Raw genomic sequence first — 182,033 nt, forward strand, 5'->3', positions numbered from 1 at the left:
GTCCCCAACACCACTTCGCGGCCGTTGTCCGTGGCCGCACCGGTGCGCAGCTCGCGGCCCAGGCCCACGTCGGCCAGATCGCGCACGCGGATGGGCTGGCCTTGCGCCGAGCCCACGATGACTTCGCGAATATCGGCAATGCCGCCCACCTGCCCCGGGGCGCGGATCAGATACTGCTCGCCCTGGCGCTCGATATAGCCGGCGCCCACATTGGCGTTGTTGCGCTCCAGCGCTGCAACGATATCGGCCAGCGTGAAACCATAGGCCGCGAGCTTTTGCGGCTGTGGTGCCACCAGGTATTCCTTGGCAAAGCCGCCAATGGAGTTGATCTCGGTCACGCCCGCCACATTGCGCAGCTGGGGCTTGATGACCCAGTCCTGGATCTCGCGCAAATCCATGGGTGTATAGGGCGATCCGTCGGGTTTGGTGGCACCGTCATCGGCCTCCACGGTCCACAGGTAGATCTCGCCCAGTCCCGTGGAAATAGGCCCCAACGCGGGCGCCACGCCCGCGGGCAGCGCATCGCGTGCCTGCTGCATGCGCTCGTTCACCAGCTGGCGCGCGAAGTAGATGTCCGTGCCGTCCTTGAACACCACGGTCACCTGGGACAGGCCGTAGCGCGAGAGCGAACGCGTCTGGTCCAGTCCCGGCAGACCGGCCATCAGGGTCTCGATGGGAAAGGTGACGCGCTGCTCGGTTTCCAGCGGTGAATAGCCAGGCGCCGAGGTATTGATCTGCACCTGCACATTGGTGATGTCGGGCACGGCATCGATGGGCAGGCGCTGGTAGTTGTAGATGCCCAGGCCCACCAGGGCAAGCGTGGCCAGCATGACCAGCCAGCGCTGGGCAATGGCAAAGCGGATGATGCGCTCAAACATTCAAACTCCAAATCTCTTCTTCTGCCCTGTCACACTGGCGCAATCCAAACCAGAGACACCGAGCAAAAGCCACCTCGCAGCGGGGCCGCCCAGGCGAAGGTGTCGTCCCCCTTGGGGGCGCCGTGCAACGGGAAGGCGCGCCGCGCCTCAGGGGGTTCCATTTAATGCACATGCTCGGCCGTGGCCTTGCCCAGCTCGGACTTGAGCACGAACGCCCCGTCCTTCACATAGCGCTGGCCTGTGCTCAGACCCTGCAGCACTTCGGTGTTCTGGCCGTCAGTCTTGCCCAGCTTCACGGCCTGAGCCTTGAAGCCGCCCCCCACCGGCACAAACACCACGGGCTTGTCGCCGTCGATCTTCTGGATGGCCGCATTGGCCACCGCCACCGCCGCCTGCTGGCCCGCTGCCGTCAGATCCACATTCACAAACAGGCCCGGGCGCCAGATGCCGTCCGGGTTGTCCAGCGTGATGCGCGCGGGGGCGGTGCGGGTTTCCTGCCCGATCAACGCGCCCACATAAGCCACGACTCCCGTGGCCCTGGATTCGAAGGCCGTTGCATGTACCGTGGCCTTTTCGCCCACGCGCACAAAGGGCAGATCGCTGGCCGCGACCTTCATTTCGGCCCAGACCGAGCGCAGATCGGAGATGGTGAACACGGCCGTGCTGTCCTGCACGGCTTCGCCCACGGCAAGGTGCTTTTCCACCACCACGCCATCGAAGGGCGCGCGCAGCTCGAAGCGGTTCAAAGCGCCGGCAGAGCCCGATCCGGCGCCGATCGCGGCCAGCTTCTGCTGTGCATTGGCGGATGCGATCTCGGCCTCGCGCAGTGCCTGCTGGGCCTGCAGATAGTCCTGCTCGGCCGAGATCTTCTCCTGCCACAGCTGCTTTTCGCGCTGATAGGTGGTGCGTGCCAGCGCCAGGCGCTTTTGCGCCGCCATCAGCTCGCTGCGCTGCTCGGATACCGCAGGACTAGTCAGGGTGGCCAGCAACTGGCCCTTTTTCACCACTTGTCCCAGATTGGCAGCCACGCTCTCGGCCACGCCCGCCACACGGGGCACCACATGGGCCGTCCGGTCCTCGTTGAAGCGAATCTCGCCGGGCAGTTGCAGCGTGCCGGCAATCAACGCCGGGCCGGCCTCGGCCAGGCTCACGCCCGCTGCCCTGGCCCGCTCGGCATCGAGCTTGAGCAGGCCTTCTTCCTCATCGGCATGGTCGGACTTGGCAGCGGCTTTGCCCTTGTCCGGGCTCTGCTCGGCATGTCCGGCTTCGCTGCCATGGTCATGCTCTTTTTCTTCATGGGAATGGCCTTTTTCGGCAGCGCCATGCTCATGGCCTTGGCCTTCCACGGCCACGGCCGCTGGCCGGGTGCCGTAGACGATGGCGGCGGCAGCTGCCGCGCCCAGCGCCAGAATGATGGCAATCGCAATCGCCGTGCGGCGGGGCTTTGGGGAGGTGGAATTCATGATGCGTGTTCTTACTCAAGACCGGGCACATCGCCCAGCTGGCGGGTGATGTCGGCGGCCGCCTGATGCGTGGCCACCAGTTGCTCCAGATAGAGGCTGCGCGCCTCGGCCAGCGTGCGCTGGGCATCCAGCACTTCCAGATAGCTGAACTTGCCCAGGGCAAAGCCCTTGGCAGCGACTTCGTAAGCGGATTCGGCCGCCGGCAGCACCTGCTGCGCGAGCTGCTCGGCCTGGGCCCGGCTGGTCTGCAACTGCTCGCGCTGCTGCTGCAGCAGCGCATGCATCTGCTGGCGGGTGGCCAGCAGCTCGTCCTCAGCCTTGTCGGCCAGACGCAGCGCCTGCAGCTGATTGCCGCGGTTGCTGTCCAGAATCGGCAGCGGCACCGAGATACCCACCACAAGCTGATTGCGGCCTACTTCCTGCGCACGCTTCATGCCCAGACTCACGCTGGGATCGGGCAGGCGCTTGGCGCGCTCCAGTTCGGCGACGGACCTGGCCTGAAAGACGGCCTGCTGCGCACGCAGCATCTGCGGCGAATGCTCCAGCCTTTGCAGCATCAGGCCTTCATCGGGCAGTACCGGCAGCTGCGCCAGCTCACCCACCGCGCTGCCAAATGCCGCAGGCTGCGCCCCCCACAGTGCTGCCAGTTGCTGACGCGCCACACGCAGACCAGAGCGCGCCTGGGCCAGCGCCAGCTCGGCACTGCTCTCGGCCACACGGGCCTTGGTTTCCTCCAGCGGTGCCACCTTGCCCGCCTGCACGCGCTTGGCCGCGGCATCGCGGGCACTGCTGGCGATCTCCAGCGTCTTCTGATGCAGCTGCACGCGTTGCTGACCAGCCAGCACATTGGCAAAAGCCGTTCGCACATCGGCACGCAGACCGGCCTGCGCGGCCTCCAGCTCGGCCCTGGCCAGTTCGCGACCATGCCCGGCCGCCTTCATGCGGGCCTCGCGCTTGCCACCGATCTCTATGGACTGGTTCCATTGCAGAGTCATGGACCTGGTTTCGCGGCGCGTGTCCTCCTGCGAATAGGCCAGCTCGGGATTGGGTCTGGCACGGCTCTGTATCAATGCCCCCTCGCTGGCCGCCAGGGCCTGCGCTGCCGCTCGCAGACCGGGGTTGTGTTCCATGGCCAGCGCCAGTGCGGCCTGCAGGCTGATGGGGGTGGCTGACGCTGCTGTTGCGGGCGCAGGTTGTTGCGCCCAGGCACAGGGCACGAAAAGGCCCAAACCGCTGCCCAGCAACACAGCGGCCGCCTTGGTGATGAATGTCATGGTGATGCTCCGCCGGCATGCCTGCCCTTCTATTGGCAGTCTTGTGCAAGCGGAGCAAATCTAGCCTCGCGGCCCCCACAGGGTTCTGACCTCAAGATGACAAATTTGTCATCTTCGCAAGCGACCGACTTGCTCGACAATCTGCGCATGAAGCTTCTAGTCATCGAGGACGAAACCAAACTCGCCGAATACTTGCAAAAAGGCCTGGGCGAGGAAGGCTTTGTGGTTGATGCCGCGCACAACGGCATTGACGGCCTGCATCTGGCCACCGAGCAGCCCTACGACCTCATCATTCTGGACGGCATGCTGCCCGGCATCGACGGCCTGGCCGTGCTGGCGGCTCTGCGCCAGTCGCGCCAGACGCCAGTGCTCATGCTCACGGCCCGTGCCCAGGTGGAGGACCGCGTCAAAGGACTGCAGGCCGGCGCCGATGACTATCTGGTCAAGCCTTTTGCATTTTCAGAACTGGTGGCCCGCATTCATGCACTGCTGCGCCGCGGCCTGCAGGCCACGGCCACGCCCGAAGCCACGGTACTGCGCATGGCCGATCTGGAGCTGGATCTGCTGCGTCACCGCGCCACGCGTGCTGGCCAGCGGCTGGACCTGACGGCCAAGGAGTTCAATCTGCTGAGTCTGTTGCTGCGGCGCCAGGGCGAAGTGCTGTCACGCACCGAGCTGGCCTCCCAGGTCTGGGACATGAACTTCGACAGCGAAACCAATGTCGTCGAGGTCGCCGTGCGCCGCCTGCGCCTCAAGCTCGACGCACCGTTCGAGCTGCCCCTGCTGCACACGGTGCGCGGCATGGGCTATGTGCTGGAGCTTCGCCTTGATGCCTGATAGCCGGTGCTTACCATTCGCGTAGCGCGATCAGTTCCTCCACATCCGCATCTTCAAAACCATAAGCCTTGGCAATGGCCTCGAAGTCAGCCGCAATGCATTCACGTGCCGCCGTCTCCATCTCGCTGCCCTGCTCTTCGAACTCCTGCTGCAGATCGTTGAAACGCTCGGTCGCCGCATGGCTCAAGCGATACAGTTGCTCCAGACTCTGCGGCTTTTGCTGATCGATCTGCAGACACAACTCTCGCAGAATATCCTCGCCCTTGCGCACCAGCTCCTCGGGGAAATAGCTGTCCTCGTACATCTCCTGCAAGAAGGCATGGTGGTTCAGCATGGCATTGGCAGGACTCATGGTTTCTTCCTCCGCAAACAATCAATCGTCCAGCATAGCAGCCACCATGACCGCTGATTCCACTCCTTCCCGCGCAGCCCGGATCCCGAACCTGAGCCGGCGACTGTCACGCTCGCTGGCCCTGCAGACCATGCTGGGCCTGGGCCTGGTCTGCGTGGCCGTGTACTGGGGCAGCTGGCTGGCCCTGGCACAGCGCCAGCAGGAAAGCCTGGAGCAAAAGCAGGTCACCGTCACCCATCTTCTGCAACAGGCGCGTGCCAATCGCTCCGCCTCCAGCATGCAGCACATGCTGTCCGACTTCCTCACGGGCCACGAGGATATGTCGATCCGCGTCAGCCATGCCGACGGCACGCTGCTGTTCGAGAAACTGCACCAACCCCTCGACGATGTTCACAGCGCCCGGCGCAGCTTCAGCGTCGTGCTGCCGGCCCATGTGGATCAGCAGGCGCAACAGGTCGTGCAGGTATTGCTGATGCTGGACCGCCGCCCCGACGATGCCCTGCTGCGCCAGCTGGCCTGGATTCTGGGCCTGGCTGCCGTCAGCGGTGCGCTGCTGGTGTCGATGTTCAGCGCCTGGCTGGTGCGCCGCGGGCTGGCACCTCTGCATTCGCTGGTGGAGCAGACCCGGCAACTGGGCGCCAAGGATCTGAGCCGTGACTGGCAGACCAGACTCGACGACAGCAACCAGCCCCAGGAGCTGCGTCCGCTGATTGCCCAGTTCAACGCGTTGCTGGAGCGGCTGGCCGTGGCCTACCGCCAGATGGAGGCCTTCAACGCCGATGTGGCCCATGAACTCAACACCCCGCTGACCACGCTCATCAGCAGCTGCGAACTGGCTCTGCGCAAGCCCCGCGATGCAGGCGAGCTGCGCGACATCCTGGCTTCCAATCTGGAGGATCTGCAGCGCATGGCCGGCATCGTGGCGGACATGCTGTTTCTCTCTCACGCCGATCGCGGCGAAAGCGCGCACCGCATCCAGGTGGCCAGCCTGGCCAGCCTCGCGGATGAAGTGGTGGAGTACCACGAGGCCGCGCTGCAGGAGGCCGATCTGCAGGTGCAGGTGCAGGGCGATGCGCAGGCCCAGGTCGATGCGCGATTGCTGCGCCGGGCACTGTCCAATCTGCTGGGCAATGCCACGCGCTATGCCACGCCGGGCAGCTGCATAGAGATTCAGATCAGCATGCCGCAGGCCGGCCAGGTCACGCTGGCGGTGCAGAACCAGGGCCAGGCCATTGCCGCAGAACATCTGCCCAGGCTGTTTGACCGCTTCTACCGCTCGGATGCAGCGCGCAGCCAGGCCGATCGCAACCACGGCCTGGGCCTGTCCATCGTGGCCGCGATCGCGCGCATGCATGGCGGACAGGCGTTTGCGCACTCCGACCGCTCCGTCACCCGCATCGGGCTGAGCCTGCCTGCGGGCCAGGATGCGCATGCACGGGCGCCTGTTTCATCCGGCAACCGGGCGTAAAAGCCGATGAGGCCCACACGCAGCACCGAGCAGGGATGACATGGAGCTGCGCGGTCAGGCCGCAAGATGGCCGGCCGTGTATCGCTGAAAGGAAACACCATGCATTGCTTGAGAAACGCTGCCTGTCTGGTCCTGGCCGCCAGTGCCGGTCTCGGCCTGCCCGCTCTGGCTCAAGGCCGGATTCCCGATATGCAGCAGGCCGGCGCGCTGCGCTACAGCTGCGGCGGCATAGGCGAGGACGAGTCCACGCTCATGCGCGCCGCGATGAAGGACTACCCGCTGTCGCTGCTGTTTGCGCAAAAGGACGGCGCCTATCTGGCCAATGTGGCGGTCGAGGTCAGCTCCAGCAAGGACAGCAGCCGCTTCACGGCCAACGGCCCGGTCTGCCTGGTGCAGCTGCCTGCCGGCAGCTACAAGATCACCGCCACCACCAGGGAGGGCGTCAGCAAGACCCAAACGGCAGAGATCGGCAAGGGCCCGCATCAGCTGGACTTCCGCTACTAGCGGCAAGCCGCCTGCAGGCGCCGGCAATGCCCCGGGGCCGTCCAGGGGAGATGCGCGCGGTCGCGCTCCGCGAGGCCGAGCAATGAGGACAATAAGCGCCATGTCCCAAGATCAAGACGCATCCACCTATCAGGCCCATCTGCAGGCCGGCAACGCGCTGGTGCAGCAGGCCCAGAAGATTGCCACGCAGGACTTCGAGCAGGCCCGCGCTTTCTGGCAGGCCGCCGGCAAGGAGTTCTATCTGGCGCACAAGGCCGATATGAACGAACCGGAAGCCGCCTTTCGTCTGGCACAGGCCTGGATGGCCGAGGCCCATGCCTTGCAGAAGGAAGAAAACCGCAACGCATTGCTGATGTGGGCCAACGCCGCTGCGCAATGCGAGCTGGCCTTTGACCTCGAGCCCGAGAACGGCCGCATCGCCATGACGGCCGCCAGCTGCCATCTGTTCGCCGGCCAGGCCGATGCCGCCAAGGCCTGGCAGCTGATTGGCAAGCAGTTGCTGCCGCCCGAGCCTTCGGAGCCCTCCGCCTGATACTTTTGATAGCTTGCTGCGCATGAAAACAAAGGGTTTCAATGCTTTTATGCATTGAAACCCTTTATTCATTGGCGAAAGCAGCTATTAAATTGATGCTCTCTCAGAAAACCTGGCGTTCGAGCGCGGCGCGAATCTGCTGCGCATTGGACCGCATGGCCTGGGGGCCGCTGCTGCCCAGCAAATACCAAAGCTGCGGATCGACGAACACCAGTTGCTGCTTGCGGCCTGCACGGGTGTTCTTGATGGTGTCGTTGTCGAACAGCTCACGCGACGGCACGACCGGCTTGCCGTCCTTGTCCCTGGTGCTGCCCGTTCCCGCATTGCGGTCGATCACGAACAGCCATTCGGGGTCAATCCTGGCGATATCGTCCATCTTCAGCGCAATGCCGCGCGCCTGCGCCGGATCTGCGGGCAAGGCGGGCTTGATGCCCAGCACGTCATGCAGCAAGCCGAAGCGCGAGCCTGGCGTCTGGGCGCTCATTTTTTTGTTGACGGCCAGCACCAGCAGGCCTGGCGCGGCCTTGGCCGCGGCAGCGCGGGTGGCCTGCACATCGCCGCGCACCTGCTGCATGAGCTGCGCGCCCTCATCCTGCTTGCCCCACAGGCTGGCCAGTGCGGTCACATTGCGCTGTATATCGCCGAGCAAGTCCTGGCCCGAAGTGCTCAGGTCCAGCGTGGGCGCGATACGGCTCAGCGTTTCGTACTTGCTGGCCGAGCGGCCGGCCACCACGATCAGATCGGGGCGGATGCGGCTCAGTGCCTCGTAGTCGGGCTCGAATAGCGAGCCCGCCACCTGGTAACGAGCATCGACGTAGCCCGACAGATAGGCGGGAAAATGGACCTTTGGCACGCCCGTCACCGGCAGCTTGAGCGCCTGCATGGTGTCCAGCGAAGCCAGGTCGTACACCACCACGCGCCGGGGAGCCTGGGGCAGCTCGATCACGCCCCGGGCATGCTGGACCTGGATGCGGGCGGGCTGGGTCGCAGACGACAGGACCGCCTGCGTTTGCGCCCAGGCGCTGCCGGCCATCGTCAGCAATGCCAGGGTGGCGGCGCGACGGCTGATCAGTTGTTGCATGAAGTACCTTGAAAAGCGGAAACAGAAGAAAGACCGGCAGCCCGCTGTCGCGCACTGCGGCAACGGGCTGCACTGACGAGGATCAGAACTTGACGTTCATGCCCAGCCAGTAGCGGCGGCCATCGAGCACGGTGTCGTAATTGACGCCGTCATAGATGACCTGCTTGTCCAGCAGGTTGTAGATGCCCGCGTACAGCGTGACGGTCTTGTTGAGCTTGTAGGAGCCGCCCAGATCCAGCATGGTGTAGCTCTTCTGGGTGAAGCTGCCCGAGGACGCTCCGCCCGTGGGCGCGCTTTCCTCGCCGCGGTAGGAAGCCTTGAGCCAGCCGTTGAGCTGGGCCGTGGGGCTCCAGTCCAGCGAGACATTGAACAGATGGCGTGGCAGCTGGTTCAGCGGCATGCCGGCAAACTCGCCGCTCTTTTGCTCGGACTTGGTGAAGGTGTAGTTGGTTTTAAGGCGCAGCGTCTTGCTCAGCTGCGCGCCCAGCGAAGCCTCCAGGCCACGCGTGATGGCGTTGTCCACATTGATGTTCGTGGTGGGCACGCGGCCCGAACTGTTGAGCGGGCCGCAGCTGGGGCAGGCCACGCGGGTGATCTTGTCCTCGAACTCGTTGTCGAACACCGTCAGCCCTGCCGTGGTGCCGGCGCCGCTGTCGTAGAGCACGCCGATTTCCTTGGTCAGCGAGGTTTCGGGCTTCAGATCCGGGTTGCCGTAGATATTGCCGCCACGGCTGCTCTGACCCCAGTCACCCACGGTCTGACGCAGCGACGGCGCACGAAAGCCCGTGGAGACACCGCCCTTGACCGTCCACTGCGGGGCCAGATTCCACACGCCATACAGGCGCGGGCTGACCTGGCCGCCGGCCTGGCTGTCATGGTCGTAGCGCAGGCCGCCGGTCAGTGCGAAGTCCTTGTGCAGACGCCATTCGTCCTCGGCAAACACGGCCCACTGGCTGCGGTTGATGCTGGTGCGGCTGGCATTGGGCAAGGTGTTGGTGGTGGTGTCCGTCAGGTCCTGCTCGTTGTAGCTCACGCCCGTGGTCATCAGATGGCTGGCCCCCAGCGGCGCCACCCAGCTGCTGTTGAAGACCGTGTTCTTGATGGTCATGTCGCGCGACAGATTGCGCGTCTTCTCCTGCTGCAGATAGGTGTCCGAAGATGCCCAGCCCCAGCGTCCCTTGTGCTGCAGCGAGAAGTTGTCGCGCTCGAACTTGCGGTCGCTGAGTGCAGCCGTGGCCGCCAGCGTCTTGCCCGGCGTCGAGGTGTAGTGCTGCTTGCCCGTACCCAGCTCGGCAATGATGTCGTGGTCCTTGTTGGGCGTCAGCGCCAGCTTGACGTTGAGCGCGCGGTTGTCGTAGTCGTTGTAGCCGTTGAGGATGTTGTCCTCGCCGCGCTTGTTGTAGTTGCCGTAGATGCTCAGACCCAGCAGATCGGTCTGTATGGGGCCGGACAGGTAGAAATTGCTCTGGTAGATATTGCCCGAGGACGAGCGCTCCTGCAGCGTGGCTTCGGTGCGGATGGAGCCCATCCACTCCTTGGCCACCTTGCGCGTGATGATGTTGATCACGCCGCCCATGGCGTCCGAGCCGTAGAGCGAGGACATCGGGCCGCGCACCACCTCGATGCGCTCGATCGCCTCCAGCGGCGGCACCCAGCTCTGGTCGGTGCCGGTGGAGCCGTTGGCCTGGGTTTCGCGGGTATTGGTGCGCTTGCCGTCCACCAGGATCAGGGTGTAGTTCACGCCCATGCCGCGCAGGCTGATGTCGTTGGAATTGTTGTCCGAAGGCACCAGATTCACGCCGGGCACATCGCGCAGCGCATCATGCAGATTGTTGTAGCTGCCTTTTTCCAGCTCTTCGCGCGTGATGACGGAAATCGATGCCGGCGCATCCTTGATCTCCTGCTCGAAGCCCGAGGCCGTCACCACCACCGTCTCCAGCGATTTTTCCTGCGCCGCGGTCAGCCCGTGGGTCAGCAGGCCGGCAGCCGCCAGCGCCATGCCCAGCATGGGGCGCAGCGACCGGCGGACGGTGATCAGAGGACGGGAAGATGATGAGGCGCAGGCCGTGGCGAAGCCTGCAGCAGCGGCTGCATGAATTTGCATGATGAGTTCGGAAAAAAAGGCACATCGACCAGGCAAGGCTGCGCCCCATGGTCAGGGCCACGGAAAGCAGGTGCCGGTCAGCGAAGCATTCGCGCTGTTGGAGTGATGAAGAAGGCAATCACGATCTGCGCATGAGATCGTCCTGGCTGAACCATGCGGCGGGGCATGGCGGCATGCGGCCATTCAATGGGCATGCCTGGCTGAGTCAAAGATTGCAGCAAGGTCTTCTTGTTGCGAATAATTCTCATTGTAACCGCAACCAACAGGCCTTCCAAAGAATTTTTACTGTTAAGTACTTTGGCATGACCTCAAACCGGCATCGCCCGGCAGCGGCATGCGCGGTCTGGTCGTGAAAAGGCCTTAGCCCAGCCAGGCCAGCATGCTGCGCCACAGGGCAGCGGCATGCGAGACCAGAAACAGCAGCAAGCCGATGGCCCCGCCCACCAGCGTGCCGTTGATGCGTATGTACTGCAGGTCCTTGCCGATATGCGCCTCGATCAGCGTGGCCAGCTGCTCGGCATCCCAGCGCTGCACCGTGTCGGCAATATGGCGGGCGATGAACTGGGAGACATCGGGCGCCAGCGTCGTCGCCCAGCGCTTGAGGCGCTCGTTCATGGAGCTGCGCAGTGCCTCGTCATGCGCCAGTGCCTGGCCCAGCCAGCGCCCCATCACGGCGGCGCGGCGCGCCATGGCCGAATTCTCGTCGGCCAGATCGCGCTCCAGCCTTGCGCGCCAGCCGGCCCATAGCTCGCGCAGGTAGACGGCCAGCTTCTCGTCATGCAGCAGATAGTTGCGCAGCTTTTCCACACGCTCGGCGTAGACGGGATCGTTCTGCAGACCGTCGATCAGGCGCTGTATCGAGTTGTCGAAGGCCTGGCGCAAACGGTGGCCAGGGTTCTGGGCCACATCCTGCAGCAGGCTGTCGAGAGCGCTGGCAATCACGCTGGCGCCCTTGTCGCTGAGCCAGTCCGTGGGCAGCATTTTTTCCTTGATCGGGTGCTCTCGCTTGAGCCAGACCACGATGGTCTGCGCGATCATCACATGGGTCTGCTCCTGGCGCAGCACGCGGCTGATGCGTGCCAGCACATCGTCGAGCACCTCCTGGTGGCGCCCGCCCGCCGTCAGCCCCGACAGCAGCGAGGCCGCCGCACGCGACAGATCCACATGCTGCATCACGGCCTTGAGCGACTGGGTCAGAAACTTCTCGACCTGCTTGTCCTGCACCATCTCCAGCGCGGCCAGTGCCAGCCGCGCCACCTGCTTGCCCAGCAACTGGCTGTTGGCGGGAGCCGTCAGCCAGTCGGCCAGCGCCTGGGCCGGATTGTTGCGCTCGATCAGCGCCACCAGCGAGGGCACGTCGAGAAACTTGTCGCGCACGAACATGGCCAGGTTGTTCCCTATGCGATCCTTGTTGCGCGGGATGATGGCCGTGTGCCGCCCCACCAGCGGCAGCGGAATATGGCGAAACAGCGCAGAGACCGCAAACCAGTCGGCCAGTGCCCCCACCATGGCGGCCTCGCAGATGGCCCGCAGGCACACCAGCCACAACGGCACGGCCTGGCCCTCCAGTCCCCAGCGCGAGCCTGCCAGCGCCGTGGCGATGAAGCCGGCCGTCACCAGCAGCAGCAAAATCAGCGGCAGCCGCTTGGCGCGCTGCAGGGACAGGCGTTGTTCTTCGGTGAGCATGGCCCAAGCATAGGCGAGTCGGGCCGGCTCGCCTATGCCTTCGGCCCCGATGGCCGCGCATGGCCTGCGCTGCGCCATTGCAGCGACAGGCGGCAGGCTTTTGCAATTGCACCGAAAATAGCGCTCCTGTATTCCCTGACTCTCGAGAAATCATGACCGAAGCCACCCGCCCCGAACTGCCCGACCATCTGTCCGTTGACCCTCGCAGCCCCCACCATGTGGCCGCCGTGTTCGAGCACGACATCGGCATCCGCTTCAACGGCAAGGATCGCTTTGACGTCGAGGAATACTGCGTCAGCGAAGGCTGGGTCAAGGTGCCCGCCGGCAAGACCCTGGACCGCAAGGGCAAGCCTCTGCTGATCAAGCTCAAGGGCACGGTCGAAGCGTATTACCGTTGACCCCCTGAGGCGCTTGCTCGATGTCTCTCACTGGGCAATCGCCCAGTTCAAAGAGCAATCAGCCAAGCCGCCTCAATAAAGAGAGCTGCTTGCGATGGTTTTGCAAGGATTTCAGATGCTTTATGCACTGAAAATCAGCAATACCAAGCGCATGCAGCTCTTTTTTAATGAGCACTCACTCAATCAAGCCAGGGCTTCCGCCGGGCCGAAGAACTCGTAATGCACCTGGGCGTCGGGCACGCCCAGCTCGCGCAGCGACTGCTTGACGCTGCGCATGAAGCCGCGCGGCCCCAGGAAGTAGACATCGGCATCGCGCGACTCGGGCAGCCACTGGGCCAGTCGGTCGGTGCTCAGCAGGCCCTGGGCGTCGACTTCGTCGCCCGCGTCCGCCTGGTCGTAGCAGTAGCGGCGCGTGAGCTGCTCGTGGCGGCTGGCCAGCGCATCGATCTTCTCGCGAAAGGCATGCACGCCGCGATCGCGCGCGCAGTGGATGAAGGTGATCTCGCGACCCGTGGGCAGCGCCGCCTGCAGCATGGGCAGCGTGGGCGTGATGCCCACACCGCCGCTGATCAGCACCAGGGGCCTGGCGCCGGCCTGCAAGGTGAAATGGCCAGCGGGCGGGAACAGCTCCAGCGTATCGCCCACATGCAGCTGGTCGTGCAGATGGTTGGAGACCTTGCCGCCGGCCTCGCGCTTGATGCTGATGCGATAGCTCCTGCCGTTGGCAGGTGCCGACAGCGAATAGTTGCGGCGCTGCTCCAGGCCGTCGACCATCACACGCAGGCCAATGTACTGGCCGGGCTGGTGGGCAATCACCGCGCCGCCGTCCACAGGTTCCAGATAGAAGGACGTGATCTCAGCGCTTTCGGCCTCTTTGCGCACCAGCTTGAAGGCGCGCGCACCGCGCCAGCCGCCTTCGGCCGCCGCCGTCTGCTCGTACACGCTGCGCTCGGCCGCGATCAGGATATCGGCCAACTGCTGATAGGCTGCCGCCCAGGCGGCGATCACCTCGTCCGTGGCAATCTCGGCGCCCAGCACTTCGCGAATGGCGCGCAGCAGGCAGGCACCCACGATGGGGTAATGCTCGGCCTGCACCTGCAGCGCCACATGCTTGTTGATGATTTGCGCGGGCAGATTGCCCAGGTTTTCCAGGCGGTCGATGTTCTTGGCATACATCAGCACGCTATGCGCCAGAGCACGCGGCTGGGCACCGCTTTGCTGGTGCGCCTGGTTGAACAGCGGGCGCACCTCGGGGTATTCGCCCAGCATGGTCTGGTAGAAATGCGTGATCAGCGCCTCGCCGCCGGTTTCCAGCAGCGGCACGGTGGCCTTGACGATCTCGCGTTGACGTTCGGTAAGCATGCAAATCTCCTGGTTGCGGCCTTGCCAGCTGCAAGGCTTGTACCAGTGAGTGCAAGCAGCGTGCCAGCCTCAATACCACTGCAAAACAATGGCTTGCGGAAATATGCGTCAATATGACATTGCTCAATTGATGTCTTATTGACACCGAACGCTGTCGTTATGACAACCTCCCACATTCTCAACGCTGTCAGCCCGTTGATCGCCGATCTGGCCCAGGACCTGCCCGAGCGCGAACGCCTGCGCCGCCTGCTGGCCGCGCTGCGCAATCTGCTGCCCGCCGACGCCGTCGCCCTGCTGAAACTGGAAGGCGAATGGCTGCGCCCCATGGCGATCGACGGCCTGATGCCGGACACGCTGGGCCGACGCTTTCGCCTGGCCGAGCATCCGCGCTTTGCCCAGTTGCTGGCGGCCGGCCAGGCCATGCGCTTCGAGCCCGACAGCCCCCTGCCCGACCCTTATGACGGGCTGGTAGCGCACAAGGGCCAGACCATCGGCGAGCTGCATGTGCACGACTGCATGGGCTGCGTGCTGCAGCTGGGCGGCCTGCCCTGGGGCCTGCTGACGCTGGACGCAATGGAGCCGGGCCGCTTTGCCGACCCTGCGGCACTGGCCATGCTGCAGGCCTTCAGCAATCTGGCTGCAGCCACCGTGGCCACGGCCGAGCGCGTGCAGCAGCTGTCGCAACTCGCGCGCGGTGCCACCGGCTCGACCAGTCCAGCCGCGCCGCCGGAGCGCGGACTGCAGGGCGCAAGCCCCGTCATGCGCCAGCTGCAAAAAGACATTGCCCTGGTCGCCGCCAGCGATCTGTGCGTGCTCATTACCGGCGAAACCGGTACCGGCAAAGAGCTGGTGGCCCAGGCCGTGCATGCGCAGTCGGGCCGGGCCGGCAAGCCCATGATCAGCATCAACTGCGCGGCCCTGCCCGACAACCTGGTCGAGAGCGAGCTGTTCGGCCATGTGCGCGGAGCCTTCACCGGAGCGCTGAGCGAGCGCAGCGGCAAGTTCGAGCAGGCGCATCAGGGCACGCTGTTTCTGGACGAGGTCGGCGAACTCTCGCTGCCCGTGCAGGCCAAGCTGCTGCGCGTGCTGCAAAGCGGCCAGCTGCAGCGCCTGGGTTCGGACCGTGAGCACCATGTGGATGTGCGCGTGATCGCAGCCACCAACCGCGACCTGGCTGCGGAAGTCGGCGCCGGGCGCATGCGCGCGGACTTCTATCACCGCCTCAATGTCTATCCGCTCAATGTGCCGCCGCTGCGCGAGCGCGACAGCGATGTGCTGCAGCTGGCGGGCTATTTCCTCGAGGAGAACCGCTCCAGGCTCAGGCTGGGCGGCCTGCGCCTGGATGCGGCCGCACAGGCAGCCTTGCTCAATCGCGGCTGGCCCGGCAATGTGCGCGAGCTTGAGCACTGCATCAGCCGTGCCGTGCTCAGGGCCCTGAGCCGCCATGACGGCAGCGCCAGCCGCGCCGGCGCAAGGCTGCGCATCGTGACGCTGGGGCTTGCCGATCTCTGGGAGCGGACCGAGGCAGCTGCCGCCGAACAGACTGCAGCCGCCAGCGACCCGGCCACACCTGCAGCGGCGCCCGAGGCCGGCCTGCGCGCCGCCGTCAGCGCCTATGAGCGCCAGCTGGTCAGCGCCAGCCTGGCCCGCCACCGGGGCAGCTGGGCCGCTGCAGCGCGCGAGCTGCAGCTCGATCGCGCCAATCTGCAGCGCCTGGCCAAGCGACTGGAGATAGACAGGCCTTGATCAGCGGCCCTGGATGCCCAGCAGCTCGACGTCGAAGTTCAGCGTGGCATTGGGTGGAACGGCACGGCCCGCGCCGCGTGAGCCGTAGGCAATGGCTGGCGGGCAGGTGAACTTGGCCTTGCCGCCGACCTTCATCTTCTGCACGCCCTCGGTCCAGCAGGGAATCACGCCATTGAGCGGGAACTCGATGGGCTGCTTGCGGGCGTAAGAGCTGTCGAACTCCTTGCCGGTATCGGGGAAGTAGCCGCGGTAGTGCACCTTGACGGTGTCCGTCGCCTTGGGGCTGGGGCCCGTGCCTTCGACCTGGCTTTCATAGACCAGCCCGCTGGCGGTGGTGACCGGCGCAGCATGAACCGCTGCGCCGGCACCCATGGCCCATACAAGCCCGATCACGGTGATTGCTTTTTTCATATCGGATGCGCTGAATGAACAAAACCCGACTTTAGTACGAAGTCGGGTCGGAAAAATGTCACGGCAGCCATGCTGACGGCTGCATTGACTCAGATCAGGGCAATGCCGATATCGTCCAGCGCCTTGGACAGATGCGCCACGGAGCGATCCGAGTCATGCCATTTGTCCAGGCCGAACAGGCCGATGCGGAAGGTCTTGAAGTCAGGGCCTTCATCGCATTGCAGCGGCACGCCCGAGGCGGTTTGCAGGCCGACCTTGAGAAAGGCGCGACCGCTCTGGATTTCCGTGTCCGTGGTGTAGCTCACGACCACTCCGGGAGCCTTGTAGCCCTCGGCGGCCACGCTGGGAAAGCCGCGCGACTGCAGCAGCTCGCGCACCTTGCGCCCCAGCTCCATCTGTTCTTCACGCACCTTGGCAAAGCCGTACTCGCGCGTCTCCAGCATGACGTCACGCAGGCGCAGCAGCGCATCCGTGGGCATGGTGGTGTGATAGGCATGCTGGCCTTTTTCGTAACCCTCGGCAATCTGCATCCACTTCTTCAGATCGCAGGAGAAGCTGGAGCTTTGCGTGTGCTCTATGGCCTCGCGGGCGCGTGCCGAGAGCATGACCATAGCGCAGCAAGGCGAGCTGCTCCAGCCCTTTTGCGGCGCCGAGATCAGCACGTCCACGCCGGTTTTTTCCATATCGACCCACATGGCGCCCGAGGCCACGCAATCCAGCACGAACAGCGCGCCGACCTCGTGTGCGGCATCGGCGACGGTGCGCAGGTATTCGTCGGGCAGCATGATGCCGCTGGCCGTTTCCACATGCGGGGCAAACACCACCTTGGGGCGCTCAACGCGAATGGTCTCGGCCACATCCTCCGCCGGACATGGCGCCCAGGGGTCCTGGCTGCCCTCGCCCTGCTTGCGCGCCTTGCAGACCACGGAGCCGCCGCCCAGGCCCGCATCGGCGTCGAAGATCTGCGTCCAGCGGTAGCTGAACCAGCCGTTGCGCACGATCAGCACCCGCTCGCGGTTGGCGAACTGGCGCGCCACGGCTTCCATGCCGAAGGTGCCGCTGCCAGGAATCAGCACGGCCGTGTTGGCGTGATAGACATCCTTGAGCATGCCCAGGATGTCCTGCATCACACCCACGAACTTCTTGGACATGTGGTTGAGCGCTCGGTCGGTGTAGACCACCGAGAATTCAAGCAGGCCATCGGGGTCGACGTCGGGCAAAAGTCCGGGCATGGGGTATCTCCAATCGCAAAAGCTGAGCAGTCAAAAACACCCCGGGGCCGCCGGGGCGCAGGTGCAAGACATTCAGCTTAGCATGAGCCGGAATATGGTTTTGTGTATGCAGTTCATATCAAAAACATGAGCTGCAAGCGCTTTGCACATCGAAGATTCCGGCCGATTAAACGCTGTAAATGCGAAATCTCCATCAGCGTTTACCATGTGTCCACAAAGCGGCCTTCACCCTCGCGCAGGCGCGCACCGGCCAGGCCGCGTACCAGCCAGGCGCGGGTCTCCGCGGGGTCGATGACGGCATCGACTTCCAGCGTGGCCGCCATGTGCATGGCCTCGCCATGTGCGTATTGCTGGGCCAGCAGCTTCTCAAACAGTGCCTCGCGCTGCGCGCCCTCGGGCAGGGCTTCGAGCTCCTTGCGAAAGCCCAGCCGCACTGCCCCTTCCAGACCCATGGCGCCGAACTCGCCCGTGGGCCAGGCCACATTGAAGATGGGCGCATGAAAGCTGCCCGCCGTCATGCCCATGGCGCCCAGGCCGTAGCCCTTGCGCAGCACCACGCTGAAGTACGGGACACGCAGCTTGGCTGCCATGACGAACAGCCGGCTGACATGGCGCACCTGGGCGGTTTTCTCGATCTCCGGCCCCACCATGAAGCCGGGCGTGTCGACCAGGCTGACGATGGCGATGCCGTGGGCATTGCACAGTTGCATGAAGCGCGCCGCCTTGTCCGCCGCATCGGCATCGATGGCGCCGCCCAGATGGCCCGGGTTGTTGGCCATCAGCCCCACAGGCCGCCCCTCGATGCGCGCCAGCGCCGTGTGGATGCCGGCGCCGAAGCCGGTTCTCAGCATCAGCAGACTGCCCTCGTCCACCAGCCCGGCCATGGCGGCGCGGGTGTCGTAGGCACGCAGGCGGTTCTCGGGCACGACCTGACGCAGCAGGCGCTGGTCGGGCTCGGACCATTGGTCGATGCGCCCCTGGAAGAAGGACAGATAGTGCCTGGCCGCCGCCACGGCCTGGGTCTCGTCGTCGACCAGGATGTCGATCACGCCATTCGCATGCTGCACGCTGGCGGGGCCGACTTCCTCGGGCCGGAAGACACCCAGGCCACCGCCCTCGATCATGGCCGGTCCGCCCATGCCGATATTGCTGCTGCGCGTGGCGATGATCACATCGCTGCAACCCAGCAGAGCGGCATTGCCGGCAAAGCAGCGGCCGTGGGTGATGCCCACCACCGGCACCTGACCCGAGAGCGCCGCATAGGCCGCGAAGGTATGCACATGCAGGCCCGCGACCACGGGGGTGTCGGTATCGCCGGGCCGGCCGCCGCCGCCTTCGGCAAACAGCACCACGGGCAGCTTTTGCTGCAGCGCGATACCCAGCATGCGGTCGGTCTTGGCGTGATTGCGCGCGCCCTGGGTGCCCGCCAGCACCGTGGCGTCATAGGACATGACCACGGCGCGCGACCGTTCCGCGCCGAACTGCGCGGCATTGATGGAGCCCATGCCCGTCACCATGCCGTCGGCCGGCGTGTTGGCCACCAGATCGTCAAGGCTGCGCCTGCGTGTCTGCGCGGCAATCGCCAGCGCCCCGTACTCGATAAAGCTGCCTTCATCGCAGAGATCGGCAATGTTCTCGCGCGCGCTGCGGCTGCCCTGGCCGTGGCGCCTGGCCATGGCCTCGGGCCGAGCTGCATCGAGCGTGAAGGCATGGCGATCCTTGACGCGCTGCAGATCGGCCCGGATGTGGCCCGGGTCCTGCCGCTGCGGCACCACCTCGGCATGCGCCGCATCGCCCTGGACGGGCGCGAGCACCAGCAAAGCCTGGTCCTGCGCCACATAGCTGCCGGCCTCCGCGAGCAGCGCCTGAACCCGGCCCGCAGCCTGCGCAAACAACACATGCTGCATTTTCATGGCTTCGAGAATGCCCAGCTCGGCCCCCTTGGCTACCGTCTCGTCCACCGCCACAGACCACTGCACGACCCTGGCGGGCATGGGGGCCAGCACTGCATTTTCAGGAGCTTGCTGCGCTTGGGATACATTGTTTTCAGACTCAAAAGTATCGGAATTCCTTGAATGACTTGCGCTTGAAGCTATCTTTTCTGCGGCCTCCACCAGCTGCGGCAGGACCTCTTCGAGCCAGCGCGTGTGCACGGTCTGCTCCAGCATCTCGGGCCGCTGGGCCAGGGCCTGCAGCAGCGGCAGATTGGTGGCAAGGCCCGCAATGCGGCAGTCGGCCAGCGCACGCCTGGAGCGGCGCAGCACATCCTCGAAACGCGGCGCGTGGCTGTGCACGACGAGCTTGGCCAGCAAGGTGTCGTAGTGCGGCGACGGACTGGCCCCCTGCTGCGCATGACCGTCCAGGCGTATGCCCGGCCCTTGCGGCCAGTGCAGCTCGGCGATGCGGCCGCCGCCGGGGCGGGAGTTGCCCTGGGCATCCAGGGTTTCGGCATTGATGCGCCACTGCATGGCATAGCCGCGCGGCCGGGGCGGGGCATTCACATTCAGGCCCAGGTCGGCAAAATGCTCGCCCGCCGCAATGCGGATCTGGGCCTGCACCAGATCGACGCCAAAGACCTCTTCGGTAATCGTGTGCTCCACCTGCAGACGCGGGTTGGCCTCGATGAACACATAGGGCAGGGACTCGGACTGCAGATCGACCAGAAACTCGAACGTGCCCAGGCTTTCATAACGCAGCCTGGCTGCCACGCGCAGCGCGTCCTCGGTGATGCGCTCGCGCAGCGGCTGCGTCAGGCTGGGACTGGGTGCAATCTCCACCAGCTTCTGAAAGCGCCGCTGCAGCGTGCATTCGCGCTCGCCCAGCGCCATCGGCCATTCGCTGCCATCGCCCAGCAGCTGAATCTCGATATGGCGCGCGCCGCTCATCAGCCGCTCGACATAGACGCCGTCCACGCCGAAGGCTGCCTGGGCCTCGCTGCGGCAGCGCTGGTAGGCGGTGGCCACCTCGGCAGCCTCGGTGACCGCACGCATGCCGCGCCCGCCGCCGCCGCCGATGGCCTTGATCATGATGCCGCTGGCCCCGTCGGCCTGCTGACGCGCAAAGAACTGCTGTGCCTGCTCCAGCGTCACGGCCTCGGTGCTGCCGGGCATCAGGGGCACGCCGCATTGCTGCGCCAGCGCACGGGCTCTGGCCTTGTCGCCAAGCAGCGCCAGCTGCTCGGGCGTCGGGCCGATAAAGCGCAGTCCCGCTGCCGCACAGGCGCGCGCAAAGTCTGCGTTCTCGCTGAGAAAGCCATAGCCCGGGTGCAGCGCATCGCAACCATGCTGCTGGGCAATCCGCAGCAGCTGCGCGCCATCGAGATACGCCACCGGGCCGCTGGCGCCCAGTGCCTGTGCCTCGTCAGCGGCCTGCACATGCGGGGCCGCCGCATCATCGGCGGCGTACACCGCCAGGCTGGCAATGCCCAGCTCCTGCAGCGCTCGGATGATGCGCAGCGCGATTTCACCGCGGTTGGCGATCAGGACTTTCTTGAACATAGGACTCTCGTTTTATTAGCTTTTAGCGCTCACCAATCAATGGTCACACTACTTTTGATGCAAAAAATCAGGGGATATCTCGCAGCAAACGGCGCAGCACCTTTCCTGCGCCCGTGGCCGGTAGCGCATCGATGAAGCGCACTTCGCGCGGAGCCTTGTAGGTGGCCATGTTTTCCTTGCTCCAGGCCAGCAGCCCGTCCGCCTCCAGGCTTTGTCCGGGCTTGCGCACGATGAAGGCGCGCACGACCTCGCCTTTCTGGGCATCGGCAACACCGATCACGGCAGCCTGGGCGATGGCCGGATGCTTGATCAGAATCGTCTCCACTTCTTCGGGGAAGACGCTGTAGCCCGAGACCTTGATCATTTCCTTGAAGCGGCCGATGAAGGTCAGATAGCCGTCCGCATCGAATTTGCCCATATCGCCGGTATGCACCCAGCCGTCCTTGAGCGTCTTGGCCGTGGCCTCCGGCTTGTTCCAGTAGCCCTTGAAGTTGCCCGGGCCGCGAATGATGATCTCGCCCACCTCGCCTGCGGCCAGCGGCGCGCCGGTCTCCGGATCTATCACCCGGATCTCGTTGCCCGGCGCAGGTTTGCCATGTGTGCCCCAGCGAATGGCATCGCCCGGCATGAAGGTATCCATGGTGTGGGTTTCGGACAGACCGTAGGCCGCCTCGCTGGAGATGGCATTGGGTGCGAACCTGCGCCATTGCTGCGCCAGATCCTCGGTATAGGTGATGCCGAAGCTGGTGACGGTGTTGCGGCGCAGCGCGCTGAAATCCATCTTCTCCACGCCGGGCACCTGCATCAGCGCCACATTCATGGGCGCGATGCTGTACCACCAGCTGACGCGGTAGCGCTCCAGCGCCTGCGCCACGGCCAGCGGATCGAAGCGATGCAGCAGCACGCAGGTCGCCCCCGAATGCACGGGCATGTTCACCCCCATGGACATGCCGGCGATGTGATAGAGCGGGGCCACGGCAAGCAATACATCCTCGGCGCCGACCCCGGTCACCCGGGACGCGCCGGCCGTCTTGTACGCGGCCGCACCGAAGCTCAGCATGGCGCCCTTGGGCAGGCCCGTGGTGCCCGAGGTATAGGTCATCAGCGCCACCTCGTCCATGTCCACATCGACAGGCGCGGGCCTGGCACCGCTGTGCATGAGATCCCAGAAGGACGTCACATTGCCGGGCAGCGGCTGCACGGGGGCCTGCAGCTCGGCAGGCAAGGGCAGCGTGGCGCTGGCGGGCAGCCAGTCGCCGTAGCGCACGGCCAGCACATGCTGCAGCGCAGTGCTGCCGCGCACCTTGTCCACCACGGGCAGCAGCACATCGGCCGCGATGATGACCCTGGCCTGCAGATCGTTGAGCTGGTATTCGAGCTCGTGCTCCTTGTTCAGCGGCCCGCAGGGGCAGACGATGGCGCCGATCTTCTGCACCGCGTAATGCGCAACGATGTACTGCGGGCAGTTGTTCATGAACAGGGCGACGGGCTCGCCCCGCTTCACGCCCAGCTGCTGCAGATGCGCGGCCACGGCATCGCTGCCCTCATCCACCTGGCGCCAGCTGATGTGCTGTCCGTACCAGATATAGGCATCGCGCTCGGGATGCTGGCGCGCATTGCGGCGCAAGGCTTCATGCAGGGGAATGAGGGTCTCGGATTCAGCCATGGTTGTCTCCTGGGTGTCTCGTATAGACCGAACAGCGGCGCCACTTTGCGGTTTTCTCAGGGATTGCCTTAGGGCAATCTGCTGCTCGGCGTCTTGTCAATGTATACCTGCCGGTAGAACAATGCTACCCATTGGTATAACGAATGCGACACACGCAAACCCTCATGCCCGCCACGTCCAGAAAGACCGAGAAGAAGCCGGCTGCGCCCGTGGCGCCGCGCGGCCGCCAGCGCCTGCCCACCGCCGGCTCCGACGAGAAGCGCGAGCGCATTCTCAAGGCCGCCGAAGCCCTGTTCGACCGCTATGGCTATGCCAACACCACCATCGAGCAGATCGTGCAGGCGCTGGGCGTGACCAAGCCCTTTGTCTACTACTACTTCCGCAACAAGCAGGAGATCTTCGAAACCCTGTGCTGGGCGCCGACCGAGGCCTGCTTCACGGTGCTGGACTTTGCGGCCGACGACCCGCGCCCCGCGCATGAAAAGGCCATCGACGGTCTGCAGCGACTGATCGCCGCCACCATTGCGCACTATCCGGCAGGCTTCTTCCCCTACCGCGAACCGCAGGCCTTCAGCCCCGCCTATCTCAAGGCCTCACGCAATGTGGCCCAGCAGTTCTACAGGCAGTTCTGCGCCCTGCTCGACGAAGGCCGCGCCAGCGGGCATTTCGATTTCCGCGACACCCGCATCACCGCCCAGGCGGCCTGCAGTCTGCCCGGCTTTCTCTACAACTGGTATCAGCCTGGCGGCAAGCTGGGCCCGGCCGAGATGGTGGTCGAGCTCACCGATCTGGCCTCGCGCGTGCTGGGCCTGCGCACTGCTGCGGCCCCTGCGCGAAAGCGTGCGGCCAGGGCCGCACCGGCGCCGGCAGCGCAGACTCCTTCGCCCCCCAGGCGCCGCAAGAGCGCTTCATCCACCACCAACAGCGCCAGCTGAGAGCCTCGAAGGCCAAGGCGCAATTCCAACTCCCTGGAGACAAAACCATGTCAGTTCGCTTCTCAGCCCTTGCGCTGGCCGCCGGCCTTTGTGCCGGCACCGTATCCGCCCAGGCGGCAGAGCCGTTCAAGATCGCGTTCATCGACCCTCTCTCCGGCCCGTTTGCCAATGTGGGGGAAGTCATGCGCAATCATGTGCTCTATGCCGTCGATGACGTGAACGCCAAGGGCGGCCTCTACAACGGAGCCAAGTTCCAGCTGCTGCAGTTCGACAGCAAGCTGTCGGCCCAGGAAAGCCAGAGCGCGCTGCAGGCCGCCATTGACCAGGGCGCACGCGTGGTGGTAACGGGGGGCTCGGGATCCTCGGTGGTCACGGCGCTGGTGCAGGCGGCGGCGCGCTACAACCAGCGCAATCCGGGCAAGGAGGTGCTGATACTCAACCACAGCTCCATCGATCCCGAGCTGACCGGCAAGTCCTGCAGCTTCTGGCATTTCATGTTCGACGCCAACACGGCCATGCGCATGCAGGCCATCGCCAACTACATCAAGACCCAGCCCGAGATCCGCAAAGTCTTTCTGCTCAACCAGGACTATGCCCATGGCAAGCAATGGGCCAGCTTCGGCCGCAGCATGGTAGCCAAGGCAAGACCGGATGTGCAGTTCGTGGGCGAGACCTTGCACCCCATGGGTCGCATCAAGGACTTTGCGCCCTATGTGGCCAAGATCAAGGAGGTCGGCACCGATTCGGTCATCACCGGCAACTGGGGTCAGGATCTGGCCCTGCTGCTCAAGTCGGCCGGCGACTCGGGCTACAACCTGCGCTACTTCAACCACAGCGCAGGTGGCTTTCCGGGCACCGTGACCTCGATTTCCCAGGCAAGGATAGGCCAGGTGACCTGGGTCGCAGAATGGCACCCCGGCATGGCCGACCGCGCCCAGGCCGACGCCCGGGCCAGGGAGTACAAGGCCAGGATGAACCAGGACTTTCTGGCCCCACGCATGGACCTGGTGCCGCGCATGCTGGCCGCTGCCATGGCCAAGGCCCAGTCCACCGAACCCGTGAAAATTGCCAAGGCCATGGAGGACATGTCCATGGACACCGTCTTCGGCCCCGTCAAGATGCGCGGCAAGGACCATCAACTGCTGCTGCCCCAGGTCGTCAACACCATAGCCCCCGTGGATGGCAAGCTGGTCAAGACCGGCTGGGAAGGCACGAACTACGGTTTCAGAACCGACGCCGTCTATTCCGCCCAGCAGCTTGATCTACCCACGGAGTGCCAGATGAAGCGGCCGTAAAAATGAGGACGAGTCTTCGACTCTGTCACTGGGCTTTTAGCGGGCATGGCCCCACACCAGAGACACCAAGGAAGGGCCGCCCCGCACCGAGGGTGTCGTCCCCCTCCCCTAGCGCGCAGCGCGTAGAGAGAGGGGGAAGCGGCGCAGCCGCTCAGGGGGTGTAGCTCCGCTTCCCAAACACTCCGCTGCCCACGCGCACCATGGTGCTGCCTGCCGCCACGGCGGCTTCCAGATCGCCGGTCATGCCCATGGACAGCGTGTCGAAATGCTCCAGCCCCGCGAGCCCGCTGGACTTGATGGCATCAAAAATGGATGCAGCCCTTTTATGGACTGCACATTGCGCTTCGAAATCAGGAGTATCGTCGGGAATACTCATGATGCCGCGCAGCTGCAGATTGGGCAGTTTCACCATGGCTTCGGCCAGCTCCAGCGCTTGCTCGGCCACGACGCCGGACTTGGTGGCGCCGCCATCCACATTGACCTGGATGCAGACATTGAGCCGTTCCATGCCCTGGGGACGCTGGGCAGAAAGACGCTCGGCAATCTTGAGCCGGTCCACAGTCTGAGCCCAGTCGAAGTTCTCGGCCACCAGCCGCGTCTTGTTGCTCTGGATAGGACCTATGCAATGCCATTGCAGCGCCTCGGCGCCCTCCAGCTGCATGGCGCGCACTGCGGCGATCTTCTCCACGGCCTCCTGGATATAGTTCTCGCCAAAGCTGCGCTGGCCGGCCAGCACAGCCTCGCGCACCGCATCCGCGCCGAAGGTCTTGGAAACGGCCAGCAGTTGCACCGATGTCACGGGCCGGCTTGCACTGGCGCAAGCGGCTGCAATGCGGGCATGAATCTGCCCCAGATTGTTTTCAATCGTCGTCATAATTGGCGCCAGAGTACCAAACCAGAGAGGGATCTCCGTGGATATCACGCAATTGCTGGCATTCAGTGTCAAGAACAAGGCTTCGGACTTGCATTTGTCGGCAGGCCTGCCCCCCATGATTCGCGTCCACGGCGATGTGCGTCGCATCAACATCGATCCGCTGGACCACAAGACCGTGCACGCCATGGTCTACGACATCATGAGCGATGCCCAGCGCAAGCAGTACGAAGAGTTTCTGGAAGTGGACTTTTCGTTCGAGATTGAAGGTCTGGCCCGGTTTCGTGTCAACGCCTTCAACCAGAACCGCGGCGCGGCGGCCGTGTTCCGTACCATTCCCAGCAAGATCCTGACGCTGGAGCAGCTCAACGCCCCCAAGATCTTCTCCGACCTGGCCCTGAAGCCGCGCGGCCTGGTGCTGGTGACCGGCCCCACGGGCTCGGGCAAGTCCACCACGCTGGCGGCCATGGTCAACTATCTGAACGAGACCGAGTACGGCCACATCCTGACGGTGGAAGACCCCATCGAATTCGTGCACGAGTCCAAGAAATGCCTGATCAACCAGCGCGAAGTCGGCCCCATGACGCTGTCGTTCGCGGCAGCCCTGAAATCCGCGCTGCGTGAAGATCCGGACGCGATTCTGGTCGGTGAAATGCGGGACCTGGAAACCATCCGCCTGGCCATGACGGCGGCCGAAACCGGTCACTTGGTGTTCGGCACGCTGCACACCTCGTCGGCGGCCAAGACCATCGACCGTATCATCGACGTGTTCCCCGCCGAGGAAAAGGAAATGGTGCGCGCCATGCTCTCCGAGTCGCTGCAGGCAGTGATCTCGCAGACGCTGTGCAAGACCAAGGACGGCCAGGGCCGTGTGGCCGCGCACGAGATCATGCTGGGCACGCCCGCCATCCGCAATCTGATCCGCGAGGCCAAGGTGGCACAGATGTACTCCACCATCCAGACCAGCCAGAACATGGGCATGCAGACCCTGGACCAGAACCTGACCGACCTGGTGCGCCGCAACCTCATCAGCCCGGCCGAAGCACGCAGCAAGGCGAAGATTCCAGAGAACTTTCCTGGATAAGGCTCCCCCTGAGCGGCGTTGCCGCTTCCCCCTGAGGGGGACAACACCTTCGCGGCGGGGCGGCCCTTGCTCGGTGTTTCTCGTCCGGGCCGTGCCAATTTTTAAGAGTGGCCCTTGCTGTTGGCCACTGGATAAGGAGTGATCATGGAACGCGATCAGGCCAGTAAATTCATCAACGATCTGCTCAAGCTCATGGTCAGCCGCAACGGCAGCGACCTGTTCATCACGGCGGAGTTTCCGCCCGCCATCAAGATTGACGGCAAGGTCACCAAGGTCTCGCCGCAGCCGCTGAGCCAGCTGCATACGCTGGCCCTGGCGCGCTCCATCATGAACGACAAGCAGGTGGCGGACTTCGAGCACACCAAGGAGTGCAACTTCGCCATCTCGCCGGCCGGCGTGGGGCGCTTCCGCGTCAATGCCTTCATGCAGCAGGGCAAGGTCGGCATGGTGCTGCGTACCATTCCCACCACCCTGCCCACGATTGACGGCCTGGGCGTGCCACAGGTGCTCAAGGAGGTCACCATGACCAAGCGCGGCCTGTGCATTCTGGTCGGCGCGACGGGCTCCGGTAAATCCACCACGCTGGCCGCCATGGTGGACTGGCGCAACGAAAACTCTTTCGGCCACATCATCACGGTGGAAGACCCCGTGGAATTCGTGCACCCGCACAAGAACTGCGTGGTCACGCAACGCGAGGTGGGACTGGATACCGAAAGCTGGGAAGCGGCGCTCAAAAATACGCTGCGCCAGGCTCCCGATGTGATTTTGATGGGCGAAATCCGCGACCGTGAAACCATGGAGCACGCGATTGCGTTCTCGGAAACCGGTCACCTGTGTCTGGCCACGCTGCATGCCAACAGTGCCAACCAAGCGCTGGACCGCATCGTCAACTTCTTTCCCGAAGAACGCCGCCCACAGCTGCTGATGGATGTGTCGCTGAACCTGCGGGCCATCATCTCCCAGCGTCTGATTCCCAAGCAGGACAGCAAGGGCCGTGTCGCCGCCATCGAGGTGATGCTCAACTCTCCGCTGATTGCCGACCTGATCTTCAAGGGCGAGGTCGTCGAGATCAAGGAGATCATGAAGAAAAGCCGCAATATCGGCATGCAGACCTTTGACCAGGCGCTGTTCGACCTGTTCGAATCCAATCTCATCACCTACGAAGATGCGCTGCGCAATGCAGACTCGGTCAACGACCTGCGTCTGCAGATCAAGCTCAACAGCCAGCGCGCCCGGACTCTGGACCTGGCAGCCGGCACCGAACATCTGACCATCGTCTAAGCCCAGGGCGCCGGCATCTCCTCCCGCAGGTGGAGCGCTGGCTTTGCTGGGGGGCGGCAGGGCCGCCCAGGACCCTGCTCTCCGCCACGGCCATGCACTGCGGCGCTACCATGATCGAACTGTTCCGCACCAAGTCTTAGAGGATTTCATGAGCACAGCCACCATCGCCTCCCGCAGCTACGCACCCTGCACTTCCACGCCCGTGGCCTTTCTGGGTCTGGGTGTCATGGGTTCCCCCATGGCCGGGCATCTGGCTGCAGCCGGCCATCAGGTCACGGTCTACAACCGCACGGCCACCAAGGCCGAAGCCTGGGTCGAGGAATTTGTCGGCGGCCGCCATGGGGCCACGCCCCGCGAGGCCGTCAAGGGCGCACGCATGGTCTTTTGCTGCGTGGGCAACGACGACGACCTGCGCTCGATTGCGCTGGGAGACGACGGTGCTTTCGCCGGCATGGAGCCTGGGTCCATCTTTGTAGATCACACCACGGCCTCGGCGCAGGTGGCACGCGAGCTGTATGCACAGGCCCGCCAGCGCGGCCTGCACTTCATGGACGCCCCTGTATCGGGCGGTCAGGCCGGTGCGGTCAACGGCCAGCTCACCGTCATGTGCGGCGGCGATCAGGAGGTTTTCGATCAGGTGGCACCGGTGGCCGATGCCTTCTCGCGCGCCTTTACCCATATGGGTGCCAGCGGCAGCGGTCAACTGACCAAGATGGTCAATCAGATCTGCATTGCGGGCCTGGTCCAGGGGCTGTCCGAAGCCATTGCCTTTGGCCTGCGTGCCGACCTGGACGTGGAGAAGGTCCTCGACGTGATCGGCAAGGGTGCCGCCCAGAGCTGGCAGATGGACAATCGCGGCAAGACCATGGCCGTGGGCAAGTTCGACTTCGGCTTTGCCGTGGACTGGATGCGCAAGGATCTGGGACTGGTTCTGGCCGAAGCCCAGCGCAATGGCGCACGCCTGCCCGTCACCGCGCTGGTGGACCAGTTCTATGCCGATGTGCAGGCCATGGGCGGCAGTCGCTGGGACACGTCCAGCCTGATCCAGCGCCTGCGCTGAGCGTCGGCCCATGAAAAAAGCCGGACCTGGGTCCGGCTTTTTTCATGCCTGCAGCTCCGCTTCAGTTCATGCTGGAGCGGTCTTCGACCACCGGTGCAGCCCTGGATGTCGAAGCGGCCAGTTCCTCTTCGGAGATGACTTCGAACAGGCGCACAACCTTGCTCACATCGTTGACGCCACGAGCGATCTCGGCTGCACGCTTGGATTCGCGCGGCGTGACTATGCCCATCAGATAGACCACGTTGTTCTCGGTCACGACCTTGATGGCCGAGGATGAAATGTCCTTGGCATTGACCAGGCTGGCCTTGACCTTGGTCGTGATCAGGGAGTCCTGAGAGCGCTGGCCCAGTGTTGCCGTGAAAGGCACGACCTCGATCTCGTTGTAGACCTCGCGCACGGTGGCCTGCTCGCGCACCAGCTTCTCGATGGTCGCCTTGTCCGTCGCATTGCCGGCCTGCCCGGTCAGCAGCACCACACGGTTGTAGCTGGTGACGCTGACGCGGGCCTTATCGCCCATCACCTCGCTGATGCGATTGCCGGCACGCAGCTCGATGCCCTGGTCCTCAACCTGTGTGCCGGTAGTGCGCCTGTCCACTGCCGACATGCCCGCCACGGCGGCACCGCCGCCCACCAGAGCCACGCAACCGCTCAAGGCACCGCCCAGAGCGGCAACGGTCAAGGCCGCACATGCAACACGGGTCCACTTCAACTTCATAAAGGCATCTCCTGGTCACCAAGCAGTTGAGAGTCCACACCGTCGGCCAGACAGTGCAGGATCAAGGTATGGGTTTCACGCACGCGCGCCGCACGGTCGTGGGGCACGCAGATCAGTACATCGGTCTCGCGCACGGTGGTGGCCAGGTTGCCGCCAGTGCGGCCTGTCAGCACCACGGCCATCATGTCGCGCTCGTGGGCGGCCTCCAGGGCTTCCTGTACGGCCATGTCGTTGCCGGTCACCGACATGAGCAGCAGCAGGTCGCCGGGCTGCCCCAGCGCTCGCACCTGGCGCGCCAGATACTGGCTGGCATTGCCGCCCGAGCCCGTGGCTCCCACGCTGCCCAGCAGGCCGCCGTCGGACGTCAGGGCCACGGCCGCCAGCTCGGGACGATCGCGTTCGAACCCTGTCACGCACAGGGAGGCAAATAACTGGGCATCGCTGGCCGAAACGCCCGTACCGCAGGCCAGCACCTTGCCGCCGCCCGTCACACAGGCCAGCATGGCTTGTACGGCGGAAGCAATAGGTTGGCTCAGCGCCTGGGCGGCCTGGTACTTCAGGTCGGCACTGTCGATGAAATGCTGTTGAATTCGTTGCTCTAGCATGGAGGCCCGATGATACCCGCCACCTGTTATCTCTTTGGTAGCAAACCGTTATTTGCGCATCAGTGTTGCGCACAACTATGACGCGGCGACTAAAGTGCCTCGAATGCCGCTTGGAGCCACTCGATGCGCATCTGGTTCCCGGAGCTGTCGACTAGCACCACATCAAAGCGGCATGGCGGCGCTGCCGCAAGCCTCATCAGATAGTGTCTGGCGGCCAGCACAATGCGCTGCTGCTTGAGGCGGCCGATGCTACCGCCGGCACCGCCGAAGCGCTCGGTGTTGCGGCTGCGGACTTCGACGAACACCAAAGACCCGTCGCGGTCACGCAGGATCAGGTCGATTTCGCCACCACCACGGCCCGGCGTCCGATAATTGCGCTCGACAAGCTTCAGGCCCCGCGCCTGCAAATGGGCCAACGCGGCATCCTCGGCCTGCTGCCCGCGTGCGGTTGTGCTTTGCGCCGGCTTGGGCCGCTTTCCAAGGAAATCCATTGACTACCTCTTTCGCCTCTGCACTGACTGCCGCACATGACGCGGCCGCTTCCCAGCATTATCCGCAGGGAGCCCTGTATGTGGTGGCGACGCCGATTGGCAATCTGGCCGACATCAGCCTGCGCTCGCTGCATGTGCTGCAGATCGTGGACTGCATAGCCTGCGAAGACACGCGCCACACCCAGGGCCTGCTGCGCAGCTATGGGCTGGACCGACCCGGCAGCCAGTTGCTGGCCGTGCATCAGCACAACGAGGCAGAAGCCGCCCAGCAGGTGATCGAGCGTCTGCAGCAAGGCCAACGCATCGCCTATGTCAGCGATGCAGGCACGCCCGGCGTCAGCGACCCGGGCGCGCGCCTGTGCGCGGCGCTGCAGGCCGTAGGTCTGCGCAGCATTCCGCTGCCCGGAGCCAGCAGCGTGACATCGGCCATCAGCGTGGCTGGTGCCGTCACGCCGGCACAGGGCGAAAACGGTTTTGTGTTTGCCGGCTTCCTGCCCACCAAGAATGCCGAACGACTGGCCGCCGTGCAAAAGCTGGCCGACCAGCCGCGTTGCACCGTGCTGCTGGAAGCTCCGCACCGCATCATCGAGCTGGCCCAGGCTCTGGCCCTGCTGGGCGAGCGTCGCGTCACGCTGGCGCGCGAGATCACCAAGCAGTTTGAAGACATCGCCAGCATGCCGGCCCACGAGCTGGCAGCCTGGCTGCAGGCCTCGCCGCAGCGTGTCAAGGGCGAGTTCGCCATCGTGCTGCACCCCGTGGCGGTGCAGCAGGAGTCGGGCGAGGCCGAGCGCGTGCTCAAGCTGCTGCTGGCCGAGTTGCCGACCAAGACGGCCGTGAAGCTGGCCGCCGAAATCACTGGGGCCAGTCGCAACACGCTCTACGATCGGGCGCTGGAACTCAAGCGGGCCGCCGAAGAGAAATAAGCAAGTCAACCGGGCGCGGTACAAACCAGAAACGCCTGGCAAGGGCTGCCCCGCTGCCCCCCTTTGGGGAAGCCTCGTTGCGACTCAAGCGTAGGCCAGACCGGTTGCCACGCCACCAAACAGGTCGCCTTCGACCTGCGGCACATCAGGGAAAGCGACGCGCAGCGCATCGCGCAGGGTGCGCAGTGCCGACGAGCCGCCAGTCAGATAGATGGCGTCTGGCGCTGCCACGCCGGCCTGGCGCACACAGTCCTGCGCACATTCGACCACCTGCAACAGCAAGGCCTGCAACTGTTCTTGCAGAACCTCCGGGGAGATGGCCGCAGGCAGGTCTTGCTCCAGCCAGTCCAGAGCAATGGCCGAGGCCGCATGGCTTTGCGAAGCCGCAATCTTGGCCTGCTCCACCGCATCGGCCAGCCTGTGGCCTTCACGCCAATCCAGCACCTTCATCAGGCGCTGATGCAGTTGCTGATCGCTGTAATCGCTCTTGAGACCCCGCGCCGAAGCCAGGGCCTTGGCCGTGTACAGCCACTGGATCAGATGCCAGGTGGAGAGATCGAAGAACACGCTGCTGGGCACCTCGCGCCCGCTGGGGCCGATGTGCTTGTAGCCCAGCAACGGCATGACCTGGGCCACATTGAGGCGATGGTCGAAATCCGTGCCTCCGATATGCACGCCGGTAGTGGCCAGAATGTCCTGGGTACGGTCGGCATGCCCGGCCTGTTGCGGGCCGAGACGCACCACCGTGAAGTCCGATGTGCCGCCGCCGATATCGACCACCAGCACCAGCTGCTCCTCACCCAAGCGCTGCTCGTAGTCCAGTGCCGCCGCAATCGGCTCCAGCTGAAAGCTGACTTCACCCAGGCCGGCGGCGCGCGCCGCAGCGGCCAGGGCATCCTGCGCCTGGCGGTCTCGTTCCGGGTGCTCGTCGACAAAATGCACGGGACGCCCCAACACCACACGCTCCGGCAGACGGCCGTCCAGCGCCCGGCGTGCCTGATCGGCCACGCGCTTGAGAAAGATCGCGATGATGTCCTGGTAGCTGACGAGCTGCTCGTGCACCGCGGTCTTTTCCAGCAACAGGCTGCTGCCCAGCAGGCTTTTGAGGGAGCGCATCAGACGCCCTTCCTCGCCCGCCAGATACTGCTGCATGGCATCGCGGCCGAAATGCGTGCTGTGCTCTTCGGTATTGAAGAACAGTGCCGTGGGCATGCCGGTGGCAGCGCCTTCCAGCGGCAGCAGACTGGCGGTCCTGCCGGGCAGGCGATAGGCGGCAGCAGAGTTGGAGGTTCCGAAATCGATGCCCAGAGTGGCAGGCGTGAGAGCTGTGGTCATGAAAGGCGGCGCTGCACCGCGCCGGCCCGCAAAGGCTGACGCGGCCGCAACGAAAACGCCCACCGAAGTGGGCATGGGTGTCAGCGGGGGCGCTATTCTAGCGCCCACTTATTGGGCCTAGGCGGCGGCAGTTTCCAGCTCACTGCCGGAATGCAGTGCCAGTTCAATGCGCACCCCGTGGGTGGCAACTTCGTCCAGTGCCCCTGCTGTCGCCTGCTGCGGCACCGACAGCACGACCGCATAAGGGCCTTCGCCGCGCGTGGCCAATCTTTGGGCCAGAGGGCCCGCAGCCTGTACGGGGGCGGCCAGCACCAGCTCGGTGGCGCCCAGACCCAGCGATATCTGCTGCGTGCTGCCGTCGGCTGAGACCCGCAGCGGGCCGACGCTCACTGCATCGCCGAGCAGCGCCCGCCAGCGCGCCAGACTGGCCTGCAGATCCTTGACCGCCACTTCCAGACGCGCCACGCCGGTCGCACCATTGGGATGCACGCGGGCCTGGCCTTCGGGCACGCGCAAGACACGCGGTGTCAGGTCGCCGCACAGAAACGGCAGATCCTGGCTTGGAGGGCGTGCATTGCGCCAGCGCAGCTGCTCTCCGTCGGGACGCTGACGTCCGCCCTCATAAGACGCTTCATAGCCCAGGCCGCGCGCCTGGGCTGCAGCCACCACTGCACCAGTCTCGGAGGGCAGCAACGCAAAGTCGACCAACCCCTCACCGTGCTGCTGCAACTGCTGCCACCAGCGCTCCTCGGGCGCGGGCGCACGCCAGGCAATGAGTTCGAAATAGGCGCCGTCGGCAAAGACCACCAGGGCGTTGTGCGTGGAGCGGCCCGGGTGCTCGCCGCCGCGCAGCACGTTGAAACCCAGGGACTGATAGTCGGCAATCGTGCGCTCCAGGTCCTGGACCGCGATGACGATATGGTCGAGTGGCAGGCTCATGCAAAAGTCTTTCCAAAAGGTTTTCAGGCCGCCAGGCGCTCGGGCGCGCTGGAGTCGGTATGGCGCACTTCGGCGCGGATGGACTGCGGGTTGCGCAGCAGGTTGAGGATGGGGCAGGTTCGCTCCACGGCCTCGAACAGCGCATCGATCTCGGCGCGGCTGGCCGGCGAATCGATATGCACGGTATAGCCGATATCGTGCGGCCAGATCGGCGTCGCCTCATGGCCTGGCTTGCCGCCGCGCGGGTCGATGACGCCCGTGACCTCGACTTCGAGGCTCTCCAGCGGCACCTTGCGCTCGGCCGCCTGGATCAGAAAGATATGGGTCACGCAGGTGCCCAGCACGCCCAACTGCAGCTCGGGCGAGCTCGGGCCGAGGTTGTAGCCCGCGAAATCGGGCGGGCTGTCGCTGATGACCTGGTGCTCACGGATGCGCAGACGGCGCACGCCGCTGCGCCCCTCGGCACGCACGCTGGCCTTGAGTCTGGCGGCCTGGGCCGTGCCCGCCGCAATGGCGGCGCTGCGTGCCAGCACGGCTGCGCGTTTTTCGGAAAGATATTCGTTGAGATGACTCATGAGCGGGCTTTCGATAAGGGAATGCCAGGCCATTGTTGTGAGAGCGGCCTGCCGGGCCAACAAAGGAATTCGTCTGCGCTTATGCGCTTTGCAAATATGCAGCCTCGCGACGCTTAGTTGTTTTTCGAATAACGATGCTACTCAATATATGAACACGAATATTTGGCGTCGATAGCATGAGAGCCATGAATCCGGTCGGTCGCTGCGGCGATGCGTCCGGAACCTGAGTTTTCAACGCCATGTGGCGACGAGGTATGAACGTGCTTTTCCCTTCGCAGACGGATCCATCGACAAAACAGCCGGCAAACAGGCCGGCCCGACGCCGCGCCCTATGGGCCGCAGTGGCGGTACTGACGGGCAGCATGCTGCTGGCCGGCTGCTCCAGGCAATCCGGCACGGCACAGGCCGGCGCCTCGGCGGAACCGGTCCAGGGCGGCACCCTGGTCTATCTCGAACAGCAGGCACACACTAACCTCTATCCGCCTGCCGGCGGCTTCTATCCCAACGGCGGCGTGCTCAACCAGATCACGGACAAGCTGACCTACCAGGACCCCGAGACGCTGGAGATCCAGCCCTGGATCGCCGAATCCTGGACCGTGAACGCCGATGCCACCGAGTACAGCTTCAAGCTGCGCTCCGGCGTGAGCTTCTCGGACGGATCGCCGCTGGACGCGGCCGCCGTGGCGCGCAACTTCGACACCTACGGTCTGGGCAACAAGGCGCTCAAGCAGCCGGTTTCCGAGGTCATCAACAATTACGAACGCAGCGAAGTCGTCGATCCGCTGACCGTGAAATTCTTCTTCAAGAAACCCTCGCCGGGCTTTCTCCAGGGCACTTCGGTGATCGGCTCGGGCCTGGTCTCGCCGGCCACGCTGGATCGTCCATTCGAGGAGCTTGGCGACGCCACGCGCATCATAGGTTCGGGCCCCTTCGTGGTGGCCAGCGAGACCCTGGGCAAGGAACTGGTGCTCAAGGCGCGCAAGGACTACAGCTGGGGCCCGGCCAAGCTGGCTCATCAGGGCCGCGCACGCCTGGATGAAGTCAAGTTCATCGTCACGCCCGAGGACAGCGTGCGCATAGGCGCACTGCTGGCCGGCCAGGCCGGCTTCATCCGCCAGGTCCAGGCCTATGACGAAAAGCGCGTGGAGCAACAGAAGTTCAGCATCTACGCGCCGTCCACGCGCGGCGTGAACAACAGCATCGCTATCCGCCCCGACAACGCTCTGGTGGCCGATCTCAAGGTGCGCCAGGCCCTGTTGCATGGCACCAATACCAAGGAGATCGTCGAAACCCTCTTCTCGCCGCGCTACCCGCAGGCGCGTTCGGTGATCGCCTCCACGGCAGCAGGCTATGTGGACCTGTCGGCCAAGCTGGTCTTTGACGAGGCCAAGGCCAGGCAATTGCTCGACGAGGCCGGCTGGAGCCTGGGCGCCAACGGCTTGCGCCAGAAGAACGGCCAGGACTTCGTGCTCTCGACCTACGAATCCCTGCCCCAGCCGCAGAACAAGGAAACCCTGCAGCTCGTGGCCCAGCAATGGGCCAGGCTGGGCATCAAGCTCAATGTGCTGGCTGGAGACTCGGGCAGCCGCACGGTGGACACGCTGGACCCCGACAAGACCGGCGTGCTGCCGGGCATGGTGGGCCGCGCCGATCCCGACGTGATCAAGAGCAATTACTACCCGAGCAACCGCAATGTGCTGCTGCAAAAAGGCGGTGTGAGCCAGAAGGTCAAGTCTTTCGAGGACGGCAAGCTCAACCGCCTGTTCGATGCCATCGCGGCCGAGACCGATGCCAACCGGCGCCTCGCGCTGACCGGCGAGGTGCAGAACTATCTGATCGACCAGGCCTATGTAATCCCGATCTTCGAGGAGCCCCAGGCCTTCGCGGGGGCGACCTGGGTGCGTGAGGTGGGCTTCGAGGCCGTGGGCCGTCCCAGCTTCTACAGCACCTGGCTGGCCAAGCGCTGAGTGCGCACCGATCAAGGAAGCGCACCCATGCCACGCCGCTATCTGCTTGGCCGCATCGCACAGGCCGCCCTGGTGCTGTGGGCGGCTTTCACGGCCTCTTTCATCCTGCTGCAGCTGCTGCCGGGCGATGCCGTACTGATCAAGTTCCTGAACCCCGAGCTGGGCCTGGGCCCGCAGGAGATCGCCGACATCCGCGCCGCCTATGGCGCCGACCAGCCCGTCTGGCAGCAATACCTGCACACGCTGGCTCAGTTCCTCACGGGCCATTTCGGCTACTCGCTGCAGGCCGGCGTGCCCGTAAGCCAGGGCCTGGCCACCAGTCTGCCGCCCACGCTGCGCCTGGCGGCCCTGGGCTTTTCCACGGCGGCGCTGCTGGCCATCGCTCTGGCGGCCGCAGCCAGCCTCGCGCCGCTGGCCTGGCTGCGCAATGCCCTGCAAGCCCTGCCCTCGGTCTTCGTCTCCGTGCCGGTTTTCTGGCTGGGCATCATGCTGATCCAGGTCCTGTCCTTCCGCCTGGGATGGATTCCCGTCATCAATCCCGGCCCCTGGGAAGGTCTGGTCCTTCCCACGCTGACGCTGGCCGTCCCCATTTCGGCGCCACTGGCCCAGATCCTGCTGCGCAATATCGACACCGTGCTGGCCCAGCCCTTCGTGGCCGTGGCGCGCGCCAAGGGCGCTTCTCGCGCCTGGGTGCTGCTGCACCATGTGGCGCGCAATGCCTTGCTGCCGACCTTGACGATTGCCGGCGTGCTGTTCGGCGAACTGCTCGCCGGCGCCGTTGTCACCGAGGCCGTGTTCGGCCTCAACGGCCTGGGCACGCTGACCCAGCAGGCCGTGGGCAACCAGGACACGGCCGTGCTCCAGGCCGTGGTCGTGGTCTCGGCCGCCGCCTTCGTGCTCATCAACCTCGCCGTGGACCTGCTCTACCCGCTGCTCGATCCTCGTTTGCGTCATTCTGTGGAGAACCGGGCATGAACACCGCCGTCTCGACCGCCATTCCCAAGCCACTGGCATCCAGTGTCGCCTCGACCGCAGCGCCCAGGCTGGTGCCCCCGTCGGCACCGGCACCGGCCGCAAAAAGCCTGCGCCCCGTCCTGATCGATCTGCAAAGGCTCAGACGCCTGCCGCCCACGCTGGCCCTGGCCTGGCTGGTGATTGCCACCGCCGCGCTGTGGGCCCTGGTTCCGGGCTGGTTTGCCCATCAGAACACCGTCGTCGGCCAGGCCGGCCAGCAGTTGCTGGAGCCCGGCCTCGCACACTGGCTGGGCACGGATGCGCTGGGGCGTGATCTCTGGGCCCGCGTGGTACATGGCTCCGTGCACTCCTTGTCGGGTGCTTTCCTGGCCGTGGCCGTGGGCCTGGTGGCGGGGACGCTGATCGGCCTGCTGGCCGGTGCCACGGGCGGCCGTGTCGATGACGCGCTGATGCGCTTCGTCGACGTGCTGCTGGCCGTGCCCTCGCTGCTGCTGTCGCTGACCATCATCATCCTGCTGGGCTTTGGCACCATCAATGTGGCCATCGCCGTGGGGGTGGCATCCGTGGCCGGCTTCGCGCGCCTGGTGCGCTCCGAAGTGGTACGCGTGCGGCGCTCAGACTATGTGGAGGCGGCTTTCGGCAGCGGCGGACGCTTTGCCGCCGTGCTGTGGCGCCATGTGCTGCCCAATTCGCTGACCTCGGTGGTGGCCCTGGCCGCGCTGCAGTTCGGCTCGGCCATCCTGTCGATTTCCACGTTGGGTTTTCTGGGCTACGGCGCGCCGCCGCCCACGCCCGAATGGGGTCTGCTGATCGCCGAAGGGCGCAACTACATCGCCACCGCCTGGTGGCTGACCACGGCGCCGGGCCTGGTCGTGGTGGCAGTGGTGCTGGCCGCCAACCGCATCGGCGCCTCCTTCGCACGGAGGCCGGCATGAGTGCCCTGCTGCAAGACCGCCCCGCCACGACAACCCCTGCCGCAGCCCCGCTGCTTGAGGTCCAGGACCTGGTCATCGCCTACCGCGACCACAGCGGCCAGGAGCAGCGCGTGGTCCACGGCCTGTCGTTTTCCGTGGCGCCCGGCGAGGTCGTGGCCCTGGTCGGTGAATCGGGCTCGGGCAAGACCACCACGGCCCAGGCCGTGATCGGACTGCCCGCCGACAACGGGCGCCGCGAGCAAGGCAGCATCCGGCTGCAGGGCACCGAGGTATCGGACTGGAGTGCTGCGCGCTGGAACAACATTCGCGGCCGCGTGATCAGCCTGGTGCCCCAGGATCCGACCACCTCGCTCAACCCCGTGCGCACCGTGGGCGACCAGGTCGGCGAAATCCTGCGCATTCACGGCCTGCGCGACCGCACTGCCATCGAGGCGCGCGTGATCGACCTGCTGACCCGCGTGGGCCTGTCCCAGCCCGCCCTGCGCGCGCGCCAGTATTCGCACGAGCTGTCGGGCGGCATGCGCCAGCGCGTGCTGATCGCCATCGCCATCGCGCTGCGGCCTGCGCTGATCATCGCCGACGAGCCCACCAGCGCACTGGATGTCACGGTGCAGCGGCGCATCCTGGATCTGATCGACGAGCTGCGCCGCGAAACCGGCACCGCCGTGCTGCTGGTCACCCACGACCTGGGCGTGGCGGCCGACCGCGCGCATCGCCTCATCGTCATGCAAGGCGGCCGCATCCAGGAGCAAGGCCCGACACTGGAGCTTCTGCGCAATCCGCAGAGCGCCTATACGCGCCGCCTGCTGTCTGATGCTCCGTCGCTTACGCCCGCCCCCCGTCGCACCGCGCCATCGGCGGCAGCCGCTGCCCAAGACTGGGCCATCGAGGTCGAGGACCTGGTCCACGAGTTCAATGCGCCCGGCCATGCTTCGTCCCACGGGCGTGGCGTTTTCCGTGCCGTGGACGGCGTGTCGCTGCGCCTGCGACGGGGCTCCACGCACGCCATCGTCGGCGAGTCGGGCTCGGGCAAGACCACGACCATACGCGACATCGTGGGCCTGGCACGCCCTACATCGGGACGCATCCGCATCGCCGGCGCCGAACTCACGGGCCTGCGCGGCGAGGCCCTGCGTCAGCTGCGGCGCAAGGTCCAGCTGGTCTACCAGAACCCGTTCAGCTCGCTGGACCCGCGCCAGCGTGTCTTCGACATCATCGAGGAGCCGCTGCTCAACTTCGAGCCGCTGCCGCCCCAGGAGCGCCGCCAGCGCGTGCTTGACATGCTGGAACGCGTGGGCCTGCCGGCCGCCGTGCTCGAACGGCGCCCGCATGCGCTCTCGGGCGGCCAGCGCCAGCGCGTGGCGATTGCACGCGCCCTGGTGCTGCAACCGGAGGTGGTGGTGCTGGACGAGGCCGTTTCGGCCCTGGACGTGACCGTGCAGGCCCAGATCCTCGCCCTGCTCGCGCAGTTGCAGCAGGACCTGGGCCTGAGCTATCTCTTCATCTCGCACGACCTTGCCGTGGTGCGTCAGATCGCCGACACGGTGTCGGTGCTGCGCGCAGGCAAGGTGGTGGACGCGGGCAGCGTCGAGGACGTATTCCTGCGCCCCACCAGCGACTACACACGCGAACTCATGGACGCCATTCCCGGCAAAAGGAGCATTGATTTTGTCCCCCACCCCGCCTGACACTCTTGCTCGCGTGCGCCCTGCCCCACGCCTGGGCTTCTTCAGCCGCCTGCTCGATGAGGTGCCGGCCGGCGAACGCTACCGCCTGGTCACCGAGCAGATCGTCCATGCCGAAGCACAGGGCTTCGACTCGGCCTGGATCGCCCAGCATCATTTCCATGAAAGCGAGGGCGGCCTGCCCTCGCCCTTTGTCTTTCTCTCGCATGTGGCGGCCCGCACGCGGCGCATCCGCCTGGGCACGGGCGTGGTCACGCTGCCGCTGGAAAACGCGCTGCGCGTGGCCGAGGATGCGGCCGTGCTGGACCTGCTGTCGGACGGTCGCCTAGAAGTGGGGCTGGGCACGGGCGGCACGGCGGAGTCCTTCGAGGCCTTCGGCGTCACAGGCAGCGAGCGCGGCGCAGTCTTTGCGCGCAACTTCGCCGTGCTGCAGGATGCCTGGGCCGGGCGCGAGCTGGCAGGCGGCGTGCGCCTGTACCCGGCAGCCCCGCAGCTGCTGGAACGCGTCTGGCAGGCCACGTTCTCGGTCGAGGGCGGGGCACGCGCCGGCGCCAACGGGGACGGCTTGATGCTCTCGCGCACCCAGCCCCGACCCGAAGGCCGACCCCGGGCCACGCTGTCCGAGATACAGAACCCCATCATCGAAGCCTATCTCGCGGCCCTGCCCGCAGGACGCGCACCGCGCATCCTGGCCTCGCGCACGCTGCTGGTTGCCGACAGGCGCGAACAGGCGCTGGACTGGGCCGAGGCCGGTCTGCGCCGTTCGGCCCGGCGGCATGCGGCCCTGGCCTCATCCGCGTCCACGCAATGGGCAACGCGCGTCGATCCGCAGGCGCCGCTGCAGCAGCTCATTGAAGCCTATGACGTGCATGTGGGCACGCCCGAGGAGGTGATCGCATCGCTGCGCGCCGACACGGCGCTGGCTCAGGCCAGCGACATCGTGTTCCAGGTCCACTCCATCGACCCGCCGCACCAGGCCATTCTGCGCTCCATCGAGCTGACGGCAGCCGTCGTGGCGCCGGCTCTGGGCTGGCACCGCAGCAATGCCCCCGCTGGCGCTTCCCAACCCTCAGTCCGGACCGAACTGCTTCAAGCCGCATGACCATGAGCAATACCGCACAGACCCGCTTTCCCGAAGATGTGATCGACCATCTCGCCGATATCGCTGCCGGCAGCACGCTGGATCAGGTGCGCCGCCACCGCAGCGAGGCTCGCACCCAGGCCCAGCAAAGCTTTGCCGCGCTGTTCACCCCTGACGAGCCCGTTGCAGGAACCGTCTCCCTGCGCGAACGCCTGACGCTGGCCGCCTTCACGGCAGGCCTGCATGGCGAGCCTCGCAGCACGGCCTTCTACACACGCGCCCTGGCGGCCGAGGATGCCGATCTGGCCGATGCCGTGAGCTCGGAAGTGGTGCGCGGGCGCGCTGCGAGCCTGCAGGCCGGCAGCGGCCCGCACGGCCCCTACGGGATCTATCCGGCCGGCCCCTTGAGCCGCGAGGACCAGAGCGGCCCCAGCTACGCGGTGGACCCGGCGCATGCGGCTTTGCTGGGCCCGCGCCTGAACGCCGCGCTGGCCCATGCCCATCTGCTGGCCTACCACCCACGCGATGCGAGTGCCCAGGCCTTGCTGGCGCTGCAGCAGGCCGGCTGGAGCGAGACCGATATCGTCATCCTGTCCCAGCTCGCCTCTTTCCTGTCCTTCCAGATCCGCCTCGTGGCGGGGCTGCGCGTGCTTGGCGCACGAGCTGCAATCACCACGGACTCTTCCACCCCTGCCCTGCAAGCCCAGCCATGACCACCACGCACAACACCTCCCCCAAGGTCTTCACCCAGGAACAACTCGACTGGCAGCCATGGATAGCTCCGCTGGAGGAGAGCGAGCTGAGCGAGCGCCACCATGCAGGGCTGGTGGACGCGGCGCGCGCGCGTTCACCCTATTTCCGGCTGCTGGCGCGCGACCCCGACACGCTGGGTGCACGCACGCGCACCGACAAGGACATCTTCTACAACCCCGATGCCGGCCTGCCGCGCGCCGAGCGTGAACTGGCAGCAGCTGCAACCTCACGCACCAACGGCTGCATCTACTGCGCTTCGGTACATGCGCGCTTTGCCACGCATTTCTCGCAACGCGCCGCCGATGTGCAGCGCCTGCTCGATGAAGGCCCGGGCAGCGATCTGGGGCCGCGCTGGAACGCCATCGTCGCCGCCGCCGTGGCCTTGACGCAGACGCCGCCCGCGCTGGAATCCAGCCATATCGATGCGCTGCGCGCCTCCGGTCTCGACGACGCGGCCATCTCCGATGCGCTGCAGGGCACTGCCTTCTTCAACTGGGCCAACCGGCTCATGCTGTCGCTGGGCGAGCCCCTACGCACGAGCAACTGACAGCACAGCTCACCACAGCCCCAGCAGCTTCCACCAGGCGCTGCCGACGACAGCGAAGATCATCAGCTCCAGCACGCACATCGCGGCCCCCACGCGCCACCAGACGCCCAGAGTCACATAGCCGCTGCCGAAGATAATGGGCGAGGTGCCGGTCGCGTAATGCGTCAGCGTCATCATGATGGCCGAGCCGGCCGTCATCATCAGCATGAAGGGGACGACATAGTCGGCCGGGATCAGCTGCGCACCCACGGTCAGAAAGGCCAGCATCATGGCGCTGATATGAGCCGTGGTGCTGGCAAACAGATAGTGCGAGAAGACGAAGACACCCACCAGAATCGCGGCCACGGGCAGCCAGTCCAGGCCGCTGGCGACGATGGCATTCTTCAAGCCCTCGGCAAACCAGGCGACCACCCCTAGCTTGTTGAGCTGCTCGGCCAGCATGACCAGGGCACCAAACCAGATCAGGGTATCCCAGGCGCTTTTTTCGGACAGCACATCATCCCAGTCGATGGTGCCCGTGATGATCAAGGCGAACAGACCGAGAAAAGCCACCACGGTCGGGTCCAGCGTGAAGGCCGGACCGAAGAGCATCTGCGGCACATTCGCCCACAGCAACAGCATCATGCCGAAGGTCCCGAGCATCACCCGCTCCTTGCCCGACAGCGGGCCCATACGGACCATCTCGGCACGAGCGTATTCCACGGCATTGGGCGTAGCCTTGAGCTCGGGAGGCGACAGCAGATAGACCGCCAGCGGCATCAGCAGCAGACACAACAGGCCTGGCAGCAGCATGTAAAGCGCCCAGCTTGTCCAGCTCAGATGCAGGGACTGGCCCGTGGCCTTGGCCACCAGGTCCACAACCAGAGGATTGGGCGCCGTAGCGGTCAGGAACATGGCCGAGGTGATCGGGTTGGAGTGGTAGTTGACCAGTGCCAGATAGGTCCCTACCTTGCCTTGCGTTCCCTTGGCCGGGTCCGACTCAAAGGCATTGGCAATGGACTTCATGATCGGATGCACGATGCCGCCGCCGCGCGCCGTGTTGCTTGGCGTGAACGGGGCCAGCACCAGCTCGCAGATCGCAAGTCCGTAACCGATGCCTATGGTGCGCTTGCCCATCAGCGCAATGAACAGCAGGCCGATGCGGTTGCCGAGCCCCGTCTTCTTGAGGCCGCGCGAGATCAGAACCGCCACCACGATCAGCCAGATCAAGGGGTTTGCAAAGCTGCTCAGCGCATCCGTGATCGCGCCCTTGGATGAGCTGGAAGTGACCTGAGACAGCGACACGATGACAATCGCCATCAGAGCCATCACGCCTATGGGCATGACCTTGAGAATGATCGCCACGATAGTCGTCAGAAAGATGGCCACCAGCTGCCATGCCTTGCTATCCAGCCCAGCCGGCACCGGCGTCAGCAGCAGACCGATCAGCACCAGGGTGGCAACCAGTGCAGGCACCAGCCGAAACGGCACGGCCGCTTTGAGGTAGCGGAACATCGAGACGATTTTCTCGAACATACAAGTCCTTTTCTTTACCTGCAGCGCATCGAGACACCATACCTCAGCTCGGAGAAATCCAGTAGACACGGACGGGCATTGGTGCTCAGGTCGCAGACTGGCATCATGATGCAGTGCCGCACGGCCTCGCCCCCAGGCCGACGTTCACCTTGTCGGCATTTGATCGGCATCAAGACTTATGGAAGCAAAACCGACGGCCAGGCCCGCGGTATGCCAGCATCCGGGGCTGGGACATATGTCCATGGATTGAGCAGGAGAGCCACCCTACATGCCAGCGAACCGATTCTTGCCCGATGAATGGGAAAACCGCCTTGAGGAAATAGACTTGGAGATCCTGCATCAGGCAGCTATCTGCAAGATCCGGCTGCTTGAGCCCGGTGCCGTGGAGCGCGTGCTGGCCAACGATGTAGGCATCTGCGGGGCCGCGCATGAGACGGCATTCCGGACCTTGCGCGGTCTGCTCTATCTGCATTACACCGAGGTGCTGCATATCAGCGAGGTGCTCAGCCCGGAAATCGCCCAGGTGATCGCCGACCGCGTACGCGAGCACCTGCGCCGTCGCTCAGGCACGCAGTCGGGGGTATGACGAGTCAAGGCGGGTGCCGCCTTTTGGTCCATGGAGAAAATGGACAAAAAAAGGCCACGACATTGTCGTGACCTTTTCAATTTGGTTGCGCGAGAAGGATTTGAACCTCCGACCTTTGGGTTATGAGCCCAACGAGCTACCAGACTGCTCCATCGCGCGGTATTTCCAATTATAGCAGGCTTTGCAGCCTGCTCGAGGCTTATTCAGCTGCTGCAGCGACTTCTTCAGCGCGCTCAACCAGTTCCACATAGGCCATGGGAGCGTTGTCGCCCACGCGGAAGCCCATCTTCAGGATACGTGTGTAGCCGCCGGGACGCTGAGCGTTGCGGGGACCCAGCACGTTGAACAGCTTGGTCACGCTGTCGCGGTCGCGCAGACGGTCAAAAGCCAGACGGCGGTTAGCCACGGTGTCAACCTTGGCCAGAGTGATCATGGGCTCGATGACGCGACGCAGTTCCTTGGCCTTGGGGACCGTGGTCTTGATGGCTTCGTGCTCGATCAGCGAGTTCATCATGTTCTGCAGCATTGCCTTGCGGTGTGCAGAAGTGCGGTTCAGTTTGCGGAGGCCGTTGCCGTGACGCATGGTGCTTTTCCTTTGCTCCCCGTTTTTATCCGGAGATCTTTATTAAATTAAATCAGGCAGCCGTATCAGGTACTGCCCGAGGCACTTGGACTTTGCCAAAACCATTCGATTTCAGCAAAGTCCTCTATTGTAGCGATTAACGCTTTTCCAGGCCAGCTGGTGGCCAGTTTTCGAGCTTCATGCCCAGCGTCAGACCGCGGGAAGCCAGAACTTCCTTGATCTCGTTGAGCGACTTACGACCCAGGTTGGGAGTCTTGAGCAGCTCGTTTTCGGTACGCTGGATGAGGTCACCGATGTAGTAAATGTTCTCTGCCTTGAGGCAGTTGGCAGAACGCACGGTGAGCTCGAGCTCGTCCACAGGACGCAGCAGGATGGGATCGAACGAGGTGGCAGCACCGCGGCCACCGGCAGGAGCGTCGAACACGCTGGCGATATCGCCACCGTCGAGCTGGGCAAACACTGCCAGCTGTTCCACCAGGATCTTGGCGGATGCGCGCACTGCGTCTTCAGCGGTGATGGCACCGTTGGTTTCGATTTCCAGAACCAGCTTGTCCAGATCGGTACGCTGTTCCACACGTGCGGATTCGACAGCGTAGCTCACGCGCTTGACGGGCGAGAACGAAGCGTCGAGCACGATACGGCCGATCGACTTGGTCGATTCGTCACCGTAGCGGCGCACGTTGCCGGGCACATAGCCGCGGCCCTTTTCCACCTTGATCTGCATGTCCAGCTTGCCGCCTTGCGACAGATGGGCAATCACATGATCAGGGTTGACGATTTCTACGTCGTGGGGGGTCTGAATGTCACGGGCAGTGACAACACCTTCGCCATCCTTGCGCAGGCTCAGGGTGACTTCGTCACGATTGTGCAGCTTGAACACCACACCCTTGAGGTTCAGCAGGATGTTCGTCACATCTTCCTGGACACCGTCGATGGAGGAGTACTCATGCAGCACTCCAGCAATCGTCACTTCCGTCGCTGCGTAACCCACCATGGAGGAGAGCAGAACACGGCGCAGGGCATTGCCCAGCGTATGACCGTAGCCACGCTCAAACGGCTCCAGAACAACCTTGGCACGGTTGTGACCAAGTTGCTCGACATTGATTGTCTTGGGCTTCAGCAAATTCGTTTGCATGCAGACTTCCTCTCAATACCCTCGGCTCGTTACACCGGTAAGGCTGGTGAAGCACCCACGGCGCGATGCCTCGCGCCGTGGGGACGGTTACAGAAATGTCGCTGCTAAAGATTAACGCGAGTACAACTCAACGATCAGGGATTCGTTGATGTCAGCTGCGAATTCATCGCGGTCAGGAGACTTCTTGAAAGTACCTTCTGCCTTGTCAGCAGACACTTCCACCCATGCGGGGAAGCCCACTTGAGCAGCCAGTTGCAGAGCTTCGACCACGCGAGCTTGCTTCTTGGACTTTTCACGCAGGGCAACCACGTCGCCTTCCTTCACGGAGAAGGAAGGAATGTTCACGGACTGACCGTTCACGGTGATAGCCTTGTGCGACACCAGCTGACGTGCTTCAGCGCGAGTGGAGCCGAAGCCCATGCGGTACACGACGTTGTCCAGACGCGATTCCAGCAGGGACAGCAGGTTGGCACCAGTGTTGCCACGCTTGCGGTCAGCGGCTTCGAAGTAGCGGCGGAATTGCTTCTCCAGCACGCCGTACATACGCTTGACCTTCTGCTTTTCGCGCAGTTGCAGACCGTAGTCGGAAGTGCGCTGACCGGAAGTGCGGCCATGCTGACCAGGCTTGGTGTCGAACTTAGCCTTGTCTGCGATGGAGCGGCGAGCGCTCTTCAGGAACAGATCGGTGCCTTCGCGGCGGGAGAGTTTTGCCTTGGGGCCAATATAGCGTGCCACTTGATTTCCTTTGTGTCATCTACCGTGCGCAAACACGGGAGCCGCCCGCGATGCAAATGCACCTGGGCGGCGGTGGGCTTGATAAAAAATTAGATACGACGGCGCTTTTGAGGGCGGCAGCCGTTGTGGGGAACCGGTGTCACGTCCGAAATGGAAGTGATGCGGATACCCAGAGCACCCAGGGCGCGAACCGAGGATTCACGGCCAGGACCGGGACCCTTGATTTCGACTTCCAGGTTCTTGATGCCCTGTTCGATAGCAGCACGACCGGCCACTTCCGAAGCAACCTGAGCAGCAAAGGGAGTCGACTTACGCGAACCCTTGAAGCCCTGGCCACCCGACGAAGCCCACGACAGAGCGTTGCCTTGACGGTCGGTGATGGTGATGATCGTGTTGTTGAACGAAGCGTGCACGTGCGCGATACCGTCAGAAATATTCTTACGGACCTTCTTGCGAACGCGAGCAGCTGCGTTGTTTGCGGGAGACTTAGCCATAATGATCTTTCAATCTCTTATTTCTTCAGAGCCGCTGCACCCTTGCGCGGACCCTTGCGAGTACGAGCGTTCGTGCGGGTACGTTGACCGCGCATGGGCAGGCCGCGACGATGACGGAAACCGCGGTAGCAACCGATGTCCATCAAACGCTTGATGTTCATGGTGGTTTCGCGACGCAGATCACCTTCCAGAGTCATGGGATTCAGGAAGTCACGGATCTTTTCCAGATCAGCGTCCGTCAGGTCCTTGACCTTCTTGGAATACTCGATACCGCATGCTTCGCAGATTTTGCGAGCTGTAGTGCGACCGATGCCGAAGATGGCGGTCAGGCCGATTTCAGCATGCTTGTGCGGCGGGATGTTAATGCCAGCAATACGTGCCATATTAGTCCTCTAATGCTTTCAATCAACCTTGGCGCTGCTTGTGGCGCTGGTCAGTGCAGATCACGCGCACAACACCTTTGCGGCGGATGATCTTGCAGTTACGGCAGATTTTCTTGACCGAAGCCGAAACTCTCATTCTTTTCTCCTAAAACTTTCCATCCACTATCGGCCTATCGACCGGGAAACAATGCCCGCGATAGATCGATGGGCGTCTACTAACTTTTGGCAGGCTGCCCCCTTGGGCAGCCTTGTCATCAAATACCAGCCTTAAAGTTCGCTTTTTTCAGGAGCGACTCGTATTGCTGCGACATCACGTAGTTCTGCACTTGTGCCATGAAGTCCATTGTCACGACCACAATGATCAGCAACGATGTACCGCCGAAGTAGAACGGAACGTTGTACTTCAGGATCAGGAATTCGGGCAACAAGCACACGAAGGTAATGTAGATCGCGCCAGCCAGGGTCAGGCGAACCAGAATCTTGTCAATGTAGCGGGCTGTCTGTTCGCCAGGACGAATCCCGGGGATGAAAGCGCCACTCTTCTTCAGGTTGTCGGCAGTTTCCCGGCTGTTGAAAACCAGGGCCGTATAGAAGAAGCAGAAGAAAATGATCGCGGCAGCATAAAGGATGACATAGATTGGCTGACCAGGGGTCAACGTGCTCGCAATATCCTTCAGCCAGCGCATGGATTCTCCTGCACTGAACCAATTCACCACCGTAGCGGGCAGCAAGATGATCGACGAAGCGAAGATGGGAGGAATCACACCTGCCATGTTCAGCTTCAGTGGCAAGTGCGAAGACTGACCACCGTACACCTTGTTGCCGACTTGTCGGCGTGCGTAATTCACCAAGATCTTGCGTTGACCTCGTTCGACATACACGACGAAATACGTCACGGCTGCCACAACGAGAACAATGAAGATTGCCGCCAGAATGCTCATGGCACCGGTGCGCACCAGTTCCAGCAGACCACCGATAGAGCTCGGCAGGCCTGCGGCGATACCGCCAAAAATCAGTATCGAGATACCGTTGCCCAGACCACGTTCAGTGATCTGTTCACCGAGCCACATCAGGAACAAGGTACCGGCCGTGAGACTGACGACCGCAGTCATGCGGAAGCCAAAACCAGGGTTCAGAACCAAGCCTGCGGAGCTTTCCAGGGCAACAGCAATTCCCAAGGACTGAAACAGCGCCAGGCCCAGAGTGCCATAGCGGGTGTACTGGGTAATCTTGCGACGACCCGCTTCACCTTCCTTTTTCATCTGCTCGAATGTCGGGACCACGTAGGTCATGAGCTGCATGATGATCGATGCCGAGATGTACGGCATGATCCCCAGTGCGAACACTGTGAAACGCGAGAGCGCTCCACCCGAGAACATGTTGAACAGATTGAGAATGCCGCCCTGCTGGCCAGAGAACAGCTGCTGCAGCTGCGCTGGGTCGATGCCCGGAACGGGGATATGCGCCCCGATACGGTATACGACCAGCGCAAGCAACAGAAAAACCAGACGACGACGCAGGTCGCCGAATTTTCCAGTCTTTGCAATTTGAGCTGCGCTAGTAGCCACGGATGTCTTCTTTCAGAACTTTAATCAGGCGATGCTGCCACCGGCAGCTTCGATGGCAGCCTTGGCACCGGCAGTAGCGCCGATACCGTTGAGCTTGACAGCCTTAGTCAGTTCACCGCTCTTGATGATCTTCACGACCTTAGCGATAGAACCAACCAGACCGGCTTGCTTCAGAGCAGCCAGATCGACTTCGGCCAGGCCGAGCTTATCCAGCTCGGACAGGGTCACTTCTGCATTGAACTTCAGCAGATGCGACTTGAAGCCACGCTTGGGCAGGCGACGCTGCAGAGGCATTTGACCGCCTTCGAAGCCCACCTTGTGGTAGCCACCCGAACGCGACTTCTGACCCTTGTGACCGCGACCGGCGGTCTTACCCAGACCAGAACCGATACCGCGACCCACGCGACGCTTGGCGTGCTTGGCGCCGTCTGCAGGCTTGATGCTATTGAGTTCCATCATCAATCCTTTCAGAGAACCTTCACCAAGTAGGCGATCTTGTTAATCATGCCGCGCACTTCAGGAGTGTCCTGCAGTTCGCTGACGCTGTTCAGCTTGCGCAGACCCAGGCCACGCACAGTCGCACGGTGCGACTCTTTGGTGCCGATGGGGCTACGAACCAGCTGAATCTTGACAGTTTGTTGTGTTGTCATGTGCTGGACTCCGATCAGGCGGTGAAGATGTCTTCGACCGACTTGCCGCGCTTTGCTGCCACGTTCGCAGGGGTCGTGGAGTTCTTCAAAGCGTCGAAAGTTGCGCGAACCATGTTGTAGGGGTTCGACGAACCGTGGCTCTTGGCCACGATGTCAGTGATACCCACCACTTCAAAAACAGCGCGCATGGGGCCGCCAGCGATGATGCCGGTACCCTTGGGAGCTGGGTGCAGTTCGACCTTGGCAGCGCCGTGATGGCCCTTCACCGAGTGGTGAATGGTGCCGCTCTTCAGTGCAACCTTCATCAGGTTGCGACGGCATTCTTCCATCGCTTTTTGCACAGCAGCAGGCACTTCCTTGGACTTGCCCTTACCCATGCCAACGCGACCGTCACCGTCGCCAACCACGGTCAGTGCAGCGAAGCCGAGAATACGACCACCCTTCACAACCTTGGTGACGCGGTTGACCGCGATCATTTTTTCGCGCAGACCGTCGTCACGACCTTCGTCTTGCACTTTGGGGGAAAATTTAGCCATTTGTATCCGCTCCGCTTAGAACTGCAGGCCCGCTTCGCGAGCGGCTTCTGCCAAAGCCTTCACGCGGCCGTGGTATGCAAAACCGGCGCGGTCGAAAGCCACTTTCTCAACGCCAGCAGCCTTAGCCTTCTCAGCAATGCGCTTGCCGATCAGCGTGGCGGCGGCCACGTTGCCACCCTTGCCAGCGGCGCCGAGTTGCGAACGCACTTCGACTTCTGCAGTGGAGGCCGAAGCCAGCACGGTAGTGCCGTCTTCCGAAACCACGGAGGCGTAGATATGGAGGTTGGTGCGGTTCACGCTCAGACGTGCAACGCCTTGCTGGGCAATGCGGATGCGAGTCTGACGGGCACGGCGCAGACGCTGCTCTTTCTTGTTCAACATCATGCAGCTCCTTACTTCTTCTTGGTCTCTTTGATCACGACCTTCTCATTCGCATAGCGAATGCCCTTGCCCTTGTAAGGCTCGGGAGGACGAACGGCACGGATCTCAGCAGCCAATTGACCGACCACTTGACGGTCAGCACCCTTGATCACGATTTCAGTCGGAGTGGGGGTAGCGACAGTGATGCCGGCAGGCATCTCGAAGTTGACGGGGTGCGAGAAGCCCACAGCCAGGTTCAGCTTGGAACCTTGTGCAGCGGCCTTGTAGCCCACGCCAATCAGCGTCAGCTTCTTCTCGAAGCCTTCAGTCACGCCCTTGACCATGTTGTTGACCAGCTGGCGGAAAGTACCGGCCAGAGCGTCAGCTTCACGGGAATCGTTGGCGGGAGCAAAGGACAGCTTGCCGTCGTTGTTGCCGATGGCCACCAGGCGGTTCAGAGCCAGCGACAGATCGCCGCCCTTGCCCTTGACCTTGATGGATTCAGCGTTGATGGACACATCCACACCAGCGGGGATGGTCACAATAGCTTTTGCTACGCGAGACATTTCAGTATTTCTCCTTAATGTCCGTTAGGCCACATAGCACAGCACTTCACCGCCGATACCGGCAGCACGTGCTTTGCGATCGGTCATCACGCCCTTGGGAGTAGTGACGATGGCCACACCCAGGCCGTTCTGGACCTGAGGGATTGCGTGACGACCCTTGTAGACGCGCAGGCCGGGACGGCTCACACGTTCGATACGTTCGATCACAGGGCGACCGGCGTAGTACTTCAGGGTAATTTCGAGTTCGGACTTGCCACCTTCGGACTTCACTTCGAAGCCGTCGATATAGCCTTCTTCCTTCAGCACTTGTGCGATGGCAACCTTGACCTTGGAGGAAGGAGCCGACACAGTGGCCTTGGAGACCAGTTGTGCATTGCGGATGCGGGTCAGCAAGTCAGCGATGGGATCACTCATGCTCATGTTTAATCTCTCCTGCTTGCTTACCAGCTGGCCTTGGTGACACCGGGGATGTCGCCAGCAAAGGCCAATTCACGCACCTTGGCGCGACCCAGACCGAATTGGCGGAAGGTACCGCGAGGACGGCCAGTGATCTCGCAACGGTTACGCTGGCGAGTGGGGTTCGAGTTACGGGGCAGCTTCTGCAGACCCAGGCGAGCGGCGTCGCGCTCTTCGTCGGAACGCTTCACGTCGCCGGCGATTGCCTTCAGTTCTGCATACTTGGCAGCATACTTGGCTGCCAGCTTTTCGCGCTTCAGTTCGCGCTGAATCATTGCTACTTTAGCCATGCGCCACCTCAGTTCTTGAAGGGGAATTTGAAAGCGGCGAGCAGTGCCTTGCACTCTTCGTCGTTCTTCGCTGTTGTCGTGATGCTGATGTTCAGACCACGCAGAGCGTCCACCTTGTCGTACTCGATTTCGGGGAAGATGATTTGTTCTTTGACGCCAACGTTGTAGTTGCCGCGACCATCGAACGAGCGACCCGAGATACCACGGAAGTCACGCACGCGGGGCAGAGCCACGGTCACGAAACGGTCCAGGAATTCGTACATCTGAACGCCACGCAGGGTCACCATGCAGCCGATAGCTTGGCCTTCGCGGATCTTGAAACCAGCGATAGCCTTCTTGGCCTTGGTCACCACAGGCTTCTGACCAGCAATCTTGGTCAGGTCAGCCACGGCGTTGTCCATCACCTTCTTGTCGGCCACGGCTTCGCTCACACCCATGTTCAGAGTGATCTTGGTCAGACGGGGCACTTCCATAGCGGAGGTGTAGCCGAACTTTTCTTTCAGTTCAGCCGCGATCTTTTCGCGATAGAGTTTTTGCAGTCGTGCCATGTGTTGCTCCTTAGGCGGCGATTTCAGCGCCATTGGACTTGAACACGCGAACACGTGTGCCGTCGGCGTTCACCTTGATGCCCACGCGATCGGCCTTGCCGGTCGCTGCATTGAAGATAGCCACGTTGGATTGGTGGATAGGCATGGCCTTTTCCACGATACCGCCGGTGGTGCCCTTCATGGGGTTAGGCTTGGTGTGCTTCTTGACCAGGTTGATACCGTCCACGATCACGTGGGAGTCATCCTTGCGCAGAGAAACCACGCCACGCTTGCCCTTGTCACGGCCGGTCAGCACGATAACTTCGTCGCCCTTGCGAATCTTGTTCATGGTGCTATTCCTTTAGAGAACTTCAGGGGCCAGCGACACGATCTTCATGAACTTTTCGGTACGCAGTTCACGAGTCACGGGGCCAAAGATGCGGGTGCCGATAGGCTCCAGCTTGGCGTTCAGCAGCACGGCGGCATTGCCGTCGAACTTCACGAGCGAACCGTCTGCACGACGGATGCCCTTGGCGGTGCGCACAACCACAGCACTGTAGATCTCGCCTTTTTTGACGCGACCACGAGGAGCTGCTTCCTTGACGCTCACCTTGATGATGTCGCCAACACTTGCGTAGCGACGATGAGAACCGCCCAGCACCTTAATGCACTGAACAGACTTCGCGCCGGTGTTGTCGGCAACCTCTAACCGAGATTCTGTTTGGATCATTTCAATATTCCCAACTTGCTCCAGCAACGCTCGACAGCCCCAGAGTCTTCTCAAGGGCCGTTCAAGCAGCCGGTCAGTCTTGGGCCCGTCGTCCACCCCTCGGACCATTCCGAAAGGCTTCCCGCTGGGCAGAAAGTTCCACGCTTTTACACGTGAAGCATGAGATTGTCGCAGGAAATCCTTTGTGCGTCAAGCGTTTAGCCCGCAATACCCGCACTGATTTCACTGGCGCCAAGCCTGGCAGACAGGCCTTTCGCACTTGCAACCAAAACAATAGCGCGCAGCGCTCTTACCGCATTGATTTCAAACAATATTTCATCTGAAATCAATAGATAGAAAGCGCTGACAGCTCACATTTTTGCAGGGCAAGCAGGCCACAGCCTGTTGCCCGCACGCCACGCCCCACAGAGCGGCCGCACAGATCAGCCCTGAGCGGGCAGATATTGGCGGGTCAGAGCCAGGAAGTCGTTGAGATGCACATCCTGCCCCAGCTCCTCGGTCAGGATGGCCGCCACGCGGGGCGCGATCTCGGCCGCCTTGCGGGCATCGAGAAAGAGCAGGCGGCTGCGGCGCGCCAGCATGTCCTCGACGGTACGTGCGTACTCGAAGCGGGCGGCAAAGCGCACCATGCCCTCGGAAAGCCCGTCCATCAGCCAGTTCTGCGCACCCGGCAACGCCGCCACGGCGGCAGCATCCGTGCCGTAGGAGTGCAGTCCCTGACTCTGATTCATGCTGTGCGTGACGGCCGCCTCGGCCGGCGCACCGACCAAAGGCAGGTTCACGGTCACCCCGGCAGGACGGCTGGGCAGACGACCGATCTGGAAGCATTCGGCCAGTACATCCTCGGACATGGCCCGATACGTGGTCCATTTGCCGCCGGTAACGGTCACCAGACCCGTCTTGCTGGCCATCACCGTGTGCTCGCGGCTGATCTTCTTGGTGTTCTCGCCATCATCATCCTGCGGCTTGACCAGGGGGCGCAGGCCCACCCACATGCTGCGCACATCGGCCAGCGTGGGCTGGCGATTCAGATACTTGCCGGCCTCGCCGAGAATGAAATCCAGCTCTTCGGGGAAGGGCAAGGGTTCGCGCGCCAGATCGTGACGCGGCGTGTCGGTGGTTCCCAGAATCACCTTGCCCAGCCATGGCACGGCAAACAGCACGCGGCCATCGGCCGTCTTGGGGATCAGCAGTGCATGATCCGTGGGCAGGAACTCGCGGTCCACCACCACGTGCACGCCCTGGCTGGGCGCCACCATGGGCTTGACGGGCTTGCCCTGGGCCTCGGCATCCTGCTGGCGGAACAGATCCACCCAGGGCCCCGTGGCATTGACCACGCACTTGGCGCGCACGGTGAAGTTGCAGCCCGATTCCGCATCGCGGCAGATCAGTCCGGCAATCTGGTCGTTTTCATAGATCAGCTTCTCTGCCGGGCAGTAGTTGATCAGCAAAGCGCCCTTGGCCGCCGCAGTGCGCGCCAGCGCCAGCGCCAGGCGCGCATCGTCAAACTGGCCGTCCCAGTACTTGACGCCACCCTTGAGGCCTTTTTGCTGCACGGTCGGCAGGTATTTCACGGTCTTTGCGCTGGAGAGGAATTCGGTCGCTCCCAGGCCGGCCTTGCCGGCCAGCGCGTCATACATCTTGAGGCCGATGCCGTAGAACGGCGTATCCAGCAGCTTGTACGAGGGCATCACAAAGGCCAGGGGCTGGGCCAGATGCGGTGCGTTGTGCAACAGGGTCGTGCGCTCGTGCAGCGCCTCGCGCACCAGGGAGATATTGCCCTGCGCAAGGTAGCGCACGCCGCCATGCACCAGCTTGGTGGCGCGCGAGGAAGTGCCCTTGGCGAAGTCCAGCGACTCCAGCAGCACGACCTTGAAGCCGCGTGCCGCCGCATCCACCGCCACGCCCAGCCCCGTGGCACCGCCGCCCACGATGGCCAGATCGAAGCTTTCGGTCTGCGCCAGGCGCTCCAGCAGTTGTGCACGCGTTGTAGCCAAGGGTTGAGTGGACTGGTTCATGGAACGACTTCTGCGGTGATCGCCGTGCCGCTCCCGATCATGGATGGGAGGCACACAGCAAAGAACAAATTTCAGATCGAATATTTTCGCTCTTTTTCGCTTTCCGTGGGTGGCAACCCGAAAATATCGATTCGTTTTAGCGCGATTCAAGACAAAGCCGCTGGTCGACCGCCACTCGGGCCAGACCGCGACACCGGCTATCGGCGCGCTTGCACGCTCTCCATGCATGAACTGCATGCTTCTTGCTTCGCCCATTGTTACTGCTGCAACAACTCGCCACGATGACATATCACCGCAGCTTGCTGTCAGACTTCAGACTTGGCATGGATTCATTTTTGTTTTTTACCGGGCAATTCCATAGAAAATCACCCTATTAGAGGTTCGTTTGGATTCGCTCACAATCCCTGCACTGCCCGCTGCGGCCGACGCTCTCGCCTGTAGAGCTCTTTGCCTGCTGCGCGTCCATGCGCCAATAGCACCTATATAACCAGTCACCAGTCATGAACAGCAATCCCCGCCAGTTGCAGCTTGTCGAAGAAGTCCGCGCCCGCCAATCCACCTCGGTAGAGCAACTGGCCGAAATCCTCGGGGTCACGCTGCAAACCGTGCGCCGCGACATCCAGAAGCTGGCCGATGCCGGCTTGCTGGTGCGCTTTCATGGCGGCGTGCGCGTGCCCAGCGCCACCGTGGAGAATCTGGCCCATACCCAGCGCCAGGTATTGCATGCCGAAGGCAAGATGCGCATTGCGCGCGCCATTGCCGAGGCCATTCCCAACGGCTGCTCGCTGATTCTCAACATCGGCACCACCACCGAAGCAGTGGCCCAGGCCCTGCTGCAGCACAAGGGCCTGCGCGTCATCACCAACAATCTCAATGTCGCCGCCATCCTCAGCAGCAATGCCGATTGCGAGGTCATCGTCGCGGGCGGCGTGGTGCGCACCCGCGACCGCGGCATCGTGGGCGAGGCTGCCGTGGACTTCATGCGCCAGTTCAAGGTGGACATTGCCGTGATCGGCATCTCGGCCATCGAATCGGACGGCAGCCTGCGCGACTTCGATCTGCGCGAGGTCAAGGTAGCTCAAACCATCATCGGCCAGTCGCGCGAAGTCTGGCTGGCGGCCGACCACAGCAAATTCAGCCGACAGGCCATGGTGGAACTGGCCCGCCTGAACCAGATCGACCGCCTGTTCACCGACGTGCCGCCTTCCGCCCCCTTCGATGCCCTGTTGCGCGATGCCGAGGTGCAATGCACCATCGCCCAATGAACGCAGCCCCCTATCTGATCCGTCCCGCGCTCCCCGAGGATGCAGCAGGCATTGCAGGGCTGCTGCACGACATCGGCTGGTTCAAGGCCTATGAAACCCATTCCGTCGCGCAGAACACCGAGGCCGTGCAGGCACTGCTGGACGAGCTGCAGGCCGGGCCGGAGCGCTCCCTGATGCTGGTGGCACAAGATGACCAGCACCGCATTCACGGCTACTGCGCCGTGCACTGGCTGCCGGTCGCCGTACAGCAGGGCTGGGAGGCCTATGTCAGCGAGCTGTTTGTCGCCGAAGCAGCGCGCGGTGCCGGCCTGGGCCAGCAGTTGCTGGATGCGGCCACACAGGCTGCGCGCGAGCGCCACTGCCTGCGCATCTGGCTGGTCAACAACCGCGAGCGCCCTTCCTATGTGCGCGGCTTCTATTCCCGCCAGGGCTGGAGCGAACAGGCCGAAATGGCGCGCTTTGTGCTCCCCCTCTGAACCACGGACAATTCATGACAACCTATCTGCTCGCCCTGGACCAGGGCACCTCCAGCTCCCGCTCCATCGTCTTCGACACGCAAGGCCGCATCGTGGCATCGGCCCAACTGGAGCTGCCGCAGATCTACCCGCAGCCGGGCTGGGTGGAGCATGACCCGCGCGAGATCTGGCGCACCCAGCTGACCACCGCCAAGGAGGCGCTGGCCAAGGCGGGCCTCAAGGCTGGCGATATCCGCTCGGTGGGCATTACCAACCAGCGCGAGACCACCATCATCTGGAACCGCAAGACCGGCGCTCCCATCCACCACGGCATCGTCTGGCAGGATCGCCGCGCCGAACCCACCTGCGTGCAGCTGCGCGAAGCCGGTCACAGCGACGCCATTCTGCAGAAAACCGGCCTGCGCATCGATGCCTATTTTTCAGGCACCAAACTCAAATGGCTGCTGGATCATGTGCCCGGCGCACGCGCTGCTGCGCAAGCCGGCGAGCTGGCCTTCGGCACGGTGGATTGCTGGCTGATCTGGCAGCTGACGGGCGGCAAGCGCCATGTCACCGATGTGAGCAACGCCAGTCGCACCATGCTCTTCAATGTGCACAGCAACCAATGGGATTCCGATCTGCTGGCCCTGCTCGACATTCCTGCGGGCCTGATGCCCGAAGTCCTGCCCTCGGCCGCCGATTTCGGCCAGACGGCGGACGAGGTGCTGGGCGGCTCCATCAATATCGGCGGCGTGGCCGGCGACCAGCAAAGCGCGCTGTTCGGCCAGGCCTGCTTCGACGCGGGCATGGCCAAGAACACCTACGGCACGGGTTGCTTCATGCTCATGCATACGGGCAGCAGTTTCCAGACCTCGAGCAACGGCCTGCTGACCACATCGGCCGCCCAGGCGAGCCGCCAGCCCCAGTTTGCGCTGGAAGGCAGCGTCTTCGTCGGCGGTGCCGTGGTGCAGTGGCTGCGCGACGGCCTGCAGGCCATCGAGCACAGCGGCCAGGTACAGCAACTGGCCGAAAGCGTGCCCGACAGCGGCGGCGTGATGCTGGTGCCGGCCTTTACCGGCCTGGGCGCTCCTTACTGGAAGCCCGATGCGCGCGGCACCATCACCGGACTGACTCGCGGCACGACGATGGCCCATATCGCGCGTGCGGCCCTGGAATCCATTGCCTACCAGAGTGCGGCCCTGCTCGGCGCCATGAGCCGCGACGCCGTGGCCACGGGCGGCACGCCGGTCAGCGAGCTGCGTGTGGACGGCGGCGCCTGTGTGAACAATCTGCTGATGCAGTTCCAGGCCGACCTGCTTGGCATTCCCGTGGTGCGCCCGGCCTGCGTGGAAACCACGGCCCTGGGCGCGGCCTATCTGGCAGGCCTGTCCAGCGGCGTCTATCAGAGCACCGAGGAGCTATCGGCCTTGTGGAAGGCCGAGCGCCGCTTCCTGCCCACGCTGAGCAAGGACCGCGCCGACGAGCTGATGCAGCGCTGGGAACAGGCTGTGCGTCAGACCACGGCGCAGTAGAGCCGTGCCGTCCGGCCAACACCATCAAAAAAGGGATACCAGGGCATCCCTTTTCCCTTGGGCCACAACAGCCGCAGCGCTCAGTCTTCGTCGCCCAGCAGCGCCTTGTGGATCACGGCGCCGATGATGGCGCCCACGATGGGAGCCAGCCAGAACAGCCACAGTTGCTCCAGCGCGATGGCAGGACCGAACAGCGCCGGGCCGGTACTGCGGGCGGGGTTGACCGAGGTATTGGTCACGGGAATGGAGATCAGATGGATCAGCGTCAAGCACAGGCCGATGCTCATGCCCGCAAAGCCCACGGCGGCCTTCTTGGTGGTGGAGCCCAGGATCACCAGCAGAAACACGGCAGTGAGCACGACTTCGGTCACCAGCGCCGCCGCCATATTGAACTTGCCCGGCGAATGCTCGCCATAGCCATTGGTGGCCAGATCGGTCACATGGGCACCGGCCTTGCCGCTGGCAATGAAGTACAGCATGGCTGCCGCCACGATGGCGCCCAGGACCTGGGCGATGATGTAGCCGGGCAGCTCGGCAAAGCGAAAGCGGCCGGCCACCGCCAGACCGACGGAGACCGCCGGGTTGAAGTGGCCGCCGGAGACCGGACCGAAGGCATAGGCCCCCGTCAGCACCGTCAGACCGAAGGCAAAGGACACGCCCAACAGGCCGATGCCCACTTCGGGAAAGGCAGCTGCCAGCACCGCGCTGCCGCAACCGCCAAAGGTCAACCAGAAAGTACCCAGAAACTCCGCCGACCATTTTTTGACATTGGATGCCATGATTGCTCCCTATTTCCAATGAGCGTTGCCCGTGCCGCACCACGCGGCATGGAACCGTACCGCTGCGAATCTTAGAAAGCGATCGGCGAAAAGTACAAGGCACAAATGTGAACAATCCACGACCGCGCTGGCTTTGGTGCCTCTCATTGATCTGCGCCAGCCTCGCTGCCTGCACGACGGCGTCGCTCACACCCCATCGCATCTGCAGCACGCCCCAGGCCCGGCCCTGGTCTCTGCTCGGCGAGATCCGCTGGCCGCACGAGCAGCTGTTTGCCGGCACGCCCGTGGGCGGCCTGTCCTCGATCGACTACGACGCGGGCAGCCGTCTGTATTACCTGGTCAGCGACGACCGTGTCGCCCATGGACCGGCGCGCTTTTACACGGCCCGCATCGACTACGACGCCAGCGGCCTGCACCAGGTCAGGCTGCACGACGCGCGACCGCTGCTCAGCCCCGCCCAGGCCCCCTACCCCAGCCACCGCCAGCCCCTGCCCGGCATCGCAACGCCCGATGCGGAAGCCCTGCGCGTGCTGCCGGGAGGGCAGTCCCTGATTTGGAGCAGCGAGGGCGACTTCGCACGCGGATTCGGCCCGCAGCTGCTGCAATCGGGCACGGACGGGCGCTGGCAGCGCGAATGGCCGCTACCGCCCGAGCTACGCCTGCCGGCCCGCAAGTCCGAGGGGCCGCGCAGCAACCTCACGCTCGAAGGTCTGGCGTTGAGTCAGGATGGCAAGACGCTCTGGCTGGCCATGGAAGCGGCGCTCAGACAAGACGGCCCCCTGCCCACACCCGGCCAAGCGGGCGGCCCGGTGCGCATCACTGCCTATGACATGGGCACGCAACAGCCCCGACGCCAGCTGGCCTACCAGCCCGATGCCATGCCTGCCGACCTGTGGCTGCAACGCGGCGCCATCAACGGCATCAGCGCCGTGCTGGCCGACGACGCAGAGCATCTGCTGGTGCTGGAGCGCTCCTTTGCGCCGCCGCTGCGCTTCGGCGCCCGCATCTACCGCATCAGCACCCGCGCCGACGCCAGCAGTGACACGCTGGGCCAGAGCCGGCTCGTGCCGGGCAGCTACCGCCCCGCAGACAAGGAATTGCTGCTGGACCTGGCCGATGCCGGCCTGCGGTCCGTGGACAACCTGGAGGGCATGAGTTGGGGACCGCTGCTGCCCGATGGCCGGCGCGTGCTGCTGCTGGTCAGCGACAACAACTTCAATCCCGCCGAAGTCACCCAGTTCGTCGCCCTGAGCGAGGAGCACGGCCGCTGCGGCGCAGGTTTATAGTGCCGTTCTGCGCCTGGAATCCGAATACAGGCTTGCCCACTTGCTGCATTGCAAAGCGAATCTAACCATCATGAGCCAGACCGACCACTCGACCTCCGTCTTCCCTCCCATCGCCTTTATCGGCGGCGGCAATATGGCCAGCGCCATCATCGGCGGCCTGATCCGCCAGGGCGTTCCGGCCAGCAGCATCACCGTGGTCGAGCCTTTTGAAGCCACGCGTGCTGCGATCAAGACCAGCTTCGGCATCGACGCCCTGCCCGCCGCCACCGAGGCCCTGCAAAGCGCCCAGCTGGTGGTCTGGGCCGTCAAGCCCCAGAGCTTCAAGGAGGCGGCCGCTCCCGTTGCCGCCCACACCCGCAACGCCCTGCACCTGAGCGTAGCTGCCGGCATCACCACCGACAGCATTGCGGCCTGGACCGGCACCCGCCACATCGTGCGCGCCATGCCCAATACCCCGGCCCTGGTCGGCAAGGGCATGACGGGCCTGTTCGCCCGCCCCGAGGTGGATGCCCAGGGCAAGGCCCTGATCGAGACCGTGATCGGCAGCACCGGCGAACTCACCTGGGTGGACCAGGAAGCGCATCTGGATGCCGTGACGGCCATCTCCGGCTCCGGCCCGGCCTATGTATTCCTGTTCCTCGAAGCCATGACCCAGGCCGGCGTCGACATGGGCCTCAGCGCCGAGCAAAGCTACAAGCTGGCCGTGGCCACGTTTGCGGGTGGATCGGAACTGGCGGCACGCTCCAGCGAGAGCGCCGAAGTGCTGCGCCAGCGCGTGACCAGCAAGGGCGGCACCACCTATGCCGCCATTACCCATATGCAGGAGCAGAAGCTGCCCGAGCATTTCATCGAAGCCATGCGCAAGGCCCAGATCCGCGCACAAGAGCTGGCCGCCGAGTTCGGCAAATAAAGAAAACCGGCCGAGGCCGGTTTTCTTTATGGATCTTTCAGCCATCTATCGATTATCAATCAAGCGATTCAAGCTATCAAAACAGGACTATTTCAACGCAAACCCTAGCGCCACGCCCGCAAAGATCGCAGCGCCAATCCAGTGACTCTTGCTGAAGGCGACAAAGCAGCCTTCGCGCGTGCGGTTCTTGATCAGGCTGAAATGCCAGACGATCTGGGCTGCTGCCACGCCCATGCCCAGCCAGAAGGGCCAGCCCAGCTGATAGGGAGCCAGCACCCAGGCGATCAGCCCCCAGCACAGGGCAAAGAACAGCATGATGGCCGTGACATCGAAACGGCCCAGGGTGATCGCCGAGGTCTTCATGCCGATCTTGAGATCGTCATCGCGGTCCACCATGGCGTATTCGGTGTCATAGGCCAGCACCAGAAACATATTGGCCAGCCACAGCGTCCAGGCCGTGGCATTGACCTCGCCCGTCACCGCCGCAAACGCAATCACGATGCCGAAATTGAAGGCAATGCCCAGAAAGGCCTGCGGCATGGCAAAAAAGCGCTTGGTGAACGGATAGAGAATCGTGAACAGCACGGCGGGCACCGACCAGGCCACGGCCTCCCAGCGCGTGGACAGCACCAGGCCGAAGGCCACCAGCGTGAGCACCAGGCCGACCATGGCGGCTTCCCTGACCGAGATCTGGCCGCTGGTGATGGGGCGCTGGGTGGTGCGTTTCACATGCCTGTCGAAGTCGCGGTCGGCAATATCGTTGATGGTGCAGCCGGCGCTGCGCATCAGCACCGTGCCCAACACAAAGACCACCAGCAGATGCCAGCCCGGAAAGCCCTGACCGGCCACCCACAGTGCCACCAGCGTGGGCCAGACCAGCACCAGCCAGCCCGCGGGACGGTTGAAGCGGATCAGATCCAGATACAGCGACAGCTTGGAGCGCGGCGAAGCAGGAATGGAGGCGGACATGAAAGGGATTCCGGAAGACAGGAGATCATGACCGGGCCCCCAGGCCGCGGTCAGCGCAGCGGCAATTGTGCCTCGGCCTGCACCGCCCTGAGGGCGCCACCCCCATGCTCGACACGGTCTGTCAACCAGAGCACCAGGGCCGTCCAGCCCAGACCCAGGCACAGGCCTGCCAGCACATCGCTGGCATGGTGCACAGACAGCAACACGCGGCTCAAGCCCGTACTCAGGGCCAGCATCGCTGCCGCCGCAAAGACCCAGGCCCGCCAGCGCGGCGGCAGTCGGCGAGCGACCAGCCAGGCCAGCATGCCGAAAATCGCGGCCGTGCCTGCGCTATGGCCGCTGGGAAAGCTGAAGCCGGCCTCATGCACCAGACCGCCCAGCGGACGCTCGCGCTGCAGGGTCGCCTTGATGAAGCGCACCCACAGTCCCGTGCCGGCCACGGCCACCACCCAACCCAGCAGTTGCAGGCCCTGGCGTCGCCACAGCAGCCACAGGCCCACGACCAGGCTCAGCAGCCCCATGACGCGCAAATCCCCGAGCATGGTCCAGCCCCGCACCAGGGGCTGCAGACCGGGCGGCAGGCCTGCGCTCACCGCACTCTGCAGCTTCAGGTCCAAGGCCATCAGCCCCTGCGGCGGTTGCAGGGACTGGGACTGCTGCACGCCGACGACCAGCAAGGCCAGAGCAGTGGCAGCCAACCCCGCCACCGCAAGCAGCCAATTGCCGCCAGGCCTGAGATCCGTGCTGTGGTCCTGCCACAGCCACGCGGCCCGGCCCTGCGCACGCCAGCGCAGCACGCAGGCCGCAGCCAGCAACAACAGCAGCAACACCCAGATGGCATGTCCGTCCACCCACTGCATCAGCAAGACCACGGGTTCCACCACAGCAAGCACGCTCATTCCTTTCAGCATCAAAAAGCGAAAAAGCCCTGACGGGCCTCCAGAGGCTAACCCGCCAGGGCTTAAGCGAAACTGAAACTATGGCCGGGCCGGGCAGTTGCCGCGGCGCGGCTCACTCTTCGAGCAGGGAGCGCAGCATCCAGGCCGTCTGCTCGTGCACGGCCAGACGCTGGGTCAGCAGATCGGCCGTAGGCTCGTCGCCGGCCTTGTCGGCACGGGGAAACAGCTGGCGAGCCGTGCGCGCCACGGCCTCGTGGCCCTGCACCAGGATGCGCACCATCTCCAGGGCCTTGGGCGGCTGGGCCGGTGCGTCGGGCAGGCTGGTGAGCTTGCCGAACTGGGCATAGGAGCCAGGCGCATGGTGGCCCAGTGCGCGGATGCGCTCGGCCACGGGATCGACGGCATTCCACAGCTCGGTGTACTGCGCCATGAACATGGTGTGCAGCGTGTTGAACATGGGCCCCGTGACATTCCAGTGGAAGTTGTGCGTGGTCAGGTACAGCGTATAGGTGTCGGCCAGCAGCGCCGACAGCCCCTTGGCAATGGCGGCGCGGTCCTCGTCGCCGATGCCGATGTGGATGCCGGCGGGCACCTGCGGCGCGGCGTCCGACTTCTGTTTCTGCGATTTGTCCTTGCCTTGCTTGGTCATGCACTCACCTTTCAGGTTTAACGAATCCAGACTCCCGCCCTCTTAGAGCCGCTGAAGCCACGCTTACTGCGACAGGCGCTGCACTCCCGGAAGCGGGCAGGCGTAGACGGCATTGCGCAGTGCGGCAATCGCCTCATAGCGCGTGAAGCTGCGCCGCCAGGCCAGCACCACCCGGCGGGTGGGAGGAGCAATGCCGTCTTCCTCATGAATCGGAAGATAGCGGATATGAGGCTCGTCGGCGCGGCGGCGGCGCTCGATGGGAGCCAGCGCATCCTCGGGCACGGACAGGCGCGGCACCAGGGTCACGCCCATGCCGGCGGCCACCATGTATTTGATGGTTTCCAGCGAGGAGCCTTCGAACGTGCGGCGAATGCCTTCGGAGTTGCTGGCATAGCGCGCGAATTCGGGGCAGACCTCAAGCACATGGTCGCGGAAGCAGTGACCCGCGCCCAGCAGCAGCATGGTCTCGTTCTTGAGATCCGTGGTGGACAGGCTCTTCTTCTGCGCCAGCGGGTGGGTGCTGGGCACGGCGGCCATGAAGGGCTCGTCGTAAAGCGGCGCCAGTGCCAGACCGGTATCCGGGAAAGGCTCGGCCATGATGGCGCAGTCGATCTCGCCCGTGCGCAGCATCTCCAGCAGCTTGACGGTGAAGTTCTCCTGCAGCATCAGCGGCATCTGCGGCGTCATATTGATGGAGTTGCGCACCAGATCGGGGAGCAGATAGGGGCCGATGGTGTAGATCACGCCCAGGGTCAGAACGCCGGACAGCGGGTCCTTGCCGCGCTTGGCGATTTCCTTGATCTCGTTGGCCTGCTCCAGCACGCTTTGCGCCTGACGCACGATCTCCTCGCCCAGCGAGGTGACCGAGACTTCGCCGGCACTGCGCTCGAAAATCTTGACATCCAGCTCTTCCTCCAGCTTCTTGATCGCCACGGACAGCGTAGGCTGGGACACATAGCAGGCTTCGGCTGCGCGGCCAAAGTGCTTCTCCCGCGCAACGGCCACGATGTACTTCAATTCGGTAAGAGTCATAGAGAGTGGATCTTTCGGATCATCAATAACGGCATTGATTCATCCTGTTTTTGCATTCAATCACATATTACCAAGGCAAAAGATTACATATATTCCTGCAAAAACGTAACTATTTACGTCTACAGACGCAATTTTCGGTACTTCAGGCCTTCAGATACTCGGCCTTGCCACCCAGCCAGCGGCTGACATGGCGTGCCGCCAGCGCAGGAAATTGCTCAAGCATAAGCGGTGCCAGCTCGCGCGCCCAGTCCAGCAGCAGCACATCCTGCTCCAGATCGGCAAAGCGCAACATGGGAGCGCCGGACTGCCGGGCGCCGAGGAACTCGCCCGGACCGCGAATCTCCAGATCCCGCCTCGCGATCTCGAAACCGTCATTCGTCTCGGCCATGGCCCGCAGGCGCTCCTTGCCGGTATCGGACAGGCGTCCGTTGTCATTGACCGAATACAGCAGCACGCAGGCCGAAGCCGCAGCACCTCGCCCCACGCGGCCGCGCAGTTGGTGCAGCTGCGACAGTCCGAAGCGCTCCGAGTGCTCGATGACCATCAGCGAAGCATTGGGCACGTCCACACCGACTTCAATCACGGTGGTGGACACCAGCACGCCCATGACGCCGGCCGAAAACAGCTCCATCACGGCCTTTTTCTCTGCCGTGGGCATGCGCGAGTGCAGCAGGCCCACCATGACACCGGGCAGCATTTCGCTCAAATATTCATGGGTGGCCGTGGCATTCGACAGATCCAGCGCCTCGCTTTCCTCGATCAGCGGGCAGACCCAGTAGACCTGGCGCCCGCTGGCGACCTGGGCGCCGATGCGCTCGATCACCTCGTCCTTGCGGCTGTCCGAGATCAGCTTGGTGACGATGGGCGTGCGCCCTGGCGGCAGCTCGTCGATGGTGGAGACATCGAGGTCGGCGTAATAGCTCATGGCCAGGGTGCGCGGGATCGGCGTGGCGCTCATCATCAGCAAATGCGGCTCCATGCCCGTGGCTGCGAGCTTTTGCCGCAACGCCAGACGCTGGGCCACGCCAAACCGATGCTGCTCGTCGATCACCGCCAAGGCCAGGTTCTTGAACTGGACCTGCTCCTGAATCACGGCATGGGTACCCACGACCAGCGCCGCCTCGCCGCTTTCCACCAGCGCCAGCATCGCGGCACGCTCCTTCTTTTTCTGGGCCCCCGCCAGCCAGGCGACCTTTTTGCCCAGCGGCGCCAGAATCGGCTCCAGCCAGCCGACCAGCTTGCCAAAATGCTGCTCGGCCAGAATCTCGGTGGGCGCCATCAATGCGCATTGCCAGCCAGCCTCGATGCAGGCCACGGCAGACAAGGCCGCCACCACCGTCTTGCCAGAGCCCACATCGCCCTGCAGCAAACGGTGCATGGGAATGCGGCGCTCCATATCGGCCCGAATCTCGCCCACCACGCGCTGCTGCGCCCCCGTCAGGCCAAACGGCAGCTGCGCCAGAAACTGCTGGGTCAGATCCGCCATCCCGGCCTGCGGCCTGAGCACGGGCGCGCGCAAGCGGGCGCGCTCGCGCTTGGCCTCGTACTGGGACAGTTGCTGGGCCAGCAGCTCTTCGGCCTTGAGCCTTTGCCAGGCAGGATGGGAATGGTCCTCCAGCGTGACCAGTGCCACATCAGGCGTTGGGTGATGCAGAAAAGTGAGCGCATTGCGCAAGTCATATGAGGGCTGAAGCCCATTCTGACCATAGAACTGCGCAATGGGAGGCGACTGCTCCGGAGGCAGGGTCTCGGACAGATCGGCACGCAGCAGCGCCGAAGCAATGGCCCGGCGCAGATAGGCCTGGGGCAGGCTTGCGCTGGCGGGATAGACCGGAGTCAGCGCCGTGGGCAGCTCTCCGCCCGCCACCCGGAACGCAGGATGCATCATCTGCCGTCCCCAGAAACCGCCCTTGACCTCGCCGCGGATGCGCAGGCGTGCGCCCGGCGCCATGGTCTTTTGCTGCGACGGGTAGAAGCTGAAGAAGGTCAGCAGACAGGTGCTGCTGCCATCGTCCACGGTGACCTTGAGCATGCGTCGCGGACGCAGCTGCACCTCGCTGTGCGTGACCGTGGCTTCGATCTGCACCGTCTCGCCATCGCGCGCGTTCTTCAGCGCCACGATGCGGGTTTCGTCCTCATAGCGCAACGGCAGGTGCAGAGCCAGGTCGATATCGCGTGTCAGCCCCATCTTCAACAGCGCCTGCTGCGCAGGGCTGAGGGTCTTTTTGGGAGCGGCATCCAGATCCGTGCCTGCCTTTTTTTCACGAGTGCCAGCGCGAGTGCCAGCGCGCTTGGCAGCAGACTTTGGCTCGGCAACAGGCTTTTTTGACACAGACAAATAGGACTCCTTGGCTACACTCCCCGCAACAGGGAAAGCAATGTATGTATATACAGCATATCCAGGTTTGCAAACAACTGTCCGCCAGCGCAAGAAATGCAAAATCGCTACCATTCCCAGCTTGTTACTTTGTGTTTCAGTAGAAATCCATGTTGAAGCGAGTTGATGTCGAGCACCTGCGCCCAGGAATGTTCGTGCACGAGTTCTGTGGCTCGTGGATGGAGCATCCCTTTTTGCGTGCCAGCCTCCTGCTCGAACAGCCCAGGGACCTGGAACGCCTGCTTGCCACCACCATCCGCCAGGTGTGGATAGACACCGGCAGAGGCGCCGACATCGCTCCCGACATCACGCCCGCCGAGGTCTCCGAAGCGCCTGACAATGAAGCCGCGCCGAGCTCGCCTGCACGGCTCACCAGAACCAGCGTGGAGTTGCAGCAGGCCCGCCAGATCATCGGGCAGGCGCGCGATGTGCTGAAGACCATGTTCAGGGACGTTCGCCTGGGACGTCCGCTGGACCTGCCAGCCTCAGGCCAGCTGGTCGACGAGATGGCGGAGTCGATCAAGCGCAACCCCCATGCCCTGATCAGCCTGGCGCGCCTGAAGACTGCGGACAACTACTCCTATATGCACAGCATCGCGGTATGCGCCCTGATGATAGGCTTGGCGCGCCGCATGGGCCTGGACGAACACCAGGTGCATCTGGCGGGCGTCGCGGGCCTGCTACACGACATCGGCAAGAGCAAAGTGCCTCTGGAGGTGCTCAACAAGCCAGGGGCGCTGGATGCCGAGGAATGGGTCATCATGAGGTCACACCCTCGCTGGGGCTACGAACTCCTGCTGCCCCAGGGCCTGGATGATGCTGTCACCGATGCCTGCCTGCATCACCACGAAAAAGTCGACGGCACGGGCTATCCCGACGGCCTGAAGCAGGACGACATCAGTCTGATGGCGCGCATGACGGCCGTCTGCGATGTCTATGACGCCATCACCTCGGATCGCCCCTACAAGCAGGGCTGGCACCCGGCCATCGCGCTGCAGCGCATGGCGCAATGGGCGCCCCACCACTTCGACAAGGCCATCTTCGAGCAGTTTGTCCAGACGGTGGGCATCTACCCGCTGGGCTCGCTGGTGCGGCTGCAGTCTCAGCATCTTGCCGTGGTGCTGGATGTCTCGCCGAACTGCCTGCTGACTCCCAAGGTACGGCGCTTTTACTGCCTCAGCCAGCAGCGCCGCATCACGCCCGAGATTCTCGACCTGGCCTGCCCCCATGCCAACGACAGCATCGTCGGGCGCGAAGACCCTGCCGACTGGCCCTTCAGGAATCTCAACGAGCTCTGGACCCCAGCTGCTGCTCAGCCCTGAAGCCGGCAGCCCTAATGGCGATTTGCGACAATCGCCCACTTGTTTGATTGAACTTGGAACGGGCCTCGTACGGCCCTCAAGCACCGCATGTCTTCCAGCACCCGTGAATTCACACTCAGCGATTTCGACTTCGACCTGCCCGAATCCCTGATTGCCCAGCATCCCACCGCCGTTCGCAGCGCCTCGCGCCTGCTTGATGGCCGCAGCCTCCCCGCCACCGACCGCATCTTCCGCGAACTGCCCGATCTGCTGCAGCCCGGCGACCTGCTGGTCTTCAACGACACCAAGGTCATCAAAGCACGCGTCTTCGGCGAAAAGGCCAGCGGCGGCAAGATCGAACTGCTGGTCGAGCGCGTGCTGCAGAACAACGAAGTCGTGGCTCACATGCGCGTGAGCAAGAAGCCCTTGCCCGGTGCCAAGATCCATCTTTGCGGCGGCCTCAGGAATGGAGGTTTCGAAGCCACGCTGCTGGGCCGCTGGCCGGACGAGAACGGGCCGCTGTTCCATCTTTCCTTCAAGGGCAACCAGGGCGAGTCGCCCTATGAATTGCTGGAGCAGTTCGGCCACCTGCCGCTGCCGCCCTATATCGAGCGCCAGCAGAACGCCGAGCATGATCCTGATGAAAAGGAAGACAGCGAGCGCTACCAGACCGTGTTCGCAGCCCACCCCGGCGCCGTGGCCGCACCGACCGCCGCCCTGCATTTCGACGAAACCGTGCTTGCCGCCCTGCAAGCCAAGGGCGTCGAGCGCGCCAGCGTCACCCTGCATGTGGGTGCCGGCACCTTCCAGCCCGTGAAGACCGAAAACCTTGCCGACCACACCATGCACAGCGAGTGGTACGACATTCCCTTGCCCACCTTGGCCGCCATGGAGCGCTGCCGCCAGCGCGGCGGCCGCATCATTGCCGTGGGCACCACCACGGTGCGCACGCTGGAGTCCTGGGCCAAGTACGGCAATATCACCGGCGACACCAGCATCTTCATCACCCCGGGCTTTCAGTACCAGGTGGTGGACATGCTGATCACCAACTTCCATCTGCCCAAAAGCACGCTGATGATGCTGGTCAGCGCCTTTGCGGGCTACGAGCACATCATGGCCATGTACCAGCATGCGATTGCCCAGCACTACCGCTTCTTCAGCTATGGGGACTCCATGCTGCTGGAGCGCCAGCGCTGATCTGCAACATATTGGAGCCGCTGTGGCGGCTCCTCGCATAAGGAGTTACAGAAACACTGGGTCCAATCTTTTCTTAGTGGTAGATTTCATCGTTTTGTCAAAGTGCTTATTTATTTAGTCATTTAGAAAAATCAATGGAAGTTCAAACCCCACAAGATGAAGAGTTGGATCTGCTGGATCTGTTGGTCACTCTCGCGGAAAACTGGAAGATTCTGATTTTCTGCCCGCTGCTGGCGGGCATCGCAGCCTATGGCATCGGTCTGGTGATCCCCAAGACCTACGAAAGCAGCGCATCGGTTCAGGTGGAGCGTGCCGGCTCCAGCTTTACCGCCCCCATGGCCGCCAGCCTGGCCATGTCCGCAGACGTTCTGCACCAGATTGCTCCCGTTGCAGGCCTGGACGATGGCCTGACCAAGGAAGAGATCTATAAAAAGCTCAGCAAGCGCATCACGGTCAATGTCGGCAAGCAGGACAAGCTGCTGAATATTGCAACGCAGGCCAAGTCGCCCGAAGCGGCTCAAAAGCTCAACCAGGCGCTGCTGGACACCCTGTTTCCCCTGAGCAAGCCACGCGGTCTGGAAAAAAAGCAGCTGGAAGTGCAGCTGGCTTCCGAGAAGACACGCCTGGAGGAGTCGCTCAAGCTCGAGCATGACACCTCCGCCAACCTCTCCTCCGGGAAAAGTGTCACCGAAGCCACCAGCCGCCTCTATGGCGAACTGCTGACCGCCAACAGCAATCGCCAGAAGGGGATTCTGGACATGGAGCGTCGCCTCGGCGGTCTGGATAACGACGATGTGATCCAGATGCCAACCCTGCCCGAGCGCTCCATCAAGCCCAAGAAGCCCATGCTGGCCATTGGTGCGGCCGTGGGCACCGGTTTCCTGCTGCTGCTGTTTGTCTTCATCCGACAGGCGCTGCGCACCGCCAAAGAATCCTCGCCCGAGCAGGCCGAGAAAATTGCGCGTATTCGTAACGCCATGCCCTGGTAAGCCCTCACCGCCCACCCCATGCCCGCACCCGACAGTGCGGGCATTTTTCTGGGCGCCGCAACGCAGGTCGGACGCCTCGCCCCCTAGAATTCCTCGCTTCTTTGTCGCAAATCGCTACGGACATGCTCTCCCGCTGGCTCTCTCCCACACTTTCCCCGTCAGCGCAGTCTGCCATCCGCGGTGTTCTGCTCACCATATTCGCCTGTGCACTGTTTGCGGTTCTGGATAGCGCCACCAAGTTCAGCGGCAAGCTGCTGCCGGTGCTCATGGTGCTGTGGCTGCGCTTCGTGGCCCAGGCCTTTGTCACCAGCGTGCTGGTTTTGCCTCGGCATGGCCTGTCGGCACTGAAGACCCGGAACCTGAAATTTCAGCTGCTGCGCGCGATCTCTGGGCTGTTGACCACGGTCTGCGCCTTTTTCTGCATACAGAACATGCCTCTGGCCAACTTCACGGCCATCTGGTCTGCAGCCCCGCTGTTCATCGTGGTCGCATCGGCACTCTTCTTCAAGGAGCAGGTCAGCCCTGCTCGCTGGGCGCTGCTGGTGATCGGTCTGCTGGCCGTGATTGCCATCGTGCGACCGGAAAATGACGGTCAGGCCCTGGGCCTGGCCGCCCTGTGGCCCGTGGGTCTGCTGATATCCGGCACCACCTACCAGGTGCTGGGAAGCCGCCTGTCGCGCCTGGACTCGCCTCCGACCACCCAGCTCTACTCCACCTGGTTGCCGATACTGCTGACCACGCCGCTGGTCGGCCTGGTATGGCAGCCTATCGATCACTGGCAGATCTACGCGGCGGCGGCCGTGATGGGGCTTTGCAGCGGCATCGGCCACCTGATGCTGCTGCAGGCATACACCCACGCCACGCCTGCGACTGTCGCCCCGTTTCTCTACAGCCAGATCGGCTTCGCCATGCTGATGGGCTGGCTGTTTTTCGGACAGCTTCCCGACAGCACATCGCTGATCGGCATGGCGGTGGTGACGCTCAGCGGCCTGATGGGCGTCTGGCTGGGCATCCGGGAAAAGCGCTGAGCCCCCGGAGAACGAGCCTCTCAATAGCCGTGCCTGAGCCTGAATTCCCTGGCCTTGCCGAAGTGCCCGTTACCGATAAAGGGCACGGGCGGCCTCAAGGCCGATAGCGGCGAAGGGTGGTTGCTCATCAGCACCAGATGGCCTCTATCCTGGGGAATGAACACCCGCTTGGACTGGGCGTGCGAGCCCCAGAGCATGAAGACCGTGGGCCGCCCCTGCTCGGCCACTTGGCGAATGATGGCGTCGGTCAGCTCTTCCCAGCCCTTTTTGGCATGGCTTGCGGCCTGCCCCTCTTCCACCGTCAGACTGGTGTTGAGCAGCAGCACGCCGTGCTGGGCCCAGCCCACCAGACTGCCGCCGGGCTGGGGAAAAGCCGGAAACGGCGTCCCCAGCTCGCGCTGCATTTCCTTGAAGATGTTCTGCAGCGAAGGCGGAACACGCACCCCGGGGGCGACCGAGAATGCCAGCCCCTCGGCCTGCCCGCGGCCGTGATAGGGGTCCTGCCCGAGGATCACGACACGCACATCCTCCGGCGGTGTCAACTCCAGGGCCCTCAAGGGGGCCGGGGGAAAGATCACCGCACCGACATCCAGCCTTTGCTGCAGGAACTGCAGCAGCTTCTGGCCGGTATTTCCCGCAAAAAAGGTGTCGACAGCGGTTTGCCAACCTGACGAGACTGGCCAGTCCTGCGGATCTGCACTCGTCAACTGGGTAGGCGCTGCGGTGTTAGCAACTGTGCTCTGGCTGGTGAGGTTCATGCCTTGATTTTCTCAACTTCCACGTCCGTCCCAAAGGAGTTCCTGCAGGCTTGGCGACTATCGGGGACCCAAAATACCTGATTTCAGTGAGTGACACATTCTGACATTTTGCAAAAAATCGACTCCAACACAGCTGACCGCTCGGCAGCTCGGGCTCACAGGGAGTTTTTCATGCACACGTCTTCTGCCAGTCACTTGCCAGTCTCTGCCGCGCAGGCCTTCTTCTCCTATGCCCGCCCGGCCTTCAGCCTCAACCCCCAGGGTTTCAGGTTTGCAGGCTGGGAGTTGCGCCTGCGCACGCGCAGCCTGATCAGCGCCGCCGGGCACGAAGTGGGGCTCACAAAGAGCGAGTTCGCACTGCTGCTGGCCCTGCTCAAGCGCCCCAAGCAAATCATGAGCCGTGAACAGATCATGGATATGACGCAGGCCGAAGACACGGTCTTCGACCGCGCCATCGATGTGCAGATGCTGCGCCTGCGCCGCAAGATCGAAACGTCGGGTCGCTCGCCCACGCTGCTCAAGACCAAGCGCGGCGCCGGCTATTTTCTGGATGCCGACGTGCAGGTGCTGCGCTGAACCTGCGCAGCCGCCTGCCGCTTACTGAAACAGCTGGGCCAGGGCCTCGCCCGGCTCGCGGGCACGCATGAAGGCCTCTCCCACCAGGAAGGCGTCAACGCCAGCCTCACGCAGGGTCTTCACGTCGTCCCGACTCAGGATGCCGGACTCGGTCACCAGCAGGCGATCGGCGGGCACATCCTTCTTGAGCGCAATCGTGGTCTGGATATCGACCTCGAAGCTGCGCAGATTGCGGTTGTTGATGCCCACCAGCGGCGTCTTGAGCTTCAGAGCGCGCTGCAGTTCCTCGGCGTCATGCACTTCCACCAGCACATCCATGTCCAGGCTGTGCGCAATCTGCTCCATCTCGGCCATCTGCGCATCGTCCAGGCAGGCGGCGATCAACAGCACGCAGTCGGCGCCCATCACCCGCGATTCGTAGATCTGATAGGGGTCGACCATGAAGTCCTTGCGCAGCACAGGCAGCAGCGTGCTCGCGCGGGCCTGCTTGAGATAGTCAGGCTGCCCCTGGAAGAACTGGCGATCGGTCAACACCGACAGGCAGGCAGCACTGATCTTGCCGTCCCCCACCATATAACTCTGGGCGATATCGGCAGGATCGAAATCGGCCCGAATCACGCCCTTGCTGGGGCTGGCCTTCTTGACTTCGGCGATCACGCCGGCCTGTCCCTTGGCGATCTTGGCACGGATGGCGCCCACGAAATCGCGCGTGGAGACACGGCTTTCCGCATCGCGGCGCATCTCGGCAAACGGCACGGCCTTCTTGGCAGCGGCAACTTCCTGGACCTTGACGTCGCAGATTTTCTTCAGAATGTCAGACATGGTTTTCCTTGTTGGCGGCGGCATCTGCCGGGCCGCGCAATACCTTCATGATGACGCGGTGCATGCCTATGCCCACCGCGATGAACAGCAGGGAGACGCCCAGCACGATCCAGGTGCCGGGATCGCTCCAGATGGGCGCATCCAGCAGGCTCATGCGGCTGCGCCGAGCTTTTGCGAATAGGCCACCAGCTCCTGGAGCTTGGCCAGTGCCGCACCGCTATCGATGGCCTTCTGCGCACGCTCCAGGCCCTCTTCGATCGAGCCGGCCACATTGGCCGCATACAGAGCAGCGCCGGAGTTGAGACAGACGATATCGCGCGCCGGGCCTTGGTCCCCCTGCAGCACGCCCATCAGCATGGCCTTGGACTCCTCGGGATTCTCGACCTTGAGCGAGCGCGTACCCGCCATGCGCAGGCCAAAGTCCTCGGGATGGACTTCATACTCGCGCACCACGCCGTCCTTGAGCTCGCCGACCAACGTGCCCGCGCCCAGGCTGATTTCATCCAGACCATCGCGACCATAGACGACCAGCGCATGCTCGGCGCCCAGGCGCTGCAGGGCACGCACCTGAATGCCGACCAGGTCTTCGTGGAACACGCCCATCAGGATATTGGGCGCGGATGCCGGGTTGGTAAGCGGGCCCAGGATGTTGAAGATGGTGCGCACGCCCAGTTCCTTGCGCACGGGGGCCACGTTCTTCATGGCCGGATGATGGTTGGGGGCAAACATGAAGCCTATGCCCACATCGCGTATGCAATCGGCGATCTGCGCGGCGTTGAGGTTGATGTTGACGCCCAGCGCCTCCATGGCATCGGCACTGCCCGACTTGCTGCTGACGCTGCGCCCGCCATGCTTGCTGACCTTGCCGCCCGCCGCCGCAATCACAAAGGTCGAGCAGGTGGAGATGTTGAAAGTGTTGGCGCCGTCGCCGCCGGTGCCGACGATATCGACCAGATTCCTCTTGTCGTGCACGTTCACCTTGTTGGAGAACTCGCGCATCACCTCGGCCGCAGCCGAGATCTCGCCAATGGTTTCCTTCTTCACGCGCAGGCCGGTGATGATGGAGGCCGTCATCACGGGCGAGAGCTCGCCGCGCATGATCATGCGCATCAGATGCAGCATTTCGTCATGGAAGATTTCACGATGCTCGATGGTTCGCTGCAGCGCTTCCTGGGGAGTGATCATTGCAATATCTCTCTATGTTTTTGGGAGCTTCTTGCGCATACCAATACTTGATTTCCCATTGTTTTTATTCTGAAATCAAGCAGTGACATGCGCTAGCAGCTATCAATAAATCAGCGTTTATTTCTGCTCGAGAAAGTTCTTCAGCATGGCATGGCCATGCTCGGTCAGAATGCTCTCGGGGTGGAACTGCACGCCCTCGATGGCCAGCTCGCGGTGGCGCACCCCCTGGATTTCACCATCTTCGCTGGTCGCCGTGATTTCAAGGCACTCGGGCAGCGTGCTGCGGTCTATGACCAGAGAGTGATAGCGGTTGACCGTGAACTGCCTGGGCAGGTCGGCAAACACGCCCTTCTGGTCGGTGCTGATCACGCTGGTCTTGCCATGCATCTGCTGGCCCGCCCGGATGATGTCGCCGCCAAAGGCCGCGCCAATGCTCTGGTGACCCAGGCAGACGCCCAGAATCGGCAGCTTGCCTGCGAAATGCTTGATCGCCGCCACCGAGATGCCCGCCTCGTTGGGCGAGCAGGGGCCGGGCGAGATCACCAGCCGCTCGATGCCTTCGCGCGCGATCAGCGCCTCGACTTCGGCCACCGTGGTTTCGTCATTGCGCACCACGGTCACCTCCGCGCCCAGCTCGCCAAAGTACTGGACGATGTTGTAGGTAAAGCTGTCGTAGTTATCGACCATCAGCAGTTTCATGGTCTTACTCCCCTGATTTCCTGGGTTCACGCAGACGCGCAAATTCCTGGTGTTCGTAGTCGATGCAGGCTTCCATCAGCGCACGATAGACGGTCTCCATCACATCGGGCTGACCGCCCTCCTGCGCCGTGCGCTCACGCACGCGGCTGACGATGGCTTCGATGCGCGCCTCATCGCGCACCTGGCTCGCATCACCCTTGATGCGCGCGGCCTGCTGCATATAGCCGATGCGGGTGACCAGCAGCGGCACCAGCACATCGTCGAGCGCATTCACATTGCGGCGCACATCTTCCATGGTGGTGCAGTGCTGCACCAGATCAATGGCTTGGCTCATTCCAGACCTTCCTCAACCAGTTCTGCGGCGCGCAGCAGGGCGCGGGCCTTGTGTTCGGTTTCTCTCCATTCCAGCTCGGGCACGGAGTCGGCCACCACGCCGGCAGCGGCCTGCACATAGAGCACGTTGTCCTTGATGACGCCAGTACGGATCGCAATCGCCAGATCCATGTCACCGGCAAAGCTCAGATAGCCGCAGGCACCGCCGTAGATGCCGCGCTTGCTGGGTTCGAGCCGGTCGATGACTTCCATGGCATGCACCTTGGGAGCGCCCGTCAGCGTGCCGGCGGGGAAGGTGGCCTTGAAGACATCCATATTGTCCATGCCGTCCTGCAAGATGCCTTCCACATTGCTCACGATATGCATGACATGGCTGTAGCGCTCCACGGCAAAGGCCTCGGTCACCTTGACGCTGCCGGTCCTGGCAATGCGGCCGATATCGTTGCGCGCCAGGTCGATCAGCATCACATGCTCGGCACGCTCCTTGGGGTCGGCGATCAGCTCCTGCTCGGTGGCCTTGTCGGCCTCCACCGTATTGCCACGCGGACGGGTGCCGGCCAGGGGGCGAATCGTGACCTTCTGGCCGTCGGGCGTGCGCTCCTGGCGCACCAGAATCTCCGGGCTGGCCCCCACCACATGGAAATCTCCGAAATGGTAGAAGTACATATAGGGGCTGGGGTTGAGCGAGCGCAGCGCGCGGTACAGCGACAGCGGCGAGGCCGTGAAACGCTTGTGAATGCGCTGGCCCACCTGCACCTGCATGAAGTCGCCCGCCGCAATCAGCTCCTTGGCCTTTTGCACGGCGTCCAGATAGTCCTGCTTGTCGAAGCTGCGCTCTGCGGGATAGCTCTCGCCGGCACGGATCTGCGGCGCGCTGACCGAATAGCGCAGCTGGTCCTTGAGCTGGCGCAGTCGCTTCTTGGCGCGGGTATAGGCTTCGGCCTCGCCGGGGTTGGCGTAGACGATGAGGTAGAGCTTGCCCGAGAGGTTGTCGATGACGGCGACCTCTTCGCACTGCAGCAGCATGATGTCGGGCGTGCCCAGGCTGTCGGGCGGGCAGCTGTTCTCCAGCTTTTTTTCGATGTAGCGCACGGCGTCATAGCCGAAATAGCCGGCCAGACCGCCGCAAAAACGCGGCATGCCCGGCGTGACGGCCACCTTGAAGCGCTGCTGATAGGCCGCGATGAAGTCCAGCGGGTTGCCGCTGGCTGTCTCCACCACCTTGCCATCGGTCACGACCTCGGTCCTGGCCTGGTCACCGAAGCCCGAGGCGCGCACAAAGCTGCGTGCCGGCAGGCCGATGAAGCTGTAGCGGCCGAAGCGCTCGCCGCCGACGACGGATTCCAGCAAGAAGCTGTACTTGCCGTCGCCATTGGCATGGGCGAGCTTGAGATAGAGGGACAGCGGGGTTTCGAGGTCGGCAAAGGCCTCGATCAGCAGCGGGATGCGGTTATAGCCTTGGGCCGCAAGCGATTTGAATTCCAGTTCCGTGATCACGGGAGAAGCTCCGGGAGTCATGGCGCATGGTGCATCTGCACGGATTGATTACAGGGCAGATGACGCGTTTGAAGAGAGGATGCGCCGGTTCATTCCAATTGGCCCGAAGTATGCAACGCATGGGGCCGCGGGGTGCACGCCGGGCTCGTGCCGGGTGCTTCAGCAGTTCAGATGTGCAGGCTTACGCCAGGGCCAGGCTCCCCGGTCTCCACAACCTGCATTGAACGTGCGATGAATGAACATGATGCGGACAGTGTAGCGCATAGCGCCGACGCGCAAACAATGACGCTTCTATGCCATGCAATGACTTCCATGCTGGGGACAGTCCTTATTGCGATGAAATCTGGCAGACACAAATATGCACGACCGTTCGCAATTCAAGGCCACCTGCAGAGCGGCCAGGAACAACCAACACGAGGAGACATTCATGCCCAGCTTACGTTGGCCACAGGCTTTGCTGCTGGCTGCTGCGCTTGCCAGCTTTGCCCCCCATGCTCAGGAGCGCCCGACTGAACCCGTCAAGCTGCATGGTGTGAACTACGCACCCGGCTTGCAGTTGCAGGGTCAGGCCCTGCAGCTCAACGGCGCGGGCACCCGCTACAAGGCCGTTTTCAAGGTCTATACCGCCGGCCTGTATCTGGAAAAGCCGGCGCGCAGCCTGCAGGAAATCGCTGCCCTGCCCGGCCCCAAGCGCATCAGCGTGACCATGCTGCGCGATATCGACTCGGCCGAGCTTGGCAAGCTGTTCTCACGCGGTATGGAAGACAATATGGAGCGGGCCGCCTTCTCCAAGCTGATTCCGGGGGTGATGCGCATGAGCGAGATCTTCACCCAGCACAAAAAGCTGCTTGCTGGCGAGAACTTCATGGTGGACTGGCTTCCCGGCCAGGGCACCATCGTGACCGTCAAGGGCCAGCCACAGGGCGAGGCCTTCAAGGAGCCCGAATTCTTCAACGCCCTGCTGGGCATCTGGCTGGGCCCCAGGCCCGCCGATCAGCAGCTCAAGAAAGCGCTGCTGGGCGAGGCCGGCTGACTCACTTGAGCAGCTCGCGGTAATAGTTAGGCAGCGCAAACAGCGCGCCGTGCACCTGATCGTTGTAATACTGCAGATCCCGCACCTTGCGCTGCCTGAGGCGTTCGGCCACTTGCTGCGCCTTCAGCTCCAGCGGATCGAGCTCATCGGAGGCCACGGCCAGCCCCCAGTAAGCGCCGTAAAGCGGAATGTAGAGGCCGTAGCAGCGCACCACGGCAAACTGCTGGCGCAGGCTGCGCACCAGCTCGGCCACCTGCGGGCCGTGGAAGACGGGGCTACCCAAATGCAGCACCAGCGCGCCGCCCGGCGCCAGCACACGCTTCATGCGTGCCAGCGAGTCCGGCGCATACAAGGCGCTGGCCGGGGTGTCTGGATCGGTCAGATCCATCAGCGCCAGATCGAAGCGCTCATCGGTAGCCTCCATCAGGGGCAGACCGTCGCCTATGCAGACCTCGACGCGGGCATCATCGAGCGCGCCGCGATGCACGGCCTGCAGATGCTGGCGCGAGAACTGCACCACGGCCTCGTCCAGCTCGGCCAGCACCACGCGCTCGATGCTCGGGTGCTTGAGCAGCTCCTCCGCGGCCCCGCCATCGCCGCCTCCCAGAATCAAGGCCTTGCGCGGCGCGGGGTGGGCCATGGCGGCCGGATGCACCAGCGCCTCGTGATAGAAAAACTCCTCGCCCTCGGAGGTCATGAAGCAATCATCCAGACGCAACACCTTGCCGAACTGCGGCGTCTGCAGTAGATCCAGCTTCTGATAGGGCGTCTGCTGCGTCTGCAGCGACGTGGCGCGGTAACCAAAGCGCGCATGGGACGTGAGCTGCTCCATGGCCCAGCCGGATTCGGGCTCGGGTGCAGGGTCCATGTCGTGGTCTGCCGGCTGCGCCATGCCGATGTCGCCGCGCATCAATTGCTGGCGCAGCACCTTTCGGGGCGCGAAAGCGTCGATCACGCCTTCCATCAGACAACGGGCCTTGCCCGAGTTGTCGGCGGAAAAATTGCACACATAGACGTCAATCGTGACACTGCCCGTCTCGGGCCAGGTATGTATGGCCAGATGGGACTCCGCCAGCAGCACCGTACCCGTCACCCCGCCGGGCTGGCCTTCATAGGGCGGGAACTTTACCCAGCGGTCATCCACCAGGGTCAGCCCCGAGGCCGCAGTCTGTTCGCGGCAAAGCCCGGCGATGGCATCGGCATCGAGCATGTAGCGCTCGGAACCTGCGCATTGGTAAAGGTCGGCAGTCAGGTGCAGTCCGTGCATGTGGCGTGAGTCCCCCTTCGTTCTCTGCCGGCTGCAAGGCGATGCACGAGCCGACTTTGGTTCAAACAAAGCCAACGACTCTAGCAAATATGCTTATCCGCACTCTTTATTGCCAGATATGCAGACCAACAGACAGCATCACACTGCAAGTTGCGCCAGGGAATCCAGATGGGCTCTGGCCTCGACCGCCGTGATGGGCTCGCCGTGGTTGTAGCCATAGGTCATCAGCACCACGGGGCAGCCTGCGGCATGGGCTGCCTGGGCATCGTTGCTGGAGTCACCCACCATCAGCGTGCGCGCGGGCTCGCTGCCCAGAGCCTTGCAGGTCTCGACCAGCGGCATGGGGTCGGGCTTTTTGCGCTCGAAGGAGTCGCCCCCGAACACGCAGTCGAAAAAGCCATCCAGCCCCTTGGCGGCCAACAGGGGCTGGGCAAAGGACAAAGGCTTGTTGGTCAGACAGGCCATGCGCAGCCCCAGGGACTGGAGTGCCTGCAGACCTTCGGCCACGCCCGGATAGACATCGGCAAACTGGCCGTTGATGGCCAGGTAATGGTGCTCGTAACGCTGCCAGGCCCGGGGATACAGGGCATCGATGTCCGGCGCCTTCACATGCGCCAGCACGGAGCGGATCAGATGCTCACTGCCCTTGCCCACCATGTTCTCGATGATCTGCGGCTTGATGGCCGGCAATTGCAGATCGGCCAGCATGCGGTTGAGCGCTTCGGCAAAGTCACCCAGCGTGTTCACCATGGTGCCATCGAGGTCGACCATGACGGCATCCAGTTCCAGGGCGGCGGCGGGAGCAGGCAGATTCAGCTTCATACAACTATCAATTCAATAGCTGCATGCGCTTTTCAATATTGGGCTTGCAGCCAAAAACACTAAAACTTTCATGCCCCGACTCCAAAAGCCGCGCTCGTGTATCGAGCGCAGCCGAAGTCAGGGCAGGAAACCAGGCCTGGGCGGCCTCGCCACCTCGGTGCGAAGGTGCTGCGGGTCGCAGCGCCTTAAGCGGGAGTCAGGCAAGATTCTTGCGCATGGTGTCGATGACAGCCTTGTAATCGGGCTTGCCGAAGATGGCGCTGCCAGCCACAAAGGTATCGGCACCGGCATCGGCCACGGCGCGGATATTGGCTTCCTTGATGCCGCCATCCACTTCCAGGCGGATATCCTTGCCACTGGCTTCAATACGCTTGCGAGCAGCTTCCACCTTACGCAGCGTGCTATCAATAAAGCTCTGGCCGCCGAAGCCAGGGTTCACGCTCATCAAGAGGATCAGGTCGATGTCCTCGATCACCCAGTCCAGCACGTCCAGCGGCGTGGCAGGGTTGAACACCAGGCCGGCCTTGCAGCCATGGCTTTTGATGTTCTGGATGCTGCGGTGCACATGCTGCGACGCATCGGGGTGAAAGCTGATGTAGTCCGCCCCCGCCTTGGCAAAAGCCGTGGCGAGATCGTCCACGGGCTGCACCATCAGATGCACGTCGATGGGCACGGGCTTGCCATCGGGTGTCACCGAATGGGGCTTCAAGGCCTGACAGATCATGGGGCCGAAGGTCAGATTCGGCACGTAATGGTTGTCCATCACGTCAAAGTGGATCCAGTCGGCGCCGGCCGCAATGACATTACGCACTTCTTCACCCAGACGGGCGAAGTCGGCTGACAGGATGGAGGGGGCAATACGGTAGGTGGGGCTCATGGATTGCAATTGTCGCAGTTACCATTAGCTCATGCCGATGAATGAGTTTCTGGTCCAAGTCCAGCCCGCCTACCTGCCCGAGCAATCCGCCCCGGCCGCCGGCGTCTATGTGTTTTCCTACACCATTACCGTCACCAACACGGGTGAGGTGCCCGCGCAGCTGATTGCGCGGCACTGGATCATCACCAACGAGCTGGGCCATGTCGAAGAGGTCAAAGGCCTGGGCGTGGTGGGCCGACAGCCGTTGCTGCAGCCTGGTGAGTCCTTCGAGTACAGCAGCGGCTGCCAGCTGCGTACGCCCACGGGCACCATGCGGGGAAGCTATCTCTGCGTGAATCACGAGGGTGAGACCTTCGAATGCGAGATTCCTCTCTTCGTATTGCAGATGAACGAGTCCGGCGACCCCATGCCCATGCCCGAGAAGCGCGTTCTGCACTGAGGCCTGCCCCACATTTGCATGAAGAAAAGCACTCTTGATCTGCCCGGCCTGCTGGCCTCCCTGGACCCCGATGCAGGCCTTGCACAACGCCATCTGTGGCTGATTTATCTGGCCGAATGGATTCGCGCGGCCGAGCCCTCTGTCGAAGGCGCCGTGCAGCGTGTGAAACAGGTCGTGGAGGCCTTCGAGGCCGACCCCGAAGCCCTGGCCCGGCTGCGCCGCTGGAGCCAGACACTGATGGAGACGGTGGACATCACCGCCCTGCTGGCCGATTTCGGCTTTGCCCCGCGCACGGCCATGGCCAGCGAAGTGGCCGAGCGCCTGCGCTACAAGCTGCTGCCCAGCACGCCCGAGACCGAGGACGCCTCCGAGCTGTTCATGCTGGTCTTTCCCGACCGCTTCGACGCCCGCTGGCTGCATGCGCTGGACAGCCAGCTCATGGCCCGCATCACCACCTTGCTGACCCCGCAGCAGCAGGACGAAGGCGTGAGCTTCTGGGAGCGCAATCTGCTGGACGCCATCACCTATTGCGCGGGCCAGATTCTCTCCACGGGGTTTGCCCCAGAGCTGCGTCTGCGCATGAGTGAGCAGGCACGCGAGGAAAAACCGTTTCATGCGCTGATCCACGATGTGGAAAACCTGCGTGTGGAGGTCATGCTGCCGCTGCGCACCACCGACAGGCGCGATGCCGCTGCAGCGCAGTTGCGCGAACGGCTTGAGGCCTGCCGCGCCGCCGTGTCGTCGGTGTACTCCTATGTCGAGGCCGAAGGCATTTCCGTCGGACTGATCTTCCGCCTGCGCCAGGTGCGTGCGCGCATTCTGCGCATTCGCCGCCTGCTCGATTGCCTGCTGGCCGAAGACCGCGCCTACGAAACGTCAGAGCTGCTGTCCAACCTCGTGGCCGTGGGCATAGAGCGGCGCAGCGTGCGCGCGCTGATGTCCACCAACTCATCCTTGCTGGCCGCAAAGGTGGCCGAGCGCAGCGCCGAAACCGGCGAGCACTACATCACCCGCGACGGCAGCGAGTACCGCAAGATGGTGGCCAAGGCCGCGGGCGGCGGCCTGGTGATGGCCTTCACCACCCTGGCCAAGTTTGCGCTGTATGCGCTGGGCCTGTCGGTCTTCTGGGCGGGATTGGCTGCGGGCTTCAACTACGCCATCAGCTTTGTGCTGATCCAGATGCTGCATTTCACGGTGGCCACCAAGCAGCCAGCCATGACGGCGCCGGCCATGGCGGCCAAACTCAAGGACATTCAAAGCGATGACTCCATCCAGGAGTTCGTCGATGAAGTCGCCCATCTGGTGCGCTCCCAGGTGGCCGCCATTCTGGGCAACGTGCTCATCGTCTTCCCCGGGGCATTGCTGCTGTCGCTGGGCTATGCCTATCTGGTCGGTCATCAGGCGCTCAGCACCCCGCATGCGCGCCAGGTGCTGGACTCGCTGAGCCTGCTGGGGCCATCGGTGCTCTTCGCCGCCTTTACCGGCGTGCTGCTGTTTGTCAGCAGCCTGATTGCCGGCGGTGCCGAAAACTGGTTTGTGCTGCGCAATATCGATTCGGTGATTCGCTACAACCCAGGCATCACCCGCTTTCTGGGCACGGCTCGCGCAGATCGCTGGGCGCGCTTCTTGCGCAAGAATGTCTCCAGCCTGGCATCCAATATCTCGCTGGGCTTCATGCTGGGGCTGGTGCCCGCATTTGCGGCCTTCTTCGGTCTGGGGCTGGAAGTACGCCACGTCACCCTGTCCACGGGCCAGATCGGCGTGGCCGTGGCATCGCTGGGCTGGGAGGTGCTGCATGACGACCTGCTGTGGTGGGCTGTGGCCATGCTGCCCTTCAATGCGGCGCTGAACGTGGGGGTGAGCTTTTACCTGGCCTTCCGCGTTGCGCTGCGTGCCCACAATGTCAGCGGCGTGGACCGATCACGCATCTACAAGGCCATACGCCAGCGCTTCTGGCGCAGGCCGCTGAGCTTTTTCTGGCCTTGACCTTTAACCGCCGCTGACCAGCGGCCCACCAGGCCGCAGCATTGCGGGCGGCCAGAGACCTCATGGGTGAATTCGATCTGATCCGCCGCTATTTCCAGCGCCCCGTGCGTCGCGCCGCCCTTGGCGTGGGCGACGATTGCGCGCTGCTGGCCCCGGCTCCCGGCATGCAGCTGGCCATCTCCAGCGACATGCTGGTCGAGGGCCGCCACTTCTTTGCCGATGTGAACCCGCGCCTGCTCGGTCACAAGGCTCTGGCCGTCAACCTCAGCGATCTGGCCGCCAGCGGTGCCAGGCCTCTGGCGTTCACGCTGGCCCTGTCCCTGCCCCGCGCCGACGAAGCCTGGATCAGCGAGTTTGCGGCCGGGCTGCTGACCCTGGCCGATGCCCATGACTGCGAACTCATCGGCGGCGACACCACGGGCGGCCCGCTGAATATCTGCATTACCGTGTTCGGCGAAGTCCCTGCCGGCCAGGCCTTGCTGCGCAGCGGCGCCAGGGCCGGCGATGAGATCTGGGTCAGCGGCACTCTCGGCGATGCACGCCTGGCACTGGAGGCCATGCTGGGCCATGCGCCCTTGCCTGCCGAGCTGCTGCAGCAGGCCCGCCAGCGGCTGGAAGCACCGGCGCCGCGCGTGGCCCTGGGCCTGGCGCTGCGCGGCATTGCCAGCAGTGCGCTGGATGTCAGCGACGGCCTGCTCGGTGATCTCGGCCATATTCTGGAGCTGTCCAGCGTCGGCGCCACGGTAGACAGCCGCTGCGTCACGCCCTTGATGGCGGCTGCCGCCTACGCGTCAGGCAGTGCATGGCAACTGGATGCAAGACTGCAGCAGCAATGCACGCTGGCAGGCGGCGATGACTACGAGCTGTGTTTTACCGCCCCCGCAGCCCGGCATGCCGACGTACTGGCAGCAGGCGCCGCCAGCGGCACGCCGGTGCATCGCATAGGCCGCATCGATGCCGAGCCGGGTCTGCGCGTGATCGGTGCGGACGGCGCCCTGCTGCAAAGCCGCTGGAAGTCCTTCGACCACTTCGGCGGATGAAGGCAAGAAACGCGGTCCGGACGTAAGAGGCGCCAGAAAAAGGATAGGAAACCGCCTGGGTTAAGCTCAAATCCTGTCCACTGCCCCTAAGAGCTGCCAATGCGTTCAAGTCGTCTTCTGCCCGTATCCATGGTCTGTGTCGCAGCTGCCTTGCCCGGGCTCGCCCTGGCCGACGCCAGCAGCCTCAGTGTCTCGGGCAATCGCGCGCCCATCACCGAAGTCACGCTCTATCCCGGCATCGCTGCCGTACAGCGCGAGGCACGCATCGACGCCCAGACACGCCTGCTCAGCTTTGAATGCCTGCCCGCCAGCGTGGATACGCAGAGCCTGCAGATCAGCGGCGACGAAGGCGTGCGCGTGGGTGAGATCAAGACCCTGATGCAGTCCAGGCAGATGGCTGCCAAGGAATGCACCAGCCCGCTGGATCAGCAGATTCGCAGCCTTGAGGATCAGCTTGCGAACATCGAGGCCGAAGAAGGAGCCGCCAGGCTGGTGGGCGATTTTTTGCAGGGCATGAGCAAGCCTGGCGACGAAGCCAGAATCAGCCCCGCTCAGATCGCCGGCACCAGCCAGGTCCTGCGCCAGACCAGCCGCGACAACAGCCTGCGTGCCCACCAGATTCAGCGCCAGAAGCAGGATCTGCTGGCGCAGTTGCAGCCCCTGCGCCAGGAGCGCGACCGCACGGGCTCCGAGCAGTCTCAGGTCATGAAAGTCAGCGTGCAACTGGCCAGCGCACGCGCGGCCAATGTGCGTCTGAGCTATCAGGTACGCGGCCCCAGCTGGCAGCCCAGCTACCGTGCACAGCTGAACACCGCCAGACAGCAGGTGCAGCTGGAGCGCCAGGCCCTGGTCGTGCAGGCCAGTGGCGAAGACTGGAGCAATGTGCGCCTGCGCCTGTCCACCGGACAACCCGGCCGCAGCACCCAGGGTGTCATGCCGCGCCCCTGGACGGTGGATATCGCCCAACCGATGCCCCCCGCCGTTCCGGCACCAGCCCCCGTCGCCATGATGGCGCGCAGCAGTGCCGGCGCCATGCGCGAAGTGGCCGCAGCCCCGGACTTGCCGGTGCTCGATGTCTCCAGCATCAACACGGCCTACAGCACGCAATTCATCGTGCCGTACAAGATCAGCGTGCCCTCCAGCGCCGAGCGCATCACGCTGTCGCTAGGTCAGGAAAATCTGGCGACCAGCTTGCTGACCCGCACCGCGCCGGCCATGGAAGAGGCTGCCTATCTGATTGCCACGCTGCAGGCTCCGCCTGGCATCTGGCCGGCAGGCCCGGTGGCGCTGCTGCGCGACGACGCTTTGGTTGGCAATGGCAGGCTGGACTTCGGCAATGCCCAGGCGCTGGCGCAGGGACTGTCTTTTGGTCGCGATGACAACGTCGTGGTTCGCCGTCTGCCTGCGCAAAGCCACACCGGCAGCAGCGGCTGGGCCGGCAGCAAGACCGAGCGCAGCATCGTGCGCAACTATGCTGTGGAAAACCGCCACAACCAGCCCATTGCGCTGCAGGTGCTGGACTCGGCCCCTGTTTCGCGCAATGAACAGATCAAGGTGCAGTCACAGTACAGCACGCAGCCCGCCACCACCAGTTGGAATGCGCAAAACGGCATGATTGCCTGGGAGCAGAATCTGGCCGCCCGCAGCACGGCCCAGTTCCAGGCCACGCACCAGATCCGCTTCCCCGAAAACCAGCCCATCACCGGTCTGCAATAAGGCAGCGCGTATCATCACGCCATGACGGATGATCTATCAGATAGCGCCGCAGCGCATGTGGATAGTGCGCAAGCAGCTATCAATAACAAAGCACACCCCGGCATGAGTGCAGCGGGAATCGCCCACCCCAGCGTAAAGTTCATGCTGCAGCATCCGGCCCATTTGATTGCGCTGGGCTTTGGCTCCGGCCTCCCCCGCGTCGCCCCCGGCACGGTGGGCAGCCTGTGGGCCTGGCTGGCCTATCTGGTGCTGGCACTGTGGCTGAGCCCGGCACAGATCGGCTGGCTGATTGCCGCCTGCATTCCCGTAGGCTGGTGGGCCTGCACCGTCACCGCAAAGCATATGCGCGTGGCCGACCCCGGCCATATCGTCTGGGACGAAGTCGTGGCCATGTGGATTGTTCTGTGGCTGTGCATGCCCATGGGCTTCTGGGGTCAGCTGACCTGCTTTGCGCTGTTCCGCTTTTTTGATGCCGTCAAGCCCCAGCCCGTCAAATGGGCCGACCGCCTGTTCAAAGGCTTCGGCCCGCGCGGCGGCTGGGGAATCATGTGGGATGACCTGGTAGCCGCCTTCTGCACCCTGCTGGTGATCGCCCTTTGGCGACATTTCTTTTGACGGGGCAAGCCATGGAGGAGACGATGAGCACACAAGCAAGCAGCATCGAAGAACTGGTGCGGCAACTGGCCGCCAGGCTGACCGAAAAAGGCTGGATGCTGGCCACCGCCGAAAGCTGCACCGGCGGCATGATTGCCGCGGCCTGCACCGATCTGGCAGGCTCCAGCCAGTGGTTCGAACGTGGTTTCGTGACCTACTCCAACGAGGCCAAGACCGAGATGCTGGGCGTGCCCGCCGAGCTGATCGCAAAGCACGGCGCCGTCAGCGAGGAAGTCGTGCGCGCCATGGCCGAAGGTGCCCTCCGTCACTCACGCGCCCAGGTCAGCATTGCCGTGACGGGGGTTGCCGGCCCGAGCGGAGGCTCTGCCGAAAAGCCTGTGGGGACGGTGTGGGTGGGGTGGAGCACCGCGGAAACCTCCCGTACTCAGCGACTTGCACTCCACGGCTCTCGCCAGAAAATCCGCGAGATCACCACATATCTAGCGCTACAAGACTTGGCGAGACAGCTAATGCCCGCTCAGTAAACCAGCTCCACATTGGTGTCGCAATTGAGCTGAGCCCCGATATCTGTTTGCGCGAGGCTCAAACCCAAAAGGCTCAACAGCAAGTTCAGTATCAAGTCGAGTGCATACGTCAGTGGAGACAGAACTGCCGCCAGCAGCGTACCAAGTGGACCGAGCTGATTTTCCAGCGCAGTGAACAAGGCTCCCACCAGATTGGTTTGCACCATGCTCAACCAGACTGCAGGCTTATCCAGCCTAGGCGGAGGCGGACTATTGAACAGCAACTGTTGAGGCTGCGACAGCAAGGGTAGTGAGATCACGACTGGAATTTTGATCAACGAAAGCAGCAGGGTCGCCTCACCCTTCAGCGCAACAGTTCCCACTCCGGTCTGTCCAAGGACAGTCAAAGACTTTCCCGCACTGCTGCACTGGTAACCCGTGACACGGGCACCACCCTGGGCCAGCTTCACATCCAGGGAAAGATTCACACCCACCAGCAACAAGTTCAGGCCCAATCCAACCACGAGGTCTATTTGGGATGTCTTGGCCTGGATGACATCTCTATCAGGATCTCCAATCGCACTCTGCGCCGGCTCTATGACCTTGAGATTCACACCCGTATGAACCAGTCCCAGATCCAGATTAACGCCAACCTTCGCCGCACTTTTGCTATTGGCAAACTGGGCCAACAAGGTGACCATGTCCAGTACGTTCAGGTCCGTACGCAATGCCTCCGTTCCCAGTCCCGTTCCCAGTTTCAAAACATCTGCCAATGCCAATTGGATTTGCCCGACTCCGGCGGCCAATACTTTCAAGGCCGTTATCGCCGCGGCATTTCCTTGCTGAGGCAGGACATCGGCCATGGCCAGCATGAAGTTGCTGAGAGAGACTTTCGCGTTGACGACTTCATCGTAGCTGCCCACATTCAGTGAGCCACGAATTTTCAACGCATCCAGAAATTTGAGCAAATTGATATCGGCACCCGCGATGCCCTTCCAACCAACGGCACCCAGTTTGATGCTGCCCCCCAGCATTCCTCCAATCACGGCGTCCAGCAAGTCCGACTTTGTCGTATCCAGCTCTAGCAAGGTAGACCGCACGGAAAGGCGCGCGAGACGTGGAGCGCGAAAAGCCGTGGCAGATGCCGTTACTCGTCGCCCCCCCGCATCCAAGTCCGCTCCGAAAAGAAACAAATAGGGGACCACTCTGGCCACTTGCACCTTGCAGGCATTCAACGGCCCCTGTCCTGCGACGAAATACTGCTCTGACGTCAATCCGGTTCTGACTTCCCAACGCCCCTCCGCAGTGCTCACCAATTCCGATGGAATGCCCCCGTTTCTTGGAATGCTATCTGCCGCCACCGACTGACATGCTCCGCTGCGAGGTGTGCCACTAGCCCCGGCCAGCGCCGCCAGATCCGCCATCTTCTGCAGCTCGCGCTTCTGCCAGAACACATTGCCGATATCAATGGTCGCCAGGCAGATCACGGCAATCATCAGCCATAGCGCCCCCAGCGTCGCCACGGAGCCCGACTGGCGACGCATGGGAGCAAGGCCCAGGCCTTTGGCAAAAGACTGCATGCAGAGAGCCTCTGTTGACGGCTAGCGACTGCCGCTGGTTGTACTACCCACCTGTGTTTCAGAGCTCTCCGGAATCTTGTAGGTAAAACTCTCGAGATAGCGCTGATAGGTACGCTGGGCCACATCGCTTGTCACGGGATAGGCATTGCGCGATGCATATTGGCCGCTGGCCTGCAATGCCAGCAGATAGCTGGTGGCGTCGCCCACCCGATTGCTTGCTGGCGGCGTCAGGGAAGCATTGCCGGGAGCTGGTGTCTGCGTCACTGCTGCCTGAGCTGTTGCTGCGGGCATCGTTGCCGCACTTCGGGGCGCACTCATATTGGTCACGCCCGTGCTGGAGCCGGTACTGCTGCCGGCCTGCGCCATGGCGACCGAGGCCGTGCCCAGTGCCATCAACGCCAGGGTGAATGCGCGGGCCCGTTGGGTGAATGCTGTCTGCGTATTCATGGGGACTCCTTGAAGGTTCAGGGCCAGGCACGCTCGGGTGCGCTCTTCTTGGCAGACGCCGCAGGCTTGCTGCCGGCATCTTCATCGGGCGTCTCGAAGAACAAGCCGCCCGCCGCCGCACGCTGGGGCAGCATGGCTTGCACCGCCTGTTTGCCACCGGATTCACCGGCCTGGCGAACGGCGGCAGGATGTGCTGCCGCCATCACCACCGCAGCCTCCAGCACCGATCTTGTCGGGCGCACAGGCTTGCGCGCGATCACGGGCTGCACCGCAGGCTCGGCTTGCGAAGCCGGTGCCGGCTGCGTCTGCTGCAGTTTTGCGGGCATCGCCTCGGTAAGCAGAGGCTGTGCCGGCTTGGGCGCCTCCTGCTTCGCTGACTGAGAAGCCGTCGCCACGGCTGCTTCCAGCGGTGGCACCACTGTCGCTATCGATGCAGGAGCTTGTTGCGCTTCAAATATGGCAACTTCAGGTTGTTTTAACTCTAAAATCCTTTCCAATGGAGCGGTAGTCGCTACATCGACAGGAGCAGCTCTTGCCTGCACAGGCACAGGTGGCGCATAGGCATAGGCCTGCGGAGCGGCCGGCACAAGCTGGCTCGTCCCCTGACCGGGGTGACGCGGCCTTCCTGCATCAAAGCTGCCGCCAGAGACCATCCACTGACCGCCGCTGGGCGCCCGCTCCACATTCCGCGCCATCATGGGCTGCGCCTGGGGCAGCGGCAACGGAGCGGTACGAGATGGCACAGACTCCGCTGCCTTGACTACCACTACCGGAGCCTTTGCGGCTTCAGGCTCCGGTACGGGCTTTTTTGCTGCGGGTACCTCCTGCACTGCCGCAGGCTCCGGCACTTCGGCGGCTTTCCCGGAGCTGGCCACGGCCTCGGGGGCGGTTTTCACTTCCGGACGGGAGAGGTTGACGACCTTTCCGGTCGCAGCCGCGGCAGGCTTTGCTGCTGCCAGGCTTGCAGTCCTCAGCCACTCCCCGGCCTGCTCCTTGACCAGCTGCTGGGTCTGTGCGTCCAGCTTGCGCTGGCGCATGAATTCCTCGGCCTGCGCGCTCTGGCCGCTGACCATCATGAACAAGCTCAGATTGACGTTGACCTGTGCATCCTCGGGATTGAGCTGCGCCGCCTGCATCAAGGGAATGCGCGCCGCGTTCAGATCATGCGCACGCAGATAGGCATAGCCCAGATCGGTCAACAGGCGCGAATCCACAGGGTTGCTCATGCGCGCCTGCTCCATCTGCTGGGCGGCACTGCGAAAGTCGCCCTGCTCTGCGGCCACACGGCCCAGGCCGTAGCGTGCGGCGCCATCCTTGGCGCTGCCCAGCAGGCCCTGGTAAATGGGGATGGCCTTACCGAGCTGCCCCACCTGACGCAATGCATCGGCGCGCAGCAGCCGCGAATCGCTGGAAGCGCCCCATTGCTTGTCCAGTGCGTCCAGGTGCGCGATGGAGGCATACCAGAGCGACTTGGCCTGCATCTGCTTGACCAGAGAGAGGTAGGTGTCCTGCGTGTCGACCACCGCCTCCTTCTCCAGCGGCCTGTCTGCCGCAGCCTTGGCCGCGGGCGACAGCACGGGCTGGCTCTGCCCCAGCAGATTGCCCATGCTGGAGCAGCCCGACAGCATGGCCATCGTAGCAACCGCCAAAGGCAACATCATGTATTGCTTGTTGTTTCTCATATCGTCATCCCTCCCAATGCCCGGATCACGGCCAGGAATCCCGGTCCGGCTGTAATGATGATCAGGGCCGGCAGCAGCGTCACGACCATGACGCCTGTCATCTTGACCGAGATCTTTCCTATCATCTCCTTCATCTTGGCCTTGCGCTGCTCACGCAGCCGCTCGCCAAAAATGCGCAGCGGCTCCTGGACTGCTCCGCCGTATTTGTCAATCTGAATCATCAGTGATGTCAGATTGGCCAGGTTCTCGTTCTGATAGATCTCGCTCATGCGCCCAAAGGAGCGCTCGCGTGTGCTGCCCCGGCTGTACTGCTGGCTGGCCAGCTGTATTTCCTTCGAGAGTACGGGCATGACATTGCCGAAATCGGAGCCAATGACCTGCAGGGTCTGATCCAGACTCATGCCCGTGCCTTGCAGCAAGCCCAGCAAATCGACGAGCAAGGGCAGCTCGCGGGCAACGCTGGCCCTGCGGCGGCGAGCCACGCTGCGCAACACCCATTTGGGAAGCAGAAAGCCAATGGTGAAGGCCGCAAACAAATAAAGCAGAAATTGCTTGCTGCCCGAAAAAACAAAGAACGCAAGCAGCGCGAACATGATGGAAACCACGCAGCGCGCTATCAGATATTGCAGCTGCGCACGAGTCGATCTCCAGCCGCATTTGCTCAGCAAAATGCGGTCTTCCTGCGCAACCAATGCCTTGCCAAACGAGGTATTGAGCCAGTGTGCAGGCAGCTCGCCATCGCCATTGAGCGAGCGCAGCAGATCTGCAGGTCTGGTAGGTACAGCCACCGCGCCCGCCGCTGCTGCGCCGCTGCGACTCAGTGCATCCTGGACCACCCGGCTGCTGCGCTCTCGGCGCTGATGCGCATAGGCAATCACAGCAGCACCGATCAACGCAGCCACAGCAAGCAGCGCAATGCTCAGCATCAGCAAAAGACGGGATGTCTCCATCAGTCGGCCCCCTCGTCGAGCTTGGCCATGCGGTAGAGCAGCAGCACGCCAAAGACCTGCAACGCTGCCGCGACCCAGATGATGTTGCGACCACTGGCGTCATTCCACATGTTCAGAAAATAGCCAGCGTTGACTGCAATGATCAGACAGCACACCGCTACCGGCAGCAGACTCAACACCCAGGCCGACATGCGTGTTTCAGCCGTCATGGCAGACAAGTCCTGCTCGGCCTGCTCGCGGTCGCGCATAAAGTGGGCCACGCGCTCCAGCAACAAGTCCACCCGGCCGCCATAGCGCACGCTGATGCGCAAGATGGCTGCCAGCAAATGCAGCTCATCCAGCCTGGTCTGCCTGGCCACATGAGCCACCGCATTCTCCAGGTCCATGCCTGCACGGGCCAGACTGGCGGCTTTTTCCATCACCGACTGCAAAGGATCTTTGGTGGTTGCCGCTGCCATCTGGAAGGCCGCCTGAACGGAATTGCCAATCGTCACCAAGCGCACCGTGTTGTCAAGAAAGCCGGGTAACTGCTGCGTGAGCCTGGCGCGGTACTTAAGCGCACGCGCATAGAGCAGAAAGAAGAAGCCAATCCCCAGCACCACCAGCACTGCGCCACCGGCGAGCCAGCCAGCGCCAAAGGCTATGGCCAGAAACGCCGCGACAATCAAGGCCAGGCCACCATAGAAAAGCCGGGCGCTGGCCGTACCCAGCAAAATCGCGGGAACCGGCCAGCCGGCCTTCTTCTCCTTGCCCGGCACCGCATCTGCCACAGAGCTATCAAAAGCTGATGCCGCCGCATCCTTGGCGGTAAATCCGGCCGCCGCCGCCGCGCTTTTTTCCAGGCTCTGTTCCAGATGCCTGGTCATACGGTGCGTCCTCTGCTGCCGCCCGACAAGCATCCACAGCGCCATGGCGGCTGCAGCGATCAGCAGCGCCAGGCTCAGGAGCAGGAATGCATTGCTAGCCATGTCGCAGCCCCGCAAGGTTGCCGCCATTATTTCCCGCATGCTGCAGCACCGCGCGATAGCGCGCCAGCTTGGGCGTATGCGGCACCATGCCCAGCGTGGTCCACCGCTCCAGGTCCTCACCGTCGGGTTGCGGCAGCAACTCGTGCCGATAGAGCTCCTGGGTGGCAATCACGCTGTCGATGATGCCCGTGACTTCGGTAATCGAGGTGATGCGCCGCTTGCCATTGGGCAGGCGGCTGATCTGCACGATGAAATCGAGCGCATTGGCAATCTGGCGGCGCAGGCTGACCTCGCTGCCCTGAAAGCCCGCAAAGCCCGCGAGCATCTCCATGCGGTGCAGGCACTCGCGTGGAGAGCTGGCGTGGATGGTGGCCATGGAGCCGTCGTGACCGGTGTTCATGGCCTGCAGCATCTCCAGCACTTCCGCGCCGCGCACCTCGCCCACCACAATGCGATCCGGGCGCATGCGCAGGCTGTTGCGCAGCAGGTCCCGAATAGAGACCACTCCAGCCCCCTCAAAGCCGCCAGGACGGCTTTCCATGCGCACCACATGCGGATGAGGCAACGTCAGCTCGGCCGTATCTTCAATCGTCACCACCCGCTCATTGCCGGGGATGAAGCCCGCAATCGCATTGAGCATGGAGGTCTTGCCGCAGCTCGTGCCGCCGCTGATGAGAATATTGCAGCGCTCACGCACCGCCAGCTCCAGCAGGCGGGCCATGCCTTCGTCCATGGTGCCGAAATCGACCAGATCCTGAACCCGCAGCGGATCATTGCGAAACTTGCGTATCGATACCGCCGGCCCGTCCAGCGACAGCGGCTCTATCACCACATTGATACGCCCGCCGTCCGGCAAGCGCGCATCGACCATGGGCGTGGATTCATCAAGGCGGCGGCCCAGCGGGGAGATGATGCGGCGCACGATGCGCAGCACATGGGCGTTGTCGGTGAAGTGCAGCGCTTCCTGCTGCAAAATGCCCTTTCGCGAGACAAAGACGCGCTGATAGCCGTTGATCAGAATGTCCTCGACCTCCGGGTCGGCCATCAGATCGTCAAGCGGCCCCAGCCCCGACAGCTCCTTGTTCAGGGCCTGCGCAATCCATTGCACCTCCTCGTCGTTGACGGGAAAGCGCTGCTGGCGCACAAACTGCTCCAGCTCCTGGTGCACAAACTGGCGCACACGGCTGGCGGACCATTTGGCAAACACTGCTCCCAGTTCCTCCACACGCGTGAGCAAATGCTCGTGTGCGACGTTCTTGATCAGCAGCAGCTGCTTGGAGTCCGAAAAATGACTGCTTTTTTCGGCGAAAACAATGTCCATGCTCATTCGCCTCTCCTCAATCGCTTGGCCCATTGACCCAGAACGCCCGCCACTGGTACCGCCGCAGCCTTGTCAGCCATCATTGCTTCACCCTGCATTGCACGTACCATGCTTCTGACGCAGGTTACATAGGGATCGCCGCGCTGCGCTTGCGACAATAGCTGACCGCAGCTGGCAGCACTGAGCAAAGCCGTGGATCGGTCCGGAATCACGTGCAGCAGCTCCAGGCCAAGGCGCTGCGCGACCTCTTTGGCGGGCAGGCCGGCTTGGGCATTGAAGCGGTTGAGAACCAGCTTGAGGGTGCTGCGTTCCACACCCTTGGCGTCCAGCTCCTTGAGCATCTGCGCCGTAGACACGATACCTCCCAGTGACTGATCGCAGACCACCCATCCCTGACCACTTTCGCGCAGCAAAGGTGCCAGAAAGTCCGCCTGCACCATGCCGCCCATATCGATCACCTGGACGCCGAGCAAGCTCTTGAGCGTGCTGACTACCCCTGCGGCTGCTGCAGGGCTGACATCGCGCAGCAAGCCCAGGTCGGATGGCCAGGCCAGAGTCACAGCGCCAGTAGGGTGCTTGGCAAACGCCGAGTTGATCAGCGTCGCATCCAGACGGCGCGTATTCTGAACCGCATCCACAAAGTTGAAGTCACCGGCGATGCCCAGATACAGCAAACCATCGCGCGCAGGCAAACCCAGATCCAGCAAAGCTGCATTCGCAGCCTCCTCCTGCGGTAACTGGCTAGCGCCGAAGGGCCGAACTGGCTGCTTTTTGTTTTTGACGCTGGCCGCGCCATGGCCATGCATTTCCTGAAACATCACGGCCAGATGCACCGCCAGCGTGGTTACTCCCATACCGACACGGGCCCCCAGCAAAGGCAAGGCAAAACCTTTGGTCTCTGGCGCAAGTGCCACTGCGGCAGGCTGCAGATTGCGTGCATGCAGCTGATGCCTGATGGCCGCATTGGCCTCGGCTTCGGACGCATCCCAGTCAATGAATTCAGCCACGCCACAGCGCAGGGCCGCACGCATGGAAGCGGGCTCGGCTGCAGAGCCGGATCCCATGATCACCACCCCGGGGAAACTGGCGCGCAGATCGCTGACCAGGGCGATGGCAGCCTCCGTCATGGGAGCCGAGAAATCGACCACCACCACGCCAAGCCCTGGCGCCGAAATCGCAGCGTGAAGCGTTGCCAGATCACCCGCCACCGGTATCACTTCCGCATCGCTGCCCAAAGCACCTGCCAGCCAGAAAGCGTGTGACGAAGACTGCGTCACCAGCACCACGCGTGCATTGCCACGCACAGCCCCTGGCTGCGCGGTATTGAGCTGGGATGAGTCCATGCGCATATTCATGCCTCTACTCTGGCATTCAGCGCGAGAAGCCTGGCGCCACGCTGGACGACAGACCACCCGCCATCCATGGACCCCACACCGCAGGATCACGCTGCTCGGTGCGCCCGGGCAGCAGCGGCTCCACATTCACATCGCGAGCCAGCGGCTTGACAAGACGTGGCGTCACCACAATCGCCAGCTCGCTCTCCTTTTGCTGAAACTCCTGACGCTTGAACAGTACGCCCAGAATCGGGATATCGCCCAGCAAAGGAACCTTGTCGGTGCCTGATGTGGTGTTGCGGCTGACCAGGCCGCCAATCACAAAGCTTTCGCCGTCGCCAAGCTCCACCGTGGTATCGGCACGGCGCGTGGTAATCGAGGGGACGGTCGCACTGTTCAGGACAATGGTGTTGGCGTAGTCCAGCTCACTGGCTTCCGGCGCCACCTTGAGCACGATGCGATCGTTGGACAACACCGTGGGGGAGACCGTCAAGCCAATGCCGTAGGGCTTGTACTGGATCGCAACCATGCCCGTGCCCGCAGGCACGGGAACCGGCACTTCTCCGCCCGACAAAAAGTTGGCACTTTGGCCGGACAAGGCCACCAGGGTCGGAGCCGCCAGCACCCGCGCCAGATTATTGCCTTCGAGCATGCCGATATTGACACCGATTCCGGCCTTGTCGAATTGCATCAGCAAGTTGAAGGCCTGAGTCAAGGGATTGGCGGTTGCGCCCGTCGTGGAACTCCCCCCGCTGATGCCATAAGAACCACGTCCAAAAATGCCAAAGCTGAAGCCCGAGCTATTGGGGGACGTGCTGAACAGATTGAGGCCGACCTTTTTCATCTGGGTCTTGTTGAACTCGACCACCTTGACATCGACCTGCACCACATTGCTCTTGAGCTGGACGCTGGAGAGATCGACGGTCTTGGCCTTGTCGGCGGACTGCGCGTTCGCCAGCTCACCGGCAAACTGCTGCTCTATCAGGCTGGAGGCCTTGGCCGTGCGCAGTTCCACGCGTTGCTGCACATTGAGCATATAGCTCTGCGCCTGCGCTTCACCGCGTGGCCAGACCATGAACGATGTGTTGCCGGGCTTGAGCGGGCTCAGCAAGATCTTGGCAGCAGCTCCCTTGCCCGCACGCTTGATATGCACAGCGGCGATCGTGTCGTCGCCGATGGCAATGCGCTCCACACCGCCGGGCAGGTCCAGCTCATGCTGCGCGCCAATCACCAGCTTGATTTCTCTGGCTGCTGTCGCTTGCTGCGCTCTGCTTTCGCCCGCATTGGGCACTTGCTGCGCAAGGGCCGGGACAGTGACGGCACTCAAGGACAGGCCGCAGAGCAGATACAGCGGCTTCATTGACGGGGTGCGGGGCGAGATCCAAAAAGTCTTGTTATTCATAGCTCAGTACCGCACGGTTTGGGAGTTGGCGCCACGCACGAATTCAACGGGCAGGGAAGAATCTGCAGATGCGGTGCGCGTGCGCGGCACAGCAGGGTTGGCGACACCAGCGGTCATGGGCCTGACTGCAGTCGTGCGCGCTGCCGAAGTGCCTGCGGAGCCGGCCAGGCTACTCATGGCCACACCAGCCTGCGCTGCGTCAGCACCTTCCAGCCGAGTTGCAACAGATCCCTTGGTCATGGCGACGGCCAAAACCCCAGGCAGCGGAGCAAACTTCTCCCTATCCGGCTCGGTCATATCCGTGGGATTGCGCAGTGCGAGCAGCAGGCTGCCATTGGAGCCGCCCAGCAGCAACTGACTGACCTCGGCCACCGGCACGGCAAGCACAGCAGTGCGCGCGCTGTCAGAGCCATTGGCCTGCTTGCCATCGGCTTTGTCCGTCGAGGTCAGCGCCTCCACCGATGCCGCGCCATAGGCCAGCACACGCTTGCGCGAAAGCAGCAAACGCGCCTGGCTCTGATCGATTTCATTGCCATCGCGGCGCAGCGCAAAGAACACATCAACAAAGTCGCCGGGCTTGATGCGATTACCAGCACCAATGCTTTCATCGACCTTGACCGCGACCGCACGCTCACCCTCCGACAACTTGAGCGCTAGTCCGGTCACCATTTGCCCTTGCAGTACGGGGGCGCCCTTGGGTATGTCCACCGCTGGTACGGAGCCAACAGCTGCCTGAATGTCGCTGTAGGCGCCATCGGGTATGGCCGGCAACTGCGAGATCTGCAGATCCTCGACCTTGAGCGCCTGCCCCGCTGGAATGGCCTGCGCGGCCATCACCACACTCACATTGGCACTGGACTTGACGTCGCTGGATGAGTTTTGAGCCTGAGGGTCTGATGCTGGCGGTGTTTTGGCGAGCATCCACCCATAAATGCCCAGAGCCAATGCCACCGCCAGCAGAACCCCGACCGCGATCTTTGCGACATTCACCATAACCACCCCTCTTATTGCCCTGCATCGTTGACGGAGCTTTTCAATTCATCAATCCAGCAAACTTACTTGAGCCACTGCACCGCCCCTCAATATGTCTGGAGTCGGCAAGCTCAGCACAGGCCCCAACAACTTTGGAATCAAAGGTGAAGCTGCATAGTTGTAGTTAATACGAACATTGATGCAGGAAATTCCAGCCCCCACTGAGCCCCCCACGCAATCTCCTGATGAGACATAGATACCGGCCGCATCACCCGTCGGGCTGTCAATGCACGAGGTTCCCCCCAAGCCGGTACCCATGTTTCTCAACCATTCCAAAGTACCATTGGTCATCGCACAGGCGGCGCTCTTACGCGCACTGATTAAGGAGGTGTTGGCTGGAACCTGAGCCGGATATCGCACTGCGGCTCTGGCACCTTCTGTTGCAGCCAACGTCAATGTCTGCTGAGCAGTAAAAATCAATCCATAGGTAACTATGGCATAGAAAATCAAGAAAAAAATAGGAAAGAGGAGTGCAAATTCAATTGCCACTGCACCTTTTTGATTTCTCAAGTACATATCCCCTCCTTTCTCTTTACGCTATTTGATCATCACCAACACGATGACTGTTGCCAGCGACAGATAAGTCACATAAGGGATAAATCGCTTTCCCCTATCAGTTGAACCGTTCTCCAACTTTATTGCAGGGAAAAATAAATATCTCAGATCACTTCGGGCAATCAACCCATGAGCCAGTGCAAACGCACAACTCAAAGCCCAGCTCAAAAACAGCAACTCCCAGCCGACCCAGGCTCCCAGAGCCGCAGAAAATTTCACATCTCCCGCCCCCATGAGACCCATAAAATAAAATAATAGGAAAAATAAAAATATCGAAATCGAAGAAATCAAACCATTGAGCCGACTTACCCCAAATGGTTGATTTTCAGGGTCAAAAACAAAAACAAAAATTGATGTTATCAAACCACAGAAAATCAGCCAGTTGGGAACCATTCTATGTCTGAGATCGAAGATCCCAGAAGCAACCAAGAACAATATGAAAAGATATCCCCACATTGCTTTATGCGATGGTGATTCCCTTCAGTTTCGTTCCAATGCGTCCGAAAAAGTCTGACAGTTCCTTGCCCAGATTAGTCAGCGCCAACGCCAACCCAACAGCAATCAGGCCAGCAATCAGTGCATACTCGATCGCCGTTGCACCTTCTTCATCACGCCAGAATTTGATGATTTGGTCTTTCATGACTAGCTCCTTCAACAATCAGGTTTGTAGATCGCTGTGGCTGTTTTCGACCACCGCGGAGTCCATCTTACGAAGCAAGAAACATCTTGAAATATTTGAAATAGCTATCAACAAATATCCAGCATAGCCCTCAACAATTTCAGCCCTCGGGTAAGCAAGCACTCCCGCACCAAAAAATCCAATAAAAACAATCACTTCATAGCTCGAAAGAGATCATCTGTAATTTTTCCGACTAATCCCTCACGTGTGGCTTCCAGTTCAATCTACGCAATCTTCATTCATTTCCTACAGGCTATTGGATTTCATCCTACATTTGTTAATCGGGTTAACCCTTGTTCTCAAATGAAAAAACAAAAAGGCCTGTAGTTAACAGGCCTTTTTGAAACAAAAGAGATCGCTCAATACAACGACTCGGGAATCACTGCAGAGCTTTTATCAGTTTGAGAGCGATGTCCTGCAGCGGTGGCTGCAGTTTTCTGTAGCAGTCGAGCAAGCGCTGTTCATCGTTGGGAAGCGACAGGGTTTCGGAATGCAGACCTGCCATCAACTCCAGTGCCGTGGTCTGCAGGGCGATAGCCAGTCTTGCCAGGGTGTCATTCTTGAGAGTGCGAATGGCTCCCGACTCGATCTGCGAAATGGCCGATGCGGTGACATCCGCCATCTGCGCCAGCCGTCCCTGACTCAAACCCAGCGCCTGTCGCCGGGCGCGTATGCGCTCACCTAAATGCGTCATCTATCCCACTAACTCACACTACACACTAGGCTGCGCAAATATCACGCAGCTTTTGTTTGAGACCCCGTAGTCGAGGCGCTCTCATGGAAGGCTCCTGCAATGCTGCTGCCCCTCTAACCCCGAGGCATCCGCCCTGCGGCGCAATACATGCGGCCATGCAAAGCGCCTCAGTGGTCGGCTCTGGTCAAGCCCCGTGGCACTTCTTGAACTTCTTGCCGCTACCGCAGGGGCAAGGGTCGTTACGGCCGGGTTGCTCGCCCTTGACGATGGTTTCCTGGCGTGGGCCCATGCTCTTCCACAGACGGTACAGGTCGTACACGGCCCAGATGGCTTCGCCAAAGGCATCCACACGCTCCTGGCTGGTCGATGCAGGACCAGCTTCGTCGTACAGGTTCATAGCCGGCTCGTCCGTGTCGTCTTCGGTCAGGTTGACGATGAACTCCATGGCCGCGTCCAGCAACTTGGCCGCTTCCTTGTCGCGGGGTACCGCCCATTCATCGGCCCAGTTTTCGACCACGAACATAAAGCCCAGTGCCCAGACCTGCGAGAACGACGGCACTTCTTCGCCGGCCAGCTCGGCCTGTTCGGCTTCGGGCAGGATGGCGATGGCGCCACGCGTGTCCAGCGCCTCGGGCTGGAAAGCCGCATCGTCGGCCAGCGACTTGATGTCTGCATCCAGCTGCTCGCGCACTTCGGCCAGGCGCAGCTCGAACAACTCCATGAAACGTGCCTGCTGGGCCTCGTCCTTGAAGGCTTCCAGCTTGGGCAGCGGCTGGCCTTCGGCCACTTGCAGGGCTTCGCCATCGCCCAGCAGCATGGGCATGTATTCTGCAGCGGCAATGGGGCGGCGTGTGCAGACCAGAGCGGTCAGGAAGCCGTCACAGAATTCCCACTGGGGAATTTCGTCGCCACGGGTGCGCAGCTCGTCGAGCAGCGCGTCCAGCTCTTCGAGCTGATCATTGCTCAGTGCGCCCTCGGGCATGTCGGCGAGAGCCGCGTCTTCTGCTGCGGAGTTAGGTGCTTGTTCTTGCATAGGGAAAGGCTTTTATGATGGCCCGGAACCATTTCATCACTATCGAAGTGCAGGGCCGGACGATGGATCAAGGGGAGAAAGCATCCAGGACGGATGCCCCCGTACAGGCTGAATTTTAGCGGGCCGCCATCAACACACCCTGCCATGGGAGTATCTGCAGTGCATCGCTTCTTCAATAGTCTGCCCCTGCGCTATGGCGCCCTCTTCATTTCTGCGCTCGTTCTGGCTATCTCGCTCTACACGCTGACGACGGCAGGCAAGGGACTTGGATGGCTGATTACGTCGACCCTGCTGGTGCTGCTGGGCATCTGGGATCTACTGCAGAAACAACATGCCATCTTGCGCAACTACCCCATCATGGGCCATTTGCGCTTCATCTTCGAATTCATACGCCCCGAGATTCGCCAGTACTTCATCGAAGGCGATACCGAGGCCCAGCCTTTCTCGCGTGCCCAGCGCTCGCTTGTCTATCAGCGTGCCAAGGGCCAGGTCGACAACCGGCCATTCGGCACCCAGCTCGACGTCAGTCAGCAGGGCTATGAGTGGGTCAACCATTCCCTGCAACCCACCAAGCTCAGCTCGCATGACTTTCGTCTCTGGATTGGCGGCACGCAGGAGCAACCGGCCGAAGGAGTGGACCCCTGCACCCGTCCCTATCACGCCAGCGTCTTCAACATCTCTGCCATGAGCTTTGGCGCGCTATCGGGCAATGCCATCCAGGCGCTGAACCAGGGGGCAAAGATGGGCGGCTTCATCCACGATACGGGTGAAGGCTCGATCAGCCAGTACCACCGCATGCATGGCGGCGATCTGATCTGGGAGGTGGCTTCGGGCTACTTCGGCTGCCGCAATGCGGACGGCACGTTCAGCGAAGAGAAATTCATCGCCAACGCCACCGATCCACAGGTCAAGATGATCGAGATCAAGCTCAGCCAGGGCGCCAAGCCCGGCCATGGCGGCATGCTTCCCGGCGCCAAGGTCACTCCCGAAATTGCAGCAGCACGCGGCATACCGATTGGCGTGGACTGTATTTCACCGTCCAGTCACAGCGCGTTCTCCACCCCTGTGGAGCTGATGCAGTTCATCGCCAGGCTGCGTCGTCTTTCCGGCGGCAAGCCCACGGGCTTCAAGTTCTGCGTCGGTCACCCCTGGGAATGGTTTGCCATGGTCAAGGCCATGCTGGAAACCAATATCACGCCCGACTTCATTGTCGTCGACGGGGCCGAAGGCGGCACGGGTGCAGCGCCCGTGGAATTCGTCGACCATGTGGGCGTGCCGCTGCAGGAAGGCCTGCTGCTGGTGCACAACACCTTGCTGGGCGTGAACCTGCGCCAGCGCATCAAGATTGGCGCGGCCGGCAAGGTCATCACGGCCTTCGACATCGCGCGCATGATGGCCCTGGGGGCCGACTGGTGCAACTCGGGTCGCGGCTTCATGATGGCGCTGGGCTGCATCCAGGCCCAGAGCTGCCACACCGGCACCTGCCCCACGGGCGTCACCACGCAAGATGCCGTGCGCCAGCAGGCGCTGGTCGTGCCCGACAAGGCCACGCGCGTGGCCAACTTTCACCGCAATACCCTGCATGCGCTACAGGAGCTGGTGCAGGCCGCCGGTCTCAGACATCCCAACGAGATCACGGCCCACCACATCGTACGCCGGCTGGACGACACCCAGGTCAGCCTGCTGTCCAACCTGATACTGCGCGTGGAGCCGGGCTGCCTGCTCAAGAGCCTGGAGCGCCAGCACAAGGTCTTCCAGAACTACTGGCCGCTGGCTACGGCCCAGAGCTTTCAGCCTCTGCAGGAGCCTGTGTTGCGCCCATCTGCCGCGAGCAGTGCCGACAACGCGGCACAATCGCAAGCTTTTCCCCAGCGCAACGGCATCTGGACCTGAGAAGCCAGAGCCCCGCGCCCGACAGACCCCACGCCGTGCCATCTCAGGATATTTCCGCCCCAGAGCAGATGCCCTCTGCGCAGACCGCCATCGATTACCAGGCATTTCTGCACGAGCATCTGGACCAACCTCACAGCATCATGCGCTATGAACTCGCGCATGAAACCCTTTGGGTCAAGCGCGCCAACAAGGGCAACCCGGCCCTCAACTACTGGCTGTTGAGCTCGCTGGCCAGGCTGTTCAGGGCCGCCGTGCTGCAGCCCGTTCCGAACCCCGGTGGGACCGAGTCCCTGCAGACCGAGGTGCGCCGCCTGCGCAGTTTCAAGGCCAAGGGCTTGCGCGTGCCGCAGGTGCTGGCCACGACCGATCAGGCCTTTGTGATGCGCCACCTGGGGCGCCCGGGCGAAGAGGCTCCATCGCTGAGCAATGCCATCGAAGAAGCGATTGCTCGGGGCGCACAGCCCACGCTGGAACTCTGGCTAAAAGGCATGGAGGCCATACAGCAGGCACATGCCTGCGGCGAGGTGCTGAGCCAGGCCGTGGCGCGCAATATGGTGGTCTGCGCCGACGGAGTCATAGGTTTCATCGACTTTGAGGACGATCCTGCGGCCCACTTGCCGCAAGCCGTCTGCATGGCGCGCGATGCGCTCAACTACGCTCAGTCCACGGCGCTGTTTCTGCAACAGGCAGGTGCGCTGGAGCCGGCCCGACAGGCTTGGCAACAGTTTGTGCAGCAACTTCCCAACGAGGCCCGGCAGGTACTGAAGCGCACCGTCAACAAACTGAGCTGGGTGCGCTTTCTACCCCGCAGCAAGCGCCTGGGGCGCGACACCTTGCGCGTGCTGGCGGCCCATGACTTGCTGACAGCGACCTCACCCTCCGCTTGAATGCCATAAAAGCGATAGCTACCAGCGGCTTCCCCGGCTGGGCCTAAAGTCTGAAACCCATGAAAAAAGCCCGGCCATCAGGTCCGGGCTTTTTGGCATGAGGCCTGTGCTCGCTCAGGCGTGAGCGGTCACCGCCTCGTTTTCTTCCTTGCCAGCCAGCGCCGCATCCAGCTTTTCGTGGTCCAGCGCGTTTTCCCACTTGGAAACCACCACGGTGGCGACGGCGTTACCGATGAAGTTGGTCAGGGAACGGCATTCGGACATGAAGCGGTCCACACCCAGAATCAGTGCCATGCCGGCCACGGGCACCTCGGGCACGACGGCCAGGGTCGCTGCCAGGGTGATGAAGCCAGCACCCGTCACGCCCGCCGCGCCCTTGGACGACAGCATGGCAACCAGCAGCAGCGCGATCTGGTGGCCCAGGGTCAGATGCGTATCGGTCGCTTGGGCAATGAACAGCGCAGCCAGTGTCATGTAGATATTGGTGCCGTCCAGGTTGAAGGAGTAGCCGGTAGGCACGACCAGGCCGACGACGGACTTGCTGCAGCCGGCTTTTTCCATCTTGTGCATCAGCGAAGGCAGGGCCGACTCGGAAGACGATGTACCCAGCACCAGCAGCAGTTCGTCCTTGAGGTACTTGATCAGCTTGAGCACGGAGAAGCCGCAAAAGCGCGCCACTGCACCCAGGATCACCAACACGAACAGGGCCGAGGTGATGTAGAAGGTCAGCACCAACTCGGCCAGATTGACCAGTGAGCCCAGGCCGAACTTGCCGATGGTGAAGGCCATGGCACCAAACGCGCCGATGGGGGCGAACTTCATCACGATGTTGACAAGCTTGAACACGGGCTTGGTCAGGCTTTCAAAGAAGTTCAGCACGGGCTTGCCGGCCTCGCCGACCATGGCCAGGGACACGCCGAACAGCACCGCCACCAGCAGCACCTGCAGGATGTTGTCACCCACGAACGGACTGATCAGCGTCTTGGGGATGATGTCCATCACGAAGCCGGTCAGCGTCATCTCGTGCGACTTGGCCACATAGCCCTTGACGGCTGTCTGGTCCAGATCGGCGGGGTTGATGTGCATGCCGGCACCGGGCTGCATGACATTGGCCACGATCAGGCCCACGACCAGCGCCAGTGTGGAGAAGGTCAGGAAGTACGCCATGGCCTTGCCGAACACACGACCCACGGCGCTCAGGTGCGTCATGCTGGCAATGCCGGTGACGATGGTCAGGAAGATCACCGGCGCGATGATCATCTTGATGAGCTTGATGAAGGCATCGCCAAAGGGCTTCATGGCCTCGCCATAGGTGGGTTCGAAGTGCCCCAGCAGCACGCCCACGATGATGGCGAACACCACCTGGAAGTAGAGCTGACGGTAGAACGGCAAGTGCTCGCGCGGAGCGGATTCTGTGGGCAGAGTGTGCACGCTGCATCTCCAAAATTGCGGGCGCACCACCGTGGTGCGCCGAATTGCTGCCGTTTGTACTCCCGCGCCCTTTTTGTGCCGATAACCCATTGGTATTAGGTCGAGAAGCGCTCCTAGGGAGAGCATGCACCAACTTAGGGAAATCCCTAGGCGTCAAAATCCGCACTGAACCTGCTCCAGAGCCACACTGGGCTCCTTGATCACCCGCCCTCGTCATGCGTCTTGCGCGAAACCTTGCCCGAAACCGACTGTTTTTGACCCTTGTCATCGTGCTCAGCGGCATGCTGCTGAGCATGTGGGCGGCCAGTCGCGTCGCGCTGCAGACCTCTTTGCATGATGAAAGCGAGAGCGTGCAGCGCCAGCTCACGCTCTATGCCCAGGCCATGGTGCAGCGGGTGGATCGCTACCGCACCCTGCCCGAGGTGCTTGCGCTCGATGCCGAACTCAAGAGCGCGCTCAGCCACCCGCTCAGCGCCGCCGAGGTAGACAGGCTCAACCACAAGCTGGAGCAGGCCAACGGCGCCAGCCAGGCTTCCACGCTGACTCTCATCGACAAAAGCGGCAAGGCCCTGGCCGCCAGCAACTGGCGCGACTCGCACAGCAATGTCGGCGAGGACTACAGCTTTCGCCCCTATGTGACCCAGGCGCTGAGCCGGGGCAGCGGCCGCTTCTACGGCATAGGCATGACCACCGGGCTGCCCGGCTACTTCCTCTCCCAGGCCATTCATGACGATGGCGGCTCGGTGCTCGGGCTCATCGTCATCAAGATCCTGTTCCAGGAACTCGAAGGCGAGTGGAGTCAGTCGCCCGACATCGTCTTCGCCTCGGACGAGCATGGCGTGGTCTTTCTCTCCAACCGCGACGAATGGCGCTACCGCCTGCTGGAGCCCTTGTCCGCCAGCGACGAGCGGGAGGTGCGGGACACCCACCAATACGCGGGCCAGGCCCTGATGCCGCTCGGCTACCGCACCAGCCGCCAGCCTGCGGGCATCGGCATGCTGGCTCACTTCAGCCAGCCGCCACTGGTCGACCCCATGCTCTGGCTGCGCATGGAACTCCCCGAAAGCCAATGGCAGCTGCACCTGCTGCACGACATCGTCCATAGCCAGACGGCCAGCCACTGGGCGGCAGTGGCTGCTGGCGGCCTGTGGCTGGCCGCATCGCTGCTGGTGCTCTATATCCGCCAGCGCCAGCGCCTGGCGGCCCTGAGACAGCGCAGCCGCAAGGAACTGGAGACCGTGCTGCACCAGCATGCGCAGGAGCTGCGCACCGCGCAGGACGGCATTGTCCAGGCTGCCAAGCAGGCCGACACCGGACTTTCGCGCAGCCTGCAGCATCTGCCGCAAGGCGTGGTGGTGGTGGACCCGCAGCTGCGGCTGGTGGCCTGGAACTCGCGCTATGTGGAGCTGTTCCGCTACCCGCCCGAGCTGATGCATGTGGGCCAGCCCATCGAGGCCCTGATACGCCACAACGCCCGGCGTGGCCTGCTGGGCAAGGGCAATGTGGAGCAAGCCATACAGCGCCGCCTGGAACATCTGCGCAGCGGCAGCCCCCATCTGCACGAAAGCGCCAAGGGAGACGGCACGGTGCTGGAGATCCGCGGTAACCCCCTGCCCGACGGCGGCTTTGTCACCAGCTACGCCGACATCACCAGCTACAAGAACACCGCGCGCGAGCTGCGCAATCTGGCCGATACGCTGGAAAAGCGCATTGCCGATCGCACCCGGGACCTGGCCAAGGCCAAGCAGGAAGCCGAGCGCGCCAATCGCTACAAGACCCGCTTTGTTGCCTCAGCCGTGCATGACCTGCTGCAGCCGCTGAATGCGGCGCGCATCTTCACCAGCCTGCTGCCCACCTATCTGCATGATGATGCGGGCCGCCAGCTGGCCCAGCGGGTGGACAAGGCCCTGGCCTCGCAGGATGCCATCCTCACCAGCCTGCTCGATATCTCGCGCATGGAATCGGGCCAGCTCGAAGTCCGTGTGCGCGATTTCGCGCTCAGCTCCTTGCTGGAAGTGGTGCACAACAATTTTGCGCTGCAGGCCGAGAACGAGGGCCTGAGCCTGCACTGCATGCCCAGCCGGCTGATCGTGCGCAGCGACGAGGCCTTGCTGCGTCGCATACTGCAGAACTTTGTCTCCAATGCCATCCGCTACACACGCAAGGGCCGTATTGTCGTGGGCTGTCGCCGCCACGGCGACCAGGTGCTTATCGAGGTGCATGACCAGGGGCCGGGCATTCCCCAGAGCCTGCAAAAGGAAATCTTCGAGGAGTTCCGCCGCCTGGACGAAGGCCACGCCGACGACCGCGGCACCGGCCTGGGCCTGGCCATCGTGGAGCGCCTGGGCAGATTGCTGGACCATGAGATCGGCCTGCGCTCCACCCTGGGCAAGGGAAGCGTCTTCTGGGTCAAGGTCCCACTGGGCCAGGCCGCAGCATTGGCACCAGTCTCCCAGGAGACTTCTCCCAGTGCTCGCGTGGACAGCCCGCTGCAGGGCGGCACGGTCTGGTATGTGGAGGACGACCCCGCCACCCGCGACGCCACCTGCGCCTTGCTGGAACGCTGGGGCTGTGATGTGCCGCTGGCCGCCAATGCCCCCGAAGCCCTGGCCTATGCCGCGCCCGGCAATGCCCCGCAACTGGTGCTGCTCGATGTGCACCTGGGCCAGCTCTACGGCCCCGATGTCTACGCCCAGCTCTGCGAGCGCTGGGGCCGGCAGCCTCCCGTCATCCTGCTAACCGCAGAAGGTGACAGCACCCTGCGCCGCCAGGCAGCCGAACGCGGCTGGGGCTTTCTCGCCAAACCGGTAAGGCCGCCGGCGCTGCGAGCGCTGATGAGCCAGACCTTTTTGCGCGGACGAGAAGGCGGCAGCACCTGAGAAACAAAGCCATTTCCGGCGGCGGCGCTTTCAGCGCATTGCACTCTCGCTATGAATTCAGAAAGAGCGCCCCTGTGCACGCCGTGGCTGCGCAAGCCGGGCGGCGGATTCTTCGATATGCTGCTGCAGCCTCTGCGGTATTTCCGGCCCGCAGCTCACGCCACTCAGGCCAGACCGCATGAACCATCATCCCGTTGAATCCGCTGTTCCGCCCGGCAGCCGCATCGCCGAACGACTGGCCGGGGCCAGCTTTCACGACTCCTGGAGCATCGCCTCGGACGAGACCGGCCTTTCGGCGCTGGACCACTTCCTGCTCGCCGCGCGCAAAACGCCGCGCTGGATAGAAGCCTGCATGCGCGCGCGCAATCTGGCTGGCAGCCTGGTGGGGCTCAAGGATCTGGGCAGCCTATCAGCCTTGACGCCTGGCAAGACAGCAGCCAGCTACCGGCTCGGCGATCGGGTCGGCATCTTCACGGTATTCGAGAACACCTTTGATGAAGCCCTGATCGGCGACGACGACAAGCACCTGAGCGTCGTGCTCAGCATTCATCGCCAGAGCGACATCGACTCCCGTGAAGCCATCATTACCGTCACCACCGTTGTGCATGTCAAGAACACACTGGGCCGCCTCTACATGCTGCCCGTCAAACCCATGCACCGATTGATAGCGCCTGCCGTGCTGTCGTCTCTGGGGGGACGCATCGGCACAGCATGAGACTGCGCTCGCGTCGATGCAGGCTCACCCCGACTGCCGATGCCAAGGCATGCCATGCGGCAGCCCTCAAATCCTTGCCCTCAAAGCGCGGCAAGCTATCAAAAAAAGCTTGAAACGTCCGGGCGATCAGACATCGTGATCGTTTTCCAGGCTCTTGACCAGCACGGCCGCCTGAGTGCGTGAATAGCATTCGAGCTTCTTGAGGATCGCCGTCACATGGACCTTGACCGTGTTCTCGGCCAGGCCAAGTTCGTGCGCGATCTGCTTGTTGAGCAGCCCGTCGGCAATGCACAGCAACACGCGAAACTGCTGGGGCGTGAGCTGGGCCAGGCGAGCGGCCAGGGCCGCATCGGCCTCGGAGCGCTCGGCCACCATGGACGGGAAGCTGATATCGCCGCTCAGCACATCGTCAATGGCGGCACTCATATCGTCTGCAGCCGCAGACTTGGAGATAAAACCCGCCGCCCCGAACTGCTGGGCGCGGCGGATGATGCGCGGATCGTCGTTGGACGAAATGATGATCACCGGCACCTGCGCATATTCGCCACGCAGATGCAGCAACGACGAAAAGCCCCGTGCGCCGGGCATGGCCAGGTCCAGCAGCACCAGCTCGATCTCGGGATGCTCCTGCATCGCTGCGCCCAGGGTCTGGGCGCTGGCCGCCTCCACAATGCGGGATTGCGGGAAGCGGTCGTGCAGCACCTGGATCAACGCTGCGCGAAACAGCGGGTGATCGTCGGCAACGAGAAGAGTGGGCTCGGACATGGGCCGCAGTCTGCCACGGCTGGCACGGCGCTGCATCTGCAAAAACGCATATCCCGCAGCGCCCGTGCCTGTCCGTCATCCAGGCTCCGGCTCACTGAGCCCGTATCTCAATCGAGCTTGATGTTGTTGGCCGTGATCACGCGGCCCCATTTGCTGCGCTCGGTGCTGACGAATTTCTCCATCTGCTCGGAGCTGCCAGGCATGGGCTCGACTCCCATGGCTGCCAGACGGGCCTTGGTTCGCGTGTCGGCCAGTGCAAACTGCAGCGACTGGCTGAACTTCTTGACCACCTCGGCCGAGCTGCCCTTGGGCACGACAATGCCCTGCCAGGCATAGCCTTCAAAGCCCTTGAGGCCTTGCTCCTGCAAGGTGGCAACCTTGGGCAGCACATCGATGCGGGCCGGGCTGGCCACGCCTATGGCCTTGAGCTTTTTCTCGCCGAGGAAGGGAACAATGGTGGCGCTGTCGGCCCACATGGCGGGAATCTGGCCGCCGATCACATCCTGCACTGCGGGCGCGGCACCGCGATAGGGAACATGGGTCATATTGCCCAGGCCCACTTCTTCGCGGAACAATTCGCCGACCAGGTGATGGGGGCTGCCCAGGCCGGCCGAGCCCCAGCTCACGCCAGCCTTCTGCTGCTTGGCCCAGGCGACAAACTCGGTCAGATTGCTGACCGGCACATCGTTGTTGACCACCAGCAGCATGGGAAAGCGCACCAGCATGCCCACGGGCTTGAAGTCTTTCTCGGCGTTGTAGTTGAGCTTGCGGAACAGAAACGGGTTGGCCGCCAGCGTGGCAAAGTCGGCCGTGAACATCAGGTTGCCATAGTCATGCGAGCGCGCGCTGTACTCGGCCGCGATATTGGTGCCGGCACCGGGCTTGTTGTTGATGACGATGGGCCGCTCCAGATTGCGGCCCATGGATTCCGCAATCACGCGGGCCACCACGTCGGAGCCCCCGCCTGCGGCATAGCCGATGACCCACTCCAGAGGCTTTTCCTGGGCCATGGCGGCCGGCCCTGCAGCCCAGGCCAGCGTCGAGCAGGCCAGTGCGGCCAGAAACTGTTTGCGTTGCATCATCCTTGTCTCCTTGATTCATGGCCCCTGGAATAGATTTTGGTGACGGGGCCTTAGGGGATGGCGCAGCTGCCGCCAGAGCGGCGGCGCTGCTTCTCAAACGGCAGCGTGTACCGGGGTAACCGGTGTCACGGCACCGCGCTCGGCCGGGTCTGCGCCGGCAGGAGAGAATCCTGCGCTGGCGCGGGCCAGTTCGAGCGCATGCAGCAAGGTCTCCTGATGGCCAATGTGATTGGCCAGCAGCAGCACCAGGCGGGCATTGAGGGCATGGCTTTGCGCGGTTTCCAGGCCCTGATGCGTGGCGATCAGGGCTTCGTAGAAATCGTCACAGGCCTGCAGATTTGGGTGGGTGGACAGCAGCATGGCGGTCTCCTGAAAAAAAGGGAATCCTCTGGGATATTTCATTGCAAGGCGCCGCTGGCACGCTGCAGCGCGGCACGCACGTCAGCCTCGTCAGGGCGACGCCAGCGCGCGCAGACATGCTGGTCGGGGCGCAGCAGGTAACTGGTGCCGGGGCGCGCATCCAGGCGCTGCGCCGCCAGACCCTGCGCATCCAGCAGATCGGCTTGCGCGGCCCCTGCATCGCCCTCGGCGGCTATCGAGAGATTGAGCACGCCGGTCAGCTCGCGCGCCCAGACCGGCGTGGGGCCGAAATGCAGCAGCGTGAAGTCCGGGCCCAGGGCGCGCAGCAGCCATGTGGTCTGGCTGTCGCCGGGGCGGCGCATGGGCGCGTCGCTGAGCACGGCACCGGGCAATTGCGAACCCGCGAACGCCTCGCTGTCCGGCGTGTTGAGCGGCGAGTGATGCAGCGTGGCCGGCACCGACAGACGCCCGCTGTTGACGATGCGACGCGCAAACTCATGCTCGCGCGCCAGCTCCAGCGCCGCATCGCGAAACAGGCGGCTGATCTCGCTCTTGGGCGTGATGAAGTCGGTGGCGCGCGTGGAGTTGCGGATGTTCTCGTCGGCCGCGTATTCGCGCTCGGCGCCATAGGTCGCGATCAGCGCAGCATCGGCCTGGCCGCGCAGCACGCGGTCGAGCTTCCAGGCCAGGTTTTCGGCATCCTGCACGCCGCTGTTCGCGCCGCGTGCACCAAAGGGCGAGACGCCATGCGCGCTGTCGCCCGCGAAGACCACGCGGCCGTGGACAAAGCGGTCCATGCGCAGGCAGGCAAAGGTGTAGACGCTGGCCCATTCGAGCTCGAAGTCCGCGTCCTTGCCCAGCAATGCGCGGATGCGCGGCAGGATGTTCTCGGGCTTTTTCTCCTCTTCGGGATCGGCCTCCCAGCCCAGCTGGAAGTCGATGCGCCAGACATCGTCGGGCTGGCGGTGCAGCAGCACGCTCTGACCCGGATGAAACGGCGGATCGAACCAGAACCAGCGCTCGGTCGGGAAATCCGCATGCATCTTCACATCGGCAATCAGAAACCGGTCGCGGAAGATGCGGCCATGGCTTTCCTGCCCCAGCAGCCCACGCAAGGGCGAGCGCGAGCCGTCGCAGGCCAGCACCCACTGGGCATCGATCCGGTACTCGCCCTCGGGCGTTTCCACCGTCAGCAGCGCCCCATCGTCGCGTGGCGCCAGCGCCGTGACCTTGTTGTGCCAGCGCAGATCGATCAGCGGCAGCTGCAGCGCGCGCTCGACCAGATAGGCTTCGGCGTAGTACTGCTGCAGATTGATGAAGGCCGGGCGCTCGTGGCCGGCCTCGGGCAGCAGGTCGAACTGGTAGAGCGACTGATCCCTGGCAAACACCTTGCCCAGATTCCAGGAGACGCCCTTGTCCACCATGGGCTGGCCCACGCCCAGGCGGTCCCAGATCTCGAGCGTGCGCTTCGAAAAGCAGATGGCGCGCGAGCCTGTGGACAGCTTGCAGTCGTTGTCGAGCACCACCACCGGCTGGCCGCGCTGCGCCAGATCGATGGCCAGAGACAGGCCCACGGGCCCGGCGCCGACGACGACCACGGGGTGGCGAGCCGGCGCATCGGCATCCTGGTCCGCATGACGTCGATAGGGAATCTGGATGGACTGAATGTCGGCGGCGCTGCCGCGCAGAGCGTCAGGAGCAATGACTGGGGTGGACATGGCGTTCATCGGTGCGCAAACCTTGAAAAGCGTGGATCTGTTTCCTGGGGCAAAAGCCGCCCCTCCGGCTCTTTGCGGCCGGATTCAAACTCTGTTTTTTTGATAGCTTCTACCGCTTGTCAGTCAATGAATTCAATGCTCTTTCTATTTGAATTCGTTGCAAACAAAGCGCAAGCAGCTCCTGTTTTAGATAGCCTCGCAGCAGACCGCCGCACTAAGCGCAGGAGACTGCCAGCCGGGCGACCTGGGAGGCGATTAGCCTTCCAGCGCCAGCCACATCTCGCGGTCGCGCTCGGCAGTCCAGATGCGCGGATCGGCATGGCCCGATGCCTCGTCATAGGCGCGCGTCACGTCAAAGGGCATGCAGTGGTTGAAGATCACCCAATGGCCGTATTTGGGCTGCAGCTTGGCAAAGGCTGCCTCGTAGACCTTGCGCAGGTCCTGGCGCGCATCGGCGCCGGCCTTGACCTCGGCCCACAGGTCGCTGATGAAGTTGCGCGTACCCGCCAGGCCGGCCTGCACTTCGGCGGCGTTCTGCAGCGCCGCACCACGGCCGGGCACCAGCTTTTCGGGCTGGAGGGAGGCAATCGCATCCAGCGTCTGCGGCCAGTCCTGGAAGTAGGCGTCGCCGGCATAGGGCGTGGCATCGAACTCGACCAGATCGCCGCTGAACAGCACCTTGTCCTGGGGCAGCCAGACCACGGTATCGCCCTTGGTGTGGCCGCGGCCCAGCTGCAGGATCTGCACCTCGAGCTTGCCCAGCCACAGCGTCATCTTGCCGGTAAAGGTCATGGTGGGCCAGGTCATGCCATCGGGCACGCTCTCGACGTTCTGGAACAGGCGCGGAAAGCGGCCGATCTCGCTGGCCTTGTCCTGCTCGCCGCGCTCGACGATGAGGTCGTAGGTGTCCTGGCTGGCAATGATGTGCTCGGCGCCATAGGCCGAGGCACCCAGCACGCGCACCGCGTGGTAATGCGACAGCGTGACGTATTTGATGGGCTTGTCCGTGACCTCGCGGATGCGGCGGATCACGTCCTCGGCCATGACAGGCGTGGCCTGGGTGTCGATGACCATCACGGCGTCGTCGCCGATGATGATGCCGGTGTTGGGGTCGCCCTCGGCCGTGTAGGCATAGGCATGTTCGGAGAGCTTGTCGAAGCTCACCTTCTTGACTTCGAGGTCGGCGGCGGAGGCAAAGGTCTTGGTGCTCATCGTTGCAGTCTCTTTGTTTTAAACAAATGCATTCATCTTTATCGAATTTCTGAATGCTAGATATAAATTCAACATTGCACAATTGATTTGTCATAGTGAAAAACCCTGCAGACTTTTGCGCCGCCGTTCCGCCCTCACAATGCCGTCATGCCTCACGCCAACACCTCTTCGACCGACGCCCGCTTGCCACTCGACTCCTGTGATGACGAGCCCACGCGCGCACCGCGCGGCATACAGAGCGTGGAGGTAGGCGGCCAGCTGCTCAAGGTGCTGGCGCGCACGGGCCGGCGCATGGCACTCAAGGATCTGGCGCGCGAAGCCGAGATGACGGCCGCCAAGGCCCACCCTTATCTGGTGAGTTTTTGCAAGCTGGGCCTGATGGAACAGGATCGCGTCAGCGGCCACTACGGCCTGGGCCCGCTGGCCATTCAGATGGGGCTGATCAGCCTGCAGCAGGCAGATCCCGTGCGCATGGCGATTGCCGAGCTGCCTGCCCTGGCGCAGGAGGTGGGCTACACCGTGTCGGTGTCCATGTGGAGCGGCCAGGGGCCGACCATCATCCGCGTCGAGGAAGGCCCGACCCATGTCTATGTGGCCATGCGCCACGGCACGCCGGCCTCGCTGCGCCATACCGCCACGGGCAAGATTTTTGCGGCCTTTGGCGAGCCGGCCCGCATCGCACCGCTGCTGCAGGCCGAAGGCCATAGCCTGGACGAGCCGGTGTTTGCGCAGGAGCTGCAGGCCATCCGCCGCAATCACCTGAGCGTGGTCGAGAACCAGTTGCTGTCGGGCGTGAGCGCACTGGCGGTGCCGGTGTTCGACGGCTTCGGCCAACTGGTGCTGGCGATTGCCGCCATCGGCCCTTCGGTCACGCTGACGCTGGACCCCGCCGGTCTGCCGGCCCGCAAGCTGCAGGCCCAGGCGCGTGCGCTGTCCCTGCGCCTGGGCGCCCCGGCCACGCTGACCGAGGCCTAGGCTCGGTAGCCCAGCGAAGCGCTGATGGCGCGTGCCTGCTCGCACACGGCCTGGGCAATCCTGCCCTGCGGATCGGGGTCGAAGCCGCCGCTGGCACCCAGCGCGCAGAGCACGGCCACCACATGGCCGTTGTAGTCGAACAAGGGCGCAGCCACGGCGCTGATGCCGGGCAGATTCAGATCCCGGATCGCTGCACAGCCGGCCGTACGAATCTCGCTGCGCAGTTGCTCCAGCGGCTTGCTGGCATGCAGCAGACGGCGATGCTCGGGACTGGCAGCATCCAGCTCACGCGCCAGCTGCACCTCGACCTCGGGCTGCGGCTCCATGAAGGCAAAGAACGCGCGCCCCGTGGCCGACCACAGCATGGACATGACCGAGCCCACACGCACATTGACGGTGATGGGCAGGCTGGGCTCCTCGAAACGCACGATGGTGGGCCCCATATTGCCCATCACCGCCACAAAGCTCGTGACCTGCAGGGACTCGCGCAGCTGCTGCAGGGCCGGCTCGGCCATGCGCACCGGATCGTTCTGGCGCATCGCGGCCAGGCCGATATGGATGGCCTCGCGTCCCAGCGCGTACTGGGTGCCGCCACGATCCTGCTCCACCAGGCCTTCAGCCATGAGACTGGCCAGATATCGATGCACCTTGGCCGGGCTTTCCTCGACGGCAGCACCGATGGCCGTGAGGCTGGCACGCCCGCCCAGACCGGCCAGCGCCTTGAGCACGGCCAGACAGGTCTCGGCGGCCTGCACTCGCTGACGACGCTCGCGCCCGTCCGCGGCTTCTGCGGCAGCACCAGGCTGGCGCAGCTTTGTGGCGCGCGGCGCTTGCGTAGCGGTGATCGGCAGCACGGTGTCCGCAGTCTTCTTGTCTTTTTTCATGTCTGTAGCGATTGATGGCAGGGCTTCGACCGGCATTCTGATTCAGATTCATGAATCAAGTCATGGAAATCCCTTGGGCTCAATTTACGCAATGCGTATAAAAATTACGCAAAACAATTTCCGTATTAAAGCGGAATCGCAGGCGGAGTGAAGCTTGGTTAACCCGCAGGCAAACAACACCACAGCCCAGGAGACACCCTCAATGAAAAAACGCCTCTTCACCGCCTCGGTTCTGGCCACCAGCATGCTCTGGCTGGCCGCAGCCCCCGGCACCGTCATGGCCCAGGACAAGTTCCCCAGCAAGAGCGTGCGCTGGATCGTGCCCTACGCCGCGGGCGGCGGCTCGGACTTCCTGGCCCGCACCATAGGCCAGGCCTGGGGCGCCCAGGCCCATCAACCCATCGTCGTGGACAACCGCCCGGGCGGCAACACGGCCATCGGCGCCTCGGAGACCGCGCGCGCACCGGCCGACGGCTATACCGTACTGTCTGCCGACAACGGCACGCTGATCTTCAATCCCGTGCTCTACAAGAGCCTGAGCTACAACCCCGGCAAGGACCTCATGCCCGTCACGCTCATGGGTCGCTTTCCCATGATTCTGGTGGCCGGCCCCGCCGAGAAGGCCAAGACCGCCAAGGAGTTCATTGCCGCCGCCAAGGCCAGCGCCGAGGGTGTGAACTACGGCTCCGCCGGCGCGGGAAGCCCCCATCACCTGGCCATGGAACTGCTGAAGTCCGAGGCCGGCCTCAAGCTCGCCCATGCGCCCTATCGCGGTGCGGCTCCGGCGCTGGCCGATGTGGCGGGCGGTCAGATTCCCGTGATGATGGTGGACCTGGCCGCCGGCGCAGGCTTCATCAAGGGCGGCAAGGTGCGCCCCCTGGCCGTGGCCAATGCAACGCGTCTTCCTCAACTGCCCGATGTGCCCACCTTTGCCGAACTGGGACTGCCCGGCGTGCAGGCTGCGGCCCTGGTCGGCATGGTGGCCCCGGCCAAGACGCCGGCCAATGTCGTCACGGCGCTGAACAAGCAGGTGGTCGCCGCCATCAACGAGCCTGCGGTCAAGCAAAAGCTCATCGACTTCGGCGTGGAGCCCGTGGGCAACACGCCCGAGCAGTTCCAGGCGTTGATCCACAGCGAAAGCGCACGCTGGCAAAAGCTGATCAAGGATCTGAACATCACGCTGGACTGATTGCCCCGCTGATCCATGCCGCAGAGGCTGGCGGCAGGCCGCCTCTGCGCTCTCGTCCGATGGCGCAAGCCATCTCCTGCCTCTTTGCGTTTGCGAGCGAGCCATGACCGTTTCCACCCCCAGCCGTTGCCCCATCGATCACAGCCAGTTCGGCAAGCCCACAGGCCAGAGCGGCCCTACGGGCTGCCCCATCAGCCACGGGGCCGCCAGCTTCGATCCCTTTGCCGACGGCTACCAGCAGGACCCGCCCGAATATGTGCGCTGGGCACGCGAACAGGAGCCGGTGTTCTACAGCCCGCAGCTGGGCTACTGGGTGGTCACGCGCTTCGACGACATCAAGGCCATCTTCCGCGACAACCTGACCTTCAGCCCCTCGATCGCACTGGAGAAGATCACGCCGACAGGCGATGAAGCCAATGCCGTGCTCGCCAGCTATGGCTTTGCGCTGAACCGCACCCTGGTCAACGAGGACGAGCCCGCCCACATGCCGCGCCGACGCGCGCTGATGCAGCCCTTCACCCCAGAGGAGCTCAAGCACCACGAGCCCATGGTGCGCCGGCTGGCCCGGGAATATGTGGACCGTTTCATCGACGACGGCCGTGCCGATCTCGTCGATCAGATGCTGTGGGAAGTACCGCTGACGGTGGCCATGCATTTTCTGGGTGTGCCCGCAGACGATATGGACACGCTGCGCCAGTACAGCATCGCACACACCGTCAACACCTGGGGACGACCGCAGGCCGAGGAGCAGCTTGCCGTGGCTCATGCCGTGGGCAACTTCTGGCAGCACGCGGGCCGGATTCTCGACAAGATGCGCGCCGATCCCGACGCCGAGGGCTGGATGCAATACGGCATCCGCAAGCAAAAAGAGCTACCCGAAGTCGTCACCGATTCCTATCTGCACTCCATGATGATGGCCGGCCTCGTCGCCGCCCACGAGACCACGGCCAACGCCACGGCCAATGCCGTCAAGCTGCTGCTGCAGCACCCCAAGGTCTGGCAGGAGATCTGCGCCGATCCCTCGCTGATCCCCAATGCCGTGGAGGAATGCCTGCGTCACAACGGCTCGGTGGCCGCCTGGCGGCGCCTGGCCACCAAGGATGTGGTGATCGGCGGTCAGGCCATTCCGGCCGGCAGCAAGCTGCTCATCGTCACCTCTTCAGCCAACCACGACGAGCAGCATTTTGTCGACGCCGACCTGTTCGACATCCACCGCGACAATGCCAGCGATCACCTGACCTTCGGCTACGGCTCCCACCAGTGCATGGGCAAGAATCTGGCGCGCATGGAAATGCAGATCTTCCTTGAAGAGTTCACGCGCCGCCTGCCTCACATGCATCTGGCCGAGCAACGCTTCACCTATGTGCCCAACACCTCGTTCCGCGGCCCCGAACATCTGTGGGTGCAATGGGATGTGAGCCGCAACCCCGAGCGCGGCAATCCCGCCGTGCTGGCCGAGCAGCAGCCCGTGCGCATCGGCGAATCCTCGCAAGGCGGCGTCAGCCGCAGCATGCTGGTGGAAAGCACCGAGCTGATTGCGCAGGACGTGCTGCGCGTGCGCCTCAAGGCGCCCGACGGGCGCGACCTGCCGCGCTGGACCCCGGGCTCGCATATCGACCTGCACTGCGGCGACACGGGCATCTCGCGCCAGTACTCGCTATGCGGCGATCCGCAGCAAGCGGATACCTACGAGATAGCCGTGCTGCGCGAGGAGCACAGCCGTGGCGGTTCGGCCTGGATACATGGGGCGCTGCAGGTCGGCATGAAGGTGCAGATGCGCGGCCCGCGCAACCACTTCAAGCTCGACGAAAGCGCGCAGCAGCTGATTCTCGTCGCCGGCGGCATAGGCATCACGCCGGTTGCGGCCATGGCGGCGCGCGCCCAGGCCTTGGGCATCCCCTATGAAATTCACTACAGCTGCAGTCAGCGCGAGCGCATGGCGCTGTTGCATGCATTGCAGGCACGGCATGGCGAGCGTCTGCAGATCTATGTGGGCGCAGAAGGCCAGCGAGCCGACTACCAGGCGCTGCTGGCCCAGGTCAGGCCCGGCGCACAGATCTATGCCTGCGGTCCGCAGCGCATGCTCGACGGCCTTGCCCAGGCCAGCCAGCACTGGCCCGAGGACAGCCTGCGCGTGGAGCATTTCTCCAGCACCCTGGGCGCGCTGGACCCGGACAAGGAACACGGCTTTGAAGTCGAGTTGCGCGAATCCGGCATCACGCTGCAGGTGCGCAACGATGAAACCCTGCTCGATGCGCTGCGCAGCGCCAATATCGATATCGAGTGCGACTGCCGCGAAGGCCTATGCGGCTCCTGCGAGGTGCCGGTGCTCGAAGGCGATATCGATCATCGCGACATGGTGCTGACCCGTGCCGAGCGCACGGCCTGCACCAAGATGATGAGCTGCTGCTCGCGCGCCAGGACGCAGGAGTCCAGAATCGTTCTGGCGCTGTAGCGTCCCAAGCGGGCAGCCCCCGGCGGGAAACCCCGGGCGGGCAGCACCTGGCCGGCTACCGCCGCCAGGCCACATATGGCTTGTGCCTAGAATCAATGCCCATATGGGCCTGTTGCAAATACTGCTGATTCTTGTGTGGGCACCGGCTGTGGCGCTCGTCACCTTCGTGCTCACCAACTGGCTGGGCCATGGCGCTCAAGCCATCTGGAGCGCCATGACTGGCACTCGCGCTGACGAGCGTTCGACCTGGCCGCTGCTGCTGGGCGGCGTGGCGGCCCTGGCGGGCATGGTGGGGGCGGTCATCACCTTTCCGAACCAGGCCGTCATGCAGCATGCGTTCGGCAAACTGCTGGGCTATGGCTCCACACGCGTGGAGATCACGCTGCGCCAGGACGATGCCGCCACACGCCAGGCCTTGCTGGAGACGCTGGGCTCCTTCATGGAAATGGGCGGACGCGAGATCCGCTACCGGGTCTCCACCCGCCATGGCAGCTACACCGAAACCGACGAAGTACCCAGCCACTACCGCTTCAAGAACGGGCGCCTGGAGATCGCCACAGGCGGCATCGTCAGCAGCGACAGACTATCCGCGATGCAGCATGGCTTCAAGGCACTGGCGCAATTTCCCACAGCCGGCTCGATTGACGCTGGCGTGCCGGCAACCGTAAGCCTGGGCAAGGAGCGGATAGCCGTGGAGATGCTGCCGCGCACGGCCATGTTGGTCCACCGCGACGCTGCCAAGGACTGGTCAAGCGTGCTGCGTGCGGCCCCGCCTGCCCGTTGCCATCTGGAGGTGCAGGCGCTGTTCTCCACGGATGCCTTCAGGCTGCTCATGTTCGCAGGCCGGGCCTCAGGCGAGGTCGAGATCCACACCGGCCCCGACACCGCCCTGCGCGACACGCAGTACCAACTGGTCGGCATGGGCCTGGTGCCGGGCAGCAACGGGCGCAGCGTCAAGGAGCTGGAGACCGATGCCACCCGCATCTATGGCGTACTGAGACTGCTGCCGCCGGGCCTGAATCCCGATGTCATGGACTGCGATACCGCCCTGGGACGCATGAGCGACCCGGCCCTGGTGGCAGCCGCCATGCTGTCCACATTTCCCGGCCTGGAGGGACGTGTGAGCGGCATAGAGATCACGCCTTCAGCCTCCTTCTCGCCCTGGCACAACCGGGGCTGGACGGCCGTGCCGCCCGGCACACGCTCGCAAGGCGGAACGCGAGCCGAAGCGGGCACGCGCGCCTGCGCCCTGGAGCAAAACCGCCACACGCGCACCCTGGTATCCATGGTCGAAGAGCACTGCACGGAACGCGAGCCGCAAAACGCTGGTGCCGCCTGCCCTCAGCTGCGCGAACGCCTGAACTGGGCCCAGGCCGAGCTGGCCCGATGCAGAAAACAGTTGGTGCGTTGAAACGGCGCCAAGGCCCGCGCAACAGCGATCACATGGACCAGATTCTGGGAGTGCCTCCCTGCAGCCCCCAGAGTTCTTTTCTCCAGAAACTCCACACGGTTTTCCACAACATCATCACAGGCTCAACCACAGGTGATGCACTGCGCAGAATCAGCATGTTTTCATTGGGAGCCGTCACTCCGCTCAACACTGCCGGGGCAGCCTCCTCAAGCAGCCCCTGCGTGCCTTCCAGCAAGGCTTCGCGCCGATGGCGCGTAATCGGCGAGCCGCAGGCAAGAATCAGGCTTGCCAGGCAGCGATGCCCGGCCAGCCCCAGGTCGCCGTTGAGCAGCAGCTCATCCTGCGCGTTGACCACGCCGCGCTCCAGGAAACGGCCCGGCCATTCGATGTGCTGCTCAAACCTGCCGGACTCATAGGGCTGGGCGGCCAGCGGCAGGCCCAGTGCCGTCACATCCCAGGTCAGCAGCTGCGCGTCTTCGGCAAGCGCGAACTCCAGGTGGTTGACGGCATCGCAGGCGTTGTACGCGATCGCCTCCAGCGGCAGCCACTCCAGCCTCGCGCCGGGGTCCAGACGCAGCCGGGTACGCTGCATGGCCTGCTTCCCGTTGCTTTTGTAAAAACGCGTGGCACCAGGCGTGGTGACCAGCGCATGCGCACCTTCTGCGACATGGACATCAATGTCCAGCACATCGCCACCCACCAGCCCGCCGGGCGGGTGCACCAGCACGTTGTGGCAGATGGCCGCCCCCTCGGGATACAGACTTTTGAGGATGCGCAGCGGACCATCGTGCGTGAAATGCACCGAGGTCTTGCCGGCCTGCAGGGAATAGTTCAGCGCCAGTTGCGCATGCCAGGTCATTGTCTTTCTTGCCTCTTCAAGCAGGCCTGCCGCTCAGGCCCGGGTAGCTCAGCTCTTTTGCTTACTAACTCATGAAAATTCATTCGTTGTTGCAAGGCTGGCGCGCTTCTACAGTCTTCAGCACGCCATCCCGCAAAGCGCATGGCGATTGATTTCAGGAGCTTTCATGTCGGCCAGTACCGTAACTCATTCCCGCCTGCATCGCACTCTGGCCCCATGGCTGACATCGATGGCGGTGCTGTGCTGCACGCTGGCAACCGGCCCTGCTGCCGCGCAATCCGGCAGTGCAGCGGCCCCGGCCTGGAAGCCCAGCAAGTCCACGGAATTCATTGTCCCCAGCGGAGCCGGCGCGGCGCTGGATCTGGCGGCCCGCAAGCTCACCGAGCTGCTGGCACGCGACGGATATGCACCCCAGTTCGTGGTCAGCAACAAGTCCGGCGCGCATGCAATCGCTGCGCTGGAAAGCCTGCACCGCCACCCTGGCGACGCCCATACGTTGATGACGCTGAGCACCAGCTACGGCAACAGCCTGGCGCAGAATGCCCTGCCCGCCCCCCTGCAGAAAGGCACGCCGCTGGTGACCTTGCTGCGCGAGTTCACCACGGTGGTCGTGCGTGCGGATTCGCCCCTGCGCAATGCCCAGGACCTGATCGCCCAGCTGCGCAAGGACCCCGAGAAATACTCCATCGGCATCGCCACCACACTGGGCAATCACATCCATCTGGGCGTGGCCCAGCCCTTGCAGCAGGGCGGCGTGAATATCCAGAAGCTGCGCATCGTTCCCTACAAGTCCTCCGCCGAATCCATGGTGGCGCTGGCCGGCGGCCATCTCGATGTGGTTTCGGCCACCACGCCGAACCTGCTGCCCTATCTGCAGTCGGGCCGCGTGCGCGTGCTGGCGATTGCCGCCGACAAGCGGCTTGAAGGCGTGTTCGCCCAGTCGCCCACCTGGAAGGAGCAGGGCATCGACTATGTCAGCGATTCGTTTCAGGGCGTGATGACGGCACCCGGTGCCAGCACCGCGCAACAGGCGTATTGGGTCAATGCGCTGCGCAAGGTTTCCGAAACCCGGGAATGGAAGGAGTTTGTGGCGCTGAACCAGTGGGAGCCCATCTTCCTTGGACCGCAGGACACGGCTCGCGCACTGCATGCCCAGGTCGAACGCAGCCATGCTCTGCTGAACGAACTCGGCCTGCTGCCGCCCAGCGCCTCCCGTATTGCCCAGGCGCGTTGAAGCACTGCTCTCATCAGGAAAAATCCCATGAACATGCCCCTGCCCCACGCTCCGCTGCAGCATCTGGACGAACGCCTGAGCTCCGCAAGCAACATCACTCCGCATATCCGCATCACGCCACAGTCGGCGCATATCGGCGCGCTGATCAGTGGCGTCAATCTGAAGCAGGCCTTGAGCGCCGCCGAAGTGCACACCATCCGCTCGGCATTGCTGCGCTGGAAGGTGATCTTCTTTCGCGACCAGCACCTCAGCCATGACCAGCAGATCGCCTTTTCGCGCCAGTTTGGCGAGCTGACGCCCGGCCATCCCGTCTTCGGTCATGTCGAAGGATTTCCCGAGCTGTATTCGATTGCCAAGCACCGCAAGGCCAACCGCCACAGCGGTCAGGCTGAACAGCGCCCCTGGACCGGCTGGCATGCCGATGTGACGGCCGCCCACAACCCGCCTGCCGCATCGATTCTGCGCGGCGTGACGATTCCGCCCTATGGCGGCGACACGCAATGGACCAATCTGGCCGCAGCCTACGAAGCGCTCTCCAAACCGCTGCAGGCCTTTTTGCAGGGCCTGCGTGGCGAGCACCGCTTCAGCGCCCCGCAGGGAGCCACGGCATCGCAGGAATATCTGGATCTGGTGCGCGACAACACCCTGATCAGCGAACACCCGCTGGTCACGATTCATCCCGAGACCGGCGAGAAGGTGCTCTACATCAGCCCCGGCTTTCTCAAGTCCATCGTGGAACTCTCCACCCGCGAATCGCGCGTGCTGCTGGAACTGCTCTGGGAGCACGCCGTCAGCAGCGAGTTCACCGTGCGCTTCAAGTGGGAACCCGGTTCGCTGGCCTTCTGGGACAACCGCTCCACGGCCCATGTGGCACCACAGGATATCTTTGCGCTGGAGTTCGATCGCCAGCTCTACCGCACCACGCTGGTGGGGGAAGTGCCCCGTGGCGCGGACGGCCGCGCCAGCACTGCCATACAGGGCAATCCGGTGCTGGCCGCGCACGGCGCAGCGTATTGACGAAATGAGTTGTCCTCCGGGCATGGCCTGAGGCTTTGAGGTGCCGCTTGCGGCACCTTTTTTTCTTCGCCCGATATTCAAATCGCCACCAGTGAGCGCACATTCTTCTCCTGCATCTCGCTGCCCGGGCCCGATGCGATCACCTCGCCGCGCTCCATCACCACATAGTGGTCAGCCAGCTCCTCGGCAAAGTCGTAGTACTGCTCGCACAGCAGGATGGCCATGTCGCCGCGATTGGCCAGCATGCGGATCACGCGGCCGATGTCCTTGATGATGCTCGGCTGTATGCCTTCGGTGGGCTCATCCAGGATCAGGATCTTGGGCTGCGGCGCCAGCGCGCGCGCAATGGCCAGCTGCTGCTGCTGCCCGCCCGAGAGATCGCCGCCACGGCGGTGCAGCATCTGCTTGAGCACGGGGAACAGCTCGTACAGCTCGCCCGGAATCCGGGTGCCTGCCGAACAATAGGACAGACCCATGCGCAGATTGTCTTCCACCGACAGGCGCGAGAAGATTTCGCGCCCCTGGGGCACATAGCCGATGCCGCTGCGCGCGCGCTCATAGGGCGTCCTGCGCGCGATATCGCGGCCCTGCCATTCAATGCCGCCGCTTCTGATGGGAACCAGCCCCATCAGGCTTTTGAGCAAGGTGGTCTTGCCCACGCCGTTGCGGCCCAGCAGCACCGTGACCTTGCCGATCTCGGCCGTGAAATTCACGTCCCGCAGAATGTGCGAGCCGCCGTAGTACTGATGCAGGTTCTGAACTTTAAGCATTTTCGACCTCTAACGCTTACACAGCATGCGCAAGCAGCTATCTAATTTGACTATCTGCGGAGCGCATGACGTTTGAAACCGGCGCTGCCCAATCAAAGAGACAGCGAGGAAGCGCCGCCGCGCACCGAAGCAGTCGTCCCCCTCCCTTAGCGCGAAGCGCGTAGAGAAAAGGGGAAGGCGCGGGGCCGCCCAGGCAAAGTGCTTCAGGGGGTTACCTCCCAAGGTACACCTCGATTACGCGCTCGTCAGCCTGCACCTCGGCCAGCGTTCCCTCGGCCAGTACCGAGCCATCGCAAAGCACCGTGACCTTCTCGCTGATGGTGTCGATAAAGCTCATGTCGTGCTCCACCACCATCAGCGAATGCTTGCCCTTGAGCGTCAGAAACAGCTCGGCCGTGCGCACCGTTTCCTCGTCGGTCATGCCGGCCACAGGCTCGTCGAGCAGCAGCAGCTTGGGCTCCTGCACCAGCAGCATGCCGATCTCCAGCCACTGCTTCTGTCCGTGACTGAGCAGCCCGGCTTGGCGCGTTACGCTGCCTGCCAGATGAATGGTGTGCAGCACCTCGGCAATGCGGTCCTTTTGCGCGCCGCTGAGCTTGAACAGCATGGAGGAGGCAATGCCCTTGTGGGTCTTGAGCGCCAGCTCCAGGTTCTCGAACACGCTGAGCTGCTCGAACACCGTGGGCTTCTGGAACTTGCGGCCAATGCCCATGGCGGCGATCTCGGGTTCCTTGTAGCGCAGCAGATCGATGGTGGAGCCGAAGAACACCGTGCCGCTGTCGGGCCGGGTCTTGCCGGTGATGATGTCCATCATCGTGGTCTTGCCCGCGCCATTGGGACCGATGATGCAGCGCAGCTCGCCGGGCGCGATATCGAGGTTCAGACCGTTGATGGCCTTGAAGCCGTCGAAGCTCACATGCACGTCTTCGAGATAGAGAATTCGGCCATGGGTCACATCCACTTCGCCGGCCACCACGGGGCGCGCCAGACTGGCATTGCGACCGCCGGATTCGGTGCGCAGCGCGGCTTCGCGCTGCTGGTAGGACGCTAGGCGCTGCTCGCCTTCCTGCATCAGGTCGGGGGTCATGCGCGCACTCCTTCGATGGCATCGGCAGAAGCCGGCTCGGCAGCGGTTTTGGCAGCTGCGGCTGCAGTCTGGTTCAACGGCGCCTTGACCTGGGCCTTGCGCTTTTCACGCCACTGGCGAAGCTGCTGCGGCAGGCGAATCAACCCTCCCGGCATGAACAGCGTCACGACGATGAACAGCGCACCCAGCACGTACAACCAGTATTCGGGTGCGGCCACGGTGAGCCAGCTCTTGCCGCCATTGACGGCAAACGCGCCGATGATGGGGCCGACCAGCGAGGCACGTCCGCCCACGGCCGTCCACACCGCCATTTCGATGGAATTGCCCACGCTCATTTCGCTGGGGTTGATGATGCCCACCTGGGGCACATAGAGCGCTCCCGCCAGGCCGCACATCATGGCCGAGATGACCCAGATCGACAGCTTGTAGGGCAGCGGGTTGTAGCCGCAGAACATGGTGCGCGATTCGGCATCGCGCACGGCCTGCAGCACGCGGCCGTACTTGCTGCGCATCAGCCAGCGCGAGAACAGAAAGCAGCCCAGCAACGCCAGACCCGACAGCGCGAACAGCAGCACATGCATGGCTTGCGAGTTGACGGAAAACCCCAGCAGGGTCTTGAAGCCCGTGAAGCCGTTGTTGCCGCCAAAGCCGGTCTCGTTGCGAAAGAACAGCAGCATGGCGGCATAGGTCAGGGCCTGGGTGATGATGGAGAAATACACGCCCTTGATTCGCGAGCGAAAGGCGAAGTAGCCGAACAGCCCGCCGATCAGGCCCGGCACCAGAAACACCAGCAGCACGGTGGCGGCAAAGCTGCCCGACAGCGCCCAGTGCCAGGGCAGTTCCTTCCAGTCCAGAAAACCCATGAAGGCGGGCAATGCATCGGGGCCTGCGGCCTCGCGCATCAGGTACATGCCCATCACATAGCCGCCCAGTGCGAAGAACAGGCCGTGGCCCAGGCTCAGGATGCCGGTATAGCCCCAGATCAGGTCAATCGCCAGTGCGCAGATGGCATAGCACATGAACTTTCCCAGCAGGCCCAGCATGTAGTCGGACAGGTGCAGCGCACTGTCCTCGGGCACCCACAGATTGAGTGCGGGAGCCACGGCGCAGACCATGGTCAGGGCCAGCAGAAATGCCGTCCAGCCCTTGCCGCTGAGCAAGGACTCAGGAGCAGGAAGCACCAGCGGTGGTGCGGATGCAGGGGATGAAGAATTTGACACGCTCATAGCTCCGGTCCAGAACGCAATGTTTGAGAAAGCCAGCTTTCGCAAGGAACAGCGAGCAAGGGCCTACGCCGGCCGCGCCGCCCCGCAGCGAGACTGCCGCCTCCCTTGAGGGGGAAGGCGCGAAGCGACTCAGGGGGTTCATGTTTCCGCACTGCGGCCCTTCAAGGCAAAAATGCCTTGCGGACGCTTTTGAATGAAGACCACGATGAACAGCAGCACGGCGATCTTGGCCAGCACGGCCCCGGTCCAGCCTTCCAGCAGCTTGCTGAGCACGCCCAGGCCCAGAGCCGCATAGACGGTGCCCGCCAGCTGCCCTACGCCGCCCAGCACCACCACCAGGAAGCTGTCCACGATGTAGTTCTGCCCCAGATCCGGGCCCACATTGCCGATCTGGCTCAGGGCGCAGCCGGCGAGGCCGGCGATACCAGAGCCCAGTGCAAACGCATAGGTGTCGGTGCGTGCCGTGTTGACGCCCACACAGGAAGCCATGGCGCGGTTCTGCGTCACGCCGCGCACGAACAGGCCCAGCCGCGTTCTGGCGATCATGAAGGCCACGCCCGCCAGCACGGCGAACGCAAAGACGATGATGGCAATGCGGTTCCAGGGCAGTGTGAGATTGGGCAGCAGCGCGATCCCGCCGCTCATCCAGACGGGGTTTTCCACACCCACGTTCTGCGCTCCGAAAAGGCTGCGCACGGTTTGCTGCAGCACCAGGCTGATGCCGAAGGTGGCCAGCAGGGTCTCCAGCGGGCGGCCGTAGAGAAAGCGGATCACGCCGCGCTCCAGCACCGCACCGACCAGCGCCGAGGCCAGAAAGGCCACGGGAACGGCCACCACCAGATACCAGCCAAACCAGGCTTCGGGCAGCCAGCGCTGGAATGCGACCTGCACCAGATAGGTCGCATAGGCACCGATCATGATCAGCTCGCCGTGCGCCATGTTGATGACGCCCATCAGGCCGTAGGTGATGGCCAGACCCAGCGCCGCCAGCAACAGCACCGAGCCCAGGCTGATGCCGCTGAAGATCGCCCCCAGCCTGTCGCCCCAGGCCAGGCCTTCGGCAATGCCGGCCAGCGCGGCCTTGATGGCTTTTTGCACGCCGGGATCGGACTCTTCGGACAGGCGCTGGTTCAACAGCAGCTGCGTCTCCGGCGTCTGCTGGCGCGACAGTTGCTCCACCGCCTTCAGACGCTGCTGCACCTCGTCGCTGCCCAGCAGACTGGCAGCCTGGCTGCGCTCCAGCAGGGCTCTGACCTGCCCGTCCTGTTCAGCGGCCAGCGCTTTTTCGATCAGGGGAAGCCGCCCGGCATCGGGCTCGGAGGCCAGTTGCTCGGCAGCCTTGCGGCGCGCCTGCACATCGCTGCTGCCCAACGCCAGCGCCGCCTGCGCCGTATCGATGACTGAGCGCAGGTAATTGTTGCTGATGACTTCCTCGGCATCCGCCGGGAGTTGGGCGGCCTGGCCGGTCACCGGGTCGGTGACCGCGTCGCCGCTCATCACATAGACCTTGCCCTGAGACACGCGCACTTCATCGTTGGCGAGCGCGCCCAGATAGGCCGACAGGCGACCTCCGTCGGCCTGTGCATCCGGTGCCAGCACGGCCTGGTTGATCGCCAGCGCGCGCTGCTCGGAGTCGTCTGCCGCAGCCATGGCATAGGCCTGCTCGGTCGTCAGTGCGTGACTGGCAAAGCTCAGCAACGAGCCCAGCCCGGCGGCCAATGCCAGCTTCCATGACTTGCGCAGTATGTTCATAGGAATTTCAGGTTTCTAGCGCTGCAGCTCTTGTCAATAAAGTACAAGCAGCTATCTTTTCAGGACTGGAGAGCCCACCAGACCTCCCCAGTCCGAGGGAGCGAATCAGGAGCTCTTGCCGTTGGGCTCGTCCTTCTTCTTGTCGTTGCCTTCGATAAACGGGCTCCAGGGCTGGGCCTTGATCGGGCCCTTGGTCTTCCAGACCACGCTGAACTGGCCGTCAGCCTTGATCTCGCCGACCATCACGGGCTTGTGCAGATGGTGATTCTTCTCGTCCATCTTCAGGGTGAAGCCGCTGGGTGCGGTAAAGGTCTGGCCGGCCATGGCAGCGATCACCTTGTCGGTATCCGTGCTCTTGGCTTTCTCCACGGCCTGCTTCCACATGTGGATGCCGACCCAGGTGGCTTCCATCGGGTCGTTGGTCAGCGGCTTGTCCTTGTGGCCGGCGATGTTCTTGGCCTTGGCGTAATCGCCCCATTGCTTGATGAAGGCCGTGTTGGTCGGGTTCTTCACGCTCATGAAGTAGTTCCATGCCGCCAGGTGACCGACCAGAGGCTTGGTGTCCACGCCGCGCAGCTCTTCTTCACCCACGCTGAAGGCCACCACCGGCACGTCCTTGGCCTTGAGGCCGGCATTGCCCAGCTCCTTGTAGAAGGGCACGTTGGAGTCGCCGTTGATGGTGGAGATCACCGCCGTCTTGCCGCCCGTGGAGAACTTCTTCACATCGGCCACGATGGTCTGGTAGTCGCTGTGGCCGAAGGGAGTGTAGGTTTCCATGATGTCGGAATCCTTCACCCCCTTGGACTTGAGGAAGGCACGCAGAATCTTGTTGGTGGTGCGTGGGTACACATAGTCCGTGCCCAGCAGCACAAAGCGCTTGGCACCGCCGCCTTCCTTGCTCATCAGATACTCGACAGCGGGAATCGCCTGCTGGTTGGGCGCGGCGCCGGTGTAGAAGACGTTCTTGGAGAGTTCCTCGCCCTCGTACTGCACGGGGTAGAACAGCAGGCCGTTGTTCTGCTCGAACACCGGCAGCACGGACTTGCGCGACACGCTGGTCCAGCAGCCGAAGACCACGGCCACCTTGTCCTGGGTGATCAGCTGCTTGGCTTTTTCGGCAAACAGCGGCCAGTTGGAGGCCGGGTCCACCACCACGGGCTCCAGCTTCTTGCCCATCACGCCGCCCTTGGCATTGATGTCGTCGATGGCCATCAGCACCGTGTCCTTGAGCACGGTCTCGGAGATGGCCATGGTGCCCGAGAGGCTGTGCAACACACCCACCTTGATGGTGTCTGCAGCCAGCACCTGAGAAGTCAATCCCAGGCCCAGAGCCATGGATGCAGCCAGTGTTGTGAGGGTTCCGCGACGATTCATTTCAGCACTCCCAGGAGGTTTTGTTCGGTCACATTGACCGCAGAACCTGAAGTGCAATTACCGTGCCAGCCTCCCCCGCGCCACGGCCTGAAAGCCGCCGGAATCGGCGCCGCTGCCTCTTTTGGGTCAGATGGGGCCCGAACTCGTCTTCCTGCGCTCAGCAACGGCCGTCAGCAAGCACCATTGCAGTGCCCCATGCACCAGATGCAGACCGCACCCGGCCGCAGGCACTATTGAAGTGCATGACCGCCTCAGTCGGCCGGGATGCAGGCCGGCAGCGCTGCGCTGCGCAGCTTTCCGGGATTGAGCAGATTCAGGGGATCGAGATCGGCCTTGGTCTGCAACAGCGCGGGATCGAGCTGGTTGTTGGCCTTGCCGTCTTCCACCACGTAGACATGCGGATTGTTGATCTGCACGCCATGCTTGCGATAGATGTCCATGATCGCGTTGAGCCGCTCGGCGGAGCTGAAGCGAACCAGCTCCAGCCCGCTGCAGTTGAACTGTCCCTCCTTGGTGCGCAGAAACTCCAGATGGAACAGGACCTCGTCACCGAGCTCGCTGCGCAAGGCCTTGAGTTGCTCGCCAAACCTTGCGGGGTTGTAGCCGGTCTGCAGATAGGTCAGCTCTCGGTCCAGCTTCAGCGCATGCAAGGTTGTATGGTTCCAGCAATACTCGATCAGCGATTTGTAGCCCGCAGCCGGCTGCGCAGACCAGCGGCCGCGCTCGCAGTAGCTGAGGGTGCCGCCGTGACGCTCCAGCAACAACTGCATGGCCTCCTCGGCTTCGGGTGCCACCAGCGCAATGACCGCGTGGCAGCCCGGGGGCAGATGCTCGGCCAGACTGGTGAAATAGGCCGGTACTGGAGCCGCCATCAGGCTCAGCTCCTTCTTGCGGATGCCTGGAGCATTGCCCAGCTGCTGCGCAAAGCCCAGCGCCTCGTCAAAACCCGTGAAGGTGGCAATGCATTCCGTCCAGTTCGTAGCATCTGCCAGCGCCACTTCGAGCTCGAGCACGATGCCGGTCGTGCCATAGGTATGGTGCAGACGCATGGCGTCGGCACCGCGCAGTTCCAGAATGCGGGGCTCGGCCTCCACCGTCATCACGCGCGCAGCCAGCACATTGCCCGCAGAGGCGAGCGGCCCGTAGGTGATGGAGCCGGCGCCGCCGAAGCCTCCGCCGAACAGGCCACCCAGGGTGGCGCTGCGGTAGGTGGACGGCAGCCAGCGCAGCTCCTGCCCCTGCTCGCGCGCCAGCTGGTCGAAGTCCGCCAGACGTATGCCGGCCTGTGCCCGGCCCACACTGCCGCGCACCCAGCACAGGCTGTTGTATCCGCTCAGATCCAGGATCAGGCCGCCGTGCAGCGGCGTGCTTTGGCCGTAATTGCCGGTGCCGCTGCCGCGCAGCGTGATGGGAACGCCACTACGCGCGCAATGGGCCACGACTTGAGCAATCTCGGCCTCGGTGCGCGGACGCACCGCAATGTCCCCGCGTTTGCCCTGCAGGGCCTGCTTCAGAACCGGACTGAACCAGGAAAAATCCTGGGACAGGCGCGACACTTTCAGGGAGTCGGTGATCCAGTCCAGCGCAGGCAAGGCGCTGGCCAGCTGGCTGCTGTTCTCGGCAATCGGATTGGTGTTCATGGTCGTGTCGCAAAAAAGCAAGGCATGAGTCGGCCCATATGCCGCGCGGCGCGGGCATGACGGGAGCAGAAATGAAGAAAGGGGGGAAGCGCTAGTCGCTACCGGACTCGCTGGCATGCCAGCCGCCCAGCGCCCGGCGTGTGCACCAGGCCATGAGCACGAACAGCGCCACGCCGGTCAGCGAAATCAGCAGCAGCGCAGCGAACATGCGCGGGATGTTGAGCTGAAAGCCCGCTTGCAGGATCTGGTAGGCAAGACCCGCTCCCTGCCCGCCAGTACCGGCCACGAACTCGGCCACCACGGCACCTATCAACGCCAGGCCGCTGGAGATACGCAGCCCCCCGAAGAAATAGGGCAAGGCACTGGGAATGCGCAAGCGCATCAGCACCTGCAGGCGCGTGGCCCGGTTGAGCTTGAAGTAGGCCAGCAGATCCGGCTCCACACTGCGCAGGCCCAGCGTGGTGTTGCTGATGATGGGAAACAGCGCCACCAGCGCCGCACAGATCACCATGGACAGCACCGGGTCCTTGACCCAGATGATGATCAGCGGAGCCACGGCCACGATGGGCGTCACCTGCAGCAGCACGGCATAGGGAAACAAGGCCGTCTCGATCAGCTTGCTCTGCACGAATACAAAGCTGATCAGCACGCCAGCAACGGTGGCCAGGGCAAAGGCCAGCAAGGTGATCTTGACGGTGACCCACAGGGACAGGCCGAGTGCCGCCCAGTCCGTCATCAGGGTCTGCAGCATCAGCAGCGGTGAAGGCACCAGATAAGGCGGCAGCTCCAGCAGGGTCACCAGAGCCTGCCAGACCAGCAGCAGCACAAGGCCCACCAGCGCCGGCAAAAGCACACGCTGCACCTTGGGCTGCAGTAGCCAGGGGGTGGCCGCCTTGCCGGACTTGACGGCAGCCACCGCACGCGCGCCGGTCGCTGCAGGCCTGCTGTCGGCGGCCCTGGCCGCATCATCGGGAATGGAAGCGGGCAAGGCGCTCATGACAGACTCTCCTCCACAATGGCACTGGCGCGCAGCAGGCTCGATTGCAACTGCTGCGCATGGCGGGCGAACTCGGGGCCGAGCATGAAATCGGCAGGCCGCGGATAGGGAGCATCGATGCGAAACTCCTCCACCACCCGTCCCGGTCTGGCCGCCATCATCACCACCCGGCTGGACAGAAAGACGGCCTCGTGGATGGAGTGGGTGACAAAGATCACCGTCAGCTTCTTCTTGCTCCAAAGCTCCAGCAATTCTGCGTCCAGCTTGTGGCGCGTGATCTCGTCGAGCGCGCCGAAGGGCTCATCCATCAGCAGCAGATCGGGCTCGGTCACCAGGCCGCGAGCAATCGAGACGCGCATCTGCATGCCTCCGGACAGTTCGCGCGGCAGGGCTTTGGCAAAGCGTGCCAGGCCCACTAGTTGCAGTGCCTCCGTGACGCGCGCATCGGCCTCGGCGCGCGGCACGCCAGCCAGATCCAACGGCAGCCGCACATTGGTGTGCACGCTGGACCAGGGCATGAGCGTGGGCTGCTGAAAGACAAACGCCATCTTCTTGCCGCCGGCCTGCAGCTGCGGCACCGGCTTGCGCCAAAGCAGCAGTCTGCCGTCGCTGGGTTCCAGCAGACCCGCAACCATCTTGAGCAAGGTGCTCTTGCCGCAGCCCGAGGGGCCGAGCAAGGTCACGAACTCACCCTCTTCGATGCGCAGATCGACGGGCAGCAACGCCTGCGTGCCGCCGGGATAGGTTTTCTCTGCAGACAACACCTCCACTGCGGGAATTGCTGCTGCGGGAATTTCAGAGCCGCTCATAGTCACCTTTCGCTGCCGCTGCCAGCCCATGCCATCAGGGCAGGACCTTGATGTTCTGAATCAGGCTCAGGTTGTAGGCATCGGCCTGCTTGACCTTGGCCGGATCGATCAGCCTGGCGCTGACCAGGAAGTCATAGCTGGCCTTGACCCGCGCATCGGTCATCACGCCAATGCCCAGCCTGGCTGCATCTCCGCCGGCGACCATATTCATTTCCTTGAGCTTGCCCACGCTGTAGGCCAGCTGTTCGTCGGTCATGTTGGGGTTGTCTTTCTTGATCAGGGCATTGGCCGGCGCGGGATCGGCCAGATAGCTCTTCCAGCCTTCCATGGAGGCGGTGACAAAGGCCTGCACCGCCTTGCTGCGCTCCTTGACCGTCTTGTCCATGCAGGAGATGGTGGTGGCATAGGCCGGGAAGCCCTGATCGCTGAACATCAGCGTGTTCGCCTTGACGCCGGCCTTCTGAATCGCAAAGGGCTCGGAAGTCAGATAGCCTTGCTGGGCCGAATTCTTGTCCACCAGGAACGGCTGGATATTGAAGGTGTAGGGCCGGGTCTGGGAGTCGGTGAAACCATATTTGGCCTTGAGCCAGGGCCAATAGCCGCGCTGCGCGGAGGCGGCAATCAGAATGGTCTTGCCCTTGAGGTCCTCGAAACGCTTCACGTCCTCGTGAGCGATCAGCACCTGCGGATCTTTCTGGAACACGGCTGCCACCGTGGTCACGGGAACACCGCCCTCGCGCATCTGCACCATCTGCAGATCGCTGGAGCCCATGACACAGTCGGCCTGACCGGCAGCCATCATCTGCGTGATATTGACCTGGGGGCCGCCCATCTTGATGCTGACATCGAGGCCGTGCTTTTTGTACAGCCCTGTGGCCACAGCCTGGTAGAAGCCGCCATGCTCGGCCTGGGCATACCAGTTGGTCATGTAGACGAATTTTTCATCGGCATGGCCGAGGCCGCTCAGACCGCAGGCCAGCATGGCCGCGCAGGTCAGGGGTTTGAGGAATCTGGCAGTCTTCATCATGGCGGTTCTCCGAAGGTTTGAAACAGGCAAGGCGTTGAAAGGCGTCAGGCCAGGGCAGGCTCCACATGTCCCTGATGCTGGGCTCGTCCCCAGGTGGCTTCGTCGCGGCTGGCCCATTGCAGCTCATGCAGCTCGGCGATGGCGGCGGCCCAGCTGCGGGCCAGGGATTGCAGGATCTCCTGCCCCTGCTGCGCGGTTGCGGGGGTCGGATCACCTATCACGCCGCTGGGTCCGAAGTCCCGTGCGGTCCAGGCGCAGGCGGGACGGCCGTCGGGCGACAGCAGGCTGGAGGGGAACACGGGCGGGTAGTTGATGACGGCACGCTCCATGTGCACGGTCTGCGGCGCCAGCGCCAGCATCAGCGCGGTCTCGGCATGGCCTGCATGCATGGCCAGCTTTTTCTCGAGGTTCGACAGATACTGGCCTGCGACGTGGGGCACGCGCCAGGTAAAGCTCGGCACGACGATGAAGTCGCCATGGCGCAGGCGCAGCTCGCGCGCCGCGATTTCCAGCACCTGTGGCTGGCCGCCGTGGCCGTTGACGAACAGCAGCTTGCGAAAGCCTGCGCGATACACCGACTCGCCGATTTCATTGATCGTGGCCAGCAGGGTTTCGCCGCTCAAGGTCACCGTGCCGGGAAAGTGCAGATGCTCCTCCGACTTGCCATAGACGATGGGGGCCATGGCGAATGCAGGCACGGCAGCGGGCAGCTGCGCCATGGCGGCGCCGACCACGCCTGCCGCAATCGTTGCATCCACCGAGCAGGGCAGATGCGGGCCATGCTGCTCCATGGCGCCCACAGGCAGCACGATCACGGTATTGGCCTTGTCCGGCAGGGCCGCAACCTCGGTCCAGCTCAGATAGGGCAGAAAGCGGTCGGCAGGGGTGTATCCATGCAGCATGGGTTCTCCGGGGTGAGTGATGAATGGGTCAACGCAAGGGCAGATAGGCCGTGGCCTCCACCTCGATCAGAATGTCCGGTGTGGGCAACATGCCCGTCACCTCGACCACCGTGGAAGCCGGTGATTCGCCGGGAAAAAACAGCTTGCGTACACGGCTGTACTGCGGGAACTGGTCCAGATTGCGGAAGTACTGCACCAGCTTGAAGACATCCGACATCTGGCCGCCGGCGGCCTCCACCGTTTGGCGGATGCGGTCCAGCACCCACCAGCTCTGCGCCAGGATGGGGCCCTCCTTGATGTCGGTGCTGAATTCACCGGTACGCCCGATCAGCGCCGCCGCTTCAGCAGGAATGTCGGCATAGCCGCGCACGATGCGATTGGCCCCCGGGTCCACGGCGATCACGCCCGACAGGAACACCAGATCGCCCGCCCGCCGCCAGGCCGCATAACGTGCCAGGGGCTGTGCAATGCCTGTGGTATCTGTGTTCATGCAACGCTCCGTTCAATACAGGGGGTGAACCAGGCAGCCAGCGGCTCGCCGTTGCTGACGCTCCCCTCGCGCATCACCACACGGCGGTGGCTGCGGGATGGAAAGCCGCTGACGCTGGACTGAGGAAGGATCACCAGATCGGCTGTCGCGCCTGGCTGCAGCGGCAGACGGCCGACACCATGACCCAGCCAGTCGCGGCGACAGACGCTGTCGCTCCACTCGTCGAAGGCCGAAGTCAGCTGCGCGGCCGCCACTGCGGTGCTCAGCGCTTCCAGCGGATCGAAACTGCCCAGCGGGCAGAACGGGTCCTGCACGTTGTCGCTGGAGATCATCAGCGGTATGCCGCGCGCCCTGGCCTCCTTGACCAACGTCAGGCCTCGCTGCCGCGGCGTGACATCGGTTTGCGCGTCCTGCAGCAGCAGGTTCGTCACCGGCAAGCTGACCATGGTGATGGGAGTGCTGGCCACGGCATCCAGCGTGCGCAGCGCCTGCTCCAGCGGTTGCGCCGCCAGCGCGCAGGTATGACCGCAGACCACACGGCCTTCGAAGCGCAGTTCCTTGAGCAGCGCGGCCGTGGTGGCCAGGCCCTGGGCTGCGGGGTTGAGTTCCTCGTCCACATGCAGGTCCACGTCCAGGCCGTGCTGCTGCGCAGCCTCAAGCAGATTGCGCAAGGCCCGCGGGCTCCAGTTGGTGGAATGGACAAAGCCGCCGAGCAAGGCCCCCGCGCCACTGCGCGCCACCTGCTTGGCCAGACGCATCGCCACACCGCGCTCCTCATACAGATGCAGGGGAATCAGGCTGACGCGCTCAAGCAGCACACGGCCCGCCCATTCCTGCGCCAGCTCGCGCAGCACTTCCCAGGCCACAGGCACCGACTCCGGCTCCCACCAGTCGCAATGGCTGCGTGCATGCGAAACACCGGCTTCATAGGCCCATTGCAGGCCCTGACTCGCACGGCGGCGCACATCGGCCGCAGTCCAGTTCTGCTTGTCCACCATCATCGCCTCTATCGCTGCCAGCAGGCCCGGCTTCACCGGTCCCATGCGCTCCAGCGTGAAAGCCTTGTCCAGATGCAGATGCGCGTCCACCATGGTCGGCAACACCAGCGCTCCTTGCAGATCCCATACCTGGGAGCCGAAGCTGCGCGGCAGGCCCGGGGCTTCGGCGGCTACGGCCGCAATGCGCCCGTTGGAGATCTCAAGGCGTGACAGCGGCATCTCGCTGCGCTGTCCCAGGGCCGCAAGCAACCAGTGCGGCAGCCGTGCATTGCAGAGTGTCAGATGTGAGGACATGGAGAGCTCTCCTAGGCAAAGCGGCGCATGGCCCGACCGACATGGGCCTTGAAGGACTGCAGCCGAGATGGCGTTGCCACGTTCATGTGGTAGCAGGCGTGATAGTCGATACGCGCCTTGCCGCCCGTGAGGATGCGCAGATAGCGCGTGATGCATTTGCGCGGTGGATCACCCATGAACAGCGCGGTCCAGCGCGGACGCCCGTAAGTCACCACCGCCGCAATGCGCTTGAGATGGGTCAGCGCCGGTTTGACGTTCTGCGGATCGCTGATGTCGAAGGCCACACCGGGCATCAGCACGCGATCGAAGAACCCCTTGAGCATGGCCGGCAGACCGAAGCACCAGGTCGGAAAGCAGAAGACCACCGCCTCAGCCCACAGCAGGCGATCCACATAGCGCTGCACCGGCAGCCGGTTCTGCGGCACCTCGTGATAGCCCAGGCGTTCCTCGCGGGACATCACGGGATTGAAGCCTTCCGCGTACAGGTCGCAGTCATCGACCTCATGCCCGGCGCCTCGCAACTGCTGTACCACCTCGGCATGCAATGCGGCCTGATAGCTGGTTTCCACGGGATGGGAAAAGATCACAAGCACTCGCATGTCGGCCCTTCAAAGATCCAGGGTCAGAGCTGCGCCGCGATTGCGTGCGCAGCACAAAGCCACATGCGTGCTGCGCTCCTCATCGGTCAGGCAGCGGTCATGGTGCTCGGGATCACCGGCCGTCCAGCGCGTGACGCAAGTTCCGCAAATGCCTTGCTCGCACACCGTCTCTATGGCTACACCGGCCAGTTGCAGCACATCGGTGATGCGCTCTCCGGGCTCCACCGGCAAGCGCAATCCCTGACGCAGCAATACCAGCTCAAAGCCTTGTTCTACGGGCGTTTCCAGAGTATCCGGAGCAGTGTTGGGCATGATTGACCATCCGATTTGATCGACTGGTCAAATCTAAGCAAACGGTGTGCCAAAACACGCCAGGGAGAGCTACCCGCCTGCTGCCTGGCCACCTGCACCAGGCTTGCGCAGAGCATCTTCAAATTGGTGCCAGACCACAGCTCAATAGCACGGAAGTGGTGAGCTCCCGGGCGATATGCTCGCGATCCAGCGGCTGGTCGTCAGCACACTCCAGCATCACCCTGGCCTGCACCGCATAGTCCGCATAGTGCTGGGTCATGCCCCAGATCTGCATCAACAGCACGCGCGCATCGAGGCTGCGCATGCGGCCCTGCGCGATCCAGGCGTTGATCAGATCCACCTTCTGCGCCGTGGAGCTCAGCGCGACAGGCCAGTATTGGTGCAGACGCAAGCCACCACCCAGCACCTCGTTGGTGAAGATGCGCGACAGGGCCGGATTGTCCAGCGCATAGTCCAGCTTGCGCCGCACATAGTTGCCGATGATCTGCGCCGGATCGTCCAGCGCCGGATCGAACGCAAATGCCGCCGACCAGGCCTCCAGCAGCGCATAGAGCAGTTCGTCATACAAGGCCTGTTTGCTCTCGATGTAGTAATGCAGCTGGGGCTTGGTCAGGCCCGCTCTTTCTGCAATCGCCTGCGTGGATGCGCCCTTGAAGCCATGGCTGCTGAACTCCGCAATCGCAGCCTCGCGGATGGCTTGCAGAATCTGCTCTCGGGAGCGGCGGGCAACAGGCGTGGAATCGGTCATGGCAGCAGGCTGTGAAACGGATCTTGAACTGACGGAACGTGGCTTCATCAATGCACGGCAAAGCGCAGCAGATACTCGTAGCTGTTCTCGGTGGTCCTGGGATCGCCCGTAACCGGCTGACGCAGTATGGCCTGCAGCGTATTGCTGCCGACAGCCGGCGTCATGGTTGCCTGCCCTTGCGCGTCCGTCATCGTGGGAGAGCCGTTCTCTCCCCAGGACAGTCTGACGCCGGGCTGCGGCTTTCCATGCAGCAACACCTGCAGCCTGAGCGGCTGACCGGCATGGGGAGACTGCCCCTGCAGCGGCACCACCTCGAACATCTGACCCAGCGGCTTTTGCATGACGGCGCCCCAACGCACCACGGTCTTGTGGAACTTGCGCGCATGCACGCCGCGCACCGCACCGGGGTTCTGGTCCATGGACAAAGGCAGCATGGTGCCCTCTGCACCCGTACTGCTGAAATAGCCGTTATCGAGCTCCACTGCAATCAGCGCAGCCCTGGCATCGGGCTTGATGCGGATGCCGCCCTGCACATTCTGCACGACACTGGGCACTTCACGGCCGCGCAAGTCATAGGCGTGCACACGCTGCAGCTTGGCCGGATCGAAGGCTTCGGTCCTGCCGTCATGACCGCCGAACTGCATGACATAGCCCCCCTGCGCATCGGGCTCCAGCCAGACGTTATGGGCAGAAGCCGGATGCGCGCAGAGCAGCCAGGCAGCGGCTGTGGTGCACAGAATGCGCGCGATGATGTGGTGACGTGTCCTGCAAACAGACATGGAAGCTCCGAAAAATCATAAGGAAAACTGCAAGCCCAGCTGCACGCTGCGCGGCGCGCCGGGCGCGACCAGACGCTGGCCGGCAATCATGGTGGTGGTACTGGCATAGCGGGTATTGGCGGCGTTGCGCAGCCACAGGCTCAGACTGGCATTGCGCGCCAGACTCGCGGGCAAGCGGTATTGCAGGCCCAGGTCCAGCCAGCGATAGCTGCCTGCCCATTCGGTATTGCCGGTGTTGATGGGCGCGCGGCCCACATGGCGCAGCAATCCATGCACGGTGACATCGCTGCGCGGCATCCAGCGTGCATGCAAGGTGCTGGTGTACTCTGGCACTGCCACTACACGCCGACCCAGCAATGCGGCGTTCGCGTTCTGCGTGACTTCGGAGCGGTTGTGACCATAAGCCCATTCGACATGCCAGTTGCGGCTGGGCAGCCAGTGAAGCTGCAGCTCGGCGCCCTTGCGTACGGTCGCTCCCAGGTTTTCATACTCGCCGGGCGCTGTGTTGCGTATTTCATGGCTGGAGCTGATGCGGTAGAGCGAGGCATCGATCAGCCAATGGGCCGATGGCTTCCACTCCAAGCCCAGCTCGCTCTGACGAAAGATATTGGCATGCAGGTCGCTGTTGCGCAGCGCGTATTTGGCAAAGTCGCTGGGCAGCGCAAAGCCTTGCGACCAGCTGGCACGCACGGCCGTGCGGGCATCGAGCTGCACCAGTGCTCCCAGCTTGGGGCTGGCATGGCTGCGGCCCTGCATGCGATTGCATTCATCGCCACCGGCCTCCGCCCCCAGCAGACGGCAGCGGCCGTCAAAGTGGTCCCAGCGCAGGGCCGCCGTGGTCTGCAACCAGGCCGTTGGCTGCCAGCCAGCCTGGCCGTAGATCGCCGTGTTGTCGAGCCGTGTATTGCGATCATTCAATGCAGGGCCGGTGTGCCGGCGGTCGAGCAATCCATCCCAATAGCCATAGTCGGTGGACTCGCGCACCTGCTCCAGGCCCAGCATCCAGTTCAGCTCGCGCGCCGCCAGGCGGGACTTGCCACTGACATTCAGCCCCGCTCCCAGCACGCTGCGGTCGTAGCGCTCCTCGCGCTGCATCCAGGTGGCGCTGCGCGGACGGGTGAACCAGCGCACAAAATCCTGCTGCGTGCCGTAGACAAAGCCCAGCAGCCGGGTATCGGCGTCCAGTGCGTACTGCGCATCCAGGCGCAGCGTGCCAAAGTGCTTGTCGGCACCATCACCCACCACACGGCTGTCCTTGCCCTGAGGATTCTCTCGCCATTGCGCTTCGGTCAGATAGCCCGGCGAGTCGCCACGCGCCTCGTGCCAGCGACCGGACAGCGAGATATCGAGCTTTTCATGCACATGGTGCTTCCAGGTGCCGCTGATGGTGCTGCGCTCATGACGCGAGGCGGGTCGCGCTCCATCACCGCGCGAGTGCTGGGCCGCCAGATTGAGCTGATCGCCCCCCTCCAGCCCGCGCCCGAGTGCTGCCTGGGCATCGAACAGGCCGTGGGAACCCGCACTGACTTCCAGCTCCGTATAGCTGCCGCTGCGCCGCGTGCGCAGCTCCAGCAATCCGGCCCGGTTGTAGTTGCCCTGCAGCACCGACACGGGACCGCGATAGACATTGACCTTGTCCAGCTCCAGAGGCACCACCACATTGAGATCGAAATAGCCATCGGCATGCGACATGGCTTCGTTGAGGGGGATGCCATCCAGTGTGGCCGCCACATCGCCACCATGGCCGCCGCCGCCAAAACCACGCATCACCAGCCCATTGGCCACGCCGCTCAGCTGGTAGTGATTGACATGCATGCCGGGCACCAGACTCCACAGCGATTCCACTTCCTGCCTGGGCTGCTCGCGAATCTCGTCACGCCTGAACTCGGTGACGGAAAACGCGCGTTGCGCCTCATCCAGTGCCTGTCCCTTGACCATGGCACTCACCTGCACCTCGGGCAATGTCTGGTCACCGTCCTGACCCGCCCTCGCCCACACCGCGCCCGTACAAAGGGCGGCACATCCCCAGGTCAACAAACCCTGCCTTGCGGCAGTCCGCAAAAGCGGCATGCCTTTCCTCTTTATCAGTCCTTGATACATGCACCAGAAAAAGCAAGGTCCGTGCCACGCACTGCACCGTCATAGCCCCGTAATGCACCAAGAAGTGTCCGCCTCCGTAACCAGGGAACGCCATGGTGCATACCAGTCGCCCTCATGCACCAATGAAGTGCCAAATCACAGCTACCCGGTTGTCATCCACCAGCAACAAGGGCTTGCCATTGGCATAGCACTTGCTACATAAAAGGGCATGAAACTCCCAGCGCGCGTTCTGCCGGTGCCACCGGCTGCGCGAGCTGACTGAGGGATTGAAGACGATGGAATTGACACCGCGCGAAAAAGACAAGCTGCTGATCTTCACTGCGGCCCTGCTGGCCGAGCGGCGCATGGCCCGCGGCCTCAAGCTCAACTACCCCGAGGCCGTGGCACTGATCAGCGCCTTCGTGATGGAAGGTGCACGTGACGGCAAGACCGTGGCCCAGCTCATGAGTGAAGGCCGCAGCGTGTTGACCCGCGCCGATGTGATGGAAGGCATCCCCGAGATGATTCCCGACATCCAGATCGAAGCCACCTTCCCCGATGGCACCAAGCTGGTCACCGTGCACGAGCCCATCGCCTGACTCGGTATCCAAAACTTCAAGCTTTTTAGCCTTCAAACCCTTACCCATCAAGCGCAGACAGCTATGAAATTCAACAAGCTCCTTGCCACCACGGCCGCCGCAGCGACTGCACTGCCCCTGTCCGCTCTCGCTCATATGGGCTCCGATGCAGGCGGTCATCACCACTTTCTCGACAGCCTGGGCCATGCCTTTGCCCACCCGTTTACCGGTGCAGACCATCTGGCCGCCATGCTGGCTGTGGGCGCCTGGAGCGCACTGACCATGCCCAGCCTGCGCACGGCCTGGCGTGCACCTGCGGCCTTTGTGGCCCTGCTGGTGGCGGGTGCCGTGGCCGGCTTTGCCGGCCTGTGGGTGCCGGGCGTAGAGCCCATGATCGCCGCATCCGTGCTGGTGCTGGGCCTGCTGGTGCTGGTTCAGCAACGCATGCCCTGGGCCGCCGCCGCCGCCCTGGCTGCTGTGTTTGCCTTCTTCCATGGCGCTGCGCACGGCTTTGAGCTGGCCGGAGACAGCGGCCTGGCTGCTGTCGGTGCACTGCTGGGCATTGCTCTGGGCTCGGCCACACTGCATATCGTCGGCATGGTACTCGGTCATGCCCTCATGCAGCGCCACCAGTGGGTGGCCCGGTTCGGCGGTGCAGCCACCGCCGCGCTCGGCGCTTTCATGCTGACGAAACTGGCGTGATATGAAACACCCCGGCACAGTGCAGCAAAAGGCCTTTGCGCAAGGAGGCGAAAGATGATCCCCGGCGAACTGATTCTTGACGAGGGCAGCCATGCACTCAACCCCGGCCGCCGCACGCTCACGCTGGTGGTGAAAAATGCCAGCGACCGGCCGATTCAGGTCGGCTCGCATTACCACTTTGCCGAAACCAATGCAGGTCTGGATTTCGACCGCGCCACCGCCCACGGCATGCGCCTGAATATTGCCAGCGGCATGGCCGTGCGCTTCGAGCCAGGGCAGCAGCGCACGGTGGAACTGGTCGAGATCGGCGGCGACCGTCAGATCTACGGCTTTCGCGGTCTGGTCCAGGGTGCATTGCCCGCGAATGCCAGGGACTGACCTGCGATGCTGATGCTGTTTGCTTCTGCTTTTGTGCTGGGCCTGGTGTTCAATGCTGCGCCCGGTGCGGTGTTTGCAGAGACCGTGCGCCAAGGTGTGCGCGGCGGCTATCGCCCTGCGCTGGCCGTGCAGTTGGGCTCCCTGGTGGGCGATGCGAGCTGGGCCTTGCTGGGCCTGGCCGGCATTGGTCTGGTCATGCAGGTCGACGCCTTGCGCTGGCCGATTGGTCTGGCGGGCGCCGCCTACCTGCTCTGGCTGTCCTGGGACAGCTGGCAGGCCGGGCGTACCGAACACCAGCTCGATGTATCGGCCACCGCCGCCGCAACGCAGAAGCAGGCCTTGCGCCGCGGCATGGCCCTGTCGCTGACCAACCCGCAAAACCTGGCCTACTGGGCCGCCATGGGCAGCGCCCTGGGGGCGGTGGGAGTGACCCAGCCCGGCGCCAGCGATTACGGGCTGTTCTTCGCGGGATTCATGACTTCGTCCCTGCTCTGGTGCTTTGTCTGCGCAGCCTTGGTGGACCGGCTTTTCCGCCGCGCTGCTGCGCACTGGAGCCGTTTTACCTACCGCTGCTGCGCTGCACTGCTGCTGGCCCTGGCACTGGGCACATTGCGCGACCTGCTCAGCACAAACCCCGCCGCCCTGCCACCAGCGGCCCAGCAGCAGTCCCTGCGCTGAACACCTGAATCGGAGATTCCTCAATGGCCACCATGGACCGACGAGCCTACGCAGAAACCTTTGGCCCCACCGTGGGCGACCGTCTGCGCCTGGCCGACACCGAGCTCATCGTCGAGGTCGAGCAAGACTACACCCTGGCCGCTGGCGGCTATGGTGAGGAAGTGAAGTTCGGCGGCGGCAAGACCATCCGCGACGGCATGGCGCAAAGCCAGCGCACACGCGACGGGACGGGAACCGGCCCTGACGGAGGCGGTGCGGTCGATACCGTACTGACCAATGCACTGATCCTGGACCACTGGGGCATCGTCAAGGCCGACATCGGTCTCAAGGACGGCCGTATCGTGGCCATAGGCAAGGCCGGCAACCCCGACACCCAGCCGGGCGTGAGCATCATCATCGGCCCGGGCACGGAAATCATCTCCTGCGAAGGCAATATCGTCACCGCAGGCGGCATCGACACCCATATCCATTTCATTGCCCCACAGCAGATCGAGGAAGCACTGACCAGCGGCGTGACCACCATGATCGGCGGCGGCACCGGCCCGGCCACCGGCACCTTCGCCACCACCTGCACGCCAGGCCCCTGGCATATGGAACGCATGCTGCAGGCCGCCGACGCCTTCCCCATGAATCTGGGTTTTCTGGGCAAGGGCAATGCCAGCCTGCCCGGCGGCCTGCACGAGCAGATCAGTGCCGGCGCCATCGGCCTCAAGCTGCACGAGGACTGGGGCAGCACACCAGCCGCCATCAGCAACTGCCTGGATGTGGCCGAGGACACCGATACCCAGGTCGCCATCCACACCGACACGCTCAACGAGTCCGGCTTTGTGGAGGACACCGTGGCCGCATTCAAGGGCCGCACCATTCACACCTTTCACACCGAAGGTGCGGGCGGTGGCCATGCGCCCGACATTCTGAAAGTGGTGGGCGAGGCCAATGTGCTGCCCAGCTCCACCAACCCCACGCGCCCCTACACCATCAACACGCTGGACGAGCATGTGGACATGCTCATGGTCTGCCACCACCTGGACGCCGGCATTGCCGAAGACCTGGCCTTTGCCGAAAGCCGCATCCGCAAGGAAACGATTGCGGCCGAGGACATCCTGCACGACATCGGCGCGATCAGCATGTTCAGCTCCGACAGCCAGGCCATGGGCCGCGTGGGCGAGGTCATACTGCGCACCTGGCAGACGGCGCACAAGATGAAGCTGCAGCGTGGCGCCCTGAGTGACGACGGCGCGCGCAACGACAACTTCCGCGTCAAGCGCTATATCGCCAAATACACCATCAATCCCGCGATTGCCCACGGCATCAGCCACGAGGTGGGCAGCATCGAGGTGGGCAAGTGGGCCGATATCGTGATCTGGAAGCCCGCCTTCTTTGGCGTCAAGCCGTTTTGCATACTCAAGGGCGGCAGCATCGCCATGGCGGCCATGGGCGATCCGAACGCCTCCATTCCCACGCCTCAGCCCGTGCATTACCGCCCGATGTTTGCAAGCTTTGGCGGGGCGGTTGCCAGAACTTCGCTGACCTTTGTCTCCCAGGCAGGGCTTACCGCCGGTATCGGCCAGCGCTTCGGGCTGCACAAGACCCTGTCCGCGGTCAAGGGCATACGCAATGTGAAGAAGCAGCACATGATCCACAACGATCTGGCGCCGCATATGGAGGTGGATGCCCAGACCTATGCCGTGCGCGCCAATGGCGATCTGCTGACCTGCGAGCCCGCGGTCAGCCTGCCCATGGCACAGCGCTACTTTCTGTTCTGAGCGGTGTTGAGCTGAAACTCCGTATCCGGATGCTGCATGCCCTTGCCCTCAAACCAGGCCAGCCAGTCACTGACGGCGAGCTGCGGCGCAGCACTCACCGTGGCGGGCAAGGCCTCGTACACCAGCAAGGTGATGGACTGCTGACCGCCCTGGGTCAGCATCACGGGCAGGGTCAGAATGCGCTTGGCGTATTCGCCCAGGTCTTCGGGCCACAGGCCTTCGATGCGATCCATGGCCCGCTCCAGCGCTGCGTCCATGGGGTAGACCTCGGCCAGCACGGCCTGCGTGCCTTGCAGGCTCAGGCCCGGGTACCAGCCAAGGTCATGCAAAGTGCCGGTCAGTTGGGTCCTGCCGACACAGGCGACGCCTGGCTGGAGCCTTGCAATATCGTTGATGCCACCGGCACGCAACGTGCCATACACCGCCACATAGGCTGCGCCGCAGCCCTGCCAGCCAGCAGGCGCATCATGCAAAGAGGTCGGTGCTGCCATTTCTGTCGAAGTTTCCAAAAGAGTTGTCATCTTGCTCGAACCATCAAAATCACTGATATGCGCAGGGCATGCAACATGCGCGCCAATCTGGTTCGGGCCTTTTATTTCATTGTGAATTCACCATGCTGACTGCCAACAAACTGCTGCTCCAGGGCCAGGGCCTTTCCACCGTCATCCTCAAACGCGCCGCGTCCGTGGAACTGGACTGGGACGTGCGCCAGAAGAGCCGCTTTGCCGCCACCGACAGCCAGGGTCGCGAGCTGGCCGTCTTCTTGCCACGCGGCCAGGCCGTGCGTGGCGGCGATGTACTGGTGGCCGAAGACGGCAGCCTGATCCGCGTGCTGGCCGCACCGCAAAAAGTGCTGCATATCACGGCCTGCGCCGAACATGGCACGCCGTTTGACCTGATGCGCGCGGCCTACCATCTGGGCAACCGCCATGTGCCGATCGAGCTGCAGCCCGACCATTTGAAGATCGAACCCGACCATGTGCTGGCCGATATGCTGCGCAGCATGCATATGACGGTGGTCGAAGCCGATCTGCCTTTCGAGCCCGAAGGAGGCGCCTATGGCGGCCATGTGACCAACGATGGCCACAGCCACCATCATCACGCCCATGGACACTCGCATGACCACGCCCACTGAGCCACTGCTGGCTCTTGGCGCGCAGAGCTTTCTGCAGCTGATGTGGCTGGCCTCGCCGGCCCTGCCCATCGGCGGCTTTTCCTACTCGGAAGGGCTTGAAGCGGCCATCAATGCGGCGCTGGTCACAACGGAAGCAGAGGCTGCCAGCTGGCTGGTGCAGCAGCTGCATCTGACCCAGTCGCGCGGGGACATGGCCGTGATTGCGCAGGCCATGCCGGCCTGGAAAAGTGCCGATCTGGCGCGCATCGCCAGCCTCAACCAGTGGGTAAGAGTCACGCGCGAAACCAGCGAGCTGCGCCTGCAGACCGAGCAAATGGGCCGCTCGCTGACCGAGTGGCTGAAAAACCGCTACGCCGACGAAGCAGCCGCGCTGGCCTCCGTCCACTGGCTGGCCACGCAGGATGCCAGCTACCCCATCGCCTTCTCGCTGGCAGCCCAATGCACCGGCGCCACACCGCGTGATGCACTGCTGGCCTATGCCTTTGGCTGGGCTGAGAACATGGTTCAGGCCGCCATCAAGGCCATGCCCCTGGGCCAGAGCGCCGGCCAGCGCATCCTGGCGCGACTGACTTCAGAGATTCCCGCCGCCGTCGAATACGCGCTGGCGTTGCCGGACAACGCAAGACAGGCTTTCTCGCCCATGCTGGCCATTCTCTCGGCCCAGCATGAACACCAGTATTCTCGACTTTTCCGTAGCTGAACCTCCATCCGCCATGTCTGCACTGTTTGCCAACACGCCCCAGCCACCGTACTACGCCGCCATCTTCACCTCCCTGCGCACCCCGACGGACCAGGGCTATGGCGAGATGGCCGACCACATGGTGGAACTGGCCGGCCAGCAAGCAGGCTATCTGGGCGCTGAAAGCACCCGCGATGCCCAAGGCTTCGGCATCACCGTGTCTTACTGGGAAAGCGAGGAAGCCATCCGTCAATGGAAGCACAACGCCGAGCACCAGATCGCCCAGGAAAAAGGCCACACCACCTGGTACCAGCATTTCGAGCTGCGCATTGCCAAGGTGGAACGTGCCTACGGCAAGACCCGCTGATCGCAACCCTCTCATTCTCGAAAGAACTCACCATGTCGACCGCACTGCACCATATCCCCAACCGCACCAAGAAGCTGCCGCCGCTGCGCGTGGGCATAGGCGGGCCCGTGGGCTCGGGCAAGACCACGATTCTGGAGATGCTTTGCAAGGCCATGCGTGGCAAATGGGACCTGGTCGCCATCACCAACGACATCTACACCAAGGAGGACCAGCGCCTGCTGACCATCAGCGGCGCCCTGCCCGCCGAGCGGATCATGGGTGTGGAAACCGGCGGCTGCCCGCACACGGCGATTCGCGAGGATGCCTCCATCAACCTGGAAGCCATTGACCGCATGCTCAAGGACTTCCCCGATGCCGACATCGTCTTCATCGAATCGGGCGGCGACAACCTGGCTGCCACCTTCAGCCCCGAGCTGTCGGATCTGACCATCTACGTGATCGACGTGGCAGCAGGCGAGAAGATTCCGCGCAAGGGCGGTCCCGGCATCACCAAGAGCGATCTCTTCGTCATCAACAAGACCGACCTGGCTCCCCATGTTGGCGCCAATCTGGACATCATGCGCAGCGACACCATCAAGCAGCGCACCACGCCCAAGGGTCTCAAGCCCTTTGTGATGACCAACCTCAAGACACTGGAAGGTCTGGACGAGGTGGTGGCCTTCATAGAGAAACAGGGCCTGCTGGCGGCCTGAACACCTCTTTCAGGACGAAAAAAAGCCGCCTGGAGCGGCGGCTGTTTCTCTAACCAGTGCGTGATTACTGGTTGGCCAGATCCAGATGGAACTCGCGAGCTTCTTGGATGAATTCGATCAGGGAGTTGATAGCTTGGCGCATGATGAGCTTTCTATGAAATCAAGAGATGCACTTCAAGCGATGGACAGCACGCATCTCATGTACTGTCATTCGCGGGTTAGACCTTAAGGGTTAACCCTTGTAGCTAAGTATAAACCACTATCTTCGCTTTTGCAAAGCCCGTCCTGCGCAAAGGGCGTCAGGCTCGTCAGCGCACTGCCTTGAAGTGCCTGCTCACGCAATTGCAAGGCCTGAGCACATCAATATTTGCGAGATTCCTGCATCAAAATTGACGCATAACGCTGTACTTTTCACCAGTACGTCACCGAATATGCCCGCCGACTGCTACGCTATGGCCTGTTGACAATATTTGTGGCGGGCTCACAACTCCCGCAGTCGGAAAGTGGAAATGGCGCGAGATTGTGGTTTGCAGCAGATGGGCGGGCTTGCGTCCCATCGAATGAATGCCGACATCCAGCCCGGCCAATATGCAGCGCCCGCCTTCCACCGCAGCGGAGCGCACGCATGACCTCCACGCCGACCGGCCCGAGCACGCCTGCTGCCTGGCACATCACCACCATGAACCCCGCAGAAGCCCCCTGGCATCTGCTGCTGCTGGCCGACCCATCGCGCGAGCGCGTCAAGCGCTATCTGCCCGGCTCCACCTGCTTTGGAGCGCGCCAGACGGAACAGTTCACTCCCAGCGGCCTCGGTGCCTTGATCGGCGTATGTGTGCTGGTCCCCGAGGGCGACGGCCTTCACCGGTGGGAACTGATGAACATGGCCGTGTCCACGGCCTGGCAGAGCAAGGGCATAGGCTCGGCCCTGCTGTTGCGAGCCATCCGCGAAATGCGCGAACGCGGCGTGCAGCAGCTGGATGTGGGAACTGGCAGCTTTGGCGACCAGCTGCTGTTCTACCAACGCCTGGGTTTTCGCGTCACCGACATCGAGCGCGACTTCTTTTTGCAGAACTACACCACCCCGCTGTGGGAGCGCGGCGTGCAGCACAAGGACATGCTCAAGCTAACACTGGATCTCTGAAAGCATGGGCGGCCGGCCGAAGAGATCCGGAAGGCCGGGTGCCTGCTGAAAAGCGCAAAGAACAAGAGGCGCCGCGGCGCCTCTTGTTCATCCAGCCTCGTCCTGGCGGCCTCAGGCCGTCTTGAGGCGACGCGCACGCACGGCGGCAGCCAGTTGCGCCAGCACCGGCACCGTCTGCTCCATGCTGATGCAGGCATCGGTCAGCGAGATGCCGTAGGCCAGCTCCTCACCCTCCACGATGTCCTGACGGCCTTCGTGAATATGGCTTTCGATCATCACGCCGGTGATGCGCGTGTCGCCGCCTGCAATCTGCTGGGCCACATCCGCTGATACATCGATCTGGCGGCGATGCTGCTTGCTGCTGTTGGCATGCGAGAAATCGATCATCACCTGCGGGTGCAGGCCGGCCTTTTCCAGCACTTCGCACGCAGCCTGGACATGGGCCGCGTCGTAGTTGGGAGCCTTTCCGCCGCGCAGGATGATGTGGCAGTCCTGATTGCCGCGCGTCTCGAAGATCGCACTCTGGCCCATCTTGGTCATGCCCATGAATGCATGCGAAGACTGGGCGGCCAGAATGGCATCGCTGGCCACCTTCACGCCGCCGTCTGTGCCGTTCTTGAAGCCCACGGGGCAGCTCAGACCGCTGGCCAGCTGACGATGACTCTGGCTCTCCGTGGTACGTGCACCAATCGCGCCCCAGCTAACCAGGTCGCTGATGAACTGCGGCGACAGCAGATCCAGGAATTCCGTGCCGGCAGGCAGACCCAGCGCCAGCACATCGAGCAGCAGGCGGCGTGCCAGCTCCAGCCCTTCGTTGACGGCAAAGCTGCCGTCGCGGTAAGGATCGTTGATATAGCCCTTCCAGCCCACGGTGGTACGCGGCTTCTCGAAGTAGACCCGCATCACGATCAGCAGATCGTCCTTGAGCGCATCGGCCTGGACCTTGAGCTGGCGCGCGTAATCCATGGCCTGATCGTGATCGTGAATGGAGCAGGGTCCGACCACCACCACCAGCCGGTCATCCTGGCCATGCAGCACGCGCGAAATGGCGGCACGGCTGGTTTCGACCAGCTGCTGCGCCTCTTCGGTCACGGGCAGCCACTCCTCCAGCAGTGCCGGGGTCAGCAGCGGGCGCACGATCTTGATGCGCGTGTCGTCAATGCGGGTCTTGTCCAGCGTGGTCAGTTTGGGCGGGGCCTTGCGGGCCGAAGCTGCGCCGGGATGCAGGGGCGTCGTGGAGGATGTCATCCCGCTATTGTCGCGCCATGCGCTTTAACCCGCGCGCTCGCCCCCATCGGCGGCTGCGGAAAGCGGCCTGCTGCCGCCAGCCGGGCAAGGCTGGACGGCGCCCCGCCCCGGTAGACTGGCGGCCCCTAGAAGATCGAACGCCACCGCCCATGGAACTGCTGTTCACCATCACCCCGACCCACACCGACTGCCGGCTGCAGGCTGCGCTGCAGTGCGAGATGCAGCAGCACGCGCGGCAACAGGCCGCCCTGCAGGCCCGGATGGCGGGCTGGCAGGAGCGCTGGCTCGCCCCGCTGCTGCTCTGCCTGGGCCTGGGGGGCGGCCTGCTGACCATCGCTCGGCCGGGCCAGCAGCTGAGCCCCGAAAAAATCATCGCCATGCTGGTCTCGACCGTGCTCTGCATCCTGCTGTGGAAGCGCTACTCAGCGCGCCTGCTCGGCGCGTTGCGTCAGCACCAAGCCATGCGCCAAGCGCCGCTGCAGGGCCTGCACCGGAAGCTGGTGCGCGCAGGCCTGCGAGCCCGCCTGCGCCGCCTGGAGGGCGGCTACCGCCTGCAGCTCGACGATCAGGGCTTCACGCTGATCCACGACCGGGGTGCGCGAGAACGGCTCGAATGGGCGCAGATCGCGCGCCTGCAGGCCACACCCGACTTCTACAAAGTGGCCTGTGCCCGGCTCGCGGCCGAGGGCAAGGCCTACCATATCCCCCGCCATAGCGATGCCATGGACCCGGCCGCCTACCGGCAGGGATTGGCACTGTGGCTGAGCAAATGCCCGATGGCACCGGAGACACCAGCCGCCATGACGCGCTGATTCAGCGTATACGGGCGGTGCTTTATTCCCCGGCCGACAGCTTCATCAGCACCAGACCGCTGACGATCAGGACAGCCGCTCCCACGCGCATGGCACTGAGCTGCTCTCCCAGCACCGTGACGCCCACCAGGAATGCACCCACGGCACCGATACCGGTCCAGATCGTATACGCCGTGCCCAGAGGCAGACTGCGCATGGCCACCGACAGCAGACCAAAGCTGGCGATCATGGCCACGATGGTGATGGCGCTGTATTTGAGGTTGGTGAAACCATGGGACTGCTTCATGGTGAAGGCCCAGACCACTTCCAGAACGCCGGCCACCAGCAGATAAACCCAAGCCATAGAAAACCTCTTTGAAGATCGAATGGCCAGGCCGTCCCGGCAGGAATACAGGCCATGCATCGCATGGCCCGGCAAGGTCGTCCCTGCGGCATGAATCCTAATCCGCATGCGCTAATCCGGGCCAGCCATGGGTGGTTCGGCCGCCACACCATGGGCCAGCGCTTCGTTGGCTCCGGCCGTCAACGCCTGCGGATTCCATAGGGCAGTGCAAGGTTTGACGGACTGCGAAGGATTCGGCAGGCCCGATGCCGACAGGAGCGGCGCCTTGAATGCCGTAGGCGCAACACAGGCGGTGCGCAGCTCCTGCTGGCCCTCGAGGACTGCACCATGCAGGGACAGAGCTGATGCAAGGCAATGGCACACTGGGTGGCTTGTGCCAAGCCCGCCCATCGCCATCATGCTTTCAGGACTGAACCACCTCACTCTGGCCGTCGCGGATCTGCCGCTCAGCCTGGATTTCTATGTGCGCGTGCTGGGCTTTCGTCCACGCGCGCAGTGGGATCAAGGTGCCTATCTGGGACTCGGTGATCTGTGGCTGTGCCTGTCGTCAGACGAACAGCGAAGCCAGGCCCGCAGCGCTGACTACACCCACTACGCATTCACCCTTGCTCAGCAGGACTTCGCGCACTTTGTGGATCATGCTAGGTCATGCGGTGTCCGGGAGTGGAAGAGCAACCGCAGCGAAGGCGATTCCTTCTACTTTCTGGACCCGGACGGCCACCAGCTCGAAGCCCATGTCGGTTCTCTGGAAAGCCGCCTGGCGCAATGCCGCTTGCGGCCTTATGCGGGCATGCGGTTTTTCGACTGAGCCAACGAGCAGGCAACGGAGGCGTTACTCAGGCAAGACCAGGTGCAAGAGCCTGTTTGACACAGCAGCGCTCCAAGGAGCGCTGCCAGTCGATACCGGGGAGCCAGCCTGGCTGCGCCACACTAGGCGGCCAACCGCTCCTCTTCCATCACCACCACATTGCCCACCGTCGCACCATAGTGCGTTGCCACGCGCTTGCGCTGCTTGAGCACGGCCCTGTCCTTGCTGACCAGCAAGGCCTTGTGCTGGCTTGCCAGATCGAGGAAATGCTGGTCATCGGGATCGGTGCAGGTGAAGCGGATCTTGGGTGCAGCGGACACATATTCGACGGCCTCGTCAAACGCCGCCATCACGCCTTCGGGCGTCTTGCCGTAGTAGCTGACGCGCGGCGCAATCTGGCTGTAGTGCAGCACGCGACCCAGCTCGATGCGCTGAGCCTCATCGGCAATCCAGCGCACCTCGCCACGGGCGACCAGCTCGCGGATGGTCGGGATATCCGGGTCGTCAAAGATCAGCATGTCCAGCACCACGTTGGTGTCCAGAATCATGGGACGCGGCAACGGGCCGTCATAGCCGGCGTTGCAGGCCGGCCAGCGCAGGGGAGCGATCTTCATTGCTGTGCGTCGCCTTCTGCGGCCTTGCGCGGCTTGGTCGAACCCTTGACCATGTCGAAGCGGAACAGACGGCACTCGATAGGGCCGTTCCACATGGGCGTGCGGCGCGACTCCTTGAGGCGCATCTTGCTGGGCAGCTTGAGGTCGGGCGTCAGCATCCAGGCGCTCCAGCCGCTGTAGTTCTTCTTCCAGTGGCTGGCCAGCTGGTTGAAGAATTCGCCACCGTCCTCGGTCTGCGCGGTTTCACGGCCTGCGCGTTCGACCTGGCCCATGCGCTCGGCCGCATTGCGGCCTGCGCTGCCGGCGGCCGCGATACGCTCGCCATAGGGCGGGTTCAGCAGCATCATGCCGGGCTGCTCGCTGGGCGGCATGCGCTGCAAGGCATCACCGCCGCGCAGGCTGACGGTAGCGGACACACCCGCACGTTCGGCATTGCGCTGGGCAAAGTCCACCATACGGAAGGCGATGTCCGAGCCGTAAATGCCCACCGGCGATTCGGGCAGGATCTGGCCCTCGGCCTCATCCAGCATGGCTTCCCATACATGGCGCTGAAAAGGCACGAGCTTCTCGAACGCAAAGCGACGCAGAATGCCGGCCGGAATCCTGCGCGCGATCTGCGCGGCCTCGATCACCAGGGTACCGCTGCCGCAGCAGGGGTCGTACAGCGGCTGGGGGTTGTCGCCATGCGGGTTCCAGCCCGAGGCCGCAATCATGGCTGCGGCCAGGGTTTCCTTGAGCGGGGCATCGCCCTTGTCTTCGCGCCAGCCGCGCTTGAACAGTGCCTCGCCCGAGGTGTCGATATAGATGGTGGCGCCGTCGGTCGTCAGGTGCAGATGCACACGCACATCGGGGTGATGGGTCTCCACACTGGGACGCACACCATTGCGCTTGGCGCGGAAACGGTCGGCGATCGCGTCCTTGACCTTGAGCGCCGCGAAGTTCAGGCTGGTCAGCGGGCTATGCTGGGCCGTGACTTCGATCTTGAAGGTTTCCTTGGGCGAGAACCAGATCTCCCACGCCACCTCGCTGGCGGCACGATACAGATCGTTCTCGCTGCGGTACATGGTGTGCGACAACTCGATCAGCACGCGCTGAGCCAGGCGGCTGTGCAGATTGAGCAGCATGGCATCGCGCCACATGCCGCGCAGCATGACGCCGCCCCGGCCCACGAGCAGATCCTGCCCGCTGGCGCCGGTGATGGCGTGGACCTCGTCGGCCAGAAAGCCCTCGACGCCGGCGGCGCAGGGCAGAAACAAATGCAGTTGGTTCATAGAAATCAGTGCGCGCCAGCAACGGCGCAGGCGCCGGACGCTCACGGGAGCCTGTTGTGCGCTTTACAGGGCATAAGCATACGCGCTAGGCCTTTTCCGGTGCCCGCGCACGACAAGCGTTGCTCTACAGATGCATGCAGGGCCCCAGGCATGATGCCAGGCCAAGGAGCAATGACGACATGGAAGAAATCAGCTGGAACGACTTTATGAAGGTGGAGCTGCGCGTGGGCCGCGTGCTGCAGGCCGAGGTCTTTGCCGAGGCCCGCAAACCCGCCTACAAGCTGCTGGTGGACCTGGGCCCCGAGCTGGGCCAGCGCAAGTCCAGCGCGCAGATCACCACCCACTACCAGCCCGAGGAGCTGATAGGACGGCTGGTGGTGGCCGTGGTCAACTTTCCGAAGAAGCAGATTGGGCCCTTGATGAGCGAATGTCTTGTGACCGGTTTTCACGATGCCGCGGGAGCCGTGGCCCTGTGCGTGCCCGACAAGGAGGTGCCGCTGGGCACGCGCCTGCTGTGATCGGCATATTCAGATGCAAAATGGCCGCCAGCCATTCTCCTGCCTACGGATACTGCTATGAATATCAGCTTCAACCCGCTGGTGCGCGTGCGCACCGTCACCGCCTTTGTCAACCTCAGCGCCGATAAGGCACAGTGGCAGGCCGGCCTGACCCAGGCCAAGCAGCAATGCGATGCCGTGGCCGATGCCATCGAGGCCCGGGGCTACCAGGTGCAGTCCATCCGCATTGTGAGCAACCCGTTCGGCGAATACCTGGACGTCAGCGGCATAGACAGCGCCCTTGCCGGCCTGCAGCACATTGCTGAAACGCTCAAAGCCATCAACACCGGCAAACGCCGCATCCGCTTTGCCGTGGGCGAAGCGCGCAATGCGCAGGAAGTGGCCCTGCTGCCGCAGCTGATTGCTGCCTATGGCGACCTGTGCAACGCCTGCGTGAATATCGATCTGGATGAACATGGCTTTCTGCAGACCGGCTTGCTGACCCACAGCGTGCAGGCCATTCAGCAAATCGCGCGCACCACGCCGCGCGGCGAAGGCAACTTCAACTTCACGGTCAACTTCAACTGCGCACCCGGCATTCCCTATTTCCCGGCCAGTTACCACCGCGGCCAGCACCACGGTGCGCTGGTGCTGGGTCTGGAAACACCAGACCTCATGGTGGCTGAACTGAAGGCGCTGCAGCAGCAGCGCCTTCAGCTCGATCATGCGGCGTGGTTCAAGCTCGCATTCGAGCGCCTGAGCCAGACCCTGAACGAGCATGCCGGCGCCATCCAGCGCTGCGCCGACGGCGTGAAACTGGCCGAGGGCTGGCATATCGCCGGCATGGACACCTCGGCCGCGCCGTCCAAGTCCTGCGCCTCCATGGTCGATGTCTACCAACTGCTGGGCGTGCCCCATTTCGGCGCCAGCGGCACGGTGGAAGCATCGGCCCTGCTGACCCGCGTCTTCAAATCGGTAAGCGGCGTGACGCAGATCGGCTTCAGCGGCCTGATGCTGGCCGTTACCGAGGACCAGGGCCTGGCACAGGCCAGCCTGAATGACGAATTCGATATCCGCGCCCTGCTGACCTACAGCAGCGTCTGCGGCATCGGCCTCGATACCGTGCCGGTGCCGGGGGATAGCAGCGCCGAGCAGATCGCCGCCGTCATGCGCGATACGGGCACCATGGCTTTTCGCCTCAACAAGCCGCTGACGGTGCGCCTGTTCCCCGTACCGGGCCTCAGAGCCGGCGACAGAACAGCCTTCGAGAGCGCCGACCTTTGCAACTGTGCCGTGCTGGCCCTGCCTTGAATATCGATCCCGACCGGCTGCCGCGCCTGGCAGCCAAGTGCCGGCAGCTATTGCTTTTGATATTCCCCTACCCCGGTTCTGTTTGACCTGCCTCCATGGTGGCAGCCGGGGTGCCCCCGGTAAAATTGATCCTTATGGCAAAAATTATCGTTCTGGCACTGGTGCTGCTCTTCTTTGGCTGCGGGCTGTACATGCATCTGCGCGGCAAGGTGCGCCACAAGGTGGTCAAGCAATTGTTTGACCACTCCACGTTCACAGCGCCGTTCAACGTCTTCATGCTGATGTTCAGCAAGGTGCCGCGCACGCCCTATCTGCCCACCAGCACCTTCCCCGAGCTGGCGCCGCTGCAGGCCAACTGGCGCGAGATCCGCGAGGAAGCCGTCAATCTGCAAAAGAACATGCAGATCAAGGCCGCCGCCAACAACGACGACGCAGGCTTCAACTCCTTCTTCAAGACCGGCTGGAAGCGCTTCTACCTCAAGTGGTACGGCGATGCCCACCCCTCGGCCATGGAGCTGTGCCCCAAGACCACGGCCCTGGTGAAGTCGATTCCCAGCGTCAAGGCCGCCATGTTTGCCGAGCTGCCGCCCGGCGCCAAGCTCAATCTGCACCGCGACCCCTATGCAGGCTCGCTGCGCTATCACCTGGCCGTGCTGGCGCCCAACGACGACCGCTGCATGATCGAGGTCGACGGCCAGCCCTATAGCTGGCGCGAAGGCGAAGGCGTGATCTTCGACGAGACCTTTATGCACTGGGCAGAGAACCGCAGCGAAGGCAACCGCATCGTGCTGTTCTGCGATGTGGAGCGCCCCATGACCAATGGCTTTGCGCAATGGCTCAACCACTGGCTGGGCAAGAATGTGGTGGCCGCCGCCAGCTCGCCCAACAACGAAGGCGACCCGCGCGGCATGATCAGCAAGCTGTTCAAGATCTCGTTCTATGCGGGCAAGTACCGCCGCGCCTTCCGCGACTGGAACCCGACCTTCTACAAGATCCTCAAGTTCGGACTGATGATCGGCGTGCTGGTCTGGTTTATCTGGTGGTTGATTCCGTCTCGATAAGCCTGCCCTGAAGGCAAAGCCCCAAAAAGCCGCTGACGTATGTCCAGCGGCTTTTTTTTCGCCTCCTTGGCGGACCGTCTCAAACCCCGCTCCCATGAAGCGAGTTTATTCCTGTCCAGAGGACCGCAATACGCATTTCAATGTCTGGACAGTTATCTGCCATGCAATATCCGTCACTACAAAAACAAATCAGAATCAAAATAAATAGTGACGGTTTACAAAATATGGCATTAAAAACATTTACTCACTCTCAAAGAGCCTTTAAAGCAAAAAAACAATTGTCAGCCCGGCATGGATATTGATTAATCGTAAACCTCTCTCACTTCAATTAAAGGGTTTACCCTTAATAGAAGATATTTCTTAAAAGAGGCCGATAGAATTTTTTCACCTGTTAAGAACCACAGGAATCGGTCTTTTACCAAATAGCAGCAGGGAGTGATATTTATGCATTATCAATCACGAAAGTTTTTAACCATCCACCGAGGAGAGCGACAGTGCTGAAAAACATAAAAATGCTATTGATTGCATCCCTCGTGGGATCAATCGTTGCCTGCGGGGGCGGCGATGGTGACAGCAATGCCGGAGGAGGTGGCGGCGGCACTCCGCCAGGCCCTGGCGTCACTCAAACTCCTGCTGAAAAGATAGCGGAACTTGAGTCGTCCGGAGAGATTCCCAAGTTGGAACGTGGCCCTGATATCAGCGGGCCCGACAGCAATACCAGCGGTATACGCGACGATATCGAATCACTGCTGGCCGCCGAATATACCGGCGCCCGACTTGCCGCCGCGATGCAAACCGCAAGAGCCTTTCAAAAGGCCTTGCTCGTCGACACCGAGGACATCAATGCGGTCAAGGCCATCAGCAAAGAGATTTCACGAGGCATCAACTGCATATATTCCCAATTTGATGGTGCCGATGGCTCCAAGCAGCCGGCCCGGGTCGCGCAAGAGCTGGAATCGATGACGGCCAATACCAAGGACCGTTTATTGGCATATCTGAAATACAACAAGGCACTTGATGGAACGTCCTCCGCTTTGCCAGAGGGAGATACCTGTGAATAAGATTCTCAAAAAATGCACATGCATTTTGCTGTCATTCATTGTCGTGAGCACCCCGCTCACCGGTGGCGCCCAAGTCGTCAATCCCGATACGAATCTATGCCGGGAAACGGGGATCGCCTTTGCCTTTCTGAACGGTGTCCAAACCACCGAATCGCAGGCCAATCGAGCCCTGCAGGAGCTCAAGCGCATTCACGGTCAAACCGCCCCCGGCGGCGATCAGATCAAGTATGAAACCCTGTACAACTATTCGAACGGCTTCGAGGATTTCGTCGAAACCTTCGAGCAGCGCCTGCAGGAGCAGGAAGGCTTGCTGGCAGGCAGGTACGAGCTTTTCTTCGAGGCCCTGAATGGTGGCGGCTCATGGTGGAGCAGCATCGTCAACACCGTGTCGGCAGCGACCGGATTGCTCACGGGATTCGTTGACTGGTACAAGTCGGCAGCCATCAGCCAGCTCAGCTCCTTGCTGGGCAATCCGCCGACGCTTGCCAACTATATGGAGCATCAATCGCGCATCGACAACTGGATTCTCGAAGGCAAGAAGATTCTCTTTGTCGCCCACTCTCAGGGCAATCTGTTTGCGAACGCTGCGTATGCCTATGCGGCTCCCAAGGCCGTCGCAGGCTCGGTGAAGGTGGTGCATATTGCGCCGGCATCGCCCACGCTCAACGGCGAACACACCCTGGCGGATCTGGATCTCGTCATCAATGGCCTGAGAGCCGTGGGCACGGTGGCCAGCATCACGGACAGCATTCCCGGCTATCTGCTGCGCCCAGCCGGTATGAATGGCGAGAAAGACCTGCTCGGCCATGGTTTGATCGAGATTTACATCAACCCGGGCCTGGAGATCTCCAACCGCGTGAAGAGCCACATCACGACCGCACTGTCCACACTCGTGGCTCCGCCTGCGCAAGCGACATCCGGCTTTTTCACCACCACCCTGACATGGGACGGCAGCGGTGACGTCGACCTGCACACTTATGAGCCATCAGGCTCGCACGTCTACTACCGCAACATGCGCGGCGCCAGCGGCTATCTCGATGTGGACAATACCGTCGCCTACGGACCCGAGCATTACTATGCATCCTGCGATTCGGCAAGGCTGCAGGAAGGCACCTATCGAGTCGCCATCGCCAACTACGCCAGAGCCGCTGGCAGAACCGCCACGGTACAGGTTGCATCCTGGGATGACGGCGTGCTGGGCACCAAGTCGGTCACCCTGGGCGCGGCCACCGGCGACAACCCGGTCTATGCCATGTTCAATGTCGTGGTGAGCAAGAACGCCCAGAACGGCAAGTACTCCGCAACCCTCGCCCCCTGAGCGACGACGCACATCCTGCCCGAGGCAAGCGGTCTTCACCAGGCCGCTTGCCTTTTTTGCTCCTAGCCGCGCGGCGATTCGCTACAGCGCCTTGCGCAGCGTGGTCGTGGGGATCTTGAGCTGCTCGCGGTATTTGGCGACGGTGCGGCGCGCACACTCAATGCCCTGCTCCTTGAGCATGTCGGCCAGCTTGGCGTCCGACAGCGGCTTTCTGGCATCTTCGGCATCGACAAACTGCTTGATCAGCGCACGCACGGCCGTGCTGGAGGCACTGCCGCCGGTTTCCGTGCCCAGGCCCGAACCGAAGAAATACTTGAGTTCGAAAGTACCTTGGGGCGTGGCCATGTACTTGGCCGTGGTCACGCGGCTGATGGTGGACTCGTGCAGGCCCAGCGTGTCGGCGATATCGCGCAGCACCAGCGGGCGCATGGCCAGCTCCCCATGCACAAAGAAGTTCTTCTGCCGCTCCACGATGGCTTCGGAGACACGCAAGATGGTGTCGAAGCGCTGCTGGATGTTCTTGATGAACCAGCGCGCCTCCTGCAGCTGCTGCTGCAGCGCCGCATGACCGTCACTGTTCTTGTGGCGACGCAACACTCCGGCATAGATGTCGTGCACGCGCAGACGCGGCATGACCTCGGGATTGAGTTGCACGGAAAAGTCCGCCCGGCCCGAGCCGGAGCGCACCGGGCGCACGATGACATCGGGCACCACGATATGGCGCTCCACGTCGACAAAGCGCCGACCCGGACGCGGCTCCAGCCTGGCGATCAGGGCCATGGCCTCGCGCAGCTGTTCCTCGCGCGCGCCGCACAGGCTGGTGAGCTTGCGCAGATCGCGCCGCGCCAGCAGGTCCATGGGCTGGGCACAGATGGCCTGCGCCAGCAGCAGCCGGCTCATATGCGCCTCGGTCGTACCCTCGTCCTCGGCCGTGCGGATCAGATCGCGCAGCTGCAGTTGCAGGCACTCGGCCAGATCGCGCGCGCCCACGCCCACCGGCTCCAGGCTTTGCAGCAGCTTCAGCGCAATGGCAAAGTGCTGCTCCAGCTCCTCGCGCTCTTCCAGGTCGTCGCCGGCCAGGCTCTGCGCCAGCTCCTGCAGGGAATCCTCGAGATAGCCGTCGTCGCTGAGCGACTCGATGAGAAAGCGCAGCGCCGCCGTGTCTGCCGCGCCCAGATGCAGGCTCAGCGCCTGACGATGGAGAAAGTCGGTCAGGCTCTGGTGCTCGCGCGCCAGATCGATGGCATCGGTTTCGTCATCGCCATCGCGGTTGCGCGTGGAGCTGCTGGCCGAGGGCGTATCCCACTCGCTGCTGGATTCGCCGCCCCACTCCCCGTCCTGGCCGTCCATGCCGTCGGCCTCCCAGTTCAGCGTTTCCGGGGTTTCGGGGCTCGGCGCCTCCGCTACTGTTTCAGTAGCTAATTGCGCTTGCGATGCTTCTTTTTCAGCATGAATACCATCTGAAACACTGTATTCACTAACGCTAGCAGCTACATCTACAGGAGCATCTCCTGCAGTTTCGGCCTCATCGCCCGCACGTTCCAGAAAAGGGTTGTCGACCAGCATCTGCTCGACTTCCTGCGCCAGCTCCAGAGTGGAGAGCTGCAGCAGCTGAATCGATTGCTGCAGCTGCGGCGTCAGCGATAAATGCTGCGAAACACGTAGCGAGAGTCCTGGCTTCATCGAGGCGCGGCTCCCAGACAATCATTGCAAACGCGCGCAGTGCTATGGGTTTGCCGCCGGGCCGCCCCAGGGCAAACCCCGGCGCAGCCGGTCAGGGCCCCTTCCGGGGGCAGCGACCACACAAAGTGAGGGAGCGTGGTGGTCATCACATCCTGAAATGTTCGCCCAGATAGACGCGGCGCACATCGGCGTTCTCCACGATCTCCTCGGGCGTGCCTTCGGCCAGCACATGGCCGTCGCTGATGATGAAAGCGTGGTCGCAGATGCCTAGCGTCTCGCGCACGTTGTGGTCGGTAATCAGCACGCCGATGCCGCGCTCCTTGAGGAAGCCGATGATGCGCTGGATCTCGATCACCGCAATCGGGTCGATACCGGCAAACGGCTCGTCAAGCAGGATGAAGCGCGGCTGCGTGGCAAGGGCACGCGCGATTTCCACGCGCCGGCGTTCACCGCCGGACAGCGCCAGCGCCGGCGACTGGCGCAGATGCTCGACGCGCAGCTCCTGCAGCAGGCCCGTGAGGCGCTTTTCGATCTCGTCGCGTGTCAGAGCCTTGCCCTGCTCGTCCTTTTGCAGCTCCAGCACGGCGCGCACATTGTCTTCCACGCTGAGCTTGCGGAAGATGGAGGCTTCCTGGGGCAGATAGGACAGGCCCAGGCGCGAACGCTGGTGAATCGGCATGCCGCCCACCGGCTGGCCGTCGATGAAGATCTCGCCGCCGTCGCTGCGCACCAGGCCCACGATCATGTAGAACGAGGTAGTCTTGCCCGCACCGTTGGGGCCGAGCAGACCGACCACCTCGCCTTTTTGCACGGACAGCGACACATCCTTGACCACTTTGCGGCTGCCATAGGACTTGGCCAGATGCTTGGCCTCCAGGCGGCTGTCGGACTCGCCGCTGCGGCTGCTGGAGAAGGTCGGCTCGCTCATTTCTTCTCGTCGGCTTTCTCGCCGCCCAGCGTCATGCTCGGGCGCAGCTGGGTGGCAGGTGTGGCGGGCTTGGGCTGTGCGCCCGGCGTACCGTCCTTGGGCGCCATGATGGCGCGTACGCGACCGCCCTGACCCACGGAGGAGCTAGGCAGGCCGCCACTGGTCTTTTGACCATCGACGGTATAGACGTCGGTGATGTTGTTGTAGACGATGATGGAGCCCGTGACCTGGTCGCTGAGCTGGCCGCCACGGTAGCGGCGCATCTCGCCACGGCGGATGAACTTGACGATATCGGCCTTGCCGTCGTATTCGATGACTTCGCCTTCGCCTTCGATGAACTCTTCGGGCTGGCCGGCCACGGTGTCGCGCTTCTGACGGAAGAAGGCACGCTTGCCGGGCTCGGCCTTGATCACCCCGTACTGATAGCCCTCGGCATCCTGACGCACATCAAGCTGAGCGCCGCGCAGCACGATGGAACCCTTGGTCATCACCACATTGCCGGTGAAGACGCTGGTCTGCTGCAGCTCGTCGTGACGCAGCGCATCCGCCTCGATATTCATGGGCTTGGCGCTGTCGGCCTTTTCGGCATGGACAATGCCGGTCGCTGCTGCCAGGGCGCAGGCCAGCGCAAGAGGTAGGAGTGTTTTTTTCATGGAAGGCACGTTTCTTGCATCCATTGTAGTCATTCCCTTTTTGCAACTTGCGTAAAAACCACCCACAAAAAAGCCCGCGCTACGGCGGGCTTGCTGGGCATCAAACGTCGTTGGCGTCCGAAGCCTTGCGTCAGGCCTTGCGGCTGGAGGCGATCAACGCATTGACCACGCGCAGCACATTGTCCATATTGCCGGCCTTGGTGCCGTCCGTGTAATAGCGGCCGGCCACGCCCATGGCGGGCACGCCTTCCACGTCGTACTCGTTTTGGAGCTGGGTGGCCTTGCGCACCTGGTTGGCCACGGTGAAGGAGTTGTAGACCTCCTTGAACTTGGCCAGATCCACGCCCTGCTTGCCGATCCAGTCAAAGATGGCCTCATCGTTCTTGAGCGGGTTGCGGTCCACGTGAATGGTACGGAACACCTTGGCGTTCAGCTGGGGCAGCAGGTTCATGCCTTCCAGTGCGTAGTACAGCTTTTGCTGGGGCACGAAAGAGGCATTGAAGGCCACGGGCACCTGGCGCACCACCACATCGGCGGGCTGGGTCTTGGCCCAGGCTTCGAACTGGGGCTCGAAGGCATTGCAATGCGGGCAGCTGTACCAGAAGAACTCGATCACCTCGACCTTGCCGGCCGGCGCACTCACGCTGGCGGGCTTGCCCAGCTTGATGTAGTCCTTGCCTTCCCGGGGTGCAGCACCCTGGGCCCAGCTGGAGGATGTGCCCAGAGTCAGGGCACCGGCGGCAGCTGCCGAGGCAGCCAGAGAGAATTCGCGACGTTTCATCTAAACAAACTCCTGTATCAGGTCTGCAGTATCAGAGCCCAGCGGCCCCAAAAAGTTCAGCAAAGTCCTAAATCTCGCACCCGCTGCCCGGGACGCCTCGGGCTGCTGCCCGAGGGCTCCACAGAGAGAGGCTGCACAACGCCTCGCAGGGCCGATTATCGCGCCGCACGCACCAGGGTCGAGTCCACACCCGCGCCGTCGAGCTTGCCCTTGAGCTGCTCGGCATCGTCACGCTTGCTGAACGGCCCCACGCGCACGCGGAAAACGGTGATGCCGTTTTGCTCACGCTCGCTGATACGGGACTCCCAGCCCAGCATGGCCAGCTTGGCACGCTGCGCTTCCGCTTCGCTCTGGCCGCGGAAAGCGCCTGCCTGCACAAAGTAGTTGAATGCCGAGTCCGAGGACGATGCGGCCTGGGCCGCTGCCTTTTCCTTGTCTGCACGCGCCTTTTCAGCCTTGTCGGCCGCTGCGGAACGCTCCTTGACCAGATCACCCAGCGGATCACCCGATCCGGGCTTGGCCGTCTTGTCGGGCGTGGCGGGTGCCGGCGGGGTGGTGACTCCGCCGGTTGCGGTCGGCTGCACGGCAGGCGTGGGCGGTGTCACCGTCACATCGCTGGGCGGGACGGGCGGCGTCACCGGTGCCGGCGCGGGCTGGCGGCTTTGCAACGGTGCGTTGGGGTCCCAGTTCTTGTTGCGCTCGGCCTCAGCCGCATCGCGCTGAGTGTTGTTGCCACCCTTGTTGAGGAAGGGCACCGGTACCTTGGTCACATAGATGGCCACGGCCAGAGCCGCAGCCAGACCGATGACCATGCCAAAGATAAGCCCCAGGATGGTTCCACCGCGTTGCTGGTTCTTCATATCAGTCGCTTAACGCTTTCTGCTTCGATTGTTCCGTTCTCAGATCCATCGCCCCCTGCGTGGCGCGGCCGGCAGGGGAGGCGACGGGCAGAAAACCGGGATTACATGCGCTCCGGCGCGCTCACGCCCAGCACAGCCAGACCATTGTGCAATACCTGGGCCGTGGCGGCGACCAGGGCCAGACGTGCAAGCTTGACCTTTTCGTCGTCCACCAGAATGCGCTCGGCATCGTAGTAGCTGTGATAGCTGGAAGCCAGGTCGCGCAGGTAGAAGGTCACGTCGTGCGGTGCATTGCCTTCGGCAGCAGCGGTCAGCATCTCGGGGTACTTGGCCAGCAGCAGCATCAGGGCCTGGGCCTGCGGGCCTTCCAATGCGGACAGGTCCACATCCTTGAGTGCCGCCAGGCCGGCGCCGCCGGCTTCCTGCCAAGCGCGCAGCACGGACTGGATGCGCGCATGGGCGTACTGCACGTAGTACACGGGATTGTCGTTGTTCTGGGCCACGGCCAGATCCACGTCGAAGGTGTACTCGGTGTCGGGCTTGCGCGAGAGCAGGAAGAAGCGCACAGCGTCCTTGCTGGTCCACTCGATCAGATCGCGCAGCGTCACGTAGGAGCCGGCACGCTTGCTGATCTTGACCTCTTCGCCGTTGCGCACCACGCGCACCATGGTGTGCAGCACGTAGTCGGGGTAGCCCTCGGGGATGCCTACATCGGCAGCCTGCAGGCCGGCGCGCACGCGGGCGATGGTGCCATGGTGGTCCGTGCCCTGGATATTCACCACCTTGGTGAAGCCGCGCTTGAACTTCTGGATGTGATAAGCGACGTCAGGCACAAAGTAGGTGTAGCCGCCGTCGGTCTTGCGCATCACGCGGTCTTTGTCGTCGCCGTAGTCGGTGGACCTGAGCCACAGCGCGCCGTCCTGCTCATAAGTCTTGCCGTTGGCGATCAGGCGGTTGACCGTTGCCTCGACATGACCGTTTTCATAGAGGCTGGACTCCAGGTAGTACTCGTCGAACTTCAGGTTAAACGCCTGCAGATCCTTGTCCTGTTCGTTGCGCAGATAGGCCACGGCGAACTGGCGAATATTGTCGTAATCCTCGACATCGCCATTGGCAGTGAACTCGCGGTCATCGGCCTTGATGGTTTCCTTGTTCAGGAAGGCCTTGGCGATGTCGGCAATGTAGTCGCCGTTGTAGAAATTCTTGGCCAGCGGGTTGTCGCTGTCGGTGGGCCAGCATTCGTCACCGGGCTTGAAGCCCTTGGCGCGCAGCTGGGTGCTCTTGGTCAGGGTATCGATCTGCACGCCCGCGTCGTTGTAATAAAACTCGCGGTGGACTTTCCAGCCCTGGGTGGAATACAGATTGCTGATCGCGTCGCCGATCGCTGCCTGGCGGCCATGGCCCACATGCAGAGGGCCTGTGGGGTTGGCGGAGACGAACTCGACGAGGATGTTCTCACCGCGATCGGCCTGGTAGCCGAACTTCCCGGCCTGCGCCAGCACCTCGCGCACCACCTCCTGCTTGGCAGCAGGCTTGAGGCGGATATTGAGAAAGCCCGGGCCTGCAATTTCAATCGCATCCACCCACTGCTGGAAGGCGGCAGTAGCCTCCAGCGCGGTCTTGAGCTGCTCGCCCAAGGCGCGGGGGTTGGCCTTCAGAGGCTTGGCCAGCTGCATGGCCGCCGTGCAGGCGAAGTCGCCATGGGCTGCCACTTTGGGGTTTTCAAACGCAGCGCGTGCGCCGGCGCCGGGCGAGAGTGTTTCGAGCTCAGCAGCCAGGGCTGCGAGCAATTCCTGTTTGACGGAGAGCATCGCGGGATTTTACGTGCCCGATTCAAGTCCTGCCGAATCGCTGGTGCCACACCCTTGTTCCTGGGCCGGTTCACGCACTCGCGTACCGCCTCCAGATCCGCGCCGGCGCCCGGCCGCCAGCAACAGACGGGAGATGCGGGGGCAGTTTGCCTGCCCATGTCCTGCCAGCAACACAGGGCAGCTCATCAAATGGCAATCATTCTCATTTAAAACTAGAATGCAGCCCATGCCAACGCCCCGCCCCTCTCTCGACCCCATGCAGCAGGCGCAACAGCTGTTTACCGGCCATCACGCCTGGTTGCTGTCAAGACTGAAGGCGCGGCTGCGCAATACGGCAGAGGCACAGGACGTGGCTTCCGAGACCTTTTTGCGCGTGGTTGCAGCACCCAGCCCGGTGCCCATCGATGAACCCCGCGCATTTCTGACCACGATCGCCAAGCGCCTGCTGTTCACGCTTTGGCGGCGGCGTGAGCTGGAGCAGGCCTATCTGCAGGCCTTGAGCCATAGCCCTCAGGAGCTGGCCCCTTCGCCCGAGGAGCGAGCGCTGCTGCTGGAGACGCTGGACACGATTGCCCATGCACTCGACGGCCTGAGTCTCAAGGCCCGCCAGACCTTTTTGCTGAGCCAGCTCGACGGCCTGACCTATCACGCCATTGCCGAGCAGCTGGACATCTCGCACAGCACCGTGCGCCGTCATATGACCGAAGCATTTCGCCGCATCGCGATTGCCCAGCTTCATCAGCAGGCCGGCCTGGCACCGGCCAGGGCAGGCCAGGCATGAACCCGTCGCTCAACCCGGCCACCGAGGCCGCCATCGAGTGGCTGGTCTGCCTGCATTCGGGCCAGATGAGCCAGGAGCAACGCCAGGGCCTTGAACAATGGCTGGAGGCTGCCCCCGCCCACAGGGCGGCCTGGCAGCAGCTGCAGGCACCGCTGCAGAATCTGCTGCAGCCCTTGCGCAGCTCCGGCCCCGAGCACCTGGGCCAGCTGCTGGGTCAGACCCTGGCTCGCGCCGAGGCCGGCACGCGCCGGCGCCGCCAGATCCTGCGCGGCGCCCTGGGTCTGGGCGGCATGGCGACCGGCTGTGGCTGGCTGCTGGACCGCCAGACACCGCTTGCCCAGTGGAGTGCCAGCCTGCGCACCGACACCGGACAGCGCCGCGACTTCACCCTGCCCGATGGCAGCACGGTGACACTGGATGCGCGCTCGGCCGCCGACCTGGCCTTCGACGCGGGCCAGCGGCGCGTCATTCTGCGCCAGGGGGCGCTGGTGGCCCGGGCTGCGCCACAGACACCGGGCGGACCCGCTTTTGTGGTGCAAACCCTGCATGGACAGATCCGCGCCCTGGGCACGCGTTTCAGCGTGCGCCAGAGCCCGCAGTTCAGCAGCGTCGGCATGCTGGAGCACAGCGTACGCATCACGACCGCAGGCGGCGAGCAGCAAGTGCTGGCTGAAGGGCATAGCGCCCGCTTCGATACCCAGGGCATCTGGGCCGATGCCAGCGCGCCCAGCAGCATGGCGGCCTGGCAGCAGGGCATGCTGGAGGCACATGACCTGCCGCTGGGCGAGGTCGTGCAGGCACTACGCGCCTATCGTCGCGGATGGATTCGGGTCTCGGCGCATGCCGCCGCGCTTCAGGTCTACGGCACCTACTCCCTGGAGGACACCGACCGCGCCCTGGCGGCACTCGCCGAGACCCTGCCCATCCGGCTGCGCAGCTACTCCGGCGGTGCACTGGTGATGATCGAGTAGTACCAGCCTGAACCGCATCGCCCGATGGCGCTGCCGCGCAAACGGCAGCAAACCATCAAGACAGCCATCGCCTATTTGGCGCTTGCAAAAAATTGAACACTTTTTTTCCGCGGCTCGACAAGCCATGGACAGCTCCTGATCGAGCACCCTGTTCATCTTGTCGAAAGCAATGCATGCTGCACCACCGTTCCCTGCACCTGAGCGCCCTGGCCCTGGCCTGCGCCATGAGTGCCCAGGCCCAGACCCCCGCGGCCCCGACCGCACAACGCCACTACGATATGCCGGCCCAGCCCCTGGGCAGCACACTTGCACGCATCGCGGCCGATAACGGCCAGCAACTCAGCCTGGATGCCGAGCTGGTGCGCGGCCACACGGCACCTGCCCTGCACGGCAGCTATACCGCGGAGCAGGCCGCGCGCGCCGCCCTGGCCGGCAGCGGGCTGGAGCTGGTGCACACCGCCGGCGGCAACTGGAGTCTGCGTGCAGCGCCAGCCGGCAAGCCGGTGTCCGCCGCCGAGCCGCAGCAAGGCAGTGGCGCGACCCTGGCGGAAGTACGCGTGACCGCTCAGGCAGAACGCCATGCCACCACGGAACAGACGGGCTCCTACACCAGCCGCGCCGTCACCATCGGCAAGGGCGAACAGGCCATGAAAGACATTCCGCAGTCCGTCAGCGTGGTCACGCGCCAGCTCATGGACGAGCAGAACGCCACCTCGGTCTACGATGCCCTGGGCAGCACCACCGGCATCACCTTGCTGCAAAGCCCGCAGGGCGGCAAATACATCTACTCGCGCGGCTTCAGCATGGCCACCATCCAGTATGACGGGGTCAATGTGCAGCGCCTCTACGGCCGTGCCAGCAACTACCAGGGCGGCACAGCCATCTATGACCGCGCTGAAGTGCTGCGCGGCTCGGCCGGCCTGATGCAGGGCGGGGGCGACCCCAGCGGTGTCGTCAACTTGGTGCGCAAGCGCCCGCTCAAGGAGGGCGGCGTCAACGTCACGGCCAAGGCTGGCTCCTGGGACCGCTATGGCGCCCAAGTGGATGGCAGCGGCGCGCTGAACGCCGATGGCAGCCTGCGCGGCCGCGCTGTGATCGATGTGGAAGACCAGCACTCCTTCATCGACTACGCCAACCAGCGCAATGCCACGCTGTATGGCACCTTGGAGTACGACCTCTCGCCCCAGACCCAGGTCAGCGTGGGCGCCAGCTATGAGTCCTTCAAGGGCAGGCCCTTTATCTCGGGTCTGCCGCACTACAGCGACGGCCGCGACATCGGCCTGCCCCGCTCCACCTACCTCGGCGCCAGCTGGAACCGCCAGGACAACAGCACCAAGACACTGTACGCCGATCTGTCGCACCAGTTCAACAGCCGCTGGCGCGCCAAGGTCTCGGCCATGCATGTCCAGGAAGATCTGGACATGAAATACGCCTCATCCCAGCGCGCCGTGGCCACCAGCACCGGCCTGGGCGCCACCGTCACCAACCTGACGCAGGCCGACCAGAGCGCCTCGGGTCTGGACGCCAACCTGACCGGCGATTTCAGCGCCTTTGGGCGCGAGCACCAAATAGTGCTTGGCGCCAGCTATAGCCGAGGCAAGGCCACCAGCGACTACAGCTCGATCACGCCAGCAGTGCCCGTCAACGTGTTCGACCCCAACCCTTTCCGGGAAGAGCCAAGCAACGAAGCCATTCGCTATGCCAACACCGAACGCTTTGTGGGCACCACGCGCCAGGTGGGCGTCTATGGCGCGCTGCGCCTGCAAGTCACTGATCCACTCAAGCTGGTGATGGGTGGACGCCTGGGCAACTACAAGTCCGAATACGACCTGATCACGACGACCACCGGCAACGTCACCACCTCGAACTCACGCCAGGCCAACACCCGTTTCATGCCCTTTGCAGGGCTGATCTATGCCCTCAATCCCGAGTGGTCTGCCTACGCCAGCTATGCCGATATCTTCAACCCCCAGGCGTCGCTGAATGCGGCGGGCCAGAACCTCAAGCCCATCCAGGGTGCCACCTATGAAATCGGGCTGAAAGGCGAGCTCTTCGGCGGCCGCGCCAACACCTCCTTCGCCCTGTACCGCGTCGACCAGAAGAACCGCGCCACCGAAGACATCGCCTCCGGCCCCAACTGCCGCGACGGCTACTACTGCTACAGCGATGACGGCAAGGTACGCAGCCAGGGCCTGGACGCCGAGATCAGCGGCGAGCTGACCCGTGGCTGGAACCTGTTTGCCGGCTACACCTTCAACCGCAACACCTACAAGCGCGACGTCTACAACGAAGGGCAGGACTTCAATACCTACACGCCCAAGCACATGCTGCGCCTGTGGACTACCTACCGCCTGCCCGGCGCCATGAGCGCCTTCACCATTGGCGGCGGTGTGAATGCGCAAAGCGCCTCCTACCGCAAGATCGGCACGATCAGCCTCAATGCCCCGGGCCGCGCAGTGTGGAGCAGCTATGTGCGCTACCAGATCAACCGACAGTGGCAGGCCTCGTTGAACTTCAACAATATGTTCGACAAGCGCTACTACAACTCGATCGGCAACCTGGTCAACAGCAGCCACTATGGCGATCCGCGCAATGTGATGCTGACGCTGCGCGGCACGTTCTGAATGCAGCAGACATGAAAAAGGCCGCTTTGCAGCGGCCTTTGCCTTTTGCGGGGGCTGGCGCAGGCTACATGCCGCGCGCCCAGAAGATGGCAACCACGGCGATCACCGGCACCACATGGCCCTGCCACATCACCCACTTGCGGGTCTGCCTGATCTCATCGGGCGCCGGCAGCTGACCGCTCGCATCCAGCGTCTTCTTCCAGCGACGGAAGGTCAGCGTGGGCTTGAGCGAGAGCAAAAAGGCGATGACGAACAGCGTCATCTTGAGATGGAACAGCGGCGAGGCCGTATAGGCTCCCATGCCCTTGACGCCCCAGAGCAGGCGCGCAATACCGGTCAGCAGCAAGACGATGGCGGCAATGCCGTAAATCATGTCCAGCCTGGCCAGACGCTGCACCACGGCGGCATTCATCCACTCCACACGGCACAGGGCGGCCTGGCTGGTCAGAAACACCACCAGGGTCAGGATCGCCAGCAGATGGGCGCTGGCAAGAACAGCTTCAAAGGTCATGGCTTCACAGTAGAAAAAAGGACGGATTCAGCAGCCCGCATCGGGCCACGGCGGCCGGACCATTGTCTACCGTTTCAGGCCCGCTCAGAGATCCACACCGAGACGAAAGAAGTCCGGCTGGTTGTAATGGTGCTTGAGATAGTCGATCCACATGCGCACGCGCAGCGGCATGTGCTTGCGCTGGGGGAAGACCACAAAGATGCCGTTGGGCGGCGCGGCAAACTCTTCCAGCACGGGCACGAGACGGCCGGCGGCGATCTCGGCCTCCACCTCCCAGGTGCTGCGCCAGGCAATGCCCCAGCCCCCCAGGCACCAGTCGTGCAACACCTGACCGTCGGAACAGTCCAGCGGGCCACCCGGCTTGAAGTGCACGACCTCGCTAGTGCCGCTTTCGGGATGCGGGATGCGAAAGGCCCAGCCCCGCGTCTGCGAGGCGTCGGAGGACAGCGTCAGGCAGTCATGCTGGGTCAGCTCGCTGGGATGCTTGGGCGTGCCGCGGCGCTCCAGATAGCCGGGCGTGGCCACGCACAGGCGGCGGTTGTCGGCAATGCGCACGCTGACCAGGGCCGAGTCTGGCAGATCTCCCACGCGCACCGCGCAATCGAAGCCCTCGCCCGCCAGGTCGACCACGCGGTCGCTGAGGTTCAGCGAGATGGTGACATCGGGGTGCAGATCGCGGAAACGCGGCACCAGCGGCGCCACATGGCGGCGGCCGAAACCGGCGGGTGCCGTGATGCGCAGATGGCCCGTAGCCTTGACGCCGCCGGCCGACACGCTGGCCTCGGCATTGCACACATCGGAGAGCAGGCGCTGGCAATCCTCCAGGAAGGCACTGCCTTCATGGGTCAGCGAGATGCGCCGCGTGGTGCGCACCATGAGCTTGACCCCCAGATGCTCTTCCAGAGCATCCAGACGGCGCCCCATGATGGCGGGCGCCACACCTTCGGCCTTGGCAGCAGCCGTCAAGCTGCCCCTGGTCGCTACCGATACAAAAGACTCAAAAGCCTTGAGTTTGTCCATGACCGCTGCTCCTGTCTGGTCCGTGTTGTCTCCTGCTGCGGTAGCGTGCACTATTAATACAAGAGCACATACCGCGCAAGCAGTCTTGATTTCTCAAATGTTTTTATCGAAAGTTCTTTAAACAAGAGCGCTGACTGCTATCACTATAAAAGTCATCAATCAGCGCCGCATGCCTGTCCCGCATGTGACTTCAGTGCGATATATCTTACTTAGAAGTCACAAGTTGCCAGTGAATCTTTGATGTTTATATATGTTTATATCAAAATTTACCGTTTTCCCTGAGGCGGGAATATCGCTTATTCGCCAGCGCCATGAGCTTGCGGGCAACGTCAGGCGTTAAACCTATGATTTGCAAAACACATTTACAAATCAGAAGCCGCCTGCCTTCATGAGCTTTTCACCCGTTTCTGCCGCCCAACTGGCCGATCTGCTGGGCCGCTCCGGCCAGGGCTGCGCGCTCTGGAATGCCGAGGGAGTGCTGCTCATGGCCACTCCCGCCTGGTGCCAATGGCTGGAGGTGGACGAGGGCGCAAGCCCAGTCGGCCAACCGCTGCAGCGCCTGCTGCCCGCCAGCATCTGGCACATCCATGGCCAGCGCTTCGCCGCCGCCGCCCGGGGCCTGCGCCAGGAATACGACGACAGCCGCAGCGGCGACTTCGGTGCGCAGCGCCACCGCCGCATACAGCTCACGCCGGGAGCCGCCGATGCCCAGGGCCGGCATGAGGTGCTGATGCAGCTCAGCGACATCGACCGCGAATATGCGCGCGGCGAAGTCATGGCCCGCCAGCGCGAGCAGTTGCAGGCCTTGCACGAACAACTGCGCAGCCACCGCCAGGACGCGGGCGAACTAGACCGGTTGCGCACCCTGCTGGACTGGCGCACGGCCATGCTGAGCGAGCACAACGAGATGCTGCAGCTGCTGTCGCACGAAATCCGCCAGCCGCTGAACAATGCCTCGGCCGCCATGCAGGCCACGCTCAAGGCCATAGAAGACCTGCATCTGGCCGATGCCGCGCCGGCCACCAGGGCCTTGCTGCGCGCCGAGCATGTGCTGCAGCAGGTGATGGGCACGCTGGACAACACCCTGGCCGCCGGCACAATCCTGGCGGCCGGAGGCAAGGCCGGCGCCTCCAGCGAAACCGATCTGCCCACGCTGATCAAGCTGGTGCTGCACGATATTGCGGCCGACCTGCGCCCGCGCATCGAGGTGCAATGGCTGACCACGCCCCGCACCGTGCAGCTGCACCCGGCGCTGATGCGGCTGACGATTCGCAATCTGCTCAACAACGCCCTGGCCTATGCGCCCGCCGACAGCCCGGTGCAGCTGCGCATCTCCGAGTCCGACGAACCGCTGGCGCTGATCCTGGAAGTCATCGACCGGGGCCCGGGCATCCCCGAGGAGCTGCTTGCGCATCTGTTCGAAAAAGGCGCGCGTGGTCATCACAGCCACAGCCGCGCCGGGGCCGGCCTGGGCCTGTTCATCGTGCGCTCGGTCCTGCAGTTGCACCAGGGTACAGTGCAAGCTCTGCCCCACAGTCCGCATGGCACGGTCATGCGTCTGGTCATTCCCCAAGGTCTTGCCGAATAAGGTCCGCCGCCCATGCTGCCTGCCACTCTTGCCCTGGTCGACGACGACACCGATTACTGCGAATTCCTGGCCCAGCACCTGCGCAGCCAGGGGGTGGATGTCACGGCATACGGCGACAGCAGCGACCTGCTGGCCGACGACGCGCCCTATCGCTTCGATTTCTATGTGCTGGATCTGATGCTGCCCGGCGTGGCCGGCACCGAGCTGCTGCGCATCATCCGCAAGCGCACCCAGGCCGGCGTGCTCATCGTCTCGGGACGGCTGAGACCGGAGGTGTTTGCCGAGGTCATCAACGCCGGTGCAGATATGTATCTGACCAAGCCCGTGACCTTCGAACAGGTGGAACTGGCTGTACGCGCCGTGCACCGGCGCATCATGACCACGGCGCGCACGGCCACGGCCTGGAAGCTGGACAGCCGCCGCAGCCTGCTGACCGCGCCCGACGGCCAGAGCGTGGAGCTGGGCGCCACCGACCTGATGCTGATGGAGTGCTTTTTGCAGGCCCGGGGCGACACCGTCAGCCGGGACCATATCCGCAGCCTGCTGGCCCATACCAGCGCAGCCGAGTCCGACAACAGCCTGCACGCCACCATCTACCGGCTGCGCCGCCGCATCGAAAAGGCAACTCCCGTGGCCGTGCCGCTGCAGTCACAGCAGAAGGTGGGCTACCAGTTCCGCGCTCCGCTGATCGCCGCCTGAGCAGGCCGGCTCGGACCGCAAAACAAGAACGGGCCCGCAGGCCCGTTGCGCGTCTTCAGAGCCGCTGAATCACATCACGAACCGGGACTCCACGTCCGACACCTTGCGCCTGGCCAAAGCCAGGTTGGCACGGCCGTTGTCCAGCACGTAGTAGATGAAGATGCCGTTGATCTTCTCGGCCGGGCGCAGGATGTGATACTGCTTGCCCAGGGTGATGAGAATGTCTTCGATGCTGTCGTTCAGGCCCAGGGACTGCATGGTCTTCATCTTGGCGCGCACCACCTCGGTATTGCCCGCAGCAGCCAGCTCCAGGTCCACGCCCGAGCCGATACTGCCGAGCAGCATGCCGCTGTTGTAATCGACCACTGCCGCGCACATGGCGCCATCCAGGGTCATCAGGTCTTGCAGGCTTTCGTTCAGATTCGCCATCAGGAGCTCCTTGGTAAAGATTGGCTGGCCGATATCGGAAGATGCTCAATTTGTTTCAAGCTTAACGAATCATTTCTGAGCGCGGACATCCACTTATGACAGACAAAGCCCTGTCATTTGATGGCATGCACTCACTTCAAGACGGATTCTGGCACCCGAAAAAACCGTCCAATCCACTGCTGAGCCAGGCCAGGCGAGCGATCACAGCTATCGCTTCAGGAGATATCCTGCAGCGCCTTCGCGCGGCGCTTTCGGCGACTGCCGAGACGGCCGTCACTGCAGTCGTTGCACAGATCGCTCAGAACTGACGAAGGCTGGCGGCTGCGGTGCATAAAACGCATAAATCCCGCCGACTCCATATAAAAACATCATGAGTTTTGAACTATTTAGGCTATTTATGTACTCAAAAAATTCAAATACAGTCTCCCCACATGCTGCCCGTGATGGGCAACGACTCCTGAATCCAGAGACATCAACCAGAGGTTTCCAATGACTGATCGCACCCAAGTCCACGGCCTGCAAGTCGCCACCGAGCTGTACAACTTTGTGAACACGCAAGTGCTGCCTGGCACGGGCGTTGACCAGGACACCTACTGGAAGGGCTTCGACGCCATCGTGGCCGATCTGGCGCCCAAGAATGCAGCCCTGCTGGCCGAGCGCGATCGCCTGCAGACGGAGCTCGATACCTGGCACAAGGCCAACCCCGGCCCCATCACCGACATGGTGGCCTACCGCAAGTTTCTGACGACCATCGGCTATCTGGTCGAGTCCCCCAAGGACGCCAAGGCCACGACCGAAAACGTGGATGCCGAACTGGCCATCCAGGCCGGCCCCCAGTTGGTGGTGCCCATCCTGAATGCCCGCTACGCCCTGAACGCCGCCAACGCCCGCTGGGGTTCGCTGTACGACGCGCTGTATGGCACCGACGCCATCAGCGAAGCTGGCGGTGCTGAGAAGGGCAAGGGCTACAACCCTGTGCGCGGCGCCAAGGTCATCGAGTTCGCACGCAACTTCCTGGATCAGGCCGTGCCCCTGGCCTCGGGCTCGCACAAGGATTCCACCGGCTACGCCGTCGAAGGCGGCAAGCTGGTCGTGTCCCTGAAGGACGGCAGCAAGACCGGCCTGAAGGACGAAGCCAAGTTCATCGGCTATCAGGGCGATGCTGCGGCGCCCAAGTCGGTGCTGCTCAAGAACAACGGCATCCACATCGACATCATCGTCAACAAGTCCACTCCCATCGGCAGCACCGATGCTGCCGGCGTGGCCGATGTGGTGGTCGAAGCCGCCCTGTCCACCATTCTGGATCTGGAAGACTCCGTGGCTGCCGTGGATGCCGAAGACAAGGTCAACGGCTACGCCAACTGGCTGGGCATTCTGAAGGGCACGCTGACCGAGTCCTTTGAAAAGGGCGGCAAGATCGTGACCCGTGGTCTGAACCCCGACCGCGAATACACCGGCGCCGATGGCAAGCCTGTGAAGCTGCACGGCCGCTCGCTGATGTTCGTGCGTAACGTGGGTCACCTGATGACCAACCCCGCCGTGCTGTGGGGCCCCGAGCAGAAGGAAATCCCCGAAGGCATCATGGACGCGCTGGTGACTACCGCCATCGCCATTCACGACCTGAAGGGCGGCGCCAACGGCATCCGCAATAGCCGCACAGGCAGCGTCTACATCGTCAAGCCCAAGATGCACGGCCCCGCCGAAGCCGCTTTCGCGAACGAACTGTTTGGCCGCGTTGAAAAGGTTCTGGGCCTGCCCGAGAACACCGTCAAGCTGGGCATCATGGACGAAGAGCGTCGCACTTCGGTCAACCTGAAGGCCGCTATCGCTGCTGCACCCGCACGCGTGGCCTTCATCAACACCGGCTTCCTGGACCGCACTGGCGATGAAATGCACACCGCCATGTACGCCGGCCCCATGGTCCGCAAGGCCGACATGAAGACCTGCGCCTGGCTGCCCGCCTATGAAAAGAACAACGTGCTGGTTGGCCTGAACATGGGCCTGCGCGGCCGCGCCCAGATCGGCAAGGGCATGTGGGCCATGCCCGACCTGATGAAGGCCATGCTGGAGCAGAAGATTGCCCAGCCCAAGGCCGGTGCCAACACCGCCTGGGTGCCCTCACCCACCGGCGCCACCCTGCACGCCCTGCACTATCACCAGATCAATGTGGCCGACGTGCAAAAGGGTCTGGAAAGCCCCAACGCCGACGCCGAGTGCGACGAACTGCTGAACGCCATCCTGCAAGTGCCCGTATCCACCAACCCCAACTGGAGCGATGCGGAAAAGCAGCAGGAAGTGGACAACAACGTGCAAGGCATCCTCGGCTATGTGGTGCGCTGGATCGACCAGGGCGTGGGCTGCTCCAAGGTGCCCGACATCCACAACGTGGGCCTGATGGAAGACCGCGCCACACTGCGCATCTCCAGCCAGCACATCGCCAACTGGCTGCAGCACGGCATCGTCACCGAAGCCATGGTTCGCGACAGCTATGCCCGCATGGCCAAGATCGTGGACGAGCAGAACGCCGGCGACGCCGCCTACAAGAGCCTGGTGGCCAATCCCGATGGCGCGGCCTACCAGGCCGCTCTGGACCTGGTGTTCAAGGGCAAGGAACAGCCTTCCGGCTACACCGAGCCTCTGCTGCACGCCTGGCGTCTGAAGGTCAAGGCCGGCGCTTGATTGCCGGACAAGGCCGCTCCTGAACAAGGAGCGGCTCTCGCTTGATATCAATGGATTTCAAAGGTTTTTCTATCTGAATCCATTGATTCAATGGCGCAAGCAGCTATCAAAATGCACTCCATGTCAGTACATCGAGTGCATTTTTCTTGACCGCAGTCCTCGCGATGCCGGATGGCTTCTACACTGCGCCCATGCCCATCGATCCTCTCGTAGACGCCAGCCGCTGCCCTCTGTGCGGCCAGCCCAACCAGTGCGCCATCAGCGCCGGCCTGCCGCCGAACAGTTGCTGGTGCATGCAGACCCCGGTTTCCCGGGATGCACTGGAGCGGCTGCCCGCCGACGCACGCGGCAAGGCCTGCATCTGCCCAGCCTGTGCACAGCCGGTTGCCGACGATTCCACCCCTGCCTGATCCTGCGCTCACCGCCTTGCAGCTCGGGCATTCCACTACAGCAAGGAGACCTTGATGCCCACCTATCGCATTGAACTGTTTGAAGGCCGCAGCGTTGAACAAAAGCGCAAGCTGGCCGAAGAAATCACCCGCGTGACCACCGAGGTGCTGGGTAGCGCCCCCGAGTCCGTGGACATCATCATCACCGACGTACCCCGCCACAACTGGGCCACCGGTGGCAAGCTCTGGTCGGAGCAGAGCTGACCCGCCCGCACGCGGCCGGGGCCGTCCCGGGACGGCTCTTTACCCGCCCAGCCTTATGATGGGCCTCTTTTCCCAACCTCAAGCCAGCAAGGAAACCTGCACATGCCCACCTACCATGTCGAAATGATGGAAGGCCGTACCGTCGAACAAAAGCGCAAGCTGGTCGAAGAAATCACCCGCGTCAGCGTTGAAGTGCTTGGCGGTTCGCCCGAATCGGTGGACATCATCATCACCGACATCAAGCGTCACGACTGGGCCACCGGCGGCAAGCTCTGGCTGGACCGCGAATAGACCATCGCAGCCCTCTTGCGCAAAGCAGCTTCGGCTGCTTTTTTCATGCGGGCTTGGCAGCGGTTGACGATCTCTGCCATACAGCACCATCATTGACGAAATCATCCATAGATTCTTAGGCTATAAAGCTTTTTTGCTTGAAAGATATGACGAAGCCATGTGCCAGCTGCTTGGAATGAACTGCAACACGCCCACCGATGTGCGCTTTAGCTTCTCAGGCTTCACACAGCGCGCAGGCAATACCGGCGACCACACCGACGGCTGGGGCATCGCCTTCTTCGAAGACAAGGGCCTGCGCCACTTCGTCGATCACGAACGCGCCATCGACTCCCAGATCGCCAAGCTCATTCGCGAATACCCGATCAAGAGCACCAACGTCATCGCCCATATCCGCAAGGCCACCCAGGGCGTGGTCAGCCTGCAGAACTGCCACCCCTTCGTGCGCGAGCTCTGGGGACGCAACTGGGTCTTCGCACACAACGGCGACCTCAAGAACTTCGCCCCCAAGCTGCATGCCCACTTCCAGCCCATTGGCAACACGGACAGCGAGCGAGCCTTCTGCTGGATCATGCAGGAGCTGTGGAAATCCCATGCGGGCGTGCCCAGCATCGAAGAGCTGACCCACACCCTGCGCGAGCTGGCCGCCAAGATCGCACCGCACGGCACGTTCAACTTCCTGCTCTCCAACGGCGAAGCGCTCTGGGCCCATGCGACCACCCACCTCTGCTATGTCGAGCGCCGCCATCCCTTTACCCAGGCACAACTGTCCGACGAAGACCTCAGCGTGGACTTCTCCCGCGAAACCACGCCCCAGGACAAGGTAGCCATCATCGTCACCGCCCCTCTGACCCAGAACGAGCAATGGGTCCCCTTCCAGAACGGCGAGCTGAGGGTGTTCGTGCATGGCCAGGCGGCGCCCTACTGATGCGCACCAGATCCGTCGCCGAATGAAAAAAGAGAGCGCCTGGCGCTCTCTTTTTATGGGTTTCCGGTATTTTTGCAGCTGCAATGCTTTGACGGCCTGCGACAGGCGCTCCTCGTTTCGAAGCACCCAATAAAAAACCCCGTAATCTTTCGACTACGGGGTTTTCACTGTAAGAGCCTGACGATGACCTACTTTCACACGGGAACCCGCACTATCATCGGCGCAAAGTCGTTTCACTGTCCTGTTCGGGATGGGAAGGAGTGGTACCAACTTGCTATGGTCATCAGGCATAAACTTTTTGTCAGATCGATCGGTTGCCATTAACTTCTTAATGACGCTCCTCTCCATCCAACGAATTCATAGAGTCTTCAATCAGCTTTTCGATTGCGCCTTTTCGGCATAACTAGAACTTGCGTTCTGTCTTTCATTTTTCCAGGCTTACCCAAAGTTATAGGGTCAAGCCGCACGGGCAATTAGTACTGGTTAGCTTAACGCATTACTGCGCTTCCACACCCAGCCTATCAACGTCGTGGTCTACAACGACCCTTCAGGGGGCTCAAGGCCCCGGCAGATCTCATCTTGAAACGAGTTTCCCGCTTAGATGCTTTCAGCGGTTATCTCTTCCACACTTAGCTACCCTGCGATGCCA

General features: G+C 63.1%; 181 protein-coding genes, 1 tRNA gene, 2 rRNA genes and 1 pseudogene (1 of these 185 only partly in view). 75 read left to right on the forward strand and 110 right to left on the reverse strand.

All coding sequences use genetic code 11. The features are described from left to right. The 3 genes from DJFAAGMI_RS11735 to DJFAAGMI_RS11745 all read right to left on the reverse strand — a co-directional run. On the reverse strand, positions 1–878 hold the start of the coding sequence (locus DJFAAGMI_RS11735) for an efflux RND transporter permease subunit (RefSeq protein ID WP_211457279.1). It extends 2,245 nt beyond the left edge of the window; 878 of the gene's 3,123 nt are visible here — the first part of the coding sequence; it begins with the start codon at positions 876–878; its stop codon lies off the left edge, out of view. Between the two features lie 161 nt (positions 879–1,039). After that, positions 1,040–2,341 (reverse strand): efflux RND transporter periplasmic adaptor subunit, encoded by a 1,302-nt coding sequence (locus DJFAAGMI_RS11740; protein ID WP_211457280.1) that lies wholly within the window; start codon positions 2,339–2,341, stop codon positions 1,040–1,042. An 11-nt stretch (positions 2,342–2,352) separates the two neighbouring features. Continuing rightward, the gene (locus tag DJFAAGMI_RS11745; RefSeq protein ID WP_211457281.1) at positions 2,353–3,615 is read right to left on the reverse strand and encodes a TolC family protein; all 1,263 of its coding nucleotides are present in this window, start codon (positions 3,613–3,615) and stop codon (positions 2,353–2,355) included. Positions 3,616–3,762: 147 nt separating this feature from the next. On the opposite strand from DJFAAGMI_RS11745, the gene DJFAAGMI_RS11750 reads away from it, so the two are divergent. After that, on the forward strand, positions 3,763–4,452 hold the full coding sequence (locus DJFAAGMI_RS11750; RefSeq protein WP_182284812.1) for a heavy metal response regulator transcription factor: 690 nt from the start codon (positions 3,763–3,765) through the stop codon (positions 4,450–4,452). Positions 4,453–4,462: 10 nt separating this feature from the next. On the opposite strand, the gene DJFAAGMI_RS11755 is transcribed toward DJFAAGMI_RS11750, so the two are convergent. After that, positions 4,463–4,804, reverse strand: a complete 342-nt coding sequence (locus tag DJFAAGMI_RS11755; protein ID WP_211457282.1) for a DUF5713 family protein — start codon at positions 4,802–4,804, stop codon at positions 4,463–4,465. A 46-nt stretch (positions 4,805–4,850) separates the two neighbouring features. Here DJFAAGMI_RS11755 and DJFAAGMI_RS11760 point away from each other — a divergent pair, with 46 nt between their 5' ends. The 3 genes from DJFAAGMI_RS11760 to DJFAAGMI_RS11770 all read left to right on the forward strand — a co-directional run bounded on the left by DJFAAGMI_RS11760 (position 4,851) and on the right by DJFAAGMI_RS11770 (position 7,308). Beyond that, positions 4,851–6,272, forward strand: coding sequence for a heavy metal sensor histidine kinase (locus DJFAAGMI_RS11760; RefSeq protein WP_211457283.1), 1,422 nt, complete (start codon positions 4,851–4,853; stop codon positions 6,270–6,272). A 99-nt stretch (positions 6,273–6,371) separates the two neighbouring features. After that, the gene (locus DJFAAGMI_RS11765; protein ID WP_249334160.1) at positions 6,372–6,776 is read left to right on the forward strand and encodes a hypothetical protein; all 405 of its coding nucleotides are present in this window, start codon (positions 6,372–6,374) and stop codon (positions 6,774–6,776) included. A gap of 100 nt (positions 6,777–6,876) precedes the next feature. Further along, positions 6,877–7,308, forward strand: coding sequence for a hypothetical protein (locus DJFAAGMI_RS11770; RefSeq protein WP_211457285.1), 432 nt, complete (start codon positions 6,877–6,879; stop codon positions 7,306–7,308). 103 nt (positions 7,309–7,411) lie between these two features. Here the strand turns inward: DJFAAGMI_RS11770 and DJFAAGMI_RS11775 are convergent, their stop codons facing one another. From DJFAAGMI_RS11775 to DJFAAGMI_RS11785, 3 genes are all read right to left on the reverse strand, one after another. Continuing rightward, positions 7,412–8,389 (reverse strand): siderophore ABC transporter substrate-binding protein, encoded by a 978-nt coding sequence (locus DJFAAGMI_RS11775; RefSeq protein ID WP_211457286.1) that lies wholly within the window; start codon positions 8,387–8,389, stop codon positions 7,412–7,414. Between the two features lie 82 nt (positions 8,390–8,471). After that, a complete protein-coding gene (locus tag DJFAAGMI_RS11780; protein WP_211457287.1) occupies positions 8,472–10,493 on the reverse strand; it encodes a ligand-gated channel protein in 2,022 nt (673 codons plus the stop codon). A 360-nt stretch (positions 10,494–10,853) separates the two neighbouring features. Then, positions 10,854–12,179 carry a DUF445 domain-containing protein gene (locus tag DJFAAGMI_RS11785; protein ID WP_211457288.1) on the reverse strand — a complete coding sequence of 442 codons (1,326 nt, stop codon included), beginning with the start codon at positions 12,177–12,179 and terminating at the stop codon, positions 10,854–10,856. Positions 12,180–12,331: 152 nt separating this feature from the next. On the opposite strand from DJFAAGMI_RS11785, the gene DJFAAGMI_RS11790 reads away from it, so the two are divergent. Continuing rightward, entirely contained in the window at positions 12,332–12,577 is a 246-nt protein-coding gene (locus DJFAAGMI_RS11790; RefSeq protein ID WP_003050615.1) for a DUF3297 family protein, read from the forward strand. A gap of 183 nt (positions 12,578–12,760) precedes the next feature. Here the strand turns inward: DJFAAGMI_RS11790 and hmpA are convergent, their stop codons facing one another. Continuing rightward, a complete protein-coding gene (gene hmpA / locus DJFAAGMI_RS11795) occupies positions 12,761–13,939 on the reverse strand; it encodes an NO-inducible flavohemoprotein (protein ID WP_211457289.1) in 1,179 nt (392 codons plus the stop codon). A 159-nt stretch (positions 13,940–14,098) separates the two neighbouring features. Here hmpA and norR point away from each other — a divergent pair, with 159 nt between their 5' ends. After that, the gene (gene norR / locus DJFAAGMI_RS11800) at positions 14,099–15,685 is read left to right on the forward strand and encodes a nitric oxide reductase transcriptional regulator NorR (RefSeq protein ID WP_211457290.1); all 1,587 of its coding nucleotides are present in this window, start codon (positions 14,099–14,101) and stop codon (positions 15,683–15,685) included. Here norR and DJFAAGMI_RS11805 read toward each other — a convergent pair whose 3' ends face one another. The 4 genes from DJFAAGMI_RS11805 to DJFAAGMI_RS11820 all read right to left on the reverse strand — a co-directional run bounded on the left by DJFAAGMI_RS11805 (position 15,686) and on the right by DJFAAGMI_RS11820 (position 22,491). Continuing rightward, on the reverse strand, positions 15,686–16,096 hold the full coding sequence (locus DJFAAGMI_RS11805) for an FKBP-type peptidyl-prolyl cis-trans isomerase (RefSeq protein WP_043003966.1): 411 nt from the start codon (positions 16,094–16,096) through the stop codon (positions 15,686–15,688). It lies immediately after the preceding gene. An 89-nt stretch (positions 16,097–16,185) separates the two neighbouring features. After that, positions 16,186–17,328 carry an aminotransferase class V-fold PLP-dependent enzyme gene (locus tag DJFAAGMI_RS11810; RefSeq protein WP_211457291.1) on the reverse strand — a complete coding sequence of 381 codons (1,143 nt, stop codon included), beginning with the start codon at positions 17,326–17,328 and terminating at the stop codon, positions 16,186–16,188. A 200-nt stretch (positions 17,329–17,528) separates the two neighbouring features. Next, positions 17,529–20,825: an acetyl-CoA carboxylase family protein gene (locus DJFAAGMI_RS11815; protein ID WP_211457292.1), complete on the reverse strand. Its 3,297-nt coding sequence runs from the start codon at positions 20,823–20,825 to the stop codon at positions 17,529–17,531. Between the two features lie 67 nt (positions 20,826–20,892). Further along, positions 20,893–22,491, reverse strand: coding sequence for an AMP-binding protein (locus DJFAAGMI_RS11820; RefSeq protein ID WP_211457293.1), 1,599 nt, complete (start codon positions 22,489–22,491; stop codon positions 20,893–20,895). A 164-nt stretch (positions 22,492–22,655) separates the two neighbouring features. Here DJFAAGMI_RS11820 and DJFAAGMI_RS11825 point away from each other — a divergent pair, with 164 nt between their 5' ends. Further along, positions 22,656–23,426: a TetR/AcrR family transcriptional regulator gene (locus DJFAAGMI_RS11825; protein ID WP_211457294.1), complete on the forward strand. Its 771-nt coding sequence runs from the start codon at positions 22,656–22,658 to the stop codon at positions 23,424–23,426. Positions 23,427–23,473: 47 nt separating this feature from the next. After that, positions 23,474–24,721, forward strand: a complete 1,248-nt coding sequence (locus DJFAAGMI_RS11830; RefSeq protein WP_211457295.1) for a branched-chain amino acid ABC transporter substrate-binding protein — start codon at positions 23,474–23,476, stop codon at positions 24,719–24,721. Positions 24,722–24,872: 151 nt separating this feature from the next. On the opposite strand, the gene DJFAAGMI_RS11835 is transcribed toward DJFAAGMI_RS11830, so the two are convergent. Beyond that, the gene (locus DJFAAGMI_RS11835) at positions 24,873–25,595 is read right to left on the reverse strand and encodes a YggS family pyridoxal phosphate-dependent enzyme (RefSeq protein WP_211457296.1); all 723 of its coding nucleotides are present in this window, start codon (positions 25,593–25,595) and stop codon (positions 24,873–24,875) included. Between the two features lie 37 nt (positions 25,596–25,632). Here DJFAAGMI_RS11835 and DJFAAGMI_RS11840 point away from each other — a divergent pair, with 37 nt between their 5' ends. The 3 genes from DJFAAGMI_RS11840 to DJFAAGMI_RS11850 all read left to right on the forward strand — a co-directional run bounded on the left by DJFAAGMI_RS11840 (position 25,633) and on the right by DJFAAGMI_RS11850 (position 29,017). Next, a complete protein-coding gene (locus DJFAAGMI_RS11840; protein WP_003050584.1) occupies positions 25,633–26,676 on the forward strand; it encodes a type IV pilus twitching motility protein PilT in 1,044 nt (347 codons plus the stop codon). A 144-nt stretch (positions 26,677–26,820) separates the two neighbouring features. Next, positions 26,821–27,957, forward strand: a complete 1,137-nt coding sequence (locus DJFAAGMI_RS11845) for a PilT/PilU family type 4a pilus ATPase (RefSeq protein WP_003050582.1) — start codon at positions 26,821–26,823, stop codon at positions 27,955–27,957. Between the two features lie 148 nt (positions 27,958–28,105). Continuing rightward, complete coding sequence (locus tag DJFAAGMI_RS11850) at positions 28,106–29,017, forward strand: NAD(P)-dependent oxidoreductase (RefSeq protein WP_211457297.1); 912 nt, start codon at positions 28,106–28,108, stop codon at positions 29,015–29,017. A gap of 61 nt (positions 29,018–29,078) precedes the next feature. Here the strand turns inward: DJFAAGMI_RS11850 and DJFAAGMI_RS11855 are convergent, their stop codons facing one another. The 3 genes from DJFAAGMI_RS11855 to DJFAAGMI_RS11865 all read right to left on the reverse strand — a co-directional run bounded on the left by DJFAAGMI_RS11855 (position 29,079) and on the right by DJFAAGMI_RS11865 (position 30,828). Further along, positions 29,079–29,732: a BON domain-containing protein gene (locus DJFAAGMI_RS11855; RefSeq protein WP_211457298.1), complete on the reverse strand. Its 654-nt coding sequence runs from the start codon at positions 29,730–29,732 to the stop codon at positions 29,079–29,081. Then, on the reverse strand, positions 29,729–30,337 hold the full coding sequence (locus tag DJFAAGMI_RS11860) for an SIS domain-containing protein (RefSeq protein WP_003050573.1): 609 nt from the start codon (positions 30,335–30,337) through the stop codon (positions 29,729–29,731). Before DJFAAGMI_RS11860 ends, DJFAAGMI_RS11855 begins: the two co-directional genes overlap by 4 nt. A gap of 89 nt (positions 30,338–30,426) precedes the next feature. Further along, complete coding sequence (locus DJFAAGMI_RS11865; RefSeq protein WP_003050571.1) at positions 30,427–30,828, reverse strand: YraN family protein; 402 nt, start codon at positions 30,826–30,828, stop codon at positions 30,427–30,429. Here DJFAAGMI_RS11865 and rsmI point away from each other — a divergent pair. Next, complete coding sequence (gene rsmI / locus DJFAAGMI_RS11870; protein ID WP_211457299.1) at positions 30,828–31,751, forward strand: 16S rRNA (cytidine(1402)-2'-O)-methyltransferase; 924 nt, start codon at positions 30,828–30,830, stop codon at positions 31,749–31,751. The two genes, DJFAAGMI_RS11865 and rsmI, sit on opposite strands and share 1 nt — an antisense overlap. An 84-nt stretch (positions 31,752–31,835) precedes the next feature. On the opposite strand, the gene DJFAAGMI_RS11875 is transcribed toward rsmI, so the two are convergent. The 3 genes from DJFAAGMI_RS11875 to DJFAAGMI_RS11885 form a co-directional block, all read right to left on the reverse strand. Beyond that, positions 31,836–33,086, reverse strand: a complete 1,251-nt coding sequence (locus DJFAAGMI_RS11875; RefSeq protein WP_211457300.1) for an Hsp70 family protein — start codon at positions 33,084–33,086, stop codon at positions 31,836–31,838. Positions 33,087–33,203: 117 nt separating this feature from the next. After that, complete coding sequence (locus tag DJFAAGMI_RS11880) at positions 33,204–34,025, reverse strand: VOC family protein (RefSeq protein ID WP_211457301.1); 822 nt, start codon at positions 34,023–34,025, stop codon at positions 33,204–33,206. Positions 34,026–34,048: 23 nt separating this feature from the next. Then, positions 34,049–34,633 (reverse strand): OsmC family protein, encoded by a 585-nt coding sequence (locus DJFAAGMI_RS11885; RefSeq protein WP_211457302.1) that lies wholly within the window; start codon positions 34,631–34,633, stop codon positions 34,049–34,051. Between the two features lie 221 nt (positions 34,634–34,854). Here DJFAAGMI_RS11885 and DJFAAGMI_RS11890 point away from each other — a divergent pair, with 221 nt between their 5' ends. From DJFAAGMI_RS11890 to DJFAAGMI_RS11920, 7 genes are read left to right on the forward strand one after another with little or no spacing between them, the layout of a single operon-like run. Then, complete coding sequence (locus DJFAAGMI_RS11890; RefSeq protein WP_211457303.1) at positions 34,855–36,567, forward strand: TIGR04028 family ABC transporter substrate-binding protein; 1,713 nt, start codon at positions 34,855–34,857, stop codon at positions 36,565–36,567. A gap of 27 nt (positions 36,568–36,594) precedes the next feature. After that, entirely contained in the window at positions 36,595–37,542 is a 948-nt protein-coding gene (locus tag DJFAAGMI_RS11895) for an ABC transporter permease (protein WP_003050560.1), read from the forward strand. Then, positions 37,539–38,477, forward strand: coding sequence for an ABC transporter permease (locus DJFAAGMI_RS11900; RefSeq protein WP_211457304.1), 939 nt, complete (start codon positions 37,539–37,541; stop codon positions 38,475–38,477). Before DJFAAGMI_RS11895 ends, DJFAAGMI_RS11900 begins: the two co-directional genes overlap by 4 nt. After that, positions 38,474–40,165 carry a dipeptide ABC transporter ATP-binding protein gene (locus DJFAAGMI_RS11905; protein ID WP_211457305.1) on the forward strand — a complete coding sequence of 564 codons (1,692 nt, stop codon included), beginning with the start codon at positions 38,474–38,476 and terminating at the stop codon, positions 40,163–40,165. The genes DJFAAGMI_RS11900 and DJFAAGMI_RS11905 overlap by 4 nt, the downstream gene beginning before the upstream one ends. Further along, positions 40,146–41,264, forward strand: coding sequence for a putative FMN-dependent luciferase-like monooxygenase (locus DJFAAGMI_RS11910; RefSeq protein ID WP_211457306.1), 1,119 nt, complete (start codon positions 40,146–40,148; stop codon positions 41,262–41,264). Before DJFAAGMI_RS11905 ends, DJFAAGMI_RS11910 begins: the two co-directional genes overlap by 20 nt. Then, entirely contained in the window at positions 41,261–41,956 is a 696-nt protein-coding gene (locus DJFAAGMI_RS11915) for a CMD domain protein (protein ID WP_211457307.1), read from the forward strand. The genes DJFAAGMI_RS11910 and DJFAAGMI_RS11915 overlap by 4 nt, the downstream gene beginning before the upstream one ends. Continuing rightward, positions 41,953–42,543 (forward strand): alkylhydroperoxidase domain protein, encoded by a 591-nt coding sequence (locus DJFAAGMI_RS11920; RefSeq protein ID WP_211457308.1) that lies wholly within the window; start codon positions 41,953–41,955, stop codon positions 42,541–42,543. Before DJFAAGMI_RS11915 ends, DJFAAGMI_RS11920 begins: the two co-directional genes overlap by 4 nt. 9 nt (positions 42,544–42,552) lie before the next feature. Here DJFAAGMI_RS11920 and DJFAAGMI_RS11925 read toward each other — a convergent pair whose 3' ends face one another. Then, positions 42,553–44,058, reverse strand: coding sequence for a DASS family sodium-coupled anion symporter (locus DJFAAGMI_RS11925; RefSeq protein ID WP_211457309.1), 1,506 nt, complete (start codon positions 44,056–44,058; stop codon positions 42,553–42,555). A gap of 268 nt (positions 44,059–44,326) precedes the next feature. Here DJFAAGMI_RS11925 and DJFAAGMI_RS11930 point away from each other — a divergent pair, with 268 nt between their 5' ends. Continuing rightward, the gene (locus DJFAAGMI_RS11930; protein WP_211457310.1) at positions 44,327–44,644 is read left to right on the forward strand and encodes a hypothetical protein; all 318 of its coding nucleotides are present in this window, start codon (positions 44,327–44,329) and stop codon (positions 44,642–44,644) included. An 82-nt stretch (positions 44,645–44,726) separates the two neighbouring features. On the opposite strand, the gene DJFAAGMI_RS11935 is transcribed toward DJFAAGMI_RS11930, so the two are convergent. From DJFAAGMI_RS11935 to DJFAAGMI_RS12025, 19 genes are all read right to left on the reverse strand, one after another. Continuing rightward, a tRNA-Met gene (locus tag DJFAAGMI_RS11935) sits at positions 44,727–44,803 on the reverse strand. A 40-nt stretch (positions 44,804–44,843) separates the two neighbouring features. Continuing rightward, positions 44,844–45,227 carry a 50S ribosomal protein L17 gene (gene rplQ / locus DJFAAGMI_RS11940; RefSeq protein WP_211457311.1) on the reverse strand — a complete coding sequence of 128 codons (384 nt, stop codon included), beginning with the start codon at positions 45,225–45,227 and terminating at the stop codon, positions 44,844–44,846. A 136-nt stretch (positions 45,228–45,363) separates the two neighbouring features. Then, the gene (locus tag DJFAAGMI_RS11945; RefSeq protein WP_003050542.1) at positions 45,364–46,362 is read right to left on the reverse strand and encodes a DNA-directed RNA polymerase subunit alpha; all 999 of its coding nucleotides are present in this window, start codon (positions 46,360–46,362) and stop codon (positions 45,364–45,366) included. A gap of 111 nt (positions 46,363–46,473) precedes the next feature. Beyond that, on the reverse strand, positions 46,474–47,097 hold the full coding sequence (gene rpsD, locus DJFAAGMI_RS11950) for a 30S ribosomal protein S4 (RefSeq protein ID WP_003068426.1): 624 nt from the start codon (positions 47,095–47,097) through the stop codon (positions 46,474–46,476). Between the two features lie 89 nt (positions 47,098–47,186). Continuing rightward, positions 47,187–47,591 carry a 30S ribosomal protein S11 gene (rpsK, locus tag DJFAAGMI_RS11955; protein WP_003050538.1) on the reverse strand — a complete coding sequence of 135 codons (405 nt, stop codon included), beginning with the start codon at positions 47,589–47,591 and terminating at the stop codon, positions 47,187–47,189. A gap of 17 nt (positions 47,592–47,608) precedes the next feature. Beyond that, a complete protein-coding gene (gene rpsM / locus DJFAAGMI_RS11960) occupies positions 47,609–47,974 on the reverse strand; it encodes a 30S ribosomal protein S13 (protein WP_003050537.1) in 366 nt (121 codons plus the stop codon). A 22-nt stretch (positions 47,975–47,996) separates the two neighbouring features. Continuing rightward, entirely contained in the window at positions 47,997–48,110 is a 114-nt protein-coding gene (gene rpmJ, locus DJFAAGMI_RS11965) for a 50S ribosomal protein L36 (protein ID WP_003050535.1), read from the reverse strand. Between the two features lie 118 nt (positions 48,111–48,228). Beyond that, the gene (secY, locus tag DJFAAGMI_RS11970; protein WP_003050520.1) at positions 48,229–49,542 is read right to left on the reverse strand and encodes a preprotein translocase subunit SecY; all 1,314 of its coding nucleotides are present in this window, start codon (positions 49,540–49,542) and stop codon (positions 48,229–48,231) included. A gap of 24 nt (positions 49,543–49,566) precedes the next feature. After that, positions 49,567–49,998, reverse strand: coding sequence for a 50S ribosomal protein L15 (rplO, locus tag DJFAAGMI_RS11975; RefSeq protein ID WP_003050519.1), 432 nt, complete (start codon positions 49,996–49,998; stop codon positions 49,567–49,569). A gap of 11 nt (positions 49,999–50,009) precedes the next feature. Next, entirely contained in the window at positions 50,010–50,192 is a 183-nt protein-coding gene (gene rpmD / locus DJFAAGMI_RS11980; protein ID WP_003050517.1) for a 50S ribosomal protein L30, read from the reverse strand. Positions 50,193–50,206: 14 nt separating this feature from the next. After that, positions 50,207–50,728 (reverse strand): 30S ribosomal protein S5, encoded by a 522-nt coding sequence (gene rpsE / locus DJFAAGMI_RS11985; protein ID WP_003050515.1) that lies wholly within the window; start codon positions 50,726–50,728, stop codon positions 50,207–50,209. A gap of 15 nt (positions 50,729–50,743) precedes the next feature. Further along, entirely contained in the window at positions 50,744–51,109 is a 366-nt protein-coding gene (gene rplR / locus DJFAAGMI_RS11990) for a 50S ribosomal protein L18 (protein WP_003050513.1), read from the reverse strand. Between the two features lie 11 nt (positions 51,110–51,120). Then, positions 51,121–51,654 (reverse strand): 50S ribosomal protein L6, encoded by a 534-nt coding sequence (gene rplF / locus DJFAAGMI_RS11995; protein ID WP_003050512.1) that lies wholly within the window; start codon positions 51,652–51,654, stop codon positions 51,121–51,123. Between the two features lie 24 nt (positions 51,655–51,678). After that, on the reverse strand, positions 51,679–52,074 hold the full coding sequence (gene rpsH, locus DJFAAGMI_RS12000) for a 30S ribosomal protein S8 (RefSeq protein ID WP_003050510.1): 396 nt from the start codon (positions 52,072–52,074) through the stop codon (positions 51,679–51,681). A 20-nt stretch (positions 52,075–52,094) separates the two neighbouring features. Beyond that, on the reverse strand, positions 52,095–52,400 hold the full coding sequence (gene rpsN, locus DJFAAGMI_RS12005; RefSeq protein ID WP_003050509.1) for a 30S ribosomal protein S14: 306 nt from the start codon (positions 52,398–52,400) through the stop codon (positions 52,095–52,097). An 8-nt stretch (positions 52,401–52,408) separates the two neighbouring features. After that, positions 52,409–52,948, reverse strand: coding sequence for a 50S ribosomal protein L5 (gene rplE, locus DJFAAGMI_RS12010; protein ID WP_003050507.1), 540 nt, complete (start codon positions 52,946–52,948; stop codon positions 52,409–52,411). 10 nt (positions 52,949–52,958) lie between these two features. After that, entirely contained in the window at positions 52,959–53,276 is a 318-nt protein-coding gene (gene rplX / locus DJFAAGMI_RS12015; protein ID WP_003050504.1) for a 50S ribosomal protein L24, read from the reverse strand. A gap of 12 nt (positions 53,277–53,288) precedes the next feature. Further along, a complete protein-coding gene (rplN, locus tag DJFAAGMI_RS12020) occupies positions 53,289–53,657 on the reverse strand; it encodes a 50S ribosomal protein L14 (protein ID WP_003050500.1) in 369 nt (122 codons plus the stop codon). A 422-nt stretch (positions 53,658–54,079) separates the two neighbouring features. Further along, on the reverse strand, positions 54,080–55,675 hold the full coding sequence (locus tag DJFAAGMI_RS12025) for a glycerol-3-phosphate dehydrogenase/oxidase (protein WP_211457312.1): 1,596 nt from the start codon (positions 55,673–55,675) through the stop codon (positions 54,080–54,082). Positions 55,676–56,175: 500 nt separating this feature from the next. On the opposite strand from DJFAAGMI_RS12025, the gene DJFAAGMI_RS12030 reads away from it, so the two are divergent. Genes DJFAAGMI_RS12030 through glpK form a run of 3 tightly spaced genes read left to right on the forward strand, consistent with a single transcriptional unit; the run spans position 56,176 to position 58,927 of the window. Continuing rightward, positions 56,176–56,940, forward strand: coding sequence for a DeoR/GlpR family DNA-binding transcription regulator (locus tag DJFAAGMI_RS12030; protein WP_034373828.1), 765 nt, complete (start codon positions 56,176–56,178; stop codon positions 56,938–56,940). Next, on the forward strand, positions 56,937–57,416 hold the full coding sequence (locus tag DJFAAGMI_RS12035; RefSeq protein WP_211457313.1) for a GNAT family N-acetyltransferase: 480 nt from the start codon (positions 56,937–56,939) through the stop codon (positions 57,414–57,416). Before DJFAAGMI_RS12030 ends, DJFAAGMI_RS12035 begins: the two co-directional genes overlap by 4 nt. Before the next feature lie 14 nt (positions 57,417–57,430). Continuing rightward, a complete protein-coding gene (glpK, locus tag DJFAAGMI_RS12040) occupies positions 57,431–58,927 on the forward strand; it encodes a glycerol kinase GlpK (RefSeq protein ID WP_211457314.1) in 1,497 nt (498 codons plus the stop codon). An 80-nt stretch (positions 58,928–59,007) separates the two neighbouring features. Here glpK and aqpZ read toward each other — a convergent pair whose 3' ends face one another. Continuing rightward, positions 59,008–59,706, reverse strand: a complete 699-nt coding sequence (gene aqpZ, locus DJFAAGMI_RS12045; RefSeq protein ID WP_043003927.1) for an aquaporin Z — start codon at positions 59,704–59,706, stop codon at positions 59,008–59,010. Positions 59,707–59,813: 107 nt separating this feature from the next. On the opposite strand from aqpZ, the gene DJFAAGMI_RS12050 reads away from it, so the two are divergent. Together DJFAAGMI_RS12050 and proC are read left to right on the forward strand one after the other, a co-directional pair. Beyond that, entirely contained in the window at positions 59,814–60,992 is a 1,179-nt protein-coding gene (locus DJFAAGMI_RS12050) for an esterase-like activity of phytase family protein (protein ID WP_211457315.1), read from the forward strand. Between the two features lie 70 nt (positions 60,993–61,062). Continuing rightward, positions 61,063–61,902 (forward strand): pyrroline-5-carboxylate reductase, encoded by an 840-nt coding sequence (proC, locus tag DJFAAGMI_RS12055; RefSeq protein ID WP_211457316.1) that lies wholly within the window; start codon positions 61,063–61,065, stop codon positions 61,900–61,902. An 87-nt stretch (positions 61,903–61,989) separates the two neighbouring features. Here proC and ubiA read toward each other — a convergent pair whose 3' ends face one another. The 5 genes from ubiA to recG all read right to left on the reverse strand — a co-directional run bounded on the left by ubiA (position 61,990) and on the right by recG (position 67,789). Continuing rightward, positions 61,990–62,871 carry a 4-hydroxybenzoate octaprenyltransferase gene (gene ubiA, locus DJFAAGMI_RS12060; RefSeq protein ID WP_211457317.1) on the reverse strand — a complete coding sequence of 294 codons (882 nt, stop codon included), beginning with the start codon at positions 62,869–62,871 and terminating at the stop codon, positions 61,990–61,992. Positions 62,872–62,921: 50 nt separating this feature from the next. Then, complete coding sequence (locus DJFAAGMI_RS12065; protein ID WP_249334163.1) at positions 62,922–63,770, reverse strand: phosphatase PAP2 family protein; 849 nt, start codon at positions 63,768–63,770, stop codon at positions 62,922–62,924. Between the two features lie 112 nt (positions 63,771–63,882). Further along, complete coding sequence (locus tag DJFAAGMI_RS12070; RefSeq protein WP_249334165.1) at positions 63,883–64,419, reverse strand: Dps family protein; 537 nt, start codon at positions 64,417–64,419, stop codon at positions 63,883–63,885. A gap of 63 nt (positions 64,420–64,482) precedes the next feature. Then, positions 64,483–65,451, reverse strand: a complete 969-nt coding sequence (locus DJFAAGMI_RS12075; RefSeq protein ID WP_003050465.1) for a LysR substrate-binding domain-containing protein — start codon at positions 65,449–65,451, stop codon at positions 64,483–64,485. Positions 65,452–65,593: 142 nt separating this feature from the next. Beyond that, a complete protein-coding gene (recG, locus tag DJFAAGMI_RS12080) occupies positions 65,594–67,789 on the reverse strand; it encodes an ATP-dependent DNA helicase RecG (protein WP_211457319.1) in 2,196 nt (731 codons plus the stop codon). Between the two features lie 149 nt (positions 67,790–67,938). Here recG and DJFAAGMI_RS12085 point away from each other — a divergent pair, with 149 nt between their 5' ends. The 4 genes from DJFAAGMI_RS12085 (at position 67,939) to DJFAAGMI_RS12100 (ending at position 72,343) form a co-directional block, all read left to right on the forward strand. Beyond that, complete coding sequence (locus DJFAAGMI_RS12085) at positions 67,939–69,150, forward strand: HD-GYP domain-containing protein (RefSeq protein ID WP_211457320.1); 1,212 nt, start codon at positions 67,939–67,941, stop codon at positions 69,148–69,150. Between the two features lie 87 nt (positions 69,151–69,237). Next, complete coding sequence (queA, locus tag DJFAAGMI_RS12090) at positions 69,238–70,326, forward strand: tRNA preQ1(34) S-adenosylmethionine ribosyltransferase-isomerase QueA (protein WP_003050455.1); 1,089 nt, start codon at positions 69,238–69,240, stop codon at positions 70,324–70,326. 134 nt (positions 70,327–70,460) lie between these two features. After that, the gene (locus DJFAAGMI_RS12095; protein WP_211457321.1) at positions 70,461–71,315 is read left to right on the forward strand and encodes a Wzz/FepE/Etk N-terminal domain-containing protein; all 855 of its coding nucleotides are present in this window, start codon (positions 70,461–70,463) and stop codon (positions 71,313–71,315) included. A gap of 122 nt (positions 71,316–71,437) precedes the next feature. Next, complete coding sequence (locus DJFAAGMI_RS12100; protein ID WP_211457322.1) at positions 71,438–72,343, forward strand: DMT family transporter; 906 nt, start codon at positions 71,438–71,440, stop codon at positions 72,341–72,343. Positions 72,344–72,363: 20 nt separating this feature from the next. Here DJFAAGMI_RS12100 and DJFAAGMI_RS12105 read toward each other — a convergent pair whose 3' ends face one another. After that, positions 72,364–73,101, reverse strand: coding sequence for a uracil-DNA glycosylase (locus tag DJFAAGMI_RS12105; protein ID WP_211457323.1), 738 nt, complete (start codon positions 73,099–73,101; stop codon positions 72,364–72,366). 171 nt (positions 73,102–73,272) lie between these two features. Between DJFAAGMI_RS12105 and DJFAAGMI_RS12110 the strand changes: the two genes are divergently transcribed. Then, complete coding sequence (locus tag DJFAAGMI_RS12110) at positions 73,273–73,677, forward strand: winged helix-turn-helix domain-containing protein (protein ID WP_043003918.1); 405 nt, start codon at positions 73,273–73,275, stop codon at positions 73,675–73,677. A 21-nt stretch (positions 73,678–73,698) separates the two neighbouring features. Here the strand turns inward: DJFAAGMI_RS12110 and trpC are convergent, their stop codons facing one another. From trpC to trpE, 6 genes are all read right to left on the reverse strand, one after another. Further along, positions 73,699–74,499, reverse strand: coding sequence for an indole-3-glycerol phosphate synthase TrpC (trpC, locus tag DJFAAGMI_RS12115; protein ID WP_211457324.1), 801 nt, complete (start codon positions 74,497–74,499; stop codon positions 73,699–73,701). Further along, positions 74,492–74,653, reverse strand: a complete 162-nt coding sequence (locus DJFAAGMI_RS12120; RefSeq protein ID WP_211457325.1) for a hypothetical protein — start codon at positions 74,651–74,653, stop codon at positions 74,492–74,494. The genes trpC and DJFAAGMI_RS12120 overlap by 8 nt, the downstream gene beginning before the upstream one ends. Further along, positions 74,650–75,690 carry an anthranilate phosphoribosyltransferase gene (gene trpD, locus DJFAAGMI_RS12125; protein ID WP_211457422.1) on the reverse strand — a complete coding sequence of 347 codons (1,041 nt, stop codon included), beginning with the start codon at positions 75,688–75,690 and terminating at the stop codon, positions 74,650–74,652. The genes DJFAAGMI_RS12120 and trpD overlap by 4 nt, the downstream gene beginning before the upstream one ends. Positions 75,691–75,801: 111 nt before the next feature. After that, positions 75,802–76,383 carry an anthranilate synthase component II gene (locus DJFAAGMI_RS12130; RefSeq protein WP_043003915.1) on the reverse strand — a complete coding sequence of 194 codons (582 nt, stop codon included), beginning with the start codon at positions 76,381–76,383 and terminating at the stop codon, positions 75,802–75,804. A 4-nt stretch (positions 76,384–76,387) separates the two neighbouring features. Next, a complete protein-coding gene (locus tag DJFAAGMI_RS12135; RefSeq protein WP_034377357.1) occupies positions 76,388–76,717 on the reverse strand; it encodes a chorismate mutase in 330 nt (109 codons plus the stop codon). Further along, on the reverse strand, positions 76,714–78,213 hold the full coding sequence (trpE, locus tag DJFAAGMI_RS12140; RefSeq protein WP_211457423.1) for an anthranilate synthase component I: 1,500 nt from the start codon (positions 78,211–78,213) through the stop codon (positions 76,714–76,716). The genes DJFAAGMI_RS12135 and trpE overlap by 4 nt, the downstream gene beginning before the upstream one ends. A gap of 427 nt (positions 78,214–78,640) precedes the next feature. On the opposite strand from trpE, the gene DJFAAGMI_RS12145 reads away from it, so the two are divergent. Further along, on the forward strand, positions 78,641–79,246 hold the full coding sequence (locus DJFAAGMI_RS12145; protein WP_211457326.1) for a chalcone isomerase family protein: 606 nt from the start codon (positions 78,641–78,643) through the stop codon (positions 79,244–79,246). A gap of 1 nt (position 79,247) precedes the next feature. Here DJFAAGMI_RS12145 and speE read toward each other — a convergent pair whose 3' ends face one another. The 3 genes from speE to rpe form a co-directional block, all read right to left on the reverse strand. Beyond that, positions 79,248–80,513 (reverse strand): polyamine aminopropyltransferase, encoded by a 1,266-nt coding sequence (gene speE / locus DJFAAGMI_RS12150; RefSeq protein WP_211457327.1) that lies wholly within the window; start codon positions 80,511–80,513, stop codon positions 79,248–79,250. 138 nt (positions 80,514–80,651) lie between these two features. Beyond that, complete coding sequence (gene gph, locus DJFAAGMI_RS12155; RefSeq protein ID WP_211457328.1) at positions 80,652–81,335, reverse strand: phosphoglycolate phosphatase; 684 nt, start codon at positions 81,333–81,335, stop codon at positions 80,652–80,654. A 196-nt stretch (positions 81,336–81,531) separates the two neighbouring features. Beyond that, positions 81,532–82,212, reverse strand: a complete 681-nt coding sequence (gene rpe, locus DJFAAGMI_RS12160) for a ribulose-phosphate 3-epimerase (RefSeq protein ID WP_050872514.1) — start codon at positions 82,210–82,212, stop codon at positions 81,532–81,534. Positions 82,213–82,243: 31 nt separating this feature from the next. Here rpe and apaG point away from each other — a divergent pair, with 31 nt between their 5' ends. The 6 genes from apaG to DJFAAGMI_RS12190 all read left to right on the forward strand — a co-directional run bounded on the left by apaG (position 82,244) and on the right by DJFAAGMI_RS12190 (position 88,532). Then, positions 82,244–82,651, forward strand: a complete 408-nt coding sequence (gene apaG, locus DJFAAGMI_RS12165) for a Co2+/Mg2+ efflux protein ApaG (RefSeq protein ID WP_019043152.1) — start codon at positions 82,244–82,246, stop codon at positions 82,649–82,651. 18 nt (positions 82,652–82,669) lie between these two features. Then, a complete protein-coding gene (locus tag DJFAAGMI_RS12170; RefSeq protein WP_211457329.1) occupies positions 82,670–84,637 on the forward strand; it encodes a site-specific recombinase in 1,968 nt (655 codons plus the stop codon). Positions 84,638–84,699: 62 nt separating this feature from the next. Beyond that, positions 84,700–85,677, forward strand: a complete 978-nt coding sequence (gene thiL, locus DJFAAGMI_RS12175) for a thiamine-phosphate kinase (RefSeq protein WP_211457330.1) — start codon at positions 84,700–84,702, stop codon at positions 85,675–85,677. A gap of 99 nt (positions 85,678–85,776) precedes the next feature. After that, entirely contained in the window at positions 85,777–87,393 is a 1,617-nt protein-coding gene (locus DJFAAGMI_RS12180; protein ID WP_211457331.1) for a DUF4139 domain-containing protein, read from the forward strand. Between the two features lie 21 nt (positions 87,394–87,414). Beyond that, complete coding sequence (locus DJFAAGMI_RS12185) at positions 87,415–88,008, forward strand: phosphatidylglycerophosphatase A family protein (RefSeq protein WP_211457332.1); 594 nt, start codon at positions 87,415–87,417, stop codon at positions 88,006–88,008. Between the two features lie 23 nt (positions 88,009–88,031). After that, complete coding sequence (locus DJFAAGMI_RS12190; RefSeq protein ID WP_211457333.1) at positions 88,032–88,532, forward strand: CinA family protein; 501 nt, start codon at positions 88,032–88,034, stop codon at positions 88,530–88,532. On the opposite strand, the gene DJFAAGMI_RS12195 is transcribed toward DJFAAGMI_RS12190, so the two are convergent. From DJFAAGMI_RS12195 to DJFAAGMI_RS12260, 14 genes are all read right to left on the reverse strand, one after another. Further along, on the reverse strand, positions 88,526–90,091 hold the full coding sequence (locus DJFAAGMI_RS12195) for a pilus assembly protein TadG-related protein (protein WP_211457334.1): 1,566 nt from the start codon (positions 90,089–90,091) through the stop codon (positions 88,526–88,528). The two genes, DJFAAGMI_RS12190 and DJFAAGMI_RS12195, sit on opposite strands and share 7 nt — an antisense overlap. 21 nt (positions 90,092–90,112) lie before the next feature. Then, complete coding sequence (locus DJFAAGMI_RS12200) at positions 90,113–90,538, reverse strand: DUF3613 domain-containing protein (RefSeq protein WP_211457335.1); 426 nt, start codon at positions 90,536–90,538, stop codon at positions 90,113–90,115. A 17-nt stretch (positions 90,539–90,555) separates the two neighbouring features. After that, positions 90,556–92,220: a tetratricopeptide repeat protein gene (locus DJFAAGMI_RS12205; RefSeq protein ID WP_211457336.1), complete on the reverse strand. Its 1,665-nt coding sequence runs from the start codon at positions 92,218–92,220 to the stop codon at positions 90,556–90,558. After that, positions 92,217–93,170 (reverse strand): type II secretion system F family protein, encoded by a 954-nt coding sequence (locus DJFAAGMI_RS12210; protein ID WP_211457337.1) that lies wholly within the window; start codon positions 93,168–93,170, stop codon positions 92,217–92,219. Before DJFAAGMI_RS12210 ends, DJFAAGMI_RS12205 begins: the two co-directional genes overlap by 4 nt. Then, positions 93,170–94,138: a type II secretion system F family protein gene (locus tag DJFAAGMI_RS12215; RefSeq protein WP_211457338.1), complete on the reverse strand. Its 969-nt coding sequence runs from the start codon at positions 94,136–94,138 to the stop codon at positions 93,170–93,172. Before DJFAAGMI_RS12215 ends, DJFAAGMI_RS12210 begins: the two co-directional genes overlap by 1 nt. Next, positions 94,131–95,465, reverse strand: coding sequence for a TadA family conjugal transfer-associated ATPase (locus DJFAAGMI_RS12220; protein ID WP_034373907.1), 1,335 nt, complete (start codon positions 95,463–95,465; stop codon positions 94,131–94,133). Before DJFAAGMI_RS12220 ends, DJFAAGMI_RS12215 begins: the two co-directional genes overlap by 8 nt. Continuing rightward, positions 95,462–96,802, reverse strand: a complete 1,341-nt coding sequence (locus DJFAAGMI_RS12225; protein ID WP_249334172.1) for a CpaE/TadZ family protein — start codon at positions 96,800–96,802, stop codon at positions 95,462–95,464. Before DJFAAGMI_RS12225 ends, DJFAAGMI_RS12220 begins: the two co-directional genes overlap by 4 nt. Before the next feature lie 28 nt (positions 96,803–96,830). Beyond that, positions 96,831–98,195: a type II and III secretion system protein family protein gene (locus DJFAAGMI_RS12230; RefSeq protein WP_211457339.1), complete on the reverse strand. Its 1,365-nt coding sequence runs from the start codon at positions 98,193–98,195 to the stop codon at positions 96,831–96,833. 3 nt (positions 98,196–98,198) lie between these two features. Continuing rightward, positions 98,199–99,188 carry a Flp pilus assembly protein CpaB gene (gene cpaB / locus DJFAAGMI_RS12235; protein WP_211457340.1) on the reverse strand — a complete coding sequence of 330 codons (990 nt, stop codon included), beginning with the start codon at positions 99,186–99,188 and terminating at the stop codon, positions 98,199–98,201. A gap of 48 nt (positions 99,189–99,236) precedes the next feature. Next, positions 99,237–99,743 (reverse strand): TadE/TadG family type IV pilus assembly protein, encoded by a 507-nt coding sequence (locus DJFAAGMI_RS12240; protein WP_211457341.1) that lies wholly within the window; start codon positions 99,741–99,743, stop codon positions 99,237–99,239. A 21-nt stretch (positions 99,744–99,764) separates the two neighbouring features. Continuing rightward, entirely contained in the window at positions 99,765–100,238 is a 474-nt protein-coding gene (locus DJFAAGMI_RS12245) for an A24 family peptidase (RefSeq protein WP_211457342.1), read from the reverse strand. Positions 100,239–100,242: 4 nt separating this feature from the next. Continuing rightward, positions 100,243–100,422, reverse strand: a complete 180-nt coding sequence (locus tag DJFAAGMI_RS12250; protein WP_034373917.1) for a Flp family type IVb pilin — start codon at positions 100,420–100,422, stop codon at positions 100,243–100,245. A 418-nt stretch (positions 100,423–100,840) separates the two neighbouring features. After that, a complete protein-coding gene (locus tag DJFAAGMI_RS12255; RefSeq protein ID WP_003060697.1) occupies positions 100,841–101,155 on the reverse strand; it encodes a helix-turn-helix domain-containing protein in 315 nt (104 codons plus the stop codon). Between the two features lie 184 nt (positions 101,156–101,339). Then, on the reverse strand, positions 101,340–102,137 hold the full coding sequence (locus DJFAAGMI_RS12260; protein ID WP_211457425.1) for a YecA/YgfB family protein: 798 nt from the start codon (positions 102,135–102,137) through the stop codon (positions 101,340–101,342). 195 nt (positions 102,138–102,332) lie between these two features. Between DJFAAGMI_RS12260 and DJFAAGMI_RS12265 the strand changes: the two genes are divergently transcribed. Further along, positions 102,333–104,081 carry an FMN-binding glutamate synthase family protein gene (locus tag DJFAAGMI_RS12265; protein WP_211457343.1) on the forward strand — a complete coding sequence of 583 codons (1,749 nt, stop codon included), beginning with the start codon at positions 102,333–102,335 and terminating at the stop codon, positions 104,079–104,081. Positions 104,082–104,149: 68 nt separating this feature from the next. Beyond that, on the forward strand, positions 104,150–104,968 hold the full coding sequence (locus tag DJFAAGMI_RS12270) for an RIO1 family regulatory kinase/ATPase domain-containing protein (protein WP_211457344.1): 819 nt from the start codon (positions 104,150–104,152) through the stop codon (positions 104,966–104,968). A 114-nt stretch (positions 104,969–105,082) separates the two neighbouring features. On the opposite strand, the gene DJFAAGMI_RS12275 is transcribed toward DJFAAGMI_RS12270, so the two are convergent. After that, a complete protein-coding gene (locus DJFAAGMI_RS12275) occupies positions 105,083–106,399 on the reverse strand; it encodes a dicarboxylate/amino acid:cation symporter (protein WP_211457345.1) in 1,317 nt (438 codons plus the stop codon). A 215-nt stretch (positions 106,400–106,614) separates the two neighbouring features. Here DJFAAGMI_RS12275 and DJFAAGMI_RS12280 point away from each other — a divergent pair, with 215 nt between their 5' ends. After that, a complete protein-coding gene (locus DJFAAGMI_RS12280) occupies positions 106,615–109,278 on the forward strand; it encodes a hybrid sensor histidine kinase/response regulator (protein WP_211457346.1) in 2,664 nt (887 codons plus the stop codon). 178 nt (positions 109,279–109,456) lie between these two features. Next, complete coding sequence (locus DJFAAGMI_RS12285) at positions 109,457–109,993, forward strand: DUF2867 domain-containing protein (RefSeq protein ID WP_211457347.1); 537 nt, start codon at positions 109,457–109,459, stop codon at positions 109,991–109,993. 126 nt (positions 109,994–110,119) lie between these two features. Here the strand turns inward: DJFAAGMI_RS12285 and DJFAAGMI_RS12290 are convergent, their stop codons facing one another. From DJFAAGMI_RS12290 to DJFAAGMI_RS12310, 5 genes are all read right to left on the reverse strand, one after another. After that, positions 110,120–110,758 carry a response regulator gene (locus tag DJFAAGMI_RS12290; RefSeq protein WP_211457348.1) on the reverse strand — a complete coding sequence of 213 codons (639 nt, stop codon included), beginning with the start codon at positions 110,756–110,758 and terminating at the stop codon, positions 110,120–110,122. 107 nt (positions 110,759–110,865) lie between these two features. Then, a complete protein-coding gene (locus tag DJFAAGMI_RS12295) occupies positions 110,866–111,840 on the reverse strand; it encodes a Bug family tripartite tricarboxylate transporter substrate binding protein (RefSeq protein WP_205244643.1) in 975 nt (324 codons plus the stop codon). Positions 111,841–111,933: 93 nt separating this feature from the next. After that, complete coding sequence (locus DJFAAGMI_RS12300; RefSeq protein ID WP_211457349.1) at positions 111,934–112,200, reverse strand: DUF2783 domain-containing protein; 267 nt, start codon at positions 112,198–112,200, stop codon at positions 111,934–111,936. Positions 112,201–112,238: 38 nt separating this feature from the next. Next, positions 112,239–113,927 (reverse strand): FAD-dependent oxidoreductase, encoded by a 1,689-nt coding sequence (locus DJFAAGMI_RS12305; RefSeq protein WP_419095611.1) that lies wholly within the window; start codon positions 113,925–113,927, stop codon positions 112,239–112,241. Between the two features lie 246 nt (positions 113,928–114,173). Continuing rightward, entirely contained in the window at positions 114,174–115,130 is a 957-nt protein-coding gene (locus tag DJFAAGMI_RS12310) for an MBL fold metallo-hydrolase (protein WP_211457351.1), read from the reverse strand. A gap of 147 nt (positions 115,131–115,277) precedes the next feature. Here DJFAAGMI_RS12310 and DJFAAGMI_RS12315 point away from each other — a divergent pair, with 147 nt between their 5' ends. Continuing rightward, positions 115,278–116,105 (forward strand): IclR family transcriptional regulator, encoded by an 828-nt coding sequence (locus tag DJFAAGMI_RS12315; RefSeq protein WP_211457352.1) that lies wholly within the window; start codon positions 115,278–115,280, stop codon positions 116,103–116,105. Here DJFAAGMI_RS12315 and DJFAAGMI_RS12320 read toward each other — a convergent pair. After that, positions 116,102–116,989: an IclR family transcriptional regulator gene (locus DJFAAGMI_RS12320; RefSeq protein WP_211457353.1), complete on the reverse strand. Its 888-nt coding sequence runs from the start codon at positions 116,987–116,989 to the stop codon at positions 116,102–116,104. The genes DJFAAGMI_RS12315 and DJFAAGMI_RS12320 overlap by 4 nt on opposite strands. 202 nt (positions 116,990–117,191) lie before the next feature. Here DJFAAGMI_RS12320 and DJFAAGMI_RS12325 point away from each other — a divergent pair, with 202 nt between their 5' ends. From DJFAAGMI_RS12325 to DJFAAGMI_RS12335, 3 genes are all read left to right on the forward strand, one after another. Beyond that, positions 117,192–118,178, forward strand: a complete 987-nt coding sequence (locus DJFAAGMI_RS12325; RefSeq protein ID WP_211457354.1) for a Bug family tripartite tricarboxylate transporter substrate binding protein — start codon at positions 117,192–117,194, stop codon at positions 118,176–118,178. Between the two features lie 103 nt (positions 118,179–118,281). After that, positions 118,282–120,633, forward strand: coding sequence for a cytochrome P450/oxidoreductase (locus DJFAAGMI_RS12330; RefSeq protein WP_211457355.1), 2,352 nt, complete (start codon positions 118,282–118,284; stop codon positions 120,631–120,633). A gap of 103 nt (positions 120,634–120,736) precedes the next feature. After that, positions 120,737–122,044, forward strand: coding sequence for a hypothetical protein (locus tag DJFAAGMI_RS12335; RefSeq protein ID WP_211457356.1), 1,308 nt, complete (start codon positions 120,737–120,739; stop codon positions 122,042–122,044). A 28-nt stretch (positions 122,045–122,072) separates the two neighbouring features. On the opposite strand, the gene DJFAAGMI_RS12340 is transcribed toward DJFAAGMI_RS12335, so the two are convergent. Beyond that, complete coding sequence (locus DJFAAGMI_RS12340) at positions 122,073–122,903, reverse strand: urease accessory protein UreD (RefSeq protein WP_211457357.1); 831 nt, start codon at positions 122,901–122,903, stop codon at positions 122,073–122,075. A gap of 166 nt (positions 122,904–123,069) precedes the next feature. On the opposite strand from DJFAAGMI_RS12340, the gene DJFAAGMI_RS12345 reads away from it, so the two are divergent. Then, positions 123,070–124,137 carry a tripartite tricarboxylate transporter substrate binding protein gene (locus DJFAAGMI_RS12345; RefSeq protein ID WP_249334179.1) on the forward strand — a complete coding sequence of 356 codons (1,068 nt, stop codon included), beginning with the start codon at positions 123,070–123,072 and terminating at the stop codon, positions 124,135–124,137. A 27-nt stretch (positions 124,138–124,164) separates the two neighbouring features. Then, positions 124,165–125,154 carry a TauD/TfdA dioxygenase family protein gene (locus tag DJFAAGMI_RS12350; protein WP_211457358.1) on the forward strand — a complete coding sequence of 330 codons (990 nt, stop codon included), beginning with the start codon at positions 124,165–124,167 and terminating at the stop codon, positions 125,152–125,154. A 77-nt stretch (positions 125,155–125,231) separates the two neighbouring features. Here DJFAAGMI_RS12350 and urtE read toward each other — a convergent pair whose 3' ends face one another. The 17 genes from urtE to DJFAAGMI_RS12435 all read right to left on the reverse strand — a co-directional run bounded on the left by urtE (position 125,232) and on the right by DJFAAGMI_RS12435 (position 142,896). Continuing rightward, the gene (gene urtE / locus DJFAAGMI_RS12355) at positions 125,232–125,924 is read right to left on the reverse strand and encodes an urea ABC transporter ATP-binding subunit UrtE (protein ID WP_034373974.1); all 693 of its coding nucleotides are present in this window, start codon (positions 125,922–125,924) and stop codon (positions 125,232–125,234) included. A 211-nt stretch (positions 125,925–126,135) separates the two neighbouring features. Then, entirely contained in the window at positions 126,136–127,011 is an 876-nt protein-coding gene (gene urtD, locus DJFAAGMI_RS12360) for an urea ABC transporter ATP-binding protein UrtD (RefSeq protein WP_003060651.1), read from the reverse strand. Beyond that, positions 127,008–128,237 (reverse strand): urea ABC transporter permease subunit UrtC, encoded by a 1,230-nt coding sequence (gene urtC, locus DJFAAGMI_RS12365; RefSeq protein WP_211457359.1) that lies wholly within the window; start codon positions 128,235–128,237, stop codon positions 127,008–127,010. Before urtC ends, urtD begins: the two co-directional genes overlap by 4 nt. 138 nt (positions 128,238–128,375) lie before the next feature. Then, positions 128,376–129,989 carry an urea ABC transporter permease subunit UrtB gene (gene urtB / locus DJFAAGMI_RS12370; RefSeq protein WP_211457360.1) on the reverse strand — a complete coding sequence of 538 codons (1,614 nt, stop codon included), beginning with the start codon at positions 129,987–129,989 and terminating at the stop codon, positions 128,376–128,378. Positions 129,990–130,094: 105 nt separating this feature from the next. Continuing rightward, positions 130,095–131,363 (reverse strand): urea ABC transporter substrate-binding protein, encoded by a 1,269-nt coding sequence (gene urtA, locus DJFAAGMI_RS12375; RefSeq protein WP_087079848.1) that lies wholly within the window; start codon positions 131,361–131,363, stop codon positions 130,095–130,097. Between the two features lie 251 nt (positions 131,364–131,614). Further along, positions 131,615–133,003: an FAD-binding oxidoreductase gene (locus DJFAAGMI_RS12380; protein ID WP_211457361.1), complete on the reverse strand. Its 1,389-nt coding sequence runs from the start codon at positions 133,001–133,003 to the stop codon at positions 131,615–131,617. A 91-nt stretch (positions 133,004–133,094) separates the two neighbouring features. Next, positions 133,095–134,000 carry an ABC transporter permease gene (locus DJFAAGMI_RS12385; RefSeq protein WP_211457362.1) on the reverse strand — a complete coding sequence of 302 codons (906 nt, stop codon included), beginning with the start codon at positions 133,998–134,000 and terminating at the stop codon, positions 133,095–133,097. Next, positions 133,997–134,809 (reverse strand): ABC transporter ATP-binding protein, encoded by an 813-nt coding sequence (locus DJFAAGMI_RS12390; RefSeq protein WP_043004031.1) that lies wholly within the window; start codon positions 134,807–134,809, stop codon positions 133,997–133,999. The genes DJFAAGMI_RS12385 and DJFAAGMI_RS12390 overlap by 4 nt, the downstream gene beginning before the upstream one ends. Positions 134,810–134,843: 34 nt before the next feature. Continuing rightward, the gene (locus DJFAAGMI_RS12395) at positions 134,844–135,836 is read right to left on the reverse strand and encodes an ABC transporter substrate-binding protein (protein ID WP_211457363.1); all 993 of its coding nucleotides are present in this window, start codon (positions 135,834–135,836) and stop codon (positions 134,844–134,846) included. 44 nt (positions 135,837–135,880) lie between these two features. Continuing rightward, positions 135,881–136,738 (reverse strand): creatininase family protein, encoded by an 858-nt coding sequence (locus tag DJFAAGMI_RS12400; protein ID WP_211457364.1) that lies wholly within the window; start codon positions 136,736–136,738, stop codon positions 135,881–135,883. Positions 136,739–136,766: 28 nt separating this feature from the next. Continuing rightward, on the reverse strand, positions 136,767–137,228 hold the full coding sequence (locus DJFAAGMI_RS12405; RefSeq protein ID WP_211457365.1) for a RidA family protein: 462 nt from the start codon (positions 137,226–137,228) through the stop codon (positions 136,767–136,769). Then, entirely contained in the window at positions 137,225–138,520 is a 1,296-nt protein-coding gene (locus tag DJFAAGMI_RS12410) for an amidohydrolase family protein (protein WP_211457366.1), read from the reverse strand. The genes DJFAAGMI_RS12405 and DJFAAGMI_RS12410 overlap by 4 nt, the downstream gene beginning before the upstream one ends. Before the next feature lie 11 nt (positions 138,521–138,531). Then, positions 138,532–139,119 carry an NAD(P)H-dependent oxidoreductase gene (locus tag DJFAAGMI_RS12415; RefSeq protein WP_034373999.1) on the reverse strand — a complete coding sequence of 196 codons (588 nt, stop codon included), beginning with the start codon at positions 139,117–139,119 and terminating at the stop codon, positions 138,532–138,534. A gap of 9 nt (positions 139,120–139,128) precedes the next feature. Next, on the reverse strand, positions 139,129–139,431 hold the full coding sequence (locus tag DJFAAGMI_RS12420; RefSeq protein ID WP_211457367.1) for a 2Fe-2S iron-sulfur cluster-binding protein: 303 nt from the start codon (positions 139,429–139,431) through the stop codon (positions 139,129–139,131). Between the two features lie 118 nt (positions 139,432–139,549). Continuing rightward, complete coding sequence (locus DJFAAGMI_RS12425; protein ID WP_043003878.1) at positions 139,550–140,179, reverse strand: TetR family transcriptional regulator C-terminal domain-containing protein; 630 nt, start codon at positions 140,177–140,179, stop codon at positions 139,550–139,552. Positions 140,180–140,226: 47 nt separating this feature from the next. Next, positions 140,227–140,958 (reverse strand): DUF4198 domain-containing protein, encoded by a 732-nt coding sequence (locus DJFAAGMI_RS12430; RefSeq protein WP_211457368.1) that lies wholly within the window; start codon positions 140,956–140,958, stop codon positions 140,227–140,229. Positions 140,959–140,973: 15 nt separating this feature from the next. Then, positions 140,974–142,896 (reverse strand): TonB-dependent receptor, encoded by a 1,923-nt coding sequence (locus DJFAAGMI_RS12435; protein ID WP_249334180.1) that lies wholly within the window; start codon positions 142,894–142,896, stop codon positions 140,974–140,976. Positions 142,897–143,333: 437 nt separating this feature from the next. On the opposite strand from DJFAAGMI_RS12435, the gene DJFAAGMI_RS12440 reads away from it, so the two are divergent. The 5 genes from DJFAAGMI_RS12440 to ureC all read left to right on the forward strand — a co-directional run bounded on the left by DJFAAGMI_RS12440 (position 143,334) and on the right by ureC (position 147,139). Then, positions 143,334–143,636 (forward strand): urease subunit gamma, encoded by a 303-nt coding sequence (locus DJFAAGMI_RS12440; protein WP_003060617.1) that lies wholly within the window; start codon positions 143,334–143,336, stop codon positions 143,634–143,636. 63 nt (positions 143,637–143,699) lie between these two features. Further along, a complete protein-coding gene (locus DJFAAGMI_RS12445) occupies positions 143,700–144,317 on the forward strand; it encodes a HupE/UreJ family protein (protein ID WP_211457369.1) in 618 nt (205 codons plus the stop codon). Positions 144,318–144,371: 54 nt separating this feature from the next. Continuing rightward, positions 144,372–144,695: an urease subunit beta gene (locus DJFAAGMI_RS12450; protein ID WP_211457370.1), complete on the forward strand. Its 324-nt coding sequence runs from the start codon at positions 144,372–144,374 to the stop codon at positions 144,693–144,695. Between the two features lie 6 nt (positions 144,696–144,701). After that, positions 144,702–145,373, forward strand: a complete 672-nt coding sequence (locus tag DJFAAGMI_RS12455; protein WP_211457371.1) for a LysE family transporter — start codon at positions 144,702–144,704, stop codon at positions 145,371–145,373. Between the two features lie 23 nt (positions 145,374–145,396). Then, the gene (gene ureC, locus DJFAAGMI_RS12460) at positions 145,397–147,139 is read left to right on the forward strand and encodes an urease subunit alpha (RefSeq protein WP_211457372.1); all 1,743 of its coding nucleotides are present in this window, start codon (positions 145,397–145,399) and stop codon (positions 147,137–147,139) included. Here the strand turns inward: ureC and DJFAAGMI_RS12465 are convergent. Continuing rightward, a complete protein-coding gene (locus tag DJFAAGMI_RS12465) occupies positions 147,124–147,630 on the reverse strand; it encodes a gamma-glutamylcyclotransferase family protein (protein WP_211457373.1) in 507 nt (168 codons plus the stop codon). The genes ureC and DJFAAGMI_RS12465 overlap by 16 nt on opposite strands. A gap of 122 nt (positions 147,631–147,752) precedes the next feature. On the opposite strand from DJFAAGMI_RS12465, the pseudogene ureE reads away from it, so the two are divergent. The 5 genes and pseudogenes from ureE to DJFAAGMI_RS12490 form a co-directional block, all read left to right on the forward strand. Then, positions 147,753–148,271 (forward strand): annotated as a pseudogene (gene ureE, locus DJFAAGMI_RS12470) (urease accessory protein UreE); the annotation flags it as partial. After that, positions 148,258–148,974: an urease accessory protein UreF gene (locus tag DJFAAGMI_RS12475; protein ID WP_211457428.1), complete on the forward strand. Its 717-nt coding sequence runs from the start codon at positions 148,258–148,260 to the stop codon at positions 148,972–148,974. The pseudogene ureE and the gene DJFAAGMI_RS12475, both read left to right, overlap by 14 nt. A 13-nt stretch (positions 148,975–148,987) precedes the next feature. Next, complete coding sequence (locus tag DJFAAGMI_RS12480) at positions 148,988–149,320, forward strand: antibiotic biosynthesis monooxygenase family protein (RefSeq protein ID WP_211457375.1); 333 nt, start codon at positions 148,988–148,990, stop codon at positions 149,318–149,320. A gap of 32 nt (positions 149,321–149,352) precedes the next feature. Next, on the forward strand, positions 149,353–150,012 hold the full coding sequence (ureG, locus tag DJFAAGMI_RS12485) for an urease accessory protein UreG (RefSeq protein ID WP_003068221.1): 660 nt from the start codon (positions 149,353–149,355) through the stop codon (positions 150,010–150,012). A 625-nt stretch (positions 150,013–150,637) separates the two neighbouring features. Continuing rightward, a complete protein-coding gene (locus DJFAAGMI_RS12490) occupies positions 150,638–151,153 on the forward strand; it encodes a GNAT family N-acetyltransferase (RefSeq protein ID WP_211457376.1) in 516 nt (171 codons plus the stop codon). A gap of 111 nt (positions 151,154–151,264) precedes the next feature. Here DJFAAGMI_RS12490 and DJFAAGMI_RS12495 read toward each other — a convergent pair whose 3' ends face one another. Continuing rightward, positions 151,265–152,401 carry a 3-deoxy-7-phosphoheptulonate synthase gene (locus DJFAAGMI_RS12495; protein WP_249334185.1) on the reverse strand — a complete coding sequence of 379 codons (1,137 nt, stop codon included), beginning with the start codon at positions 152,399–152,401 and terminating at the stop codon, positions 151,265–151,267. Between the two features lie 149 nt (positions 152,402–152,550). Here DJFAAGMI_RS12495 and DJFAAGMI_RS12500 point away from each other — a divergent pair, with 149 nt between their 5' ends. Next, positions 152,551–153,213 (forward strand): hypothetical protein, encoded by a 663-nt coding sequence (locus DJFAAGMI_RS12500; RefSeq protein WP_211457377.1) that lies wholly within the window; start codon positions 152,551–152,553, stop codon positions 153,211–153,213. Between the two features lie 22 nt (positions 153,214–153,235). On the opposite strand, the gene DJFAAGMI_RS12505 is transcribed toward DJFAAGMI_RS12500, so the two are convergent. Then, complete coding sequence (locus DJFAAGMI_RS12505; RefSeq protein WP_003080957.1) at positions 153,236–153,556, reverse strand: DMT family transporter; 321 nt, start codon at positions 153,554–153,556, stop codon at positions 153,236–153,238. Positions 153,557–153,953: 397 nt separating this feature from the next. On the opposite strand from DJFAAGMI_RS12505, the gene fos reads away from it, so the two are divergent. Next, positions 153,954–154,364 carry a fosfomycin resistance glutathione transferase gene (gene fos, locus DJFAAGMI_RS12510; protein ID WP_211457378.1) on the forward strand — a complete coding sequence of 137 codons (411 nt, stop codon included), beginning with the start codon at positions 153,954–153,956 and terminating at the stop codon, positions 154,362–154,364. A gap of 122 nt (positions 154,365–154,486) precedes the next feature. Here the strand turns inward: fos and DJFAAGMI_RS12515 are convergent, their stop codons facing one another. Together DJFAAGMI_RS12515 and DJFAAGMI_RS12520 are read right to left on the reverse strand one after the other, a co-directional pair. Then, entirely contained in the window at positions 154,487–154,978 is a 492-nt protein-coding gene (locus DJFAAGMI_RS12515) for a putative toxin-antitoxin system toxin component, PIN family (protein WP_211457379.1), read from the reverse strand. After that, positions 154,975–156,249 carry a THUMP domain-containing class I SAM-dependent RNA methyltransferase gene (locus DJFAAGMI_RS12520; protein WP_211457380.1) on the reverse strand — a complete coding sequence of 425 codons (1,275 nt, stop codon included), beginning with the start codon at positions 156,247–156,249 and terminating at the stop codon, positions 154,975–154,977. Before DJFAAGMI_RS12520 ends, DJFAAGMI_RS12515 begins: the two co-directional genes overlap by 4 nt. Before the next feature lie 179 nt (positions 156,250–156,428). Here DJFAAGMI_RS12520 and DJFAAGMI_RS12525 point away from each other — a divergent pair, with 179 nt between their 5' ends. The 5 genes from DJFAAGMI_RS12525 to DJFAAGMI_RS25065 all read left to right on the forward strand — a co-directional run bounded on the left by DJFAAGMI_RS12525 (position 156,429) and on the right by DJFAAGMI_RS25065 (position 161,497). Then, positions 156,429–156,767: a tRNA-binding protein gene (locus DJFAAGMI_RS12525; RefSeq protein ID WP_211457381.1), complete on the forward strand. Its 339-nt coding sequence runs from the start codon at positions 156,429–156,431 to the stop codon at positions 156,765–156,767. 57 nt (positions 156,768–156,824) lie between these two features. Further along, positions 156,825–158,057 carry a DUF711 family protein gene (locus tag DJFAAGMI_RS12530; RefSeq protein WP_211457382.1) on the forward strand — a complete coding sequence of 411 codons (1,233 nt, stop codon included), beginning with the start codon at positions 156,825–156,827 and terminating at the stop codon, positions 158,055–158,057. A 134-nt stretch (positions 158,058–158,191) separates the two neighbouring features. After that, positions 158,192–159,118, forward strand: coding sequence for an aspartyl/asparaginyl beta-hydroxylase domain-containing protein (locus DJFAAGMI_RS12535; protein ID WP_080731616.1), 927 nt, complete (start codon positions 158,192–158,194; stop codon positions 159,116–159,118). Between the two features lie 494 nt (positions 159,119–159,612). Beyond that, positions 159,613–160,179 carry a hypothetical protein gene (locus DJFAAGMI_RS12540; RefSeq protein ID WP_211457383.1) on the forward strand — a complete coding sequence of 189 codons (567 nt, stop codon included), beginning with the start codon at positions 159,613–159,615 and terminating at the stop codon, positions 160,177–160,179. 43 nt (positions 160,180–160,222) lie between these two features. Continuing rightward, positions 160,223–161,497 (forward strand): YfaP family protein, encoded by a 1,275-nt coding sequence (locus DJFAAGMI_RS25065; RefSeq protein ID WP_249334187.1) that lies wholly within the window; start codon positions 160,223–160,225, stop codon positions 161,495–161,497. Between the two features lie 81 nt (positions 161,498–161,578). On the opposite strand, the gene DJFAAGMI_RS12550 is transcribed toward DJFAAGMI_RS25065, so the two are convergent. The 6 genes from DJFAAGMI_RS12550 to argS form a co-directional block, all read right to left on the reverse strand. Next, a complete protein-coding gene (locus tag DJFAAGMI_RS12550; protein WP_211457384.1) occupies positions 161,579–163,180 on the reverse strand; it encodes an RNA polymerase factor sigma-54 in 1,602 nt (533 codons plus the stop codon). Positions 163,181–163,325: 145 nt separating this feature from the next. Further along, positions 163,326–164,108 carry an LPS export ABC transporter ATP-binding protein gene (gene lptB, locus DJFAAGMI_RS12555; RefSeq protein WP_034355232.1) on the reverse strand — a complete coding sequence of 261 codons (783 nt, stop codon included), beginning with the start codon at positions 164,106–164,108 and terminating at the stop codon, positions 163,326–163,328. Next, a complete protein-coding gene (gene lptA / locus DJFAAGMI_RS12560; protein WP_211457385.1) occupies positions 164,105–164,761 on the reverse strand; it encodes a lipopolysaccharide transport periplasmic protein LptA in 657 nt (218 codons plus the stop codon). The genes lptB and lptA overlap by 4 nt, the downstream gene beginning before the upstream one ends. A gap of 130 nt (positions 164,762–164,891) precedes the next feature. After that, a complete protein-coding gene (locus DJFAAGMI_RS12565; protein ID WP_043003858.1) occupies positions 164,892–165,542 on the reverse strand; it encodes a thiol:disulfide interchange protein DsbA/DsbL in 651 nt (216 codons plus the stop codon). Between the two features lie 155 nt (positions 165,543–165,697). After that, entirely contained in the window at positions 165,698–166,402 is a 705-nt protein-coding gene (locus tag DJFAAGMI_RS12570) for an SPOR domain-containing protein (RefSeq protein WP_167003539.1), read from the reverse strand. A gap of 101 nt (positions 166,403–166,503) precedes the next feature. Beyond that, positions 166,504–168,213, reverse strand: coding sequence for an arginine--tRNA ligase (gene argS / locus DJFAAGMI_RS12575; RefSeq protein ID WP_167003537.1), 1,710 nt, complete (start codon positions 168,211–168,213; stop codon positions 166,504–166,506). 217 nt (positions 168,214–168,430) lie between these two features. Between argS and DJFAAGMI_RS12580 the strand changes: the two genes are divergently transcribed. The 3 genes from DJFAAGMI_RS12580 (at position 168,431) to DJFAAGMI_RS12590 (ending at position 172,589) form a co-directional block, all read left to right on the forward strand. Further along, complete coding sequence (locus tag DJFAAGMI_RS12580; protein ID WP_211457386.1) at positions 168,431–168,994, forward strand: sigma-70 family RNA polymerase sigma factor; 564 nt, start codon at positions 168,431–168,433, stop codon at positions 168,992–168,994. After that, positions 168,991–169,965: a FecR domain-containing protein gene (locus DJFAAGMI_RS12585; RefSeq protein ID WP_211457387.1), complete on the forward strand. Its 975-nt coding sequence runs from the start codon at positions 168,991–168,993 to the stop codon at positions 169,963–169,965. Before DJFAAGMI_RS12580 ends, DJFAAGMI_RS12585 begins: the two co-directional genes overlap by 4 nt. A 173-nt stretch (positions 169,966–170,138) precedes the next feature. Further along, positions 170,139–172,589 carry a TonB-dependent siderophore receptor gene (locus DJFAAGMI_RS12590; RefSeq protein WP_249334189.1) on the forward strand — a complete coding sequence of 817 codons (2,451 nt, stop codon included), beginning with the start codon at positions 170,139–170,141 and terminating at the stop codon, positions 172,587–172,589. Between the two features lie 64 nt (positions 172,590–172,653). On the opposite strand, the gene DJFAAGMI_RS12595 is transcribed toward DJFAAGMI_RS12590, so the two are convergent. Together DJFAAGMI_RS12595 and DJFAAGMI_RS12600 are read right to left on the reverse strand one after the other, a co-directional pair. Further along, the gene (locus DJFAAGMI_RS12595; RefSeq protein ID WP_043003853.1) at positions 172,654–173,100 is read right to left on the reverse strand and encodes a DUF2214 family protein; all 447 of its coding nucleotides are present in this window, start codon (positions 173,098–173,100) and stop codon (positions 172,654–172,656) included. 84 nt (positions 173,101–173,184) lie between these two features. Beyond that, positions 173,185–174,120 carry a LysR family transcriptional regulator gene (locus DJFAAGMI_RS12600; protein ID WP_003060536.1) on the reverse strand — a complete coding sequence of 312 codons (936 nt, stop codon included), beginning with the start codon at positions 174,118–174,120 and terminating at the stop codon, positions 173,185–173,187. A gap of 388 nt (positions 174,121–174,508) precedes the next feature. On the opposite strand from DJFAAGMI_RS12600, the gene DJFAAGMI_RS12605 reads away from it, so the two are divergent. Both DJFAAGMI_RS12605 and DJFAAGMI_RS12610 read left to right on the forward strand, forming a co-directional pair. Next, positions 174,509–175,708 (forward strand): sensor histidine kinase, encoded by a 1,200-nt coding sequence (locus DJFAAGMI_RS12605; RefSeq protein ID WP_211457388.1) that lies wholly within the window; start codon positions 174,509–174,511, stop codon positions 175,706–175,708. A 12-nt stretch (positions 175,709–175,720) separates the two neighbouring features. Then, positions 175,721–176,407 (forward strand): response regulator transcription factor, encoded by a 687-nt coding sequence (locus tag DJFAAGMI_RS12610; RefSeq protein WP_211457389.1) that lies wholly within the window; start codon positions 175,721–175,723, stop codon positions 176,405–176,407. 69 nt (positions 176,408–176,476) lie between these two features. On the opposite strand, the gene DJFAAGMI_RS12615 is transcribed toward DJFAAGMI_RS12610, so the two are convergent. After that, a complete protein-coding gene (locus DJFAAGMI_RS12615; RefSeq protein WP_003060530.1) occupies positions 176,477–176,836 on the reverse strand; it encodes a hypothetical protein in 360 nt (119 codons plus the stop codon). Positions 176,837–176,931: 95 nt separating this feature from the next. Here DJFAAGMI_RS12615 and DJFAAGMI_RS12620 point away from each other — a divergent pair, with 95 nt between their 5' ends. The 6 genes from DJFAAGMI_RS12620 (at position 176,932) to DJFAAGMI_RS12645 (ending at position 181,384) form a co-directional block, all read left to right on the forward strand. Next, positions 176,932–177,144 carry a hypothetical protein gene (locus DJFAAGMI_RS12620; RefSeq protein WP_211457390.1) on the forward strand — a complete coding sequence of 71 codons (213 nt, stop codon included), beginning with the start codon at positions 176,932–176,934 and terminating at the stop codon, positions 177,142–177,144. 181 nt (positions 177,145–177,325) lie between these two features. Beyond that, positions 177,326–179,515, forward strand: coding sequence for a malate synthase G (locus DJFAAGMI_RS12625; RefSeq protein WP_211457391.1), 2,190 nt, complete (start codon positions 177,326–177,328; stop codon positions 179,513–179,515). A gap of 164 nt (positions 179,516–179,679) precedes the next feature. Next, complete coding sequence (locus tag DJFAAGMI_RS12630) at positions 179,680–179,925, forward strand: cysteine-rich CWC family protein (RefSeq protein WP_211457432.1); 246 nt, start codon at positions 179,680–179,682, stop codon at positions 179,923–179,925. A 54-nt stretch (positions 179,926–179,979) separates the two neighbouring features. After that, complete coding sequence (locus tag DJFAAGMI_RS12635; protein WP_003060526.1) at positions 179,980–180,168, forward strand: 4-oxalocrotonate tautomerase; 189 nt, start codon at positions 179,980–179,982, stop codon at positions 180,166–180,168. Positions 180,169–180,270: 102 nt separating this feature from the next. Then, positions 180,271–180,459: a 4-oxalocrotonate tautomerase gene (locus DJFAAGMI_RS12640; RefSeq protein WP_003060524.1), complete on the forward strand. Its 189-nt coding sequence runs from the start codon at positions 180,271–180,273 to the stop codon at positions 180,457–180,459. Between the two features lie 157 nt (positions 180,460–180,616). Further along, on the forward strand, positions 180,617–181,384 hold the full coding sequence (locus tag DJFAAGMI_RS12645; RefSeq protein ID WP_043003847.1) for a class II glutamine amidotransferase: 768 nt from the start codon (positions 180,617–180,619) through the stop codon (positions 181,382–181,384). 175 nt (positions 181,385–181,559) lie between these two features. Here the strand turns inward: DJFAAGMI_RS12645 and rrf are convergent. Together rrf and DJFAAGMI_RS12655 are read right to left on the reverse strand one after the other, a co-directional pair. Beyond that, positions 181,560–181,672, reverse strand: a 5S ribosomal RNA gene (gene rrf / locus DJFAAGMI_RS12650). Positions 181,673–181,836: 164 nt separating this feature from the next. Beyond that, positions 181,837–182,033: ribosomal RNA gene (locus DJFAAGMI_RS12655) — 23S ribosomal RNA — on the reverse strand; the annotation flags it as partial.

Source organism: Comamonas brasiliensis (assembly GCF_018292285.1).
Lineage (GTDB): Bacteria > Pseudomonadota > Gammaproteobacteria > Burkholderiales > Burkholderiaceae_C > Comamonas > Comamonas brasiliensis.

Bases quoted from the DNA above. Each gene is read 5' to 3' on its own strand.
- DJFAAGMI_RS12130 (WP_043003915.1), bottom strand. From the start codon at position 76,383: ATGAAACTGCTGATGGTCGATAACTACGACAGCTTTACCTACAACATC.
- DJFAAGMI_RS12625 (WP_211457391.1), top strand. From the start codon at position 177,326: ATGACTGATCGCACCCAAGTCCACGGCCTGCAAGTCGCCACCGAGCTG.
- DJFAAGMI_RS12320 (WP_211457353.1), bottom strand. From the start codon at position 116,989: ATGAAAAAAGACAAGAAGACTGCGGACACCGTGCTGCCGATCACCGCT.
- gph (WP_211457328.1), bottom strand. From the start codon at position 81,335: ATGAAGCTGAATCTGCCTGCTCCCGCCGCCGCCCTGGAACTGGATGCC.
- DJFAAGMI_RS11790 (WP_003050615.1), top strand. From the start codon at position 12,332: ATGACCGAAGCCACCCGCCCCGAACTGCCCGACCATCTGTCCGTTGAC.
- DJFAAGMI_RS11785 (WP_211457288.1), bottom strand. From the start codon at position 12,179: ATGCTCACCGAAGAACAACGCCTGTCCCTGCAGCGCGCCAAGCGGCTG.
- DJFAAGMI_RS12100 (WP_211457322.1), top strand. From the start codon at position 71,438: ATGCTCTCCCGCTGGCTCTCTCCCACACTTTCCCCGTCAGCGCAGTCT.
- glpK (WP_211457314.1), top strand. From the start codon at position 57,431: ATGACAACCTATCTGCTCGCCCTGGACCAGGGCACCTCCAGCTCCCGC.
- DJFAAGMI_RS11925 (WP_211457309.1), bottom strand. From the start codon at position 44,058: ATGTTCGAGAAAATCGTCTCGATGTTCCGCTACCTCAAAGCGGCCGTG.
- DJFAAGMI_RS12295 (WP_205244643.1), bottom strand. From the start codon at position 111,840: ATGATGCAACGCAAACAGTTTCTGGCCGCACTGGCCTGCTCGACGCTG.
- DJFAAGMI_RS12030 (WP_034373828.1), top strand. From the start codon at position 56,176: ATGAACAGCAATCCCCGCCAGTTGCAGCTTGTCGAAGAAGTCCGCGCC.
- DJFAAGMI_RS12465 (WP_211457373.1), bottom strand. From the start codon at position 147,630: ATGGCAGCACCGACCTCTTTGCATGATGCGCCTGCTGGCTGGCAGGGC.
- rpmD (WP_003050517.1), bottom strand. From the start codon at position 50,192: ATGACAACACAACAAACTGTCAAGATTCAGCTGGTTCGTAGCCCCATC.
- rplF (WP_003050512.1), bottom strand. From the start codon at position 51,654: ATGTCTCGCGTAGCAAAAGCTATTGTGACCATCCCCGCTGGTGTGGAT.
- DJFAAGMI_RS12195 (WP_211457334.1), bottom strand. From the start codon at position 90,091: ATGCAGTCTTTTGCCAAAGGCCTGGGCCTTGCTCCCATGCGTCGCCAG.
- DJFAAGMI_RS12600 (WP_003060536.1), bottom strand. From the start codon at position 174,120: ATGGACAAACTCAAGGCTTTTGAGTCTTTTGTATCGGTAGCGACCAGG.
- DJFAAGMI_RS12270 (WP_211457344.1), top strand. From the start codon at position 104,150: ATGCCCTCTGCGCAGACCGCCATCGATTACCAGGCATTTCTGCACGAG.
- DJFAAGMI_RS12635 (WP_003060526.1), top strand. From the start codon at position 179,980: ATGCCCACCTATCGCATTGAACTGTTTGAAGGCCGCAGCGTTGAACAA.
- rplN (WP_003050500.1), bottom strand. From the start codon at position 53,657: ATGATCCAAACAGAATCTCGGTTAGAGGTTGCCGACAACACCGGCGCG.
- DJFAAGMI_RS12345 (WP_249334179.1), top strand. From the start codon at position 123,070: ATGTCGGCCAGTACCGTAACTCATTCCCGCCTGCATCGCACTCTGGCC.
- lptB (WP_034355232.1), bottom strand. From the start codon at position 164,108: ATGAGCGAGCCGACCTTCTCCAGCAGCCGCAGCGGCGAGTCCGACAGC.
- aqpZ (WP_043003927.1), bottom strand. From the start codon at position 59,706: ATGGCATCCAATGTCAAAAAATGGTCGGCGGAGTTTCTGGGTACTTTC.
- thiL (WP_211457330.1), top strand. From the start codon at position 84,700: ATGGGTGAATTCGATCTGATCCGCCGCTATTTCCAGCGCCCCGTGCGT.
- DJFAAGMI_RS11860 (WP_003050573.1), bottom strand. From the start codon at position 30,337: ATGCTAGAGCAACGAATTCAACAGCATTTCATCGACAGTGCCGACCTG.
- DJFAAGMI_RS11915 (WP_211457307.1), top strand. From the start codon at position 41,261: ATGACCATGAGCAATACCGCACAGACCCGCTTTCCCGAAGATGTGATC.
- DJFAAGMI_RS11780 (WP_211457287.1), bottom strand. From the start codon at position 10,493: ATGCAAATTCATGCAGCCGCTGCTGCAGGCTTCGCCACGGCCTGCGCC.
- rplQ (WP_211457311.1), bottom strand. From the start codon at position 45,227: ATGCGTCACGGCAACGGCCTCCGCAAACTGAACCGCACTTCTGCACAC.
- rpmJ (WP_003050535.1), bottom strand. From the start codon at position 48,110: ATGAGAGTTTCGGCTTCGGTCAAGAAAATCTGCCGTAACTGCAAGATC.
- DJFAAGMI_RS12390 (WP_043004031.1), bottom strand. From the start codon at position 134,809: ATGAGCGGCTCTGAAATTCCCGCAGCAGCAATTCCCGCAGTGGAGGTG.
- DJFAAGMI_RS12515 (WP_211457379.1), bottom strand. From the start codon at position 154,978: ATGAAGATCGCTCCCCTGCGCTGGCCGGCCTGCAACGCCGGCTATGAC.
- DJFAAGMI_RS12525 (WP_211457381.1), top strand. From the start codon at position 156,429: ATGGAAGAAATCAGCTGGAACGACTTTATGAAGGTGGAGCTGCGCGTG.
- DJFAAGMI_RS11810 (WP_211457291.1), bottom strand. From the start codon at position 17,328: ATGCCCGGACTTTTGCCCGACGTCGACCCCGATGGCCTGCTTGAATTC.
- speE (WP_211457327.1), bottom strand. From the start codon at position 80,513: ATGCACGGACTGCACCTGACTGCCGACCTTTACCAATGCGCAGGTTCC.
- DJFAAGMI_RS11850 (WP_211457297.1), top strand. From the start codon at position 28,106: ATGAGCACAGCCACCATCGCCTCCCGCAGCTACGCACCCTGCACTTCC.
- DJFAAGMI_RS12455 (WP_211457371.1), top strand. From the start codon at position 144,702: ATGCTGATGCTGTTTGCTTCTGCTTTTGTGCTGGGCCTGGTGTTCAAT.
- DJFAAGMI_RS12025 (WP_211457312.1), bottom strand. From the start codon at position 55,675: ATGAACCAGTCCACTCAACCCTTGGCTACAACGCGTGCACAACTGCTG.
- DJFAAGMI_RS12385 (WP_211457362.1), bottom strand. From the start codon at position 134,000: ATGAGCGCCTTGCCCGCTTCCATTCCCGATGATGCGGCCAGGGCCGCC.
- DJFAAGMI_RS12305 (WP_419095611.1), bottom strand. From the start codon at position 113,927: ATGAACGCCATGTCCACCCCAGTCATTGCTCCTGACGCTCTGCGCGGC.
- DJFAAGMI_RS12530 (WP_211457382.1), top strand. From the start codon at position 156,825: ATGAATATCAGCTTCAACCCGCTGGTGCGCGTGCGCACCGTCACCGCC.
- DJFAAGMI_RS12325 (WP_211457354.1), top strand. From the start codon at position 117,192: ATGAAAAAACGCCTCTTCACCGCCTCGGTTCTGGCCACCAGCATGCTC.
- DJFAAGMI_RS12300 (WP_211457349.1), bottom strand. From the start codon at position 112,200: ATGCTGCTGTCCACCCACCCAAATCTGCAGGCCTGTGACGATTTCTAC.
- DJFAAGMI_RS12260 (WP_211457425.1), bottom strand. From the start codon at position 102,137: ATGCCCGAGGGCGCACTGAGCAATGATCAGCTCGAAGAGCTGGACGCG.
- DJFAAGMI_RS12505 (WP_003080957.1), bottom strand. From the start codon at position 153,556: ATGGCTTGGGTTTATCTGCTGGTGGCCGGCGTTCTGGAAGTGGTCTGG.
- norR (WP_211457290.1), top strand. From the start codon at position 14,099: ATGACAACCTCCCACATTCTCAACGCTGTCAGCCCGTTGATCGCCGAT.
- DJFAAGMI_RS12395 (WP_211457363.1), bottom strand. From the start codon at position 135,836: ATGATGAAGACTGCCAGATTCCTCAAACCCCTGACCTGCGCGGCCATG.
- fos (WP_211457378.1), top strand. From the start codon at position 153,954: ATGCTTTCAGGACTGAACCACCTCACTCTGGCCGTCGCGGATCTGCCG.
- proC (WP_211457316.1), top strand. From the start codon at position 61,063: ATGAGCCAGACCGACCACTCGACCTCCGTCTTCCCTCCCATCGCCTTT.
- ubiA (WP_211457317.1), bottom strand. From the start codon at position 62,871: ATGTCCGCCTCCATTCCTGCTTCGCCGCGCTCCAAGCTGTCGCTGTAT.
- DJFAAGMI_RS12035 (WP_211457313.1), top strand. From the start codon at position 56,937: ATGAACGCAGCCCCCTATCTGATCCGTCCCGCGCTCCCCGAGGATGCA.
- DJFAAGMI_RS12590 (WP_249334189.1), top strand. From the start codon at position 170,139: ATGCTGCACCACCGTTCCCTGCACCTGAGCGCCCTGGCCCTGGCCTGC.
- DJFAAGMI_RS11750 (WP_182284812.1), top strand. From the start codon at position 3,763: ATGAAGCTTCTAGTCATCGAGGACGAAACCAAACTCGCCGAATACTTG.
- DJFAAGMI_RS12595 (WP_043003853.1), bottom strand. From the start codon at position 173,100: ATGACCTTTGAAGCTGTTCTTGCCAGCGCCCATCTGCTGGCGATCCTG.
- DJFAAGMI_RS12315 (WP_211457352.1), top strand. From the start codon at position 115,278: ATGCCTCACGCCAACACCTCTTCGACCGACGCCCGCTTGCCACTCGAC.
- DJFAAGMI_RS11755 (WP_211457282.1), bottom strand. From the start codon at position 4,804: ATGAGTCCTGCCAATGCCATGCTGAACCACCATGCCTTCTTGCAGGAG.
- DJFAAGMI_RS11885 (WP_211457302.1), bottom strand. From the start codon at position 34,633: ATGGCCTGGCATTCCCTTATCGAAAGCCCGCTCATGAGTCATCTCAAC.
- DJFAAGMI_RS11890 (WP_211457303.1), top strand. From the start codon at position 34,855: ATGAACGTGCTTTTCCCTTCGCAGACGGATCCATCGACAAAACAGCCG.
- DJFAAGMI_RS12340 (WP_211457357.1), bottom strand. From the start codon at position 122,903: ATGACCTGGCATGCGCAACTGGCGCTGAACTATTCCCTGCAGGCCGGC.
- DJFAAGMI_RS11930 (WP_211457310.1), top strand. From the start codon at position 44,327: ATGCCAGCGAACCGATTCTTGCCCGATGAATGGGAAAACCGCCTTGAG.
- DJFAAGMI_RS12110 (WP_043003918.1), top strand. From the start codon at position 73,273: ATGCACACGTCTTCTGCCAGTCACTTGCCAGTCTCTGCCGCGCAGGCC.
- rpsN (WP_003050509.1), bottom strand. From the start codon at position 52,400: ATGGCTAAAGTAGCAATGATTCAGCGCGAACTGAAGCGCGAAAAGCTG.
- DJFAAGMI_RS12205 (WP_211457336.1), bottom strand. From the start codon at position 92,220: ATGAGAAACAACAAGCAATACATGATGTTGCCTTTGGCGGTTGCTACG.
- ureC (WP_211457372.1), top strand. From the start codon at position 145,397: ATGGCCACCATGGACCGACGAGCCTACGCAGAAACCTTTGGCCCCACC.
- DJFAAGMI_RS12450 (WP_211457370.1), top strand. From the start codon at position 144,372: ATGATCCCCGGCGAACTGATTCTTGACGAGGGCAGCCATGCACTCAAC.
- DJFAAGMI_RS12425 (WP_043003878.1), bottom strand. From the start codon at position 140,179: ATGACCGATTCCACGCCTGTTGCCCGCCGCTCCCGAGAGCAGATTCTG.
- DJFAAGMI_RS12435 (WP_249334180.1), bottom strand. From the start codon at position 142,896: ATGGTCAAGGGACAGGCACTGGATGAGGCGCAACGCGCGTTTTCCGTC.
- DJFAAGMI_RS11875 (WP_211457300.1), bottom strand. From the start codon at position 33,086: ATGACCACAGCTCTCACGCCTGCCACTCTGGGCATCGATTTCGGAACC.
- cpaB (WP_211457340.1), bottom strand. From the start codon at position 99,188: ATGGTGAATGTCGCAAAGATCGCGGTCGGGGTTCTGCTGGCGGTGGCA.
- DJFAAGMI_RS11830 (WP_211457295.1), top strand. From the start codon at position 23,474: ATGTCAGTTCGCTTCTCAGCCCTTGCGCTGGCCGCCGGCCTTTGTGCC.
- DJFAAGMI_RS12185 (WP_211457332.1), top strand. From the start codon at position 87,415: ATGACGGATGATCTATCAGATAGCGCCGCAGCGCATGTGGATAGTGCG.
- DJFAAGMI_RS12120 (WP_211457325.1), bottom strand. From the start codon at position 74,653: ATGAGCCTGCTGGATGCGCCCATCTGGAGCGATCCCGGCACCTGGATC.
- DJFAAGMI_RS12145 (WP_211457326.1), top strand. From the start codon at position 78,641: ATGCCCAGCTTACGTTGGCCACAGGCTTTGCTGCTGGCTGCTGCGCTT.
- DJFAAGMI_RS12605 (WP_211457388.1), top strand. From the start codon at position 174,509: ATGAGCTTTTCACCCGTTTCTGCCGCCCAACTGGCCGATCTGCTGGGC.
- DJFAAGMI_RS12640 (WP_003060524.1), top strand. From the start codon at position 180,271: ATGCCCACCTACCATGTCGAAATGATGGAAGGCCGTACCGTCGAACAA.
- DJFAAGMI_RS12250 (WP_034373917.1), bottom strand. From the start codon at position 100,422: ATGAAAGACCAAATCATCAAATTCTGGCGTGATGAAGAAGGTGCAACG.
- DJFAAGMI_RS12480 (WP_211457375.1), top strand. From the start codon at position 148,988: ATGTCTGCACTGTTTGCCAACACGCCCCAGCCACCGTACTACGCCGCC.
- DJFAAGMI_RS12490 (WP_211457376.1), top strand. From the start codon at position 150,638: ATGACCTCCACGCCGACCGGCCCGAGCACGCCTGCTGCCTGGCACATC.
- DJFAAGMI_RS12280 (WP_211457346.1), top strand. From the start codon at position 106,615: ATGCGTCTTGCGCGAAACCTTGCCCGAAACCGACTGTTTTTGACCCTT.
- DJFAAGMI_RS11905 (WP_211457305.1), top strand. From the start codon at position 38,474: ATGAGTGCCCTGCTGCAAGACCGCCCCGCCACGACAACCCCTGCCGCA.
- DJFAAGMI_RS12400 (WP_211457364.1), bottom strand. From the start codon at position 136,738: ATGCTGCATGGATACACCCCTGCCGACCGCTTTCTGCCCTATCTGAGC.
- trpC (WP_211457324.1), bottom strand. From the start codon at position 74,499: ATGTCTGACATTCTGAAGAAAATCTGCGACGTCAAGGTCCAGGAAGTT.
- queA (WP_003050455.1), top strand. From the start codon at position 69,238: ATGTCTTCCAGCACCCGTGAATTCACACTCAGCGATTTCGACTTCGAC.
- DJFAAGMI_RS11920 (WP_211457308.1), top strand. From the start codon at position 41,953: ATGACCACCACGCACAACACCTCCCCCAAGGTCTTCACCCAGGAACAA.
- DJFAAGMI_RS12105 (WP_211457323.1), bottom strand. From the start codon at position 73,101: ATGAACCTCACCAGCCAGAGCACAGTTGCTAACACCGCAGCGCCTACC.
- DJFAAGMI_RS12565 (WP_043003858.1), bottom strand. From the start codon at position 165,542: ATGAAACGTCGCGAATTCTCTCTGGCTGCCTCGGCAGCTGCCGCCGGT.
- DJFAAGMI_RS11900 (WP_211457304.1), top strand. From the start codon at position 37,539: ATGAACACCGCCGTCTCGACCGCCATTCCCAAGCCACTGGCATCCAGT.
- DJFAAGMI_RS12085 (WP_211457320.1), top strand. From the start codon at position 67,939: ATGTTGAAGCGAGTTGATGTCGAGCACCTGCGCCCAGGAATGTTCGTG.
- DJFAAGMI_RS11740 (WP_211457280.1), bottom strand. From the start codon at position 2,341: ATGAATTCCACCTCCCCAAAGCCCCGCCGCACGGCGATTGCGATTGCC.
- DJFAAGMI_RS12190 (WP_211457333.1), top strand. From the start codon at position 88,032: ATGAGCACACAAGCAAGCAGCATCGAAGAACTGGTGCGGCAACTGGCC.
- DJFAAGMI_RS12440 (WP_003060617.1), top strand. From the start codon at position 143,334: ATGGAATTGACACCGCGCGAAAAAGACAAGCTGCTGATCTTCACTGCG.
- DJFAAGMI_RS12285 (WP_211457347.1), top strand. From the start codon at position 109,457: ATGAACCATCATCCCGTTGAATCCGCTGTTCCGCCCGGCAGCCGCATC.
- DJFAAGMI_RS11855 (WP_211457298.1), bottom strand. From the start codon at position 29,732: ATGAAGTTGAAGTGGACCCGTGTTGCATGTGCGGCCTTGACCGTTGCC.
- rpe (WP_050872514.1), bottom strand. From the start codon at position 82,212: ATGAGCCCCACCTACCGTATTGCCCCCTCCATCCTGTCAGCCGACTTC.
- DJFAAGMI_RS12200 (WP_211457335.1), bottom strand. From the start codon at position 90,538: ATGAATACGCAGACAGCATTCACCCAACGGGCCCGCGCATTCACCCTG.
- hmpA (WP_211457289.1), bottom strand. From the start codon at position 13,939: ATGCTTACCGAACGTCAACGCGAGATCGTCAAGGCCACCGTGCCGCTG.
- rpsE (WP_003050515.1), bottom strand. From the start codon at position 50,728: ATGGCTAAATTTTCCCCCAAAGTGCAAGACGAAGGTCGTGACGACGGT.
- DJFAAGMI_RS12245 (WP_211457342.1), bottom strand. From the start codon at position 100,238: ATGTGGGGATATCTTTTCATATTGTTCTTGGTTGCTTCTGGGATCTTC.
- rpsK (WP_003050538.1), bottom strand. From the start codon at position 47,591: ATGGCTAAGTCTCCCGCAAACAACGCAGCTGCTCGCGTTCGCAAGAAG.
- DJFAAGMI_RS12405 (WP_211457365.1), bottom strand. From the start codon at position 137,228: ATGAACACAGATACCACAGGCATTGCACAGCCCCTGGCACGTTATGCG.
- DJFAAGMI_RS12535 (WP_080731616.1), top strand. From the start codon at position 158,192: ATGGCAAAAATTATCGTTCTGGCACTGGTGCTGCTCTTCTTTGGCTGC.
- DJFAAGMI_RS12445 (WP_211457369.1), top strand. From the start codon at position 143,700: ATGAAATTCAACAAGCTCCTTGCCACCACGGCCGCCGCAGCGACTGCA.
- DJFAAGMI_RS11770 (WP_211457285.1), top strand. From the start codon at position 6,877: ATGTCCCAAGATCAAGACGCATCCACCTATCAGGCCCATCTGCAGGCC.
- DJFAAGMI_RS12210 (WP_211457337.1), bottom strand. From the start codon at position 93,170: ATGGAGACATCCCGTCTTTTGCTGATGCTGAGCATTGCGCTGCTTGCT.
- DJFAAGMI_RS12065 (WP_249334163.1), bottom strand. From the start codon at position 63,770: ATGAGCGTGCTTGCTGTGGTGGAACCCGTGGTCTTGCTGATGCAGTGG.
- DJFAAGMI_RS12415 (WP_034373999.1), bottom strand. From the start codon at position 139,119: ATGCGAGTGCTTGTGATCTTTTCCCATCCCGTGGAAACCAGCTATCAG.
- DJFAAGMI_RS12610 (WP_211457389.1), top strand. From the start codon at position 175,721: ATGCTGCCTGCCACTCTTGCCCTGGTCGACGACGACACCGATTACTGC.
- DJFAAGMI_RS12225 (WP_249334172.1), bottom strand. From the start codon at position 96,802: ATGGACTCATCCCAGCTCAATACCGCGCAGCCAGGGGCTGTGCGTGGC.
- DJFAAGMI_RS12255 (WP_003060697.1), bottom strand. From the start codon at position 101,155: ATGACGCATTTAGGTGAGCGCATACGCGCCCGGCGACAGGCGCTGGGT.
- DJFAAGMI_RS12620 (WP_211457390.1), top strand. From the start codon at position 176,932: ATGACAGACAAAGCCCTGTCATTTGATGGCATGCACTCACTTCAAGAC.
- DJFAAGMI_RS12215 (WP_211457338.1), bottom strand. From the start codon at position 94,138: ATGGCTAGCAATGCATTCCTGCTCCTGAGCCTGGCGCTGCTGATCGCT.
- DJFAAGMI_RS12500 (WP_211457377.1), top strand. From the start codon at position 152,551: ATGGAACTGCTGTTCACCATCACCCCGACCCACACCGACTGCCGGCTG.
- DJFAAGMI_RS12220 (WP_034373907.1), bottom strand. From the start codon at position 95,465: ATGAGCATGGACATTGTTTTCGCCGAAAAAAGCAGTCATTTTTCGGAC.
- urtD (WP_003060651.1), bottom strand. From the start codon at position 127,011: ATGACCCCCGACCTGATGCAGGAAGGCGAGCAGCGCCTAGCGTCCTAC.
- DJFAAGMI_RS12520 (WP_211457380.1), bottom strand. From the start codon at position 156,249: ATGAACCAACTGCATTTGTTTCTGCCCTGCGCCGCCGGCGTCGAGGGC.
- DJFAAGMI_RS11760 (WP_211457283.1), top strand. From the start codon at position 4,851: ATGACCGCTGATTCCACTCCTTCCCGCGCAGCCCGGATCCCGAACCTG.
- DJFAAGMI_RS12070 (WP_249334165.1), bottom strand. From the start codon at position 64,419: ATGACCAAGCAAGGCAAGGACAAATCGCAGAAACAGAAGTCGGACGCC.
- rplO (WP_003050519.1), bottom strand. From the start codon at position 49,998: ATGGAACTCAATAGCATCAAGCCTGCAGACGGCGCCAAGCACGCCAAG.
- DJFAAGMI_RS12310 (WP_211457351.1), bottom strand. From the start codon at position 115,130: ATGAGCACCAAGACCTTTGCCTCCGCCGCCGACCTCGAAGTCAAGAAG.
- DJFAAGMI_RS12580 (WP_211457386.1), top strand. From the start codon at position 168,431: ATGCAGCCCATGCCAACGCCCCGCCCCTCTCTCGACCCCATGCAGCAG.
- DJFAAGMI_RS11745 (WP_211457281.1), bottom strand. From the start codon at position 3,615: ATGACATTCATCACCAAGGCGGCCGCTGTGTTGCTGGGCAGCGGTTTG.
- DJFAAGMI_RS11820 (WP_211457293.1), bottom strand. From the start codon at position 22,491: ATGGCTGAATCCGAGACCCTCATTCCCCTGCATGAAGCCTTGCGCCGC.
- ureG (WP_003068221.1), top strand. From the start codon at position 149,353: ATGTCGACCGCACTGCACCATATCCCCAACCGCACCAAGAAGCTGCCG.
- DJFAAGMI_RS12615 (WP_003060530.1), bottom strand. From the start codon at position 176,836: ATGGCGAATCTGAACGAAAGCCTGCAAGACCTGATGACCCTGGATGGC.
- apaG (WP_019043152.1), top strand. From the start codon at position 82,244: ATGCCGATGAATGAGTTTCTGGTCCAAGTCCAGCCCGCCTACCTGCCC.
- DJFAAGMI_RS11880 (WP_211457301.1), bottom strand. From the start codon at position 34,025: ATGAGCCTGCCACTCGACCATATCGTCATCGCGGTCCAGGACCTGGAG.
- urtE (WP_034373974.1), bottom strand. From the start codon at position 125,924: ATGCTTAAAGTTCAGAACCTGCATCAGTACTACGGCGGCTCGCACATT.
- DJFAAGMI_RS12230 (WP_211457339.1), bottom strand. From the start codon at position 98,195: ATGAATAACAAGACTTTTTGGATCTCGCCCCGCACCCCGTCAATGAAG.
- rplX (WP_003050504.1), bottom strand. From the start codon at position 53,276: ATGAACAAGATTCGCAAGGGCGACGAAGTTATCGTGCTGACCGGCCGT.
- DJFAAGMI_RS11895 (WP_003050560.1), top strand. From the start codon at position 36,595: ATGCCACGCCGCTATCTGCTTGGCCGCATCGCACAGGCCGCCCTGGTG.
- DJFAAGMI_RS12380 (WP_211457361.1), bottom strand. From the start codon at position 133,003: ATGAACACCAATCCGATTGCCGAGAACAGCAGCCAGCTGGCCAGCGCC.
- DJFAAGMI_RS12290 (WP_211457348.1), bottom strand. From the start codon at position 110,758: ATGTCCGAGCCCACTCTTCTCGTTGCCGACGATCACCCGCTGTTTCGC.
- DJFAAGMI_RS12430 (WP_211457368.1), bottom strand. From the start codon at position 140,958: ATGTCTGTTTGCAGGACACGTCACCACATCATCGCGCGCATTCTGTGC.
- DJFAAGMI_RS12410 (WP_211457366.1), bottom strand. From the start codon at position 138,520: ATGTCCTCACATCTGACACTCTGCAATGCACGGCTGCCGCACTGGTTG.
- rpsM (WP_003050537.1), bottom strand. From the start codon at position 47,974: ATGGCACGTATTGCTGGCATTAACATCCCGCCGCACAAGCATGCTGAA.
- DJFAAGMI_RS12585 (WP_211457387.1), top strand. From the start codon at position 168,991: ATGAACCCGTCGCTCAACCCGGCCACCGAGGCCGCCATCGAGTGGCTG.
- argS (WP_167003537.1), bottom strand. From the start codon at position 168,213: ATGCTCTCCGTCAAACAGGAATTGCTCGCAGCCCTGGCTGCTGAGCTC.
- DJFAAGMI_RS12630 (WP_211457432.1), top strand. From the start codon at position 179,680: ATGCCGGATGGCTTCTACACTGCGCCCATGCCCATCGATCCTCTCGTA.
- DJFAAGMI_RS11945 (WP_003050542.1), bottom strand. From the start codon at position 46,362: ATGCAAACGAATTTGCTGAAGCCCAAGACAATCAATGTCGAGCAACTT.
- DJFAAGMI_RS11815 (WP_211457292.1), bottom strand. From the start codon at position 20,825: ATGTTCAAGAAAGTCCTGATCGCCAACCGCGGTGAAATCGCGCTGCGC.
- DJFAAGMI_RS12495 (WP_249334185.1), bottom strand. From the start codon at position 152,401: ATGACATCCTCCACGACGCCCCTGCATCCCGGCGCAGCTTCGGCCCGC.
- DJFAAGMI_RS11835 (WP_211457296.1), bottom strand. From the start codon at position 25,595: ATGACGACGATTGAAAACAATCTGGGGCAGATTCATGCCCGCATTGCA.
- DJFAAGMI_RS12170 (WP_211457329.1), top strand. From the start codon at position 82,670: ATGAAGAAAAGCACTCTTGATCTGCCCGGCCTGCTGGCCTCCCTGGAC.
- DJFAAGMI_RS12420 (WP_211457367.1), bottom strand. From the start codon at position 139,431: ATGCCCAACACTGCTCCGGATACTCTGGAAACGCCCGTAGAACAAGGC.
- DJFAAGMI_RS12350 (WP_211457358.1), top strand. From the start codon at position 124,165: ATGAACATGCCCCTGCCCCACGCTCCGCTGCAGCATCTGGACGAACGC.
- DJFAAGMI_RS12265 (WP_211457343.1), top strand. From the start codon at position 102,333: ATGGGAGTATCTGCAGTGCATCGCTTCTTCAATAGTCTGCCCCTGCGC.
- DJFAAGMI_RS11765 (WP_249334160.1), top strand. From the start codon at position 6,372: ATGCATTGCTTGAGAAACGCTGCCTGTCTGGTCCTGGCCGCCAGTGCC.
- urtC (WP_211457359.1), bottom strand. From the start codon at position 128,237: ATGAGCGTGTCAAATTCTTCATCCCCTGCATCCGCACCACCGCTGGTG.
- DJFAAGMI_RS12570 (WP_167003539.1), bottom strand. From the start codon at position 166,402: ATGAAGAACCAGCAACGCGGTGGAACCATCCTGGGGCTTATCTTTGGC.
- DJFAAGMI_RS12330 (WP_211457355.1), top strand. From the start codon at position 118,282: ATGACCGTTTCCACCCCCAGCCGTTGCCCCATCGATCACAGCCAGTTC.
- urtB (WP_211457360.1), bottom strand. From the start codon at position 129,989: ATGAACATACTGCGCAAGTCATGGAAGCTGGCATTGGCCGCCGGGCTG.
- lptA (WP_211457385.1), bottom strand. From the start codon at position 164,761: ATGAAAAAAACACTCCTACCTCTTGCGCTGGCCTGCGCCCTGGCAGCA.
- DJFAAGMI_RS12475 (WP_211457428.1), top strand. From the start codon at position 148,258: ATGACCACGCCCACTGAGCCACTGCTGGCTCTTGGCGCGCAGAGCTTT.
- DJFAAGMI_RS11865 (WP_003050571.1), bottom strand. From the start codon at position 30,828: ATGGATTTCCTTGGAAAGCGGCCCAAGCCGGCGCAAAGCACAACCGCA.
- urtA (WP_087079848.1), bottom strand. From the start codon at position 131,363: ATGAATCGTCGCGGAACCCTCACAACACTGGCTGCATCCATGGCTCTG.
- DJFAAGMI_RS12645 (WP_043003847.1), top strand. From the start codon at position 180,617: ATGTGCCAGCTGCTTGGAATGAACTGCAACACGCCCACCGATGTGCGC.
- DJFAAGMI_RS11805 (WP_043003966.1), bottom strand. From the start codon at position 16,096: ATGAAAAAAGCAATCACCGTGATCGGGCTTGTATGGGCCATGGGTGCC.
- DJFAAGMI_RS12240 (WP_211457341.1), bottom strand. From the start codon at position 99,743: ATGTACTTGAGAAATCAAAAAGGTGCAGTGGCAATTGAATTTGCACTC.
- DJFAAGMI_RS12095 (WP_211457321.1), top strand. From the start codon at position 70,461: ATGGAAGTTCAAACCCCACAAGATGAAGAGTTGGATCTGCTGGATCTG.
- DJFAAGMI_RS11825 (WP_211457294.1), top strand. From the start codon at position 22,656: ATGCCCGCCACGTCCAGAAAGACCGAGAAGAAGCCGGCTGCGCCCGTG.
- rplR (WP_003050513.1), bottom strand. From the start codon at position 51,109: ATGTTGAACAAGAAAGAGCAGCGTCTGCGCCGTGCCCGTCAGACTCGC.
- DJFAAGMI_RS12550 (WP_211457384.1), bottom strand. From the start codon at position 163,180: ATGAAGCCAGGACTCTCGCTACGTGTTTCGCAGCATTTATCGCTGACG.
- DJFAAGMI_RS11775 (WP_211457286.1), bottom strand. From the start codon at position 8,389: ATGCAACAACTGATCAGCCGTCGCGCCGCCACCCTGGCATTGCTGACG.
- DJFAAGMI_RS12135 (WP_034377357.1), bottom strand. From the start codon at position 76,717: ATGAGCCAAGCCATTGATCTGGTGCAGCACTGCACCACCATGGAAGAT.
- rpsH (WP_003050510.1), bottom strand. From the start codon at position 52,074: ATGAGCATGAGTGATCCCATCGCTGACTTGCTGACCCGCATCCGCAAT.
- DJFAAGMI_RS12335 (WP_211457356.1), top strand. From the start codon at position 120,737: ATGGGCCTGTTGCAAATACTGCTGATTCTTGTGTGGGCACCGGCTGTG.
- DJFAAGMI_RS12075 (WP_003050465.1), bottom strand. From the start codon at position 65,451: ATGACTCTTACCGAATTGAAGTACATCGTGGCCGTTGCGCGGGAGAAG.
- rplE (WP_003050507.1), bottom strand. From the start codon at position 52,948: ATGGCACGACTGCAAAAACTCTATCGCGAAAAGATCGCGGCTGAACTG.
- DJFAAGMI_RS12180 (WP_211457331.1), top strand. From the start codon at position 85,777: ATGCGTTCAAGTCGTCTTCTGCCCGTATCCATGGTCTGTGTCGCAGCT.
- DJFAAGMI_RS11845 (WP_003050582.1), top strand. From the start codon at position 26,821: ATGGAACGCGATCAGGCCAGTAAATTCATCAACGATCTGCTCAAGCTC.